This is a genomic window from Actinomadura fulvescens (assembly GCF_039533225.1).
Classification (GTDB): domain Bacteria; phylum Actinomycetota; class Actinomycetes; order Streptosporangiales; family Streptosporangiaceae; genus Spirillospora; species Spirillospora fulvescens.
In genome coordinates, this window is sequence record NZ_BAAATD010000013.1 from 114,740 (window position 1) to 280,262 (window position 165,523).

At 67.6% G+C, this 165,523-nt stretch carries 164 protein-coding genes and 5 pseudogenes (1 of these 169 only partly in view); 78 read left to right on the top strand and 91 right to left on the bottom strand.

Features of this window, described 5'->3' with window-relative positions:
- On the bottom strand, window positions 1–22 hold the 5' end (the start) of the coding sequence (locus tag ABD333_RS37105) for a hypothetical protein (protein WP_344547263.1). 1,748 nt of this gene lie to the left of the window's left edge; only the first 22 of its 1,770 coding nucleotides appear in the window; its start codon is at window positions 20–22; its stop codon lies off the left edge, out of view.
- Window positions 23–226: 204 nt separating this feature from the next.
- Between ABD333_RS37105 and ABD333_RS37110 the strand changes: the two genes are divergently transcribed.
- Window positions 227–403: a hypothetical protein gene (locus ABD333_RS37110; protein WP_344547264.1), complete on the top strand. Its 177-nt coding sequence runs from the start codon at window positions 227–229 to the stop codon at window positions 401–403.
- A 554-nt stretch (window positions 404–957) separates the two neighbouring features.
- On the top strand, window positions 958–1,926 hold the full coding sequence (locus ABD333_RS37115; protein ID WP_344547265.1) for a hypothetical protein: 969 nt from the start codon (window positions 958–960) through the stop codon (window positions 1,924–1,926).
- A 1,038-nt stretch (window positions 1,927–2,964) separates the two neighbouring features.
- Here the strand turns inward: ABD333_RS37115 and ABD333_RS37120 are convergent.
- A complete protein-coding gene (locus ABD333_RS37120; protein WP_344547266.1) occupies window positions 2,965–5,046 on the bottom strand; it encodes a hypothetical protein in 2,082 nt (693 codons plus the stop codon).
- 349 nt (window positions 5,047–5,395) lie between these two features.
- Here ABD333_RS37120 and ABD333_RS37125 point away from each other — a divergent pair, with 349 nt between their 5' ends.
- Window positions 5,396–5,707 carry a hypothetical protein gene (locus ABD333_RS37125; protein WP_344547267.1) on the top strand — a complete coding sequence of 104 codons (312 nt, stop codon included), beginning with the start codon at window positions 5,396–5,398 and terminating at the stop codon, window positions 5,705–5,707.
- Window positions 5,708–6,027: 320 nt separating this feature from the next.
- Window positions 6,028–7,032, top strand: a complete 1,005-nt coding sequence (locus ABD333_RS37130; protein WP_344547268.1) for a hypothetical protein — start codon at window positions 6,028–6,030, stop codon at window positions 7,030–7,032.
- A 721-nt stretch (window positions 7,033–7,753) separates the two neighbouring features.
- Here the strand turns inward: ABD333_RS37130 and ABD333_RS37135 are convergent.
- On the bottom strand, window positions 7,754–8,086 hold the full coding sequence (locus ABD333_RS37135) for a hypothetical protein (protein ID WP_344547269.1): 333 nt from the start codon (window positions 8,084–8,086) through the stop codon (window positions 7,754–7,756).
- A gap of 367 nt (window positions 8,087–8,453) precedes the next feature.
- Here ABD333_RS37135 and ABD333_RS37140 point away from each other — a divergent pair, with 367 nt between their 5' ends.
- Together ABD333_RS37140 and ABD333_RS37145 are read left to right on the top strand one after the other, a co-directional pair.
- Window positions 8,454–9,320, top strand: a complete 867-nt coding sequence (locus ABD333_RS37140; protein WP_344547270.1) for a hypothetical protein — start codon at window positions 8,454–8,456, stop codon at window positions 9,318–9,320.
- 182 nt (window positions 9,321–9,502) lie between these two features.
- Window positions 9,503–10,468 (top strand): hypothetical protein, encoded by a 966-nt coding sequence (locus tag ABD333_RS37145; RefSeq protein WP_344547271.1) that lies wholly within the window; start codon window positions 9,503–9,505, stop codon window positions 10,466–10,468.
- A gap of 220 nt (window positions 10,469–10,688) precedes the next feature.
- On the opposite strand, the gene ABD333_RS37150 is transcribed toward ABD333_RS37145, so the two are convergent.
- Both ABD333_RS37150 and ABD333_RS37155 read right to left on the bottom strand, forming a co-directional pair.
- On the bottom strand, window positions 10,689–11,861 hold the full coding sequence (locus ABD333_RS37150; protein ID WP_344547272.1) for a coiled-coil domain-containing protein: 1,173 nt from the start codon (window positions 11,859–11,861) through the stop codon (window positions 10,689–10,691).
- On the bottom strand, window positions 11,858–12,262 hold the full coding sequence (locus ABD333_RS37155) for a hypothetical protein (protein WP_344547273.1): 405 nt from the start codon (window positions 12,260–12,262) through the stop codon (window positions 11,858–11,860). The genes ABD333_RS37150 and ABD333_RS37155 overlap by 4 nt, the downstream gene beginning before the upstream one ends.
- 185 nt (window positions 12,263–12,447) lie before the next feature.
- Here ABD333_RS37155 and ABD333_RS37160 point away from each other — a divergent pair, with 185 nt between their 5' ends.
- The 11 genes from ABD333_RS37160 (at window position 12,448) to ABD333_RS37210 (ending at window position 20,889) form a co-directional block, all read left to right on the top strand.
- On the top strand, window positions 12,448–13,203 hold the full coding sequence (locus tag ABD333_RS37160; protein WP_344547274.1) for an NYN domain-containing protein: 756 nt from the start codon (window positions 12,448–12,450) through the stop codon (window positions 13,201–13,203).
- A complete protein-coding gene (locus ABD333_RS37165) occupies window positions 13,196–14,263 on the top strand; it encodes a hypothetical protein (protein ID WP_344547275.1) in 1,068 nt (355 codons plus the stop codon). Before ABD333_RS37160 ends, ABD333_RS37165 begins: the two co-directional genes overlap by 8 nt.
- Window positions 14,264–14,721: 458 nt before the next feature.
- Window positions 14,722–15,324 carry a hypothetical protein gene (locus tag ABD333_RS37170; protein ID WP_344547276.1) on the top strand — a complete coding sequence of 201 codons (603 nt, stop codon included), beginning with the start codon at window positions 14,722–14,724 and terminating at the stop codon, window positions 15,322–15,324.
- A 6-nt stretch (window positions 15,325–15,330) separates the two neighbouring features.
- A complete protein-coding gene (locus tag ABD333_RS37175) occupies window positions 15,331–15,663 on the top strand; it encodes a hypothetical protein (protein ID WP_344547277.1) in 333 nt (110 codons plus the stop codon).
- The gene (locus ABD333_RS37180) at window positions 15,660–15,845 is read left to right on the top strand and encodes a hypothetical protein (RefSeq protein WP_344547278.1); all 186 of its coding nucleotides are present in this window, start codon (window positions 15,660–15,662) and stop codon (window positions 15,843–15,845) included. Before ABD333_RS37175 ends, ABD333_RS37180 begins: the two co-directional genes overlap by 4 nt.
- Window positions 15,842–16,102: a hypothetical protein gene (locus ABD333_RS37185; protein WP_344547279.1), complete on the top strand. Its 261-nt coding sequence runs from the start codon at window positions 15,842–15,844 to the stop codon at window positions 16,100–16,102. The genes ABD333_RS37180 and ABD333_RS37185 overlap by 4 nt, the downstream gene beginning before the upstream one ends.
- Window positions 16,099–17,307, top strand: a complete 1,209-nt coding sequence (locus ABD333_RS37190; protein ID WP_344547280.1) for a site-specific integrase — start codon at window positions 16,099–16,101, stop codon at window positions 17,305–17,307. The genes ABD333_RS37185 and ABD333_RS37190 overlap by 4 nt, the downstream gene beginning before the upstream one ends.
- A gap of 470 nt (window positions 17,308–17,777) precedes the next feature.
- Window positions 17,778–17,906, top strand: a complete 129-nt coding sequence (locus tag ABD333_RS37195) for a hypothetical protein (RefSeq protein WP_344547281.1) — start codon at window positions 17,778–17,780, stop codon at window positions 17,904–17,906.
- A gap of 1,222 nt (window positions 17,907–19,128) precedes the next feature.
- Entirely contained in the window at window positions 19,129–19,593 is a 465-nt protein-coding gene (locus tag ABD333_RS37200; RefSeq protein ID WP_344547282.1) for a hypothetical protein, read from the top strand.
- A 183-nt stretch (window positions 19,594–19,776) separates the two neighbouring features.
- Entirely contained in the window at window positions 19,777–20,205 is a 429-nt protein-coding gene (locus tag ABD333_RS37205; RefSeq protein WP_344547283.1) for a hypothetical protein, read from the top strand.
- A 39-nt stretch (window positions 20,206–20,244) separates the two neighbouring features.
- A complete protein-coding gene (locus tag ABD333_RS37210) occupies window positions 20,245–20,889 on the top strand; it encodes a hypothetical protein (protein WP_344547284.1) in 645 nt (214 codons plus the stop codon).
- A gap of 152 nt (window positions 20,890–21,041) precedes the next feature.
- Here the strand turns inward: ABD333_RS37210 and ABD333_RS37215 are convergent, their stop codons facing one another.
- From ABD333_RS37215 to ABD333_RS37235, 4 genes and pseudogenes are all read right to left on the bottom strand, one after another.
- Window positions 21,042–21,593: a sigma factor-like helix-turn-helix DNA-binding protein gene (locus ABD333_RS37215; protein WP_344547285.1), complete on the bottom strand. Its 552-nt coding sequence runs from the start codon at window positions 21,591–21,593 to the stop codon at window positions 21,042–21,044.
- Window positions 21,590–21,916 carry a hypothetical protein gene (locus ABD333_RS37220; RefSeq protein WP_344547286.1) on the bottom strand — a complete coding sequence of 109 codons (327 nt, stop codon included), beginning with the start codon at window positions 21,914–21,916 and terminating at the stop codon, window positions 21,590–21,592. Before ABD333_RS37220 ends, ABD333_RS37215 begins: the two co-directional genes overlap by 4 nt.
- Before the next feature lie 1,006 nt (window positions 21,917–22,922).
- Window positions 22,923–23,159, bottom strand: a pseudogene (locus ABD333_RS47685) (transposase); the annotation flags it as partial.
- Window positions 23,160–23,421: 262 nt separating this feature from the next.
- Entirely contained in the window at window positions 23,422–24,069 is a 648-nt protein-coding gene (locus ABD333_RS37235) for a hypothetical protein (protein WP_344547287.1), read from the bottom strand.
- 418 nt (window positions 24,070–24,487) lie between these two features.
- Between ABD333_RS37235 and ABD333_RS37240 the strand changes: the two genes are divergently transcribed.
- The 3 genes from ABD333_RS37240 to ABD333_RS37250 all read left to right on the top strand — a co-directional run bounded on the left by ABD333_RS37240 (window position 24,488) and on the right by ABD333_RS37250 (window position 28,491).
- Window positions 24,488–24,616 (top strand): hypothetical protein, encoded by a 129-nt coding sequence (locus tag ABD333_RS37240; protein ID WP_344547288.1) that lies wholly within the window; start codon window positions 24,488–24,490, stop codon window positions 24,614–24,616.
- A gap of 656 nt (window positions 24,617–25,272) precedes the next feature.
- A complete protein-coding gene (locus tag ABD333_RS37245) occupies window positions 25,273–25,596 on the top strand; it encodes a hypothetical protein (protein WP_344547289.1) in 324 nt (107 codons plus the stop codon).
- Between the two features lie 993 nt (window positions 25,597–26,589).
- Window positions 26,590–28,491, top strand: coding sequence for a hypothetical protein (locus tag ABD333_RS37250; RefSeq protein WP_344547290.1), 1,902 nt, complete (start codon window positions 26,590–26,592; stop codon window positions 28,489–28,491).
- 682 nt (window positions 28,492–29,173) lie between these two features.
- On the opposite strand, the gene ABD333_RS37255 is transcribed toward ABD333_RS37250, so the two are convergent.
- Together ABD333_RS37255 and ABD333_RS37260 are read right to left on the bottom strand one after the other, a co-directional pair.
- The gene (locus tag ABD333_RS37255) at window positions 29,174–29,506 is read right to left on the bottom strand and encodes a mycothiol transferase (protein WP_344547433.1); all 333 of its coding nucleotides are present in this window, start codon (window positions 29,504–29,506) and stop codon (window positions 29,174–29,176) included.
- On the bottom strand, window positions 29,427–29,666 hold the full coding sequence (locus ABD333_RS37260; protein WP_344547291.1) for a mycothiol transferase: 240 nt from the start codon (window positions 29,664–29,666) through the stop codon (window positions 29,427–29,429). Before ABD333_RS37260 ends, ABD333_RS37255 begins: the two co-directional genes overlap by 80 nt.
- A 2,900-nt stretch (window positions 29,667–32,566) precedes the next feature.
- Between ABD333_RS37260 and ABD333_RS37265 the strand changes: the two genes are divergently transcribed.
- On the top strand, window positions 32,567–33,568 hold the full coding sequence (locus ABD333_RS37265; protein ID WP_344547292.1) for a ParA family protein: 1,002 nt from the start codon (window positions 32,567–32,569) through the stop codon (window positions 33,566–33,568).
- Window positions 33,565–34,371: a hypothetical protein gene (locus tag ABD333_RS37270; protein ID WP_344547293.1), complete on the top strand. Its 807-nt coding sequence runs from the start codon at window positions 33,565–33,567 to the stop codon at window positions 34,369–34,371. The genes ABD333_RS37265 and ABD333_RS37270 overlap by 4 nt, the downstream gene beginning before the upstream one ends.
- A 795-nt stretch (window positions 34,372–35,166) precedes the next feature.
- On the opposite strand, the gene ABD333_RS37275 is transcribed toward ABD333_RS37270, so the two are convergent.
- A complete protein-coding gene (locus ABD333_RS37275) occupies window positions 35,167–35,352 on the bottom strand; it encodes a hypothetical protein (RefSeq protein WP_344547295.1) in 186 nt (61 codons plus the stop codon).
- A 648-nt stretch (window positions 35,353–36,000) separates the two neighbouring features.
- Here ABD333_RS37275 and ABD333_RS37280 point away from each other — a divergent pair.
- The 3 genes from ABD333_RS37280 to ABD333_RS47690 all read left to right on the top strand — a co-directional run bounded on the left by ABD333_RS37280 (window position 36,001) and on the right by ABD333_RS47690 (window position 38,857).
- Window positions 36,001–36,552 (top strand): phenolic acid decarboxylase, encoded by a 552-nt coding sequence (locus ABD333_RS37280; protein ID WP_344547296.1) that lies wholly within the window; start codon window positions 36,001–36,003, stop codon window positions 36,550–36,552.
- Window positions 36,553–36,693: 141 nt separating this feature from the next.
- On the top strand, window positions 36,694–37,248 hold the full coding sequence (locus ABD333_RS37285) for a hypothetical protein (protein ID WP_344547297.1): 555 nt from the start codon (window positions 36,694–36,696) through the stop codon (window positions 37,246–37,248).
- Between the two features lie 1,075 nt (window positions 37,249–38,323).
- Window positions 38,324–38,857: a DUF4158 domain-containing protein gene (locus tag ABD333_RS47690; protein ID WP_425546960.1), complete on the top strand. Its 534-nt coding sequence runs from the start codon at window positions 38,324–38,326 to the stop codon at window positions 38,855–38,857.
- Here the strand turns inward: ABD333_RS47690 and ABD333_RS37295 are convergent.
- From ABD333_RS37295 to ABD333_RS37345, 11 genes are all read right to left on the bottom strand, one after another.
- On the bottom strand, window positions 38,759–39,619 hold the full coding sequence (locus ABD333_RS37295; RefSeq protein ID WP_344547299.1) for a hypothetical protein: 861 nt from the start codon (window positions 39,617–39,619) through the stop codon (window positions 38,759–38,761). The genes ABD333_RS47690 and ABD333_RS37295 overlap by 99 nt on opposite strands.
- A gap of 67 nt (window positions 39,620–39,686) precedes the next feature.
- Window positions 39,687–40,082: a hypothetical protein gene (locus tag ABD333_RS37300; RefSeq protein ID WP_344547300.1), complete on the bottom strand. Its 396-nt coding sequence runs from the start codon at window positions 40,080–40,082 to the stop codon at window positions 39,687–39,689.
- 346 nt (window positions 40,083–40,428) lie between these two features.
- Window positions 40,429–41,208 (bottom strand): hypothetical protein, encoded by a 780-nt coding sequence (locus tag ABD333_RS37305; protein ID WP_344547301.1) that lies wholly within the window; start codon window positions 41,206–41,208, stop codon window positions 40,429–40,431.
- Window positions 41,127–41,891 carry a hypothetical protein gene (locus tag ABD333_RS37310; RefSeq protein WP_344547302.1) on the bottom strand — a complete coding sequence of 255 codons (765 nt, stop codon included), beginning with the start codon at window positions 41,889–41,891 and terminating at the stop codon, window positions 41,127–41,129. Before ABD333_RS37310 ends, ABD333_RS37305 begins: the two co-directional genes overlap by 82 nt.
- Before the next feature lie 170 nt (window positions 41,892–42,061).
- Window positions 42,062–42,388: a helix-turn-helix domain-containing protein gene (locus tag ABD333_RS37315; protein WP_344547303.1), complete on the bottom strand. Its 327-nt coding sequence runs from the start codon at window positions 42,386–42,388 to the stop codon at window positions 42,062–42,064.
- Entirely contained in the window at window positions 42,385–43,458 is a 1,074-nt protein-coding gene (locus ABD333_RS37320) for a tyrosine-type recombinase/integrase (RefSeq protein ID WP_344547304.1), read from the bottom strand. The genes ABD333_RS37315 and ABD333_RS37320 overlap by 4 nt, the downstream gene beginning before the upstream one ends.
- Window positions 43,459–43,723: 265 nt before the next feature.
- Window positions 43,724–44,593: a hypothetical protein gene (locus ABD333_RS37325; RefSeq protein WP_344547305.1), complete on the bottom strand. Its 870-nt coding sequence runs from the start codon at window positions 44,591–44,593 to the stop codon at window positions 43,724–43,726.
- Between the two features lie 140 nt (window positions 44,594–44,733).
- Entirely contained in the window at window positions 44,734–45,432 is a 699-nt protein-coding gene (locus ABD333_RS37330) for a hypothetical protein (protein WP_344547306.1), read from the bottom strand.
- A gap of 34 nt (window positions 45,433–45,466) precedes the next feature.
- Window positions 45,467–45,667, bottom strand: a complete 201-nt coding sequence (locus tag ABD333_RS37335; RefSeq protein WP_344547307.1) for a hypothetical protein — start codon at window positions 45,665–45,667, stop codon at window positions 45,467–45,469.
- Window positions 45,664–46,122, bottom strand: a complete 459-nt coding sequence (locus ABD333_RS37340; protein WP_344547308.1) for a hypothetical protein — start codon at window positions 46,120–46,122, stop codon at window positions 45,664–45,666. Before ABD333_RS37340 ends, ABD333_RS37335 begins: the two co-directional genes overlap by 4 nt.
- A gap of 126 nt (window positions 46,123–46,248) precedes the next feature.
- Window positions 46,249–47,646: a pentapeptide repeat-containing protein gene (locus tag ABD333_RS37345; protein WP_344547309.1), complete on the bottom strand. Its 1,398-nt coding sequence runs from the start codon at window positions 47,644–47,646 to the stop codon at window positions 46,249–46,251.
- Between the two features lie 652 nt (window positions 47,647–48,298).
- On the opposite strand from ABD333_RS37345, the gene ABD333_RS37350 reads away from it, so the two are divergent.
- Window positions 48,299–48,985, top strand: coding sequence for a hypothetical protein (locus ABD333_RS37350; RefSeq protein ID WP_344547310.1), 687 nt, complete (start codon window positions 48,299–48,301; stop codon window positions 48,983–48,985).
- 1,283 nt (window positions 48,986–50,268) lie between these two features.
- Here the strand turns inward: ABD333_RS37350 and ABD333_RS37355 are convergent.
- From ABD333_RS37355 to ABD333_RS37380, 6 genes are all read right to left on the bottom strand, one after another.
- Window positions 50,269–52,449 (bottom strand): hypothetical protein, encoded by a 2,181-nt coding sequence (locus ABD333_RS37355; protein ID WP_344547311.1) that lies wholly within the window; start codon window positions 52,447–52,449, stop codon window positions 50,269–50,271.
- 649 nt (window positions 52,450–53,098) lie between these two features.
- The gene (locus ABD333_RS37360) at window positions 53,099–53,407 is read right to left on the bottom strand and encodes a hypothetical protein (protein ID WP_344547313.1); all 309 of its coding nucleotides are present in this window, start codon (window positions 53,405–53,407) and stop codon (window positions 53,099–53,101) included.
- 271 nt (window positions 53,408–53,678) lie between these two features.
- On the bottom strand, window positions 53,679–54,035 hold the full coding sequence (locus ABD333_RS37365; protein ID WP_344547314.1) for a hypothetical protein: 357 nt from the start codon (window positions 54,033–54,035) through the stop codon (window positions 53,679–53,681).
- A 312-nt stretch (window positions 54,036–54,347) separates the two neighbouring features.
- A complete protein-coding gene (locus tag ABD333_RS37370; RefSeq protein ID WP_344547315.1) occupies window positions 54,348–55,349 on the bottom strand; it encodes a lytic transglycosylase domain-containing protein in 1,002 nt (333 codons plus the stop codon).
- Window positions 55,350–55,580: 231 nt separating this feature from the next.
- Window positions 55,581–56,264, bottom strand: a complete 684-nt coding sequence (locus ABD333_RS37375) for a hypothetical protein (protein ID WP_344547316.1) — start codon at window positions 56,262–56,264, stop codon at window positions 55,581–55,583.
- A gap of 199 nt (window positions 56,265–56,463) precedes the next feature.
- The gene (locus tag ABD333_RS37380) at window positions 56,464–56,826 is read right to left on the bottom strand and encodes a hypothetical protein (RefSeq protein ID WP_344547317.1); all 363 of its coding nucleotides are present in this window, start codon (window positions 56,824–56,826) and stop codon (window positions 56,464–56,466) included.
- Window positions 56,827–57,442: 616 nt separating this feature from the next.
- On the opposite strand from ABD333_RS37380, the gene ABD333_RS37385 reads away from it, so the two are divergent.
- The 11 genes from ABD333_RS37385 (at window position 57,443) to ABD333_RS37435 (ending at window position 69,063) form a co-directional block, all read left to right on the top strand.
- Window positions 57,443–58,336, top strand: coding sequence for a sulfite exporter TauE/SafE family protein (locus ABD333_RS37385; RefSeq protein WP_344547318.1), 894 nt, complete (start codon window positions 57,443–57,445; stop codon window positions 58,334–58,336).
- 366 nt (window positions 58,337–58,702) lie between these two features.
- Window positions 58,703–60,583, top strand: a complete 1,881-nt coding sequence (locus tag ABD333_RS37390) for a methyltransferase (RefSeq protein ID WP_344547319.1) — start codon at window positions 58,703–58,705, stop codon at window positions 60,581–60,583.
- 371 nt (window positions 60,584–60,954) lie between these two features.
- Entirely contained in the window at window positions 60,955–61,263 is a 309-nt protein-coding gene (locus tag ABD333_RS37395) for a hypothetical protein (protein ID WP_344547320.1), read from the top strand.
- A 95-nt stretch (window positions 61,264–61,358) separates the two neighbouring features.
- A complete protein-coding gene (gene hutH, locus ABD333_RS37400; protein ID WP_344547321.1) occupies window positions 61,359–62,912 on the top strand; it encodes a histidine ammonia-lyase in 1,554 nt (517 codons plus the stop codon).
- A gap of 35 nt (window positions 62,913–62,947) precedes the next feature.
- On the top strand, window positions 62,948–63,757 hold the full coding sequence (locus ABD333_RS37405) for a tRNA-dependent cyclodipeptide synthase (RefSeq protein ID WP_344547322.1): 810 nt from the start codon (window positions 62,948–62,950) through the stop codon (window positions 63,755–63,757).
- Between the two features lie 5 nt (window positions 63,758–63,762).
- A complete protein-coding gene (locus ABD333_RS37410; RefSeq protein WP_344547323.1) occupies window positions 63,763–64,698 on the top strand; it encodes a 2-oxoglutarate and iron-dependent oxygenase domain-containing protein in 936 nt (311 codons plus the stop codon).
- Between the two features lie 84 nt (window positions 64,699–64,782).
- Entirely contained in the window at window positions 64,783–65,616 is an 834-nt protein-coding gene (locus ABD333_RS37415; RefSeq protein ID WP_344547324.1) for a VOC family protein, read from the top strand.
- On the top strand, window positions 65,603–66,427 hold the full coding sequence (locus ABD333_RS37420) for a UbiX family flavin prenyltransferase (RefSeq protein WP_344547325.1): 825 nt from the start codon (window positions 65,603–65,605) through the stop codon (window positions 66,425–66,427). Before ABD333_RS37415 ends, ABD333_RS37420 begins: the two co-directional genes overlap by 14 nt.
- Window positions 66,424–67,287: a class I SAM-dependent methyltransferase gene (locus ABD333_RS37425; RefSeq protein ID WP_344547326.1), complete on the top strand. Its 864-nt coding sequence runs from the start codon at window positions 66,424–66,426 to the stop codon at window positions 67,285–67,287. Before ABD333_RS37420 ends, ABD333_RS37425 begins: the two co-directional genes overlap by 4 nt.
- A 348-nt stretch (window positions 67,288–67,635) precedes the next feature.
- A complete protein-coding gene (locus tag ABD333_RS37430; RefSeq protein WP_344547327.1) occupies window positions 67,636–68,691 on the top strand; it encodes a VOC family protein in 1,056 nt (351 codons plus the stop codon).
- Between the two features lie 132 nt (window positions 68,692–68,823).
- A complete protein-coding gene (locus ABD333_RS37435) occupies window positions 68,824–69,063 on the top strand; it encodes a hypothetical protein (protein ID WP_344547328.1) in 240 nt (79 codons plus the stop codon).
- 290 nt (window positions 69,064–69,353) lie between these two features.
- Here the strand turns inward: ABD333_RS37435 and ABD333_RS37440 are convergent, their stop codons facing one another.
- Both ABD333_RS37440 and ABD333_RS37445 read right to left on the bottom strand, forming a co-directional pair.
- Complete coding sequence (locus tag ABD333_RS37440) at window positions 69,354–69,920, bottom strand: DUF6545 domain-containing protein (RefSeq protein WP_344547329.1); 567 nt, start codon at window positions 69,918–69,920, stop codon at window positions 69,354–69,356.
- A gap of 26 nt (window positions 69,921–69,946) precedes the next feature.
- Window positions 69,947–70,408, bottom strand: coding sequence for a hypothetical protein (locus ABD333_RS37445; protein WP_344547330.1), 462 nt, complete (start codon window positions 70,406–70,408; stop codon window positions 69,947–69,949).
- 607 nt (window positions 70,409–71,015) lie between these two features.
- On the opposite strand from ABD333_RS37445, the gene ABD333_RS37450 reads away from it, so the two are divergent.
- Window positions 71,016–72,203 (top strand): cytochrome P450, encoded by a 1,188-nt coding sequence (locus ABD333_RS37450; protein ID WP_344547331.1) that lies wholly within the window; start codon window positions 71,016–71,018, stop codon window positions 72,201–72,203.
- A 15-nt stretch (window positions 72,204–72,218) separates the two neighbouring features.
- On the opposite strand, the gene ABD333_RS37455 is transcribed toward ABD333_RS37450, so the two are convergent.
- Window positions 72,219–73,967: an SAM-dependent methyltransferase gene (locus ABD333_RS37455; protein ID WP_344547332.1), complete on the bottom strand. Its 1,749-nt coding sequence runs from the start codon at window positions 73,965–73,967 to the stop codon at window positions 72,219–72,221.
- Between the two features lie 150 nt (window positions 73,968–74,117).
- Here ABD333_RS37455 and ABD333_RS37460 point away from each other — a divergent pair.
- The 3 pseudogenes from ABD333_RS37460 to ABD333_RS47695 all read left to right on the top strand — a co-directional run.
- Window positions 74,118–74,804, top strand: a pseudogene (locus ABD333_RS37460) (AfsR/SARP family transcriptional regulator); the annotation flags it as partial.
- Between the two features lie 190 nt (window positions 74,805–74,994).
- Window positions 74,995–75,446: pseudogene (locus tag ABD333_RS37465) on the top strand (SAM-dependent methyltransferase).
- Window positions 75,410–75,556 (top strand): annotated as a pseudogene (locus tag ABD333_RS47695) (SAM-dependent methyltransferase); the annotation flags it as partial. The pseudogenes ABD333_RS37465 and ABD333_RS47695, both read left to right, overlap by 37 nt.
- Here the strand turns inward: ABD333_RS47695 and ABD333_RS37470 are convergent.
- Window positions 75,553–75,879, bottom strand: coding sequence for a cytochrome P450 (locus ABD333_RS37470; protein ID WP_344547334.1), 327 nt, complete (start codon window positions 75,877–75,879; stop codon window positions 75,553–75,555). The pseudogene ABD333_RS47695 and the gene ABD333_RS37470 sit on opposite strands and share 4 nt — an antisense overlap.
- Window positions 75,880–76,106: 227 nt before the next feature.
- On the bottom strand, window positions 76,107–76,622 hold the full coding sequence (locus ABD333_RS37475; protein ID WP_344547335.1) for a hypothetical protein: 516 nt from the start codon (window positions 76,620–76,622) through the stop codon (window positions 76,107–76,109).
- A gap of 842 nt (window positions 76,623–77,464) precedes the next feature.
- Here ABD333_RS37475 and ABD333_RS37480 point away from each other — a divergent pair.
- The 24 genes from ABD333_RS37480 (at window position 77,465) to ABD333_RS37595 (ending at window position 104,163) form a co-directional block, all read left to right on the top strand.
- Window positions 77,465–78,289, top strand: coding sequence for a MinD/ParA family ATP-binding protein (locus tag ABD333_RS37480; RefSeq protein WP_344547336.1), 825 nt, complete (start codon window positions 77,465–77,467; stop codon window positions 78,287–78,289).
- Complete coding sequence (locus ABD333_RS37485) at window positions 78,289–78,639, top strand: DUF6112 family protein (RefSeq protein WP_344547337.1); 351 nt, start codon at window positions 78,289–78,291, stop codon at window positions 78,637–78,639. Before ABD333_RS37480 ends, ABD333_RS37485 begins: the two co-directional genes overlap by 1 nt.
- A 6-nt stretch (window positions 78,640–78,645) precedes the next feature.
- The gene (locus ABD333_RS37490; protein ID WP_344547338.1) at window positions 78,646–79,413 is read left to right on the top strand and encodes a DUF8175 domain-containg protein; all 768 of its coding nucleotides are present in this window, start codon (window positions 78,646–78,648) and stop codon (window positions 79,411–79,413) included.
- Between the two features lie 220 nt (window positions 79,414–79,633).
- Window positions 79,634–81,166, top strand: coding sequence for a hypothetical protein (locus tag ABD333_RS37495; protein ID WP_344547339.1), 1,533 nt, complete (start codon window positions 79,634–79,636; stop codon window positions 81,164–81,166).
- On the top strand, window positions 81,163–82,695 hold the full coding sequence (locus ABD333_RS37500) for an SCO6880 family protein (protein ID WP_344547340.1): 1,533 nt from the start codon (window positions 81,163–81,165) through the stop codon (window positions 82,693–82,695). The genes ABD333_RS37495 and ABD333_RS37500 overlap by 4 nt, the downstream gene beginning before the upstream one ends.
- A 161-nt stretch (window positions 82,696–82,856) precedes the next feature.
- Window positions 82,857–84,452 (top strand): hypothetical protein, encoded by a 1,596-nt coding sequence (locus ABD333_RS37505; protein WP_344547341.1) that lies wholly within the window; start codon window positions 82,857–82,859, stop codon window positions 84,450–84,452.
- A complete protein-coding gene (locus tag ABD333_RS37510) occupies window positions 84,449–86,368 on the top strand; it encodes a type IV secretory system conjugative DNA transfer family protein (protein WP_344547342.1) in 1,920 nt (639 codons plus the stop codon). The genes ABD333_RS37505 and ABD333_RS37510 overlap by 4 nt, the downstream gene beginning before the upstream one ends.
- The gene (locus tag ABD333_RS37515; RefSeq protein ID WP_344547343.1) at window positions 86,365–87,174 is read left to right on the top strand and encodes a hypothetical protein; all 810 of its coding nucleotides are present in this window, start codon (window positions 86,365–86,367) and stop codon (window positions 87,172–87,174) included. The genes ABD333_RS37510 and ABD333_RS37515 overlap by 4 nt, the downstream gene beginning before the upstream one ends.
- Window positions 87,174–88,262, top strand: coding sequence for a DnaB-like helicase N-terminal domain-containing protein (locus tag ABD333_RS37520; protein ID WP_344547344.1), 1,089 nt, complete (start codon window positions 87,174–87,176; stop codon window positions 88,260–88,262). Before ABD333_RS37515 ends, ABD333_RS37520 begins: the two co-directional genes overlap by 1 nt.
- Before the next feature lie 172 nt (window positions 88,263–88,434).
- Window positions 88,435–89,544 (top strand): hypothetical protein, encoded by a 1,110-nt coding sequence (locus ABD333_RS37525; protein WP_344547345.1) that lies wholly within the window; start codon window positions 88,435–88,437, stop codon window positions 89,542–89,544.
- A 353-nt stretch (window positions 89,545–89,897) separates the two neighbouring features.
- Window positions 89,898–91,067: a nucleotidyl transferase AbiEii/AbiGii toxin family protein gene (locus ABD333_RS37530; RefSeq protein WP_344547346.1), complete on the top strand. Its 1,170-nt coding sequence runs from the start codon at window positions 89,898–89,900 to the stop codon at window positions 91,065–91,067.
- A gap of 210 nt (window positions 91,068–91,277) precedes the next feature.
- A complete protein-coding gene (locus ABD333_RS37535; protein WP_344547347.1) occupies window positions 91,278–91,790 on the top strand; it encodes a hypothetical protein in 513 nt (170 codons plus the stop codon).
- 1 nt (window position 91,791) lies between these two features.
- Window positions 91,792–92,559 (top strand): hypothetical protein, encoded by a 768-nt coding sequence (locus ABD333_RS37540; protein WP_344547349.1) that lies wholly within the window; start codon window positions 91,792–91,794, stop codon window positions 92,557–92,559.
- A gap of 59 nt (window positions 92,560–92,618) precedes the next feature.
- A complete protein-coding gene (locus ABD333_RS37545; RefSeq protein ID WP_344547350.1) occupies window positions 92,619–93,059 on the top strand; it encodes a hypothetical protein in 441 nt (146 codons plus the stop codon).
- A gap of 3 nt (window positions 93,060–93,062) precedes the next feature.
- Complete coding sequence (locus tag ABD333_RS37550) at window positions 93,063–94,262, top strand: nucleotidyl transferase AbiEii/AbiGii toxin family protein (protein ID WP_344547351.1); 1,200 nt, start codon at window positions 93,063–93,065, stop codon at window positions 94,260–94,262.
- Window positions 94,263–94,327: 65 nt separating this feature from the next.
- Window positions 94,328–94,768 (top strand): hypothetical protein, encoded by a 441-nt coding sequence (locus tag ABD333_RS37555; protein WP_344547350.1) that lies wholly within the window; start codon window positions 94,328–94,330, stop codon window positions 94,766–94,768.
- A gap of 3 nt (window positions 94,769–94,771) precedes the next feature.
- Entirely contained in the window at window positions 94,772–96,022 is a 1,251-nt protein-coding gene (locus tag ABD333_RS37560; RefSeq protein ID WP_344547352.1) for a nucleotidyl transferase AbiEii/AbiGii toxin family protein, read from the top strand.
- Between the two features lie 184 nt (window positions 96,023–96,206).
- Complete coding sequence (locus ABD333_RS37565; RefSeq protein ID WP_344547353.1) at window positions 96,207–96,758, top strand: hypothetical protein; 552 nt, start codon at window positions 96,207–96,209, stop codon at window positions 96,756–96,758.
- 3 nt (window positions 96,759–96,761) lie between these two features.
- Window positions 96,762–97,532 carry a type II toxin-antitoxin system RelE family toxin gene (locus tag ABD333_RS37570; protein WP_344547354.1) on the top strand — a complete coding sequence of 257 codons (771 nt, stop codon included), beginning with the start codon at window positions 96,762–96,764 and terminating at the stop codon, window positions 97,530–97,532.
- Window positions 97,533–98,798: 1,266 nt separating this feature from the next.
- Window positions 98,799–99,962, top strand: a complete 1,164-nt coding sequence (locus tag ABD333_RS37575) for a zeta toxin family protein (RefSeq protein ID WP_344547355.1) — start codon at window positions 98,799–98,801, stop codon at window positions 99,960–99,962.
- Window positions 99,963–101,041: 1,079 nt separating this feature from the next.
- A complete protein-coding gene (locus ABD333_RS37580) occupies window positions 101,042–101,662 on the top strand; it encodes a hypothetical protein (protein WP_344547356.1) in 621 nt (206 codons plus the stop codon).
- A gap of 7 nt (window positions 101,663–101,669) precedes the next feature.
- Window positions 101,670–101,957 carry a hypothetical protein gene (locus ABD333_RS37585; protein ID WP_344547357.1) on the top strand — a complete coding sequence of 96 codons (288 nt, stop codon included), beginning with the start codon at window positions 101,670–101,672 and terminating at the stop codon, window positions 101,955–101,957.
- 530 nt (window positions 101,958–102,487) lie between these two features.
- Window positions 102,488–102,961, top strand: coding sequence for a transposase (locus ABD333_RS37590; protein ID WP_344547358.1), 474 nt, complete (start codon window positions 102,488–102,490; stop codon window positions 102,959–102,961).
- Window positions 102,962–102,987: 26 nt separating this feature from the next.
- Entirely contained in the window at window positions 102,988–104,163 is a 1,176-nt protein-coding gene (locus tag ABD333_RS37595) for a transposase (RefSeq protein ID WP_344547359.1), read from the top strand.
- Window positions 104,164–104,469: 306 nt separating this feature from the next.
- Here the strand turns inward: ABD333_RS37595 and ABD333_RS37600 are convergent, their stop codons facing one another.
- The 3 genes from ABD333_RS37600 to mobF all read right to left on the bottom strand — a co-directional run bounded on the left by ABD333_RS37600 (window position 104,470) and on the right by mobF (window position 111,849).
- Window positions 104,470–104,955, bottom strand: coding sequence for a hypothetical protein (locus tag ABD333_RS37600; RefSeq protein ID WP_344547360.1), 486 nt, complete (start codon window positions 104,953–104,955; stop codon window positions 104,470–104,472).
- A gap of 762 nt (window positions 104,956–105,717) precedes the next feature.
- Window positions 105,718–107,268, bottom strand: coding sequence for an AAA family ATPase (locus tag ABD333_RS37605; RefSeq protein ID WP_344547361.1), 1,551 nt, complete (start codon window positions 107,266–107,268; stop codon window positions 105,718–105,720).
- A gap of 27 nt (window positions 107,269–107,295) precedes the next feature.
- The gene (gene mobF, locus ABD333_RS37610) at window positions 107,296–111,849 is read right to left on the bottom strand and encodes a MobF family relaxase (RefSeq protein ID WP_344547362.1); all 4,554 of its coding nucleotides are present in this window, start codon (window positions 111,847–111,849) and stop codon (window positions 107,296–107,298) included.
- A 237-nt stretch (window positions 111,850–112,086) separates the two neighbouring features.
- Between mobF and ABD333_RS37615 the strand changes: the two genes are divergently transcribed.
- Window positions 112,087–112,506, top strand: a complete 420-nt coding sequence (locus tag ABD333_RS37615) for a hypothetical protein (RefSeq protein ID WP_344547363.1) — start codon at window positions 112,087–112,089, stop codon at window positions 112,504–112,506.
- Window positions 112,507–112,774: 268 nt separating this feature from the next.
- On the opposite strand, the gene ABD333_RS37620 is transcribed toward ABD333_RS37615, so the two are convergent.
- The 46 genes from ABD333_RS37620 to ABD333_RS37845 form a co-directional block, all read right to left on the bottom strand.
- Window positions 112,775–113,326: a hypothetical protein gene (locus ABD333_RS37620; RefSeq protein ID WP_344547364.1), complete on the bottom strand. Its 552-nt coding sequence runs from the start codon at window positions 113,324–113,326 to the stop codon at window positions 112,775–112,777.
- A gap of 99 nt (window positions 113,327–113,425) precedes the next feature.
- Entirely contained in the window at window positions 113,426–113,791 is a 366-nt protein-coding gene (locus ABD333_RS37625) for a hypothetical protein (RefSeq protein WP_344547365.1), read from the bottom strand.
- A gap of 596 nt (window positions 113,792–114,387) precedes the next feature.
- Window positions 114,388–114,783 (bottom strand): hypothetical protein, encoded by a 396-nt coding sequence (locus ABD333_RS37630; protein WP_344547366.1) that lies wholly within the window; start codon window positions 114,781–114,783, stop codon window positions 114,388–114,390.
- An 11-nt stretch (window positions 114,784–114,794) separates the two neighbouring features.
- On the bottom strand, window positions 114,795–115,148 hold the full coding sequence (locus ABD333_RS37635; RefSeq protein WP_344547367.1) for a hypothetical protein: 354 nt from the start codon (window positions 115,146–115,148) through the stop codon (window positions 114,795–114,797).
- A 653-nt stretch (window positions 115,149–115,801) separates the two neighbouring features.
- Window positions 115,802–116,221: a DUF8033 domain-containing protein gene (locus ABD333_RS37640; protein ID WP_344547368.1), complete on the bottom strand. Its 420-nt coding sequence runs from the start codon at window positions 116,219–116,221 to the stop codon at window positions 115,802–115,804.
- 806 nt (window positions 116,222–117,027) lie between these two features.
- Window positions 117,028–117,474 (bottom strand): hypothetical protein, encoded by a 447-nt coding sequence (locus tag ABD333_RS37645; protein ID WP_344547369.1) that lies wholly within the window; start codon window positions 117,472–117,474, stop codon window positions 117,028–117,030.
- A gap of 133 nt (window positions 117,475–117,607) precedes the next feature.
- Window positions 117,608–118,003, bottom strand: coding sequence for a hypothetical protein (locus ABD333_RS37650; RefSeq protein WP_344547370.1), 396 nt, complete (start codon window positions 118,001–118,003; stop codon window positions 117,608–117,610).
- A 436-nt stretch (window positions 118,004–118,439) separates the two neighbouring features.
- A complete protein-coding gene (locus tag ABD333_RS37655; RefSeq protein ID WP_344547371.1) occupies window positions 118,440–118,916 on the bottom strand; it encodes a hypothetical protein in 477 nt (158 codons plus the stop codon).
- 158 nt (window positions 118,917–119,074) lie between these two features.
- Entirely contained in the window at window positions 119,075–119,347 is a 273-nt protein-coding gene (locus ABD333_RS37660; protein WP_344547372.1) for a hypothetical protein, read from the bottom strand.
- A 98-nt stretch (window positions 119,348–119,445) separates the two neighbouring features.
- Window positions 119,446–119,787: a hypothetical protein gene (locus tag ABD333_RS37665; RefSeq protein ID WP_344547373.1), complete on the bottom strand. Its 342-nt coding sequence runs from the start codon at window positions 119,785–119,787 to the stop codon at window positions 119,446–119,448.
- A 147-nt stretch (window positions 119,788–119,934) separates the two neighbouring features.
- Window positions 119,935–120,180, bottom strand: a complete 246-nt coding sequence (locus ABD333_RS37670) for a hypothetical protein (protein WP_344547374.1) — start codon at window positions 120,178–120,180, stop codon at window positions 119,935–119,937.
- 67 nt (window positions 120,181–120,247) lie between these two features.
- Window positions 120,248–120,724, bottom strand: a complete 477-nt coding sequence (locus ABD333_RS37675) for a hypothetical protein (protein ID WP_344547375.1) — start codon at window positions 120,722–120,724, stop codon at window positions 120,248–120,250.
- A 17-nt stretch (window positions 120,725–120,741) separates the two neighbouring features.
- On the bottom strand, window positions 120,742–121,098 hold the full coding sequence (locus tag ABD333_RS37680) for a hypothetical protein (RefSeq protein ID WP_344547376.1): 357 nt from the start codon (window positions 121,096–121,098) through the stop codon (window positions 120,742–120,744).
- A gap of 151 nt (window positions 121,099–121,249) precedes the next feature.
- Window positions 121,250–122,026, bottom strand: coding sequence for a hypothetical protein (locus tag ABD333_RS37685; RefSeq protein WP_344547377.1), 777 nt, complete (start codon window positions 122,024–122,026; stop codon window positions 121,250–121,252).
- Window positions 122,027–122,096: 70 nt separating this feature from the next.
- Window positions 122,097–122,558: a hypothetical protein gene (locus ABD333_RS37690; RefSeq protein WP_344547378.1), complete on the bottom strand. Its 462-nt coding sequence runs from the start codon at window positions 122,556–122,558 to the stop codon at window positions 122,097–122,099.
- Window positions 122,559–122,676: 118 nt separating this feature from the next.
- Window positions 122,677–123,198 carry a hypothetical protein gene (locus ABD333_RS37695; RefSeq protein WP_344547379.1) on the bottom strand — a complete coding sequence of 174 codons (522 nt, stop codon included), beginning with the start codon at window positions 123,196–123,198 and terminating at the stop codon, window positions 122,677–122,679.
- Window positions 123,195–123,392, bottom strand: a complete 198-nt coding sequence (locus ABD333_RS37700; RefSeq protein WP_344547380.1) for a hypothetical protein — start codon at window positions 123,390–123,392, stop codon at window positions 123,195–123,197. Before ABD333_RS37700 ends, ABD333_RS37695 begins: the two co-directional genes overlap by 4 nt.
- A gap of 146 nt (window positions 123,393–123,538) precedes the next feature.
- Entirely contained in the window at window positions 123,539–125,236 is a 1,698-nt protein-coding gene (locus ABD333_RS37705; RefSeq protein WP_344547381.1) for a ParB/RepB/Spo0J family partition protein, read from the bottom strand.
- Between the two features lie 548 nt (window positions 125,237–125,784).
- Entirely contained in the window at window positions 125,785–127,284 is a 1,500-nt protein-coding gene (locus ABD333_RS37710) for a DUF3560 domain-containing protein (RefSeq protein ID WP_344547382.1), read from the bottom strand.
- 79 nt (window positions 127,285–127,363) lie between these two features.
- A complete protein-coding gene (locus tag ABD333_RS37715) occupies window positions 127,364–127,669 on the bottom strand; it encodes a hypothetical protein (RefSeq protein ID WP_344547383.1) in 306 nt (101 codons plus the stop codon).
- A gap of 381 nt (window positions 127,670–128,050) precedes the next feature.
- Window positions 128,051–128,590, bottom strand: a complete 540-nt coding sequence (locus ABD333_RS37720; protein WP_344547384.1) for a hypothetical protein — start codon at window positions 128,588–128,590, stop codon at window positions 128,051–128,053.
- Between the two features lie 112 nt (window positions 128,591–128,702).
- On the bottom strand, window positions 128,703–129,314 hold the full coding sequence (locus tag ABD333_RS37725; RefSeq protein WP_344547385.1) for a hypothetical protein: 612 nt from the start codon (window positions 129,312–129,314) through the stop codon (window positions 128,703–128,705).
- A 189-nt stretch (window positions 129,315–129,503) separates the two neighbouring features.
- A complete protein-coding gene (locus ABD333_RS37730) occupies window positions 129,504–129,872 on the bottom strand; it encodes a hypothetical protein (RefSeq protein ID WP_344547386.1) in 369 nt (122 codons plus the stop codon).
- 157 nt (window positions 129,873–130,029) lie between these two features.
- Window positions 130,030–130,533, bottom strand: coding sequence for a hypothetical protein (locus tag ABD333_RS37735; RefSeq protein ID WP_344547387.1), 504 nt, complete (start codon window positions 130,531–130,533; stop codon window positions 130,030–130,032).
- 143 nt (window positions 130,534–130,676) lie between these two features.
- Window positions 130,677–131,057 carry a hypothetical protein gene (locus tag ABD333_RS37740; protein WP_344547388.1) on the bottom strand — a complete coding sequence of 127 codons (381 nt, stop codon included), beginning with the start codon at window positions 131,055–131,057 and terminating at the stop codon, window positions 130,677–130,679.
- A complete protein-coding gene (locus ABD333_RS37745; RefSeq protein ID WP_344547389.1) occupies window positions 131,048–131,596 on the bottom strand; it encodes a hypothetical protein in 549 nt (182 codons plus the stop codon). The genes ABD333_RS37740 and ABD333_RS37745 overlap by 10 nt, the downstream gene beginning before the upstream one ends.
- Before the next feature lie 162 nt (window positions 131,597–131,758).
- Entirely contained in the window at window positions 131,759–132,040 is a 282-nt protein-coding gene (locus ABD333_RS37750) for a hypothetical protein (RefSeq protein ID WP_344547390.1), read from the bottom strand.
- Window positions 132,034–132,510, bottom strand: coding sequence for a hypothetical protein (locus ABD333_RS37755; protein WP_344547391.1), 477 nt, complete (start codon window positions 132,508–132,510; stop codon window positions 132,034–132,036). The genes ABD333_RS37750 and ABD333_RS37755 overlap by 7 nt, the downstream gene beginning before the upstream one ends.
- Before the next feature lie 169 nt (window positions 132,511–132,679).
- Window positions 132,680–132,979, bottom strand: coding sequence for a hypothetical protein (locus ABD333_RS37760; RefSeq protein ID WP_344547392.1), 300 nt, complete (start codon window positions 132,977–132,979; stop codon window positions 132,680–132,682).
- Complete coding sequence (locus ABD333_RS37765; RefSeq protein WP_344547393.1) at window positions 132,976–133,221, bottom strand: hypothetical protein; 246 nt, start codon at window positions 133,219–133,221, stop codon at window positions 132,976–132,978. Before ABD333_RS37765 ends, ABD333_RS37760 begins: the two co-directional genes overlap by 4 nt.
- 452 nt (window positions 133,222–133,673) lie before the next feature.
- Window positions 133,674–134,576, bottom strand: coding sequence for a hypothetical protein (locus ABD333_RS37770; protein ID WP_344547394.1), 903 nt, complete (start codon window positions 134,574–134,576; stop codon window positions 133,674–133,676).
- Window positions 134,576–135,292, bottom strand: coding sequence for a hypothetical protein (locus tag ABD333_RS37775; RefSeq protein WP_344547395.1), 717 nt, complete (start codon window positions 135,290–135,292; stop codon window positions 134,576–134,578). Before ABD333_RS37775 ends, ABD333_RS37770 begins: the two co-directional genes overlap by 1 nt.
- Before the next feature lie 6 nt (window positions 135,293–135,298).
- A complete protein-coding gene (locus ABD333_RS37780; protein ID WP_344547396.1) occupies window positions 135,299–136,198 on the bottom strand; it encodes a hypothetical protein in 900 nt (299 codons plus the stop codon).
- Window positions 136,195–136,431, bottom strand: coding sequence for a hypothetical protein (locus tag ABD333_RS37785; RefSeq protein WP_344547397.1), 237 nt, complete (start codon window positions 136,429–136,431; stop codon window positions 136,195–136,197). The genes ABD333_RS37780 and ABD333_RS37785 overlap by 4 nt, the downstream gene beginning before the upstream one ends.
- A 337-nt stretch (window positions 136,432–136,768) precedes the next feature.
- On the bottom strand, window positions 136,769–137,200 hold the full coding sequence (locus ABD333_RS37790) for a hypothetical protein (RefSeq protein ID WP_344547398.1): 432 nt from the start codon (window positions 137,198–137,200) through the stop codon (window positions 136,769–136,771).
- 44 nt (window positions 137,201–137,244) lie between these two features.
- Complete coding sequence (locus ABD333_RS37795; protein ID WP_344547399.1) at window positions 137,245–137,721, bottom strand: hypothetical protein; 477 nt, start codon at window positions 137,719–137,721, stop codon at window positions 137,245–137,247.
- Between the two features lie 331 nt (window positions 137,722–138,052).
- On the bottom strand, window positions 138,053–138,475 hold the full coding sequence (locus ABD333_RS37800; protein ID WP_344547400.1) for a hypothetical protein: 423 nt from the start codon (window positions 138,473–138,475) through the stop codon (window positions 138,053–138,055).
- 52 nt (window positions 138,476–138,527) lie between these two features.
- On the bottom strand, window positions 138,528–138,875 hold the full coding sequence (locus ABD333_RS37805) for a hypothetical protein (protein ID WP_344547401.1): 348 nt from the start codon (window positions 138,873–138,875) through the stop codon (window positions 138,528–138,530).
- 162 nt (window positions 138,876–139,037) lie between these two features.
- Window positions 139,038–139,895 (bottom strand): hypothetical protein, encoded by an 858-nt coding sequence (locus ABD333_RS37810; protein ID WP_344547402.1) that lies wholly within the window; start codon window positions 139,893–139,895, stop codon window positions 139,038–139,040.
- A 132-nt stretch (window positions 139,896–140,027) separates the two neighbouring features.
- On the bottom strand, window positions 140,028–140,504 hold the full coding sequence (locus tag ABD333_RS37815) for a hypothetical protein (protein ID WP_344547403.1): 477 nt from the start codon (window positions 140,502–140,504) through the stop codon (window positions 140,028–140,030).
- A gap of 234 nt (window positions 140,505–140,738) precedes the next feature.
- Entirely contained in the window at window positions 140,739–141,581 is an 843-nt protein-coding gene (locus tag ABD333_RS37820) for a helix-turn-helix transcriptional regulator (RefSeq protein ID WP_344547404.1), read from the bottom strand.
- 449 nt (window positions 141,582–142,030) lie between these two features.
- Complete coding sequence (locus ABD333_RS37825) at window positions 142,031–142,558, bottom strand: hypothetical protein (protein WP_344547405.1); 528 nt, start codon at window positions 142,556–142,558, stop codon at window positions 142,031–142,033.
- A 19-nt stretch (window positions 142,559–142,577) separates the two neighbouring features.
- On the bottom strand, window positions 142,578–143,819 hold the full coding sequence (locus ABD333_RS37830; RefSeq protein ID WP_344547406.1) for a hypothetical protein: 1,242 nt from the start codon (window positions 143,817–143,819) through the stop codon (window positions 142,578–142,580).
- A gap of 123 nt (window positions 143,820–143,942) precedes the next feature.
- Window positions 143,943–144,635: a hypothetical protein gene (locus ABD333_RS37835; RefSeq protein WP_344547407.1), complete on the bottom strand. Its 693-nt coding sequence runs from the start codon at window positions 144,633–144,635 to the stop codon at window positions 143,943–143,945.
- Window positions 144,636–144,951: 316 nt separating this feature from the next.
- Window positions 144,952–145,206, bottom strand: coding sequence for a hypothetical protein (locus ABD333_RS37840; RefSeq protein ID WP_344547408.1), 255 nt, complete (start codon window positions 145,204–145,206; stop codon window positions 144,952–144,954).
- A gap of 182 nt (window positions 145,207–145,388) precedes the next feature.
- A complete protein-coding gene (locus tag ABD333_RS37845; protein ID WP_344547409.1) occupies window positions 145,389–146,312 on the bottom strand; it encodes a phosphoadenosine phosphosulfate reductase domain-containing protein in 924 nt (307 codons plus the stop codon).
- Window positions 146,313–146,535: 223 nt separating this feature from the next.
- On the opposite strand from ABD333_RS37845, the gene ABD333_RS37850 reads away from it, so the two are divergent.
- From ABD333_RS37850 to ABD333_RS37860, 3 genes are read left to right on the top strand one after another with little or no spacing between them, the layout of a single operon-like run.
- Entirely contained in the window at window positions 146,536–147,051 is a 516-nt protein-coding gene (locus tag ABD333_RS37850; RefSeq protein ID WP_344547410.1) for a hypothetical protein, read from the top strand.
- Between the two features lie 60 nt (window positions 147,052–147,111).
- Window positions 147,112–147,330 carry a hypothetical protein gene (locus ABD333_RS37855; protein WP_344547411.1) on the top strand — a complete coding sequence of 73 codons (219 nt, stop codon included), beginning with the start codon at window positions 147,112–147,114 and terminating at the stop codon, window positions 147,328–147,330.
- The gene (locus tag ABD333_RS37860) at window positions 147,302–147,631 is read left to right on the top strand and encodes a hypothetical protein (RefSeq protein WP_344547412.1); all 330 of its coding nucleotides are present in this window, start codon (window positions 147,302–147,304) and stop codon (window positions 147,629–147,631) included. The genes ABD333_RS37855 and ABD333_RS37860 overlap by 29 nt, the downstream gene beginning before the upstream one ends.
- Before the next feature lie 136 nt (window positions 147,632–147,767).
- On the opposite strand, the gene ABD333_RS37865 is transcribed toward ABD333_RS37860, so the two are convergent.
- Together ABD333_RS37865 and ABD333_RS37870 are read right to left on the bottom strand one after the other, a co-directional pair.
- Window positions 147,768–148,220: a DUF6545 domain-containing protein gene (locus tag ABD333_RS37865; protein ID WP_344547413.1), complete on the bottom strand. Its 453-nt coding sequence runs from the start codon at window positions 148,218–148,220 to the stop codon at window positions 147,768–147,770.
- A 200-nt stretch (window positions 148,221–148,420) separates the two neighbouring features.
- Window positions 148,421–148,888: a zinc metalloprotease gene (locus ABD333_RS37870; protein ID WP_344547414.1), complete on the bottom strand. Its 468-nt coding sequence runs from the start codon at window positions 148,886–148,888 to the stop codon at window positions 148,421–148,423.
- 865 nt (window positions 148,889–149,753) lie between these two features.
- Between ABD333_RS37870 and ABD333_RS37875 the strand changes: the two genes are divergently transcribed.
- Complete coding sequence (locus ABD333_RS37875; RefSeq protein WP_344547415.1) at window positions 149,754–151,427, top strand: SAM-dependent methyltransferase; 1,674 nt, start codon at window positions 149,754–149,756, stop codon at window positions 151,425–151,427.
- A 104-nt stretch (window positions 151,428–151,531) separates the two neighbouring features.
- Window positions 151,532–152,779 carry a cytochrome P450 gene (locus ABD333_RS37880; protein WP_344547416.1) on the top strand — a complete coding sequence of 416 codons (1,248 nt, stop codon included), beginning with the start codon at window positions 151,532–151,534 and terminating at the stop codon, window positions 152,777–152,779.
- A gap of 391 nt (window positions 152,780–153,170) precedes the next feature.
- Here ABD333_RS37880 and ABD333_RS47700 read toward each other — a convergent pair whose 3' ends face one another.
- On the bottom strand, window positions 153,171–153,680 hold the full coding sequence (locus tag ABD333_RS47700; protein ID WP_425546959.1) for a ricin-type beta-trefoil lectin domain protein: 510 nt from the start codon (window positions 153,678–153,680) through the stop codon (window positions 153,171–153,173).
- 418 nt (window positions 153,681–154,098) lie between these two features.
- On the opposite strand from ABD333_RS47700, the gene ABD333_RS37885 reads away from it, so the two are divergent.
- The gene (locus tag ABD333_RS37885) at window positions 154,099–154,236 is read left to right on the top strand and encodes a hypothetical protein (RefSeq protein WP_344547417.1); all 138 of its coding nucleotides are present in this window, start codon (window positions 154,099–154,101) and stop codon (window positions 154,234–154,236) included.
- A 288-nt stretch (window positions 154,237–154,524) separates the two neighbouring features.
- On the top strand, window positions 154,525–154,902 hold the full coding sequence (locus ABD333_RS37890; RefSeq protein ID WP_344547418.1) for a hypothetical protein: 378 nt from the start codon (window positions 154,525–154,527) through the stop codon (window positions 154,900–154,902).
- Window positions 154,903–155,077: 175 nt separating this feature from the next.
- Here ABD333_RS37890 and ABD333_RS37895 read toward each other — a convergent pair whose 3' ends face one another.
- Window positions 155,078–155,446, bottom strand: coding sequence for a hypothetical protein (locus tag ABD333_RS37895; RefSeq protein ID WP_344547419.1), 369 nt, complete (start codon window positions 155,444–155,446; stop codon window positions 155,078–155,080).
- A 342-nt stretch (window positions 155,447–155,788) separates the two neighbouring features.
- Window positions 155,789–157,162, bottom strand: a complete 1,374-nt coding sequence (locus ABD333_RS37900) for a pentapeptide repeat-containing protein (RefSeq protein WP_344547420.1) — start codon at window positions 157,160–157,162, stop codon at window positions 155,789–155,791.
- A 676-nt stretch (window positions 157,163–157,838) separates the two neighbouring features.
- On the opposite strand from ABD333_RS37900, the gene ABD333_RS37905 reads away from it, so the two are divergent.
- The 3 genes from ABD333_RS37905 to ABD333_RS37915 all read left to right on the top strand — a co-directional run bounded on the left by ABD333_RS37905 (window position 157,839) and on the right by ABD333_RS37915 (window position 159,498).
- The gene (locus ABD333_RS37905; protein WP_344547421.1) at window positions 157,839–158,063 is read left to right on the top strand and encodes a DUF6245 family protein; all 225 of its coding nucleotides are present in this window, start codon (window positions 157,839–157,841) and stop codon (window positions 158,061–158,063) included.
- Window positions 158,063–158,422, top strand: coding sequence for a DUF6245 family protein (locus tag ABD333_RS37910; protein ID WP_344547422.1), 360 nt, complete (start codon window positions 158,063–158,065; stop codon window positions 158,420–158,422). The genes ABD333_RS37905 and ABD333_RS37910 overlap by 1 nt, the downstream gene beginning before the upstream one ends.
- Window positions 158,423–158,526: 104 nt before the next feature.
- A complete protein-coding gene (locus tag ABD333_RS37915; RefSeq protein WP_344547423.1) occupies window positions 158,527–159,498 on the top strand; it encodes a hypothetical protein in 972 nt (323 codons plus the stop codon).
- A 190-nt stretch (window positions 159,499–159,688) separates the two neighbouring features.
- Here the strand turns inward: ABD333_RS37915 and ABD333_RS37920 are convergent, their stop codons facing one another.
- The 3 genes from ABD333_RS37920 to ABD333_RS37930 all read right to left on the bottom strand — a co-directional run bounded on the left by ABD333_RS37920 (window position 159,689) and on the right by ABD333_RS37930 (window position 162,902).
- Window positions 159,689–161,686 (bottom strand): hypothetical protein, encoded by a 1,998-nt coding sequence (locus ABD333_RS37920; protein ID WP_344547424.1) that lies wholly within the window; start codon window positions 161,684–161,686, stop codon window positions 159,689–159,691.
- A gap of 702 nt (window positions 161,687–162,388) precedes the next feature.
- Window positions 162,389–162,718, bottom strand: a complete 330-nt coding sequence (locus ABD333_RS37925) for a hypothetical protein (protein ID WP_344547425.1) — start codon at window positions 162,716–162,718, stop codon at window positions 162,389–162,391.
- A gap of 4 nt (window positions 162,719–162,722) precedes the next feature.
- The gene (locus tag ABD333_RS37930) at window positions 162,723–162,902 is read right to left on the bottom strand and encodes a hypothetical protein (RefSeq protein ID WP_344547427.1); all 180 of its coding nucleotides are present in this window, start codon (window positions 162,900–162,902) and stop codon (window positions 162,723–162,725) included.
- A 235-nt stretch (window positions 162,903–163,137) separates the two neighbouring features.
- Here ABD333_RS37930 and ABD333_RS37935 point away from each other — a divergent pair, with 235 nt between their 5' ends.
- Together ABD333_RS37935 and ABD333_RS37940 are read left to right on the top strand one after the other, a co-directional pair.
- Entirely contained in the window at window positions 163,138–164,094 is a 957-nt protein-coding gene (locus ABD333_RS37935; RefSeq protein ID WP_344547428.1) for a hypothetical protein, read from the top strand.
- An 86-nt stretch (window positions 164,095–164,180) separates the two neighbouring features.
- Window positions 164,181–165,523, top strand: a pseudogene (locus ABD333_RS37940) (hypothetical protein); the annotation flags it as partial.

Here is a 165,523-nt window from a genome sequence, read left to right on the forward strand (position 1 = left end):
CGCGCAGGTCGGGCGTCGGCAACCGACCCTCCGCGAGCAGAGCACGGGCGCGTGAGTCGGTGATGCTGGTGCGCCGCGCGAGCTGAGCGAGCGTATGTGGCTGCGGGAGGGGACGGCTCATGGCCATGGCTGACCAGTTCTCCAAGGGTTCATGACTGCATCGTAACCCAAGGGTTGGGAAACCGCTCGGCCTTGGAGTGACGTGGCTGCTCGCCCGAGGTCGGCGATGCGCTCGGATGTACTCCCGCTGGATCGGCGGCGGAAGCAGTGGTTGCTGGTCACGGTGCGGGACCGGGCCCACATGAACGGCCTGACCCTCGAAGAGACCACCGACTACCTGCGTCACCACGTCGACCTGGCTGGCCGCGCCGACCGCAATGGACCGAAGACTCCGCCAACCTGATCCACACCGCCAGCCGTGGCTGGCTGCGCGCGATCAACAACCTCGCCTGTGCTTGTACGACCTGGCAGGCCTGTCCGGCGAGCTTGGGCAGGAACAGTGTCCGGACGTCGGCGTTGATGTGCTCGGCGGTGACGGCGTCGTCCAGCGTCGGCTCTTAAGGGAGCTCAACCACCTGACCCAGATGACGGAGGAACTGATGGGGAAGCCAGGCTCGCGACGCGTTCGACAAGAACTGCGAGGAGGTCAACCGGCTGCTGGAGGTGTCCGAACGCGAAGGCCGCGCTGCGTTCGCAGCTGTCCCGGCGTATCGGCCTGGCCAGGCGCCTCCGCGCACGCGTCGTTACCCGGTTGCGCACCGGTGTCGCCGACCTCGTAGCCCTGGTCGACACCCACCAGCTCGGCTGACCGCTGCTGCTGCATTCATGGCAGTTGTTTGTCCTGCAGTGTCGGGGGCCAGCCGGTGTTGATCGAAGGGCGCGGCGGAAGGGCGCTGATGCTGGACAATCACAAACTCTGCACCGATCGAGGCGAAGTAACTATGTCTGGAGTCAGTGATGACGCAAGCGATGTGGAACTACGACCGGTTCGTGAGCAAGGCACGACTCTATTTCCAGCGCGCAGAAGACCATCCCGCCGCTGATGAGGCGGCCACGCTGTGGCTGCTGCTGGGCTTGGAGTTCTTGATGCGGGCACCGTTGGCGCGGGTGCATCCGACCCTGCTGGCCGAGACCTCGCGCAACGACTCGGCCTCCCTTATGCACGCGGCCGGTTTCTCGTCCGGTTCACCCAACGACAAGATCAAATCCATTGGCATCACGACGGTGTGCGCGCGACTTCTGCAGGTGGTGGACGGCTTCGCCGAGGTTCGCAATGACGCTGCCCATCTGATCAATCTGCGCAACTCTGAACTGCACACCGCTGATGAGCCTCTGGGCGTCGCCGCCGAGCTCTGGCTGCCACGGTTCGTGCGTGTGGTTGAGACGATCTGCCGTCACCTCGGCGAGGAACCGACCAATCTGGTGGGTCCTGAATTGATGGGCCATGGCCGCGGGCTGGTCCAGGAACAAAACGAACGACTGCGGCACGAGGTCCTTCAACGCATCAAGGAGGCCGCCGAGGGCTATGCCGCCTCGTCTACCGAGCAAGGCGGCCTCTCCGTCGCTTCGTCTGCGAGCCCGAGCGGAGGGCTCTTCGGAACCTTTGCGGTCTGGGAGCTCATCGACCCCGACGAACCGATCCGCCACGAGGACACCAGCTGCCCAGCCTGCGGGTCACAGGCTGACCTCGTGCTGCAGCGCGTCCGCGCCACCAGCGAACGAATCATCGACGGACAGCTTCACCGTGTCGTCGTGTACCTGGCCACGGGTCTGTCCTGCCCAACCTGCACTCTCAAGCTGACCGGCACTCCAGAGATCGCCGCCGCAGGTCTAGACCAGCAGCACATCCGAACAGTGCAGGAGAGTCTTGAGGAGCGCTACCTGGGCAACCTTGAACCCGACTATGACTACGACGACTACCGCTGACTTGGGAGCGGACGGCACCGCGAAGCCCGGTCAGCAAGGCCGGCGGGCCTCTGTGCGACCAGCGCATTGCAGGCAGGGCGCCGTGTGGAGCATTTGGGCGGTCAGTGTAGAAGGCGGCCGCCGCCAGTCTCCCAGGCGCGCCCCCGGCCGCTGGCGGCCGGGGCGTGGTGGTTGCGGCGATCCTGCTGTTGGCCTCGCTGGCCGCCGCGGGGCTGGGCCGCTCCCTCAGGCCAGCAGCAAGTCGCCTCCCATCGTTGTGACCGTCACTGCGAGTCCGACTGCCGCGTCCCCAACGCCTTCGGTTCCGGCCACCTCGGCTCCGCCATCGTCCAGAGCCTCGCCGCGTCGCAGCGCTGCTTCGGCCAAATCCGCCAAGCCATCGCCGCACCGGGCGCGGCCCACGGCTCGGTCGGCGCCGTCTGCTCCTCGTGCCACCCGTAAACCGCCGTCCAGGACCAATCCGTACAGGGCTGGTGCCCCCTCCGCGGTGAGCGAGGAAACATCATCGGCTACGTCCGCTGTCCTGGCTGAGTGCGTGGTGAAGAACCGGTTCTTCACCACGCACTTAACCATCCGAGCGGTCAAAGGAGCACTCAGTGACCGTCCCGTCAGTTACTCCCGAGGCTGCTTCCAGCCTGAGGCACGGATGCGGTTGTCTGGCGGCTGGAGGGTGGCGCGGATCCATTCCTCGGCAGCGGCCGCGGCATCGACGGCATCGACGGTGACTGTGGCGACGAGAGCCCAGCGCCAGCGGCTGGCGACTCCGGGCCTGTCGTGTCGGTGCCGGGTGATGCGTTTGGCCAAGGGTTGGATGGTCCGCCCGACATACCGGAATCCACCGTGGGTATCCAGAGCGAGGTACAGCAGCGGACCGTGCGGCAGATCGGCTGGTAGCCGCGCGGGTAGCGGCCAGGCCAGGGGTTGCAGCCGGGCTGCGACGGGGGTCGGTCAGGACCCGGTTGACGGGAGTGGAGGCGAGGAGCCGCTGCCACATCACCGCGGTGGGGTGGTTGGCCGTCAGGCGCCGGGGACGGGTGCTCATTCGTCGTCCCCGTCGTCGAACAACGGAGGCTCGGGGTCCGCGGGCGGTGAATGCAGCAGCAGGGCGTCGCCGAGCTCGCGGGCCTTGTCGATCAGCAGCTTCCAGTCGGCCTTACGTCCGAAGGGGTGTTCGGTGAGCTTGGCCGGATAGTCGGGGACCTCGCCCTTGAGCTGTTCGACGGCGGCCGCAGCGCGGCCGATGAGGTCGTTGACCGTGGAGCGGCGGTGCTCGTTGCGCTCCTCACGAGACAGCGTGGTGCCCTGCTGCTCCGCGCGGAGAAGCCTGCGCCCTTCAGCGGCCCGCTCAGGATCGGCCTGGTCGAACAGATGCCCTTCGAGCAGAGTCGTGACGCCCTGGCCGGACTGAACAGACCGTCCTGTGTCGTCCACCAGGTAATAGGTGTAGGCGGCGCCAGTGGTGCGGCCAGTTCCGGGCCCGCCAGCGCGCGTGTGGTCGAAGGTTCGGATGACCTGGCCAGCCTGCAGGCGGCCGTGCCGGGTGTCGGCCCACGTCGACAGCAGGACCGGCGGGGCGGCACGGTAGGTCACTCCGTCGGCGCCGAGTTTGCTGCCGCGGTCGCGGGTGAGGATGCCGTCGGCCAGCAGGGCGGTGCCGGCCAGCACCTGCAGGGTGAGCCTGGCAGCGGTGTCGCCGACTTCCGCCCGGTTGATGAGCTCGTCGACGTGTTCGTAGACGGGACCCTCGTCCCATTCCTCGAAGATCTCCGGCGACAGGACACCGCCGTTGCGCCACGCGTTGCGGGCGGTGTCGGTGGTCTCCGGCTTGGTCCATCGCCAGGGCACGTCGACCAGGACGCCGATGAAACCCGCGTAGCGTTCCGGCTGTATTGACCTGACGCCTTGGTCCCCACGAATGAATAGCCTGGCCTCGTCGTCCACGCCGGGTTCGGTAAGGGTGTGCACGATCTCCGCGGCCCGCCACAGAGGCCGGGCGCGGCCGGTGCGCGGGTCGACGACCAGGTCCCGATCCGCGCCGGGAAAGAGCTTGGCGATCTCACCGTCGGTGAGCGGGCGGTTCTCGGCGAGGTGGATGAACGCCTCGGACACGTGCCCGGCCTGGTAGAGGTGTTGCACCGTCCGCTGGGCCGTTACGGAGTCCTTGGAGGCCTCGCGCCACGGGTTGACGCTGATATGGCGGGTGCTCTGGGCCGCGGTGATCGCTGCGGGCAGCTCGTTGGTGTTGTCCTGGCTGAAGTCAGCGCCGACGATGAGCCGAACCGGAAGCCGGCGGGCCTGGAGTTGACGAAGCACCGGCATGGTCAACCCGTCCGGCCGCTGATAGGCGAGGTTGGCCGCCTCGGCCTGCCGCAAGTAGGCTGTTCGGCGCTTGCGTGCGGTCATGGTCAGCGCGTTGCGCAGCTCGCGTGCTGTGAGCGCGATGTTCTCAGCCGGTGTGAGGTCGGCCTGGTAGTAGCGGACGAGCGCGGCGCTGGCGGCGCGGGAGGTCCCGTCGTAGAGGGCGGTCAGGAACAGCGGCGGGCTGCCATTGGTGAACCGGACCTCGGCCAGAACTGCTTCGACCGGAGTCATCACCCCGTGGCCGATGATGCTGTCGCTGTAGTCGGCGCCCGGATCGTTGAGAGTCTGCTTGACCGTCGCCTCGACCAGGCTCTCGGCATCGGCTACCGAGTCGAACTCGACGATGAGCTGCGCCTGCAGCCGACCGGTCTCGTCGCGTGCACCGGAGCGCCTCGGCGCGTTCGGCAGGCCACGCAGCAAATAGTCCAGCCGCGGATTGCCCAGCACGAAGGACGGGGCCGCAGCATCGGCCTCACCCTCAAGGAAGTACAGGTGGGAGGCTCCAGCGTACTGAGAGCTCAGGCCGTCGATACCGGCCTCGAAGGTGGCCATGCGGATGACCCGGGGCAGATCAATGAACAGCCCGACAGCGGTCTCAATGGCGGGCTTGGTGAGATTGACGTGCGGGTTGTCGTTGAGCTTGCGCTTCAGCGCGGTGAGCTCTTTGGGGTCGGGCAGCGGAAGCGGCTGGGGATCGCGCTCGACCAGGACCTGGTCGCCGTTCTCGATCGTGATGGTCCGAGAACCGTGGCTTTCCATGGCAGAACGTCCTTGAGGGCGTATTGCCGGGTGTGCTCGTTCACACGACGGCTACCCCGGGCCACAGCTCGGGGACATGGGCGACCCTGCGCCCACGCGAAACCAGCGGCATCCGCAAGGCCGGGTGAGTCCGGTCATCGAGGGAGGTCACGGTTTCCACCCGCTCATCCCAGGACCGCTGCTGGTAGCCCTCATGCCTAAAGAGGCACAGACGCCCGTCGCGTACACCTCATCGTTCTAGGCGCGATGCTACGCCCAGGCCCTGACATATCGAGGGCTCTCCGGAGAAACGACTGGGCACAGGCCAACTCCAGCTTCACAGGAACATTGGCCAATCCGCTTCTTTCTCATGGCAAACCCGGGAATCACCGATGTGCAGGCTGCTGCCCGAGCCGTGATCGAGCGTCAGATGAATGAGCGCCTGGCCGTCGAGAAGCTCCTGGAAGGCGAGCAGACACCAGAAGACGAACTCGCCGTCCAGCTTGCCCAGGTCCAACAGGATCGAGTCCGTGACTGGGCCGACGCTGAGTGGCTCGGCTGGACCTCCGGAGAACTCGACCGCCTGGTGTTCCTCGACACGATGGTGATGTCCGAGGTCTGTGAGTCACTGCAGGTGACCGGGTCCGGTTCTCGTGTGCAAAGACGTGGTCAGCACGAATAGTTGCGTCGTGAGGCGCGGCGATCATGTTGTGACGATGCGAATCGATCGATTCGTTTGAATTGGCCCCGGCGTTGGCCTGGTGTCAGCGCGACCACGTTTTGGAACACTGCCAAATGGAGTTCAATGCAGCGTCAAGACTGGCCTCGCTGCGGGTGTCGCCCCGTGGAGTGGCGCAGGCAGCGGGCCATGCTGGCTGGCAGGGATTTGTTCCGGGCGTCGTGAACGCCTCGTCCAGGTGATCGGCCCGGCTGTGATCACTGACGGACCCGAGGGGCAGCTGGCCCCACCACGGCTTCGTATCAGCTGAGCAGAAGTGACGCATGCGCTTCTCCGACAACGCCGGGCCGGGCGGCGACAGGGGAACCGACATGTCCTTTTCACCGTTGGAGCAACGAATGATGCGCCGTGCGCTGACCGGCGAACCCATCACTGTGGCCGGCAGGCAGCTGGCGGCGCACGCCAATGACCAGCCACTCATCCCGGCCGCCCAGCCGCATCAAGCAGCTTTCGAGACCTCGCTGCTGATCACTTGGGGCTTTTGCGACTACAGCCACTGGGACGAGACCGCCGCCGAAGGCAAGGCCCGCCAGACCAGGTATCCGCCGTTCGGGATGCGCTACCTGATCCCCAAGGCTTCGGCACTGGAGATCAGCGTTCACCCCTACCTCCTGCCGCAGTTCATCGACGTGGTGTTGCCGAAGATCGAGCCAGGCGGTGATGAGATCTACGGCATGCCCGGATTGCGCGCTAACGTCCAAGAGCGCTCGGTGGTGCTGCACAGACCGCACCTGGCGGGACTGATCCGGGTGCTCGTCACCAAGGACCGCTGGAACACGGCCGCCAAACTGGCGCTGGAAGGGGTCGACCGGCAGCGCACACCCTGGCTCACCGACCCCGACGCCTGGCACCCCATGGAAGCAGCACACCACCAGCGCTACGCACACCTGCGCGATTTCGGTGCGGACGGTAACCAATTCCTGTCGGGACTGCTACGCAGATGCCACGCACTCAACTCCAGCAGCCACACCCCCTACTGGCACCTGTGGTCGAACCGCCACTCGGTCCAACTGGAATGGCGGGGCGGCGCCACCCACCAGACGGTACTGGAGCGGCTACTACACCCACAGTGCGGGCTGGACGCGACACTGGAGGATCCCTCAGCCGCCTGCCGCTGTGATGACACATCGGACTACGACAATCAGTGCTACTCGGTCCCGATTCTCAGCCCCAGCGGCATCAGCCTGAATCTGCGCCGACAACGTCCGTACCGCGCGGAGAAGCGGGCCCTGGCCTCACGCCTTCGACGCCTACGCCCCAGTCGATGACCAGAGTGGTGGGCCGGAAGGGCATCGCGGCGCCGGCCGGAATGGCGCGCGTGAGGCCGCCCGGCCGCATTGGGCGCCGAGTGCGTCGCCGAGCTCGGGCATCTGCGGATAGTGCGTTCGACGGCCGGGTGGGCCGTAGCGGTGGCTGATCGCCTCGGCGGCCGACTGGCGGCCCGCAACGTCATGGCCTTGCTACCCGAGCCGGCGAAAGCGGGCGGGCCGGACCCGCCAAGGCATCTCCTCCGCCTCTGATTCCGGCTGCGCGTTCTGCCAGGCGGTCAGTTCAGGAGCGTCTGCCGTCGGGTCCGGTCCGCCATGCAGGGTCTTCGTACTGCCACAGGCAGTGGGTGCCAAGGGGGCGGCGGGCCGAGGACAGGTTCGGGAAGGCGGGCTACCTGCTGGGCGCCGTGCCGAACTGACCGCGGCGCCGAAGTGCGACCGGCCCCTGTACATCTGCTCCCACACCGACCTCGAAATCAAGCGTCCGCACCGGCGGATGGCATGGGCTCAAAGTGACCTCGGCGGTGCTGGCCAGCTGACGGTCAGCGCCTGGGTGCATGCGGGCGTAAACGTCGCAGCCGAGACACTCCAGCAGAGGCGTGGCGGTCTCCCGGTAGAGGGCCCCAGTCGACGACGGCGCCGGTGTTATCGGTGGCGCCGGTGTTGTCGGCGGTGTCGGTGGCAGGGCTGACGCCGGCCAGGAACGCGGCCGCGAATCTGATCAACGCATCGGCTTCGGCCAGAGTGAGGGTGTAGGGCAGCGCAGAGTCAGGCCGCAGCAGGGGGGCACCGGCTGCTGCGGCCAACGACCCTCCTCTGCTCCGGCGTCGAACCGCTCGTCGTCACGATGCCTCAGACCCTCCAACACGGTCTTGATCTGGGCGTCGGTCGGATAGGCGTCGAAGGATGCGGCCTCGGTGAGGACCTGGTGGGTGTCGGCGTCGAGAATGTCGAAGCCAAGCCCGCTGGTGTCGTTCCAGCTGATGCGTTGAACCCCCACGCGGTGTCCGGCGATGGTGTGCGCGCCGAGCAGGGTTTCTGTGGCCCTCTTCACGGCGTCCTCCTGAGATGGCTGCGCGCTGGACAGCCCTTCGGGGGGGGTCCGGCCGGCTGCCGTCCGCCGTGCCGGAGCGGCGGCTGCAACGGGGTGAGTCGCGGTGGGATGGGCAAGTCCGCGGCCACTTTGCAGTCGCCGCTGCGGTGGGACAGGCTGGTCCGCCGGGCGCCTCCGGGGGCTGCCGACGTTCGCTGTCGAGGCGGGTGGCATGCGCAGATGAGGGCGGCATCTGCCACGCATGTTCCCCGGCGGGGGCCGCGCCGCTCTCTTGGTGATCTGGCCGAGGTGTCTGCCGCAGTGCTGTATGTGGTCCCGACTCGAAACCTGATTGCCGCCAGTGGAGGGTGGTCCTTAACCTCGTGCGGTGAACGAAACGGACGAGGCAGAACTGCAGGACCTACGCCAGCTCCTGCGGATGCTGGACAACATCGACCCATGGATCGAGGTGGTTAGGTCCGACGAGTCATCACGTCCGTGGACGGCCGATGACCGCAGTCCGCTGGCCACGGACGACCAGCGCACCCATCCCTACCGACTCAGCCACCGGGCCTGGATGGCCATCGGTGTCGCGGTCGACTTCCTGCACTGCCTCCGCCGTGGCCTCCTCCACGAACTCCACGACGGACAGGCCCATGTCCTCCTGCATTCCTACGCCCAGCCGGCCGTGATGCGAGGTGCGGTGGAGAACGCCTGCTGCGCGGTCTGGCTGCTCGGCCCGCCAACACGATCGGAGCGGGTGACCAACCGGCTCACACTGGAGTGGAACGAGCTCAAACCGGCGTACCGGCTGCGTGAACTAGCCCATAGCCAGCCCTCCAGAACCATCGAGCAGCGCCAGCGGCAACTGATTGATCTGCTGCTCACCGCGAACCCTTGCACGGCGCAACCGGAACAGGATCCGCAGATGGCCGCCGAACGCACGGCCCGCAATGCGTTCAACAACGGCGGCGGCTACGTGCGGATGGTCAGACGTGCCGGAGAACTCACGCCACACCTTGGCGCAGATATCGCAGAGGCCACCTGGCGGATGTGCAGCGCCCTTGCCCACGGCGACTCCAGCGCCACCATCGGGTTCCTGGACACCGAGATCGTCGAGCAGGTCCAGCCGGGCATCAAACTCGTGCGGACCTCCCCCTCGCTCCAAGCGCTGGCCAGCGCGACGGCGATCGCGATGCTTTTGACCACCAGAGCGTTCGAGCTATTCGGCACTCGCCGGCGAGCACCGTACTGACCACATCTCGGCGCACAGCATTACCGGCTGCGATGAACGGCACAACGCAGCCCGGCGGAGCGAGAGCGCGATGACGGCCATGGACCGGTACTAATGCTGGACAATTCGCAAATATTGGTCCTACGCCCGGCGGTAGCGGCAGGTACCACCGGGTTCGAAGCAGGCAAAGTCTGGAGCTGGTGATGACACAGGCGATGTGGGGCTACGACCAGTTTGTCGGCAAGACACGGACCTACTTTCGGCGAGCGGCAGAACATCCCGCTGTTGACGAGGTCGCTACGCTGTGGCTGCTCTTGGGCTTGGAGTTCCTGTTGCGAGCGCCGTTGGCGCGGGTGCATCCGACGCTGCTCGCGGATCGCGGCTCAGAATCGATCATGCACGCGGCCGGCTTCCCCTCCGGTCCCTCGGCCGGCAACGTCAAGTCCATCGGCATCGCGGAAGTGTGCAAGCGACTTCTGCAGGTGGTAGACGGTTTCGCCGAGATCAAGGACGACGCCGCGCATCTGATCACGTTGCGCAACGCTGAGCTGCACACCGCTAGCGAACCGCTGGCCATCGCCACTGAGCGCTGGCTGCCTCAGTTCGTGCGTGTTGTGGAAACGATCTGCCGCCATCTCGATGAGGAAGCGGCAGAGTTGGTGGGTGCCGAACTGATGAGCCATGGCCGCGGCCTAGTCCAGGAGCAGAACGAACGACTGCGGCACGAGATCGGTCAACGCATCAAGGAGGCCGTCGAGCGACATGCCGCAGTGGTGGCTGAGCACGAAGGCATCGCCGTCCTTCCGTCAGTGCATGGCAGGCCGAAGGAACGGCTCTTCGGGGACTTCCGGGTTTGGGAGCTCATCGATCCCGCCGAACCGATTCGCCACGAGGAGGCTGCCTGCCCAGCCTGCCGGTCGCAGGCTGACCTCGTGCTACAGCGCGTCCGCGCCACCAGCGAACGGGTCATCGACGAACAACTCCACCGTGTCGTGGTGTACCTGGCCACAGGCCTGTCCTGCCCTACCTGCGCCCTCAAACTGACAGGCACTCATGAGATCGCCGCTGCAGGACTACCTCAGCAGCACACACGAACTGTGCAGGAAAGTATCGAAGAGCGCTACCTGGCAAACCTCGAGCCCGACTACGAGTACGACTACCGCGACTGATGCCGAGAGAATTTGCGCCCGTGGATCAGGTCGCTCGACCCCTGGATGCCGGAGGCGATGAGGTCGTTGACCTACAGACCGATCAGCGCGGCGGGCGGGGCTGGCGCGGTGATGGGTTGGCTTGAAGCCGCACTCAGCTGCGCTGAGTCCGATCGGGGGTAGCTGCGTGGTTTGCGACTCAGTACGGGCAGGGTGACCTGCACCAGCTTGGAGCCGCCCATCATCGGCCTGTTTCGTGTCGGGGATTGGCGTCATCGGCGGTCGCCTGGCTCGGCTTCGCCTGAACCGTGGCCAGGGCGGCCTCGGCGCGTACGGCGCGCTCGCGCTGGGCGGCCTCGGCCTGCTGGGCGGTGTCGCGGTCGCGGTGGGCGGTGTCGCGTTCGGCGGTCAGCAGCCGGATCTCGGTGGTGCTGGCGGTGCGCAGTTCGGCGAGTTCGGCCTGCAGTCGCTCGGCGCGGTCTTCGGCGCTCTGGCGGCGGGTGTCGGCCTGCAGTACCTGGTGCGCGGCGGCTTCTTCGGCAGCCTGGACGTCGCGTGCGGCCTGTGCCCTGACTGTGTCCAGCTCGGCTTGTGTCCGCTGCAGCCGTCCGGCGAGGTCGGAGAGCCGGGCCGTCTGCTCGGTGAGCTGTTGCTGAGCGGCGGCCCGCTCGATGATCGCGGCTTCCAGCCGGGCCGCCTTGTCGTCGTGGTCGGCGCGCACGGTCTGCAGCTCGTCGGCCAGCGCGGTGGCGCGGGCGGTGGCTGCGGCGGCCGCCGCCCGGGCCTCCTCGCGCGCGGTGACGGCGGTGTCGCGTTCGCTTTCGGCGATGCCGCGGGCGTGCGCGTGGTCGGCGGCCGTGGCGGCGGCCTCGGTGATGGCGCGTTCGGCGTCGGCGGCCGCGCGGCGGGCGTCGCGTTCGGCCTTGTCCTTGGCGAGTTCGGCGTCGCGGGCGGCCGCGAGCGCCGCGCGCTCGCGGTCACCGGCCGCCTGGGCCGCGGCCTTGGCCTCGCGAGCATCGTTACGGGCGTCGGCCTCGGCGGTCTCGGCGGCCTGCACCCGGGCTGCCAGGCCGCCGCGGACCTCATCCAGCCCTTCCAGCAGCGCGGCCAGGTCGGTGGCGGTGGCGCGCAGCCCGGGTGCGGCGCGGTCGGCGAGCTGCTCCAGTGCGCGCAGGGCGCCGTCGGTGATGGCGCGGTCGGCGCGGCGGCGCAGCTGGGCGGCGCGGTCGGTGTGCGGCTTGCCGCAGAACTTGGGCGGCTTGCCGCCCTTGCGGCGGCCGCGTTCGTCGACCGGCACCGGCGGCGGCGGGTTGTCGCAGCGCTCCCCCAGCTCGTTCAGGCCGCAGCGCCAGCCGCCCTGAGGACCTGCATCGCGGTCGGGCGCAGCTACAGCGTCGGTGGGGTCGGGGGTCATGCGGGGCCCGGGCCCTTCTGCGGGGCGCGGTGCGGCGTCAGCGCGGCTCCACCGCTGGCTGGCGGGCCTGGCAGGTCGGCGACCAGGAAGTCCACCGTTTCCAGGGCCTTCACCGCGGCCAGGGAGGCGACCAGGTCGGGCAGCTGGCGGGCCAGGCGGGTCGCGGCGGCGAGCAGTTCCGCGGGGTGGTCGATCGCGGGCAGCCGGCCGGTGCCGGCGGGCAGGGTGGCGGTGAGCGTGCGCAGCTCGCTGCCGAGGTCGCGCAGATCGGCGGCGGCGCGGCGGCGGGCTTCGGTGATCTCGGTGCGGTAGCCCTGCGCGGCCAGGTGCGGCGGCAGCGCGCGCTGCGGGACGGGTGCCGTCTGCGGTGTGGGGTCGTCGGCGGGGGTGCCGGTCGTCATGAACGCCTCCCGGGCGGTCGCGGCGGGCCGTGCGCCCGGCGCGCACCTGAGCCTAGCGTAATCACGATCGCGAGCACGAATAATGTTTCGCGACATCGCGTTAGCGAAACCGTCATCTACTGTGGCTTGGGTTAAGGGAGGCTTCTTCCAAGCCGCGAACGGTGTTCGTCCTCTAGGATCGATCTATGACCGACGTCACCGCCGGCCCACCGGCGCCGGGCGCCTCCCCCGGACAGGGCGCCGAGCCGCCCACCGATCAAGCCACCGACCAGGCCACCGCGGCGACCGGCGGCCCCGTGCCCGCCGCGACCGGCGTGCCGACGCCGCGGGCCGTCGCGGCGCGGCTGGCCCGGCCCGGCGCCGAGCCGCAGCGCCCGGCCGCGCTGCCCGCGCCGGGCCGGGTGTTCGCCTACGTCGACAACTCCAACGTGTGGATCGAGGGCCAGCGGCTGCAGGCGGTGCGGCTCGGGCACGCGCGCACGCCGCAGCACGCAATGGCCAACCAGATCACCGCCCCCTGGCGGTACGACTTCGGACGGCTGTACGAGCTGGCCTGCCCGCCAGGAAGCATGGTCGGCCGGTCCTTCCTGGTCGGCTCCAAGCCGCCGCCGGGCGACTCGGTCTGGAACCGCGCCCGCAACGAGGGATTCCACGTCCTCACCTACGACCGCAACGCGGCAGGCAAGGAGAAGCAGGTCGACGCCAGCCTGCTCACCTGGCTGCTGGACGACTCCTACCAGCACATGGACGCCGCCCGCGGCGACCTGGCCGTGCTTGTCGCCGGCGACGGGGACTTCCTTCCCGCGGTGAATTCCCTCCAGCGGCGTGATCTGACGGTCCGGGTGCTGAGCTGGGAGCATGCCTGCAGCCGCGCGCTGCGCGAGGGCGCCGACGAGTTCCTCCCCCTCGACCCGTACTTCGGCTGGCTCACCAATGCCTGACCTCCGCGACGCCGCGCGCGACGACCGGCACGGCACGCACCGATTCCGGCTGATCCTGGACTGCCCCACCGGAGTGGAGGCGCACAACTGGGCCGCGATCCAGACCGCACTGGACCGGCTGCGCCGTGCCCTGCAGTACGAGGACCACGAGCAGGTGATCGGTACCGCCAAGGAACTGGTCGAGACGGTCGCCCGGGTCGTGCTGACCACCCGCGGCGAGGCGATCACCGACGCCCTCAAGTACCGGGACGCGGTCAACCAGGCGCACCTGGCGCTGGCCCGCCAGCCCGGATCCGATCTGACCGACAACGAGCACCTGCGGGCCATGGTGCAGAGCGCCAAGATCTGCGCCATCCAGCTGAGCGAGTTGCGCAACTCCCACGGCACCGGCCATGGCCGCGCCGTGGCGCCGGAGATCGTCGAAGAGATGTGGCAGGTCGGCGTCGACGCCGCGCTGCTGTGGACGCACTGGGCGCTGCGGCGGCTGGACGTGATGTCCCAGGGCCTGCCCGACCCGCTGATCCGCGACCTGGCCGACGGTACGAGCTTCTACCGCCGCGACCTGGCCGAGCGGCTGCGGGCCGCCAACCTGGCCGCGCTGGATCCGCCCGAGCAACGGCGGATCGGCCTGGCGGTGGCCCGCCGCGCGATGGGGCAGACCAACAACGTGCGCCGTGAGGGCATCGAGGCGTGCGCCGATAGCAGCGACCTGACCGCCTGGCCTCCCGCCTACCGTGCGGCCGCGTTCGAGGGGCTCTTTCTCAACGAGCGCGGCCTGATCACCCTGGACGACTGGTCGGCGCGGTGGGCGGCTCGGCTGCTCAGCCCGCTTGAGGACGAGTCGGCCGCGATCATCGCCGACCTGGTCGGCAAGCTCCGCGAGGACGACGATTTCTACCCCCCGATGTACCTCAACGACCCTGCGGGCCTCCACGCCACGTTGGTGGCGAGCCGATCTGAGCTGCCGGTGGCTGCGCAGAAGCCATGGGATGACCTCACCGCCGTCTTCGATCCCGACAACTACCCCGACGACGACCCGGACCCGGGTGCGAAGGATTGAACGCCCCTTCGCCGGCCCTCCCCCGCCACCGGCTGCCGTACCGAGCCACCCCATATGAAGGTGCGAACGATGACCTCGCCCGAACCTGGCACGTTGACATCCAGAACCCTGGAACCCGCGGCCACGACCAGGTTCTTGCCGCAGGTGCATCCCGACGCGGTGGCGCGCACCGCCGTCCGGCTCGACCGCGGTGAACTGGTCACCTACTCCATCGCCGAGGCACCCAGCGGACGTCGTGCGGCCGAGCTCTGGGGCAACCGGGCGCGCGGCCAGGGACCTCGCGGTGCCTGGTCCAGACGGATATGCGCTACTCAGCCAGGCGGAGATCGACGGCAACATCTCCAGCAGCGCCGACCTGCCCGGCCCGCAGCATGGTCGGCCGGTCGTTCCCGGTGTCGATTCATCATTGGGTGTTAGTGGCCTTGCCGCAGGAGCCCGAGTCATGAGGAAGGGCAACGATGACCTCGCCCGATTCACACGCCCAGTACCAGGCCAAGGTGGATGAACTCCGACAGAGCCTGCCCGCCTTGGCCGATCTCCTCGGCCCCGGGCCGTGGGCACCTGCGTCCTTGGCGTCGCTACCAGCCGCGAGCGTCGTCACTGGCGCCTTCCATACGGTGATCGGCTTCGCCGACCCTCGTCTGGTGCTCTACACCGGCACCAGCAGCCAGCCCGGGGAGCCACGAACCGGCTGGTGCCTGCTCGGTGCCACGACCAACGCCAGAGCCGAGGGATTGGCGATACCGCCGGCCGCCGCTGCGGAGGCCACCCATCCCGATACCGTCCGCGCCATGCAGTTGCTGGCCACGGACATCCCGGAACATGATGAGGCCGCCGTCGAGGCGCTCACCGCGCCCGCCGCGGTGGCCGAGCTGGCGAGCATGGCTGAGTCAGCCCACCGGCACTATCTGCAGGCGATCCCCCCGCAGCAAGCCGAGATCGGCGTAGAGATCTACGCCGTCACCACCGCCATGGACGACTTCGCGGGCGCCACCATCGATCTGCTGTGCGTCGGCAGTCCGATCTGGGTCGCCCGCCTGCGTCCCCCTGCAAGGGACTGACACTCGATGACGAACCAGAACTGGCAGAGCGACACAGAGTCGCAGTCGACGCCGTCTCCGATCACCAAGCAGGAGCTCGACGCGCTCCTCGCGTTCGTCCGCGACCGACAGCTCGAAGCCCGCAAGGCCGCCACCGACGATGAGGCGTACGCGGCCCTGCGTCGACTCACCGGCGCGCTCGACACCGCACTGGTCCACCTGGCCGGTCACCTGCTGCTCGCACAGGACCGCGGCGACACCACGGTGGCGGCGAGCCTGTGGGAGCCGCTCAGCCAGGCGGCCACCCAGTGGGCCGAGTGGCCCGGCTTCCGCGACGAGTGGCGGTGGAGGGGCGAGTGAGCGCGCTCGACACCAGGGCCATGCCCGCGCTCTGGCCGCAGGTGCATCCCGACGCACAGCGCCCGATCACGCGGCCGCGCGGCGCGCAGCGCGTGTTCGACCTGCTGGTAGTCGTCGCCGACGCCGCGGCGGCCGCCGTCGACCTGCCCGTCGCGGCGACGGACGACCGGAGGCGGCAATGACCTCACTCACGCCGCCCCCGCCAGCCGGGGACCACATCACGCTCGCACCGGCTGCCGCCGCCGCTGCCCCCGGCGACGCGGCCAGCGCTGTCACCGCTCCCGTCGGCCACCTCGCGGCGCCGAGCCCGGACGGCGACGCGGTGCTGGAGGTGCTCGAGGCCGAGGACAGCATCCTGCAGGACTTCGCCATCCCCACCCGCGCCGCCTTCGATTGGTGGTACCGCATCCTGAAGCTGCGGGTGACGGGGCCGTCATGACCGACGACGCGTCCCCTCCGCCCCCGACGCCTGCGCACCCGACGGCGTCCGCGCCGGCAGAGAGCTCCGGCGCCGAGCTCGTGATGGCGGTAGAGGGGGTGGTGGTCTCGCCCGCCGTACCGGCGGCGGCCGCCGCGAGGGAACGCGTGGCTGGCGGCGAAGAACTGTCGGCGGGCGCGGCCGAGCGGATCGGCAGGGCGCTGGCCGACAGCACCCGCGATACCTACGCCGCGGTGTGGGAGGGGTTCCTGCGCTGGTGCTGGCTGACCGGCCACACTCCGCTGCCCGCCTCGGCCGAGGCGCTGGCCAACTACCTGGACTACACCTCCCGTCAGCTCACCCGGCGCGGTCGCCCGCCCGCGCCCGCCACCCTGTCCAAGACGCTGGGCAGCCTGCAGGCGGTGCACCGGCGGCTGACCGGGCAGGTGGCCGACGTCCGGCTGGCGAACCTGGTGCTGCGCGACTACCGCCGCCAGCACGCCAAAAGCGCGCGCGCTGAGGGGCGTCCGCTGCGCCGCCAATCGCTGCCGATCACCGACGTGGAGGTGCCGATCCTGATCGGCGCGCTGCTGGAGGAGGTTCCCGCCGAACGGCTGCCGACGCCGCGCGTGCAGCGTGACCAGTGCGCGCTGCTGCTCGGGCTGACGCTGGCGGGCCGGTCCTCCGACGTCGCCGCCCTCGACATCGGCGACGTCCGCTTCAGCGACTACGGGCTCGCGGTGACCATCCCCTATTCCAAGACCGACCAGGAGGCGCGCGGTGAGACCCGGGAGATCCCCTACGGCTCGCAGCCGGCGACCTGCCCGGTCCGCACCACCCGCGCCTGGATCGAGACCTTGGCCCAGCAGGGCATCACCGCCGGGCCGCTGCTGCGCGGGGTGGACAGCCTGGGTCGCGTCGCTGGGACGGCGCGCTACCGCGGGCCCAAGGCGGTCGGACCGATCAGCAACCAGGGACTCAACGACTTGCTCCGGCACGCCGTCGACCTGGCCCGCGTCCGGTTCCCCGACGTGGCGCTGGAGCCCGCATCCTGCTACTCCTGGCACGGGCTGCGCGCCGGATTCGTCGTCACCGGCGGCCGCAACAACATCCCGCCCACCGTGCTGCAGCAGTTCGGCCGCTGGAACGACCTCACGATCATGATGGGCTACTGGCGATCCGGCCGCGGCCGCGTCGGCAACCCCATCGCCTCGTTCAGGCTGTAGGCCTCCCCGGGCCGCGGGACGACAACCTCCCGCCGCGACCGGGACTTCGGCACGTCCCCCGCTGCGACACGCCCGCACGCGGCCCGCGGGGCTCCGTCCCCCGTCACCCGGGCGCCGAGCCGATCAGGGTGGCCCGGCCCCCGGGCTGAGCGCCCGCATATCCATGCGTCTACCTGCCCCTTTGTTCCCGGGGTGCCGCGACGAATATTCAGGTGCTTGATTTTCCGTGGTGAATTCGTGCGTACGTTTGTTCGATACCTGACAGCAGCACTCAAGACCGACATGCCTGAATTGTGCAACGCACCAAGATATGCGGTAACGTTTTCCCCGGATGCTCGACCGCCTTCGGGGCAACTGTCACCTGAAGTGCGTGTCCGAGGCCGGTTCCATCGCCGGGAAACCCCGGGGGGCCAGCGTCGGCGGCGCACCCCTCTCCCTCGGGGAGAGGCTAGCAGAAGCCGGAGGTCGTCTTGTCCATCTGGATGAAGCGGGAGCCCGACTGGGACCAGCTCGCCTTCTGGGTCGCCATCCTGGCGCTCCTGGACAGCGTGTTCTGGCGCCTGAGCCAGCTCCTGACCGTGGGCGGCCCGGTCGGCTGAGCCGACCGGCCCACCACAGTAGGTGAAGGCCTCGTCCCCCGCGTTCTGGTTAGCTGCCCGACGCGGGGGCCGGGGTCCACAGGGACCCGAATGCCCTCACCCCCATCTTAGGTTCTCGGGATTATTAAATCAATCCAGCGGGGACATTCCGAACCTGCATTCGCCGAGATAACTTAATCTCTCCGAGCTTCCCTACTTCCCGCCGAACTCTCATTGCCACTACTTCGTAATCACTCCGTACGGCAGCAATCAAACTTCCCAAGCATTCCCGATTACGTGTATTACGTGGAAGGCGGTACATCGCTCCGAGCTGGGTCATGCATTCGATGCTTCGGCACGGAGAAGATCCAGGGCCTGAGAGCCCAGCATCCGGGCCGCATGCGACGTCGCTGCGGATGCCGGCGCACCCTTCCTCGGTCCGAGGCGGACCGTTCACCCCGCTGGAGGTGGGGTGGATCATCGCAGGAAGGGGCCGCCACGCTGGGACCGCCGTGCTGGTCATCTGGCTCGCACGGGGTTGGCGTGCATCTCGACTTCTGGCAGATGTGCCGCTTGCCTGCCCTCCCCCGGTTATCCTCCGGCGCCCTGGGTGGACGTCGGGCACGGCGGCCCGGCGTTTCAAGATCGTTCGAGGCCCCTTGAGAGGGCCCGCAGCTGTGATGCCGCCTCAGCGGCCCGTAGCGGCGATGAGGCCAGGTCTGGTGGGATGGCCTTCGGGGACGGCCGTTCGGCCGTCAGGGGCCGATTGACGCGGCCGATTCCGTGGTCGCTTGCGTCGTGAACGTCACCCTTCGTGCTCTCTGGGTCATTTCGGCGGGATCCGGGACGGTCGGCGGCCCGTGCCAGCCGAGCCGCCCCGAGGCCCTGGCTGCTGCGACCGGTGCCTCACCGTTCGGTCTCGGGGGAGGGGGCGCGGTCTTCATAGCTCTCGGCTCGGTTGTTCGGCTGCGTCACCGCCGCGGACCCCGACACCGGCGCGCCGGAGCTGTGCGACCGGTCGATCAAGCGCTACACCGCTTGCCTTTCCTGTCCAGGTCGCCCGGCTCACGTACGGCTTGCCGCTGTCAGGGTTTCCTGACACCATCATGCTGTCAGGAATGCCTGACAGTCTTCGGCCGGAAGGAACCGATCATTGTCATGGGGCGAAGTCGGAGACCATGAGGGCTACTCGCGCGTGGTCTTTGTTGACGGTCGCGTCGGCCAGGGTTCACTCGGGCTGCTCATGAGAAGCCCGACGGGCGGCGTGATGGCCCGCGCGTTGGACGCCGAAGGACGGCCCCACGGTACGTCCGAGATACGTGACGGACGCATCGCGATCGGGTGCCGGGCGGCGTGCGTGTGCGGGTGGCAGGGGCCCCTACGGGAGAAGACGGACGGGGACGAGGCCGCCGACCGGTGGGGACAGCTGCCCGACGATGTGGACGACGCGCTGTTCTGGCAATGGCAGGAGCACGTACGGTCGGTGGCCCTCGCCAGTGTCGGTGACCTGGCCGCGAAAGCGGCGGGCATCGCCAAGCGCTTGACCGCCGCCGTCCTGGAAGCCCGCCTCGCCGGCAGTTCTTGGAGCGACCTCGGCGCGGCGGCCAGCATCTCCCGGCAGTCCGCGCACGAACGCTGGAGCGAACAAGACAAGGCTCCGCGCGTCGCCGGTGCGGGCCGCGGTCGGCGCCGCTCGGCCAAGTCTTAGCCAGTCGCTACTGGCCGTTCCAAAGTCGTAGCGGTGAACGCCCAGGCGGGACGCTCGCACCTGGACCACCTCACTCAGGTCCACGCATAGTTCGAGGCCCGGATTGGACACGGCCCCCCGGCTCTGCTGCCGCAGGCATTTAAGCCCCTGCGGTCCACAACCGTGAGCGTTACGCTCGCGGCTGTGGATCGCTACTCCTGGCTGCCCGATCACCAGCAGCATGTCGTGTACAGCCTCGCGCACGCCGACGACCTGATCGCACGCACCGGCCAGCTGGTCCTCGACTACACCGAGCCAGGTGCGTTGGAGCTGGACAACATCAGGAGCGGCGACCGCGAGGAGGTGGTGGTGACCGGAGTGGCTCCTCTCCCTCAGGGCATCGTCAGGTTGGCCGCCGATGCGCTCAACCAGTTGCGGTCGGTTCTGGAGCACATCGTCTACGCGGAACTCACGCACCTTGCCAATGGCTCTTTGACCGACCAGCAAGCGCGTAGCATCGAGATGCCCGCCACCAACAGTGCCGACAGCTACCTGCAATGGGGCCACGCAGGGCCCTCGCGCCAGGCTGGCCGCGCTGCAACCAGGAGCGCCCCTGCACGGGCGCATCGGTGACCTCAGCCGTTCCACCGCCGGGACCCGCAAGCCCATCCATTGCAAGTTCTGGTCGCGCACACCAACTGGTCCAAGCACCGCACCCCGTCAGTAGCTTCCACGCTGCTCGGCGCGGTGAGGGTGGATGGCCCGGCTAGGGGCGTCGTCATTCCCGACGTTCCCGACCGGCCGGTCCAGGTCGGTGATGTCCTGGCCAGCGCGCCCGCCGACCGAGTCATTCCCTTCAGCATCTGGCCGAAGGTTTCCATCCAGCGTCCGCACACCGGGTCCTGGCACAAGCTGCTGCACGAGCTCCGCGACCTGGAGTGGTGGGTGCGCGAGGTGGCGGTACCCATCCTGATCACCGGCACCAAGCAGGTTCCCGCATTGCCGCCGTACCTGGACACCGCTGTGGGGTACGCCGACATCCAGGCTGCTCTGGACGCAGCCGATCCGACGCCCGCCGCAACGCGGATTGCACGGACCCTGGATGTTCAAACGGTACGCAAGGACCTCCCCGAGATCCTCGGGCTCTATCCGGGCGCTGAGCAACATGCCGCCGCCCTCACCGCATGGGTCGAAGGGCTCACCGACGACCAGGTCCTGGCGAAGTTCGCCAGCCTGCGAGTGTCCGATCCGCGACAGCTCGATTTCATGGCCAAAGCCATGGTCGCGGAGGCTCTCGGTGGCGACACCTCCGGCTGAGTTCTTGTCACTTCCAGTTGCGTGACGGGAACTCAGTCAGAGGCCCGGGGCGCTCTGCTGCTGAAAGTGGCCTGTGCCGACAAGGTGTCGGCGCAGGCGGGAGTGGCGCCGAACCTGTTGTGCTGGGCGAGGCCCGCCGTGTTACACCGGCGCTAGCCCGGGTTCGAGCGGCGCGGTTGGGAGCTGGAGCTCGCGCGCCGGCGACGGTGGGCTTTCTGCTTGCACTTGTCCGAGCAGTACTTGCGGGGTCGGCCGACCGTCCGCCCGCCGGGCGGGATCACTCCTGCCCGTTGGAAGAGCAGGGTCACCGGGTCGGGAATGGTCGCTGATCCTCGGGCGAAGCGGCGCGGGCAGCACAGGCATCGCACGATACCCAGCTCCTCGTCGGACAACGAGCTCAGTACGGCTCCGGTCAGGTCGACGAAGCCTCCCTCTGAGTCGCTCAGCATCCGCAGTCTGTCGGGGTCGCGGAGACTGTCCATGGCTTGCACGAGCAGCCGGTCGATGTGTTCCCTAGTGAGGTCGAGCTCGCGGCCGATCTCGTACTTGTCTTTGGGTGTGCCGTCGTCCAGGCCGAAGTGCATGGAGATGACAGCAGCCTGCTGGGGGGTGAGCGTGTTCAGCACCTTGTGCAGGATGCGCGCATCCTCACGCGTCGCTCGCCGCGCTGTCGGGTCGTTGAACTGCCCGCGCCGCTTGGTCATTGCCGGACCTCCCCTGCCCCGGTGTCCGGGTCGCTGGACCGCGTCGCGGAGGTAGGGCTCTGGCCCTGCGCCAGCGGCGCCGCAGTGGGGTCGTTAGGTGGGAACGACCCTATGCCAGGGACGCGAAAGAGCGCCCGCGTGACAGTGGCGATAAGCGGGGTGAGTGCGGGCAGGACGGCCGGTAGATCTTGCGCCTCCGCCTTCTTGACCACGATTTTGATGGTTTTGCAGATGACCACCGCGGCCACGACGATGGCGGCAAGCCATGCACCGATCACCAGGGCGGGCCAGGGCACGGAGGCGATCCAGGAGGGTTCGTTCATGTACTTCTCCCGAGTACGGCAACGGCCCGGGCCGTGAGGGCTCGGGCCGTTGAACGGTCGACGGTGGGGATACCGGAAACGAGAAAAGGCCCCACATCCTGTGGATGTAAGGCCTCTCGTCAGTTGGGCACGCTACCGCCCAACCAGAGAAACGACTATACCGCGCGAAGCTCTGTCCTGTCTTGGATTAGCGCAGCTCCCGACCGCTGGGCCTGGATGAGCGCAGAGTGCCAGGTTTTCGTAACGCAGCCACCCCAGGTCGTCCTCCGGCCGCCCGGCCAGGCACGGTCCGCGCCGGAGGCTGCCGTCCTCCGCACGAACGGGCGGTGCACCTCCGTCCGTGCTTGGCAGACTGATCACCGTGGAGCCGGGGTCCTCTGGCCGCCATGGCTGCACCCATACCCTCGGCCGCCGCGGTCAAGACCGCCTGAAGAGAGCCCACCGCCGCACTCGCCGCTGCCTTGGCCTCCGCCAACGAAACGTTGGCCCGCCACCATCGACATCATCCTGGGTTGCCTGCAATCGGCGCATAAGATCGCCGGCCCCGCGGCGTCGACCAGTGCAACCGCCTCGCCGGACCCCCTACGCCGGCCGGTCCGCGCCTGGCGGCGGCCCCACCCGGCTGTCGGACACAGCGCTCAACAGCCTGCTGCGCACCGCCATCGACCGCGTCAACGACGCCGCGGCGGCCGCCGGGAACGAGCCGCCCTACGACCGGGCCGCCTACTCCTGGCACGGGCTACGCGCGGGCATGGTCACCTCCGGCGCCGCCAGCGACAAGCGCGTCGCCCCCAGCACGATCGCCGCGCATGCGCAGCCTGCAGACCGTGATGCGGTACTGGCGAGCCGGGAACGCCTGGCGCGACAACGCCCTGACCGGCATCGGGCTGTAGCTCGCGGCGAGCCATTGCAAGTGCCTGACGCTCCTATGTCTGCGCAGGTCGGGGTTGGCCGCTGGGTTGGGTGACCAGGACGCGGTAGATCTCGCGATCAATACTCGCCCAATGAGGCAGCGGACGATCTCCTTCTTGGTCTTGCCTTCAGCGGTCCGACGCGCGACGTGCTCCTTGGTTCTGGCGTCCATGCGGATTCTCACCAGGACGATCGTCCACAGCGCGTGGTTCGCCTGACGGTTCCCGCCGCGGTTGAGGCGGTGGCGACCGCTGGTCAGACCGCTCCCGGTCGGCAGAGGGGCGGCGCCGGCCCTATGTGCGAAGCTCGCCTCGCTCCTGAGCCGGAGCGGTGCCGTGGTTCGGGCGGGCTTCTTGCGGGTGAGGCGGCGGGTCATCAAGGTGATCGCGGCCCAGGTGATCATCGCTTCGCTGTAGGGGCATGACATTCGTAGTCGTGGCAGTTCCGGCGGACGCGCATGATCCAGGACGAGGGTGCGTTCGACGATCCAGCGGCGGATCATGTGGAATCAAGGAGTCGACGTCAAGGCCTGAATCTCGCTGAGTCGGTGGGCCTCGGCTCGTCGGTGATCGGGAAGCGAACTGCGGATGTTCTCAGCCGTGCAGGCCCCAGTCATCCAGGCCGGAGTAGATGAAGGCAGTCCGGCCTTGGGGGGCAGACATGCACTCGGCTTCTCCTCTGTAGATCGCCACGAGCGAGTCTGTTCCCCTCCACCAGGTGTCGGCCAAGCCTGCGACCTCAGGTACCGCTGTGTGGCCGTCGAGTTGGAGGGCGCCGACATCGTCGCCGGTGATCTTCGTGACGACTTTCGCCCACATGGCTGCGTGGTAGGCCAGTGCGACCGATTCCACCCAGCCTTCGACGGTCGAGTGCAAAGGCACCCACCTGTCACTGTGGACGCCGAATTCTCCGTTGGGGCCGATCATGAATCCATAGGGAACCGCTGTCCGTGGTATCCCTGCCTGAAACCACCAGCGCTCGCCTGGCGATCCCTCGGGTATGTCAGGATCAAGGATCCTGGGGCCGCCGTCGTAGTGCGGGGCTGGCGGAAGCGCGAGTCCGCCCCAGCGTGACCCGTAGGTCGCCACCCGTTCGATCTCGGCTTGGGGGATGCCCAGCTCCAGCCACCGCTCCCGGTATTGGCCAACCGGGAGAGAGTCGACCCGAAGGCAATGCGCGTGGAGGAAGGACCGCGCCCTGCGGGTCAGCCCTTCGGGGGCCTCGACGAGGTGGAGATTCACCTCGCGGACAGTATCATCCGGGCGCACCGCCGCTGGAAGAGCCTGGCCATGGTGTTCCGCTACTGGCGGCGCGGCTCGGACTGGAGTAACAACGCCCTGGACGGAGTCGGCCTGAGGACCGATTTCTTGGGCAAGCTGATGGGACGCCACACCCCCGTTTTAGGCGGCTGACCTGCGGTTTAGGGAAGGCGCGCCAGGCACCAATTGCCAATGCCGCTGAACTTGTACGCACTTCTGCGAAGGGGCCTTCTTTGGCTCCCGGACTTTCACCATCCACAGCATCGAATGACGCTACTCTTGTGCCGTTCGGTGTCTTCCTCCCCGGCCGTTCTGGCAGGGCATGCCGGTCAGAAACTGGCCGGTGAGGTCTTGGGCCCTTCGCTGGGGCCGGAGGCCTCACGACAAGGAAGGGGGCACCGTGAAGAAGATGAGGCGTCACCACCCGGATGAACCGGATGGCTGGCTGCGCCAGCTGGTCGAGGCGGCCACCGCCAGAGCCCTGGTGGAGCTGCTAATCCGGCTGCTGGGTGGCCCCCCGGAGGTGTAACACACCCCCAGGGGCACCTCAGCGACAGGGCCTCCGCGTGACAGTCTTTCCCCAGACCGCGCGGAGGCTCTATCGTTTCCGCAGGTCGCCAGCCATGACATGGGGCAGCCCCCGACCTTCTTATGCATCAAGAGTAGCAGAATCCGACTTAGCCCATGTTACTTTTGGTCTCATGAAGCCCCTTCTCTTGTGCACCCGAGAGAAGCCAACTCTGTTCTCACTTCTCAAACCATTGTTCCTCATTCCAGGTTCTCTATAGAGCTTTCCAATACTGAGTTCGTATGCTTAGACACTTTCCCAGGCGCTACGTCACTTGGTTTCCGCCTACGCAGGACGCACCCCAGCTTGTTCCTTGCCTCTATCTGCCGAGAGACCATGTGACATTGAGCGGCGGCTGTCGCACTACGCGCCGCTCAGCGCGCCGCTGCCGCACCGGAGGAGCAGGGCCAGCGGGTCGGGAATGGCCGTCGATCCTCGTACGAAGCGACGCGGGCAGGGCAGGCATCGCGCGGTGCCCAGCTCATCGTCTGGGAGCAAGTTCAGGGCGACCCCGGTCAGATGGTGCTTTTGGACCAGCAGAGCGGGTCTGATCGGGGTGTGGGAGGCCACCAGGCTCGTTACGCTTCGTGTCTATAACGTTGCCGAGTTCGTACTACGTGCTGCATCCCGAAGACCAGCCTTTCGAGGCCCGGGTAGCAGAGGGCATCCGTCGGCTTGTGGAGCAGGGTGCGCAAGCTGGCATCTCTCCCCCGGAGATCCAGCTCATGATGACCGTGACGTCGATGACCGACGAGCAGTTGGTCGTCGTGCGGGGGTTGGCGGGCGCGGCTGGACTCACGACGATGGTGCTGGTCGATGACGGGGCACATCCTCGTCCCGGGACGGTGCGGTCGTCGGCATTGGAGCCGCGTCTGCTCGCTGGGATGGATCAGGTGGCGGCGGCGCGAACTGAAGGAGACGCACATGGCCGCCAGCTCTAATGTGACGCTCTGTGAATCCCTGGCTAGGTCGCCGACGTCAAGCTGGTCGACGAGCCTGGCCGCCTCGGAGGGATTGAGAGCAGGCGCTCGGCGATGAACAGGTAGGCGACTGCGAATGGTGGCAGGCCGGGGCAGCTGCAAAGTTTCCGCTTAAGAGGTCGTATCAGCTGGTGCCGGGAAGTCCGAGATCGCGAGCTCGACCTGGGCGTCGCATTGAGAGTGAGAGCACTCGCAGGCGAAGGAGTGGACGGCTAGGGCTGGCGGTGTTCCGTGGGCGAGCGTAGAACGCGCGGTACGCGGCGTCGGGACTGCCGTTGGGAGCGAGTGCCGTGTTCGTGTTCGCTGTGGCGATGGTCGCCTGGCCGTACATCGCCCGGTCTGCGGATCCGCCCGGGCAAGAAACAGGCGTCCTTCTTGCCGGGGCCGGCGTGGCGCTGCTGGCTAGGCGTGGCGTTGTTCCTGTCCGCCGCGCAGCGGTCCAGGGAGGCTCGCGTCGAACGGGAAACAAGGTGTGGGAGCAGATCAAGCAGCGCCACCCGATTGACTAGCGTGCGGCGGCGAGTGGTCGGCCGTCGTCGATGCGAATCGTCGGCGGCCACTCAGCTGCCTGCGGCTGAACAATACGGCCAAGAAGTCGTGCTCGCCTGGGCACGTGGCGATGCCCGCTGGCATCAAGATGTCACGGACTGCGGACCTGGGGACCGGTTCGCTCGGGCGGACCTCCCGACCCGTTAGGTCTCGATGTGTTCGGTTCCGTCCGGATCCCACGAGGTGCGTTGCTAGGCTCTGGTGCCGAGACTTGACGCGAACGCTCGTGCCGCTGCCCGCCTGGCCCACGCCGCCTGGCTGGCGTCGTCGGCCGAAGGTCCCCGCGGGCCCGCGAGATGAGACCACGCCTCGGCTTGATCATGCGGCGCGGTGGGCGTGGCGTCGTGCCGGAACGGGATCAACGTGCCGAAGAACTCCAGCGCCCGGCTCCGAGCTCATGCACGCATGATCGCAGCCGAGCAGGGCATCAGCTACCAGGCGGCGCTCAAGCTGCTGATCGCGTCGCCACCTGCGGGTACTGTCCTGGCGCGCGAGGTGCACACGGCACTCGCGGAGGCGTTCGGAGCCGCCGGCTGGCCGGTCGAGGTCGAGCGCATCCTCCAGTGCGGCGGGTACCTGCTGTATGCGGGGCCTGCGCGGGTGGAGATCCGCCGTCCCCCGGCCGATCCTGCTGACACCAGCGACTATGAGCGCGACCCCGATGACTCGGATGCCGACCTGTCCATACCTCCCGAGGTGTGGATCACCGCACCGTTGGCGCAGAGCAGCGATCTGGAGGTGCACCTGTCGGCGACGACCGCGTATCGGCAGATCGTGGCCGAGTGCTCACGCCAGCTCGCGGCGTCCCGCTCCCGGCACATCGTCCACGCCGACAGCAACGCTGACCAGGCATGCGTGATCTGCGCTGATCGGTACCCGTCCGGGCATCTGCTGCAGCCGCGCACCTCGCCGGAGCTGCGGACTTGTCCGGCGTGCGTGTTCGACTGTGACGTCATCGGCCCGCCCAGCACCTTGGTCCTGGTCTACCAGCTCGACCAACTGGAGATCGAGGACCTGGCCATCCCAGCGGGATGGGCCGGACCTGTTGCGCTGCTGGCTTGTCTGGCCGCGCCCGGCTTGGTGGCCCGCGCGGAGGCCTTGGTCCGCGAGGACGGCCGGATCGCGCTGCCCCCGGCCCTGCGCTGGGATGATCCCGCCGATATCTGGGTGTGGCTGCCCGCCCTTGGCAGCAGGCCGGCCGCGTTCGCCGACCTTGACGTCGGCGCCCGGCTCGGCGTGTTGGTCGAGGCCGTGGACTCCGCCCACCCGGACCTGCGCGAGCAGGTGGTGACCGCGCTGGTCGACGACGGCCCGGACGAGTTGGACCCAGACGAGCACGACCAAAGCGAGGCCGACGTGGGCAGCGGGGAGCGTGAGCGATACGCCCAGGCGCTGGATCAGGTGTGGCCAGCCGTGGTGGCCTACGTCGTGTCGTTCTTCACCCAGGCGTGCGAGCGGCCCGGTGAACGAGACCCACTCACCCACGTGGTGGAATCCTTTGACGCGGTGGGCGATCACTGCGGACCCGTGCTCGCCGCCACGACCGATGCGGACCTGGTCAGTGATCTGCTGCCCGAAGCGCTCGCCGCCCTCGCCATCGCCCTCGGCCTCCCCGATCCCTTGCGTGCCGTTCCCGACTCGGCCACCGACAACGCACCGGTGGCCAGCGTCTCGGAACTGTTCCCCGCCGCGGACGCAGACGACGCACTGGCGATCTTGCGCCAGGCCAAGCCGGTGCACGGCGACGTCGATGCGGTTCTGGACCGGGTCGTCGACCTGCACGGCGATGATGGTCCGTTCGGGCCGTTGCCGCGGGTTCCGCACGGCAGCCAGGTCCGGCGGTTCGCCGACGAGGTCCGTATCGCGCTGCGCGGCCTGGGCTTCGAGGTGGCCGACGCAGGTATGGAGCCGCTGCGCGATGACATCGCCCGCCGGGGCCACCTCGTGGCCCGTGTGATGTGTATCCAGTTCCCGTATTCGCTGCGGTACCTGCCGTCGGCCGAGGAGTACGCCGCCATGGTCATCGGCGCCCTGCCGCCGCGTGACCCTGGCAAGCTGCACGCCATCTACCCGGTCCCGGTGAACCTGTGGGGCACCTTCACCCGGGCCGTGCCCGTCGGGCTCGACCCGGCCGCCATCGTCGGCCTCGCCGACCGCTACCCGCTCGACTGGCCCTGCGAGGTCACAGGAACCGCCGTGCTCAACGTCACTCTCAACGAGGAAGCGAGTGCCTACCATCTGCTGCTGGAGATCCCCTCCGGTTCGGCGTTGGCCCGGCACCTCGGACTCCAACAAACGGACCAGTAGGCGCCTCTGCGCTGCACGCGTTCTCCTGCTGGGACACGCTCGGGCAACGATGGGGGTGGGGTAGTCCCATCCTGCTGACCTATCGCGGTGCTTTCGTGCGCGGGGTGCCTGCGTTGTCGTAGCGCAGCCGCAGGGGCACTGGCACGGTCCTGCTTCGCGGACGTTTGCGGAGCACCTCGATCTTGTTTCCTTCGCCCAGACGCGGGCGAGGCCAGCCGCCCACCAAACCTCGCAAAGCGCCACGATCGTGACGATGATGTGGACGTTGCAGCCGGTACCCCATCGTTGATCTTGCCGAGCTGGCCTGACAGGCGCCGTGCAGCCACATGAAGCGTTAGACCTTCGGGCAGTCGCGTTCGCGCCCCACAGGACACCTCAGCGGGTCCAAATTCTGGGACAAGGGGGCGATCATGTCTCACGCGGACGCAGTCCCTCCCAGGTCCGTAGCCGCGATGTCGATGGCCAGCAACGAACGAAGGTGACCTGTCACGGCCCTTCTGATCGGTCAACCGCCGCGCTCTGACTGGCTCTGCCGTCCACGCACCCACCTCGACAACGATCACGTTGCCATCGACAGTGGAGCCACCCGGCATACCCGCTGTGGACCTCGAACGGCGTGTCACCAGACCCGGTGAACGTATGTGGTCACGCACCAGGGGTGCAGTGCTGTACGCCGAGCAAGCTAGACGCGCTGGTGGTCGCCGCTCGCGCCGTCGATGAGCTCGCGCACGATGTCCATGTGGCCGACGTGCCGGGCGGTCTCCTCGATCATGTGGATGAGCACCCAGCGCAGCGTCATCCTCTCGCCGCGCTCGTTGGTGCCGAGCTCCTCGAGGCCGAACTTCTCGATGACCTCGTCCGAGGACGCGCGGGCGTAGAAGGCGAGGATTTCGGCCGTGGTCTCGCCGGGGTCGACGCGCAGGTCGGCGTCCTCGTCATCGTCGTCGAACGGGAGCTCCTCGTGCTCCTGCCCGAACGTGTCGGCGAACCACCAGTACTCGACGGGCCCCCAGATGCTTGACCAGGCCCAGGAGGTTGGTCCCGGACGGCGTCATAGGGCGTCGGAGCGCCTCGTCGTCCAGGCCCTCGACCTTCCACAGCACCGCGTCGCGATGCCGGTCCATGCTGACCTGGAGGCTTTCCTTCTCGCCGCCGGTGAGCGGGACACTTTTCATCCCCGGAACGTAACAGCTGCCCACCACTCGGGCTGAGTGATGGGGCCACCCGGCACACCCGCCATGGACCTGGAACGGCGCGTTATCAGACCCCCCGGTGAACGTATGTGGTCAACGCACGAGCCGCGGCACCGCGCCCGGCGCATCACGATGACCGAGGCGTCGTGCAGAGGACTGAAACCAGACGGCGGCTGGTCGTTCTCGGCGGCGTACCCTCACTTGTCCCTGCCAGCGGCTAGAACATCAACATGGTGGATTGGTATGGGCCCGCGGAGTTCCCCGAGCATCGCCGTGCGCGGTTGCTGAAGCGGCTGGCCCATCAGGAAGGCACAACAGATCCGGTGGCGATCGCTCGTGCGATGGCGGTCCGTGCCGCTGCGCGGTGCACGATGCCTCCGGTCGCACCCCTACCCGAGCGTGCAGCTTGGCTGGGTGACGACGGCCGCTTCCACCTGCGAGTAGCCGGCCGTTTGATCTGCGCGGCCCGGCGGCGCCGCCGGGGGTCGCCGCCCGCGCCGGCGGTCTGGCACGAGCAGCGGTGTCCGTGGTGGACAGCTGACGGGCTCGGTATTCGCATGCACGCACCGCACGGCGCGCCTTCGGGCCGCCCCGAGGCGTCGCGGGGCGTGGTCGCCGTCGGGTGGGCAGTGGTTCTTGGCAGCGAGCCGACTGACCCCGCCTCGGTGCCAGTCCAGCAGCGCTGCCCGGTCAACCAGGCCATGGGTGAATGGCCGCCCTACCGCGGTGCCCGATTGGCCTCGATCACCGAGGTGTTGATTCAAGCACTGGGAGCGGCATGTCATGCCTGCCACGGAGCTCTGGGAGTCTTCGTCGATCACGAACCGGTCAGCATGCGTGTGCGTGGCCTGACATGCCGGCACTGCAACACCTGGCTCGAGACCTGTCCGCATCCAATCGGCTGCGCCTGGGCGGACTACCTCAACGACCCGCCCGCAGCCCCGCTGAATCTGCACTACCCGCGCTCCGCGCTCAGCCGGTCCGCGCCCGCCGACCCGAGACGGCGGCCGTAGACCGTGAGCCAAGCCGGCGACAGCCGACACCCCCCACGCTCGTCACCGACCGCGCTGGTGAGGAGGAGATGGGCGTCACAGGGTTGTGGCGCCCATAGATAGTTGGCACCGCCCGGCCGCGCTGAGCTGGGGCGCCGCTGCGGGCTCCCAGGTGTAGTGGGCACGAAGTCCCAGAGATAGTTGGCACCAAGTGCGCGTTCCCAGCGTTGTCGGCACCAGCGCCAGCGCTCTGACCTGGGCTCGAACACAGGGGGAGTCTCGGCGCGGGGCCTTCACGCCACCTATCTCTGGGTGACCGCCAACTATCGCTGGGAGTCACAACAGGTTGTGGGCTTGTCGCTCGATCCAGACCGTCAGCAAGATGCTGACGGTTCTCTCGGCAACGACGCAAGGGACGGGCATGTAGATGTTGCACCGTTGTCACGTCTTACCTGGTCAGGAGGGCCAAGGCTGCGGTGCTGGTCGCTCCGTGTGGCGCAGGCCGAGGCTTCGACCGTCCGACGCTTGCGGCAGGCCTGATCAGGTGCGTGATTCGCGGTACTCAACTGGGGGGGGAGTACGAGTGCGGCAGAACATGGGGCGGCTGGACCCCCCCTTCTGGCGTGCAAACGGCTGATGTTCTGTCGCGATCGACACCGGTAGGGTGAGCGGCGTGGACTCATTCTGGTGTTGTCGGAGCACTGCCACTTGCTTCGCAGGGGCCGCCTCGAGGGGGGCTCCGGGTGAGTCGAAGCCGGTCGCGTCCGTCGAGTTCCGACGGCACCTCGGTCCCGTCTGTGGTCGGCGACGACGCCTGTGACGGGCCGCGTCGGCAGCTTTTTCCGCGCTTGGGGCTCTCACCCGGTGGCGCTCCACGGCCAACGGCGAGTCTGTTCGGTCGACCGTCTGGTGGCCATGGGACCCGTCTGACCTGCAGAAATACACAGTGCTATAACCAAGCTCATAGCAGATCACATAGCTGTCGGAACAGCGTCTCCGATAGCAAGACTCATAGTCAATTCGATAGCCTGTGCGATGACTATCGCATAGATATCACATACTCAACGCGCTATGGGGCGTACCATATCGCGCCATACTGCAGACCTGTACGCTTGGCCTATGGCTTGCTCCACTGTTGGCGCTGCAGTGAGCAACACCTGAGGCGATGTCATTTACTTCACTCGATGCAGCAATACCTGCGGCAAGCGGTGCGCTACAAGGCGCTACACCACAGGCGGCACCTCAGCCACGACACCGTACGCCACTCGCCGCCCTTGCCCTACTCATGCAGCACGCCACATCCCCTACTGAAACGCACCTGCTCTAATCCGTTGGATGTCGCGCCATACAACGAGCTCTCCAGCAGACCTGACCGCAGGCGTGCCGCGAAGAGATGTGATTCGCTACAACTGGTGCAGGGAGACCTGCGGCAAGCCGTGCGTTGCGAGGCGCTACACCACAGGCGGCACCTGACCTACGCCCCTGCACTCCATTTGCTCCCCCAACTCGGGCGCTACAGTCAGGGCCTTCACTCGCCTCAAGGCATGGGACAACACCGACGTCGACCAACACAGTGCCCGCCGCACTCACGCTACCTACTCAGCTCGCCATGGCTCACGATGCGTCACTCGCGTCCAGAGACCTACCTCAGTAGGAGCTAGCCCATGCGTCGCCCGTCACGTCGAAGTCCACAGGCAGGCGCGTGGCAGCTGCGATGCTGGCGCCGACGAGCATCAGCGTGCCAAGCGGAACCTCAAGCCACGTCACGCCCTGGCCGCCAACGCGCAGATTGTGTCATCCTTTGGGACTCGTTCGACGTGTCCTCCTGTGTCCCGTGCGATCTTCTGGTATCACGTGACTCATAAGACTTGCCGACCCGAGGAGTCGAGTGTGGTGGCAACCTTGCCGCTCGAGCTGAAGCTCGTAGACCTCAGCGCGGTTCAGACCGCCCTGCAGGCACGAGCCACGCGCCGCTATGAGGACGACCGCGAGCACGACAACCGCATCAAGATTGTCGCCTTCGCCAATGGCAAGGGAGGAGTCGGCAAGTCAAGCACGTCGGCAGCGTTTGCTGTGGCGGCCGCTCGCCAGGGTGCGAGAGTCTTGCTTGTGGAGCTGGATCCGCAGGGCAACAACGCCGAGGATCTCGGTTTCGTGCGCAGCGACATCGCCGACGATGGCCGGGCCCAGGCGGCCGCCATCCTCAACAGTCGCCCGCTGACCCCAACCGGATCGCCACGCAAGAATCTGTTTGTCGTGCCTGGTGGTGACGCGCTCGAGGAGATTACCGAAGAGCTGTACTGTCAGCGCCGGCTGGCTAGTCAGACCGGTGACACGACGTGGCTGGGCATGTATGCCGCCTCCCTCGAGCAGGTCTACGACGACTACGACCTCATCATCTTGGACGTCGCCCCCGGGATTCTCGTCCTTCAACTGCAGGCTCTGGTCGCCGCCGACGTCGTGATCGTTCCATCCAAGTCCGACCCGTCCAGCCGCAAGGGCCTCCGGCTGATCACCCGGCGGTTCGGCGAAGCGCTCCAGTACAACGACTCACTGGTGATGCTGGGAGTCGTACTGTTCGCTGCGGGGTCGAGTGCGACCCGGGTGAAGAAGGGCATCCGGGACGACCTCAAGCGCGACCTGGCGGGGACCGAGGTTCCAGTCTTCGAGACCGACATCCGCCACGTCGAGGCCGTCGCCGTCGAGGCTCGACGCCGCGGCCTGGTTCCGCAGGAACTGTTGAAAGAGAAGGATCTGGACGCCAGCCTACGTAAGTCAGCTCAAGACTTGGCCCGCGACTACGGAGCCTTGACGGGCGAGGTCCTGCAAGCGATCAATCAACTGCGTGAGAGCCTCAACGAGGCAGAGGAGATGGAGGAGGCGTCAGCGTGAGCAGCGGCGACCAGAAGGACAAGAACGACCCGCTGCCCGACAACGCCGATGCCTTCAATGTCTTGAAGTCGCAGGGCCGAAAGCGCAGGCCGCGACCCCCTCAGCCGAGCGAGCCACCTTCGCCTGGACCCGCGCCGGCTACCGCCGCTGTCTCAGGTATCCCCTCACCGGCCCCCGCGATGGCGGCCGAGGAACCTATGGACGCCAGCCGCGCCGCTCCCCTTGCTCAGCCGGTCTCCCTGGTGCCCTCTCAGGCGCCGGAGCCCTACGCACCGGTGAATAATCCCCAACCGGCACCGCTTCCGCATGCCCCAGCGCAGCCAGCGGCGCAACCTCAACAGGCCGTCGCCTCCGACGAAGCAGCCGAGCTCATCACACCCACCACCGCGCTCGTGGGCCGTGACGTCGCGCTGCAACTGGAGTATTTCCAGCAGCAGCAACGGGACGCGACGGGTATTACACCAACGATCACCCAGGTTGTCCTCGATGCCCTGAATCATTGCTATGGCCGGTACAACCAGCTGGTCGAGCGATGGAACCGCCCTGCACAGACCGAGAACCTGCCCTTCCCGGGGACTTCGCGCCGCCGCCGCCCGGCCAAGGGGAGTCGCCTCACCGAACAGTTGCCGCTGCGCTGCACCGTCAGCGAGATGCGGCAGATCGACCACTTCGTTGACGAGTCCCAAGCCAAGTCACGGAGTCAGCTGATCGAGGTCGTGCTGACGACCATGTTCACTGACAACAACGTCAAGGTTCCCAAGAGTTTCCGATCCAAGCGAGGCGGTGCGCCCGCGGCCCAGTAGAACCCCGGAAGACGCACACGTGGGCCTTTGTTCCCGACATAGCACCTGCGGCTCTGTCTCGAACAGAGGCCTTCGTCATCCCGGCCAGTGAGCGCACACCTCGAAGTACCTACCTACTGCCCCCGAAGGCCTCCGGCAGCCGGAACACGGGCTATTGCCGCGCCTTCAACGACGCCGGGATTCCCGCACACGTCCCGGGGTACCCGCTCTCCCACCTAACTGACCACACCTGGTGCGGACGTTGTGGGACCAGTTCGCTTCGATCACATCCTCTGCACCAAGAGCACCTGAGAGCCGTGCTCGGCTGCCACCGCAGCCGCGATCCGCGACTTGCTCTCGTACGGTGACCAGGCGGGCGACGATGCTGCGTCCTGAGTTCGCTACACAGATCGTGATGTCGTACAGCGCGGGGCTCCCTCGGAGCCCACGTGCGGCGCCTCGTCGTGAGCGCCACGGCAGTCGGAGCCTGGAGCAGTCTCCCCGGTCGATGCAGCCCAGGTGCAGAGGGAAGGCCCTTCGAGCTTCACCACCCCGTCACAACCAGCGTGCCCGTAGGGAGGCTGCCTATCTGTCGCCATAGCTATAGAGATAGTCATCGCTATAGCTGGCGCAATAACGATCAAGCTGCACGAAGGCAGTGCTCTCCTCGGGATGTCTCCGCTCAGCTGTCCCACCGTTATCTTGGGCTTCCAGGCGATCATGCAGGTCAGCGACCTGATCGGCGTGAAGGCACGTGAGGCATGTGGGTCGCGACGTTAAGCTTTGCGAGAGCGCCGTACGGCAGCGGCTCAACACTTACGGTGTGGTGGTGAGTCGTGGACCGGGGAAGATCCAGCGCGCTGTGTACGAGCTGCTCGCGTCTGCGCGGACGGTCGAGCCGTGGCCGGTGTACATGTCGGCGATCGGGCTTGCGCGCCTGGTCCACCGTACCGAGTCGCCGAGCGCCGCGCAGTTGGAGACCGTCCGTCGCGCCTGCCGCACGTCCGCCTCGCTGGAGCGAGACAGAACCTGGGCGGATGTTCCGACGGCGAGCCCGTGGGATTGGGATACGGACCACCGTGTGAACCGGTCACTGCTGATCGCCCGCCTGACGGCCACGGAGCCAGAGGACTGGCTGTGGCGCGCCTACATCACCGGCCGGAGCGGGAGGTCCTCCTGGCACGTCGTCCTGCCGTATGCCGACCAGCCCGGCTACCGCCCGCCCGAGCCAGACGAGCTCGTCACGGCGGTCGAGATGGGCGCGTTGCGCCAGGAGCCGCCCGCCGGCGTTCTCACCGCGGTCAACGCCTACAGCGGCACCGGCCTCGGCCCCCGGCCGACGTCGCCCGCTGGGCACAGCAGCGAGCGCACGACGAAGAAGTATCCCGGACACGCTGGGAGGCCGCTCGACGCCCACGGGGCCAACATCTGCGGTTGGGTCCGTACTTCGTCGACCCGTCCACCGCGCCGGACGGCAACACACGGTAAACGCTGGTCCAAGGTTGGTGGACGCCGGGAGGGAACTGGGAGGTTTGGGGTAGTTGCGGGGGTGTCGCCGCAGCGGAACAACGCCTGTGCGACGCGCAAACGTCACCGTGCAATCGGGTGGCACCCCATGCAGTCCGCTACGCCTTGTGAGGAGAACAGCTCATGCCCACCGCCACCAAGGTCCCTGCGACGACCGTGGACCACCCAGAGCCCAAGCAGGACCTGTCAGCGTTCGTCGGCAAACACTTCATCTACACCTACGCCAACGGCTGGCAGTACGAGTGGTACGCCCGCAACGAGAAGACCTGCGACTACCGCATTCACCACGGCCTGGTCGGCGGCCGGTGGGTGACCAGCCAGCCGATGGAACTGGTCCAGATCAGCGACGGCCAATACAAAGTCGACTGGCACGAACCGACCGGCACCTGCGTGAGCCTGCTGTTCGACCTGCCGCGCCGGCTGCTGCACGGCACCATCTTCTTCCCGCAATGGATCGCCGGAAAAGGACAGCACCCCGAGAAGACCATCTGCTACCAGAACGAGTTCATCGAGGACATGCACACCTTCCGCGACGCGGGACCGGCCTATCCGTACCTCATCGTCCCGGAATTCGCCAAGATCACCTACATCGCGGACCGCGGCTGCGACAACGACGAGGTCATCAACGTCGCGCCCGGCCAGCTCCCCGACGGCTACGCCGACCGCACCAATTGACGGCGTCCCGGTCCAGCAGGTGCCACACCGCTCAGCAGCTCAGCCGAGGAGCGCGCCGACATTGATCGCGCCGCCGCCAAGAGCCGCTGCTCGGTGTGCACGCCCTCGGTGCTGCACGCGGCTGCCGAGGCGCTGTTCGAGGTGCGCAACGCGCTGGTCGTGCATGAGATCGCTTCGGTGATCTCGTTCCAGGCCTTCGGTGAGTCGTTTGCCGGGCAGGTTCTGCACGCGTGCGAGGGCCGGTTCCTCGTCGAACTCCCTGACATGGAGGCTGACGTCGATCCGGTCGCGCTGCTGCACACCGCGGTCGAAGCGGCCGCCGCCCACCTAGACCATCCATTGGAACCGGCGGAAGGTCCCGCTTTCGCGCCGACCGGCCGGGTGGTGTTCGGCTACGTGATGCTGCCGCAGCTGACCGGGTCCCCGTCGTGGGACGCCGATGGCGACGCCCCGCTGGTGCTGTCGCTGGGCCGCGAGGACCTGCACATGCTGCGGATCGCCTACAGCTCTGGCGGCGGGTTCGACGGCCCCTACGAACCCGGCCCGTGGCGCTGGTATCTGGGGCACCGGGTGCCCCGTGACACGTGCATCTCCGAGACCAGGGTGATCGCACCTGCCCTCACCGGCGAGGTCGCAGCGGAAGTGGGCGTGCTCACCGCTGAAGTGCTCACCGGCGAGATGCCGCTTCCACGCTGAACACGGCCCGCGCAGAGGAACACGGCAACGCCGACTTGTGCCTCAACAATCGCCGACCTGTGCGGGACCCGCCGCGAAGTGCGCAATGACGCTGGCGCACGAGGGCTCACCGAGAACCTCGTCCGGCTCTCCGAGCTGCGACAACATCCCGGTCCCCAGGACGCTGCACTGGGATGCTCTGCATATGCGCATGTGCTCGACCATCACCAAGAGCGGAAAGCCGTGCCCGTTTGAGGCCCGACCATCAGGGTTGTGCCATGTCCATGATCCCGCCGTGCAGTGCGGCCAGCCCACCAAGAAGGGCCGACCCTGCAGTGTTGCCAGCGGCGGTGGCCCGTGCGTCTATCACCGGGACCAAGCAGCTCCCACGACGACACAACAACTCCGGGCGAAGGACGAACATCGGCGACCCGGGGCAGGCTGCGGTGACGTCGAGGTGCCGTCGGGCCAGCGGCGTCACACTGCGGCAGGTGTCGCGGTCTGGACCGGAAGCGACGAGGCGAAGATCCAGCGGAAGCTGGAGGAAGCGGTGGCTGCTTCCGGCTGCCAGGTCTGGGTTACCAATCAGGCCGCGACGAGGACCATACGCGCAGACCTGATCGTGGGAGCGACGGCCGATGATCTTTCCCGCTGGCGGCCGAGAACCTGTGCAGATCGCCTCTCGCGCCTATGGCCAGCCTGATTTTCCCGCCCGCTTCGGGATCGCACTGCTGTCGAAGATCACTGAGCTTCGAGCTGGTCCCCGGGGAGGTCACACCATCCACGCCACGAACTCAGAGGAAGGCTGGGGGTGGACCAGCACACCCATCTAACGAGGAGCCCGTGGCCGCACGGTCGAAGAGATCTTCGTCCACCCAGACCTACGGGCCCGTCGCGGGGCTTGAGCGACAACCACTCGGCCGGTGGCGTTAGGGAGCGGGCGTGGCCGGAGTTACCGCCATTCACCGCGGCGATGCGGGTGGGTTCGTCAGCGACTGCGGTGTCGGCGGCCCGGTCTGGCGCGATGCGGTCAGTGCCGGTTCGGTAGCTCTGGGTTGGTTACTTGCGGGTCGGTCCTACTTTGCGGCGTATGCCGATGGACTTCCTGACCGACGAAGAGGCGACGGCGTACGGCCGGTACACGGGTGCGCCGTCGCGTGCGGATCTGGAGTGGGTGTTCTTCCTCGATGACGATGATCGGTCGCTCGTTGATCGGCACCGTGGTGAACATATGAGGCTCGGCTTCAGCCTCCAACTCGTGACCGTGCGTTGGGTCGGGGCGTTTCTGGAGGATCCGCTGGATGTCCCCGGGGTGGTGTTGGATTTCGCCCAGGAGTGCCCGACTGCGAGAGGTGCGTTCCGAGCGGATACTCAACCCACATCAGTTCCCGGACCATTCCGGGCAGGTCATCAGAGGCCACAGGGCAATCGTAGAGATCGCCACCGACGCCGCGACGGCAAATCGGCAGATACCCCGCTAGTCGCCCACTCGGACCGACTCTGCCGCCCCCGGATCAGCCGTGACCGGCTTCTAGGAGGCTGCTTGGCGTGCGTTGGCCAGGTAGCGTCGCTGGTTGTCCAGCGAGGCACGGAGCCTGATGCTATGGCTCTTGATTGCTTTTCGCTGTAGGTCCACCTCAACGCGCCACCAGATCGGTGTATGCGACGTCCGCCGTTTGCAGTCGACATCGGCTCGGGCCACGGCGATCTCAGCGGGGGTTGCCTGTTGGGTAGCCCATCGTTGGTCGTCGCCGGCGGCCATCGGGTTGGTGTAGCCGAACCCGCCGCGGCGCATGCAGGCAGACCAGGAGCGGTCCACCTGGGTGACTTCGGCCGTGCGCTTGGAGCGGTTGTAGAGATCGGCCCCCAACTCCTCGATCCAGCTCCACTCCGGTTCCTTCGGCACGCCCTTGCGCAACACACGTTCGGCCTGGTCGAAACAGCCTGACCGGCCGTCCTGGCCGAAGGCGGCGGTTCGCTGGGCGCTGCTTAGATTCTGCTCTCGTGCGTCGCTTTGGGCGGCACGTGCGTCGGATTCGGGATCGGGTGTCGGGTGGTAGCCGTACTTGGCGGCAACCTCTGGTTCCGCCAGGCCGTAGCGCCGTCGGTTCGGCCACGATTCGCCGCCTGTGCGTACCAGCTGGGGCCAGTGGAGTCCTTGGCGGGACATGCAGGCCTGTACCAGCTTGTCGGTGGCAGTCGCGACCAGGGTGGTCTCGGCCGCCGTCAGGCTGTACACATCCAATGGCAGCACCAGGCCGCGGACCTCAGCGCCGGCGGCCGGCGCCTGGTCGGCCTGCCTCCGCTCAGCCGGACGCTCGTTCGCGCAACTGGCGGAAGAGACACTCAGCACGAGCAGGGCGCCGACCGTCGCCCAGGTCTTGGAACGCATTTTCCATCCTCTGCTCCACACTGCAGGATGCTCTGAGCTCGCGAGCTCAGAGCACCCTGATCCAGGTTCAGCAGCTTCGGTAGATCGAGCTCGTCCCGGTCCCGACGACGTTATTGGCGAGGTTGGCGTCCCACTGCCGTGGCCTGATGGTGGTCTTGAAGCCGTAGCCGAAGGGAGCCCGGTAGAGCTTCCACGTGCACCGGCTGGTGTTCTTCACTGAACGGATGTTGTTGTCGACCTTGTGGCGGTTGTTGAACTTGTTGTTGTTCAGGTTGTTGTCGCGGCCGCAGAACTCCTTCCAGCCTCCCCGGTAGTAGGTGAGCTCGTAGGTGTGAATGCCCCTGGCGCACGAGACCTTGGCAGGCCCCTCGGCGGGCGTGGTGGCCGCAGTTGCCGTTCCGCCGGTCATGGTGAGACCGGCGAGGGCGGCTGCCGAGACGGTTCCGGTGATGAGTTTCCTCATGTGAGGATCTCCCGTTCTGGTTGATCGGTTACGCCCATGAGTCCACTGCCGGGTTGTCATGGCGACGTCCGGGAACTGTCTCGATGTTGTGACACCAACGCCGCCCAAGCCGCGGCCGCGATCACGTAGCAAGGTCTGCGGCGCCATCGACCTGGCAGGCGAGCGCAACTGCCGTCATGACGGCAGGTCGTCACCGGCGGCCCGCATCGCATCGGGGGATCCGCGGCTCGGTGTCAGCGGCGGTCGTTAACGTGACTGGCCGTTCGGTTGCTGCTCAAGGGCCGTGAACTCCCAGAGTTCATGCGAACTGAAGGTTCTTCAGGCTGAACCCAAGGGTCTTCAGGCTTCATGGTTGGTTTCGGCCCTTGGGTTCGTCGCGACTGGTGGGGTCTTGTTCCTCGGCCGTGCTGGCGAGGAGGGCGCGGGCGTTCTCGGCGTAGCGGATGGCGGTCTTGGGGTCAAGGTCGAAGACGGCGGCCAGGTGGAGGGGGTCGGGGCCGTGGGCGAGGGCTTCTTCGAGTTGCCGGTCGACTCGAAGCCGTTCGAGCGTGGCGGGTTGGCCGCGGAGCTTCTTCTTGGCGAAGTCGATGGTGCTGACCGGTCCGGTGCCGTGGGCGCTCATCTGGTTGATCAGCAGGTGGGGGTTGGCGGTGTTGGGCCAGCGGGTTCGGCGGTGGTCGAGCCATTCGAGAAGGACCTGGTGGGTGAACTCGTCGATGGGCCGGGTGCGGCCGCTGATGGTGAGCCTGCGGTTGCCGAGGTCGACGTCATCCAGGAGCAGGGCGCGGATGGCGCCGGTCCGGGCGGCGTGAACGGCGGCGAGCATGACCACGAGCCGCGCGGCCGGGGTGGTGGCGGCTGCGGTCGCCTGGTCGACGTCGTCCTGGTCGAGACGCTGGGCGAGCCCGTAGGGGTGCTGGCCAACGCGGATTCCGCGGGTGGGGTTGTGGAAGATCGTGCCGGTCTTCTTTGCGTGGGAGAACAGGGAGCGGAGCGCGACCAGCAGGTTCGAGCGGCGTGAGCCGGTCAGCTCGTCCAAGGCGGTCACGATGTCGTCGCGGGTGACTTCGCGTAGGTGGTCGTAGCGCTCAGACCAGGCCAGCAGGGCCGGGCGTGCGTGACCCATGTGGTTCCAGACCGTTGCCGGATCGCGTGGCCTGGTGCGCGGGCCGCCGTCGCGCAGGGTGCGCAGCCATGCCTGGGTGGTTCGCGGATCCCGGCCGCCAGGCCGTCGAGCATGCGCTCCAGCCAGTTCTCGAACGAGGACGACCGGTCGTCGTGGAAGATCCCCATCGCGGTCAGGACCTCGGCGACCCGCTCGACGCTGATGTCCAAGGCCCGCATCGCCGGGAACAGCTCGGAGTAGCGGACGATGTCGCCGGCAGCGTGCGAGGACAACACAATGATCAGCGCGCGGTGGACTCCGTAACGATTGCCCCGTCGCCAGCCGTGGGCCTCGCCGATCTGGTGAGCGAGGTGAATGCTCCAGGCCAGCCAGGGATTGTCGAGATCGGCGTCGTTGGCCTCGTTGAAGCGGGTGAAGTCGCGCGGAGCGTCGAAGAGCTTCGGCTGGAGCCACTGGACTACCGGTTGCCGCACTGAAGGCGGCGGGTGCAGCCGTGGCCGGCCGCGCTGCTCGTGGCTGCGTCTGGGAGCAGTGAACGAGCCGCGCTGGCTGTGCATGCCGGCGAAGGACAGTTGGTGGAAGGCTCCGACCTGGTCGAGGAAGTTGGCGGCCCTGACCTTCTGCCGAGTATCGCCGCCCGCCCTGGCATTGGTGGCCTCGGCCCGTGCCTGGTTCCAGCACAACCGGCAGTAGTCCTTGCGGAGCGACTCCTGTCGGCCGCAGGCAGCGCAGGAACCGTCCTGGTGACGATGCTTGTTATGCCGCCAGGTCATGCAAGCGGCGCAGCGACGCCCGTTCAACAGCCCCCAGGCCATGCAGTCGATGCAGCTGGCGGGCTTCTTGGCTCGCGCCATCAGGTCGGCGGAAGTGAACGTCCGTCCTTGCGTTTGGGAACCACGGGCGGCCCGCCCGAGACGGCGGTCGCGGCCTGCTCGCCTTGGGCGTCGTCGACGCGCTTGACCTTCTCGGGTTCGGCGATGAGGAGTTCCTCGACTCCGCAGCCCAGGACGGCGCAGATGATGTTGAGGTCGTCGAGCTTGATGCTGGCGGGCTCGCCCGACCAGAGCCCCGACATCTTCCCGGCGCTGATGACCAGGCCGTGCTCGGCGAGCATCCGCTGGAGCTCGCTGGCGTTCCAGATGCCGCGGTTGGCCGCCGCCAGCCGCAGGTTCCACTTCATCGCCGTAGTCCTTCCAACCGGGTGGCGGCGCGCTGCTGGCCGGCGAGCCAGGCGTCTTCGACGTGGGTGCCGGTGACGTGCACGTATCTCATGGTCGTGGCGATCCAGGCGTGGCCCAGGAGTTCCTGGATCGCGATCAGGTCCATGCCGGAGACGTAGAGCTGCGAAGCGCAAAAGTGCCGCAGGACATGGGGAGTGATCACGTCGGGCCAGTCCGGCAGGTGCTCGGTGGCCGCCTGGGCGAGCGCGACCCGGACCGCCTCGTCACCGATCCGGGCACTGGTGCCGTCGGCGTTCTTCCGCTCAGACAGCAGCAGCGGAACGCCCGGCCGGGTGTGGTCGTCGCCGAACTGGCCCCACACGTCCTCGACGAACCAGCGCAGTGTCCCGCCCGCGTTGTTGATCAGCGGGACCATCCGCTCGCGTGGCCCAGAGCCGCGGGCGCCCTTGCCCTTGCGGACGTGGAGTTTGCCGAACCGGCCCAGATCCCACTTGATGTCGGGCAGGTCGAGCTGGCGGGCCTCGTTCACCCGCAGGCCAACGTCGGCCATCAACCGGCAGGCCGTGTAGTTCCGGGCGGTCGGCGCGAACTTCCGGCAGCTCGACAGTTCCTCCCGCCAACCGGTGAACAACCGGGTGACCTGCTCGGCCGATGGCGGGATCCGCAGCTTGGCCTGCTGATGGCCGCGCGGCCGGTTCATCTCGTCGATCGGGCACTCAACGACCCGGCCGGTCATCTGGTGGATCTCGGCCTTGTGCCGCAGCTCCAGGAACAGGAAGAACGTCCTGATCGCCTGAGAACGCGCGAGCCGCGTGCCTTTCGCCGCGGTCCGCAGCACCTTCCCGAAGTAGGCGTCGGCGTCGCCGGGCTCCATCTCCCACAACGGCCGCCCGAACCAGGCCCGTACCTGCTCCAGATGGATCACATCCGCAGCGATCGTCCCGTCCGCAAGTCCCGCCGCCGCCCGCGCCAGGACGAACCCGGCCAGCACATCGGTCTCCAGGGCTTCCAGATCCTCCGGCGTGGCCGGAGCCCGCGCGACCCGAAGATCCCTCACCACCGCCAGCACCAACTCCGGCCTCCTCGCCTTCACCACTGCCGCAAGACGAACACCAGCAACGATGAACCTTCAGAATCACCGAAGTTCCTTCAGATACCCGAACTGGCATAGATCCGAGGAAGAAGCCCAGGTCCAGGGGCTACAGGCGCACGCGGGGACTCAGTGAACTCTGGGGTTGTTGCTTACGCCGACTGACGATCGTCTGTGACGCTCCGGCGGTCCGTTCGTCCCGGCACGCGGGGTGGGGTGTGGTACGCGCCCCAGTCCGACGGGGTCAGCGGCGGCGCCGCTGCTCCAGCTCCACCAGGTCGCCGAACAGCCGGTTGTATTTCTCGGCGTCATGCACTGGGTTCAGGTCGGCGAGCCTGGCCTTCAGGTCGGCGATCTGCTCGTCGAGCTGAGCCTGCGCGGCGACCCGGTCCCGCTGATCGGGATGCGCTTTTGCGGCGGTGCCGTGGCCGTCGTGGAGGTCGGCGGTGACGTACAGCATGGCGGCCCGGCCGATCGCGGCCGACATCCACGCGCGCAGCACGTCATCGTCGACACCGGCGGCGCGCGCTTGGATGCAGGCGCTGCGCAGTTCGTCCCACACGCCCCGGTACAGCTCGGCTGCGGCGACCAGCCGGTGCCAGGCGGCGGCCTGGTCAAGGCGGACGCCGTCGGCGTCGCGCAGCGGCGTCGGCGCTCCGGGAGGCGGGAGCGGCGTCGCTGACAGGGTGGGGGTCTGGCCGCGGTTGAGCTGGTCGAGGGCCTGGGCGGCGATCTGCCGGACCTGCTCGCGGTGGGGCTGCGGCAGGCGCGCCAAGACGGCAGCCAAGCCGTCGTCGACCAGACCGGGCACCCCCAGCTGAGCAGGCTCGTCTGCGGGGATCTTCGAGAGCATCAGGCCTGGGCCGTGCACCTCGTCATCGGTGTGGACGGCCAGCACGATGCCGTCCTCGCCGAACAGGTCCCTGCTCACGCGTTCGACCAGCGCCCGCTCGGCCTCACACAGCGGATCGGACTCCCAACCCTGGGGGAGCAGTCCGTCCAGAATGGTGCACGGATACCGCTTGTCCAGGTCAAGCAGCAGCAACCGCTCTCTGATCCGCCGTTGCAACGCCGCGTCATCGTCGTCGGCGAACGCCAGCGCGGTCTTCACCATGCTTCTCCCGTTCGAACCAGCCCCATCGGAAACGTCCCCACGGTAGCGGGGTCTCGCCACCGCCCTTTGCCAACGTGGTGGCGGGCCCTTCGCGGTCGATGTCAAGCACGGGTTTTGCTGTGGGTCTGGCGGATGAGTCGTCAGACCGCGATGAACACTTGATCCAACTCCAGGACCTCCCCCCAGCGCTGTCGTGCGGTGCTCATCCAAGCGGCGTACTGGTTGGCTCGTTCCTCCACGACCGACAACGTCTCGGCGCAGCCGACTCCGTCGGGATGAAGCTGCGCGTGCAGATCTTGGATCGGTCTCTGCTCGTTGTGATAGGTCCGTCTGTCCAGAAGCCCGCCGAGTTGGAGATCCTGGATGCAGAGTTTGCCCTCCAACTCCCGGCCGAGGGCGGGGAGAGTGAAGGTCAGCCAGCGATGGCTCAAGCTGTACTTGCGTTCCTGGTACCACAGCGAGGAGGGGGACACATCGACCTCGGGCAGCCCGCCGGCCGCCACGCACAGCGCCGCGTCATCATCGAACCCGAACACCGGGGCTTCGTCGACGTCGTCGATCGGCTGGTTGATCCGGGCGCGCCTGAGCTCGCTGCCCTTCTGCCAGACCACGTGCTCGTGCGCACGTGAGCTTTCCCCGCATCTGTCGGGGTGATAGTTCACCCGACACCAGGGCGTGCCCTGAAGTTCCCAGGTTAGCCCGTCGTACAGCGGTTCCTCATAGAGCTGGCGGAAGACCGCCATGGTGACCTGTTTCCCGCTGACGGTCAGGGTCTTGATCTCTACCGAAGCAGTAGTGACCTGCGCAGTCTGCGGAGTGAGCGGTCGGCGAGGGGGCACGGCTGGTCTCGTTCCTGTGCTGGGGCAAGCGGCTCTAGATGATCGCGAGCCAGCCCATCGGTTCACGCGGGTCGATTGGAGGGCGCACCACGATGGCGCCGTCGGCGTCGAGGATTGGCAGTCCGGTCGGGTTGTCGCGCAGTTCTGCAGCTCGGAGTTCTGTGGCGGGGTGGCTGGTGGATTGGTCGGGGCGGCTCATCGTGGGGCCCGGGTCGGCGACGCAGGCGGTTGTCATGTGTCGTCGGCGGCCGCGGCAAGGTGCTCGTCTTGGCAGTCGGCGCAGCGCCCGGCCCAGCCGTGGGTGCGGCTGGCGGCCGACTCGACGCGCGTCATCTGCTCGCCGCATTCGCCGCAGGCTCGGCGCCACAGGCTCCGCGGCGGAGGGATGGGGCGTTGCCCCGCCGGTGGCCACGCCTGCACCATCACCTCGTCGTCGGGGAAGGGCTCGACCCGGTATCCGGCGCTGGTCAACACGGCGGTGTAGCGGGCTGTGGCGGTGGTGTCCGTGACTCCGGCTGGGGCGACCAGGAAAGGCTCCTCGTTGTTGACCGAGAAGCCGCCCAGGGCGGGGAACTCGGGACAGCCGGCGGCACGCAGGAGGATGCGGATCTGTTCGGCGGCCCAGTTCTGTTCGTCCCACAGCGGCCTGGCATCGGCGGCGTAGCCGTACTCGGGACCATCCTCGCTCATGAACCTCGTCTCCTCTTCGGTGTCGATGCCGGGGTCATCGGTGGCTACGCCGTGCTCCGCGCCCCCAAACTCGACAGCCTGTGAGACCTCGAATCAAGCGTCAGCCCGATCGAGGCCGCGGCGTGGCTACGCTTGCACCTGAGAGTTGGGCTTGGGCACGATCTCCCCACCGCCATGCACAGGCTCGATCCGCCACTCTGGCGGTAGTACATGATCAAGCCGGGCGGCATCGGCCACCTTGGCACCGGCCATCGTGGGTTCGGCCTCGAAAACGGCCTCATCGAACCTGGCCGTGCGGGAGAAGGTCACCTGGCTGAAGTTAGCGTCCCTGGAGAAGGTGGCCTGGTAGAACCAGGCCTCCCCGGAGAAGGTCACCCCGCTGAAGTCGGCGGTGTCGGAGAAGGTCGCCTCGTAGAAAAAGGCGTCCCCGGAGGAGGTGATTCTCCCCCCATCGACCCCCTCGATGACGTACGTGAAAGAGGCTGGCTTATCGGCCCCGACGTTCCTGGAGAAGGTCACCCCGCTGAAGCCGGCGTTTCCAGAGAAGGTCGCCCGATCGAACCCAGCGCCCTCAGAAAAGGTCGCCCTCTGGAAGTCGGCGTTCCTCGCGAAGGTCGTCCCGCCGAACGCGGCGCCCTTGGCGAAGGTCGCCAGGGTGAACTGGGCGGGCCCGGGGAAGGGTAGGAAGGTCGCTCTCGTGAAATCGGCGTCCCCCGAGAAGGTCACCAGGGTGAAGGAGGCGCCCTCGGCGAAGGTCGCGCCGCTGAAGTCGGCGGTGTTGAGGGTGCAATTGCTGAGGGTGAAGTTAATGAGGGTGGCGCCGGTCAGGTCGAGAGAGAGGCCGGTCCAGGGGACGACGGCGGCGGGTTGCAGGTGAGCATGCAGGATGCGCTGGGCGGTAAGGCGGACCTGGCGTTCTTCGTGCGGGTCGGCTGCGAGCGGCGGCTCGGGAGCAGCAACGGATCGTGTGCGGGCGGCGTGGTAGCGGCGGACCGCCGTGCGTTGGTGGGCCTCCTGATTGGGGAGGCTGAGGGGCGGTGTGTAAGGCATGCGCAGGTAGGAGCAGATGATGTTGACGATGGTCTGCCGATGGGCAGCGTTGGTGTTGGCCAGGCGTTCCAGGGTGTAGAGGGCGGTGAGGCGGACGGGGGCCTTGTCGGAGCCGAGTTGCTCAGCGGCAGCGTTGTACAACTCGGTGACCCGCCGTTCGGCGGTGTCGTATTCCTGGTGCGCCTGGCGGCGGAAGGCCAGCAGTAGCGCGATGGCGGCCCCTGCTCCGGCGCCTGCGGCCAAGCCGGTACGCACCGCCTCCACTCGCACCCGTGCCCGGTCGGTCCCGGGATGGGCGGCATCGGCGGTGCCCAGTAGCCATGCCGTCGTGATCCAGATGGTCCCCGCAGCGGCGGCCGCAGCGGCCAGCATCCAGGGCAGGGCCGCCAGCGGCTGCCCTGCTGGCGGCCGCCGAAGCACCGCCGCCGACCGCGCTCGGGCGCTCGTCCAGCGCCGCCGTGATCGCTCCAGCATCTGCCCACGTCCCTTCCCACGCCACACGGTCGGACCTGTTGGTGGGACGTGCAGGCGACCACGTGTGGTTCAGAAAGGGCGCGGTCCTGGCTGTTGGCAAGCGCGTTAGCCAGAAGCGGCGGAAGGTTGAGCGCACGCTCAAGGGGTGGGGTACGAAGGTGGCGCTAACCTCGTTGACAGTAGTGGGAGCGCAGGGCCCGCCAGCCAGCGCGGGTCGAGTTTGGCGAGCTCGGCTTCGACGTCGTTTGTTCGGGCGGACCAGGCGAGCCTTGGTGCCCGCGAGGAATACGAGCCTGGCGAATATGAGACTCCACCGGTCGCAACCTCGCGTCTCCATCTGATGCAAGATCGCCGGACGTGTGGGCGGCCGGTCCATCGACCAGATCCGCGATTCAACCCGACTCGTCGTTTTCCGCCTCGTCCTCGGTGCAGCAGCCGCCAGGGCAGGCCGACGACGGCAGGCGATGATCAACGCATCCGCAGAACTGGCACGCCCCCCGGTCATCGGCGTAGACCAGATGGCCGCAAGCGCAACGGCACGCCGCGTACGGGTCGCGGTCGGGTTCACAGCCGGGCACGTGCCGACGGTTAGAGACCACGGCCGCCGACGCTACCGGCCACCTCCGACCCCAATTCCGGAGTCGCCGGGCTTGTGGGTTCGACCCCGCTACGTCTCCTCGCCGAAGTCGTCGCGGTCTGCGACACGTCCACCTTGCTAGAGCGGAGCACCACCTTTGCTTCCGTCCCGGCGGCGAGCCCGTGGGACACCGACTACCAGGTGAACCAGTCGGTACTGATCGCCCGTCTGACGGCCACGGAAGCACAGGACTGGATGTGGCGCGCGTACACCACCACCCGCAACAGGTCCTCCTTCTACTTCGTCCTGCCGTACGCCGACCAGCCCGGCTATTGCCCTCCCGAGCCGGACGAGCTCGTCGCCGCGGTCGAGAAGCGCGCCCTGCGCCAGGAGCCGCCCGCCGGCGTTCTCACGGCGGTCAACGCCTACAGCGGCACCGGCCTCGGCCCCGCCGATCTCGCCTACTGGGCGCAGCAGCGAGCACGCGACGAGGAAGAGGCACGTGCGCGCTGGGAGGCCTCGCGACGGACAAGGACCGAACGCCTGCAACTGGGCCCGTACTTTCGTCGACCCGAGCACCGCACCGGACGAGTGCCCATGCTGCCGCCAGGCCCTCGACCCCATCACCTGGGAGATCGCCCGGCTCCGCGACACATGACTCATGTCCCGTACTTGCCTCACGACCCGATGGACACCGTGAGGCAAGTACGTCGAGCGTGCACTTGTCTCACATGCCTGACGCCTGAAAGGCACCCAAGATAACTGGCTCCGTCGATCTGGATCTGATGCAGGCGCGGGCTCATCTATCTGATGCTTGGTCAGTGGGTCTGATGCCGCCTAGGTCAGAGAGTCGAGTGGGCATCAGGTCGGCTGACCGGAGACATCGGGCCTTGAGGGCGAAGCCCGGCTGAGCGGGTCCCCAGGAATTAGGGGGTGCGTGGGGGGCAAGCCAATGATGACCACGCGCAAGGCGCGCTAGAGCCTGATGGGACGAGCGCTACACGCCTACCTTACCGACGGCGAGGCTCTAGAGATGGCCTTTGAACTGCGGCGATACGTAGCCAGCATGTTCTCGGCGGAAGATCAAGAGCGCTCGGGAAGATCGCTGTGGTGTGGCTTTCTCGGCCGTGTGCAGAGGTGGCAGGAGGGGCTCGATTGAACACGGCGGGCCGGTTGAGCGCTGCGGCCTGTTTTGGAAAGATGCTGGCTATGACTTCGAACCGACGAAAGGCCAATGGCGCGTAGACCGCCAGGCCAGGTGCGCGTGAACCTGCCGCGCAGGCTCCGCCCGGGACAGGGCAGGACGATTGTTTCTGGGGTCTCGGCGCGTGCGCAGAGCGAGATCGCCAAGTTCGAGGATGCATGTCTGTGGCCAGCAGCCATTGCCGATGCGGTGATGCGCTGGTCGGGCACCGTTCACGGCCCGGCTCGCAGCCTGACAGTTCCGGAATTTCGCGGTTGCGGGGTTGAGGCGTGCTGTCCCCCTGACACTCATCCACGAAAGCTGCTGGCGCAGGCCTTGCGCGGGCTGCCGCCCAGCGGGTCGCGGGAGCTCCGACGACTGGTTCAGCCGCTTGATGACCTCTACTGCTCCCGCACGATCGTGGACTCCTATGCGGATCCGTCCGACGCGTGGTGGCTGAGGAGATGCTGAGTCCCGGACAGGAGGATGCCTCGTAAGCGCCCCTGCGCCCTCCGGTTGGGGTCGGGATCGTGCCTGCGATGTGGCGCCCGCAGGGAGTACTGCGAACGTTATGACGCAGCGGTCTGCATCCAGTGCGACCAGTGGCTGGAGGCCGCATGCGGTGACCACGACTGCGGGTACTGCCGCAACCGGCCCGCGCGACCGAGTCTGGCTCGAGAGCAGGCTCCTGCCGAGCCCGTCTTGCGAAGGGCGGCTCGGATCGCCGCCAGAGGAGCCCGGCGATCAGGGTCGACGGGCCCGGCCACCTGGTGATCGGACCCGTCGACCTTGCCGCGTTACTTGCCGACCTCGGGCGTAGCTGGTCGGCGAGGACGAATGCCGATGCTTCGTCGCTGGCGGGTCAGGGGGCGGGGCCGCCGATCACGTGGCCTCCCAGTTCGGTGAGGATCAGGCCTAGAGCGGCGTTCAGGGCATCGTCTCCGCGATCGTGGACGTCGCGTAGGGGAGTGGGCGTGGTACCCGCCGAGACCGGCTCGCTCTGAGAGTCGGCGAGCTCGGTGGGGAGCGGATCCAGGCCGCGGGTCGGGTCAGTGGCGGCTTCCTCTGCGGGGGCTGCGTCGTTGGCCAGGGCCTCGGCGGTTTCGGCGGCAGTGGGCCAGTCTGCCGGGTCTCCCATGATGCCGAGGAAGGCGTGCCATTCGGCGCGGTGGCGGCGATACTCCTGGACGCGTTCAGTGAACCGGGTGTGCGCGTCGAGCTGGGTGGCGACCTGGTCCAGGGTCGCGGGGCCGCGTCGCCAGCCGCCCGGGCAGCGTTCGGCCAGGCCGTACGAGCCGAGAACCTTCAGGGCGTCGTCGACCGCCGTGGACGACAGCACCGCGCGTCGTTCCAGGTCCACCGGCCGGGCGGCGGCGGCCGCGAGTGCCTCGTACAGCAACGCGCAGACCGGTCCCAGTTCCAGGAACGCCGGATGCCCGGTTTCGATCCGGCCGGCCTGCCAGACGTACCGGGTGGCTTGGGCCCGGTAGGCGTCGGGAATCCGCAGCGCGTACACATCTGCGTCAGCTTCGACGCCCCGGCGGACCAGGTCGACCAGCGGATCGGGCTCCTCTCGCAGGTCGGCCAGCACTTGAGCCACGGTGCGCCACGATAGTCCCGACATCAGCGCCAGCGAGCGTACGCCGAAGGCGGTGGTGTTGGCTCCGGTGAGTCGGCAGGCCAGCCCGAGCGCTCTCAGCACCAGCCGTGCTGAGAGTGACCTTCGCCCCCAGGCTTTACAGCGTATAGGGTCGCGCTCAGCCAGCCACACCGCGGTGGTCCAGGTCTGCAGCTCCCCGTAAGCCTGCAATGAGCTCACGGGAGTATCAGCGACCAGGCGGGGGATTGGCCATCGCTCACGGTCACCAGAGCCGGACCCGGGGGGTGTGTAGCTAAAGCTGGTGTGCGAATTGCGGGCACTTTGGTGCGCCGCGCTCTGGCGGATGGCCTGGCTCCAGTCGTGCTGCATGACGGCGGCGCGTTGTGCGCAAGTGCGGGTGCCCAGCAGCCGGTCCAGGCCCGGCCAGGTGCCGCCGGGCTTCATCTGGGTCAGCACTTCGGCCAGCCGCCATCCGCCGGCAGCCAGCGACCGCAGCACCGCGAAGCGGGCTTCGGAGGGGGAGGCGTACGGCTTGTGGTCGGGTTGCAGGCGCGGGTCGTTCCATGCGCCGGTGACGGCCAGGTCGGCCAGCCGGGGCGGCAGCGGCCGCGGCCCTCGGCGTAGCGGCAGCCACGGCTGACCGTCGGTGTCGATGTGGCAGGGACCTGGTGCAGCGATCGACAGCGCGGGCTCGCGCACGGCGAGCTCGGCTGACAGCTCCCGCTGCAGCCGATCCCATACCTTCGGCCCACACGGCCGCCGCAGCACGTCGACCGCCTCACCGAGCGGCATCGTCAAGGCCATGTAGCCCAGCAGCGGGCCGGTGCGGGCGTAGCCGCCTTGGCGATCGGGACGCGGCTGACGCTTGTAGGGGCAGCCCGCCACACGGATCTGTCCTTTGGGGGAGCGCATCGGGCCCGCGTCGAAGGTGGTGTACCGCTCGGCCAGCGCCTCGGCCACCCGCCGCAGGTCCTCGAACGCGACCGCCTGGCGGAGCTTGAGGTAGACGTGTCGGCCTTGCGAGGGTGAGATGTCGTGAACGGCGCGGCCGCCGCATCTGGCGATGAGCGCGGCGAAGTCGGCGGCCTCGGCCGCCACCAGTGCGGCTGGATCCGCGGCGCCGGCCTGTTGGGCCTTGCCGATGTCGAAGTCGCCGGCGAGCAGCCGTCCGGTGCCGTCCGGTGCGTAAATCGAGATGGTCACCGGATCGCGCGGCAGATCGCCGCCCAGCCGCACCGTCAGCCGTCGCGCGGCCGGAAAGTTGTCGCCGCCGTCAGGGGAACGCCGCCCAAACGGCGTCGCAGCCAGCAACGGTGGCACCATCAGCCAGGTCTCGGCGGCATCGGCTGCTGAGTTGGAGCAGGCAAATGGGGCGGTTCGCTGGCTACGGGAGGGCGTCGGGAAATGCAGGTCGGCGGTGGCCTCGGCTACGGTCGGCGCCACGACGCAGGTCCTTCCGGATGCACGGCAGCTGCCGTCGAGATCCCGATTGGCCCGGCCTGGGCGTGCTTCAGCAGCTGCGTATGCCTGCTATCGCGGTGCGATCTTCTAGGCGTCTGCTGCCATCCGGCAGAAGTGTTGCTCGACTGCCCTGCACCGAGTGCGACGCATGCGAACCGGTATCCATGCGTCGCGTCCTGTGCGTCGCCGATGCGCACTGGTCTCATGCAGGCCGTCGGACGAGCGGGCTGCGGCTCATCGGTCCGCGTTTGCCGGTCGCTGTTGTCTGCCCCTCCGCCGTTAGGGAGAGGGTTTGCCGCGCGGACAACCGAGCTTGGCGATATAGCTAGCAGGAACTGGGCAACTACTTTGTGTGTTGGTGTTGAGGCGAGGTCAACTGGCTGGTGCGACTTCAGCGACGAATCATCACAAGACACGCCGGAAGAAGGCAGCGCTCGACCCGCCCCGCCGCGGGAAGCTATAGTGGCCTCACAACGCAATGGGGCTGGACCCACTCACTAGGCAACGTGAGCAGGTTTCAGTCCGAGGAGATGGGCCCGCCAGTCAAGAAGGTCTGGTACACCGAGGGATTGACTGGGGCCCAGAGGACGCGAGTTCTGTGCGGCCCCGGCAAAGCCCGGGGCCTCTCCTTTTAGCTCACCAGAGGCAACTCCTCCTGGTCCGTCGGGCCGAAGCGCTCAGCAAGTTTCTGCAGCTCCTGCTCGATGCGTTCGGCAGTCAGGGGTGGGTCGCCGGGGTCAGTCGGTACAAGGCTCGTTAGCAAATTGAGCATCTCGTCGACGGGCAACTCGTCGGAGATGCGGGCCTTCAGCGCAAAGATCTTCTTCGCGGTGTCGGGTGTGAACCGTGCCGTCGTGCGCCACGGCTGGTTACTTGCTGGATCGTAGGTAACCGGACGACCGCGACGTCGACGCCTCTGCGGGTGACCTGTCTGAGCCATGCAGGGATCTTGGCACGGACAGACGGCAATTGCATCAATTAACGCGGCGTGTCGCGCGGTCTTCCGCTGTAGCGGAAGGACATGGGGGGCCGAACCTCCTACTAGGCCATTCACGTGCACAAACACAGACATTGGGTGCGCTCCTTGGGGGAACGGGTCGCGCGCCCATCCCGGCGCCAGCTCCAGGGCGCAATCGGCTTGCTATGCGTAGCCGATGAGTGACTGCCCTCGTGAGAGGTGGTCAGACCTCTGCGTGTCTGGTGAAGGGCGATCATGCCGTGCTGACGAAAGAGACCAACCAACCGGTCTGAGGATGCGGCCTGGTCAGGACGACGAACGCGCTCGCATGGACGGCAGCGCCCTTCCAGCCGTCGCGGCCAGTGGGGGTGAGAGTTATGGTCCATTGCCGGCGTGCGGTGGTCGGCGTGTCGGGTTCGACGTCGCCTTCGGGGCGGGTGGGCTGGAGTTCAACCTTGCCGTAGGCGCGATGGGCTCGCCACTTTTCGGGGATGCTGCCAGTGGCGGCCTGCAGAGCGAGCTGTTGTGCATACTTTGGAGTGCACCAGCGGGCAGCGCGCCGGTAGGCGTCCAACTGGCTGTGGTCGGTTGTTGCGTCGACGGTCCACATGACGGTCACAGCAGCCGCGGAGACTGCGGTCGCGTCGTGTTCGTTGACCTTGGCTGGATTTGGCAAGACATCATTGGGGAGTAGTGGGATTCGGCTGGCCGGCGTAGGCGCAGGCGGAACGACCGGAGACGGTGCAGGTAGGTCTTCAGACGGCCGCGGCGGAGGTCTGGTCTCTGAATCTTGCCCGCATCCGGCGAGCATGATACTGGCTGCCAACACGACGGCTTGAGCACGCTGGGCACCGGGGCTTTGACGCCTCAGAGGGGTCATCGAGTTCGCATCGATGTAGCTTCGCATGGCTGAGTCCTTGCACTACCGGAGCACGGACAGGTGAACGTGGTCGTAGTGATTGGCGGTGATGCTTCCCCGGTCGCTCATCGTTCGCCAAGCGGTGTCGCCTCGACCAACGTTCCAGATCCGTTGCCGCCAGATGACATAGGAGACGCCGAGGCGGCGGCCGTGTTGGACGGCGTAGTTGGCGACCTGCTGACCGTGCCTTTGTGCGCTGGCGCTGGGCATCCGGCCGATGCGGGTTTCCATGAAGTCACAGGCACGGCCGAGGCCGTGATCTTGGGGGTCGCCGCTGTTACGGAAGCAGCCGATCGTGGGGAAGGGCCCGAACTTGCCGTCGATTTCCAGCAGCGCCTCTCTCATCGTCTTGGTCATCGGTGACCTGCCGGTGATGGGGGACCGTGCGCCGCTGAGTCCGTCGGGACGACCGGGCCCGCTACCCGGCAGGCAGTCGAGGCCGGTGTTGTTGTTACTGTCGGCCGAGAAGTCGCCCGCGGCGTAGCGCTTTGCCCAAGACAGCACGTCTTTGACATAGGCCCAGGACTGGTTGTAGGCGTACAGTGCCTGGCGGAGCTTGCTTGGTGCGCCGCTGGCGCGTAGGTAGTTGGCCGCGCCGGGGATGGCGTCCTCAGGGTTGTAGCGGTCCTTCTTGCGGTCGTTGTTGCCGTCGACACCGTAGGTGTTCCAGGTTTCGCGCAGGAATTGCATGGGGCCGCCCGCGCCGGCGTGGTTCTCGCCCTGGTGTACGCCGGGCAATGTCGAGCGGCCATGGTCAGATTCGATCTTGCCGACGCCGGCCAGCACGTTCCAGGGCACTGCGTATCGCCGGGCGGCCTGCTCGTACAGGCGAATGTAATTGCGCGGGATCGAGTTGCTCGCCTTGGCTCTGGGTGGCTGGGCGGGGCTACCGGTGTCGCAGGATGCTGCGGCGTCGCGGTCGAAGACCACCGCGCCTATGCCGATGGCGAGCACCAGGCTGCACGCAACCGCCAGCAGGAGCACGAGCAGTTGGGAGGCTTTCACTGCGGCGTTCTCCTTGCACCAGAGATTGCTTCCTGGGTGAGCGTGCGACGGAACACGGCGGGCCTGGGCCAGGCGACGATCCCGTGTGCCGTTGCCGCTCAGCCGAGGTGGCGGATTGAACGGGTCGGGAGGAAGCGGTGTTGCCTCAGGACTTGGTCGGCAGCTGGACATGGGGCTGCCACACCCGCTGGGGCGTGAGCGGGCCCAACACTTGCTGCATGCCAGCCCGTCTCAACGTGGGCCGTGAATCTGCCTCAGCGTCGACAGTCCAGACAGCGCCTGGTCAAGCAGCTGTAGCGCACCGGTGATGTCGGTTGGGGCAGAGGCCTGGGCGAGTTGCCAGTAGATCTCGCAGCCGGCTTGAGCTGCGTCGGCATCACCGGCGTCAATAAACCAGTCGAGGAAATCGGTGAGGGTGTGGGCGCGTGCGTCGATGGCCGACAGTGCTCCTAGCAGGGACCTCAGCGCGGACCGGTTACGGATGGCCCAGGTGTAGAACTGGGCGAGCGTCAGGAAGCGCTGTTCGGCGGGCGTCGGTGAGAGGCCCTGGAGGTCTTCGGCCAAGGCGATCCCGGCGTCGGTGCTGATCTCCTCTGCGCGACTCCACGCCTGGTTGTGCAGTGTCGCGGTGGCTAGCTCCCCGCGGCTCAAACGCGTGAGGTAGTCGGCCCAGGCGTGCGAGCCGGCGTTTGCGCGGCCGTCGGCGATGGCTGGGTCTTGTGCGATCGCGATACCCAGCGCCACTGCTTCCAGCACCCCGGCGTTTACCCACGATATCCAGCTGTCAGGCCTGCCCATATCGTGCACGCGGAAGAACCGGAGCAGGCCCTCGAGCGTCGTCCAGCGGTCAGAAGCGCCCAGCCGGCTCGCCAGGCCGGATCGGACGGCGCGCAGGAAGCGCAGACGGTCGTCCATGCTCCAGGTGTTGATTTCGGCGGCGGTGACTAGCGGGTTGAGGTAGTCGACGGAGGAATGCCGATCTAGCGGCGCCAGGAGACGTGCCGTTGGGTGTCCGGTGGGGGCCGGGGGGCCCGGGCGTGGACCGGCAGAGTGGACAGCTGAGCCTCCGCCTGCGCCAACTGCGGCGCCGGTTGCACTCGAGCGGACCGGGTGGTCAGCCACCGTTAGCCTGCTTGGCGCATTCGGCCGCGTCCTTGTTGGCCTTGTCGACGTCAGTGACCTTTTTGGGCGCGACGCCGAGGCCGCCGTTCTTGGGATCTTCAACGGTGTAGCCCCGGGCGCGCATGCATTGGGCGACCTTGCGCAGCTTTTCCAGTGACCGGTCTTGATCGGCGCTGGTGCCGCCGAGTCCGCCAGAGGGCGCACCGGGGACGGTGGCGGTCGGGGTGATGACGGCCGGGGCGCTAGAGCCTGCTCCACCCGCGCGGGGCGTTGTTGGTGTGTCGTCGGAGCCGCACGCGGTGACCAGCATTGCCAGCGCGGCAATGAGGACGGCAGGAGCGTTCGGAACCCTCATGTCTGGAGGTCCTTCCATGCGTTCAACGGATCGCGATGAATGCTAGGCCGTCACCTTGAGGTGACGCAACCGGTCGAGTACGCAGGCAGTCAGCTCGATGGCGGGGTTGACGGTCCCGTTCTATGCTTCTTACCATCACCTCAAGGTGACAATCTGTCGCCGTGACGGTGCAGGAACGGGGGGCTTTGCCAATGCCGACTCCACACATCCACCCCACCGCGTCGGTGCCAGAGCCGGTCGGGCTGTCTCCCGGCGCACAGGTGATGCCGCTGGCCGCCGATAAACACGGATCGGACTCCTTGCGGTGCATCACGGGGTTGCACGGCTGGAGGTGTGCGTCGGGGCCGACATCGCTGCTCGCCCAGCAGCCGCTGGCGCGCAATCATCGAGCTCTGCCCGCAGACGTAGCGCTGCCGAACCTGTCGGGCGGAACGCTGGCGGTGTGGGTCTACCCACCCGGCAGCGACGCCGATGCCGTTGATGGGAGTTCTGCTGCCCTGCCGTGGCCGGTCACGCGCCTGGCGTTCAGGCTCAGCGTCATCGCGGGCTGGGCCTGGCCGCCAAGGCCCGCGGGCTGGATGATAGATCCGGGAGTACCGTGTCCCGGGACTGCGGTATGACCACCCTGGGCCAGGCAACGACGCTGCTGAGTGCTGGTATCGGCGCCGGTGTTCTCAACACGGTCGTCGGCTCTGGGTCACTCTTGCCGCTGACCGCGATGCTCGGCCTGGGGTTTGGACCGGTGCCCGCCGCGATCGCCGTCAACGTCGGTCTCCTCCCCGGCGGGATAGCGGGCGCGGTCGGCTACCGCCGTTATCTGCCCCCCGATGGCCGGCTGCTGGTCACCCTGACAGCCGCCGCGCTGGTCGGCGCCATGCTGGGCGCGGGGGCGCTGCTGGTAGTTCCCGCCGACGCCGTGAGCGGCGCCGCCCCGGTGTGCGTGGTGGCCGCCAGCATCCTGGTGATGGTGCAGCCGGTCCTGCACCGCAGACCGGCCCGCGGCGCTGGGTGCGGCCACGCCGTTCCCTCACCTAGCGCCACAGGCGCCAGCCAGCCGCCAAGGCCAGCGGAACCGACGCTCGCGCAGCATTCGGTAGCGGTCACCGCAACGGCACTGCTCGCACCCCCAACGGTGGCCGCGCCGCCGCCGCCGCGGCGGCGGCGATGGCTGGTGCCCGCGGTCCTGGCCGCCAGCGCCTATGGCGGTTCCATAACCGCCGCACTGGGCATTGTCTACGCCGGCGCGCTGACGGCGGCGTTGGGATCGGCGGCCTCGCTGCACACCGTCAACGCCATCAAGATCACCTTGTGTGGGGTCGTCAGCGTGGCCGCCAGCATGGTCTTCGTCGTCACCGACGCGGTGCCCTGGACCCCAACGCTGCTCATCGGTGCCGGGACGCTGGTGGGCGGCTGGCTGGGGGCCATCGCGGGACAGCGCCTTCCTCCCAACGCCCTGCGCGGTCTGCTCGCCGCGACCGGCCTGGCTTCGGCCAGTTACTTCACCCTGTGACCACCCCGCCCCGGCATCACCAAGGCCACCACACCAACGCCGCCACACCCACCAAGGAGCGATCCCATGGCGCGACAGCGGCGCACCACACCCCATCCCGCAGTGCCCCGTACGACACCGCCTCCTAGAGCACCGCAACGTCTGGTCCGCGCCGTTGTGACGGCGGCCTGTTGCACCGCGCTGGCCGCCGTGATCGCGCCCGCGGCACCCGCCACAGCAGGGCGACAACTCACGCTCAGGCTGGACACGCACGCACTGCCGGTTCCGGCCAGCCCTCCGAGCGCAGCGACTGGCCCCGCAGCGGCCGCTGGGCCAGGCCAGTGCCGTGCTCGCCCGTGACCCGTCTGCCTTCGGTTGGAGCAGATCATGACTGTTGCCCGTGACGTATCGGCTGCCGCCTCCAAATCCCCGCTGCATCCGTGCGATCAGATCCGGCTGACCGCCATGGCCGAGTGGCTGAGCTACCACGGTCCGATGGAGGCGGCCTTGGAGCTGCTGCCGGGCAGGAACGCGACCCGGGCCGCGGCGGTCATCGCCGAGGCCTGCGACCTGGACCACGGCAGCGTGCTGATCGCCGCACCCGACGTCGACGCCGTCGCCGCCGAGCTGCCGTGCCAGGGCTATGAGGTCAGTGGGCCCACGCCCGCCCAGCCGGTCGCCGCCCGCCTCACGGCCCGCCACCAGGTGCAGGTGCAGGTGCAGGTGCTGAAGGTGCACCTGCCGTCCCATCCCGGGCGCTATGTGGAATTGCTGGTGGTCGACTCACGCACGTGCCCGGCCCGTGTCGTGCGGTCAGAGCGGGCGAGCAACCGGGAGACACATGTGGCGTTCCGAGTGGCCGCCCCCGACGATACGACGTTGTCGCGGTTGTGGAGCGCGCTGGCCAGTTGCGAGCTCGGCGCCGACGGCGGCGGCTGGTTCCCCGGTCACGGGCTGCGGGGCCGGACCGAGCTGTACTGGCGGGCCGCCGGGCAGACCGCGAACGGGTGGCCGCGGCGGGTGGCGATCGCTGTGGACAGCCGCCTGCAGCCCGCCCTGCGCAACCACCTGGACGCCAGCCGCACCATCGTGCACCACCTCGGCGCCCACCTGGCCGCACCGATGCTCATGCCGGTCCGCGCGGACGTCACCACCCACCACACCGGCTTGGTCGTCAGCAACGCCCTGGCCGACGATGCCCCGGCCGACGCGCCAGGCGATGCGCGTTCCCGCCGGCAGCTGAGGGCGTTGAGCGGCACCTGGGCCGCCCAGGTGCTGCAGGCCATGGCTCGGCTTGGCGTGCCCGACATGCTTCGGGGCGGACCGATGGCCACGGCCGAACTGGCCAGCAGCACCGGCGCCCACCCCGAACTGCTGTCTCGGCTGATGCTGCCGGTCTTGGCACACCCGTGGCTCGGCGTGCTGCACCCCGTCGGCGCCGACGTCTGGGCCCTCACCCAAACCGGCCACCGCCTGGCCGCTGCCGATCCCGAAGCCCTGCGGCAACACGCCACCGCCTACGGAGAGCTGTTTTGCGACACGCTCGCCCAACACCCGTTGGCCTTTTCCGACGACCACTTCCCGGCCGCAGAATTCGCCGGCGCCGACACGCACCACGACCCCGGCGACGCTCCCGGGCCCGGCGCCCTCTTCGAATCCGCCGCCACCGCGACCCCACCCAGCATGCGCGTACTGCCCGCAGTCGTCGACCTGACCGACGCCACCACCATCGTCGACATCGGCGGCGGCGGCGCACTGCTCGGACACCTGCTGGACGCCAACCCCCACCTCACCGCAACCCTGCTGGAGGACCCGGCCGTGCTGAAGTCCGCCAGGGAGCACCTTGAGCTACGCGGTTTCAGAGACGACCGGTGCCGCGTGGTCCCCGGAGACCCCGCCGAGCCCGGCGACATCCCCCGCCTAGCCCAGGTCTACCTGCTGTCACGGATCCTGCACGACTGGGACCCCGTCCGATCCACCCACATCCTGCGAGCCGTACGCGCGGCCGTCCCCGACGACGCCACCCTGCTGGTCCTGCAACGCCCCCTTCCGCCACCGCCGGACCCCGCCCCGGCCTGGACCGCACGGGCGGAATACCGGGACCTGCTCACCGCCACCGGGTGGCAGCCCGCGCACGAGCGGTCACTGCCCTGGGGCATCACCGTGCTGACCGCCCGCCCCGGCACCATCCCCGCCCGCCGCGACCTGTTCACCGACACCGGTTCACCAGTGACAGGACGCCGCGCCGCGCCGCGACAACCCACCTGAACCAGCACCACCGGGAGGGACCATGGCCCGCGCCACCCGCCACGCTCCTCAACCGACCACGCCCACTGTCGCCCCCCGCCGGCCCGCTCACCGCGCCGCCAGCCGCCGCCCCGCTCATCGCGCCGCCAGCCGCCGCCCCGCTCATCGCGCCGCCATCCGCCGTCAAGCCACCGTGCCGGGACGGGCCAACGGCGGCGGCGTCCCGGCCCGCACCGTGATTTCGAGGGCCCAGGCCAGCACCGTTCCCGCCATCGAACCCACCGCACCTGCACCCCCACCCCCCGTCCGCTCTCCTGGCGGCCCTCCCACGCAGGTCGGCACGCCGGTCAGGCCGTGTGCCCACGCCGGAACCCTCCAATGCTCAGCCGCCCATGGATGAAGCCACCTTCGCCCAGGTCAGCGAGCACCTGCGCGAGTGCAGCGACGGGGAGGCGCTGCTCGCCGACGGGTTTGACGACGCCCTGATCGGTACCTGTGCGGGCTGGTTCGGCAATGCCCGGCGCGTCGTCGCCCTCTACGACATCAACCGCTGCCTGCAGGTGCTGATGCGCGACGGCCTAGACGAAGAGGACGCCGAGGAGTGGCTCGAATACAACCTCACCGGCGCCTACGTCGGCCCCGGCACACCCGTCTTCGCCGTGATCATCCGCAGCCCGATCCTCACACCGCTCTACACCTGACAATCCACCCCAACCCCAGCCCCGGACACCCAGCCACGAGGTCCCACTCAGGGCGGCAGGAAACCCATCGACGGATCAGCCAAGGAGCAGCTCTCGTGCCGACCGCCCTCACCACCGCCCGCCGCACCGTCGTGGTGAGCGGTGATCCGCTCACCACGCGAGACGTGATCGCCGTGGCGAACGGCAACGCCCGAGTTCGCTTGACCGCCGCCGCCACCGAAACCATGGCCAAGGCCCGCGCCAGCGTCGAGGCGCTGCGCGACTCCCCGATCGCCACCTATGGCCTCAACACCGGCGTCGGCGCCCTGGCCGACCAGGTGATCTCGCCCGACCGGCTGCTGGCGCTGCAACGCTCGCTCCTGCGCTCCCATGCGGCTGGTGCCGGACCACGGGTGGAACGCGAGGTGGTGCGCGCCATGATGTTGCTGCGCACGCGGACGCTGGCGACCGGGGTGGCCGGGGTGCGGCCCGCCATCGCCCACGCGCTGATCGGGCTGCTCAACGCCGACCTGGTCCCGATCGTCCAGGAATACGGCTCCCTCGGCTGCTCGGGGGACCTGGCGCCGCTGGCCGCAGTCGCCCTCGCACTGACCGGTGAGGGCCGCCTGGTCGCCGCCGACGGCACCGAGTCGGATGCGGCGAGCGCGCTGCGGCGGGCCGGGCTGCAGCCGCTGGTCCTGGACGCAGGGGAAGGCCTGGCGCTGATCAACGGGACCGACGGCATGCTCGGCATGCTGGTGCTGGCCATCGACCGCCTCGCCCGCCTGCTGGATGTCGCCGACATCACCGCCGCGATGAGCGTCGAGGCGTTGCAGGGCACCGACCGGGTCTTCGCCGCCGAGCTGCAGGCGCTGCGCCCGCATCGCGGGCAGGCGCACTCGGCCGCCCGGATCTCGGCGCTGCTGCACGACTCGCCGATCCTGGCCGCTGCCCGCGGCCGCGGCGTGCAGGACGCCTACTCGCTGCGGTGCGCGCCCCAGGTGCACGGCGCGGCCGGCGACACCGTGGACCACGCCCGAGGCGTCGCGGCGCGGGAACTGGCGTCGGTCATCGACAACCCTGCCGTGCTGCCCGACGGCCGTCTGGAATCCAACGGCAACTTCCATGGCGCGCCCCTGGCCTACGTGCTGGACTTCCTGGCCATCGCGGCAGCCGACGTGGCCTCAATGTGCGAGCGCCGCACCGACCGGCTGCTGGACCCCGCCCGCTCGGCCGGGCTCCCTGCTTTCCTGGCGGCCGACAGCGGCGTCGACTCCGGGCTGATGATCGCCCACTACACCCAGGCCAGCGTGGTCGCCGACCTCAAACGCCTGGCCGCCCCGGCATCGGTCGACTCGATACCGACGTCGGCGATGCAGGAGGACCACGTCTCCATGGGCTGGGCCGCCGGCAGCAAGCTGCTGCGCGCCCTCGACGGTCTCACCACGGTGCTGGCCATCGAGCTGCTCACCGCCGCCCGCGCGCTGGATCTGCGTGCCCCGCTGCGTCCCAGCCCAGCGACCGGTGCGGTGGTCGCCGCGCTGCGCGAGCACGTGCCCGGTCCCGGGCCCGACCGCCACCTGGCGCCCGAGATCGCCGCCACCGCCCACCTCATCCGCGACGGTGCCCTGAGCGCCGCCGCGCACCAGGTCACCAACCCTTCGCCCTAGCCCTGCTGTCGTGTTCGCCACGAAAGGCCCCACCCATGCGCCCACCCCGCGCCATCGTCGCCGCCACCACGGGAGCCGGCTGCTCCACGCCCAGACACCCCGCCGCGCAGCCACCACCACGCAGGTCACCCACCCACGTGGTCCGGGCGCGCGGCGAGCACTGGCGCGCCCACTCCCACTGCCACCTGCCGATCTCGGTCGGCCAGGCCTACCACTCGGGAGCGAAGATGCTCGCCACCATCGACTGGATCAACCGCCACGCTGACGCACCCTTCACGCGATGCACGATCGTGCTGGCCGACACGCTCCAGCGCCACAACCTCACCGCCCTGGCGGCGCAAGACGCCTGGGACCAGGCGCACCGGGCCGGCAGCGCCTGGCTGGACCGCAACAACGCCGCTTTGGACGCCTGCACGGTCCCGCTGCGGGTGATCCGCTGGAGCGAGCTGCTGGCGCGGCCTGGCTACCAGGCGTTCCGCGACCGCCTCACCCAGCTCCAAACGCAGAACGCGGCGTTCGCCGCGGCGCTGGATCAGGCCGTGGCCAGCTGGCTCGCGCGCCAGGCAGCCAGCGACCCGGCCGCCGGTCAGCGATCCCGCGCTTACCTCATGGAGGAGCTGGCCTGCACCGCGGTACTGGCGTCAGACACTCCAGCCGCGTGCTGCTATCCAGGCAGCCTGGAGCACCTGGCGGCGCTGCGAAAGATCGCCTTCCCCGACTTCGTCCGCACTGTCGCCGGCACCCCGCAGCATCTCGCGGCGTTCGAAGAGACCCGCCTGCACCTGAGCCGGCGACGCAGGCCCTCGCCGGCTGTGCCGCTGGCCGTCCCGCACCGCCGGCGGTGAGGGACATGACCTCCACACCCGGTCCAGTGCCCACCATCGACCTCGCCTTGGCCGACCGGGCCGACAGCTGGGCGGCGACAGCCGACCGCATCGATGGCGCCTGCCGCACGGGGTTGTTCCTGCTCACCGGCCACCAGATTCCCACCGAGGCGACCCAGACCGTCTACCGGCACACACGCGCCCTGTTCGAGGCCGATCCGGCCGTCCGGCGGGCGACCAGCCGCTCAAGAAGCTTCCTGGGCTACCGAGGCGCCCCTGACGCCGGTTCCGCCGCCGACCACAAAGAAACCTTCACCATCGGCCGAGACCCGCACCCGGGCGAAACCGCCGGTGAATTCACCCCGCCCAATATGTGGCCGCCCCTACCGGAGTTCCAACAGACGCTGACAGCCCACTACACCCGCCTGCAGGCGGTCGCGATCCGGGTCGGTGACCTGCTGACAAAGGCGTTGGAGCTCCCGCCAGGATTCCTCACCGGACGGCCCGAGCGGCACATCAGCTGGCTCACCGCCATCAACTACCCCACTGGTGCGCACGAGACGGCAGCGCCCCGGACGCGGTTCGGGCCGCATCGCGACCGCGGCACCATCGCGCTGGTGTCGGCGACCGGCCCCGGCCTAGAGGTGCAAGCCGACGACGGCAGCTGGCGGCCGGTGCCGCTCACCGACGGCGCCCTGGTAGTCATCATCGGCAGCATGCTGGCCGGCTGGACCGGCCGCCGCTGGACCGCCCCCCGGCACCGGGTCGGCCCCGCAGCCCCCAGCGAGACCAGCCCGCGCCAATCGCTGGTCTTCTTCTTCAATCCCGATCCCGCGACCCGCTTGGAACCCCTCCCCGGCCCCGGGCGGCCCCACCCGCCGCCGCCCTTTGGACCGGCGCTGACCGTCGGGGACTACCTGCGAACCATGATCGACGGCTACCGCAACCCCGCACGCCCGTGAGCCGCGCCCACCTGGCTTCCTCCGAACCTGCCCGGAGCAGGCCACCGAGTCCGCACCCAGCACCTGCGAGCCAGGGAGCCCGCCATGCCCACGATGTCGACCCGCCACCCACCAGGTGAACTCGTCCACCCCGAACTGGTCTGCGGGAACCTCGCCGCCGCCTTCGCCTTCTACAGCGCCGTCCTGGACTGGGGCAGCACCCCCGGCCTGGTCGGTCCGCATCTGATCGCCACCAGCGACGGGATCGACTGCGCGGGCCTGGCCCACACCATCACCCGCCGCCACGACGTCCCGACCGGGTGGCTGCCCTATCTGGCGGCCGACGATGTGGACCACACGTGCCGCACCGCCGTCGACCACGGCGGCGCGGTCGTCCAGGCTCCCTCGGACGTCGGCGACGCGGGCCGCATCGCCTTCGTCGCCGACCCGCACGGCGCGGTGTTCGGGCTGTGGCAGGCCGGCCCCGTCCCAGGACGCCACCGCATCGCCGAACCGGGCACCCTGTGCCGCGCGGAACTCATCACGCCCGACCCCTACCGCACGGCGAGCTTTTATGCCGCCGTGCTCGGGCTGCGCTGGCACAGCTTCGCGCACCAGGGGTGGCCCGGAGTGCTGCAGACCAGCTCGCCGCATCTGGACCTCACCGTGGCCACGCAGACGGCCACACCGCCGCGCGACGTCGCACACTGGCTGATCTATTTCGGCGTCGGAGATCTCAACCGCGCCCTGCACACCGCGACCGAACACGGCGCTGCCCGGCCGCCCGACCCGCCGCGCGGTGATCCGCTCGCCGACGCGCGCACCGGCCGCACCACTCTGCTGTACGACCCATCGGGCGAACCCTTCGGACTGATGCAACCCCCGCCCCCTCAACCTGGCGATCACACCGCCCCAAGGAGAGACCATGTCCAGCGCTGACGGCAACCTCCCCGACAGCCCGCACCGCTCCACCACCACCGACACTGACGCGGCAGGAAGGCTCGACCCCGCAGTTCTGTCGGCAACCAATCGGCGACCGGCCCCTGCGCCCGCACCCAGCTTCGCCCAGAGCCCGCCGGGCCGGCCTCGCCGCCTCGTGGTGGGGATTACCGGCGCCACGGGCGCCATCCTGGGGATCCGGCTGCTCGAAGTGCTGGCCGCCCTCAACGTCGAAACCCACCTGGTGCTCAGTGCGGCCGCCGAGGACTGCATCTCCATCGAAACCGACTGGAACGTTGCCCAGGTGCGCGCTTTGGCCACCGCCCACTATCGCAACACCCAGCTGGCGGCCTCCATCTCCAGTGGATCCTTCCAAGTGGACGGGATGGTCATCGTGCCCCTCAGCATGGCAACCCTCGGCAAGGTCCGGCACGGCATCGGCGACAACCTCGTCTGCCGCGCAGCCGACGTAACACTCAAGGAAACGGGCCGCCCACTGGTGCTCGTGCCGCGGGAGACCCCCCTCAACGCCATCCACCTTCAAAACTTGGCGGCCCTCAGCGAATTGGGCGTCTGCGTGGTGCCGCCAATGCTCACCTTCTACAACAAGCCGACCGCACTCTCCCACCAGATCGACCACATCGTGGCCCGCGTCCTGGACCAATTCGGCCTCAACACCGCCCTGACCACCCGCTGGGGTCCCAGCCACACAGCAAAACGACCCACCAGCAGCACCACCCGACCTGCTGACGACATCACCGGCCAGGCGAGCACAACCGGCGCCGCAGCCACCCCGGAGAGTCGAGCATGACCCACCAGATCGAAGACTCATCTACCGGCCGCCGGCCGACCACCGGTGCGCCAGCGTCTTCACCCGGGCAACCGGCGGCCGACGACGCGTCGCAAGGCCACAACCTGACACCCGGCCCTGGACAGCACGGCGGCTACAGCGCGGCCACCGCCGACGCCTACCCACACACCGAGACGCTCCCCATCCGTCAGTACGCCGAGATCCCCACCCTGCTGAACGCACTGGGGAACCTGCAGGGCGCCTCGGTGCTCGATCTGGCGTGCGGCACCGGGATCCTGTCTCGGGTGCTGGCCGACCACGGCGCCACCGTCGTGGGAGTCGACGCCTCGCAAGACATGATCCACCAAGCGCGGGCCAGCACCGGAGCCACCGCCGGAGATCTGAAGTACCTGCTCCACGACATCGCCACGATGCCGCACCTGGGCACCTTCGATGCCATCACGGCTGGCTGGCTACTCAACCACGCCCCAACCCGTGACCACCTCAACGGCCTATGCCACCGGGTCGCCGAGCATCTCGGCCCCGGCCGCCGGTTCGTCGCCACCCTGCTCAACCCCCACTATGACCCCACCCGCCCCCTCGATGACCGCTACGGCGCCATCCCACACCTGCCGTCGACCCTCTCAGACGGCGACGCCTACACCGTCACCCTCCACCTGGACCACGCGCTCCACCTCACCAACTACTTCTGGAGTGACAGCACCTGCCGCCAGGCACTGCGCCACGCCGGGTTCGCTCACGTGAACGTGCGGCCCTGGAGGCCGAACGCCGACGGGATCCGCATCCTCGGGGAGCGATGGTGGGACCCCTGGATCAGCAATCCGGCGGCCGTCATCGTCACCGCGATAAAGAACCGATGAGCGCCCTGCCCGGTACGGCACTCGCTACGCGGACGCCGTACGCGGACACCCCTGCCGATCGCCGCATCATTGTCGCCGCGGACTCGTGCTGTCGGCTCCGAACTGACAGTCATCGGCTGGCACGCTCTGCCATCGCCAGAGGCATCGCTTTTGCCAGGAGAGAGCAGGCGAAGGCATGAGCGACACGTTCCAGCGACTCGATCTCCTGCTCGATGCCACCGATAGGCGAGGGCGGCTCCGCGCTGCACCCGGGGCAGACGCCCGCCCTCAGGCGCGCGGCCGCGGGCAGCTGCGGCCGGGACATCGCCGCTCCGCCGCGACACCACGACACCAGGAGGAACCCATCTCATGACGTCCACCAGCGAACCGATCGATGGACTGACCTTGATCGACGGGCTGACCTCGGAGGCCCTGCAAGCCGCCATGACCGAGGCGATCGCGGCAGCCCGGTCGGCCGCAGCACCCTTCGGCGCGGTGCTCCTGGACCTCACCGACGGCAGCATCGTGGCCCGGGCCGGCAACGCCGTCGAGAACGGCGACCCCACCGCCCACGCCGAAATGCGCGTCCTGCGGACAATGAACCGGCTCTCGACACCGGCCGCGCAGTACGCCCTGGCCTCCACAGCCGAGCCGTGCCCGATGTGCACCGCGGCGGCGGTCTTCGCCGGCGTCGGCGCGATCTACTACGGGACCTCGATCGCCACGCTCATCGCCCTGGGCTGGCCCCAACTCGACCTGCCCGCCCGCGAACTCACCTCCAACGTCGTCCCGGCCTCCTACGCCCCGGTCGTGGTCGGCGGCGTCCGCGAGGCCGAATGCGACACGCTGTACACCCACCGCGCCGACGCAGCACTGGCCCAACAACTGGCCCGCGCCCGCGACCCGCGACCACCCGGCCACCACGCCCTGACGCCCTACCTGGCCGTACCGGACGTGCACGAAGCGATCGCCTATTACCAGGCGGCCTTCGACGCCCGGGAGCTACTGCTCGTGCATGCCGCGGAGAACATCGTCTACCACGCCGAGATCGTGATCCCCTCGATTCGTGACACCGTCATCGCCCTGCACGAGGACCTGCCCGGAACGGCCCGCGCGCGGCCACCACAGACCATCGATGGCACCACGGTCACGTTGACGCTATGGGTGAACGACGTCGATGCGGCATTCTCCCGGGCGATCACCGCAGGAGGATGCGTGGATTCACCTCCCGAAAACACCTACTGGGGCACCCGGATGGCACGGTTCCGGTGCCCGGCTGGGCATGGCTGGACACTTGCTCACCAGCTTCTCGAGGTCTCCAGCGCTGACCAGAACCTCGGCGCGCAGGCCCATCTCGCTGCGCACCCGCTGACTAGCTTGGCTGGTAAAAGCGGGAGCCACATGCTGGTGAGCGGCTCTAGCTGACGTCGGTTCGCGTGCGGTCTTGGTGGTTCTGTCGCTGAGCACGAGAACGGGCACCAGATGTCGCCGACTGTCCTGTGTCATCGAAAGTTGAGTGGCGCATCATCAGCCGCCTGACGAGGCATGATGGGCTCCATGGAATCTGATCTCCCGACCGTGACCCTGCGGTTGTGGCGTGCCGATGCCATCGTCCTGTTCGACTGGCTGATGAGCACCGAGCTCGACTCGGTCCCCATCACCCACCCCGCGCAGAAGCAGGCACTGGCCGACTTGCTGTCCCGGTTGGAGTACGGCGTCGACGCTGATGTCGCCGGCTCGACAAGCGAGGAGATCGCCGCTGCGCAGAAGGAAGTGGCTCGGGACATGGGCTGGTAGGGACCCGAGGCCGCATCACTCAATCAATTTTCGATGGCACATGCTCAAGGTTCAGTGGCACAGGACACCGACCGCCGGCACCATCCTCCTCAGCAGCGAAGCGGTATCGGTGAGTTCGGGCACCAGTCGTGGTAGGCCGCCGGGCTCGTGTCCAGCTTGACGCCGGGTGGCCTGGCTGAGGTGGAGGTGATCCTGCGCCACGCCGTGCGGACGTGCTACCGCACCTGATCATCCCGCGCATCCTGTTTCCACACCACTCGGCCATCCCTCGCACCGCTCCGGAACAGTGGTCACCGATCGATGTGCTGCGCCATCGCCCGCGGCATTGCCTTGACCAGCGGAGAGCTGACGAAGGCGCGGGCCACACGTTCCAGCGACTCGATCTCCTGCGCGATGTCGCCGATGGGCGAGGGTGGTTCTGCGCTGGCCCTGGGGGAGATACCCGCCCGTCGACATACCAGGGCAGCGGAGATCAATGCGGCTTCGACCGCGGCGTCCAGGTCCTCGCCGGACAGCTCCATGACCGTCGCAGTTTCGAGCACGGTGCAGATAGCGGCGCAGCTGAGGTAGGGCTGTAGTTGTTGTTGCCCGTCCCGGATTTCCACGGCCCGGCGCAGTAGCAAGACACTGGGGCGGTGGCTGGGGTTGTCGAGATGGGTCTGGGGGAAGGCGTCGTGCAACGCGCGCCACAAGGGGCCGAGGCGGCGATAGGCAAGGGCTAGGCGGAGGGGCTCGGCTACCGGGCGCGTCCAGCGGGCGAGAGGTTCATGCCGCCATCGCAGGCTGATCCCGAAGGCAGCGCGACAGAAGAGTATGGGGCCAAGTGGTGGCGTGTATTTGAGAAGGCTCGCCGTCATGACGTGGGGGTGGAAGGCGGTTGGCTTCAGCGGGGACTCCTGCGGCCAAGGGGTTGTCTGTGAGGTCTATCCGGAGTGGCGGTTATGTGTGCGGACCATGGCCGTGCCCGTGAGCGCCACACTCGCTGCTGGACCAAGGTCGCGAAGAGTTCGGCCTCCCGCTCCTCCTGTGTGGCGTAGCTATTGCGCGTCAGCGTGGCGAGCCCGGTGACGTCAAGGTCGCTGTGGTGGTTTAGCGCGGCGTGGCCCATCTCGTGCAGCGCGATGGTCTGGTAGTGCCATGTGCTGACGCCGGGGACGGCGTTGACCCAGTCCGTGGTGAGAGTGCGGACCAGCATGCCGCAGGGGCCGCCGGGCTCGGCGGGCAGCGGCGGCCCTATCCGCAGTGGACGGCCGGTGATGCCGGAAATTTGCGCGGCGAATCGCTCCAGATCCCACGGCTGGGGGATGTCCAGGGCATTGACCACCGTGCGGCACTTGCGCCACACCGCCTGATCCTGCTGAAGGACGGTCCACTGGCTGCGTAGGCGATCTGCAGGGAGCCGCCATGCTGTGACGAGAGAGCGAGAGCGACGACACCGGCGGCGTGCAGTCTCACCCACGTGATTCTCCTTCCTGTCTCCCGGTGACGGCGGGTGACGTCAGTGCATTACGCGAGACCGAAAACCAGCGGCAAATCTCAACCACGACGTCCTGAAGTTGCGCAGCTCAGCGTCAAACCACTCGGTCATCGGCTCGGCGGGCCCTTCACAACGGGACTGACTGGCTACATCAGGTTAAGTTGCGGCGGTCCGCAAACACTGGCTCGACAGTTCCTCGCCGGTCGCCTATTGGTGTGCAGCGGGTCACCAATCGGTCTCCTCCAAGCTCAGCGCACCACTGCGTCGTCACACAGGTGGCCGGATGCGGCCAGCCGATACGTCGGCGGATGCCGCAGCGGTGCCCGTTTCGACGGTTCATCGCCGGTCAGCGGCATGGGTCGTGTCGGCCAGAAGGCGACGCCGATGTCGGTGTCTGTGCGACGGACGGTCAGCTCGGGAGGGTGGTGACTGGTTGGTGACCAGGTCATGACGGCCTCTGCCTACTGTGCTCGTCATGAACGACGTGCATCCCGCTGCGGCCGGTTATCCCTTCGTCTGTCCGCGTGGTCTCGGCCTGCACCCGGCTTACCAGATGCTTCGAGAGCAGGCTCCCGTCGCGCAGGTTCCGGCACTTGCAGGAGGGCGTCGAGCCTGGGTCGTGACCGGCTACCACAGCGCTCGTTTTGCGCTGCTGCACCAGGAACTGTTCTCCCGTCAGCTGGCCGCGGGACTACCCGGCTCTCCGCCGCTGCAAGACACGCTGCTGGGCATGGACGGAGATCGGCACACGCGAGTTCGGCAGGTCGCCTCGCGGGCCTTCACGCCGCGGCGGGTCGACCACCTCCGTCCCCGGATCCAGCAGACGGCCACCCATCTGCTGGAGGTGATACTGGTGCAGGGGCCGCCGGCGGATCTGGCCGAGTGGGTGCTGTGGCCGCTGCCGCTGGCGGTCATCGGTGACTTGCTTGGTGTTCCCACCGACGACCGTGCCCAGTTCCGGACGTGGGGTGACGCCTTTGTCTCCAGCAGCAGCTACGACGAGGACCAGGCCGCGCACGCCCACCAGGCCATGGGCGCCTACCTCGCCGGCCTGATCGACCAGCGCCGCCGCGCCCCTGCCGATGATCTGCTGTCGGCGCTGGTGCACGACGACACAAGCGATCTGACCGACGTCGAGCTGGTCAACCTGGTGATCGCCATCCTCGTCGGAGGATTTGAGACCACCGCCCACCTGTTGGGTACACAGGTGTACTACCTGCTGACCCATCCACAGCAGATGGCCTACCTACGCCAGGACCTGTCACGGCTGCCGGCGGCAGTGGAGGAGCTGCTCAGGACCATTCCGCTTGGCGTCGGGGACGGTCTGCCGCGAGTGGCCACCGCCGACGTGGAATTGGAGGGCAGTTTGATCCGCAAGGGCGACGTGGTGTTCATCAGCGCTCCGGCGGCCAACTTCGACGCTGACGCTTTCGTTGATGCCGACAGCGTCGACCTGAGCCGGCGCGACAACCTGCATCTGGGCTTTGGACACGGCCCGCACTACTGCCTGGGCGCTGGCCTGGCACGCGCCGAGTTCGAGGTGGTGTTGGCAACGCTCCTGGAACGCCTGCCCGGACTGCAGCTGGCCGTCGAGCCCGACGAGCTCACGTGGAACGACCGATCGCTGATCCGGGGGCTGTGCGCGCTGCCCGTCCGATGGTGAGCATCCAGCGGCGGACTACGGTTTGATCGCCATCGCGACGAGCCCCCGCATCGGTCCGATCGGGGCGCGACCCGTGCGCTCGGGCCGCCACTGATTGGCGTCGACCAGGCCCGGTTCCGACAGCGGCAGACCGACGAACATATCCATGATCGCCTCGGGTGACCAGAATCGAAGCGGCTTGCCTTGTGGGGTAGTCACGCGCTGCGCGTGGATCTGCTGCTGGACGACCTCCATCAGCCCCTCGGACGTGGCCACCGACAGCATCAGGCGGCTTTGGGAGGGCACCGCAGCGACCAGCGTCTCGATGGCCCCCCACGGGTCGTCCTCGCTGTCGACGTAGTTGAGGACCTCTCTGATCAAGATTCCTACCGGCCGGCTGAGGTCGAGAGTTGCCGCGGCCGCCTCGATGATCGCCTTGGGCTCCCAAATAGCGGCGTGGATGATGTCCACGTCCTCACCGCCGATCCCGTGCGCCTGCAGGTAGGCCGCCACAGCCGGATCGTCCGAGACATACAGCACGCGTGCCGCCGGCACGACGCGCCGCGCGACCTGGTGGATCGGGTCCCGGGTGGTCAGGCCGGTGCCGATCTCGATGAACTGATCGAGACCCGCCTTGGCGGCCACACGGACCGCGCGGCGGCAGAACTCGGCGGTCTCCAGCGGCAAGGCCTCTTGTTCAGCGGCGGCCGCGTGCACGATCGCGACCTTTGCGCGGTCAGGCGGCAGATTGACGTCGCCGCCCCACATGTAGTTCAGCATCCGCGCCAGCACCGCGTGATCGGAGCTATCGGCGAATGCCCGACGAACTCTCTCGTCGGAGGCACGCACCGGGGGAGCATGCCACTCCAGCACAGCCGGATCGTTGGCGTGAATCTGGTCGCGAAGGCGCTGCAGATTCGGGCCCGGCTCGGTGCCGGTCTCGGTGCGCACCACCACCTCGGCCTGGTCGTACTCCCGCAACGCCTCGGCTTTACGCCCCGACCGCGCCAAGGCGCGCATCCGCAGCCCCCGCAGATGCTCGTTCAGCGGATCCGCCGCGATCATCATCGGCGTTCTGGCGACGACATCGCGATGCCGGCCCAGGTCCAGCTGCGTTTCCAACATCGCCTCGACGATGGCTTGCCGCTCCTCGCGCAGCACGCCGACGTGGCCGGCTGCCTCGGCAGTAGTGGGCATGCAGGTCAAGGCCGAGTCGCTCCAGTGCCGCAGCACATGCTCATACAGCAGGACCGCCGTCTCCGGGTCGTCGCAGCGCGCCTTGTTGGCTGCGTCGACCAACGCCGGCAGAACCTGAAGATCAACGTAGTCTGTCCACTCGTCGAAGAAGAGGCCGTAGCAGTTGTTCGCACGCTTGAGCCGCGAGCCCATCACCCGCTTCACCTTGCTCATCAGGGCCTTGAGCGAGTTGTCCTGATCGATGTCGTCCCCGCCCCACAGCATCGCCTTCAGCCGCTCGCGGGGAATCCATCGCCAATCAGGTGTTGAATCCGACGGCCGCCGTCGGCGTGCCAGCTCACGCCGCCGCCGGACCGGATCCTCACCGACCACTACGAGCAGGCTCACCGCTTCCGCCACCTTCTGCTGCAGCGGCCTGACCATTCCGTCGTCGCCGCGCACCTCGACCACCTTGTCGAGTACCCGGACCTGCATCAGCGTCCTTTCCAGGATCGACCCGGTGGCCGCACCTAGCGTCTGACTCGCCCGCGCGTACCGGCGGTCATAGCGATCGTCATTGCGGGACGACCGTAGATCGACCTCGCTCATCAACCGCTCATCAAAACGGGTGATCCCCGGCCGCGCCTGGACCAACGCCGTCTATGTCCGGATTCGGCCAGCGCCTTCGAGCCTGCCGTGGAAACGTCTAGGACTACCGTGCAAGATCAAAATGAGTCGTGGGTGCGCAACGGAGGACTGATGGAGCTGCGGATTCTCGGCCACCAGCTGGCCGTCACCGACGATTCGGGGACACCGACGAAGATCTCCCGTTACCAGGTCCGCGGGCTGCTGTGCATCCTGGCTGTCGAGGCCGCTACCACCAAGACCGGCGCCGCCGGGGCCGGTAGCACGGTCTCGACGTCATCGCTGGTTGAGCGGCTCTGGGAGCCGACCGGAACCATTGACCCGGTCCAGAGCCTTCAGCAGGCCGTGCACAACGCGCGCCGGTGTGTGCCCAGGGACCGGCTGGTGACCGAGCCCGGTGGGTACCGGCTGCGCCTGGACGATGCCGATTATCTGGATCTGCGGGAATTCCGCGACCTGACCGACAAGGCGCGGACCATCCGCGACCATGATCCGGTGCAGGCGGTTTCGCTGCATCAGCAGGCATTGGCTCTGTGGGGCAGGCCTCCTCTGGGGGATCTGCCGCAGACCACCGGAATGGCGCCGATCCGGCAGCAGCTGATCGGCGAGCAATTCGACGCCCGCGAGGAGCTGGCCGAGGCGCTGCTGGAGCTCATTCGGCACCCAGCAGTGGTCGACGCGGCCACTCACTGGCTCGCCGAAGATCCGCTCAACGAGCACCTGCGCGGGCTGGTCATGCTCGCGCTCGCCCGCGCGGGCCGCAAAGGCGAAGCCCTACGCCTCTACCAGGACGCCGTCACCCTGCTAGCAACTACGCCGTCGACCGGCAGGCGGCCGCGCAGATGCTCCGGGCGTTCCCAGGAGCTCCCGCGCTCGCCCAGCAGAACCGCGCGTTCGTGATCCGCGCGGCCAGGTACCTCGCCCGAGAGGCCGGCATCCGGGAGAGGCCGGCATCCGGCAGTTCATCGACATCGGCACCGGCCTGCCCACCATGCAGAACGTGCACCAGATCGCCCGCGAGGCCACGCCCGATGCCCGGGTGCTGTATGTGGACTACGACCCGATCGTCTGCGTGCACGGCCGAGCCCTGCTGGCCACCGACGCAGGCGTCAAATTCCTCGAAGCTGACATACGCCAGCCCGACAAACTCATCGAGCAGCCGCGCGCGAGCTCATCGACTTCAGCGAGCCGGTGGCCATCTTGGCCGCCGCCGTCGTGCACTTCGTCACCGACGACCAGAACCCGCACGCCATCATCGAGACCTACAAGCGAGCCCTCCCGCCAGGCGGCTTTCTGGCGCTGTCGCACTGCACCATCCCTCAAGGCTTCGACGAGGCGTCGCAGAAGCCAACAAAGCCGTGTGGCGCCAATCGCAGGCCAAGGGGATTTACCCGCGCGACCCGGCCGCCATCGCCCGCTTCTTCGATGGACTGGACCTTCTAGAGCCCGGGATGGTGGACGCGCACTGTTGGCGACCTGAGCTGGCCGACGGAATGGTCGAACAAGGCAACGGCTCCTGGCGCGTCGGCATCGGCCAGAAGCCTTCGGTCTAGTGGTCTCGCCGCGGCATGATTATCGTCGACAGGCGGGCGAAGCCGTGAACCGTCGCAAACAGTGGCCGGGCCAGGCCAGCGTCGATTCCGTAGTCCTCGCTGACCAGAGCCACCAGCTCGCGCAGCACGACACGGGCCTCCAGGCGTGCCAGCTGAGCACCCAGGCAAGAGCGCGGGCCTTTACCGAAGCTGGTCATGGGGCGGGTGTCGCACCCCATGTCGTAGCGGTCCGGATCTGGGAACACCCGCGGGTCCCGGTTGGCGGCCCCGATGAGCAGCAGTACCCGACCTGGCCAAGCCAGGCTTTGCGCCGCGTAGACCATGAGCGAGCAGGGCGCGAAGGCAGTTCCACTCTGGGCGAGCGACCGGCCATATCCTCAGGCACCCGAGCACGCGTCGTCGGCGCACTCGTCGAGCGGTCCGCAAGCATCGGGGTGGCAGAGCGCTCTTGGCTTGCATGTCTGGGACGACACGGCCCGCCCAGGAATCCCTTGCGGGCGCAAATGAAGCCCAGCACAGGTGAAGGCGACAGACTCGGTCAGCCTCAAGGTCACTTGGAGGAGGGACCGTCACGTTCAGCGGCTTCTCGTTCGAGCTGTTCTACCCTGAGCGTCTGGGCGATGGCCTGGGCAATCATTTGCTTGCCGGCCGGAGACAGGTCGGACAGCTGACGCAGATGTACCTGTGGTACACCGTTCTTTTCCAACAGATCCAGCAGCTCGGCCTGCCGCTCTGCACGTTCGGCGGCTCTCGCGGCGATACGTTCGGCGGCCCTCTTGCTGGTCGCGTTGTCGAAGAAATAGTCGATCTCGACTTCGAAGAACGCAGCCAGCCCCTCCAGGGTGCTCTTCTTGGGATCTTGAGTTTTGCCGGTCATCAGCTTCCACAAGCCGTTGCCAGTGATCTCCTTACCGGTCTTGTCCGTGATCGCTGCTGCGGCTTCCTTATAGCGGTAGGGCTTGCCGGTTCGAGGGTCGATGCCCTCGTCGAGATTCTCAAAGAGGAACGTGATCTTCTCGGCCAAGGACATCGGCCGTTGACCGCCGGGCAAGGTGGTGTTGGTCACCGGGTACCCCAAGCGTCGTCGTACACGTAACCATCCTACGGCCGCCATCACCTCCAGGCAAAGAGTCATGAGCTGCGGTTGACAGAGTCGGTGACGCTTTCTACTCTCATCAGAGGCCATCACCTCAAGGTGATGGGACGGACTTCGCCACCTCCTGCAGGTGACGGAGTGCGAACGCTTGGCTGGGGGGCGCGAGGTACCTGGGATGACGTCACGGCATCACCGGCTCGGTCCGTCCGACCAGACCTGCGCATCGGGTCGGCCACACACAGGACCGCGCGTCCTCCAGCCATTGCACACACGGGACGACCTTCTTGCTCGATGGCGCTGCCAGCGCGATTCTCCTCGATCTGCCACATCTCTAGGAGCTGCAGGTGCCTGACCGGACTTCTTCCTCGAGTGACGCCGAGTCGCCGGTAAGCCTGCGCAGGCTGCTCGAAGCCACACCGGACTCAGCCGTGGCACGAGAACGCCGAAGCTCGACACCCTTGGCCGAGGCGGACCCGGCGCGTGTATCCACCTCCCGCGACCAGGATCAGAGCAAGGAACCGCCCGATTGGCGGCGGCCCACGCGCGGGAAGCGGCGATTGGGCCGGCGGGAGCAGCCAGGACGACCGGCCTCCGGGACGGAGTTGTCGAACGCGCCTGGGCTTCAGCCCCCGGGCAGGGGCAGCACCCCACCGCCCCTGCCCGGGACTTCCGGCCGTCCAGGACGCACTAGAGCCGAGCCACCACAGCGGATGAAGGCGCCGCCGCCCAAGCCGCTACCGGCGCCCCCGCTGTCGGCCGCCGGCACGGCGGGTGATCGACCGGTATCTCACAGCTCGGTGCTCACGGGGGCTGTGGCCGAGCCATTGACGGAGCCGACACCCCGGCCAGGAACGGACCAGGAGCGGGGCGATCGCTGCCTGCTGACGGGGCTGCGCGGGAACATCGCCGTGGCTGGAGTCAAGGGAGGAGAGGGCCGCACCACGCTGGCGTTGCTGCTGGGGTCCGCGCTGGCCGGGCTGTATGGAGGCGGCGTCGTGGCCCTGGACGTCGCGCCGCATGGCGGAACGCTCGCCCACCGGGCTGGTAGCCCGCGGTACGCGGCCAGCGTCCTTGATCTGCTTGGCCAGCCGCGACCAACGGGGCCCCGCTCGCTGTGGCGCGTTCCTGGTGGCCTGGTGGTCGTGGGCGGCGACCGCAGGATCTCCCAGCAAACGCTCACCGTCGGCGGCTATCGCGCGCTGCGGCGCCAGCTGGCAGACCGCTACCCGATAGTGATCACCGATACGGCCGCGGGCCTGGTAGACCCGATCACCACGGTGGTGCTCGCCCGGGCGGATCTGCTCGTGATTCCGATGAGCACGCGGAGTGACTCGGCGGCGATGGCGGGTGCGGCCATGGACCAGGTGCTGGCCCGCGGTCACGGCGCCTTGCTCAAGCGTTCGGTCGTTGTCGTCAACGCAATACGGCCCGGCGACCCCGGAATCGCGCCGCAGCGTATCGCTGAGCAACTGCAGCCGATCGTGCAGGCGGTGGTCTGTGTGCCCTGGGATCCGCATCTGGCTGGCGGTACGGCCATCGACATCCGCCGACTCGCCGCACCGACCATGCAGGCCTATCAGTCCCTGGCACACGTCATCGCACGCAGCATGCCCGGGTCACAGACAGGAGCCGCCTAGTGATCGCCGATCTCGCGTGGCGGGTCCATCAGCTCGCGGCATGGGCGGATCCTCCCAGTCCCAGTGGAGGTCCGGTCCCCAATATCACCCCGTCGCAGAACGCGCCCGGAGCAGACGCACTCACCCAGGTCGTCGGCGCGTTGATGACCTACGGGCTCCTCGGGGGATTCGCCGGCGGCGTGATTTCCCTGATCGTGTTCGGGCTCGGCCGATGGATCGGCAATCCGATGGCCGCGATTGTCGGCCGGGTCGGGATGTTCGCGGCCTTGGCTGTCTTTGTCCTCATCGGCGCCGCACCCGCGCTCGCCAATTGGGCGTTCAATCTGGGCGCCAGCATCTCGGTGGGGTGAGGCTCGGTGGTGTTCGGGAATCAGCTGGACACGACGACAACCCGGCGCGCGCTCGGCGCGGCTGTGGCGTTGGCGCTGCTCGCTTTGGGTGTGGTGATCGGCCGCGCGAGCAGTACACCCTCGGCAACGCCCTCGGCCCCGGCACCGTCCGCGCCCCCTGCCCCCGCTGCTGATGGCCCGTTGGCCGCCGCCGGTCCGGCCCGGGTGACGGCGGGTGTGCCGGTCGGCTTCCCGCACACCGAAGCGGGCGCCAAGGCAGCTGCGGCCAACTACGCCGCGGCGATCGGATCACCGCTGTCGCTGACGGGGAAGTCGCTGGACGGGTTGGTGGCCGCGATCGCCGTCCCCGAGCACCGCCAGGCGGTGCGGGCCCACCTGGGCAAGGCCGCCGACTCAGCGATCCTGGGAACCATCGCCGACGAAGCCGAGCAGGGCCAGCCCTATGCGCTGCGCACGGTCCCGCTCGCCTTGAAAACGGCAGGTCGCTACAGCCCTGACCAGGTGACCGTATTGGTGTATTCGGCGACCTACCTGGCCGCGCGATACGGGCTGGCCGCCGCAGGTTACGGGCTCGGCCACTATCAACTGCGTTGGAGGGACGGCGACTGGAAACTGCTCTCCCAGCGAGAGCAGCCGCAGGTAGGGCCTATTCCCACTGGGTATTTCGCGCCGTCGACCGGCTGGCAGCCCTCCACCGGCCAAAGCCTGGATGCCGTCGCTGGCTCTGTGCTGACCGGGTTGACTGGGACGGTTCCGATCTATGCCGTCCGCTGACCCCACACGTCATCGCCGCCCGGCCGACCGTCCGGCCCGGCGCCGATGCAGGATGCTGCAGAGTTGGGCGTGTGTAGCCATCGTCGTATGCGCCGCCCTCATGCTCGGCTCAGGCTCCACCGCACAGGCCGCGTCCCGCTGGGATGCGGCGGCCGTCGCCGGGGCACAGCCTCAGCGGGCGGCGTTGTCGGCCTCCGCCGCTGATCAGTGCGACGGCTGGATGTCCAAGTTCGATCCGGGCTGTCTGGCAGGGGGCGCGGCCAAGAAGGCGCTCAAGGGCATCGCCGGGCTGGTGGTGGACGGGGCGGTCTGGCTGGCCGCCGAGGTGGCCAAACATCTGGACACCTCGGGCCGCCCTGATCTGGACAAGGCGTGGTTCCGCGAAACGTATTCGAGCATGACCACCGTCGGTGCCTGGTTCGCCGTGATCGCGTTTCTGTGTGCGGTGACCTATGCCGGCGTTAGCCGAAACGGCCGTGAACTGGGCACTGCCGTGGCCCGGCTCCTGGTGGCCGGGGTCAGCACCGGACTGATCGGCACGCTGGTACTGATGGGCAACAGCCTGGTCGATTACGTGTGCGCTTACATCCTTGGGCCTGGTGGCTGGAAAGAAGTCGCCGAAGGTGACGGCGGGTTGAAGAAGATTGCCGGGAGCCTAGCCGCCAGCCAGACCAACCCGGCGGTCGGCGGCAACCCGGCCACGGCCGGGCTTCCCATGATCTTGGTCGTCATCCTCGGCATTCTGATGATCATCGCGTTCCTGATCATCTGGTGTGAGATGGTGATCCGCCGTCTGGCCGTCGATCTCTGTGTGCTGTTCTGGCCGTTGATCGTCGGTGGCGCGGTGTGGCCGCAGGCTCGGGAAGGGGCGCGGCGGCTGATGGACATGTTGCTGTCGCTGATGCTGTGCAAGATCGTGATCGCGGCGGACTTGAAACTGGCGTCAAACAGCCTCAAGGAGAGCGCTGACCGCCCCACCCCCTCCAACCTGATCGTTGCAGTGGGCTTGTACATGCTGGGCGCCCTGTCGTGGTGGCTGGTGATGCGGATGATCGGGATGGTCGGCGGAGCGTTTCACCCTGGTGTGTCGACCGAGGGCATGCGTGCTGCGACGACCGGCGCCATCGCTGGAACGGTCAGCTCGCTGGCCAGCAGAGCCGCCCAGGTAGCCAACGCAGTCGGCGGCACGGGTGTACCGGGCGGCTTCACCGGCCAGGAACCATCGACCGACAACGACGCCGACTCCGGTGACGCCGACGCTCCCACCCATCCAGAGCTGCCCACCTCGACCCGCAAGATGCTCACCGCGCCGATGAGCTTTGGCGGCAAGGCCCTGGCGGCCGGTGGCGACGCAGGCGGCGGGGCTCCCGCGTTGGGCGCCAGGGTGATCCGAGGCGAGCTGGAGGCCGGTCCTTCGGCCGGCGATGGCACAGGTCCTCAGGGCAGCGACGGTGGTCCAGGGGGAGGCGGCGCGGGAGGCGGCGGGGCGGGGCCGGGTTCACTCGGCGGTCCGGCGCCGGCGGGGGGAGCGGGTGCCGGCACACCGCCGGCCGGTGGTGTCACACCGGCGAGTTCGGCAGCCGGTACCGCCCATTATCGGCGCCGCGTGGGGCCACCAGCACCAGCGGTCGGGGCAGCAAGCCCGCAGTCCGCTGAATCCGCGCAGCCGGACGCGGCCACGCCGAGCCCGCCGCCGGTGCCGACCGCACCCGTACCGAGACCCATCAGCCCACCCGAAGGAGGAAGCACGTGACGACCGCAGACAGCTACCGGCGGCGTGAGTATGAGTTCGGGCCGCGAGAGACCGGCGGAATCTTGCTGGGGCTGGGCATGGGGTCGATCCTGACGCTGTTCGGCGGCATGTTCTTGCTGGTGCGGCTGCTGGTGTATGGCTGGTGGGGACTTTCGGCCGGGTTGGTAGTGATGGCGGCCGCCGTGGCGGCGGTGTGGGTGCCCATCGGTGACCGTGCGTTGGGCGAATGGGCCCGCGTGGGCGTGATGTATGGGATTCGCGCACGGTTGGGCTGGACCCAGTACCGCGGCGGCCCGGCCGCCGATACGAGCCGCACGCCGCCCGAACCGGCGCACGACGGGCTCGAGCCGCTGGAGCTGCCCGGCGAGCTGGCGGGGATCGCGGTGTTGTCGGTGGCTACCCCGGCGGGCACGGTCGGCGTCATCAAGGACCGACGCCGCCACAGCTACACCGCGATCATCGCGACCCGGGGCACCGCCTTTCAGCTGCTGACGGTGCAGGACCAGGATCAGCGGCTGGCGATGTGGGGCGAGTTGCTGTCGTCGATCGCCTATTCCGGCGGCGGCATCGTCCGCTTGCAGGTCATTGACACCACCGTCCCCGACTCCGGTGATCGGCTGGTGCGGCAATGGGCCGCGCATGGCGGGGGCGGTACCCAGGCGAGCGCCGCCTCCTATGAGCAGTTGCTGGATCTGGCTCGTCCGGTCACCCTGCGGCACGAGACCCACCTGGCGGTGATGCTCGACCCGCGTAGGGTCCGCCGGCAGATCCGCCACCTTGGCGGCGGCGACGAGGGTGCGTGCACCTATCTGCTGCAGCGATGCGCACAGATCGAAGAGGCGCTGGCCAACACCGGCGTGACCGCCGAGGGCGCCCTGCCTCCCCGGGCCATCCACAAGCTGCTGCGCAGCGCCTACGAGCCGGGCGCCCGCTGGAAGCTGGACACCCGGGGCACCGACTACAGCGCCGAGGGCGCAGGAGGCGCGTCGGCCGCCGAGGCGGGGCCGATGGCCGCGCACGCTACCTGGCCCTACTACCGCACTGACGACACCTACCACGCGATCTTCTGGGTATCGGAGTGGCCCCGCAAGCGCGTGTTCGGCGACTTCCTGCAGGGTCTGATCTTGGAAACTCGGTGCACCCGCACGGTCAGCGTGGTGATGCAGCCACTCAATCCGCGCAGGGCCGCTGACGAGGTCGCACGGGCCGACACTGCCAAGGGCGCCAACGAGGCGGTGGCAGCGCGATACGGGTTCCGGCGCTCGGCACGGGACCGGCGTGAGTCAGCCACGCTCACCAGACAGGACGAGGAACTGGCCAGCGGGCATGCTCTGTATCGGTTCATCGGGCTGGTCCGAATCTCAGCCGCTACGCCCGAGCTGCTGGATCAAGCCTGCGGCGAAATCGAAACCCGCGCCACGATGCTGCAGCTACGCCGCCTGTATGGGGAGCAGGACGTCGCCTTTCCCGCCACGTTGCCGCTGTGCCGGGGCCTGCGCTGGGGCCTGCTCCGCGACGCCGCCAGCTGAAGGGGAGGTGATCACCAGTGAGAATCCGTAGGCGAGATCGCGGCTCCCAGTCTGGGTTTCGGGTAGATCAGGTGCAGGTGTCGGCGGCCGCACCCAGCTCTCGCCGCCGCGACACCACAACCTCCGCGGCTGAGCGCATGCGGGCCGAACGGGTGCCTGGCGTGATCGGAGACGGCGCTCTGCGCCCGATGTCGGGCCGCCAGGTGGGGGCGTTGCGGCTGCCGCCGCATCGCACCTCGACCATGAACCTGCAGGCGATCTATCCCTGGCAGGCCGACGCCGGCTTGGGTGCGCTCGGGCCGTTGGTCGGCCACAACATCCTGGGCGGCGGATCATTTTGCTTCGATCCGTGGGACTGGTACGACGCGGGCGTCATCACCAACCCCAACGGCATGACGTTCGGTGAGATCGGCTCCCGCAAGTCGACTGAGGTCAAGACCCGAGTAGCGCGTGCGTTCGAGTTCGGCCGCGGCGCCTTCGTCACCGATCCCAAGGACGAATACACCGACCTGGCGCACTTCCTCGGCTACGAGCCGATCTATCTGGGGCCTGGCCGTGCGGCGCGGCTCAACCCGTTCGACTTCGTCGTCGGCGGCAGTGAGGACCCCACCGCGGTGCAAGATCGGCACCTGTCGATGCTGCAGGCGCTGGGCACTGGCGTGCTGCGCCGCGATCTCACCGAGGCCGAGATGACGCTGTGCCGGATCTCGATCGCCGAGCTGACCGACGGACAGCTGCGCCGCGCCGTCGACGGCGCCGGACAGCCGACCGTGGCGGCGTCGCCGGGCGACCGGATGCGGGTGCCGATCCTGCCCGAGGTCGTCGACGTCATGCAGCACCCCTCCAGCGCATCGATCGCCGAGTTGCCGCTGGACAAGGGAGAGCTGCGGGTGGCGACCGCCGATCTCATCATGGGCTTCCAGCGGCTGGTCGACGGCGATCTCAAAGGCATGTTCGACGGCCCCACCACCGTCGAACGCGACCCGCGCGGCCGGTTCCTGACCGTCAACCTGTCGGCGGTGCTGGCCGAACGCCGCGAAGCGCTCCCGCTGGTGCGCATCTGCGCCTCAGCGTGGCTGCAGGCGGCGATCTCGGCGCACCGAATGCGCCGCTACAACATCGCCGACGAAGCCTGGGCCGACATGACGCTGGGCACCCTCAGGTGGCACCAGAGCCGGTTCAAACTGGCCCGCCAGCATCTGATCTCCAACTGGCTGGTCATGCACAAACCGGCCGACCTGATGACCGCCGGCGACGCCGGAAGTGAACTGGACCGGCTGGCCATGTCGCTGATCGCCGACGCCGGAGTGATCGTGTTCTACCGGCAAAAACCCCAGCAGATCCCCCTGTGCCAAAGCTACTTCGGCGTCACCGACAAGGAGGCCGAGTGGCTGGGGCGCCTGCACCCCGGTCAGGCCCTGTGGTGGATCGGCGGAGACCGATCACTGGTCATCCAACACATCCGCAGCCCGACTGAGGCCACGTTCACCAACACCGACTTCGCCCCGATCTCCGACACCGGCCCGCAGGACTTCGCACCCGACGCGCCCACCCCCGACGGTCCGGGCCCCGGCGACCACGGCGTAGACGGCCACGAACCCGACGCGCGCGAACACCACGCACCGGCCGTCGACGGCGCAGAACCCGCTCTCCTTACCCTCGACGCTCCTGACCTCCGCCCCCACAACGTCACACCAGTTCAGGGCGGCCAGAACACGCAACCGCGCATCGAACCACCTTCGAGGGCGCAACCATGATGGGGCACCGCGGGTGGGGTGGCGGCCCGGGCGGCAGTTGGGGCGGTGGCTGGGGCAGCCGCGGAATGGGCGGGCAGGGCGGCTTTGAACCGATGTACCTCCTGGCCGCCGCCGTCGTCCTGGTGTTCACCGGAGCATGGACGGTGTGGCTGGCGGCGTTCCTGACCGCCCTGCTGTCAGGGCACGGCTGGCAGGCCGACACCTTCGACCGGGCACCGACGTTCGCCGGCGAACTGCTGGTATCCGGTGCCCCGGAAGCGGCATGGCGCAAGGCGGCGCCTGCGGCGGGACCGCTGGGTCCGGCCTGGCTGTTCTGGCCGCTGCTAGCGGCCGTGGTCACCGCACTTGGGTACCTGACCTGGCGAGCGCTGAACGCCTATCGGGACCGCCAAGGTGACCACGCCGGTGCGCAGTGGGGACGGCGCCGCGACGAGAACAAGATCGCCGTCGGCAAGGATCCGGCCCGGCGTCCCTACCGGCTCACCGTCGGGCACGGCGACAAGACCGGCAAGCTCTTGGCCGCGCACCCGGGCGCGTCGGGATGCGCCTTCGGCGTCAACGGGTCCGGCAAAACTGTCAGCCTGGTGGTGCCCAACGCGCTGGAGTGGGACGGCCCGGCCGTCATCACCACCACCAAGGCCCCCGACATCGAGTACATGCTCAGCCGGCGGCGCGAGATCGCCGCAGCAGGCCATGTGTACATTGTGGCGCCGACCGGTGCTTCTGGCTTCAAGACCGCATGCTGGTCCCCGGTCAGTTACGCCACCGACGAGATCGCCGCCAACCGGATGGCGCGCTGGCTGTGTGAGGCCGCCGCGCTGGAAGATCCGCGGGCCAAACCGTGGGTCACCAAGTCACGGCAGTACATCGGGCCGCTGCTGCTGGCCGCCCATCACAACGGCGGCGGTATCGACACCTTCGTCGACTGGGTCTCCCGGGGCCGCGACGCCGCATCCGAGGTCACCGACATCCTGCGGCAGGGCCAGTACTTCGCGGCTCTGCGGCAGTACGGCACGACGTGGACGATGCACCCCGACGGCATCGGCAGCGTCATGTTTACCGCCAACGCCCTCATCGACGCCTACACCGACCCGCAGGCCCGCGCGTCGGCCGCCCGCAGCGACTTCTCGGTCGATGACATCCTGGACAACAAGGGCACCCTGTTCATCGTCACCCCGCTGACCGAGGTCGAACAGTTCAGCCCGATCTTCACGGCGTTGATCGCCTCCATCGTCCACGGCGCCCTGAAGAAGTACGACCGCATCAACGACCGCCGCGCACCGGGTACCGCACCCCAGCCGATCGACCCGCGCCTGGCGCTGCTGCTGGACGAGGCCGGCAACGTGTTCCGCTACAGCGAACTGGCTCAACTGCTCACCAACGCCCGCGGCCTGGGCATCGTCTTGCTGACCCTGTGGCATGACCTGCCGCAACTGCGCCGTCTGTACGGCGCCGACGCCGCCCAGACCGTCATCAACCAGTCACGGCTGCGGATGCTGCTGCCCGGCGTCGCTGACCACGACACCTTGAAATTCTTCACCGATCTGATGGGCGAGACCCTGGTCGACCGCACCAGCTATACCCACAGCCAGTCCGGCGACTCCACCTCGACCGGGCAGCAAAAGGAGCACCTGGCCGCACCCTTCCAGCTCAACCAGCTCAAGATCGGCCAGTCGGTCATGCAGTACGACAACCTGCCTCCGATGCGCATCGCCCTGCGCAACTCCGAGACCAACAAGGCACTACGCGCGCTGGCAGGAGCACCGGCCCAAGCCCCGATGAAGGTTCACCGTCTGCTCAAGGCACACGCGCTGATCAGGTCCCTGCTGGCGAAAGCTGACCGCTGGGCAGCCCGCGACACCGACGCCCCGACGGCCACGGCCGAGCCTGGGACTGAGCAGGTCGGGAAGCCATGACGGCGCGCACCGATCGGCCCGACACCAGCGAAGCGCTCTCAGCGGCGGCGGGGACGTCTTCGATCAAACTGCGGTGGGTGTGGGCTGCCATGGCACCTGCCGAGCGGCGTCACCGGCTCACCGAAATGAAGCGGTGGGTTGAGTGGTTGCTGGCCGAATACCCCCGGCTGAGCACCAAGATCCCGCACTGCTGGTATCGGCATCCCGAGGGCCTCAACCGCCTCACCGCCCTGTACGTCGGCTGGGTGCGCACCTATGTGGAAGCGGCGAACCAGCGCGATTCCTCACTGGTCGAATGGCACGACGCCCTGGACCGGGTGACCGAACGCCTCGGCTACCCGAGCCGATGCGTCGCCGAAGGCGCCCACCAGGAGCAGCACACCGCCCTGTGGCGCACCGATGACCACTTCCATGCCTGGCGAGGGTCGTCTGCAGGGGCCACCCATCAGCAGCGCCATCCCACCCCCCAGTTTGCCCGGCGCGCCACCCGTCGCCCTCCAGCAGGAGATCGGACACCGGCTGCGGCCGCAGGCACCGGGCAGGACTTCACCACCGTGCTGACACGCGAGCGGCTGCAAAGCCTGCTCGATACCGGGGCCGCTCGGATGGTCACGCCAGAGGGCCCGGTCCGCTATGACGATCATTGGTGGATCGGACGGCCCGGCGGCATGCACGTCCGCATCCCTGCAGATGACCCGTTCAGCGCGGCACTGGACGAGACGGCAGCCCGATATGAGCGGTCCCAGGCCGAGGCCGACCAACAGACAGACCGCCGAGCAGCGAGCAACCAACGTAGGGAGCAGTGATGAACGCAGCTTCAATGGCCGAGCAAGCGCTCCTGGGCGCTCTGCTGCGCAACCCCGAGCACGTAGGACAGGTCGCCGCCTGGCTGACGCCCCAGCACTTCACGCAAGCCCAGCACGCTTCCCTTTACCAGGCCCTCGTGGACACCTACCAGGCCGGTACCAGACTGCCCGGCATGCCCGCCGGCACCACGCACGATCAGCTGCGGCGCTACCTCAATACCTTCGTGACGCAGGTGCCAGGCCTGGAGATGCCCTATGTGATGGCGCTGATAGCCACCACCGCCCACCTCAACAACACCGTCAGCTACGGCCAACTCGTGCTGCGCGCCGACCTCGAACGGCTCGTCGGCCGGTACGCCGAAGCGATGATCCAGCACGCCGCCGACCAGGCCGACGACCCGGCCGTGCACGGCGCAGCCGAGACCGAGGCGGTCCTTGACGTCATGCAGGAACTGATGGCCTGGCGATACACCATCGATGTCGAGATCGATGGCATCGCCGACGCGGTCGCATACACCGTGTCCCGCATCGCCGCACGACCATCGGACGTCACGGTAGAGTTCGCCGCCTCACAAGCTCAACTGGACGCCGTCAGCGTTACCTCCCTGACTCAGCCAGAGGAAGGGCATCTGCTGGCGGCCGTGTTGGCCACCCCGGGCACGCTTGAGGCCATTGAGGGCTGGTTGGAGCCCGGCGACTTCGCCGACGCCTCCATCGGTGAGCTGTACGCGGTCGCGCTGATGCTGCATCACCGCGGTGAGCCGGTGGACGCGCTGACCGTGCTGTGGGAGGCCCAACGTCAGGGTCTCGCCGACGCAAACCTGGCCCCAGGGATCCTGACAATGGCCGTGCCAGCGGCGGCCACGGAAACAGACGTCGTCGGGCTGGGTCGGCACGTGCTAGCACAAGCGCTGCGGCGTACCGCCGTGAACGCCGTCAGGCACACAGATTCGACTGACCTCGAACCGGCCGCCTTCGACCCGCACGATCCCACCAACTGGTCGGCGGAGGACGCACCGCCCGCCGTTGCTGAATTGCTGCCGGCCACGGCCGCGCACGAACACACAGCGTTTGCTTCCGGTTCGTGACGCCTGCCTTCATGAATACCTCGCCAACACCAGAACTCCGCAGCCGAGCTCGCCAGACTCAACTGGGCCTGATGAACAACGCGGCCGGCCAGGGACGCCCTGCGCCTGACTTCGCCCCAGCGCTGATTGAACCGCAGCTGCTCGCAAGCTGCCTGCCCGAGGCGGTGCCTTAATGAATGAACAGGACATGTGGCGTATCGCCAGGGTCGCGCTGACCGCCGTCGGCGAACACGGCTACATGCTGGCGGGCAGCTTGGCCTTGCGTGCGCACGGCGTAACTGGTCGCCCCATGGGCGATATTGACCTGTTCGCTCTGCCCGGCAGCGATGGCGCCACCGCACACGCTGAGCTGACAGCCGCTCTCACCGGCGCCGGGTACCAGGTGCAGACCTCGATGTACTCAGACGGCGGCCGCGCTGCCAACCTTGACGTTCACGACCCCCGCCAGCCGGCGATGGCACCCGTCCAGATCCAGTTGGCCCAAGTGATGATGGATTTCGAGCCGCAACATATCGATGGTTTGCCGGTTATGGCGATTGGCGACTGCATCCATCTCAAAGGCGAGGCTCTGCGCACGCTCGCCATGGCTAAGGATTTCCTCGACCTGTACTACCTGAACCTGGCCTACGGTGCCGACTTCGTCGATGAGCACCTGGGAGCAAACACCGCCGCGGACGCCTACAGCCTGCGTCTGATGCTGTCCGAGGTGGGCGACATTCCGGATGAAAGCTTCGCGCTATACCAGCTGACGCCCGCCGACGCGGCCGATCTCCGCCACCACGTCCTGGATTGGGCGAACGACATCCTGCCCGACATCGAGAACCATCTCAAAGTGAGCAGTAAGGGCCCTGCGGCAGGGCTCCATGCTCTTGATCAAGACCAGGCGGTGCAGGCGTGGGAACGCATCGCAGCCAACCAACCCCTGTCCCTCAACACCGACTATGAGATCGCGAGAGAACTTGTTGAAGCCGCCGAAGGGATCACCGGGTCCGCCAAGTCGGCCTCGGCCAAGAAGCTTGCCGAGGCGGCGACCGCTTGGGCACTGCGGCTACGCGAGGAGATCCAGCGGCGCATGCGCCTATCCAGCGACGACCGGGCCGCAGAGGTCGCCGTCCGCCGAGAATACAAGGGCCTTGGTCTCGGCGAGCAGGAACCGACGCAGGCCTCTGTTCTGGCCCGAGTGACCGCAGTGCCCACCCCCCATCAGGATCCGTATACGCCCGGCCAAGAGGCCTCCAACGCGGAAGTGAAGCCGCAAGCTCCCGACCACTGGAGGCTGTGACGCAATGAGCGCACAGGCCAGAATCCACGGGCAGTCCCCCCCGATCGCACGTCTGCGCCAAGGCCGTGGGACACACGTCGACAAGATCCACCAAGCCGTTGTTTCTCAGCAACTCGCCCCAGACATCGCTCACGGCCCGGCCGATCTGCGGCTGGCCTCCCGGCGTGCCGCCACGACTGCTCCTCGCGGGCGTCCTCGCCTAGCGCATTGCGAGGTAACCACAGCCCACGAGGATGCGATCCTCAAGCCAGATGTTCCGACCCTGCCAGAGCGCCGGGACGCCTCGAGGTACCCGTCACGCCCGTTCTGGGAGCAGCGCCGCCTGCGACGCCGCCGCGCTAGGCGGCGATCCGATGGCTGAGGAGGACAAGTGGCGCATCGCCAGGATCGCTCTGGACACGATCGGTTCCCGGCACGGCTATGTCCTTGCTGGCGGCCTGGCGCTGCACGCGCACGGCGTGACCGACCGGCCCGTCCATGACATTGACCTGTTCGCGCTCCCCGGCGCCGATGGAACCGCCGCCCACGTTGAAGTCGTATCCGCTCTCACCGAAGCCGGGTACGACGTTCAGACGTTGAGAACCACGCCGAATGGCAGCGAAGTACACCTACAAGTTCGCGATCCGCATCAGCCGGAAGGCGTGGAGCTCCAGCTTGTGCAGATCATGATGGACTTCGAACCAAGCCACATCGGCGGCTACCCGGTGATGGCGATCGAAGACTGCATCCACTCCAAAGGTGAAGCTCTGCGCACTCGGCTGAGCGCTAAGGACTTCGTCGACCTGCATTTCCTCGACCTCACCTACGGAGTGAACTTCGTTGATGCCCACCTGGGCACGGCGAGGAACCTCGACGACGACCTCTCACTGAGTCTGATGCTCTCCCAGGTCGGTGACATCCCCGACGAGAGCTTCGCGCGGTACAACCTGCCACCCGACGACGCTGCATATCTGCGCTACAACATCCTCGCCTGGGCGAGCGATCTGGTCCCCCCTCATCACAATGAGCTGCAGGTGAGCAACACGGGCCCGGCAGTGGGCACTCAGGCTCTCGACCTCGAACAGGCGACGCAGGCCTGGGAACGAATCGCGGCCAACGAGCCGGTCTCGCTCCTTACCGACTACGAGCTGACCGCGAGGTTCGTCAGCGCCAGCGCCGACGCCGACATAGCCGCCGAAATCGGGCACGTGACGTCTGAGGAGGTTGAGGCAACTGGCCCGAGGTCTGCTCTCGCCGATGCCTTCCAGAAGCACGTCGACCGGGCGACCGCCCAGGAGTACCAACTGCACGACGAGATCTACCGCCGGCTAACCCAGCCTGGTGACGACAGAGCCGCAGAGGTCGCCGTCCGCCGTGCGATCAAGGGCCTGCACGCCAACCATCAAGCCCTGACACAGGATGCCGTCCTGAGCCGAGTCACAGCAGCGCCCAGCCAGGGCCATAACTCGTCCGTTCTCGGTGAGGAGGCATCGAAGCCGGCCAAGGCCTTGGAGCCTCCGTCCTCCGACTCCTGGGGGCTGTAGAGCAATGAGCACGCATGCAAGGCACCTTTTGCCTGGGTCGAAACCCTCGGTGATCGCGAGGGTCGAGGTGCAAACGCAGCTGCTGCGCAACGATGCTGCCACGAGGGCAGCCAGCCAGGCTGCCAGCGTGTCGACGGCTCGCAGGATGTGCTGCATAGCGGCTCCGAATGACGTACATCTATATGTACAGCTTTTGCTAGCCTCGATGGCATGGAGGTTCGTCCCGTGCTGACCGTGGCCAATGCCCGTATCCAGCTGCCCAAGGTGCTGAAGACGTTCCGGGAGAAGGGAGCCACGGCCGAGCCTGTCATCGTGGGCGCCCATCGCGTCCCCGAAGCGGTCTTCATGTCCTTCGCCCTGTTCCAACAGGTCGCTTCGGCCTCCCCGCCGCTTCAGGTGCTGACCGTGGGCGTGGCACGTGATCAGCTGTCCAAGATCTTGATGACCTTCCGGGAACTGAGCGATGCCGCGGACCCCGTCGCGGTGGGCGCGGGCCGGCGGGGCAAGCCGCCAGAGCCCGAAGGGGTGCTGGTCTCCTTTGAGCGGTACACGGACCTGGCCGACGCCGTCGACGAGGTCCTGTCCGCCCCGGAGCTGAAGGAACGGCTGACTCGTTTGCAGGCCAAGAACAGCCTGCCGGCAATCACGATCGAGCAGCTGGCCGCAAGAATCGGCATCGATCTGCCAGAGGACCTAGAGGGGAGAGGGGAGGCCGACAGCTGAGGTGGCCAGGAAGAACGATGATCAGTTCACGCTGCTCGCCGACGACGAGGTCTTCCAGCATCTTCTCGACCTGCCCGACGAACGCCTGCAGCGCATCGCGCTCCTTCGGCTCGACCGACTGGTGCAGGGGGTGGAGCGAGGTCGTGAACTGCACCGGCTCCCAGGTGGTCTCCGGCAGGTCTTCTTCGACATCCAAGGTCAGCCGGGTCGGTACCGCATCTTCTACAAAGAGCTGCCTCCGCCTCAGGCGGGTGAACTGCCCCTGTTGCAGGTGGTGGCGATCGGGCCGCGCAAGGCTCTGGAAGCCTACCTCCGCGCCACTGAGCCACGTGGCCGACCGAAGCACTTCGAGACCGCTGAGCTGGACCCCCTGCAGGAGGCAGACCGCTTGGACCGGCAGGCAGCACGCGAGCTTAGTATCGCCGAGAAACTGGAGCGGCAGGCGGAGACCCAACAAGGCGCCGTTGATCGCGACCAAGGCCCCGCAGTATTGACGTGGCAGGCGCTGGGCGACGTCACGGCTCGAACGATTGCTCGTGCCCGTGCCGCGGACCAGGCGGTCATCAGCATATTGCGTACGGCAGCCAAGGAGCATCGGGAGGCCGCTGAGCGGCATAGCGCCGCCGCGCGCGGCCTGAGGACCGGCAACGCACAACGGACCGCGCATGCTCCAGTGCAGCAGGACAGGCAGGTGGAGAACACGCAAGAGCCTTACGACGCCACGTCCCATGTCCACGACCCCCCGCCCGGACCCTCACAAACCATGTGAAGTCGGCGAACCATGCGCCGCCTGTCATCTCCAAGAACACAGCGCAGCTAGGAGTCATCGTGAGCATCCCTTTGTCGCCGGAAACTCTCGCCCGTGCCCGGCAGGCTCAGCTCGACCAGGTCGCCAAAGCCGTGGACGAGGGACGTCTGGCGCCCGACATCGCCCAGGCCATGACCGATCCACATACCTCGCGCTGGATCGCCGCACACGGCTTCGCGGTCGTTGACCGGTGGGAGGACCTGCGCGGTCCGGCCACCGGCACCCTCGACGTCTCCACCGGCCTGCAGCGCGGTGAAATACCGGCTCAGCTGCCGCTCGACGACAAGCGCCTGGTGCGGGAGGTGTATCGCGCGGCCCTGGCCAGCGCCGACGCCGACCTGCAGATCCAGGTTCTCAACCCGGATCTGCTCATCGGCATGTGGCGGCCCGGCCTCACCGAACCCTCGATCATGCGCGTCTGGGAGCAGCGCTTCCCCCAACTACCACGCACCGGAAACTGAGCAGTGGACGAGCGGCAAAAGTGGCGGCTCGCACGACTCGCCCTGGACACCATCGGCCCCACGCACGGCTACATGCTCGGCGGCAGCATGGCCCTGCGCGCCCACGGCATCACCGACCGACCCATCGACGACATCAACCTGTTCACCCTGCCCTACAACGACGGCGCCGCGGCCCGCATTGAGTTGATCGACGCCATTGAGGATGAGGGCTTTCGGGTGGGGGCGATCGGCCTCCAGCCCTCGAACGAGCATGTCTCCCACCTCGCTGTCGTCGACCCTCAGCAACGGCAGGCCGGCCCGGTCATGATCTCGCTGACAGAGATGGTCATGCGATACCACCCCGCCGATATCGACGGCCTACCGGTGATGGCGGTGGAAGATTGCGTTCAAGGCAAGGCTGAGGTCATCGGCGTGCGAACGGAGGCTCGGGACTTCGTCGACCTGCACCATATGGACATGGCCCTGGGCGCGGGCTTCGTTGACGAGCAGGTCGAAGCCCTGATCGAGACGAGGCAGGATGCGACGCACTTTGTCTTGAAACTGCGCGAGGTCGCCGAACTTCCCGGCGACAGCTTCGCCCAGTACGGCTTGACGCCCTACCAGACCGCCGAGCTGCGGCACAGCTTCCTGGCATGGGCAGATTCGATCTCGCCTGGGTTCGCCAATCCGTTGCCCATGAGCAGCGAAGGAGCGGCAGCGGGACTGCATGCCGTCGAACCCGAACAGGCGACAGCGGCCTGGGCACGGATCCTCGACCACCACCCAGCGTCGATGCTCAGCGACTATGAAGTGTGGAGCGGAGTTACGCGCGCTGAAGAATATGCCGACGCGGCCACTACTGCGGCTGAGGACGCCGAGGCGGCTGCCGCCTCGCCCGCGTTCGCTGACGATGTTCTCGCCGACCTGACCGCCGTGCGGCTTCGCGACCATGCCGAGTCGGCGATCAATGAGCTTTTCACCCTGCGCGCTGAGCTGAACCGGCGGGAGGACCTGTCGGTACCCGACCGAGAAGCGGAGGTCGTGGTACGGCGCACCATCAAAGGCCTTGCCGACGCCGGCGCCAGCGCAATCGAGCAAGAGGCAGTGACCGAACGCGTGACGGCACCTGCACCTCACCAGACCCAATCTCCGCCCTTCCAGCAAGACGCCTATGCGCCACCAACCCCGGATGCCCCGCCGGACGACGCGTCCTGGTCGTTGTAGGGGCCTGGGCATCGGTCCGCTCCGCGCGGCAGGTGTCATCGAGAACAGTCCACAAGGAGGAAACCGTGAGCATCCCTTTGTCGCCGGAAACTCTCGCCCGTGCCCGGCAGGCTCAGCTCGACCAGGTCGCCAAAGCCGTGGACGAGGGACGTCTGGCGCCCGACATCGCCCAGGCCATGACCGATCCACATACCTCGCGCTGGATCGCCGCACACGGCTTCGCGGTCGTTGACCGGTGGGAGGACCTGCGGGGTCCGGCCACCGGCACCCTCGACGTCTCCACCGGCCTGCAGCGCGGTGAAATACCGGCTCAGCTGCCGCTCGACGACAAGCGCCTGGTGCGGGAGGTGTATCGCGCGGCCCTGGCCAGCGCCGACGCCGACCTGCAGATCCAGGTTCTCAACCCGGATCTGCTCATCGGCATGTGGCGGCCCGGCCTCACCGAACCCTCGATCATGCGCGTCTGGGAGCAGCGCTTCCCCCAACTACCACGCACCGGAAACTGAGCAGTGGACGAGCGGCAAAAGTGGCGGCTCGCACGACTCGCCCTGGACACCATCGGCCCCACGCACGGCTACATGCTCGGCGGCAGCATGGCCCTGCGCGCCCACGGCATCACCGACCGACCCATCGACGACATCGATCTGTTCACCTTGCCCGACAACGACGGCATCACCGCTCGCGCTGAGCTGGTTGAAGCACTTGCGGAGGAGGGCTATCAGGTGGTGGAAACCGTCACGCATCCCCTGTCTGAGCATTCGGCCGCCTTGACTGTCGTCGACACTCGCGATCGGCAGGCCGGCCCGGTCGGCATCGCGCTGGTACCGAAGATGATGGGCTACGAACCGGCCGAAGTCGACGGCCTTCCGGTGATGGCGGTGGAGGACTGTGTTCAAGGCAAGGTCGAAGCTATGGGGCAGCGATCGGAAGCCAAGGACTTCATTGACCTGCACCACATGTATTTGACCCTGGGACCAGAGTTCGTCGACCAGCATGGCGGGGCCCTTGCGACGGTTGGGGAGGCGGCGGTCTTCCGTCTGAAGCTTGGCGAGGCCGCCGATCTTCCCGACGAGAGCTTCGCCCGATATGGCCTGACCCCGCACCAGACCGCTGAACTACGACACGACCTGCTGGCGCGGGCTGAGTCGATCATGCCTGAAGCCGGCCATGCGCTGGCCATGAGCAGTACAGGTGTGGCAGCGGGCTTTCATGCCCTCGATCCCGAACAGGCAGCAGACGCTTGGGGCCGCGTCCACGCTCATAGCCCGCAGTCGCTGCACACCGACTACGAACTCTCGGATGAGTTCGTGCGCACGGGCATAGCTGCTCAGGGGGCGTTGGCTGCGGCCGAGGAAGCAACGGCGGTCGCCGACGCGGCAGGGCCCGGGGACTCCGTTGATGTTGAACACATGGCTGCCTTCCTTCGTGAGCAGGCAGAGGGCCGCGTCACGGAGGTATTGAGACTGCGTGAGGAGATGACCCGGCGGCTGGAGTTGCCGGTACCCGACCGAGAGGCCGAAGTCGCTGTACGGCGCGCCATCCGAGGCCTGTCGGACGCCGGCTCGACCAGCATCACACCGGCGGCAGTGACCGCACGCGTCACCGCACTCCCATCCCATCAAAAGCACTTCCCGCCCTTGCAGCAGGCTCCGCCCTTCCAGCAGGCTCCGCCCTTCCAGCAGGCTCCGCCCTTCCAGCAGAAGCCCTACGCTCCGCCAGCGGCGGAGGTGACTGCCGATGACACCTCATGGTCGCTGTAGCGCATCACAACGGCGGTCGGCTCGACACATCATCGGCACGCGAAGAGCGGGCTTCGCGAGCAGGTCGTGTCGGAGACGCAGCGGGGGCCGTGCGCTCGCCATCCAGGACCGAACCGCTGGCGGGTCCGGAGCCACGAAGAATAAGTCTGTACACATAGGCGTACAGGTTAACTATCATTGCTCTATGAAGGTTCGTCCTGTGTTGACAGTCCGTGAGGCCCGTGTAGCACTGCCAGCAGTGTTGCAGACGTTCCGCACGCTGGGCGCTGCGGCAACGCCGATCGTCGTCGGTGCCCAACGCCGACCTGAGGGAGTGTTGATGTCGGCCGCGTTGTTCGAGCTCGCCGCCGAGGATGTGAACATGCCGACCTTGGACGTCACTCAGGCGCGCAAGGGCCTGTCTTCCGCACTGCACTCATTCCGCATGGAAGGTGCTGAAGCATCCCCGGTCGCCATTGGCGCTCACGCCGGACGCGGCAACCGAAAGCCAGAAGGAGTTCTGCTATCGATCGAGCAGTACGCCCTGATCGCCGATGAAGTGGATCGAGTCCTGACCGGATTCGAGGTTGCCTCACGGCTAGCAGCCTCGGACGCCGGCGTCGGCCTAATGACGTTGACGGTGGACGAACTCGCCGAGCGCGTCGGCCTGGACCCGGGATTCTTGGACCAGGGAAGTCGAGAGTTCAGTGCCGGCTCGTTGGAGCAGGGCGATGGCCCTGGGGAGGAGCCGGTGTAACCCGTGGCCCGGAGACCGCCCCGCTTCAAATTGGTTCTGCGCAATGAGATCACCCAGGACATCAATCAGCTACCCAGCGCACGATTGAAACAGATTGTGCTCTGGCGGATTGAAAGCCTGGTCACCGATGAGGAGCGAGGTCCACCTCTCGAACGGAAGTTGGCTGACCTACGCAGGCTCTACGTTGACACAGAACCGCAACTGGCCCGCTGGCGGATCGTCTACCGATACAAGCCTCGACCCACCGGTGAAAGCCTGCCGATCGTAGAGATCGTTGCGATCGGTCCACGCAAGGATTCAGAGGTATACCGCTGGGCGGCCGAAAGACTCGGCCGAATCCAGCGCATAGAGCCAGAGATCGAGATTGATCCGGTCCTCGCTAAGGCCAAAGAGCTTGACAAGGCAGCGAACCAGGAACGGCAGGCCGCCAAATCCTGTGAACGCGATGCCCAAAGTCGGCAAGCCGCTATCGACCGCGGCAAGGGACCTGCCGTCAAGGCCATCCGCGCGCTCGGAGGAGCCAGTCCCCAAGCTCTGCAAGACGCAGAGGAGGCCGACGTCAAGGCGCTCGCCGCAGTGCGAGATAAGGCGCAGCAACACCGCAGCACTGCGCGACAGCTACGCGAGGCCGCCCGCAAGCTGCGCGAGGACCACGCCGTTGAGCAGGCGACCACGCCCTCTAGCGAACACAATCAAAGCCAAGAACAACACCAGGAACCCTACGATCCGCTGCCAGGGACGGACGACCTTCCCGGACCATCCAGAAGCCTGTAGGGGTACGTTCCAGTCCGTTCTGCCTCATGGAGACCTCATGATCAAGGTCAGTATCCGCCGACGCCGCTCTACTGTCGGACTGCGTCCGCCAGAGTCGCATCTCGGCTCGCTGCTGGTGACTGCGCCGCCTGTTCGGCCCTTCAAAGTCGTTCAGCCGCCGCCCTCGTCCTATCTCAAGCTGCCAGCTTTCCCCACTCATCTCAGGGCGGCGGCCCGCCCTTGGTGGGAAACGGCACTGCTAGTCACGGCCAGAGTCATGCTCTGGGCCCTGGTCGTCGTAGGCGTCGTGGGCGTGATCGTAGTGCTGGTTGCCGCTAGGGCCATGCTCGCGATCATGAGTTCTAGGGGGCCACAGCGGTGATGGGCACGACACTGCCGGTGGCCATCAGACGTGCCTACGACGCCGAGATGGCCGGCGACAGAGACCGCCCTTACGTCCACTACGTCCGTGAGGCCATTGCCGCGGGCCGGTACGCCTGGACCTCATACAGCAAGGAGATCGTCGCCGAGAGTCGCGGATGGTGTCGCTGGCGACGACACCAGTGGCGCGGGGCCAAGGTACGGCTGAGAATCAGCGCGCGGACGTCGCTGAGCTTACCGGTCAGCTACGGCGCGGAGGGTCGACCGTGCCTGGAGGCCGACGCCGGGAACGCGGGTGGAGCTGGCGCCGCTTCGGCTGGTCGGCGTCGGCCAGGACGACGGCTGACGGGGCCACCGAGCGGATGCCGATGCGGTGGATCGGCCCCGCGCGGACCGCGCCGCGAGCGGTGGAACCGTTGCCTGGCAGCCTGGGTTCGGCGCCGTGGACCACACCGAGCTCGCCCAGGCGATGGACGATGATCCGGGAAGCGGTCCTCTATTGTGTCGCCGATCACCGGGACCCAGCAGCGGAAGGGGTGCTGAGGGACCGCCTAGCCCGCCTTCACAGAGCGACCGCCGTGCGCATGAGTCTGACCGCGCCCTCGACAGAAGCTCGCAGAACGAAGTGAAGGGAGAAGCCATGATCCCCAGGCCAGAAAGTCCGCAGTGGACGGCGGAAGACTCGGCTAGATACGTCAGTGCGAGCGAGTTGCTCGGAGCGCTCGTCGCAGCCTGTTCGTCCCGCCTAAGCCAGGCTGAGGAAGCGGACGTTGCTGGGGTCTTGGAAGTCAAAGAACGGTTCGTTCAGGAACGGCGGGAACTTACGGTTCTCGACCAAGAGCGTTGCAGGCAGATCCTTGCCGATTATCCGGCCGTCCTTGCGCAGCTGAGGACGGGGTCTCTTCCGTGACCCACGAGGAACTGACCCCCCTCGAGAACGCAAGGATCTTCCGTGACGAGATCTGGCCCGCGGTTGCAGGCCCCGGCGCGTCCCTCGCCTCCGGACCCGCGCAGAGACGTGAGGGCGAGCCACCCCCCAGGGCAACGTGGATCATTGCCCCACCAGCTCATCTGAAGTCGACGTTGCAGAGCACGATGACGGCTCAAGCATCCGTGGACGCCGACACCTTTGCGGCACACCACCCCGCGTACGAGACCTTGGCCTTGGAGGACGACCGCTCAGCGCAATTCAAGATATCGGGCGACCTTGCGCGTTGGTACGACTTGAGCATCTTGTATGCGATGCAACAGAAGTTGGACCTGGTGGTGAGTGGCTGGCATGCCGAGGCATCACTCCAGATGATGAGCGATGGGTGGGAAACTGAGGCAATCTTCATCGCTGGTGACGAAGCCATATGTAACTTGCGACGACTGAAACGATATACGGAGGAACGAGAGATCATTGGCTATGGTAGGTGGGTTCCACTGCAGGACTACAGCGACTTCTACCATGCCGACGATGGCTGGACAATAGATGATATCTATCGCAACCGGCTGGTGAATCGCATAACGGTACTCGACCGCACCCTGCAACCTGTGCACACCAATCCCTTGAACGCTGACGACCCCTGGGACCAGGAAGTATCACCTCGGAGTATCGTGGAGCAATTGCGCCGGGAACCGTGGTCCGCGGCCGAGTTCAATGAGGCATATGAACTGATCGACTATCTCCTCTACGAACTCGCCGATGACCTGCTTCCTGAGCTCCAGCAAGCGATCCGTACTGCGAAAGCCACCCAGCAGCGGACCGTGGACCGGTTCGCGGCGGAAGCGGCCAAGCGGATAGCGACGGTCGAGCGGGGCGAGGGCCCTGCCGTTCGCGCGCTGGGGCCCCAAGCCCATCCTGACCTTGTGGCGCAAGCTCAGCAGGCTGACGAGCAGGCGATCGCCGAACTCCAGGCCCGGACGGAAACCTACAGAGAGGAAGCTCGCACCTTGGACAGACTGGAATCGGAACTGGGCATCGCGCTGTTTGGGCGGCCGCCGGAGCGCAGCGAGAACAGCGCCTACCGGCCGCCCGGCGAGTTCTCACTGGAGGAGTGGCATCGCAGCTACACACAGAGCATCTGAAAATGAGCGTCCTCGCACGTCCTTGACCTCGGCTTGCGCTCACGCGAGACCGACCTCGCCGGCGCAGCGCAGGCTGGTCGAGCGCCGCCGTACAGCTGCAGCTAGCGTCCCGGCAGCCGACGGCGGTACGGCTCAGCCCGAGAGATCGTGCTCGATCCTGGGATTTGCCGGCGGCCTCTTCATGCCAACCAGTGACTTTTCACCCTCACCCGGATGGGCCTGAACGCCTCGAGACCGGTGGGCCTACGCGCGGCAGGCGGTATCCGAGGCCGCCGCCGCGCTGGCCGACGTCCCCGAACCCGCCACCGACGATCCGCACTTCGGCAACTGGACGATCCGGATCGCGGTCCAGTACACCGAGGGCGACGAGGCGCAGGTGTATACCGTCGAGGGCCACCACTGCCGTGGCGGCGGCCGGCTGACGCCCGACCGCGCCCTGGTCGCGCTCACCGACGCCGCGTGCGGCGACACCCGAGGACGACCTGGTCGCCGCAGTCGGCGCCGCGTTCCCTGGCGCTACGGTCACCATCGACTACGCTCCGTTCCCGCTCCCCGACCCCAAGAACGCGCTGCTCACCGTGCGCCAGAACCTGAGCTGCCAGGAGTGCTGGACTGGGATCACCGCTCCCATGTCCGCCTGCCCCAACTGCAACTGCGGCGATCCCGCACCCGCCACGCGCGACGCCCTCATCAAGGCCAACTCCCACCCACTGCCCGAACCTCACACCCACTGCTAACCCGCCCCGACGGTCGGTGAATCTCCGGTCGGCAGTGGAAAGCTCTTTTCATTCCCGACAGTGATCAATTTGGACGGGCATCTGATGGTTCTGACGCACGAGCTGGGTGGCGGGGTGATGCGGCCCAGATCCCTTCTGGCGTTGGGGTCAATTACCATGCCCGAATCCTTTACGATGTAGATCTTTAAGGTGTAAGGTGGCTCCAGACAGTCTCCACGAAGTCGATGCATCCGTCGCATTCGGTTCCCAAGGCTGTACCGTTCCCAGGTGCCCCCCGGACCCCCGGTCTCTGCGGTAACCGAAAGTGAACGTCCACCACGTTGCCTGCCGCATCCCCCCGGCATGCCCGATCAAGGCGATGGCAGGCTCCATACAGGCGAGTTGGAACGCATCGCGTGGCGGCAGTGGACTCCAGATACCCCCGCACCCAGCTCGCCGCTAGTCGAGGTTGTCCGAAGCCTGGCTGCGCTGCCAGCGTCGATTAAGCAGGCGCTGGCCGACGGCCTCTATGGGATCTGGATCGGGCCTGGCAGCGTTTGTGATCTCGACGCCATGGGTCATCTGCGGGGTCTTGCCCTGCCCAGCGGTCGTGGCCGCTGGGAGGACTGTGGCGGGGCCTACGTGTCCAAATCGATCTTGCTGGGCGACCGGCCCACGCCGACGCCTGATGTGGCCTTGCACGAGGTGGGCCACGCCCTGGACGACCTCCATGGACCGCCAAGGGGGCTGATCTCTGATCAGCCGCTGTGGCGGGCGATCTACGAGACGTGCCTGCCTTACCTGACTGAGGACCTGCACCGAGCACCAGCGCCCTTGGGCTCATGTGAGTTCTTCGCTGACTCATTGGCGGCGTGCGCCAAGCCCGCTACCGTGGAGTTGTCCGATTGGCTTGGCGGCGACCGGGTATTGATCAACTTGGTGGCCTCATTTCACCGCGCTACGTTCGGCATCGGCAGGAGGTGACATCGTCGTGACACCGGTAGTGCTGCTACCCGACGGGCGCTTGCGCGTTCCCCGCGCCGAGCACGATCCCCGAGTGGGCGGCATCGCCCACACCAGCGTGGAGATCGGGCCGGACCATCCGGACTACCCGCGGCTCCGCCCCAGCGCGGTGCCCGAGGCCGAACTCGTGCGCCGCAGAGAGTCCCGAGCTGCCGAACAGGCCGAGCTCGATCGGTACTTGAGCGAGCACGAAGCTGAGGGCGACGCGATGCTCCAGCTCCTCCAGCTGCAGCTCACGCATCGGCCGGCCAGCTGACAGACTCGGTATCAGGCTCAAAACCGGGGCCGGAATTCTGATCTTCCTGTCCGAGGATCACCTGCTGTCTCTACTTGACGCCAACCCCGCTACAGCTCTGAGCGCTACCCAGCTCCCGAGCACATGAACAACGCAGGGGCCAGTATGAACCGGTGATCGTCGACTTGCCTTCACACATTTGGGCTCACCACAGTTGACCTGCTCCTACAGGTGGCCCTGAGTGCCTGACGCTGTCGGGGATCTTGAAGAAACCCAGGCAGAATGGGCGGCCGCCTCGCCTCTCCGTCTCTGCCTCATTTTGTTGATCTGCCTGTTCAGCAGGCTTGAGGGCTCTTTGGACGCGTCAGGTTCTGGATCTTGCAACGGCCTTGCGAACGCTTCTTGTGAGTGTGATGAGGCGGAAGAGGTCGGAGACGTATGAGGTGTCCAGGAAGGCGGGCGGTTCTCTCCGTTACCGTTCCGGCGCGAATCGTCACATGTGGCGGTGTCTAGTGGAACGGTGGTCTCATCCCTGACCCGGAGGTGACCAGATGTGCATCCGCCCCCGTTCTGGCGCAAAGATCCCGGAACTCACCGCTCGTGTTGCCCGCGCCAGCAACCCCAACGGCACCACCGCGATGTGCATCCGCGACCACTTGGACGGGCTATGGCGGGATGAGGATTTCGTCGCGTGGTACCCCAGGGACGGCAAGCCGGGACTCTCGCCGGCGCAACTCGCCACCGTGTGTGTCCTGCAGTTCCTCCTGGAATTGTCTGACCGGCAAGCCGCCGAGGCCGTGCGCTGCCGCATAGACTTCAAGTACGCCCTTGCAATGGAGCTGGACGATCCCGGCTTCCACCACAGTGTCTTGGCCGACTTCCGCGAACGCCTGGCCGAGGATGGACGTGTCGACCAGTTGCTGCACCTCGCCCTAGAGCGGATCAAAGCCCACGGCCTGATCGCCGAACGCGGCGCCAGCAGCGAACCGACTCCACCCACATACTGGCTGCGGTCCGGGATCTGACCCGGCTCGAACTGGTCACCGAAGCCATGCGCGCCGCCCTGGAGGAACTCGCCCGCCGAGCCGCACCGCAGAAGCTCATCGGGCTGGTCACCGAGGACTGGGGTCGACGCTACGGACGCGCCGCCCGGCTCGGCAAGAACCCCACTCGCCCCAGGACCCGCATCAAAGACACCGGTGAGGACGCCAACCTGCTGCTGCGCTACGTCCGCATCCGAATGCCCGAACTGTGGGACGGTCCGCAGATACAAGCCCTGCGGCAGATCTTCCTCCAGAACTACTGGATCGACAGCCGCGACCGGGTCCAATGGCGCGTCCCTGGCGAAGCCGGTCTACCGCCCTCCTCGATCGCCATCGTTTCGCCCTACGACCTGACCGCCCGCTACGCCCGACGCGCAGGAACACGCTGGCGCGGCTACCTGGCGCATGTCACCGAAACCTGCGACGAGGGCACCGTCAGGATCATCACCGACGTCACCACAACTCGGGCCACGGTCAACGACAGCCGGTCACTCCCAGAGATCCATACTCGGCTGAAGCAACGGGGCCTGCTGCCCTCTGAGCACTTGGTCGACGGCGGCTACACCTCCGTCGAACTGCGTGACCGCGCCGCCCGAGACCACCAGGTCGACCTGGTTGGACCGGTCAAGGCCAAGGCCACCCGACGATCCCGCAAGGGCAACGTGTTCACCCGCGACGCCTTCACCATCGACTGGGACCACCAGAAAGTGACCTGCCCCCAGGGCAACACCAGCCCGACGTGGCTGACCTCGCCCTCGCTCGCTCCCTACGTCCAGGTCAACTTCTCCAAGCGAGACTGCCGCGATTGCCCGATCAAGACCCAGTGCACCCGAAGCGCGGCCCGGCTACTGACCTTTCTTCCTCACGACCTGCACGAACTCCAGACCGCAGCCCGAGCCGAACAGCAGACCCGAGAGTGGAAGATGCGCTACGCCAAGCGCGCCGGGATCGAGAGCACCATCAGCGAGTTCGTCCAGGGCCACGGCATGCGGCAGTGTCGATACCGCAGCCAAGACAAAGCCCACGTTCAGCACGTCCTGACTGCCATCGCAGTGAACATCGAGCGCATCAACGTCCAGCTGACGTCCGCCCCGGAGCGCCATCCGCGACCTCCGACGGCCCTCCAGGGCTTCCTGGACTGGCAGTACATCCCACGCCAGCGATCGTGGCGCGCAACCGGCTGATCCACCCGCAACCGCCTAACGAACAGCCGTTTCACGAACCCTGCATTCGGGTCTCTCGCAACGCCTGAGCGTTGTGATCGCCTTCCCGACGTCCTCCGACGAGCGACCCCGCCACGGGCCCGAACAAGATCCCCGACAGCGTCAGGCACTCATTGCCGCGGCTACTCGCCGCGCAGCAGCGCAGCCATACCCGCCAGCACACCACCGGCAAGAGGCCCATCACCATGCCCCCGCTGGTGGCATCACCCCACCCGAAGATCGCTCATGTGAGGCTCAGGATGGGAACCCGTTCTCACCACAGTTCGGCTAGTCCGGCGTCCAATACTGGTCGCGCGCGTCCTTGAGCCGTCGAGCGTCCAACTCAGCTCGACGTACATAGTCTGCGATCCGCTGATCGGTTTCAGCCGCCGTCTCGTCGGTGACCCGGTTGAGGTCCCGTTCGACGGAACGGCGCTCACGCCCAAGCTCCGCCTCATAGGATTCCCAGTCCCGTTTGAACTCTTGCTCCCACCGATCGCGGTCATACGGTCTGGGACTCCGCACGTACCGGGGGCGGCGGTTATCCCCGGGCGGGCGTTGGTCGATGGCGTCGGCCAGCTCCCGCATGTCGATGTACTGGGCCAAGACCGCTATCAGCTCGTATCCATCGCACTCCTGCAGAGCGTCGTGCAGAGCAGAGCGCACCATTTCCAGATCGCGCTCCTCCCAGGCGACAAGCACCTTTTGCACGTGGATGCCCCGACGCGCCGCCTGCTTCCTCTGGACAGCGGCCTTGCGGAACCACCGCCACATTGCGACCTCCCGAGGGTGGGGTCACCGGCACCTGGATCAGTCTCTGGACACACAGGGGATTGCGCCTGAGCAAGAGCCTTCATTCTGCAACAGCGAACCTGCTGGAGGAAGGCATGTTTCCGCCCTCCGGAGATCGTCGGCGGCGGCCGACCGCTGGACCTGGCTGATCCTGGCTGCCCACGCCCAACTGCGCCTGGCGCGTGGGCTGGCCCGCGATTTGCGGCGGCCCTGGGAACGCCAGCTGCGCTCCGACCGGCTCACTCCCGCCCGCGTTCGCCGGGGGTTTCGGAACCTACGCACGAAGCTGGCTCGTCCCGCCCGTGCTCCTAAACCCTCCCGACCGGGCCCCGGACGACCTCGGGGCGTGACCAACCGCCGACGCGTCAAACAGCAGGAGGTTGGCCGGGTCCTGGCCACCGGCGAAGCCTACGCACGTCCGGCCCATCACAGGAAAGGAACCAAGCCCCGACGCCAAGCCTGAACCGGCTACCCACAGCAACAACAGGCCTATGAACACGCAGGTCAGACGTTAAATAACAAGCTGAGATCCCTGTCGGCGGCCGGCGAAGCAGACCAGCGCGAGCTCGGGACTAGAGGCTCGGCGAAGACTTCGGGCGGCCCAAAGGCGGCAGGCCCCGATCATCGGGCGTTGATCAAGATTTCATTGCCCGACGGTGATGAGCGGAAACCACTGCGATCGTTGTTGGGACTTGGCTCGTGTCCGGCAGGCCGCGATCATGGGATGCGTCCGGCTCGGGCAGATCACACTGAGGAACTCCAGTGCTTGGCGTAGGCAGCCGAGTACGCCTCCGACGTCACCACCTGCATCCGCGCCTCCGAGCGGTTCAGCTCAGGCTGGAGCGCGGCGCGCTCCGCGCGAAACTTCCTGTCGTTCGTTCGTTCGGCCGCCTCGACGGCGGCCTGTTTGGCGGGCATCGTTTGACGGAGGCCGACCTCGGCCAGCAACTGCTCGTGGGTCTGCGAATGCTCCTCAGCTCGATGCTGGAGCTGATCGGCTATCTCCCGTGCCTGGTTCGCATCGGCGATGTCGCTCAGACGAGCGGTCTCCAGCGGACGAGGCCACTCGGCCTCCGTCGTCAGCCATTCCCGATAGGTCGCCTCACGGCGATGCTCAGGGCCCGCCGCTTCCTCCAGTGCAGAACGGCGCGCATCTAGAGCGACGAGCCGGCCTGGTATCTGTTCGATGGTGTTCTCGAGGTCGGAGACCCTCGCCAACAGCCTCTGCCGCGCGTGGCCACGGAACATCGGTAGGCCGAACTTCCGCTGCCCCAGTTTGGCCTGGATGCCACGAATCTCCTCACGTGCCGCCCGTTCCTCGTCGAGAAGGTCGCGGTAACTGCTGTTCAGCGCGGTGAGCTGCCCGATGGCTTCGGCCCTGGCGTTGAGCGTCTCGTGGTGAGCCGTGACCGCGCGTACCCCAGGTCCGTTGCGAGCCAGTGCCGCCTGCATGTCGGCCTCTGCGGACTCCTTGGCTTGGCGCGCCAGGCGGCTGTAGGCAATGCCGTCGGTCTGCGACTGAGGAATGCGTTCGGCAAGTTCGCGATCGGTCAGATCTCCGAACTCGCGCAAGAACCATGGCTTGCCAGTCTCATCGCCGGTGGGGGAGGACTCCGCGGCTGGCGAAGTTCCCTTGCTGGCGCCGTCTCGGCGTGAGGCTGCTCGCGTGCCAGGTGGGTCCCCCTGCGACCGCTCGCGGTTGTCCAGATTCTTGCTGATTCGCCAGTTCACAAGGGCGGTCACCGAGGTAGCTCGGTCGAGCCGTTCGAGTTGATCTGCGGCCTGTTGCAATGCCTGGCGCGCAGGTAGGCCGTCACGTTCAGCACGCTGCAGAGTGGCCACGAGCCGGGGCCACCTCTGCTCATCGGCTAGGACCTTCTCGGCATGCGCCCCAAGCACGTCCCTCACGGCCTCAATGAAACGACCGTTGCTTCGCTCGCGGCTACGAGGGGCCTCGCTGGGCGGCGCGTCCGGAGGCGGAACCGAATGCCCTGGAGACTGGTTGTGCAACCTCTCCGCGCGGCTGTGACGCGACCACGTGTGGGTCGCGGCGAGATCCTCCCAGATTCGCCAAGTCACGAGGGCGGGAACGGATCGGGCACTCTCCAGGTCCATCAGTTGGGACACAGCATCCCGCAGCACGGTCTCCACGGGCAGGCCCTCGTGTTCCGCGCGGGCGAGCGTTGCTCCAAGCGCCGGCCACGCTGAGTCGGCCAGGACGCTGTCCGCCCGGTGCCCGAAAACGCTGCGGATCAATTCGTTGTAGCGGTCATATCGGCTGTCGCGTTCCGCCATTTCCCTCCTTCCTGCCGTCTCGTTCGATCATGCGCCCGACCGGTACCCATCGCCAAGAGGGTCACCAGGGTCCTCCGGCCCGTAGCCGCTGGGCTGGGCTTCACCAGCTGGCACTCTCGGGCCGCGATCCTGATGTGCGAACCGCGCGGGCACCCGCCGGCGTTGCTCGTCTCGCCGCTGCCGCTCGCTCAGCCGTTCCCTCAGGTCATGTTCCTCCTGCAGGACCTCAACCAGTTCCTGTGCGACCTGGACGCGCTCACGTGCCTGCAGATACTGCTGATGTGCCGTCACAGCGTCTTCCAGATCCATACGCTGGGCGAGGGCCAGGTGTCGTGGCCACACTTCATCGAGTTCGGCAAACTCGGTCCGGACCACTTCGCGGGTATGTACAGGTCCAGCGCGGCGTTCGAGCACCTCCCGGCGGATATCGAGCTCGATGATCAACCGTTCTGCGTCAGCGACGCGGGCGCGAAGCTCGCCGAGGTCTTCTGTTCGCGGACGTCGACGGCCGGTCCTCGGCTGTGCCGTAGAAACCGCGCTGCGCAGTGCGGTCAACTCCTCGAAGGCAGCGCCGTAGGCATCGTCCAGGTCCTTCAACTCAGCCATGGCGGTGATCCGGCTCTGCAGGTCGGCGTAGCGTCCTTGAACGCTGTGCGCGGCTGGCCCGTTGCCTTCTCGAACCGAGGCCATGAGTTGATCGCCATGCTGGGCAAGTGCGGTCATCTCAGCCAGCGCTTCGTCCGCGCCGAGCTTGGCCTCGGCAAGTTCGGCCGCCAACTCCTCGTCACCGAGATCTCCGAGGGGACGATCGCGCCAAGCCAGGAGGTGCTCTGCGTCGCCCGTGCCACTGTCAGATGCAGCCCTCTGCGCGCTCTCAGATTCGGCCGCGCTCCGCCCCGCTGGGTGGAGTCGGCTTCCGACGCCCGCCTCCCTATCAGGCTTCCCGCGTGCAACTTCCGAACCAAGGACCAACCGTTCCTGGATCCGCCAGGTCAGGACTGCCACAACCGCATCAACATCTGGCAGCGAACCTTCCGTTGCGGCTGTGGCCAGCAACGCCACCGGGTCATGCCCGTCACCTTCGGCCCTGCGCAGAACGGCCGCAAGGGCGGGCCAGGCTCGGTCATTGAGGACCCGCGAGATATCTCCCGGAACCAGGTCCGCAAGCAGCAAGCGAGCGATGTCTCGGTAGTCAGGGCCCCGCCACGAGGCATTCGGCCCGCTCAGTCCACCTGGCCGCCACCGCGGCTGCGCACCAACCTCCTGAAGCGGGGCGGGTGCGACCGGCTCGATCGTTTCACCAAGTTCGGTAATGATCAGCGGTTCTTCGCTGCCCCACTCCAGCGTGTCTGCGAATGCGGCGAGGACGCGGTCGAGTTCCTCAGAGGACGTGCGCGGATCACCGAGTGCCGCTCGAAGCGCCGCATCCTCGAACTCATCGCGCGGCAGGAACAGATGGACTTCGAGCTTGTCGCGGCTCAACGCCGTGTAGGCGCCGTTTGCTGCCAGACCAGGCCCGTAGACCAGGGCGTGGTCGACCGATAGTCCCTGCGCCTTGTGCACCGTCATCGCAATCCCGTGAGAGAGGCCTCCTTTCGCGATATAGGCCGCGTCGACCCACTCGCGGAACAGACTCCGGCGTCCGTCCCGGTCCTTGCCGCGCCACTCGACGAGTACACGCCGTTGCTCGTCGATCTCCACGATTACACCGCGGTAGCCGTTAAGGACGTCACTCTGTCGCTGGTTCCAACGGCTGGAGTAGTCGTTGCGACGGAGCAGGACGACGTCGCCGATGCTGAAGGCGACCGTCCCCCCGCCCGCCAGCGCGAAGACCTCCTCATGCTCGCCGATCTCTCTACACAGCCGACGAATGGCGCGGGCGGCGGTGTTGAGCTCGTCGACATCCCGGTTGCGGGACGCCAGCATCAGCACGTTGGCAATGCTGTCGTGGATGTTGCTGTAGGCGCCGCGGCGGGCGTCCCAAGCCACGAGCATGCCCGCCATGGCGCGCGCCCGGGTGGAGGCGGCGTGGACTCGGCCGTGGTCCGCCCAAAGTCGCAGCGCTTCCCGCTTCTGGTCCTGTCGCCACAGCCGTAGAGCTGCCCTCTCGATGGCGTCGCGTTGGCGGTAGTTCTCGCTGAGCACAGCGCCCCTAACGAGCTGGTGGACCGCGGCGAACGAGCCCCCGACGCCTGGGGATTGCAGCTGCTTTGGATCGCCGATGCCGACGACCTTGGTACCGGTGGCCGCAAGATGCTTGAGCACCTCGGCCAGTTGCCGGTCGTCCAGCATCGCGGCCTCATCCAGCACCAGCACGTCCACGCCGTCCAGGAAGCTTGGCTGGCCGGGTTCGGCAGGCAGGCGTCGCAGGAGGCGGGCGATGGTCATCGAGGGAATACCCGCTTCCATCCGCAGGTTCGCCGCCGCGACCGCGGCCGTGGAGGCGCCCATGACCACCTTGCCTTCGCTTTCCCAAGCGATGCGGGCGACCTCCATGATGGTGGTCTTGCCAGAGCCTGCGACCCCGATCAGGGCGTCGATCCCATGTCCCTCGCGTAGAAGTCGACAGAGCACATCGAGCTGTTCGGGAGACAGGGCGAAGTCGGGATTCTCGGCGCGCTGGCCGAGCTGGTAGACCTCGATCGCGCCATGGAAGCTGGCCTCGGAGACGATGGCTGAGCCGTCGCCGAAGCGAGCTCGCGCTTGTCTGATGATCTCCCGTTCGGCGGCGACGACATCAGTCGTGGTGTAGCGGTCCCGGTTGGACAAATGGCGCGGGCCTTTGTCGTGCAGCTTGACTGCGATGCCGCCGTAAGACAGAACCTGATCGGTGAGCTGTTCGGCCTCTTCAGCAGAGCTGACGCCGTCGCCGACGGCGTCAGCGACGGCAGCGAGCGCTTCGGCTCGGCTGAAGTCCTTCCGGTGGCTGGTCAGGCCACCGTCGTCGGCACGGAAGACCCACGCCGCAATGCCGGCGAGGTCGTCAGCGAAGCGCGGTCCAGAGATCGCCTGGTCGGCGAAGTACTCGCGGATCGGGTCTGTCGGACTCAAGGTGTGATCCAGGATCTGGTCCGGGTCTTGACCGCTCGCGCGTGCTTCTTCGCGCCAGAAATCGTGCAAGACCTGGTCGGAGGCGCTGGTGCTCTCCTCGCGTTTGGAGTTGGCCGTCTTGGCGGCTGCTGCCTTCTGCTGGTCGGTAGTGGTTTCGACGTAGGGGATGCCGAGGGCTTCGAAGAGGTGTCGAACCTCGCCGGATCGCTTGCTGAACAGCCGTACCGTCTCCTCCGGGATGCCGATGATTTCCCAGACGCCGGTGTGCTTGTTGCGCTGCCATTCGATTCCCCACCGTTCGCTGGTGAGCTTGCGGATCCGCGCTTGCATGACGGCGTCGATGGCGCGGGCGTGCCGGTGAAGGTCGCGGCCACCGGCGGCGATGGTGCTCCAGGTCCCGTCCTGCCCACGGCACATGTTGGCGAGCGTGACGTGCCCGTGGATGTGCGGGTCCCCGAACGGCGCATCACCGACGGGACGCGCCATCCGGTGGATGTTGACCCACCCCAGCAACCCAGCTGAGGAGACGCGCTGGGCGGACTTTTCGCCGCTGTGGTGGCCTCTCATGCCGTAAGCGGTGTGCCGTTCGGCGAAGCGCACGGCCTCCTTGAGCGCCGTAACGAAGACCTCCTCCACCTCGGCGGCCAACTCGTCCTGGGCAAACGCGAAGAGGATCGAGAAGGGCTTGGGTAGGGTCAGCGTCAGATCGTATCCGCGGTTGCCCACGATGATGCGGTCGCGCTCGTGCTTCAGGGCGCGATTGACGGCTCGCTTGCCATAGAGAGCGATCACATCGACGCCGGCGGCATCGGCGAGCTTGCCCACGTCGGTGAACTTGACCTTGTGGCTCTCGCCTCGCTTTCTGACCTGGTTGACCAGGCGTTTGTAGGCGTCGCGCTGGTTCTTTGAGGTGAACAGCTGCTCGGGAGGGCGGCCCTGCTCGGCGGCGCGCATGTGGATGGCCGCCAGGAGCGGCTGCCCTGGAAGCTTGGCACGAGGATCGACTGCGACCTTGGGCTTGATGAGGCGATCACCTGTGAGCGGGTCGTACCCCTTCATCAGAGCCCTGGCGACGTCGAACTGGTCCGGAGGCAGCTCGCTTCCGGGCGTGATGCCGAACGCTCGCAGCCCCTCACCGATCCACATCAGGGGCCGTTCGTTGAGATCCATCCGGTAGGCCAACTCTGGGTCCTGCTGCGCCCCTAGAGCCCTGGTGAAATCCTCGCCGTAGATGTCATGGGCCGACAGGCCGGCGGCGTTAGCCAGTCCGAGTGCGGCACCAGCAGGAATCCTGTACCGGTTGCCGCGGTGCTGTAGCTGGTAGGCGTAGTGCTCGAACCGGCCTCGTTGCACCGCGGAGCTGAACAGCGTCTCTGGAGCCACCGTGAGCTGCGTGGCCCGGGTCCGGATGGCTTCCAGCAGCGGCGCGGCTCGAACCAGGACGGCCTCGGCCTGGGAGCACCCGTGTCGCCCGGTGAGGCGGTACTCGGTCTGCTCGTCGTTCGGTCCGATCGTCGTGACCCAAGCCATCGCCTGCTTACGCCTTCTCTCCGCAGGTCAAGCCCCAGATCCGTATCATCACGAAGTGATGATACCTTGGCACTAATGAGATGATCATGGCTGAGATAGTAGAAGGTGGCTTCTTCGCTACGTCTGTGCGTGTTCCGATCTTTCTAGCTGATTTCGGCTGCATGGTGTCTTCTCGGCTTCTTAGTGTCGTGAACTGAGATCTTGTACTGGTATGGGTTGGTCTGCCTACCATGCTGCATGACTGATCTGAGGCAGGGGGAAGCGCTGACTGTCCGGGAGATGCGGGCGCGTCGGCGGCAGCTTGAGCGAGTCGAGACCAAGACCAAGGATCTGCTCGACTCCGCCGTCGTCACGACTCGTAATCGCGCGCAGCAACTGGCGGCCGAGGCGGCCGACGCGGAAGCGCAGGCTGCCGAGACGCTCGCGGCCGCCGTCCGCGTCTACGGCTCAGCTACCACGGCCAGCTCTATCTACGGCTTTCCGGCGAATGAAGTAGAGAAAGCGGCCAAGACGGTGCCGGTCACTCGCGCAAGGGAAGTCGCGGACGGATTCCGTCAACTGGCAGAACGCAAGACCGTCGTACGGCGACAGGATCACGCTCAGCCGCCGGGCCCTTCGGCGGGCGGCGGGCCTGTGGCGGAGTCGCAGCTGGGCTAGCCACCCTCAGGTGTCGACAGTACAAGCGGCTCGTGCACGTGCGCACGCAACAACGGGCGCCGCCCCGTTCCGGTGGGGGCAACGCCCGTGCGCTGACGTTCGGTCTCTCGGCCTTGTTGGCGAACGATGAGTAAGCGGCGAGCGGCAGCGCGCCGGCCCCGGGCTCGATGCCCGGGGCCGGCGCATCCCGCGCCGCAAACACAGGTCAGCCTCCGCCCGGGTGGTTCCCGGGCGGGGGCTGATGGGGTTCCTTACTGTGCTGCGGTGGTCATGACGATCGCTCGGCGTCGGCGCGGTTGCCGGTCGTGAACGCGATCGGTATGAACGTGAATCCCTCCAGACTGCCGCGCCAGCGGATGGGGTTACGTCGCGCGTGGACGGCGCAGAGATAGTAGGAGCAAAAGCCATCACCGGTGAGGACGTTCGCGGTGTGGGCGCATTCCAGGGAGTGGCAGCGGTGCTTGTGAAGGTTGATCACCTTCACCTCGGCGGCTGCGGCTTGGTATGCCTGGCCCAGTTCCTCGAAGGCCAGCGCTCCGTACGGGTAATCCCTGTCTCGGTAATCCCGTTCGAACACTAGACGTCCGGGGCCTTCCTCCTGGTCTTCGCGGTGCCAGAGCTTCGCCACTGGGCCAAGGCTGGAATCACCCTCCTGAAACCAGAACTCGACGCGGTAGCGCTCACCGGCGAGCAACCCGAAATGCATGCGCAGATCGGGTACTTGGTACCAGTCTCCGGGCTCGCCGAAGTAGTTCCGGCCCTCGCTCGGGAGCTTCCATGTCGGCCAGCCCCGGTACGTGACGTCGGTCGCCGAGGCCATGTTCCATCGGACCATCTGTTCAGTCCTATCTGTGGATGTGCAGCCGTGGTGAGGTCTGCGGGAGCCGGGTGGCCCGTTGACGGGTCACCCGGCGCTCGATCAGAAGAGAGTCATGGACTCCGAACCCGGCGTTGACGCAGTGGTCCGCTTGGGGTTCGTCCGCTTCGGCCTTGCGCTGCGCTTCTTGGGCTTGCGCGTCTGTGACTCGCTGGCATTGCTGGTCTCGGTACCTGCTCGCTCCAGCGGGTAGAGGCAGCCGACGGCGCCGACGTTGTAGGTCTTGCCGGGCTGCATCCCGATGCCGGGTGCGGTGGTGAGACATACGACCTCGGCAATGCCGAACTCGTTGCCCTCGTGGTCGGGGTGGAAGTTCAAGACGCGGACTGTCAGGCGGGCGTTCGGCCACGCGCGGGGGGTGTAGCCATAGACCTTGCCTTCCGCGATGCCGTTGGGACTGACGTCCATTGGTCGCTTCCCTTCGTTCGTTGGTGGTGCCGGTCCGGGCTGCCCTCCGTTCCGACATAGTTAAATATACATCAAATGGCCTTGGAGGGGCGGTCTTCGCGGCGACCAGGCACAACCGTTACCGGCTCGTTATTCGGCAAGCGATGTCGCGTTCCGCTGCTGGCGACGTCTGTTCACATGGCCTTTCGGGGCGGTCCGGTGGGGCAACCGTCCCGAACCGTTCCGTGATCTCCTGTCAGGTCGGCCTTCGTCTGCGAAGCGACCCGGGCTGACGCGCTGCCTGGTCGGCGAAAGCGATCCGCAGTTGCATGGGCTTGGGGTGGGGTGAGCGGCTGGGGGCGCGGTCGTTCCGGTGTGCTCGCTCGCGCGAACGGCGCGAGGGTGTGACAGGCGTTGGCGCGCGAGTGAGTGCTCCGGTTCGCCGGGGGGGTCTGGGGGGCCAGCGTGGCCCCCCAGTCGCCCACGTCCAGCTATCGGCTTGGGGTGCGCGAGAGGGGACCGCGCACCCTCTCGCGCACCATGGCCGGGCCACCGGTGCGGCCGTCCCTCTTCCGGAGTGGGTTCGGCTGTTTCGCCGTGCCACACTCCGGCTCTGGTTAGGCGGTCTCGATCCACCAGCTAGAAGGAGCGAGTATGAAATCGCCTTCGTGCCATCCGAACGAGTGCCCCTTCGGGGCTAGCGTGTTGAGGTATTCCTGAGCGTCGTCGAGTAGTCCCCCCGTGTCGAAGATGGCCGCGCTCGCCTCCGCGTAGGTGATCGTGTTACCCCAGGGGTCGCGGACGGGCGGGGCCTCCACGCGTCCTCGTGTTGCGTAGGCGCGCAGGACGGCGCGTGCGTAGGCGTGGCGCTTTTTGGACCATTTGCGAATCATTCCGACGTCGGGCCGCCAGCCGTGGTCCAGGGCGGTGAGCAAGACCATGACGTGGGCTCGCCAGCCCCGAGCTCCGTCCACCCAGCAGCCGGACATGTCGGGGGTGATGATCTTGGACATGTTGCCTCCTCTCAGGCGGTCAGGGCCGCGAAGACGATGGACCGGAAGTCCTGGACGCTCCAGCCGGACAGGTGGCCGGTGCGTTCCATGAGCAGTCCGGTGTAATGGGCGTCCCAGGTGTCAGCGATCACCGAGCCGTCGGGGAGGCAGAACCATTCGTGGCCGGTGAGCTGATCGAGTTGCACCGGGTGAACGCTCAGCGCGTACTGCCCGCACAGGCCGGTGGTGACGAGCAGTTCGGCGGCCTCAGCCGGGGTGAGGTCGCGGTGCTCCTGCTCGTTCTCGTCGGTGGGTGTGACGTCGCCGTCGTGAACGTCGTCCAGCGTGTAGTAGCGCGTGTGGATCGTGAGGACTCCAGTGCTCATCGCGTTCCCCTTTCGTGTGGGTGGTGGTGCCGGTCCGGGCTGCCCTCCGTTCCGACATAGTTAAATATACCACTATTCGGCGTTGGGAAGTAGCCTGATGTCGACCCCGCGACCACCGTTACCAATCCGTGATCACCTGTGGGGTCGCCGTCCTCGGCGATGCTTTTCCAGGACCTGAGCCCCTCGACCAGGCCGTCGGCTTCGCGGCCCGGCTCAGCCGGCGGCGCGGCCGTCAGCGGCTTGGGCCGGCGCGTGCGCGGCGGCCGCGGCGAGGCGCCGGGGGAGCGCGAGGGGGCGGCGCGAGCGCCCCTCGCCCAGGCAAACGCCGCGCCCCCGGCGCGACCACCGACATCATTATTCGAGAGGCAGTATGAACACCTTCGTCCCGACCGTCACTGGCAGGAAAATATCCCTTCCGGCCAGACCAATGATTGCCACTGCCTCTGTTCTAGGAACTGCTGTTATCAGCATCTGCTGACCGGAACAATCCAGGACGTGGATCGACGTGGTTCCTTTTCGCTTCTTTCGCTTCACCTGTTTGAGTCTCCATTGCCTCAGGCGGGTTTGACCGCGCCCGGGTGTCGGCGGGAGGCTGTGCGACTTCGGGCACGGGTGGCTCGCCCTGCACTGGGCGGGCCCCCCGTGGACACGTGTTACCAGTCGTACCCGGGGCCCTTGGGGTGCTCGGGGGTCTCGTCGTATCCGTGCGGAGCGAGGTGGGCGCGGCAGAGGTTGAGGTGGCGCGCGGTCGTGCGGGTGTACTCGACCGGCGGGATCACGGTGCGTTCCTGCCCGTCCTGGTCCTTCAGCACCCAGGCGATAGGCGTCCGGTAGGAGTAGACCACGTAGACGGCTCGGGCGAGCTCGTCCCGGCACAGGTCAGCGAGCTCGTCCGGCATGATGCCCATGGCTGGGACCGTTCCCCATGTGGTGCGGGGGGAGCTCTGTGCGGTCATGCTTCCGGCGGTGAAGGGGACGCGTGCGGCGAGGTACTCGCGGATGCCAGGGGCGCCGTTGAAAGCGGTCCGTCCATAGAACCGCAGGGTGGCGCCGGGGGTCATGGTGGCTGGCATGATCATGTTTCTCCCTCGTATGGCGGTGGTGTCGGTCCGGGCTGCCCTCCGTTCCGACATAGCTAAATATAGCACTAATTGGAGTGGTGTTCTAGCCCTGGCCTTCGCTCGTATCAATGCAGCTGCGCCCCTCGGTCGCGCCACTCGAAGAGCGATCACAGGCCCGCGAGTGGGTGCGGTTCCGCCCGGGTTCCGGCGACACCTGGGCCGGAATCCGGGCAACCTGGTCAGGCGAGCAGCTCCCGGGGGGATGGCCCCGGCGGGGGCGACAGCGGCCAAGCCGGTCTGCGGGTAGGGCAGGGTGGTGGACCTGTCGGCGAAGATCTGGGTGATCGTCCAGCCCTCGGATGCCAGCACATCGCGGGCGCGGGCAATGACGTCGACGTGCGACGGGTCCATGATCACGCAGATGCCGTCAAGGTTGTCGCCCCATCCCATGCTGACCATGACCGACCAGGTGATGCCAGCGGCTTGCAACGGGCGGGCCGCGAGGCCGCACAGCACCCTCTGCTGCCTGGCGTGACGGACTGACCTGCTCATGGTCATGCGTGGCTCCTTCTCGTGGATGGCGGCGTCGATCGCCTGCGGGTTGAAGTAGCGGGGCTTTCGCGGTGGGTGTGCGGGGACGTTCCGGAGTGCTCGCTCGCGCGAACGGCGAGAAGGTGTGACAGGCATTAGCGCGCGAGCGAGTGCTCCGGCTCGCCGGGGGGTCTGGGGGCCAGCGTGGCCCCCAGTCGCCCACGTCCAACCATCGACTCAAACGCGAAGGGGTCCGCCCGACTCGGGCTCGTCCGGCCGACCCGTCGTCAGGCCGTGCGTCGGTGGACCCGGTCTGAGGTTTGCTGCCGCGCACCCACCATCCAAGCTGCATCTTCTGAGATGGCTCGGGCTTGCTGGCCGAACCGGCGTGCGGTGTGTTTCCTCAGAGGACCGGGAGTCTCGTTGACTCCCGTGTGTGTTTTGCCGAGCGAGACCAGGTTCAGCCATGCGCGGGCGGCCTCGTCAATGATGTGGGTGCGCAGGCCGCGACGGCATTGGCACTCCTGGCGGGCGATGTGCACGCGGAGGCGCTCGGCCTGGCGGGCCGCGTCCTCGACCTCCGGCGGCGTCCTCATCGGGCCGGTGGGCCAGGCGGGCAGGTGCTCGCACGGCTGCGCGGCGCCGATCGTCTCACCGGTCCGGTGTGCAGCGTTGGCGATCGCGGCGATCACCATGCCACGTACCGTCTTCGGGCCCTTGGTCAGCGAGGTCACTGGGGTGGCTCTGGGTGCTGCTGAGGTGGTCACTGCGTGCCCTTCGTTGGTTGGTGGGTGTGCGGGGTCCCGGGGTTGCCCTCCCAGGGGTGTCGGTCGGCCCGCTGGATGGCGGGCCGACCGAAGCGTGTGATCAGCCGAAGAGGGTTGCGGCGGCGGGGGTGAGGCACTCAGGCGACCAGTGGCCGGTGTCGTCGCAGTACAGGCAGAGCTCTCCGGCATAGCGCTGGATCTCGGACGTGTGCTCGTCGGCACCGGCGCCGAGGGTGTTCATGAACGCCATTGCGGCGCGGACGAAATCGTCGCGCATGATCGGGTAGGCGTTGCCGGTCAGCAGGTCATGACCTGTGTTGGTGACAGCGTCGTCGCAGGTGAGGCGGTGGGACCACACCAGGCTGGTGCCGCCAGGGCCGGAGATGTATCCGAGCGGGCGCAGCTCCAGGTCGTGGGAGTTGTCGATGTGCCAGGTGGCGGCGGCGCCGTCGTGGTCGGTCCATTTCGGGCCGAGTCCGTTGGTGTGAAGGAGCATGCGCGCGTTCCCCTTTCGTGTGGGTGGTGGTGCCGGTCCGGGCTGCCCTCCGTTCCGACATAGTCAAATATACCACTATTCGGCGTTGGGAAGTAGCCTGATGTCGACCCCGCGACCACCGTTACCAATCCGTGATCACCTGTGGGGTCGCCGTCCTCGGCGATGCTTTTCCAGGACCTGAGCCCCTCGACCAGGCCGCCGGCTTCGCGGCCCGGCTCAGCCGGCGGCGCGGCCGTCAGCGGCTTGGGCCGGCGCGTGCGCGGCGGCCGCGGCGAGGCGCCGGGGGAGCGCGAGGGGGCGGCGCGAGCGCCCCTCGCCCAGGCAAACGCCGCGCCCCCGGCGCGACGACTGAGAGCCGCAGCCAGGCGGGCAGGCTCGCGGCGATAGCCCCGTGCTCGTGCCCTGGTCGGTTGCGCCAGGCCGTGGCGAGTCGGGGTCAAGCACCAAGAGCCAAGCACCGGCGGCCCGCTGCGTCCAGACGCCGCACAGTCTCGTCAACGGCGTCGAATCGGCACCATGTGTCGCCGCCCAGACCATCGGCGGTGTGGAAGTGAACGGCGCGTGCGTACGGGCTGCCGCCCGGAGCGGTGTGACAGGCCAGGAAGCGGTAGCCACCGATGCCGAGGGCGAGGGCGCCCGTGGGCCACCAACCAGAGTCGGCAAGGGCGAGGCTGGTCGCACGGACGTGGCATGCAACTGTTCCGTCGGGGGCATAGAGGCTGTACCGCAGGTGCGGAGCCTCGTCGGCGTCGAACATGCTCCGCCCGTCCTCGCACTTGGGACAACGGTTGCCGAAGCCGCAGGGCAGCAGGATGAAGCTGTAGCCGCGGAGCTCAACCAGGCTGCCGCGGTAGATGACACGGGAACCGATGTACAGGCCCTCAATGACGGCCTGGGCGGCGGAGGTGTTCACGGTCGGCTCCTTATCCGAAATTGGTGGGCTTGAGGTGGATCTGTCCGCGCTCAGTACCGAGCGCGGAGCTGGTGGCGCACGCGCCTGCCGCCGCGCGGCCCGGCCGCACCTTGGTACGACCGGGCCCGTTCCTCGGGCGATGGGGCTCGTTCGGCGCTTTACGCGGACTCGGGCCCAGCGCCTGGGGCCGGGGCGACGTCCATGCTCTTGACGTCTGCATTCGTGACGTCGATATGGACCTCCGCGTTCTTGTCATTGGCATGGTCGTAGGCGACTGCGAACGCCATGCCTTCGAGCTGCCAGCGTGCCTCGCTGTCGAGCGAGGTGCGTAGATCGCTCATGGACACCTTGCCGAGGTCGATGCCCTCGCCGAGGTCGAGCTTCAGCGCGATCGTCAGAGTGACGTCCATGGTGGTGATGTTGTCGGTCATCGCTTTCCTTGTCTTGCGAGTGGGCGGGCCACCGCCCGGCGTCACCGGGTGCGGCTGGCGGTGTGCCGGTGGCGCCGGGAGCGGTGGAAGTGTTGTGGTCAGCTGATGTCGGCGGCGAACCAGAGGAAGTCGGCTTGGTTGGGCTCGCGGAGGTAGTAGAGCCGCTGCGGTGCCGGTCCGGCGTCGACGGCGTACAGGCCCGTGGGGAACAGGCGCTGGGTGGTTCCGGCCGCCTGGACTCCGGCCGCCTGGACCTGGGTGACCAGGCGGCGGAGGGCGGCGGCCTCTTCGTCCTTCTCGTCCTTGAAGAGGGAGGTGACCTCGTCGGGAGTGGTGAGCGGACGCAGTTCGATCGTGTCCAGAATCTCGTTGAGCTCGGTTCGGGTCCTGCCCTGCATCATGAAGGTGAGCAGGACTCCGGGTTCGTACTTTCGTTGCATGGTTGGTCCTTCGCTGTCTGGTGGCACTGATACGGGTTGCCCTCCGTATCAATGTAAATAATTATACCTCTTTCGAGGTGTCGATTCCGGCCCGCCGCGCGCCGGTGAGGGGGCGCACGGCGGGAGGGAGGGATCACCTGGCCGGTCTCACGCGTCGTCGGCGTAGATGATGGTGCGCTCGGCGGAGCTGAGCTCTCCGGTGAGATCTCCGACGAAGCTGACGACGCCGTAGGCTTCGTCTTCGTAGTCAGAGTCGAAGTGGCGCCTTGCTGCGACGTTTGCGCGGTTGCGCGCTTGGCGCCAGTCGTCGCCGGTGGCTGCGATCACTATGGGTGATCGGAGTCCAAATCGACTGTCCCAGTCATCGACGAAGGTGAAGGTGGTTGCGGACACTTTGCCCTCCTGGTCCGTGGCGGCCGCCGTCCGGCCTATTCTCCCGATTGTTAGAGTTAATTGTACCTCACTGAGGATTGGGGGTGGATTCACCAGGAAGTTGCGGGTTGGCGTCGTGCACGGTGAAGGCAATGGCGCCCACTTCGAGCCCGAACTGGAACCGGGGGTCCGGATAGGGCTGGCCGTCCTGGTAGTGGACAGGGCGGATGCTGAGCAATGTGCCGTCTTCGCTGGCCCCGGTGACCAGGTAGAAGTCGGGTGGGCGATCGGGGTTGCGCTGGACGCGCAGGATCGTGCCGGTCAGGTCCTCGTGGTAGTCGCTGATGTAGCCGTGGCTGTGGCAGAACGGGTCGTCACGTTCGCCTTCGGCGAGCTCGTGCTCGGCGAGGATGTACTGGCGGGGAGTTGCGCCCCGCGCGCTGCGCCGTCCTTCTCGTTCGCAGATCGGACATGGGGTGTCCTGCTCGACTATGAGGCGTCCGTGCAGGTCCGGCTGGTTGCTCCAGGCCCAGCTGCCGTCACCGGTTGGTTGCCAGCGGATCATGGTCGTAGCTTCCCGGTTCAGGTGGTTGGACGGGCGGCGAGGTACTGGCCAAGGGCGGCGGTGAGCACCTCGACCGCGCAGGCGCCGATCTGGCTTCCGGTGCCCAGGAGGGCGGCGATCGTGCGGGTGGCGAAAAGCGCGTACAGGGCCTGCGGGGTTTCGGTGGGCTCAGGGCTCTCGGCCGCGTACTGGTGGCTGAATCCGCTGAGCGCGGCGGCGATGACGTCGGCCAGGTCCTCCTGCTGCTCGGCGAAGTGGAACAGCTCGGCGAGGAGGAGCGCGGTTGCGCCGTCGGCGTCGGGGTCGGAGTCGTGGCGGTGGAAGGTGAGCACGGCGGCGGCGCGCTCGACCCGGTCATCGTTCGTGATACGCATGAGTTGAACTCCTTCGAGTTGGTGGTGCCGGTCCGGGCTGCCCTCCGTTCCGACATAGATAAATATACCTTGACTAAGTTGGTTGGTCAATCGGCCACCCCGGCTGCTTCGTCCGGACGTTGCGACCCGGACGGCTGGGAAACTGAGGCCGTCAGGGATTGGTTCGGTGGCGCGTCGGGTGCTGGCGGTGCCAGGTCGCCAGTGCGCGCGCTTCCGCGCGGTCGGAGGCGGCGTAACGCCAGCCGCACGAGCACAGCGCCCACGACGACCCGTCGTAGATTCGTGATCCGCTTTCGTTGCGGGAGTAGCCGCGCGGCTCGGTGGTGTGGGTCAGGTGGTGGGCTTGGGGTGCGAGGTCGCGCAGGATGGCGTCGGCGACGGGTGCTGCGTCCCATTCGGTCCAGGGGCCTTCCAGCACCAGGCGGATGCCGCCGGTCGCGGTGTGGGCCTGTAGGGCGGACGGGCTGATGATGATGCGGGCGCCGGGGACGCTCATATGCAGGGTGCCATCCGTGCGCGGGTAGGGCGTCCGCGAGTTGCGGCGCATCTTCATCAGGTGCCCGATCGTCTCGGGTCGATACGTGGGCCGGGTGGCCCCGGGCTCGTCGGCGCGGGCGGGGGCGCGGCGAAGTGTCTCGGCGATGGTGCGGGCCAGGCCGGATCCGGTGCTGTCGCCGTGAGCGGTCCCGACCGCGACCCGTTCCCCTGCCGGGTTGAGCAGGGCGAAGCGCCAGCGGCCACTACTGCTCAGCCGCAGTAGCAGGGTTCCGCTGTCAAGGGGGTGGCGCTGCTCGCCGGCGTCGGCGACGAAAGCCTGGTATGCGGCGGTGAGGGCCAGGTGTTCGCGGTGCCGGGGAGTCTGCGGCGCCCGGTATCCGTAGTGCGGTTCCGGCGGGGGCGGGGGAGAGTCCGGCGGGCTGTGGGTCATGAGCGGGTTTTCTTGTGAGCAGGCGCAGGGCAGGCGCCCGGCCGGGGAGTTGCCCGGCCGGGCGCAACCCTCAGTTCGTGGGCGTGGTCTCAGCTGGCGATGCGAAGGTGAGTACTTCCTCGACTCGCACGGCGACGCGGGCGACGGTCCGATCGAGGTCATAACGGCGGCTGGCCACCTTGATGAACATGTCGGCGTCGATCAGGAGCCGGTACCAGTCGTAGACCAGTTCATAGAGGATCCGGACCTGAGGTTCGGCCAGGTGGCTGCATCCGTCTCCGAATGCCCTGATCCAGGGCTGTGCGATCGCGTGTCCCGTGGAGGTGAACAGGTTGTCGCCGATCTGTGTGATCGCCGGGTCGTATCCGACGCTGCTCTCGGGGATCTGCAGGTCGGGCAGGGGGAGGCAGGGACGTGCGGCCGGGTGGGCGGTGATGATCGCGAGCCTGATCGCGTGGCGCGCCAGGATCAGGGTGCTGTTGGAGATGCCGCAGCGCTCGGCGATCGCCTCGGGCGTGGTGGTGCGTGACATCGTTCCTCCGTGCTTGTCGGCGGCGAAGCGGGGTCGCCCTCCGCTTCATCATTAATAATTATAGCGCTATGGGCTCGTTTGTGCTGACCATCGATCTCCAGCCAGATAGGCCCTTCGCTCAGCTTCTTGAACGGTGCGTTGGGCCCAGTGGACTGATTGGGCGGTTGTGCGAAGCGGTGGCCGCCGTCCGCGCGATGGGGTTGATCGGATGGAAGATGGCCGGGGCCAGGAAACGAATCGTTTCGGCCACGGGGTTGGCGAGCGTGCTGGGCAAGCAGTCGGAGTCTTCCAGGGCCTCTAGCGCGTCGGCGGGCGGCAGCCTCCGCAAGCCTTCCGCCCAGGCGCATTCTGCGTCGTCGGCTGCCCAGGCGGCGGCCTCGTGCCACAGCGCGTCGAACAGGGCGAACGCCAGGTCTGGCGAAGGGTTGGGAGTCGGCGCCTGCGGGGGGTAGATGGTCAGGCGTGCGGGCTGGGGGTACAGGTCGATACAACCGCAGGCGTTGCAGCGGTAGAGACCGGTCCAGGTGGGATCGATCTCCACGGTCGTGCCGGTCGGGTCGCACGGCTCAAAGCCAGCGTTCTCGGGCAGGTTGCCGCACGGGCAGCGGATGTCGCCGTGCTCGGTGGTGGTCCAGGTCATCGCTGCGTCTCCGGCTCCTGCTGCGGTCGCGGTTCGGGACCGCGCTCGGCGATCTCGGCTTTGTCGTACAGGTCGGGGACGAAGACCATCAGGTAGGCCATGAGGGTCTCGGGGTCGGGCTCGGCCAGGGCGCTGGGTCGGGTGTCGCCGGTGGCCACGTCGGCGATCGTCACTGCGTCGTGGTGGATGCGCATGCTGGGCCTTGTCAAGTGGGGTGGGGGCCGGCCGAGGGTGCGTGCTCGGTCGGCGTGGCCGTGCCGGTGGGTCCAGGGCGGGGAGCGTCGTGGGGCTGAGCCCGGGGCGGACGCCTGTGCTTTCGCCCCGGGCTCAGCCGACTTGGTCAGGCGGCCTTGCTTTCTGCTTGGAGCGGCTTCTGGGTGGGAGTCTCGCCGGTCCAGGACTTGCCTTCTGCGACGGCCTGCTCGATGGGGGACAGGCGGTAGCCGAGCTCGGCCAGCAGCTTTAGCCAGACGGCGATGGCGGCCTGCTGGCGGCGGCGGCTGTCGCGTTCGAAGTACTCGAAGCTGTCGATGTCGCGCCAGGTCTTGACGTCCATCCGTCGCTCGTAGGCGGCGGCGATGGTGGCAAACTGGATCAGCGGGTACCGCTTGGGTGCGGTTCTGTCAATGAGCTTGGTGATGGCCTCGGGGGTGAGGTCGGTGCGCCCGGCCTCGTGCTTGTCCTTGGCGGGGGAGGCCAGGCCGAGGAGTTGGGCGAGGACCTCACCGCTGTTGTAGCTGCCTGCCCACTTGCGGAGCGGGTCGGGCATGGTGAGCTGGGCCCAGGTGACGAACCTGGCGATCTTGGTCATCTGGGCCGGGGTGGGCTTGCCGGTGATCAGGTTGGTCAGGAACTCGCGCCGTACGGGCTCGGCGGCGCGCCATTCGATGTTGCCGTCCTTTACGTGACGGCTGGCTTTGGTCTTGGCCTCCTTTTCAGCCTGTTCCTTGGCGGCCGCCTCGGGAGTACCGGGCGCGGGCGCGGCGGGCCGGGGGTTGAAGTGTCCGTACGCGGCGGGGTTGGCGCAGTACGTAGCCGTCTTGGCGCCGCCGCTGTTGGTGGTCAGCACCGCCAGGTTTCCTGGACACTCGGCGTGGGTCTCGGCCGTCAGCGCCGCCGCGTCCTTGTCCTGGCTGACGCGCAGTCGCCCGACCTCGACCGCGCCGGAGGGGACCTCCTCCAGGACGCGGATGCCCTCCGCCTCCAGCTCGGCCCGCGCGGCGGCGAGCTGCCGCTCGCGCTCACGCCGCTGGGTCTCTCTGGAGTATCCGAGGTCGAAGAATCCCCTCTTGGCCTCCTTGATGATGCGGTCGCGGGCCTCGGGGTCGTCGTCGAACTCGTGCAGCTTGGCCATGGCGACAAGGTCGTCCTCGATTGCCGGGATGCCGGTGATGGCCTCGCGGGCTTCCGGCGAGAGCTTCCCGGCCTCGATGCCCTGCTTGACCTCCTTCTCCTTGCGGCCGAGCTCCTTGGCGATCTTCCTGACGCCCATGCCCATCTCCGCCGCGCTGAACAGCGCACCGGCCTCCTCGGCCTTGGTCAACTCCTTGCGGTTCTGATTCTCGTCGACCATGTCGAGGAACTCCGCCGCCGTCAGGTGCGGGGCGTCCCAGATGAGACACGGGATCTTCTCCCAGGTAACTTCAGGCTCTTTAACCACTTCCCTGGCGACCCGCCAGCGGCGCTCGCCCATGCCAATGACCAGGCGGCCGTCGGCGCGGCGCTGGACCTTCAGCGGGACCCTCACACCCCTGTGGCGGATGGAGTTCACGAACACGGGGTCCTCGTCGGGGTCGAGACCGAAGTCCTCACGGGCGTTGCGCTCGTGCGGTACCAGGTCGGAGGGGCGCACCATGCGCAACTGCACGCCTTCGGGAATCTCCAGATCGAGCCCGGCCGGCTGGTCGCTGGCCTCGCCAGGGAGCTCGGTCGGCTCAGTGGGGGCGGTCGCAGCGGGCCGCTCCGACTCGGCCGTCTCGGTGATCTCGGTGGCCTTGTCCTGCGTCTGCGGGTCCCTGTGGTCGGTGATGATGGTCATGCTGTCCTCCTGGTCTGGGTGGGGGTGTCGATCGGGGTTGCCCTCCCTTTCGACATTCCTAAATATACGCCTCCATGGAGGGGGAGTCAATCCGTGGGGCGCAGCCCGGTCGCTGGTGGGCGGCCATGCGGGGCCCGGTCTCGTCTATCTGCCCGTGGTGAGCTGTGTTGCCGCCGAATGATTTCGGTGCGGCGGGGCTGGGCGCCCGTGGTCGTCGCTGTGGTTGGTCAACCCGCGTCGGATCGGTGTGGCGCGGTGGCGCCGATCGTGACGGGTGCCCGCGCCGCAGTGACTGCGGCGCGGGGCTTTTATCCGGCGGCTGACGCTGCGCGTGTGAGGCGCATCGTCGTCGATGTGGAAAAGATTGCGCGTCACCAGTGGCAGCCAGGAGCCCACCCTTGGCGAGGGGAGTATCGCGCTGATCTACTCGCCGGTGTCGGCTCAGGCCGGGCGGATCCGGGTGGGGTGGGCGTCGGTGCGCCAGACGATCCTGATCATGTAGTGGCTGGTGAGCACCTTGGCGAAGGGGCCTCCGTGTTGGGCGGGCATCAGGTCGTGTCCGTGCGGTTGGCCTGCTGCTCGGCGGCCCAGGGCTCGGCCCAGGCGTGGAGAGCGTTCTGGACGTCTTCTCGCCAGCGGATGCCTGCGGGCACTGTCAGTTCGGTGACCGGTTCGTCGGGGCGGCCCCATTCCGCTGCCTTGGTGATCACGATGGGTGCCGGGTCGTCGATCGGCGTCGGTGGTCCGTACCAGGACGGCGGCGTCTTCCAGGTTGCGGAGTACCGATCCGGTCCGACCTGCAAGGTCCAGCGTTCACAGTCGTGGCCGCCCCGGTATTCCAGCTTGTAGCTCTTGGCGCGCTTGGCGGTGGTGCGCCGCGGCGGCTTGCCGCCCTCCAGCGGGGCGGCGAACGCGGCGGGGAAGCGCTCCTTGGCCTCGGTGCCGGTCAGGATGCCGTGGATTTCGTCGTAGGGGACCGTGCTGGTGTGGGGGTGACGCTGGGCGGCGGCCAGGGCGTCCCAGGTGTGGATGTGGGGTGTGTCCCTGGTGAAGCGGTCCGGGACGGTGACCGATCTGGCGTTGACCTTGGTGACCTCCAGCCACCTGCCGCTCACTTTGATGAAGTCGCCGCGGGAGATGTTGGCCTTGGTGTAGACCTTTGCGCCGGTGGCCTCCAGCACCATCTCCCAGTAGCTGATCTCCTCGGTGATCTCGACGACTTCGGCGGTGAGTTCGGCTTTGTACTGCTCGGAGACACCGAAGTGCACGAAGACGTTGCGGGTTGCATCGCCGTTGTCCTTGGTGGCCAGGACGGTGACCGGAACGCCCTTGTGGCGGTACTCCTCCAGCTGGGCATCGACTGGACCGGGCCACTCGGTGGGGTTGTCCCAGAGGATGTCGTCGCGACCGGCCATGAGCTTGTCGATCTGTCGGAGGCGCTTCTCCAGCCGCGCGATGCGGCGCTGGGTCGTTCCGGCGCTCTCGCGGCGATGCTGGAACCGCTCGGCGGCGTCGGCCTTGGCTCTCCAATCCTTGGCGCGGTCGTACAGCTCCCATGCTTTGCCCTCGCGCTTCCACAGCCGGTCCAGGAGTTTGCGGTGGCGTCGCTCGCTGTAGTGCCCGATCAGGATCGGGGTTCCGTTCAGCGCATCGTAGGTTTGCTTGTTCCGACTGCGGATCGCCTCGGATTCAGCGTCGGCGGACGACGCCTTGTCCTGGTAGTGGGTGGCGCGGGCTTCGGCGCGGGTGTAGCGCTCGTTCTCCAGGTCGTCGAATCCGGTCGCCGGGGTGACGTTGTCGACGGTGATCTCAACGGTGAAGCCTGCTTCCTCCAGCGCCGTCTTGGCCTGGTCGAGTTTCCAGGAGTCGGCCGTGCGACGCCGCGAGTGCGGCAGGTAGAAGACTGGCTCGCCGAGCTGGTCGTCGACTGGCAGCCATTCGGAGAATCTGAAGTTGAAGCGGTGCAGGATCTTGCCCGCGCCGTCTCCGCGGCAGGTGCCGTAGGCCAGGGTGCCGTGCTGTCGGGTGTGCTTGAGCGTGATGGTCACGTGTTTCTCCGTCCGGTGGTGGTGTCTGCCGGTCCGGGTTGCCCTCCGGGCCGGCGGGTGTGCTCCAGGTCTGGCCCGGTCAGAGCCGCTGCCAGATGTCCATGACGACGCGCCTGGTAGGACCGAGCGGCAGCGTCAGTGGACCGAGCGGGGCCTGCTGCTCGATGGCGTCGACGAACCATTCCCGCCATTGCTGCGTGGTCGCGGTCTCCTCCAGCGGCCATGGTTCGAAGCGGGCGGACTCGCGGTCGAGGATGGCGCACAACAGGTCGGCCAGCTCGTCGATGGTCGCGCAGTACCGCGTGCCCTGGTCGACGGCATCGACGTCGGAACCCATCGCGTGATGGACACTCGCAATCACCTGGTAGTCCGAGCCCTCATTCATACTTCCTCCTTGTTCGGGTTCGACATCGATCAGCACCCCGCTTTGACATAGTTAAATATACCTATTTATGGAGACGTGGGCAAGCCGCAGGAACACCCGGCCGCCCATTCTCGCGCTCTGCCGGGTCGGCACCTGTTCCGGCGATCTCATCACCTCCCGAACCTGTTCCAGGGGCGCCACGGGCCAAACCAGGCGAACTAGGGCACTGGTGTCCCGGGGGCGGGCCCGCGCGGTCGCGGCGGCCACCCCCGGGCTTCCTTCGGATCAACAAGGGGACGCGTTGTTCGGCTGGATCAGGCAGGAGCCTTGGCCGTCATTTCCCGCGTGCGGAGTGGGAGAGGTCGACCGTGCGTTTGCGGCTGGTCCGGCGCGTCAAGGACGTCAGCCAGTCGGAGGGTGGACGCTGATCCACTGCTCGGCCTGCCAGTCCCACAGGTACCAGCGCGCGCCGGGCGTGGTCTCCGGGACGGGGGTGAGGTAGCGAGTGATGGTCTGTTCGGGGGTGGCGGCCCGTCGGACCTCCAGGCGGTCACGGGTGAAGCCCTCGGGGTCGATGCTGCGGGCGAGGGTGCGGCCTCGGGTCGCGGCATCGGTGATGAGTTCGGCGGTCTCGTGTTCCTCGGTGAGGTCGTTGAGAACGCCTTCGGTGCTGATGGCTTGGCCGTCACGGCGGCATTGGGCGGCGTAGGCGTTGAGCTGGTCATAGCCGAAGGGGCTCCCGGGGTCGGGGTGGTAGTAGGTTTCGCCGCCGTTGCCGTCGTCGTCGATCGTGCCGACGCGTCGGCCGTGCTGCTGGAGGACGGCGGTCCAGGCGATGCCGCGGTGGTGCTCCAGGGTCCTCAGCTCGGTGACGGTGAGGCCGATGTCAGGTCCGGTGAGGCGGCTGTGGGGAAGGGTGATCATCTGCTGCTGGGGTTCCATGCCTCTCCTTGGCGTGAGGGGTTGAGTGGTCGCTCGCCGCCCGTGTCGGGCTGCAACGGCGGATGCGATCCCGGGCCCGCCCTCACGGGTGTCAGGGCGGCCTCGGTCGTGGTCAGGCAGAAGGCCAGCGGGGGGTGATCTCGTGGATCTGGCGCTTGTGGGGGTAGGTGCTGCCGCGCGCGTTGAGGGCCGTGGTGCGGCCGCACGTAGGGCACCCGCCGACCAATCGGCCGTTCATGCGCCGGAACTTGGCGCCGAGGCCGGCTGTGTCGAGTGTCCGCCGGCGCCCCAGCGGGACGAACCCGCCAACGCAGGGCACCTTGCGGGTGATCACGTCGGCGTCGACAAAGACGACGTGCAGTTGGGCGGTGGTGGTCACCTCGGACCGACCGCCGATGACCACGCTCTGCGGGCCTGCGATGATCTCGGTGCTGTAGCGGCCGCCCGGCCTGCCGATCATCTTGCTCGGGTCGTCTTGCTCGGGCACCCAGACCCGGCCGCCGTCGCCGTCTGGGGCGTAGTGGCCGGGCTCGAAGCCAGTGATGACGCGCTTGAGGATCGGGATGACGCCGACCTGCCAGGACGCCTCGCTGATCCGGTCTCGGATGAGCATGCCGCTGCGTAGGTCGCGCGGGCTTATCTCACGCTCGTGGGCCTCCAGGTGCTGACGGTTCCCGTACCTGGCCTTAGCCATGGCGTAGTGGTGGGCATTGAAAGAACTCACACTTGCTCCCTGGTCGGTGGTGTCGGCCCCGGGTTGCCCTCCGGGACGGCCGCCCGGCTTGCTGCGCGGGCGGCGGCGCTGCTGCTGACCTCGCGTGCTCGGGCCGCCGGGCCGCAACGAGTGCTGGGCGCAGCGGGGGGTTGCCAGGCCGCAGATGGTTCTGCTTCTGCGGCCCGGCGAGCCGTGGGGCTACAGATGCCAGCTGTTGCCGTCGTAGATGGCGACCTGCTCCCAGACGGTGCCTTGCAGCTCGTCGATGTGGACGGTGGTCGCGCCCTTGTCGGTGAGTTCGGCGACGAAGCAGCTGGCCCGGCCGAACGAGGTCTCAATGATCTCCTGGTCTCCTCCCTCGGTGGTGGCCCTGACTCGGAACCGCGGCCGGGTGAGATGGTCGGTGAGCCGACGCAGGTCCTCGGCGATCGAGACGGTCGCGAGTCGGGCCGCAAAGTGGTCGGCCCGGTGGTGCTCGGTGATCCGGAGACGGGCGGCCCGTGCAGCTTCGATCGCCCTACGCAAGGGATCGATCGTTATGGTCTCCGACCTGGAGGATTCGGCCATGGCAGACCCCTTTCTGATTGGTGGCGCCGGACCGGGTTGTCCTCCGGTTCGACATAGATAAATATAGCCCTCCCGATGTTGGTGGTCAAGTTCCTGAAACGCCGAGGGGTTTGACAGCGGGCTCGGCCGGGGCGGGTTCGGCGCTCAACCTGCTAGGTCAGGTGAGGCCGAGTTGATCTGCGATGTGGGGGAGGGCCTTGTCCAACTCGGCGTAGGTGGTGAACGCCGTGCTGTTGGTTGTGCGCCGTAGCGGTTCGACGATGTACCGCCCTTCGATCGTCTCGGGATACTGAGGCGGAATGCGGCGGACGAGCGCAACCGGCTCGGGTTCGCCGTCGCCTGCTGACGCGCAGCGGGCCACCGTCCATGCCAGCGCGTCCTCGCGGGCGGCGGATGCTAGGTGGAAGGTCACCTCACGCACGGTGAATTCAGTGGGGGTCGTGATGGCGCCCCACATCGGCGTGCAGAGGCGATGCCAGTTGTCAGCCCACCAGGTCGGTCCGAACGTGTCGGCGAGCTCGCCGTTGGAGTACAGCCTGCCGTCGATCTTCCACAGCGACCGGCCGTCGGGAGCTTGTTCTGTGGTCCACTCGACGCCGCGCACGGCGAGTTCTTCGACGATCAGACTGAATGTGCTGCGCTGGATGATCTGCGATTCCATCGGTTCTCCTTGCTTGGGGGGAGGTGAGGGGCCCGAGGGCGCGGACGGCATTGGCGGCCCTCGGGCGCTGCGGGATGGGCCATTGGCCGGGCTGCGACGGGGCCATGCCTGGGCTCGACGTCGGCGACCAACGAATGGGCAGGTCAGAGAACTGCGTGTGGGCGATGTGAGGCGCACGAGTCGCAGCGTGGCCGGTCGCCGGGGTTGTACCAATCACAGGTGCAGCGCCACAGGAGCCCGGCGGTGATCGCGGCGTCGCGGATGGCCTGCTGTTGTTGCTCGTCGGCGGAGTCGAGGAGCTCGCACAGCACGGTGTCGGCGGTCCGGCCGGTGTGGTCCATCACGATCGTGTCGCCGACGACGACCTCGATCGGGACCGTCCCGTCGCTGGCAAGCAGTTCCTCGTCAGTGGTGTCGAGGTGCACGGCGACGCGTACGACGTGGTCGTCGGCGTCGAGGTAGAGGTAGACCTGGATGCCGGCGACCTGGAGGCAGGGCAGGGTGCCGGGCTCGGTCATCGCCATGGCCACGGCGCTGCGATGGCGCGGGCGCAGTCCTCGCCGGTCGGAAAGGTGCGCGGCTCCGGCAGCAGCCTGGTCTTCGGTGAGGTCTGCACGTCGGCCAGCAGGAGCCGGTAGCCGCGGGTATCGCCTTCGCCGGGTGGCCCGAAGTAGTGGGCGATGGCGAGGTCGTCGGCTTCGGGCGCGGTGTCGGGGATCCCGTCGTTTCCGGCGATGACATCCCAGTTCTGGCGGGCCTCGCTGGCGAGGTCGGCGACCGCAGCGCTTTCATCTGCGTAGGCCTCGACGCTTTCGCCGTCCCAGCGTGACCAGCGCCACAGCAGCCAGACGCGGCGGTTGGGGCCGCTGGCCAGCGCGGTGGAGGGCGATGTCTGGCTGCGGCCCTCGCACTCGGCCTCCAGATGCTGGTAGGCGCGTCCAGACAGGTGGAACTGGCGGGTGCTGAGGTCGGGGAAGTCGTCGGCGCTGGCGGTGCCGACAGTTTCGGCTGCGGTGCGGACGAGGCATTCGATCTCGTCGGGGGTGAAGAGGGTCGCGATCACGCTTTGTCGCTCCTGGTCGTGGTGGTGGTGCCGGTTCGGGTTGCCCTCCGTTCCGGCGTGGATGAAAAGGGGCTCGGCTTCGCTCTCCCCCTGGGGGCCGTGGCTGATCGTGCCGGGCCCCCTCGCTCGGGCCGGCGGGAGACCGGCCCGAGCGGGCGGGGGTCAGCTCCGGCCGTCGATGCTGAGGTTGACCGACTCGTTGCCCGCGGCCAACTGGTAGGAGATCCAGTTGTCGTCGGTGGTGAGGGGCCTCACCTGTAGGGGGTAGGTCTCGGACCAGGTCCGCAGTTCCGCGGACAGTTCCAGGTCGCCGTAGCAGTGCCCCTGCTCCCACGCCGTGGCGTACTCGGCCAGCGTGCCGACGCACAGATGCCCGTCGCTCTGCCAGGCGTACCGGCGGGGCTCGCTCTGCGGGCACTCGGCCGTGTGTCCTTTGACTAGCACTCGTTCGGCATAGACCTCGGCGGCTGGGGGCACATGCAGTCCCGTGCGTGTTGCTTGCCTGGTCGAGGCGTGGAGGGGGCGGGGAGTTCGGGGATGAGGGCGTCTACCATCGCCTTCAGTGCGATCGTGCGGTACTCGGGGTCGTCCCGATCGTCGCGCGGCCAGTCGATGCTGTTGAGTAGCAGGGTGTGCTGATTGAGCAGGTGGACGATCTCGTCCAGCGTTCCGGCCCAATCCTTGCCGGTGGGGGAGAGATACTCCGCCAGGTAGCCGATCTCCCGGTCGTAGTCGTAGAGGCGTCGACCGTCGGAATCCCGCACGGTGTGCACGGCTACGTCGGGATAGCCCTTGGTGTAGAAGCGCGGCAGGCTGACGCCCAGCGTGGTGGCGTCGGGGAAGGCGTCCAGGACGAGCGCGCAGGCGTGGGCCAAGAGGCTGGGAGCCAGCGCACCTGTGCGAAGGGCGGTCATCTGGCGCTCGATGCCTGCCAGGATTTCGCCGGTCTGGGCCACTTTTCGGGTGGGTTCCGCGCTGAGTGCGCTGGGTGGGGGAGTCATGGTTGAGGATGCCTTTCGCCTGGTGTGGTGGTCGTACGAGAGCGGTGGGGTTGCCCGTCCCACGCTTGATAGAGGATGGGATTCAGCGCTGCGGGGGCGCTGCGGGAGCGGACGTTCGTCTGCCCGCCTTCGCCAGGGCGCGAGTCCGCGCGTCGCTGAACGATTCGGCCTCTACCTGGATCACGTCTCCGCCGTGTCCGTGATCGTTCGCGGCCCAGTTGGTCACGGTGACACTCGCGTGCTCGGCTGGGGCCGTGCAGAGGACGCCCGTCCGGAAGTGCGGGTCGTAGGTCGGGTCACAGGCGAGGCAGTTGATACCAGCGGTGTAGATGTTGGCACCAGTGCGGTCTGCGGTGACGGCCGCGTAGTACGTGCGGATCATGCGGCGTCCTTCGCGATGGTCCTGGCTACTGCGAGCTGCTGGTCCAGGTCTTGGCCGCGCTCGGGGTGCTCGGCGGTCCGGTTGTCAAGGACGACCCATTGCTCCATGTTGCCTGGATCACTGATGACCAGTGCGCGCGTGATGTCGGTGACCTCGCCCTCCTCGAAGACGTCGAGGCTGCGCGGGTCAACGACGCTCATCGTGATGCCGCTGGCCAGAGCGATGTGCGTTCGGATTCCCATGAATGTCCTTCCTGGTGGGTGGCTCATCGGAACGAATCCCCGTTCCGACATAGTTAAATATACATCAACCGGAATGGGTGGGCAAACTCGGTTTGGGGTACGGGCGGGCGCGGTAGCCGATGATGACGCGGGAGCGTTCGGCGGGGTTGCGGCCGACGCTGAGGGCGTAGCGGTGGTTGCCGTCGTGGTGGAGGCGCCTATCTCGTTCAATGCGTCGTCCAGCCAGGCCTTTCGCGACTGCCCCTGGCGCCGCGGCGTCGCCCCCAATCTGACGAGCTTGGTCTCGGCCGCCTGCCAGCCGCTCTCGCCGTTGCGGATCTTGGACTTCGTGCGGGGCAACCGCGCGGGTTCACAGATTCCTGGCCGTTGTCATTGCTGAACCTGCGTGCGGCTGCCCGGCAGTAAGGCAGCCGCACGCAGGTTCGCGACGCACCTTATGTCGTCGGATCGGTTCAGTCGGGTTGTACCTCGAACGGCACATCGACCTTGTGGTCGCAGGTCGTGCATTGGTACCCGTCCACTACGAAGTCGCCATGCGCCATGTGGCGGCCGACAACGTCGTCGGAGGCGACGGAGAGCCTGTGCTTGCGTGTGGCGGAGTCGATCTGCACGATTGAGTCCCGATCGCCGCAGTGCGGGCACAGCAGCCAGCCGTCGCGGATCGTGGCGGTCGCTACCGGCGGCTCAAGCCGATCCACCTCGGCGGCGGAGGCGTGTACGGCGCCGGCGAGCTCGGCTGTGCGGGCTTGCTCACACTCCACTGCCCAGATCGCCGAGTCGCTGTAGCGCATGAGCTGGTCGGCGATGTCCTCGGCCGGGCGTCCGGTCATCGTCTGGAGCGTGTCGACCATGCCTTCCCGGATCCGGGCCCGGTGGTCGGCGTTGTGCCAGTCCAGCGGAGCGCGGAAGGACTCCACCGCTGCTCGGAGTCGTTGTGTCTCCTCCTCGGCCTTCTTCAGCGCTTCCGCTGTGGGAAGGAGCGGCTCCCAGATCGCGGCGGTGGTGCTGGCGCGTTCGGTCAGCCATGCGCGCGCGGCGGGTTCGTCCTCGTCGGTCATGCGCACGGTGTGGTGCCCGTAGTCGCCGCGGCTTTGCAGCATGACCGACAGGTTCAGGTCGTTGCGCGGCTCGTCCCCGTCGTCCGGGTCCTCATCACGGTCCCAGTCCCATCGGAACACGAGAAAGGTGTCAGGGTCGTTGCAGCCGTTGCGGTCCAGGAACCCGAGAAACGCTGGCCACGAGGGGTGAATGTGGTTCTGCCCATTGTCCTGGTCGAGCGGTACGAACCAGTTGTGCGGGTCGCAATAGTACGGGTGGTCGTACTCCCACAGATGCTTGGTGACCTGGTCAGTCATCAGACGTCCTTTCCTGGAGTTTGGTGAGGCCCGGTGGTGCCCGCCAGTGCCGGTGTGCTGCTCCGACGACGATGGCCACTGCCCGCGCGCCGATTGCCGTCGGGTCGTATGGGTTCCGGGTAGCGGTAGGCCCACAGGCCCCTCGCCCCGTCGTGGATGAGGTTCGCGGCGCTCGGATTCTGGTGCCCTCCGCCCTTCGGCCCCTTCGATTCGCGGATCTTGATGAATCCGTCAAACTTGTACATGTGCCCTGGCGTGCCGGGTAGCGACGTGGACACCAGCGCCGCGATCTGCGGGCGGCCTCCGCACATCTCGGCCGAGCGGGCGTCCCAGCCGGGATACCGGCCGATCCAGTGCGGGACGAGGTAGTCGCGTGCGATCCGCAGCACCGCACGTAGACAGTGCTGGTCGCGGCGGTCCGGGGACCGGGCGATGCGGGCGAGGTCGACCGTGTTGTAGCGGTGCCAGCCGTGGATTTTGGACACCGAGGGGTTGATCGTGGACGCCAGCACGATCGCAGCGGCGTGCCGGCCACGGTCCTCCATGACGAACGCGAGGCTGCCGAACGGGCGCGTGTACGGCCTACCAGCCGGGTGATCGCCGTCGGGCAGGTGCAGCGGATGCCGCCATTTGATGAGGAGTTCCTCGGCTTCTGCCAGATCCACCTGGTAGAACGCGACTGCGGGTGACATCCGCAGGGCCAACTGGCGGCTCATCGCCGCTCAGTCCCCCGCCTCGGGCAGGGCCTTGTGAGGGTCGTCGAAGATGACGCCGTTCTCACAGTCCGCCCGCAGCGGTACCGTGTCGTCCGGCCGGACAAGCTGTTCGTCCACGGTGTCGAGGTGGATGGAGATCCGGACTGCTTCCTCATCGGGGTCCAGGTAAAGGAAGACCAAGACGCCGCCGACCTCGATGCAAGGTAGGCCGTCCTCGGCGCGGACGGGGTGGAACACCGCGGAACGGTTGGCCCGATCGCAGTCTTCCTCGCTGGGGAACTGGTAGTCCTTCGTCACGAGCCTGGTGCCGCTGGGCGGGACGCTCTTGTGAACCTCGTCGGCGTAGATGGTGTAGTCCTCGTCGCCGCGCTCGCCCTTGGGGCCGTAGTACAGCCGCACAGCGTCGCGGTCGTCGGCTGGCGGCTGGTCGGGGACGTCCTCACGGCAGGCGACGTTGGCCCAGTTCGACCGGGCGTAGGCAGCCAGTTGCTTCAGTGCGGCATCTTCGTCGGGCCAGAGCGTCACCTCGTCGTGGTGGCGGTCCCAGCGACGCAGCACCCACACCTCCAGGGAACCCGCCTCGACTAGAGTCGCCACCACCGGGGAGGTGGGCGCCTGGCCGGCGTGGTCGGCGTGCATGGCGGAGCGGGCGCGGTCGAGGAGCTCTTGCTGACGTTCGGTCCCGTAGTAGCCGAACCCGGCCGCGTAGGGCCGCACCACCGATTCCCACAGGGTGGTGAAGGCGTGGGGGACCAGCTTGCACTGGTCGGTGGGGATCCAAGGCCCGGCGGTGAGCGAGATTCGGTTCCGGCCCTGGCCGTCGGGTCCGCCGTGCAGGATGGGCGGCGCCGCGACCAGGAACGACCCGTCTCGGACCGGGTGGCTGGCGGGTGGAGTGGTGGTCATCGCGTCGCCTCCGTCCTGGCGGCCATCGCGCGCTCGGGGCCGGGCAGCCGAGACCCGATCGCCAGGTAGTGCTCCTTAAGCTCGGTCCACTCCCGCTTCAGCTCCTGCCAACCCGCGTCGGTGAAGCCGCCGCGGACGAGCTGCGAGTGGAAGGCGGCGATGCCCCCGTCGGGGCCGGGCGTTTCGATGGCCTCCTCGGTGGTGGGGTGGCTATCAGGGCCGTTCTTGGCCACAGGTGACTCCTTGGTGGGGTGCGGGCCGGTGGTGGACGGCCCGACGAAAACGGCTGGACGAAAGCCTCAATTCGCGAGAGACATAGCCCCTCTTTCGCCATAGTTAAATATACCATTCATGATGGTGGATTCAAGTCGGGTGGCAGCGTCTGCCGCGCGATGAGCCAGGTCAGCAGCGATTCCAGTCCGGACGCCGGCTCGGTGCCCGGCCTGAGACCAGCGGGGTTTTCGATGGCGGCGGTGTGCGTGTTGATTCGAGGCGGAGAACGGTGATTCGCCACGGATCACCGGGGGCGCCTCCGGTGTCGGTGGCGCCCCCGGCTTCGGCGAGTACGGGTCAGTCGAGCAGTCCCGCAGCGCGGGCCGCGGCATCGGTCAGTCGGAAGAATGCGATGCTGACGATCTCGACGGGCCGGTCGGGCTCCTGGTGGCCGCTGCTCACCGGCGCCGCCAGTTCGAGGCCGGTGCAGTACCAGCAGGTACCGATCTCGTTGTAGTACCGATTCAGGCCGTCAAGGATGATCTCAACGGTGTCGTCCGGCAGGACGGCCTCCGGACGGTTCGCGGTGGTGCGATCGGGCTGCTGGCGGTCTGATTCGGTGGTGAGCTTCCGGAACGTGTAGTGCTCACGGACACCTGGTCCGGCTACTTTGGGAGCGGGTTCGGTGGGGTTGACCTCCCAATACGTGCCGAACGGCAAGGGCCCGTTGAGGACTCCGGCGGCGACGACCAGGATGCCCAGCGCGGGCGTCGTCGTTGACTGAGTCATGGTGGGACTCCGTGTGGTCGGGTGGGCGACTTCGCTGATGGCGTTCACCGTGGGGTTGGGCGGTACGGCGCGTCCTGGAGCAGGCCGGCGAGCGCCTGGGCGATCAGGCCCTTTGCCTCGATGGCGGCTTCGCCCAGCCCTAGGTCGTGGTCGAAGTGTCTGGTGTGGCCGCGCCGGGCTGACCACACTGGGTTGTTGTCGTCATCGCGGGTGATCTGCTGCACCGTGATGGCCCGTCGGCCGTCCCATTGGGCGGCCAGCCAGGTGTCGGTGTGTCGCGTCCGGTCGGGGGAGGCGTCGATCCAGCGGACGTGGACGTCGGCGACGTCCACGTCCATGACCCGTGCTGCGGCTTCCCGCGCTTTGGCCATGGACTCTGCGCGTGCGGTGCGGTCGTCGGCGATCTGGGTTGGGCCGGTCATGGCGCCGGTGTTGCGGTGCTGGATGTAGATGTTCAGGTGTCGGCCGGCTGGCGGCCATTCGGCGACGCGGGTGTGCCCGAAGGAATTGGGCGGGGTCACGAACATGATGATCATTGGGTTGCCTTTTCGATGGCGCGATGAGCGGGTCCGCCCCGCGGTGAAGAGCGGGCCGTCCAGGGTTGGTGATGTGTCAGGGGCGGAGGCGCTATCCGGCATGAACCGCATGCCGGTGGCGCATCGGTCCGTCGGGAATACGCCGATCCGGTCGGCGGAAGCGCACCGCCAGGTCCTTGATCTCCTCTTCGAAGTCACTCGTTGCTGAGTCGGTGCGTGATGCCGATCCACGATCGTGTTTCTGGGGTCACAGGCTTGGTGTGCCGTTTGGCTGCCGCTTCAGGGCAGGCGTACGAGCGGCGAGGTCGCCGTCGCTTCATTCGCCGGTGTGCAGCACAACGAAGTGCTTGGGGTCGCCCGTGTGGGGATCGGGGTCTTGGCCCACGTACGGCTGGCCGGTGAGCGCCATGTATCCCTCGGGGGCGCCTGGTACAGCGACCCAAACTTCGTGGTGTGCGGGGAATTGCCGGAGCTGTTCGGCGAGTTCGCCGGCGGTGACGCGCTGGACCCTGCTGACGGTGAAGGTTCCGAGCAGGTCCCCGATGCCTTGGTGAAGTTGGCCGCCCAGCAAGTCCCGGGTGAGGTCAACCTGGAGGTAGCCGGGCCGGTAGCGCTGGGCGTAGTCGTGGATGGCGGCGGCCAATTCGCCGGGGTCGCTGGCGGTGAGAGTGGCAGGGGCAATGTCGTAGTTGGCGCCGATGCGCTCGAAGTCGATCCGGTAGACGGTGCTGATTGGCATGGGATTCTCCATTCGCTGTGAGTGGGGCTGGCCTGCGAGGGGATGGGCGACGTCACGGCGTGGCTTTGTTGCCTTTGGTGAGGCCGTGGGCCTCCTCGATGCGCTCCAGGTCACCGCGCCACATCATGATCTGGTCGAACATCGCGTTCGCGGTGCCCAGGTGGTGCAGCATCTCGGCCTGTTTGGCGGTGAACACGGCGTGGGGCAGGTCGGCGGTTCGGATCTCCTCGCGGAGGTGTTCGCCGATCGCGCGGTGTTCGCGGGCTTTGGCCGCGTACTCCTTCATCCGGTCGCGCATGTATGCGCGTTCCTTGGCGGCCCGGTCCGGATCGGTGCAGGCGATGCACCACTCGATCGAGCCCGCTTCGTGGCTGGGCTTCTTCTGGTTTCTGGTGCTCATCGCCGCTCCGACCATCGCCGGTTCGCCTTGTCCGCTGGGCGGCCTGGTTCAAAGACCGAGGCGGCGGACGCGTCCGCGAGCGGCTTGGCGTCATCGATCCGGCGCCACGATTCCCAGCGGGGGGCGGCCTTGAGGCTGAACCGCTGTGGTTCGGTCCGGAGCTCACCCATCGGACGCCTCCACGCCGTCGAAGGCGCGCAAGGCCTCGGTCACGGCATCGCGGACGCCGTGCGGATCCGCTGAGAGCTCGACGTCGATCGGCAGTCCGGAGTGTCGAAGGGCCATCACGAGGACATACGCCTGTGACCCGGCGGCGGCGATGTCCAGCACGTCTGGCTCCCTGCCGCCCCACTCCAGGCGCCAGTAAGCGATGAGGGCGGCTCTGATGACCGCGTGGAGGCGGTCGGCCTGCAGCTGCTGGGCGAATCGGCTCCGCTCGGTCTCGATCTTGGTGTGCCGCTGGTCGGCTAGGCCTGGGCAACCTGCGCGGTGAACGCGCAGGCCGTCGCGGGGTGAGAGGGTCGTATGGAACCGAGACGTGTCGCCGGCGGGCCGTGGTCGGCTGGCGGTTCTGGGGTCTGGAGCTGCGATCTCTTGGGGCTGGGGATCGTAGACGCCGGAGGTGGCTTTCGAGGTGAGGAACGCTATGGCTTCGCGGTGGGCCTGGTCGACGGTGAGCGGCTGGGTTCTGCGTTCCCAGCCCGTGGGGGTGTCCCAGAAGAGGCGGCCGGTGTCCCAGCCCGCCTGGCGGTACCAGATGAACACCCGCTCGTAGTGCGGCTCCCACTCGACCTCGAACCGGGTTCCGGCAGTGCTGGTCCAGCGCCACCAGTGCGTGGCCTCTTCAGGGTCGGGGCCGAGGACGGTGTGCTCGATCGCGTCACTTTGTGTCCACTCCGCGATGAGCACGGGGAGGTCATCGAGCGATCGGTCGATGACCTCGATCTCGGCGCGGGTTACGGTGTTGGAGGTCGCAGGTCCGGCAGGGTTGGCCGGCTCTGCTTTGGATTCGTTGGACATGATCGTTTCCTTGCCTGATCGGGTGGTGGGAGCCGGAGCGGCGGAGTCGCCCGTCCGCCGCGCCGGAGTGGTGATGATGGCGGCGTCCTGCGCCGCGGTGATCTGTGAGGGTGAGTTCGGTGTGCGAGCTCGTCAGCGGTGGTTGCCGGATGAGCGACGAACGCGCCGCCGGGTCGTCCGGTGCAAGACGATCGCCTGCCAGGCGTCTGAGCCCTGGCCGTGCCAGCGACCGCCGTGTACGTCCGTGACGTGGACATAGCGCATCCGCCACGGTCCGCTGAGCGTGTCGCAGCGGGTGCTCCCCAACCACGAGCGGGTCACGCGCCCCAGCAGGCCGCCGGTCCAGGTGGTGACGTGCATTTGGCCGTCCGACAGGTACACCACTGCTCGTTGGGCCGTACGAAGTTCTTCGCGTTGGCGCTGGTCGGCACACGGATAGCAGAGCGTCTCTCCGGTTGGACTCCATGTGGCATAGCCGGTTGCGCCGCCGCCTGGCGGTACCGGCTCGGGAGGGTGTCCGCAGTCGCAGATGTTCGGCCGTGCGCAGCAGGCGCCAGTGTCGGCGACGAGGTTCGGGGCGGTGGCTGTCACGCCTTCGGGGTCGGTCATGGCTTCGTCCTTGTCTGGAGGGTGGTGGGTACCGAGAGGGGTTGCCCTCCCTTTCGTTATTAGTAAATATACATCAAAAAGGGAATTGGAGCAACAGCGGACCAGGCCGTGACTACTCACCCGCGCGGGTCAGATCCCGGAGTGAACTGGAGGCGAGTCCGAGGCCGGAGTGGCGCTGCGAACCCGTGCGCGGTTGTGCAGAGGATGGCTTCTGGTGGGTGCTCGGCCGTGAACTCAGTTGCCGCCGGTCTCTAGGTGGGCCAGGAAGGTCTCCAGCTCGTCAGGCCGGTAGTAGCGGACTCGGTTGTATTTGAAGACCGGCTGAGGGGCGTCGTCACGTCGCATCGCCTGCTTGGCCTGCCAGAGCCGGGTCTCTTCGGTGCTTCCGGTCATGGCGGCCACGATGTCGGAGAACGGGCGCAGCTGGTATTCCTTGATGACGTCGGGCGCGACCTCGTGCAGGTAAGTGGCGGCGACCCGTGCGCTCACCTGGAGGACCGTGGCCAAGCCCTCAGGGGTCTCGCTGCGGCCTGGATCCTGGGCGGCGACTCGCAGGATCGCTTTGGTGATCTCCAGCTTCTTCTTGGCCTCGCTGGGGAAGGGCTGCGGGGTGCCCTTCTTGCGGCCGACGCCGGGCCGCTTGAAGTCGGTGATGGTCTTGCGGCGCCAGCGGCGGTGGATGACCTTGCCGGTGACCTCAACCTCGTCAGGTGGCGGAAGAAGCCCCTTCTCGCCGCGTTCCCATGCCGGGATGCTCTTGCGGACGTAACCGTTGATGGTCGCCACATGGACGCCGAAGATGTCGGCGACCCCTTGGGGGCCGATCAGCTCGTTGGGGCTGCCGCTGAGGTCCTTGGGTTCTTCGCGCTTCCTTCGCCAGTCGTCACGCTGCCGCCACTCCTCGAGCCACTGCATGAACTCTTCTTCAACGACGTAGGTGCTGCGGCCGCGGCGGTGTTGCGCGGGGAAGCCCAACCGGTCGGCGTTGGCGAACCAGTAGCCGACGGTCGGGTAGGAGACGCCGGCGCGTTCGGCGAGTTCCTTCCGGTTGAGGGCGGACTGGCCGTTGATGAGCATCGTGGGTCTCCTGGCCGCGCGGCCCGGTCCGGCCGCGGGGCGGCCCGGCGGCGGCCGGCGCGTTGCACGGTCGATCCAGCGGCTGGCGGACGAGTCTGAGGTGGGCCGGTGTGTCAGCGAGTGCTCCATGAAGATGCTCCTTGGTTGGTTGGTGGTGCGGCGACCGGGGTTGCCCTCCCAGTCGTCGTGACTAATTACCATACACGGGTGGGGCCGGCGAATCCGTGACTCTTTTCGCCGGCTTGGGCGGGGCCACGATCCGCCACCTTGGCGGCAAAGGATTCCGGCAGGCGATTGCGGCTGGTGAGTTCCGGTGCTGCGGTCCGAACGTGATGATGGGCGGCCCGGCGCCTGCCGGGCCGCCCATCATCTCTCCAGGTGTCGGTGCGCTTTCGCCGCAGTCGTTCGCCTCCCGCTGGGCGTGGAGTTGGCTTAGCGTCGGCGTCCTTCTAGATCCCCTTCACGATGGCTTGGTGGACGGGGCTGGGTGTCAACCGGACCGGCAGGACCAGGCCGACGACTCCCGACGGCCGACCATTGGTTGAGATCAAAAGGTGGCGGTGGGGGTCGTTGCCGACCAGCCGGTGCTTGCGTTCGGCCTTGGAGAGCCAGGCATGGTTGACCGCGACCGGTGTCTTCCCGAGTGCGCCGATCCGGCAGCCCAGCCGGTGCGAGGCGTTCATTGTCCAGTCCGACCAGGCTGCGACGTGGTAGTCGTCTGGTCGCTCTGTCCATCGCTGAACAGCAGTGGTGAGCCTCATCTTGGGGTCCAGCTTCTCGGCGGATTCCTGGTCGAACCTGTCGACACGCGTGGCGGGTTTGGTCTTTTTGATGGTCCAGACGCCGACGTCGGGGAGGTCCTCGTCGGTGACGACGGAGCAATCCACGACGAGGTATCTGTCGGTGGCGTAGGTACGGCCTTCCTGCCTGGTGATCCACACCTCGGAGGGGTCGATAAGCCAGTCGTAGAGGCGCATGGCTGAGGTTCTCCTTGTCTCAGGCCGCAGGGAACAGCTCGAGTTGTCGTTGGCGAGGGCGTAGGGGTGCGAGGTCGGTGTGTTCGAACCAGCGTTCTTCGAAGGTGTCGCGGGCCTTGTCGCTGATGTCGTCGAGGCTGATGGCGAGCATCGACTCGCAGGTGGGGTAGGTGTCGCCCTTGGGCAGCGTCCAGGCGCGGGGGAAGCCGTGTTTGTCGATCTCCATCCGCGCGTCGCTGGCGTCGGCGGTGAGGGTGAGTGCTTGGTGCATTGCGTCGCGGGTGCCGGAGGCGAGTTTGCTGATCGCGCGCCAGACCGGGCCTTTGCCTGCTGGTCCGCCGGGTGTGGTGGGCCCTGTGGCCCAGTAGAGCCGCCGCACCTCATACAGCGCCCACCGGGCCTTGGCCAGGTGGTGTTCAGCGAGCTCGCGGGCGGCATCGAGGCGGTGTTCGCGGGCGATGTCGTGGGCCGTGCGGTTGGCGAAGAGCGCGGCGTTGGCGTTGATCCCGAGCGCCCGCTGCTCGTAGATCAGCGCCTCGGCGGCGGCGTGCGGATCGATGGTCCAGCGGTGGATGAGCTCGTTGATGCCGCGGCCGATGTTGGCGTAACAGCAAAAGCCGCAAGCGCTGCGGATCCATTCCACGCCGAGGGTGTGGTGGATGTACCCGGCGGCTTCGGCGCGATCCCAGGTCCACTCAGCGAGCGGATGGCGCGGAGTGCGGCGGCCGCCCTTGGTGTGCAGGCGGTCTTCGGCGATCCTCTTGCCTTCCTCCACCGAGTAGCCCATTAGGTGCACGTAGGGGGCGGCGCCCAGAACGTCGTCCAGGAACCACTCGATTGGCTGGCGCTTACTTCGGTACGAGCAGGTCTTGGCTCCGGTGACCTGCGGGACGGTGCCGACGGCGGTGAGCTCGTGGCCGAGGGTCCAGGGCCCCGTCATGACCATCTCGGTGGGATGCAGGGTCGGGCTGAGGACGGCGTAGCCGCCGTCCTGGCAAGCGCGCGAGATCTGGGCGTAGCGCACTCCGTGCTGCTGGAACATCGGCAAGGCGAATTCCTGCATCAGCTCACCGGTGCGTTGGATCTCGTGGCCGGTCATCGCGGTGACCACCAGCCACTGTGACGGCGGGATGCCGATCAGGTCTGGTTCCTCCAGAAGGCGGTGGGTCATGGCACCCGTGTCGACGCCCATGCCGTGGGAGATGATCAGCCGGGGCGGGTTATGCTTGAGCTCTTCCACGACGTGACGGTGGTCCCCCATGCGGGTGTCCTCCTTCGTCTGGTTGGTGGTTAAGAGCGGCCGGTGGTGTTGCCCCCCGCCCTTCCGGGGCGGGTATCCGCCGGCCGCTCGCCTTGCTTCGGGGTGGTTGATCGCCGCCGCGGGCTAGAACAGCGCCGTTTGATCACGCAGCTGCCGCACCCAGCTCCGGACGGTGGGCAGCAGACGGTCGGGGCCGTAGGTGAGGTAGGTGCCGTCTGCGGTATCGGCGCCGATGTAGTCGGCGTAGCGCAGGCGCTTGAGCGAGTTGACTCGGCCCAGGTGCACGCACTTGTCCCATTGCAGTGCGTTACTGACCAGGTCGGCAGCGGCCGGGCCCAGCTTCCAGGTCGTCGTTCCCCCCAGGAAGAGCACGTCGAAGGACTCCCACAGGTCGTAGGAGTGGTCGTACTCCATCCCGTCTTGCGCTACGAACGCAGCTGGGAAGCCCAGATCACGGATGGCCGGAAGGACGTCGCGAGAACGCGCCCAGGTCGTGTAATGGTCGGCGACGCAGTCGGGGGCGGTGACCCACAGCGCGCGGTCGGCGTGGGGCGCTAGGCCCTCCAGCCAGCTCAGGTATTCGGCATCTCCGGGGTAGTGGCCGGTGAACGCCGAGTTGTCGGCGGCGAACAAGACGCCGTCAGGGAGCCTGTTGCCGGCAGCGGGGGAGAGGATCGCGGCGAGTTCGCCGCGGCGCATCGCCGAGCGGATGTCGGGCGTCGACGGCGGGACAAGGTACAGCGGTGCGGTGAGGTCCGCCAGTGCCCATGGATTGGGAGCGGGGACAGGGTGCGTTGCGGTGGCGGGCATGGTCATTGCGGGACTCCGTGCTGGGTGGTGGGAGCGGATCCGGCCGGGGTTGCCCTCCCGGCCGGATCCGGTGCTACAAGGTTTCGGCGAGGCGCAGCGCTAGAGCGCTTGAGGCGCCGCTTCTGCGTTTACGCGGTGCCCTTCCGGCGTGGTGGTGTGGCGAACACGTTGGTGTCCTCCTCTTCGAGGGATCACGGTGCGGCGTCATAGCCGCGAAGCTGCTTGATGATGCGCTTGCGAAGCGCTTGACAGAACGTGGCGGCTTCACTGGTCTGCCAGCCGTCGTGTTCGCACGCTTGGTACTCGTAGCTGTCCAGCAGTTTCAGGACGGTGACCGGGCGGGGGGGCCGGGGAGCCGGTGGAACAGGTAAGGCGCCTCCCAGTCGTCTTCGTCATAGCGGTGGTTCACCAATCGCCGGTTCTCGGCCAGGAGCATCGCGCCGACACGTCCCGCCGTGTCGGTGGTGAGGTAGGCGACTTCGCTCGGATGGGTGCCGGGAAGTGTCCAGCGAAGGTGGACTCCGGGGAAGGTCAGCCCGGCGGTAAGCAGGGCGTGGATGTGGGTTGTGGAGACCATGTACGCGCTCATTGGACGGTCTCTCCGCACATCTGGCGGTTCGGATCAGATGGGCGGCCGTGGGCTGGCTCAGGTGTGGCCGGCCGTCTCGCGATCTGCGGGATTTTCGGGGCGATGTACATGGGTCACTGCTCCTTCGTGGATGGTGGTCGCGATCGGGGTTGCCCTCCCGACCGATTTAGTTAATTATACAAGTATTTGCTGATTGTTCGAGATGCATGAGCTCCCTGCCGGCCTCCTCGGGTGGGGCGTGGGTGTCGCTCGTCGATGTCGCCGCGGCTGACCTGCTCGATGAGGTCCTCGATGGATAGGTCCGCCCGGAAGCGGTGGCCGATGTCTGCTTCGACGACGGCGTGTGCTTGGGCATGCTGGGGGCGCATGAGGATCGCGCGGGTGAGGTCGGCCTTGGCCGCCAGCGGGCAGAGGGAACAGGAGGCCCGGCTGAGGCCGTGGTCGTAGACCCAGTGGTAGGGCAGGCCGGTGGCGTGCACGACTTCCCAGACGGCTTCGACCGGGAAATGGAGCAGCGGCAGCCAGGTCCAGACGTGGCGGCGGCCACTGCTGGCGCGACGGTCAAGGGCAAGGCGTGGTCGTCGGGCGCGCGAGGTGCTCTCTTGTGCCCGCATGCCCATCACGTTGAGAATCTGAGCCGCCCCCTCTTTCACCTGACCAGCGGCACGTGCCTCATCGGCGAGTTGGGTGATGAGCGGAGCCAGGGTGTCTCGCTTGAACCCCGAAGTGCACCATCTGGTCGTTGGTCCCGGCCACTTGCCGCGTTCCTGTACCGCTTCTAGCAGGTTGCCCCCTTTTCGGCGTCGCTGCTCGAAGCGGAGTTGATAGGCCTCGGCATGCAGGGCGGCCAGGGCCGAGGTGCCTTTCCAGTCCATGACGCCCAGGTCGGCGTGGGCGACGACCACTCGGTCCAGAACCCCCGCGTAGTGGGCGAGTGTGACCACGACCTCCAGGAGGGCGGTTGAGTCCTTGCCGGCGCTGGTGTGAACGATGATTCTGTGGAACCTCCTCAGGTCGGGATCACCCGGCAGCAGCAGCGGCGGCACACGATCAGTGAGGCGGTGCCCCGGCGTTGAGATCAAAGTCGCACCCATAGGCGCGTACTCCCTCCGTGCTTGATTGATGGCTGTTGAGTGAGGTTGCCCTCTCATTCAACAGAGTTAATTATACCCCAGTTCGTGTTTGCGGCAAACCTGGGTGGACTGGGCTGTCTCGGCTCGCCAGCGCCATAGTTGCCTGCGGTCTCCGGACCGTGACCGGCATCGTCGCGGGAACTCTGCGGCGTAGCCTGTTGTTTCCCATGGAGGGAGAAAGTTGATGTTGCGGATGCTCCCCGCAGACCGGGTTGAACACCAGGACGGTGTGAAGGCCATGGTCGCTGCCAGGGCCGAGTGGCTGGGTCAACGAGGGTTGAGCGCGCCGGATGGGATCGCCGAGACGTTGGCTGGGCAGGTGGGGGAGCCGGGCTGGCCGGTGTGGGTGCTGGAACGCGATGGTGTGGTGGCGGGCTGCACGACGGTGCTCACCGAGTGCCCGTCGTGGGCGTTCACTGAGGCCGAGCGTGCGGAGCCGTCGTTGTTTCTGGCATCGACGTGGACTCAGCCGGCCGAGGGGGCGCGGCTGGGCCACGTGATCGCGCGGTGGGCGCTGGATCACGCGGCCCGGACCGGGCGGTTGCATGTTCGGCGCGGTGCCTTCCAGGAACGGCTGGCCCGGTACTACTGCCAGGTGCAGGGATGGACGTTGCTGCGCGAGGTGCAGCGGCGGGACCGTACTGGCTACATCATGTCGCGGCGCGCGCAGCGGCAGCCCGATCTGCCGGTGCGCGGGTGAGTGACCGCAGACCCGCTTCCAGCATGAGGGGCCGGTAGACCTCGTAGGTGCGTTGTCCGGTTGCAGCTCGGTCTCGTCGAGGAATCCGTCGGCCACCAACCGTGCTCGGTTGTCCAGCAGGGCCTCCAGCAGAACGGTGCCGTGGCGGCGCATCGCCAGATCCAGGATGTGCTGGAAGTTCTCCGGCAGCGGCAGATGGGTGACTTCGGTGTCGAATCCCAGCCGGGCCAGGCGATCGCGGAGCAGTCGCTTGCCTGTGCGCCAGGTCGCGGGAAGTGATTCGGCCAGCCGTACGATCTGCGGGGCGGCCAGCGGGCTGATCGGCCACAATCCGCGGCGACTGCCGGACGCGGCCGACAGCTGTGACGCCTTCACCAACCTGCTGACCATGGCGTCGGTGGAGACCTTCCTGGCAGGCACCTGTGCCCCGCCCGGCATCGGTGACGTCCTGGCAGCGCTCGACGTCGACGATGATCACGAGGACGAGCAGGGTCTGTTCCGGCGCGGCGTGGTCGTCGTGATGATGTTGGAACGTCTCCGGCTCAGCGCCGACGAGCAGTCGGCGCTCACTGTTCAGTAAGCTTGATGCCCCTAATCATCCTTGCCGGGTCGGTTGTGCTGACGCTCGATTCCGGCACGTCGCCAGCTCGTCCATCGGACGCCACGCGAGGTCGTACACAGCAGCTCGCGAGCAACCAGTGCCGTCAGTATGCATGTCAACGTTCATCGTGCTGCGCCATCACCAGGGACATCGCCCGAGTTAGGGGTGAACGTGCGTAGGCAATGGCGACGCGCTCCAGCTGTACGATCTCTTGCTTGACGTTATCGATAGGCAACGACGGCATGAGGGAGCCGAATTTGGCTGGAAGCCCGGCCCGGTAACGCGCGAGCGCGACGGAAATCAGAGCGGCTTCCACCGTCGCCTCCAACTCCTTGCCCGTGAGGTCCATGGCGTGGGCGGCTTGGGTTATGGCACAGATGGCGGTGGGGGGTAGGTAGGGCTGCAGTTGTTGTTGCCCGTCTCGGATTTCCACGACCCGGCGCAGTAGTAAGACACTGAGGCGATGGCTGGGGCTGTCGAGATGGGTCTGGGGGAAAGCGTCGTGCAACGCGCGCCACAAGGGACCGAGGCGGCGATAGGCAAGAGCTAGGCGGATGGGCTCGGCCACCGGGGGCGTCCAGAGGGTGAGAGGTTCATGCCGCCGTCGCGGGCTGATCCCGGAGGCAGCGCGACGGAAGCGTAGGAGGCCGAGTGGTGGCGTGTATCTGAGAAGGCTCGCCGTCGTGATGGTGGGGTGGGAGGCGGTTGGCTTCAGCGGGGACTCCTGCGGCCCAGGCATTGTCAATGGGACCTAGCGAGGCGTGATGGTCATGCGCGCTCGCCACGTTTGCGTCGCAAGCGCCACACTCGCTGCTGGACCAGGGTGGCGAAGAGTTCGGCTTCGCGCTCTTCCTGGGTGTCGTAGCTATTGCGCGTCAGCGTGGCGAGACCGGTGACGTCAAGGTCGCTGTGGTGGTCCAGCGCCGCGTGGCCCATCTCGTGCAGCGCGATGGTGTAGTAGTGCCATTTGCTGACGCCGGGGACGGCGTTGACCCAGTCCGTGGTGAGTGTGCGGACCAGCATGCCGCAGGGGCCGCCGGGCTGGGCGGGCAGCGGCGGCCCTATCCGCAGCGGACGGCCGGTGATGCTGGAGATTTCAGCGGCGAATTGGTCCAGATCCCAGGGATAGGGGATGTCTAGGGAGTCGACTAGTTCGCGGCACCGTCTAGTCAATCTGCGATCGCCCCTGCGCGCACTGGTCCGCCTCATCGCCCTGTGATTGGCCAATCCGATCATCCCCGCAAGGTAAGTCCGACGACTCCGGCGACGTGATCTGTCGCCTGCTGCTCCGGCTCGTCCTTCACCCTCCGCGGCGAGCGCCACGTGGATGAGGCCGAGCAGGAGCGAGAGGCGCCGCAGGATGAGAGCGATCCAGGCGATGGCGCGCCCACGCCCCCATGAACTGGCCGACCACATATCGTCCGCGCCCTCCGTCCCCTTCATCGGAGCTGGCCTCCACGTCGCCGCGCTCCGGTCTTGTATGCGCATAGGGAAGCAGGGCATGGAAGGGAAGATCCGCAGGCCCGGCTTCTCACGAATCCGAGTGGGCAGTTGACCAACACTTGGTCTGCTCCTCATACGGTCGCTTCTCCGTCCCTTCCAAGCGCCGCTGTCCCAGGCGCATTCGAGCCAGGCGGCAGCGAGGCCCCGCGTTGAGCGACCGGCGGCGTATGAACCGCGTTCTCGCTCCGCGCAGTACGGAGTTGGCCTCGCTGCCCAACGTCGCTCTCGCCACGCCCACGCAAAGCAGGGTGTGGAGAAGGCTCGCCGTGTTGGCCTTCACCTGCCCGAGCTTGGGGGCGGCAAGAGACGAGCACGGTAACTCCCGCCACTTTCTGCACTCTGTCTCGGCACTCCCCATCCGCTCCCCAACGGCTCCGCAACCGCTCCCCAAACGCGGCCTGACAGAGTCGGTTGGTGCGTTCCAGCAGGTCACGCAGCCGTCCAACACCACGACTGGTGGCCGGATGCGGCCAGAATTGAATGGGATGTGGCGGCGCCTTCCGCCCGGTAGATCGTGCGCAAAGCGTGTGATTCTGCGAAGTTTTCTTACAAGCGCTACGGTTCTCACTTCTGAAACGGCCCAGGTTGAAGGAGTGGCATGTACGACCCGGCGGGGAGTGGCATGTACGACCCGGCGGGGGATGCGTCGTACCACATCACCTTGCTGCACGGCATCGGCGTCACCGACAGCGAAGGCGCCATCATCCCGCTGGCGCGTCAGCCGGCGCTGGTGCTCTTCGCGCTCATTCTTGGTGCGGGTGCCGGCGGAGGCCCCGTGACCGCCGAGCGGCTCTTGGACCTGGCATGGGAAGAATCAAAGCGCCCCTCGTCCCTCCATGCGCTCCATCAGGCGATCTCGAAGCTACGCAAGATCTTCGGGCCGCAGGTCATCAGACGCCTGGAGCAGATCGACGGCTACGAGTTCGTCCTGGGCAAAGGCATCCGCGTCGACTGGCACGACTTCTGCCTGCTCGCGCAGACCGCCCACGGGCTGGACGCCACGGACTCGCGCACCGCGGCACTGATGTGGGCCGACGCCCTGTCGGTCTGGTCGCCCGCCACCCTGGGCAAGCTGCCGGCGACGATCGAGATGGATCGCCTGCGCAAGTCCCTGATCGACGCCTACCTGGACGCTCTGCAACAGCAGACCGAAGTTCTGCTGCATATCGGCGACCAATCCAGAATCGCGACGTCACTGCCGTCCATCGTCCGCGAGTATTCAGACCGCGACCGGCTCCGTGAACTGCTGATGATCGCCCTGTACCGGTGCGGCCGGACCGCCGAATCGATCGCCCTGTACGAGGAGCTCCGCGAGGAACGCGCCCAGCGCCATCTCCAACCCAGCCCGGGCATCCAAACCGCCTACCAGCGCATTCTCGACAATGACCCCGCGATGTTCCAGCCGGCCCTTGCGCCGCTCACGCCAGCAGACCAAGCAGTGCACGACTCCGGCCAAACGGACATACACAGCACCGACACGGTCCGGATGGCGAACTTCCTGCTGGTGACCGACCCGCACAGCCGCGACGCCTACAGCACGCCCGCAGACAGGTATTGCTCCATCAGAGTGGGGCTGTTCGTAACAGAGACGGCCAGGCTTGAACGCGAGAACGTCATGTTCGCCTCCCGATGCGTCCGGCAGGCCGCCGCCGAGATGGGCATCAGCCGCTTCCTCGAACTGGGCACTCCGCCGCCCAACCCGTGGAGCCTGGCCAAGGTCGCCGACGTCGCCTGCCCCGGTGGCGGCCGGATCGTCAGCGCCACCGCCGACCCCTACCTGGTACGGCACCTTCGAAGCCGCTACGGCCACCAGCCGGGCGCCACCTATATCCAGGGCACGATCCGCGATTTCGAGCGGCTGATTCAGCACCCCGCCGTGCGTGACCTGCTGGGCCTCGACCTGCCGCCGGATGAGCGTGAACCCGTCCTGATCATCGACGAGCACGACATCAACAGCACCTCAGAAGCGTTCGATCCACATGGCATCTACAGCCACCTGACCGACCAGCTCGCCAGCGGCAGCCGCCTGGGACTCACCGCGGTCAGCACGAAAGGCATCAGTAAGGTGGCCCGCGCAGAACTGGGCAAGGTGTACAAGGGCCACCCGTATCCGATCGCCTTTCGCACCCAGGACGAAGTCGCCGCGCTCGTCCCGGACGGAATGCAGGTTCTGCCTCCAGGCGTGATTGACACTCACCGGATCCTGGGCACCTCTCGCGACGAATTCGACCACCAGTGGCACCAATACAGCTTCTGCGCACAGAAGCCTTGACTCATTTCGGGTTGATAGGCCTACATGGTCCTCGACGGATGATCGACGTCTCGTCCCGCTCAGCGCCAGTAGCACTGGTTGCCCCGCGCCTTGAAAGGACGCACGTGGCCCCTCACCAGAGCCAGTCCACCGATCGCTGCCCCTTCCCCTTCCGCCCCCAGGACCAGCAGCCCGGCCCTGACCCGTTGGAGCCCGAACGCCCGCCCACCGGCGCCGCCGGGGGACCGGTCACGCCGATCGTCATGTCCTCCACCGGCGAGAGGGCCTGGTGGGTTTCCGGGCTGGCAGAGTGCCGCGAGGTCTACCGCGACGACAAGGCCTTCACCCGCGGCGACGCCGACGAGATCCGGCCCTATCTGCGGCTCGCGCCACTGATCCTCGCCCTGGACGGCCCGCACCACCGGGTGCTGCGCTCGATCGTCAGCAAAGACTTCACACCCCGCCGCATCGACGCCTTCCGCCCAGCCGTCACCGCCCTGGCCAACCAGAGCCTGGACGCGATGCTCGCCGTCGGCGAACCTGCCGACCTGTTCGGCCAATGGGCGCTGCCGCTGTCCCTCAACGCCATCAGCGACATGCTCGGCACCCCGATCGAAGACCGCGCGCAGTTCCGCCAGTGGGGCGATGGCCTCCTGGACGTCGGCCCCGACCGCGAAGCCCGCAACGCCGCGGCGATGCAGGCCATGGTCGGCTACGTCGCCCAGCTGATGGCCCAGCGACAGCAAAACCCCACCGACGACCTGCTGTCGGCCATCACCGCCAACGCCGCCGACTCCGGCGAGGTCAGCCCCGAGGAAGCCGCACTACTCAACGCATCCCTGGTGATCGCCGGGTGGGAGACCACCGCCGCGGCACTGGTCACCGCCGTCCTCAGACTGCTGACCACCCCGGCCGACGACGGCACCACCCTCTACCGCTGGCTGTGTGAGCACCGCGAGCACATCCCCACCGCGGTGGAGGAAATCCTGCGGTATGTCCCCAACTCCTGGTTCGACTCCGGCCAGCCGCGCCGGGCCGCCCAAGACGTCGAGCTCGGTGGCGTCAAAATCAGCAAGGGCGACGTCGTGATCGTCGCGCACGACGTCGCCAACCGCGACCCCCGCGTCTTCCCCGACCCCGAGCGGTTCGACCTGACGCGCACCCCCAACCCGCATCTGGCGTTCGGATCCGGCGTCCACCATTGCCTGGGCGCGCACCTGGCCCGTCTCGAACTCAACGTCGGCCTCGAAGTGCTCACCGCACGGCTTCCCGACCTGCGTCTGGCCGATGACCCCGCCGACATCGCCTGGCACACCGTGACACCCATCCGCCGGCCCGAGAGCCTCGCGGTTGCCTGGTCACAAGAGAACTGAGGACACCATGCCGGTAAGCCAGACAGAATGTCGGCTCTGTACGGGTTGGCCGCAGCCGACGAGCTAGCCGCCACTAAGTCCCATGTCGGACTGCGGCCAGACGAGTGCATAATGTGAGGAATGGGGTTCGCTACAAAGAATTCGTCTGGTCACCGACAGGCGCTGCCGCCCGATTACCCGCCTCGCCTCACCCGGCCAGCACGCGGACTCGCCACGATTCATCCCGCTGATGGAGTCCATCCGCATCCCTCGGCGAGGCGTGGGACGGCCTCGCAAGCGGCTCGCACGTGCCCTGGCCGAATGCCTCTGCGTGACCACGACACGCCCGGCGTGCATGCATGGTGAAAGGGTGTCGCGTCCGGAGATGCGCTGACCTGCTACTTCAGTATCACTACCAGTAGGTCACGTTCCACCCCTGCGAGGGAGTGGTGAAGCAGTTTATGGGGTTCACGTGTGCCCCCTCCACAGCGTGAGCGGGAGTCAGGCAACGGTTGCTGCCCGTGCTCGTGTTGAGAATGGCGAAGTTCTGGTGCGTCCAATACTGGATGCGATGGTCAATGCAGCGCTGCAACTCGGCCGCATTGACGTTGCCTACGGTTACAGCAGCTAGGCAGTAGCCGCTTTGGAGGTGGATGAGCCACCCACCGTTCCACCAGCCCCACCTCTGGCCGGAGTCGCCGCTGTGGCAACGGCCCAGGTAAACACTCCTGCCGAGGGTGCCGGTGGTGTCAAGGCACAACCCCAAGTCTTCATGATTGGCGATCTTGAACGGTCCGGGAGTGCCGGGAGGATACAAGGCGCTGAAACCTTCGCTGCGTGGACTCGCTGAGGCGCTTGCCACGCTACCGAGGAGAAGCAGGGGCGCTACCAGGACGGTCGCTGCCAGCCGGAGCCGGAACATTACTGATCCCTTCGGCAAAGGAGGCCCGGAATGGACCGCATGCTTGCTCACCAGGCGGCCGTTGTTCGTGCTCAGCCAATAACAGGATGCACGCCACAGCGAAGTTTGTCTTTACCTCTGCGCGCACTATTTTGTCGTCTTGGTGCACGGGCAGTTGATTGAGCAACAACCCCTGAGTTCGCGGCGGTGGCCATAGCCGCTGTAGTTCCAGGACCTGGGGCTCCTTCGTGGATCTAGATCGGTTCTTGCATCTGAAGCGAGCTCTGAATTCCTGAAAACCCATCGTCCTGGTCGTTCGTCTTGCTGGGCGGATGAAGGTGAGGAGGCGCGGGTTGAGTCTCGCGGACGTCCGTGATCTACGGGTGGCGCGTCCACCGGCGACAGCCCGGAGACCTGGAGGCGTTGCAGACCGACGTGCTTGCCGGATTCGTTCTGGGCCGGGCTCGCCGGCGGCACGATCGCCGCCGACGTCGTCCACCTGGAGCAGGTGAGGGCCTGGTTCGGTCAGCCGCTGTGGGAGATGGAGCCCGCCGACGCCGACAGTGTCTCCGCATGATCGTGGTTGTGTACACACTGACGGGCGAGGGAGAGCGGGGGCCGCGACGCCCGCGCGTCGCTGGCCGCCGGGTGACGCGCGGGGCGTTCGGGGTTCATACCCCTCCTTGACGGCTACGGCTCGTACTCGCGGGCCGAACAGAGAGCCCATGTCCGGGCGAATGTCACCGATATTGACCTGATGTTTACTGTTCGTGACCACTGGCGGCCGGGGGAGCTTAGTCGACGCCCCGCCCGGCGAAACTCTCTACTGCGTCAGCTCCCCGCCACTTTCAGAAGGGACGCCAGCATGCGCACCTCGCCCACCAGAGGTTCCCAACTGTTGCTCATCACCGCCACCACCGCACTCACGCTCGCGGCCACCGCGACCGGAACGCGCGCGGAGGCTCACGCGATGGAGCCGGCCTGTCCGCCGCCCGGTGGCGGATCGTGCTACTTCGAGTACTACGACGCCAGCGGACTCCGGACGATCGAGTTCGAGCCGGAAGTCGGCCGCTGCTACAACACCGGAAGCGCCGGGGCGGTCAGAGGCACCAACCAGACCAACCGCAGAGTGCACCTCTGGCCCACCTCCAACTGTTCCGGCGGCGCCACGGCCCTAGTCGACCCAGGCTTGTCCTGGAACGACCCCTCCCACACCTACTACTCCTTCAGACCAATCCGCTGAGGCCAGATGGGCAGTCACAGACAAGCGGGGCGAGGCCTGGGCGGGGCGGCCTTTCTCCGGGCCCGTCCACTTCGACAAGGCGAGTGGCGCGCATCGATAGCCGAGCACGACACCAACGGCGCCGCAGTCTTACGCATCCTGTCCGTCGTCCGAGCACATTTACGAGCGCGTCCGCTCACGCCTGCATCCCGTAGTCCTGGCGAACGCAGGCGGGCAGCTTGTCGTAGAGCTGTTCCAGCTCCGGCCCCAGGTCGTCCAGGTCGGCCTCGGCGTCGAAGTCCACGCCGGCGGCGGCGAACAGGGCGGCGGCCGCCACGGTGGGAACCTCGATGGAGGGGAGGGCCGCGCGGGCGGCGTGGATGCGGTGCACCCCGGTCAGGCCGGTGCCGTCATGCACCACCAGCGGCGGGCCGTCCCAGCCGGTGGCCTCCATGGCGGCGGTCAGCGCGGCCACGTGGTCGGGCCGGTCGACGTCGTGGATCGGGTGCAGGTGGAGGGGGTCCTCGTAGGTGATCTCCAGGTCCAGGGGGTTGTCGACCGCCACCGCATCCTCCGCTCCGCCGCCCGAACAGGGCGTCCAGAAACGCTTTACCTTTCCCGACACCGTAGCGAGCGACTCCACACACGCCCAGTACGAACCAACCTTGGTGATCCATGACTGCTGCCACCCTTTCGTGAGCCCGCCTGCCGTGCCCTGCAGCTCGGCCGCTGTGGCGTCGCCGATCACTTCTCGGGTGATCTGACAGCCGGGCCGCCGCCTGGCCTCCAGCGGCATGGACCAGGCCGGCTGCCCAACTCTCCGGGCCACGAAACAGCCTGCACAGACGGCACTGGTCGATGGACCAACGCAGCGAAGTGAGAGAGCCCATCCGGCCGACCGGGTGGGTTAGCGTTTGACGCGGTTGCGGATCGCCAACGCGGCCAGACCGAGCAGCAACGGCATCGCGATCCGCAAGATGATGCGGAACACCTCGCCCCATCGGGTGACGGTCTCGGGCACGTTCGTGGTCTTGACGTTGATCAGGAACGCCGACCGCACGCTGTACAACAACGCGTCGATGTAGGGCACCGGCTTGCCGGGGAACCCCGCGTACTTCACCCCGACCGCGATCACCGCGACCACCACCAGCAGGGTGGTGATCGCCCGCCAGGCTCGCAGCCCGTACCCCGACACCAGCCAGTACAGCCACACCAGCGTCCGCTCGGCCAATCCACGGCCGCCGCGGCCGCTGTGGCGGCGCATCTGCATCTCGCCGTAGTAGAAGTCGGCCGCGCCCGGCTCATTCTTGGAATCCTCCAGCGCCTTGCGCAGCTGCCGGTACAGCACCTCTAGCCGCGCCGGGTCCACCACGCCTACCCCGTCGGGCGCGGCCGTCCACCGGGCGGCCCGCCCGACACGCCATCGGGGCTTGTGCGCCCGCCAATGGTGCTCCTCGGCCAGCATCTGCCGGGTACCGCGCGGGTTCGCGGCGAACCGGCACCGGCCGTCCAGGGTGATCTTCTCCAGCTGCTGCATGCCGGCGAACCGGCACTCGCTCAGATCCACATCGGTCAGCACCAGCCGCTCGGCATCAGCATCGTGCAGGGACACGACTTTCACCCTGGGCGTGGTCCCGCCCGGCTCGGCGCCGTCCCACCTGATCGTGATCTCATCGACACCGCCAATCGCCGTCTGCAGGCCGTGCACGGTGACCGGCCCGGTGAACACCGCCCCACTCAGATCGACCCGCGCGCCACGCAACCGCAGCCCCACCCTTCCCGACGCCCGCACACCCGACAGATCCACCCGCGCCACAGCCGCCTCCACCACCAACTCCCCAGAAATCCGGGCCCCCGCCCACACCAAGCCCTGGACAGCACAAGTCCGCAGCAGCAGCCTCCCCTCCACCGTCCCGTCGCCGAAGTAGACCTCCCCGGTGGAGGTCACCCCACCGAAGTCGGCGTCCTGGGTGAAGGTCGCGCCGTGGAAGATGGCGTGCCTGGTGAAGGTCGCGCCGCTGAAGGAGGTGTCCTTGGTGAAGGTGGCGCCCTCGAAGTTGGCGTTGTCGGTGAAGGTCGCGCCGTGAAAGTCGGCGTTCTTGGTGAAGGTCGCGCCGCTGAAGGAGGTGTCCTTGGTGAAGGTGGCGCCCTCGAAGTTGGCGTTGTCGGTGAAGGTCGCGCCGCTGAAATCCGCAGTTCCAAGCTCTGGCTGTTGGCTTAGCGGGGTGATCGCCGCGAGGAGGCGTTCTAGGAGATCGCCGGTGAACACCACCTCCTGCATATCGACCGCTGCGCCCGGCTGCAGGCCAGACAGGTACTTTGCCAGCGACTCGGGCCCGAGGTGGGCCAGGCAGCCGCCATCGGCCGCCGGCGTGGCCCTGCAGATATCACCGGGGTTCGCCGAGGGCTTCAAAGAAGCTTCGGGGCACGCGTCCGGGGCATTGGTTGCCATGGCATGGTTCTAAGACTCCGGCGCTGCCTACCGCTGGATCTCGGTCAGATCGGCCGGAACGGGCCGCGGCTTCAGACGGGACAGAATTCACCTTCTGTCTGGTTTCACGGTTTGACCCAGCGTCCCCGTTGTCCAAGCGGTTGTTGCGTCCCGTTTATCCCGAGGCAGTCCCGTTGATCATGAGGCATTTGATCGTTTGTCCCACGTATCTGAGACATTGATCGCTACTGTGTGGATCTTCGTACGCTGAGGATCTTCCGGGTGGCGCGACCGAGCTGCGCAGCGCGCAAGCCCAGCCACGCGCCCTTGACGGGCGAGACGACCAACCCCGAGCGATCCTCATCGCGGGCCGGATGGCGTCCGGGCCGGGTCTTGGACGACGTGACCGTACCGGCAGCCAGAGCAGCTGTCATCACCGGAGTCGAGTAAGGATCGGCCAGCGGTGTTCAGACCGGTACGCCCGTTCCGGTCGGGGCGCGGACACGTGGTGTGTAGCTTGCCGGGCATGGATGGGGTCTACAGGGACGAACCGGCCAGCGTCGACCAACTGGCGGGGGCTTTGGCCTCGCTGGGCATGTACGGCGGCGACAACACCACCACCGAGCACGCCGCTGAAGCCCAGCGGCTCAGCGCCGACCGGTACCAAATGCACCTGGCCAACAGCCTGCTCGGCGCGGTCCAGGTCGAGGCGATGCTTGCGAGGGCCTGGCCGGCGGGGACGCCGCGGTGATGAGCGCCGCGCATCGCGAGCAGCTGCGCAGCGGCGGCGCGATGGATCCTGGGGCCGCCGACCCGAACCCGCAGAAGCTGGCGGCGTTCCTGCGCTGGCAGGCCCTGCGGGTCGCCGGACCGTTGCGGGAGATCGCGCAAGACTCCGCGACCGGGCCGATCCCGGTGGCGGCCGCGCACGCGGCGGAGGGCCTGCACCGGTTGCTTGGCGTTATTGCGGCCGGGCAGGTGCCCTCGGTGGAGAAGGTCGAGCAGAGCGCCGGGGAGATGCGTCAGGCGCGGCAGTGCCTGCAGAACGCGATCGCGAACGTCGACATCCTGCTGGAGATGCTGGCGGTGTTCGACGGCCTGGACGACTGAAATCTTTGAACGTCGCGTGGGCATTCTGCGTTCGCTGCCGGTCGCGCCGCCCAGGCCCGTAGGCTCGCCACAGCAGCAGCCGCGCCAGCAAGCGGAGGCACGCCATGATCACAGCGGACGCCCAGTTGATCGCCGCGCTGGCCGAGCGCACTGGCCTGCCACCAGAGGCGCTGTTCACGCCCGTGGCCCTAGCCCGCGTCCAGGGCGTGTTTGCCTATCCGCTGCACGACGATGCGGCCGAAGACGTCGTGCGCCGGCTCGTGGAGACCATGACCCGGGTGATCGACTTCGGCGCTCCCGCAGGGGCCGATCCGGCATCGCGGTATGTGTGGCTGCCGGAGATCACGACGCACTACGTCTCGGCGGAGACTCGGCGGGTCGTGATCGGTGTCAGCAGCGCCGGTGAGATGCCGGCCCGGCGTTCGCCAGACGATATCTACGACCCGCACGCCGATGGCTGGGATCTGGACCCCGGGGAGTACGACGCCGACCTCGTCCGCCAGGCGCAGCAGTGGAGTTGGTGGCAGCGCGTCAAGGCCGCCGGCGTCCGCGAGAGCTGGCGGATGCCAGAGCCCTACGCCGGAGCCGACCACGAGGTCCCGCTCGATCGGGCCCTGCACGAACGTGACCGCACCGGCGACCAGGCCACCTACCGGTCGGCACTGCGGCAGATCCGCAACGCCACCTACCGCGACATCGACGCCTGGGCGCACTCCGGCCACGAAGCCCTCGCGCGCGCCGACACCGTCACCATCCGATCCGCAGCGGCCCAGCGTCGGCGTTCGGCCGCGCTTACCGAGGCCTTGGGCTACTACCAGACCGGCGTCGCCGTCGGCGAGCTGAGCCTTCCTGCCGGTTTCACCGGCGTCCTGCCGTGGTCCTGGACCCAGAACCGCCCCTTCCTGCGCGCCCGCCACGGCTGGGCCCTGGCGTTGTGGCGGCTCGGCGACTTCGACAACGCCGGCACGGTCCTGAGAACCAGCCTGTGGATCAACCCCGCCGACAACCAAGGGCTGCGCGACCTGCTGCCGCTGGTCGAGCAACGTCGCCCGTACGAGGAGGTCGCGATCGTGTAGGGTCCGCGTTTCGGTGTCCCATGGGTTGGCGGCTGGACCCCTGTTCGCGGACTCGCGCGTCTACATGGTCACGCTATCGAGTGCTGTTCCTGGCGTTGTCGTGATGGTGGGGCCGTTGGAGCGTCATGGTGAGGGCATCTACCAAGGGTCTGTGATGGAGTCGAGGTGCTCGTGTCGGACGGGTAGTCGATCACAGCGGGAGACCTGCGGCAGTGCAGGGCGAAGTCAGGGTCTCGACTGTGGCCGCCGACATCTGCTCGCCATACAACACCACCGCGCTGGCGGCCCACAGGGCGTCGGCCAGCAGCGGGTCAGTGGGGCGCTGCCAGGCGGCGAGTTCGGCGACGGTCACGGCGTCCCAGAAAAGAAAGTGCGCGGCGTATACCTGATCGTGGGGGCCGGCGACCGCGTCGACCGCCTCGCGGCGAGCGGATCTCCAGCGCTGGTCGTCAATGCTGATGCGCGTGGTGAGCAGAGAGTCCAGGCGGGTGCGGGGCAGCCGCGCCGCGGTGGTCAGCAGTTGTCGTGCGGCGGGAGTGCGCGGTCCGTACACGGTGTCCACGGTGACCAGTGTGGGGAGCAAGACCTGTTCCCACGGTCCGGTCAGCAGCGCCAGGTCGGCGGCCTCCTGCTCGTTGTGCTCCTCGGCACTGGCGTGCAGGGTGTCGGAGCGGTGTTCGGGCCGATGGTCTGGCACAGCGAAGCCAGGTGCGGCGGCCAGGCCGAGGACGGCGTCGAACAGCGCGAGCGCGCCGGTGATGCGATCATCAGCGGTCGCCGCGCCGACGAACGGAGCGGCGAGCCTGCGCTCCAACCCGATCATGGAGTGTGCCGGTGCGGGGACCGCGAACACATCGCACCACCGTTCCCAGCGGTCGGCCACCCAGCCCGCGGCCCGGGAGCTCCTCAGGCGGGCGATCACGCGGGCGCGTGCTTCGGCGCGGGCCTCGGCATCGGCGCGTGCCGCGATCGCCAGGCGGTGCTGCTGGGTCAGGTTGAGGGTGACGGCGGTGAGGTCGAGCCGACGAAGCTGCTGGTCGTGGGTGAAGCTGACCGGCAGCATGATCTCCCCGTCCGCAGGCACGCCCGGGCGTACCCCCACCGGCCGGGAGAGCGGATCGCGGGCTTCGGCGGCCGTTGCCACCTTCGGGTCCGTGTCGGACAAGAGCCGGCGTTGCAGCTCCGCGGGGGCCCAGCGGGACTGGGCGACCGCCGCGCGCACGGCTGGGTCGGGGTCCTCGGCAAGGCCGGCCCACACGAAGGAGGGCGTGGAGAATCCGCGTGTGGCGGCGGCCTTGCGAACCTGCGGGCTCGGGTCGGCCAGTACACGCGCCCAGCGGGCGCCATCCTGCTCAGGGATGCCACCGGCGATCGCGGTCACGCGCACGCTGGGCGCCGGATCATCCAGCGGGTCGGCCAGCTCCACCCCGGACGCCGCAGCATCGACGGGGACGGGGCGACCGTCGGCGGCCGAGAGCGCGGCGAAGATGTGGCTGTCCAGCACGTGTATGCCCGCGCGACGGGCCGCAGCGCGCACGCGCGGCGCGGAGTGATCCAGGAGCGCGCGACGCACGGCCAAGCCCTCCTGCGACTCCGGCAGAACGCGCATGTGGCGGTTGCGAGCCAACGCGACCAGCACCGCGACCTCCGGATCAGCGATCAGCTTGGTCGCCGACACCTCACCCTTGGTGTAGCGGTGACGCGGCCCCACAATCAGTGGGAACGCCTCAGCGGCAAGAGCCCGGCACCGGAGGTCGGACGAAGTGGTCAACGCACGCAGCATCTTGGCCATCGTGGCCTGTGCTGCGCCGGGGTCCCGCCGGTACTCCCATCCGTACCGTAGTCCGTCCACAACCCTTCCCAATTCGGCGGCGGTGATCGCCGGAGCCGCCGCGGTCAACCGCGGCACGTCGGCCCCCGACCGCAACGCATGCCGGGAGATCGCGGAACGGGCCTGCCCCTTGGCCCGCGCCGCCAGCATGGCGAGCACGTTCATCGGCAGCGCCGGGTTGCGCAACACGGCCGAGAGGCTGCCCTGCCAAGCTCCGTCGCCGAGCAGGAACTCCACCACGGCCGCCGGGGGGTCACGCAGCACTGAAGCTGGCGCCGAGGGGTCGGCCCACACCTCGGCCGCCACAGCCGGGTCAAGGTCTGCGGCGCGCGACTTCCAGTTCGCCAGGTCCGTCACGACGTCCATCATCCCAACAAAGAGCACTGGCGACGCTGGACTTCCCGCCGCATGGCCTGGACGCTGACCCCCGACGCAGTCGGACACATGGTCCTGCGCCCCTGGAACGGTGACGGCCCGGGCACCGTCCTCTCCGCCGAGATCACCCACCAGCAGGTCTGCCAGGTGATCACCCTGAACCCACGCCCACACCCTCAAGCGCCTCTATTCGGAGGCTGAACAAACTCGGGTTCCGAACCCCTCAAGCCGGCCGAGTTGGCCAGTGCACAGGCGCCATGATCTCCTACGGCGCGACGCGCTCGGGGCGTTCCTACAAAGCGCGGCTGCCCTCTGAGCTCAGGTTCCCAGACGAGGCCGCTTCCCGGTCAGGCTGCCGGGCCACGCGTACGGCGTGTGATCTGCGGAGCGCGCCAATCAAGATCATCCCATGGGGGGATATTGGCGGCATGTGGGGAACCCAAGGAGGAGCCGATCACGCCGCATCACGGGCGTAGAAGTCACCGGCGCGTAGAGATGCTGACCGTTGCTAGATTTCGGCCCCCGGAAATGACACGAATCCCGGACTGATCAAGGTGACATCGAACGCGGACTCGGAATAACGGCCAGCTCACAGCACCGACGTGTGACAGCAGAACGCGGATCCTACAGATCGGCTCACGGCGCGGTCACCGACCCCAAGCGAGGCAACTGCCAGCCCCTGCGTCATGCCTGCCTCGCGCCCGGCGCCAGATGCTGGTCCCGCTGGCGTTGGATGACCATGAAGTTGCCGCAGTAGTCGCTGCGGCCGTTGACCCGGATGCCGCCCTGGCCATCGAGGTCAAGGTGAAGCCCATCGACGGTCACCAGGGTCTCGCTGCCGTCGGCGCGACGCTCGATCACCCCGTCATGCCCGGCGGGCATGTCAGTGCCGGGTCCGGTTCGCCGACCTGTGTGGGAGTCGATCAGTGAGGTGTCGGCCAGCGGCTGGGTCCAGTCGGCGGCGATCTTGCCCTGGTCCACCAGCAGGTGCCGCATGACGCGTGGGTCGCTCATCAGATCAGCGCTTCTTGGCGTCGCGGCTGGCGCTGGCTCGGTCGGCGGCTGACTGTGCGCGTCGGCCGGCGCCGCTTTGAGCGGTCTTGCTGGCGGGGTTCTTGTCGGCGGCGGCCTGCATCCGCCGTGCTGCCTGCTGGTCCATCGGCGTGCTCTTGCCCGCGCCGCGCTTGCTCTTTCCCATGTCGGCATGCTGCCCGCCGCACGTTCAAGGCAGCCCCCGCCAGCGGTCAAGGAGCGGCCGTGACCGCAGGTCGCTATGTCGTTGTGTGCTGATGACGCCCAGGCCGTCCCGCTCAGTCAGGCAATCCCGCCGGAGGCCAGGAGCGGCTTGTTCGCCAAGGTCGGCTTCAAGCACGCCCTCTGCGAAACTCAGGGCAGAGATCGGCCAGGCCATCCCAAGGTGAAGAGGTGAGGCCGTGCGATCGGTGGAAGCGCTCCTGCGCCACCATGCGACACCGCGCGAGCGCGTCGTCGACGACCACATGTTCGTCGTCGAGGCCGGACACACCCTGCCCGCGGCGATGCGTCTGCAGGTGTTCACCGCGCCGGGTGCGGTGCCGGTCATGGTCGCCGTTCAGACCACCGGTGAGGGACCGTCATTGATCAACGCGGCGGAGACCTACTGCGCGGCGGCATGGCGACGGCACTGCCCCGACTCGCAGCATCCGCCGGTCTGGATCCAGCGGCAGATCCTGCCCAGCGGCCGGTTCGACTCCTTCGACCTGGTGACGTTCGAGCACATCGCGGCCCCCTACACCCTCACCGGTCCGCAGTGGCGGTCGATCTGCGACGACGACCTGGCTCGGCTGGTGGGCGGGCCAGTGGACCGCGACCGCGGCGCGCGGCATGTACCGCGCCCGCCCGTGCCCGAGAAGGAAACCGGTTACCGGGTCATACGCGGGGTCCGCCTGCCTCGCCCGCAGCCGTTCCGCGCACCGACGTGCATGCCGGTCGGCATCCCCTTCAGCCGCCGCATCGCCCGTCAGCTGCGCCCCGACCAGGCGCCGCGGGACTGCTGCTGGTACCACGGCGGCCCCTGGACGGCCGCGACCCGGATCGCCGTCGGCGCGCTGCGCCAGGCCCGGCGCGAACGCGTGCCGGTCGACGAGCTCACCGGCTGCCTGATGGACCTCATCGTGCAGGCCGACCTCCCGACGTGGCAGCGTCAGGCCGCCGAGAGCCTGGTGCTGGATCCCCTCGCGCTGCGCGGCGATGGCCGCTCCTACGTCAACGGCCAGCACCGCGCCCAGGCCATCCTCGACCAGGGTGTCCGCACGGTGCTGGTCGCCGAGGACGTCGACCCGCCGGACCGAGCCGAGCTCGAAGCCGCCCTGCAGGCCTGGCTGGACGAATTCGCGCCGGGGCGCCTGTAAGACCCAGCAAGCACCCCACGTCCGCCGTTGTGCCGGGCGTAGGATTTCATCACGGTCACGACCGTGACGAAAAAAGGGGTGCCTGGATGGGGTGCGCGCAGTGTGGCGGCGAGGTGGCGGTCAAGCCGCGCGGCCGTCGGCGGTCTTACTGCTCGCGCGCCTGCCAGGCCAAGGCTTACCGCGCGCGCAAGGCCGCGGACCAGACCGATGCGCAAGCCGGCTCCTCGCCGCCGACGGCGCACGCCCTCGCCGACATCCTCTGGCGGGACGTGCTGGTCTTGGTGAAGGCGGCCCGCGCCGTCGAACGCGACCACGACGTCGAGCCTGAGACCGTGACGGCCGCCGCGGCGGCGGCTCGCCAAAGCCTGGACGAGCTCGTCGCCCGCGCCCGCGCCCCCCTTTCCGCTGAGCCGTGTGACGAAAAGCCAGGCGATGTGACGAATCAGACGGCCGCGAGCGCCGCGCCGCCGGCGCGCGTGAACGCGCCGCCCACCGCCCCCGTCCCGCCCGCCCCCGCTCCCACCTCGGCCCCTCCCCCCGTGCCACAGGGCCCGCCCGTGACGAAAACCGCAACAGGCGTGACGAAATCCATGGCGGACAGCGGCACCGGTGTCGCCGAGCTGTACCTGGCGCACCTGCACGGCGACGATCACCTGCTGCTGGCCGACGGCGCACGCCTGGCCTGGCTGCACGACACCGCCAACAGCTGCGTCCCCCACGGCCCCAACGGACAGATGATCACCCGTCCTGCCGAGACCACGGCCGGTTGGTTGCGCAGCCGACTGCAGGTCGCCCAGGCGGCGGCCGCCGCGCTCGGAGTGCCCGGCGCCGACCGCGCCGCGGTGACGGTCGGCCCGCCGCTGGATCACCTGGGCCGCGGGCTGGATCTGGACCCGCGCTCACTGGCGTCCTGGACGCTGCTGCGCGGCCGCGTCGCCGACCGCACCGACGTGATCGTGCGGGGCCGGTGCGTGGGCTGGCTGCAGCGCGACACCCGCGGCCGCCACGTCGCCTGCACCCTGGACGGCCCCGTCCCCGGCCCGGCCAGCACAGTGGCCGCGGCCGTCATGGCCCTGTTCGCCGCGCTGTACGCGCCCGCGCCGCTGCCCGACCTGGGCCCCGCCGCCCGCACGCCGCGGCGGCCACGCGCCCGCCCCGCACGTGAACGGCCCCTTCGCCCCTACACCGCCGCCCAGATCGCCGCTGCCGCCCTGGACCCGCCGCGGCTGGAGGGCGGTGGCTACGCCGTGGTCGTCGACGACTACGGCGAGCGCGTCGTGCTCGGCCACGTGCGCCGCACCAGCCGGCACTGGCAGGCCACCACCCCCGACCGCCGCCAGCGCGTCCTGGTGCACCGCGCCGCCACCCGCACCGAGGCCATCGACACCCTGCTCGCCGCCCCCGGCCCGCTGTGGGGCGACCCCGCCGA

Coding starts and splice junctions, on each gene's coding strand:
- ABD333_RS37110 (WP_344547264.1), top strand. CDS start 227: ATGCGCTCGGATGTACTCCCGCTGGATCGGCGGCGGAAGCAGTGGTTG.
- ABD333_RS37115 (WP_344547265.1), top strand. CDS start 958: ATGACGCAAGCGATGTGGAACTACGACCGGTTCGTGAGCAAGGCACGA.
- ABD333_RS37120 (WP_344547266.1), bottom strand. CDS start 5,046: ATGGAAAGCCACGGTTCTCGGACCATCACGATCGAGAACGGCGACCAG.
- ABD333_RS37125 (WP_344547267.1), top strand. CDS start 5,396: ATGGCAAACCCGGGAATCACCGATGTGCAGGCTGCTGCCCGAGCCGTG.
- ABD333_RS37130 (WP_344547268.1), top strand. CDS start 6,028: ATGCGCTTCTCCGACAACGCCGGGCCGGGCGGCGACAGGGGAACCGAC.
- ABD333_RS37145 (WP_344547271.1), top strand. CDS start 9,503: ATGACACAGGCGATGTGGGGCTACGACCAGTTTGTCGGCAAGACACGG.
- ABD333_RS37150 (WP_344547272.1), bottom strand. CDS start 11,861: ATGACCCCCGACCCCACCGACGCTGTAGCTGCGCCCGACCGCGATGCA.
- ABD333_RS37155 (WP_344547273.1), bottom strand. CDS start 12,262: ATGACGACCGGCACCCCCGCCGACGACCCCACACCGCAGACGGCACCC.
- ABD333_RS37160 (WP_344547274.1), top strand. CDS start 12,448: ATGACCGACGTCACCGCCGGCCCACCGGCGCCGGGCGCCTCCCCCGGA.
- ABD333_RS37165 (WP_344547275.1), top strand. CDS start 13,196: ATGCCTGACCTCCGCGACGCCGCGCGCGACGACCGGCACGGCACGCAC.
- ABD333_RS37170 (WP_344547276.1), top strand. CDS start 14,722: ATGACCTCGCCCGATTCACACGCCCAGTACCAGGCCAAGGTGGATGAA.
- ABD333_RS37175 (WP_344547277.1), top strand. CDS start 15,331: ATGACGAACCAGAACTGGCAGAGCGACACAGAGTCGCAGTCGACGCCG.
- ABD333_RS37185 (WP_344547279.1), top strand. CDS start 15,842: ATGACCTCACTCACGCCGCCCCCGCCAGCCGGGGACCACATCACGCTC.
- ABD333_RS37190 (WP_344547280.1), top strand. CDS start 16,099: ATGACCGACGACGCGTCCCCTCCGCCCCCGACGCCTGCGCACCCGACG.
- ABD333_RS37200 (WP_344547282.1), top strand. CDS start 19,129: ATGAGAAGCCCGACGGGCGGCGTGATGGCCCGCGCGTTGGACGCCGAA.
- ABD333_RS37215 (WP_344547285.1), bottom strand. CDS start 21,593: ATGACCAAGCGGCGCGGGCAGTTCAACGACCCGACAGCGCGGCGAGCG.
- ABD333_RS37220 (WP_344547286.1), bottom strand. CDS start 21,916: ATGAACGAACCCTCCTGGATCGCCTCCGTGCCCTGGCCCGCCCTGGTG.
- ABD333_RS37250 (WP_344547290.1), top strand. CDS start 26,590: ATGATCGCAGCCGAGCAGGGCATCAGCTACCAGGCGGCGCTCAAGCTG.
- ABD333_RS37260 (WP_344547291.1), bottom strand. CDS start 29,666: ATGAAAAGTGTCCCGCTCACCGGCGGCGAGAAGGAAAGCCTCCAGGTC.
- ABD333_RS37280 (WP_344547296.1), top strand. CDS start 36,001: ATGCCCACCGCCACCAAGGTCCCTGCGACGACCGTGGACCACCCAGAG.
- ABD333_RS47690 (WP_425546960.1), top strand. CDS start 38,324: ATGGACTTCCTGACCGACGAAGAGGCGACGGCGTACGGCCGGTACACG.
- ABD333_RS37295 (WP_344547299.1), bottom strand. CDS start 39,619: ATGCGTTCCAAGACCTGGGCGACGGTCGGCGCCCTGCTCGTGCTGAGT.
- ABD333_RS37300 (WP_344547300.1), bottom strand. CDS start 40,082: ATGAGGAAACTCATCACCGGAACCGTCTCGGCAGCCGCCCTCGCCGGT.
- ABD333_RS37305 (WP_344547301.1), bottom strand. CDS start 41,208: ATGGGTCACGCACGCCCGGCCCTGCTGGCCTGGTCTGAGCGCTACGAC.
- ABD333_RS37315 (WP_344547303.1), bottom strand. CDS start 42,388: ATGAAGTGGAACCTGCGGCTGGCGGCGGCCAACCGCGGCATCTGGAAC.
- ABD333_RS37325 (WP_344547305.1), bottom strand. CDS start 44,593: ATGGTGAAGACCGCGCTGGCGTTCGCCGACGACGATGACGCGGCGTTG.
- ABD333_RS37335 (WP_344547307.1), bottom strand. CDS start 45,667: ATGACAACCGCCTGCGTCGCCGACCCGGGCCCCACGATGAGCCGCCCC.
- ABD333_RS37340 (WP_344547308.1), bottom strand. CDS start 46,122: ATGAGCGAGGATGGTCCCGAGTACGGCTACGCCGCCGATGCCAGGCCG.
- ABD333_RS37345 (WP_344547309.1), bottom strand. CDS start 47,646: ATGCTGGAGCGATCACGGCGGCGCTGGACGAGCGCCCGAGCGCGGTCG.
- ABD333_RS37360 (WP_344547313.1), bottom strand. CDS start 53,407: ATGGCTCAGACAGGTCACCCGCAGAGGCGTCGACGTCGCGGTCGTCCG.
- ABD333_RS37365 (WP_344547314.1), bottom strand. CDS start 54,035: ATGTGGACCGTCGACGCAACAACCGACCACAGCCAGTTGGACGCCTAC.
- ABD333_RS37375 (WP_344547316.1), bottom strand. CDS start 56,264: ATGGACGACCGTCTGCGCTTCCTGCGCGCCGTCCGATCCGGCCTGGCG.
- ABD333_RS37380 (WP_344547317.1), bottom strand. CDS start 56,826: ATGAGGGTTCCGAACGCTCCTGCCGTCCTCATTGCCGCGCTGGCAATG.
- ABD333_RS37385 (WP_344547318.1), top strand. CDS start 57,443: ATGACCACCCTGGGCCAGGCAACGACGCTGCTGAGTGCTGGTATCGGC.
- ABD333_RS37390 (WP_344547319.1), top strand. CDS start 58,703: ATGACTGTTGCCCGTGACGTATCGGCTGCCGCCTCCAAATCCCCGCTG.
- ABD333_RS37395 (WP_344547320.1), top strand. CDS start 60,955: ATGGATGAAGCCACCTTCGCCCAGGTCAGCGAGCACCTGCGCGAGTGC.
- ABD333_RS37405 (WP_344547322.1), top strand. CDS start 62,948: ATGCGCCCACCCCGCGCCATCGTCGCCGCCACCACGGGAGCCGGCTGC.
- ABD333_RS37410 (WP_344547323.1), top strand. CDS start 63,763: ATGACCTCCACACCCGGTCCAGTGCCCACCATCGACCTCGCCTTGGCC.
- ABD333_RS37415 (WP_344547324.1), top strand. CDS start 64,783: ATGCCCACGATGTCGACCCGCCACCCACCAGGTGAACTCGTCCACCCC.
- ABD333_RS37420 (WP_344547325.1), top strand. CDS start 65,603: ATGTCCAGCGCTGACGGCAACCTCCCCGACAGCCCGCACCGCTCCACC.
- ABD333_RS37425 (WP_344547326.1), top strand. CDS start 66,424: ATGACCCACCAGATCGAAGACTCATCTACCGGCCGCCGGCCGACCACC.
- ABD333_RS37430 (WP_344547327.1), top strand. CDS start 67,636: ATGACGTCCACCAGCGAACCGATCGATGGACTGACCTTGATCGACGGG.
- ABD333_RS37435 (WP_344547328.1), top strand. CDS start 68,824: ATGGAATCTGATCTCCCGACCGTGACCCTGCGGTTGTGGCGTGCCGAT.
- ABD333_RS37440 (WP_344547329.1), bottom strand. CDS start 69,920: ATGACGGCGAGCCTTCTCAAATACACGCCACCACTTGGCCCCATACTC.
- ABD333_RS37450 (WP_344547331.1), top strand. CDS start 71,016: ATGAACGACGTGCATCCCGCTGCGGCCGGTTATCCCTTCGTCTGTCCG.
- ABD333_RS37455 (WP_344547332.1), bottom strand. CDS start 73,967: ATGAGCGAGGTCGATCTACGGTCGTCCCGCAATGACGATCGCTATGAC.
- ABD333_RS37470 (WP_344547334.1), bottom strand. CDS start 75,879: ATGGTCTACGCGGCGCAAAGCCTGGCTTGGCCAGGTCGGGTACTGCTG.
- ABD333_RS37495 (WP_344547339.1), top strand. CDS start 79,634: ATGTCCAAGTTCGATCCGGGCTGTCTGGCAGGGGGCGCGGCCAAGAAG.
- ABD333_RS37510 (WP_344547342.1), top strand. CDS start 84,449: ATGATGGGGCACCGCGGGTGGGGTGGCGGCCCGGGCGGCAGTTGGGGC.
- ABD333_RS37515 (WP_344547343.1), top strand. CDS start 86,365: ATGACGGCGCGCACCGATCGGCCCGACACCAGCGAAGCGCTCTCAGCG.
- ABD333_RS37520 (WP_344547344.1), top strand. CDS start 87,174: ATGAACGCAGCTTCAATGGCCGAGCAAGCGCTCCTGGGCGCTCTGCTG.
- ABD333_RS37525 (WP_344547345.1), top strand. CDS start 88,435: ATGAATGAACAGGACATGTGGCGTATCGCCAGGGTCGCGCTGACCGCC.
- ABD333_RS37530 (WP_344547346.1), top strand. CDS start 89,898: ATGGCTGAGGAGGACAAGTGGCGCATCGCCAGGATCGCTCTGGACACG.
- ABD333_RS37535 (WP_344547347.1), top strand. CDS start 91,278: ATGGAGGTTCGTCCCGTGCTGACCGTGGCCAATGCCCGTATCCAGCTG.
- ABD333_RS37565 (WP_344547353.1), top strand. CDS start 96,207: ATGAAGGTTCGTCCTGTGTTGACAGTCCGTGAGGCCCGTGTAGCACTG.
- ABD333_RS37580 (WP_344547356.1), top strand. CDS start 101,042: ATGCCCGATCAAGGCGATGGCAGGCTCCATACAGGCGAGTTGGAACGC.
- ABD333_RS37590 (WP_344547358.1), top strand. CDS start 102,488: ATGTGCATCCGCCCCCGTTCTGGCGCAAAGATCCCGGAACTCACCGCT.
- ABD333_RS37595 (WP_344547359.1), top strand. CDS start 102,988: ATGCGCGCCGCCCTGGAGGAACTCGCCCGCCGAGCCGCACCGCAGAAG.
- ABD333_RS37600 (WP_344547360.1), bottom strand. CDS start 104,955: ATGTGGCGGTGGTTCCGCAAGGCCGCTGTCCAGAGGAAGCAGGCGGCG.
- ABD333_RS37605 (WP_344547361.1), bottom strand. CDS start 107,268: ATGGCGGAACGCGACAGCCGATATGACCGCTACAACGAATTGATCCGC.
- mobF (WP_344547362.1), bottom strand. CDS start 111,849: ATGGCTTGGGTCACGACGATCGGACCGAACGACGAGCAGACCGAGTAC.
- ABD333_RS37615 (WP_344547363.1), top strand. CDS start 112,087: ATGACTGATCTGAGGCAGGGGGAAGCGCTGACTGTCCGGGAGATGCGG.
- ABD333_RS37620 (WP_344547364.1), bottom strand. CDS start 113,326: ATGGCCTCGGCGACCGACGTCACGTACCGGGGCTGGCCGACATGGAAG.
- ABD333_RS37625 (WP_344547365.1), bottom strand. CDS start 113,791: ATGGACGTCAGTCCCAACGGCATCGCGGAAGGCAAGGTCTATGGCTAC.
- ABD333_RS37630 (WP_344547366.1), bottom strand. CDS start 114,783: ATGTCCAAGATCATCACCCCCGACATGTCCGGCTGCTGGGTGGACGGA.
- ABD333_RS37635 (WP_344547367.1), bottom strand. CDS start 115,148: ATGAGCACTGGAGTCCTCACGATCCACACGCGCTACTACACGCTGGAC.
- ABD333_RS37640 (WP_344547368.1), bottom strand. CDS start 116,221: ATGCCAGCCACCATGACCCCCGGCGCCACCCTGCGGTTCTATGGACGG.
- ABD333_RS37650 (WP_344547370.1), bottom strand. CDS start 118,003: ATGCTCCTTCACACCAACGGACTCGGCCCGAAATGGACCGACCACGAC.
- ABD333_RS37660 (WP_344547372.1), bottom strand. CDS start 119,347: ATGACCGACAACATCACCACCATGGACGTCACTCTGACGATCGCGCTG.
- ABD333_RS37665 (WP_344547373.1), bottom strand. CDS start 119,787: ATGCAACGAAAGTACGAACCCGGAGTCCTGCTCACCTTCATGATGCAG.
- ABD333_RS37675 (WP_344547375.1), bottom strand. CDS start 120,724: ATGATCCGCTGGCAACCAACCGGTGACGGCAGCTGGGCCTGGAGCAAC.
- ABD333_RS37680 (WP_344547376.1), bottom strand. CDS start 121,098: ATGCGTATCACGAACGATGACCGGGTCGAGCGCGCCGCCGCCGTGCTC.
- ABD333_RS37685 (WP_344547377.1), bottom strand. CDS start 122,026: ATGACCCACAGCCCGCCGGACTCTCCCCCGCCCCCGCCGGAACCGCAC.
- ABD333_RS37690 (WP_344547378.1), bottom strand. CDS start 122,558: ATGTCACGCACCACCACGCCCGAGGCGATCGCCGAGCGCTGCGGCATC.
- ABD333_RS37695 (WP_344547379.1), bottom strand. CDS start 123,198: ATGACCTGGACCACCACCGAGCACGGCGACATCCGCTGCCCGTGCGGC.
- ABD333_RS37700 (WP_344547380.1), bottom strand. CDS start 123,392: ATGCGCATCCACCACGACGCAGTGACGATCGCCGACGTGGCCACCGGC.
- ABD333_RS37705 (WP_344547381.1), bottom strand. CDS start 125,236: ATGACCATCATCACCGACCACAGGGACCCGCAGACGCAGGACAAGGCC.
- ABD333_RS37715 (WP_344547383.1), bottom strand. CDS start 127,669: ATGAATGAGGGCTCGGACTACCAGGTGATTGCGAGTGTCCATCACGCG.
- ABD333_RS37720 (WP_344547384.1), bottom strand. CDS start 128,590: ATGGAACCCCAGCAGCAGATGATCACCCTTCCCCACAGCCGCCTCACC.
- ABD333_RS37730 (WP_344547386.1), bottom strand. CDS start 129,872: ATGGCCGAATCCTCCAGGTCGGAGACCATAACGATCGATCCCTTGCGT.
- ABD333_RS37735 (WP_344547387.1), bottom strand. CDS start 130,533: ATGGAATCGCAGATCATCCAGCGCAGCACATTCAGTCTGATCGTCGAA.
- ABD333_RS37740 (WP_344547388.1), bottom strand. CDS start 131,057: ATGGCGATGACCGAGCCCGGCACCCTGCCCTGCCTCCAGGTCGCCGGC.
- ABD333_RS37755 (WP_344547391.1), bottom strand. CDS start 132,510: ATGACCGCCCTTCGCACAGGTGCGCTGGCTCCCAGCCTCTTGGCCCAC.
- ABD333_RS37760 (WP_344547392.1), bottom strand. CDS start 132,979: ATGATCCGCACGTACTACGCGGCCGTCACCGCAGACCGCACTGGTGCC.
- ABD333_RS37765 (WP_344547393.1), bottom strand. CDS start 133,221: ATGGGAATCCGAACGCACATCGCTCTGGCCAGCGGCATCACGATGAGC.
- ABD333_RS37770 (WP_344547394.1), bottom strand. CDS start 134,576: ATGACTGACCAGGTCACCAAGCATCTGTGGGAGTACGACCACCCGTAC.
- ABD333_RS37775 (WP_344547395.1), bottom strand. CDS start 135,292: ATGAGCCGCCAGTTGGCCCTGCGGATGTCACCCGCAGTCGCGTTCTAC.
- ABD333_RS37780 (WP_344547396.1), bottom strand. CDS start 136,198: ATGACCACCACTCCACCCGCCAGCCACCCGGTCCGAGACGGGTCGTTC.
- ABD333_RS37790 (WP_344547398.1), bottom strand. CDS start 137,200: ATGACTCAGTCAACGACGACGCCCGCGCTGGGCATCCTGGTCGTCGCC.
- ABD333_RS37800 (WP_344547400.1), bottom strand. CDS start 138,475: ATGCCAATCAGCACCGTCTACCGGATCGACTTCGAGCGCATCGGCGCC.
- ABD333_RS37805 (WP_344547401.1), bottom strand. CDS start 138,875: ATGAGCACCAGAAACCAGAAGAAGCCCAGCCACGAAGCGGGCTCGATC.
- ABD333_RS37810 (WP_344547402.1), bottom strand. CDS start 139,895: ATGTCCAACGAATCCAAAGCAGAGCCGGCCAACCCTGCCGGACCTGCG.
- ABD333_RS37815 (WP_344547403.1), bottom strand. CDS start 140,504: ATGACCGACCCCGAAGGCGTGACAGCCACCGCCCCGAACCTCGTCGCC.
- ABD333_RS37820 (WP_344547404.1), bottom strand. CDS start 141,581: ATGCTCATCAACGGCCAGTCCGCCCTCAACCGGAAGGAACTCGCCGAA.
- ABD333_RS37825 (WP_344547405.1), bottom strand. CDS start 142,558: ATGCGCCTCTACGACTGGCTTATCGACCCCTCCGAGGTGTGGATCACC.
- ABD333_RS37830 (WP_344547406.1), bottom strand. CDS start 143,819: ATGGGGGACCACCGTCACGTCGTGGAAGAGCTCAAGCATAACCCGCCC.
- ABD333_RS37835 (WP_344547407.1), bottom strand. CDS start 144,635: ATGACCATGCCCGCCACCGCAACGCACCCTGTCCCCGCTCCCAATCCA.
- ABD333_RS37840 (WP_344547408.1), bottom strand. CDS start 145,206: ATGGTCTCCACAACCCACATCCACGCCCTGCTTACCGCCGGGCTGACC.
- ABD333_RS37845 (WP_344547409.1), bottom strand. CDS start 146,312: ATGGGTGCGACTTTGATCTCAACGCCGGGGCACCGCCTCACTGATCGT.
- ABD333_RS37850 (WP_344547410.1), top strand. CDS start 146,536: ATGTTGCGGATGCTCCCCGCAGACCGGGTTGAACACCAGGACGGTGTG.
- ABD333_RS37870 (WP_344547414.1), bottom strand. CDS start 148,888: ATGATCGGATTGGCCAATCACAGGGCGATGAGGCGGACCAGTGCGCGC.
- ABD333_RS37875 (WP_344547415.1), top strand. CDS start 149,754: ATGTACGACCCGGCGGGGAGTGGCATGTACGACCCGGCGGGGGATGCG.
- ABD333_RS47700 (WP_425546959.1), bottom strand. CDS start 153,680: ATGTTCCGGCTCCGGCTGGCAGCGACCGTCCTGGTAGCGCCCCTGCTT.
- ABD333_RS37890 (WP_344547418.1), top strand. CDS start 154,525: ATGCGCACCTCGCCCACCAGAGGTTCCCAACTGTTGCTCATCACCGCC.
- ABD333_RS37900 (WP_344547420.1), bottom strand. CDS start 157,162: ATGCAGGAGGTGGTGTTCACCGGCGATCTCCTAGAACGCCTCCTCGCG.
- ABD333_RS37905 (WP_344547421.1), top strand. CDS start 157,839: ATGGATGGGGTCTACAGGGACGAACCGGCCAGCGTCGACCAACTGGCG.
- ABD333_RS37910 (WP_344547422.1), top strand. CDS start 158,063: ATGAGCGCCGCGCATCGCGAGCAGCTGCGCAGCGGCGGCGCGATGGAT.
- ABD333_RS37915 (WP_344547423.1), top strand. CDS start 158,527: ATGATCACAGCGGACGCCCAGTTGATCGCCGCGCTGGCCGAGCGCACT.
- ABD333_RS37925 (WP_344547425.1), bottom strand. CDS start 162,718: ATGAGCGACCCACGCGTCATGCGGCACCTGCTGGTGGACCAGGGCAAG.
- ABD333_RS37930 (WP_344547427.1), bottom strand. CDS start 162,902: ATGGGAAAGAGCAAGCGCGGCGCGGGCAAGAGCACGCCGATGGACCAG.